Source organism: Shewanella sp. SM23 (genome assembly GCF_025654295.1).
Lineage (GTDB): Bacteria > Pseudomonadota > Gammaproteobacteria > Enterobacterales > Shewanellaceae > Shewanella > Shewanella oncorhynchi.
In genome coordinates, this window is the sequence record NZ_JAKKRM010000002.1 from 1 (window position 1) to 230,686 (window position 230,686).

193 protein-coding genes and 2 pseudogenes (1 of these 195 cut by a window edge) are annotated in these 230,686 nt (G+C 45.2%); 98 read left to right on the forward strand and 97 right to left on the reverse strand.

Annotated features, from left to right (window positions below; genetic code table 11):
* Positions 1-183: pseudogene (gene tnpA / locus L5L98_RS03170) on the forward strand (IS200/IS605-like element ISSod23 family transposase); the annotation flags it as partial.
* Between the two features lie 356 nt (positions 184-539).
* Here tnpA and L5L98_RS03175 read toward each other — a convergent pair.
* From L5L98_RS03175 to L5L98_RS03190, 4 genes and pseudogenes are all read right to left on the reverse strand, one after another.
* A complete protein-coding gene (locus L5L98_RS03175; RefSeq protein ID WP_263138456.1) occupies positions 540-1,766 on the reverse strand; it encodes a DUF819 domain-containing protein in 1,227 nt (408 codons plus the stop codon).
* A gap of 115 nt (positions 1,767-1,881) precedes the next feature.
* Complete coding sequence (locus L5L98_RS03180; protein WP_263138458.1) at positions 1,882-2,691, reverse strand: LysR family transcriptional regulator; 810 nt, start codon at positions 2,689-2,691, stop codon at positions 1,882-1,884.
* A 123-nt stretch (positions 2,692-2,814) separates the two neighbouring features.
* A pseudogene (locus tag L5L98_RS03185) lies at positions 2,815-3,534 on the reverse strand (porin); the annotation flags it as partial.
* A 15-nt stretch (positions 3,535-3,549) separates the two neighbouring features.
* Entirely contained in the window at positions 3,550-3,843 is a 294-nt protein-coding gene (locus L5L98_RS03190) for a hypothetical protein (protein ID WP_263138459.1), read from the reverse strand.
* Between the two features lie 225 nt (positions 3,844-4,068).
* On the opposite strand from L5L98_RS03190, the gene L5L98_RS03195 reads away from it, so the two are divergent.
* Positions 4,069-5,838: a flavocytochrome c gene (locus tag L5L98_RS03195; RefSeq protein ID WP_263138460.1), complete on the forward strand. Its 1,770-nt coding sequence runs from the start codon at positions 4,069-4,071 to the stop codon at positions 5,836-5,838.
* Positions 5,839-6,307: 469 nt separating this feature from the next.
* Here L5L98_RS03195 and L5L98_RS03200 read toward each other — a convergent pair whose 3' ends face one another.
* Together L5L98_RS03200 and L5L98_RS03205 are read right to left on the reverse strand one after the other, a co-directional pair.
* Positions 6,308-9,427, reverse strand: coding sequence for a multidrug efflux RND transporter permease subunit (locus L5L98_RS03200; protein ID WP_263138464.1), 3,120 nt, complete (start codon positions 9,425-9,427; stop codon positions 6,308-6,310).
* 16 nt (positions 9,428-9,443) lie between these two features.
* Complete coding sequence (locus L5L98_RS03205; RefSeq protein ID WP_263138467.1) at positions 9,444-10,601, reverse strand: efflux RND transporter periplasmic adaptor subunit; 1,158 nt, start codon at positions 10,599-10,601, stop codon at positions 9,444-9,446.
* Between the two features lie 165 nt (positions 10,602-10,766).
* Here L5L98_RS03205 and L5L98_RS03210 point away from each other — a divergent pair, with 165 nt between their 5' ends.
* The 3 genes from L5L98_RS03210 (at position 10,767) to trmY (ending at position 13,826) form a co-directional block, all read left to right on the forward strand.
* The gene (locus L5L98_RS03210; RefSeq protein WP_263138469.1) at positions 10,767-11,495 is read left to right on the forward strand and encodes a response regulator; all 729 of its coding nucleotides are present in this window, start codon (positions 10,767-10,769) and stop codon (positions 11,493-11,495) included.
* Complete coding sequence (locus L5L98_RS03215; protein WP_263138471.1) at positions 11,492-12,559, forward strand: ATP-binding protein; 1,068 nt, start codon at positions 11,492-11,494, stop codon at positions 12,557-12,559. The genes L5L98_RS03210 and L5L98_RS03215 overlap by 4 nt, the downstream gene beginning before the upstream one ends.
* A gap of 670 nt (positions 12,560-13,229) precedes the next feature.
* Positions 13,230-13,826, forward strand: a complete 597-nt coding sequence (gene trmY / locus L5L98_RS03220) for a tRNA (pseudouridine(54)-N(1))-methyltransferase TrmY (RefSeq protein WP_006086220.1) — start codon at positions 13,230-13,232, stop codon at positions 13,824-13,826.
* A gap of 82 nt (positions 13,827-13,908) precedes the next feature.
* Here the strand turns inward: trmY and L5L98_RS03225 are convergent, their stop codons facing one another.
* On the reverse strand, positions 13,909-14,775 hold the full coding sequence (locus tag L5L98_RS03225) for a LysR family transcriptional regulator (RefSeq protein ID WP_173496815.1): 867 nt from the start codon (positions 14,773-14,775) through the stop codon (positions 13,909-13,911).
* A gap of 117 nt (positions 14,776-14,892) precedes the next feature.
* Here L5L98_RS03225 and L5L98_RS03230 point away from each other — a divergent pair, with 117 nt between their 5' ends.
* Positions 14,893-15,999, forward strand: a complete 1,107-nt coding sequence (locus L5L98_RS03230) for an NADH:flavin oxidoreductase/NADH oxidase (protein ID WP_263138478.1) — start codon at positions 14,893-14,895, stop codon at positions 15,997-15,999.
* A gap of 255 nt (positions 16,000-16,254) precedes the next feature.
* Here L5L98_RS03230 and L5L98_RS03235 read toward each other — a convergent pair whose 3' ends face one another.
* Positions 16,255-18,042 (reverse strand): DUF3413 domain-containing protein, encoded by a 1,788-nt coding sequence (locus L5L98_RS03235; RefSeq protein WP_263138480.1) that lies wholly within the window; start codon positions 18,040-18,042, stop codon positions 16,255-16,257.
* Between the two features lie 66 nt (positions 18,043-18,108).
* Positions 18,109-18,327: a YejL family protein gene (locus L5L98_RS03240; RefSeq protein ID WP_011847036.1), complete on the reverse strand. Its 219-nt coding sequence runs from the start codon at positions 18,325-18,327 to the stop codon at positions 18,109-18,111.
* A 77-nt stretch (positions 18,328-18,404) separates the two neighbouring features.
* Here L5L98_RS03240 and yejK point away from each other — a divergent pair, with 77 nt between their 5' ends.
* Entirely contained in the window at positions 18,405-19,433 is a 1,029-nt protein-coding gene (gene yejK / locus L5L98_RS03245) for a nucleoid-associated protein YejK (protein WP_263138485.1), read from the forward strand.
* 158 nt (positions 19,434-19,591) lie between these two features.
* Here the strand turns inward: yejK and L5L98_RS03250 are convergent, their stop codons facing one another.
* Positions 19,592-20,590 (reverse strand): cytochrome-c peroxidase, encoded by a 999-nt coding sequence (locus L5L98_RS03250; RefSeq protein ID WP_028759686.1) that lies wholly within the window; start codon positions 20,588-20,590, stop codon positions 19,592-19,594.
* Between the two features lie 482 nt (positions 20,591-21,072).
* On the opposite strand from L5L98_RS03250, the gene L5L98_RS03255 reads away from it, so the two are divergent.
* Together L5L98_RS03255 and L5L98_RS03260 are read left to right on the forward strand one after the other, a co-directional pair.
* Positions 21,073-21,945 carry a 6-carboxytetrahydropterin synthase gene (locus tag L5L98_RS03255; RefSeq protein WP_028759687.1) on the forward strand — a complete coding sequence of 291 codons (873 nt, stop codon included), beginning with the start codon at positions 21,073-21,075 and terminating at the stop codon, positions 21,943-21,945.
* 298 nt (positions 21,946-22,243) lie between these two features.
* Positions 22,244-23,182, forward strand: coding sequence for a M23 family metallopeptidase (locus L5L98_RS03260; protein ID WP_411569201.1), 939 nt, complete (start codon positions 22,244-22,246; stop codon positions 23,180-23,182).
* 154 nt (positions 23,183-23,336) lie between these two features.
* On the opposite strand, the gene L5L98_RS03265 is transcribed toward L5L98_RS03260, so the two are convergent.
* The 3 genes from L5L98_RS03265 to L5L98_RS03275 form a co-directional block, all read right to left on the reverse strand.
* Positions 23,337-23,597 carry a DUF5062 family protein gene (locus tag L5L98_RS03265; RefSeq protein WP_006081993.1) on the reverse strand — a complete coding sequence of 87 codons (261 nt, stop codon included), beginning with the start codon at positions 23,595-23,597 and terminating at the stop codon, positions 23,337-23,339.
* Positions 23,598-23,889: 292 nt separating this feature from the next.
* The gene (locus L5L98_RS03270) at positions 23,890-24,573 is read right to left on the reverse strand and encodes a VOC family protein (protein WP_263138492.1); all 684 of its coding nucleotides are present in this window, start codon (positions 24,571-24,573) and stop codon (positions 23,890-23,892) included.
* A 174-nt stretch (positions 24,574-24,747) separates the two neighbouring features.
* Positions 24,748-25,260 (reverse strand): murein L,D-transpeptidase family protein, encoded by a 513-nt coding sequence (locus tag L5L98_RS03275; RefSeq protein WP_028759690.1) that lies wholly within the window; start codon positions 25,258-25,260, stop codon positions 24,748-24,750.
* Positions 25,261-25,433: 173 nt separating this feature from the next.
* On the opposite strand from L5L98_RS03275, the gene L5L98_RS03280 reads away from it, so the two are divergent.
* Together L5L98_RS03280 and L5L98_RS03285 are read left to right on the forward strand one after the other, a co-directional pair.
* On the forward strand, positions 25,434-26,291 hold the full coding sequence (locus L5L98_RS03280) for an ion transporter (protein WP_263138493.1): 858 nt from the start codon (positions 25,434-25,436) through the stop codon (positions 26,289-26,291).
* Between the two features lie 45 nt (positions 26,292-26,336).
* Complete coding sequence (locus tag L5L98_RS03285; protein WP_198572334.1) at positions 26,337-27,878, forward strand: MATE family efflux transporter; 1,542 nt, start codon at positions 26,337-26,339, stop codon at positions 27,876-27,878.
* A 244-nt stretch (positions 27,879-28,122) separates the two neighbouring features.
* Here L5L98_RS03285 and L5L98_RS03290 read toward each other — a convergent pair whose 3' ends face one another.
* On the reverse strand, positions 28,123-28,320 hold the full coding sequence (locus tag L5L98_RS03290) for a DUF2986 domain-containing protein (protein ID WP_028759693.1): 198 nt from the start codon (positions 28,318-28,320) through the stop codon (positions 28,123-28,125).
* A 338-nt stretch (positions 28,321-28,658) separates the two neighbouring features.
* On the opposite strand from L5L98_RS03290, the gene yqfB reads away from it, so the two are divergent.
* A complete protein-coding gene (yqfB, locus tag L5L98_RS03295; protein ID WP_113940516.1) occupies positions 28,659-28,976 on the forward strand; it encodes a N(4)-acetylcytidine aminohydrolase in 318 nt (105 codons plus the stop codon).
* A 124-nt stretch (positions 28,977-29,100) separates the two neighbouring features.
* Here yqfB and L5L98_RS03300 read toward each other — a convergent pair whose 3' ends face one another.
* The 4 genes from L5L98_RS03300 to L5L98_RS03315 form a co-directional block, all read right to left on the reverse strand.
* On the reverse strand, positions 29,101-32,148 hold the full coding sequence (locus L5L98_RS03300; RefSeq protein WP_212600183.1) for an efflux RND transporter permease subunit: 3,048 nt from the start codon (positions 32,146-32,148) through the stop codon (positions 29,101-29,103).
* Positions 32,145-35,396: an efflux RND transporter permease subunit gene (locus L5L98_RS03305; RefSeq protein ID WP_263138497.1), complete on the reverse strand. Its 3,252-nt coding sequence runs from the start codon at positions 35,394-35,396 to the stop codon at positions 32,145-32,147. Before L5L98_RS03305 ends, L5L98_RS03300 begins: the two co-directional genes overlap by 4 nt.
* 12 nt (positions 35,397-35,408) lie before the next feature.
* The gene (locus tag L5L98_RS03310) at positions 35,409-36,473 is read right to left on the reverse strand and encodes an efflux RND transporter periplasmic adaptor subunit (RefSeq protein ID WP_263138499.1); all 1,065 of its coding nucleotides are present in this window, start codon (positions 36,471-36,473) and stop codon (positions 35,409-35,411) included.
* Between the two features lie 298 nt (positions 36,474-36,771).
* Positions 36,772-38,058, reverse strand: coding sequence for a citrate synthase (locus L5L98_RS03315; protein ID WP_105252697.1), 1,287 nt, complete (start codon positions 38,056-38,058; stop codon positions 36,772-36,774).
* A 414-nt stretch (positions 38,059-38,472) separates the two neighbouring features.
* Here L5L98_RS03315 and sdhC point away from each other — a divergent pair, with 414 nt between their 5' ends.
* The 10 genes from sdhC (at position 38,473) to L5L98_RS03365 (ending at position 49,509) form a co-directional block, all read left to right on the forward strand.
* On the forward strand, positions 38,473-38,868 hold the full coding sequence (gene sdhC, locus L5L98_RS03320; RefSeq protein WP_012089416.1) for a succinate dehydrogenase, cytochrome b556 subunit: 396 nt from the start codon (positions 38,473-38,475) through the stop codon (positions 38,866-38,868).
* Entirely contained in the window at positions 38,862-39,209 is a 348-nt protein-coding gene (sdhD, locus tag L5L98_RS03325; protein WP_028759700.1) for a succinate dehydrogenase, hydrophobic membrane anchor protein, read from the forward strand. Before sdhC ends, sdhD begins: the two co-directional genes overlap by 7 nt.
* A complete protein-coding gene (sdhA, locus tag L5L98_RS03330; protein WP_105252695.1) occupies positions 39,210-40,976 on the forward strand; it encodes a succinate dehydrogenase flavoprotein subunit in 1,767 nt (588 codons plus the stop codon).
* Between the two features lie 11 nt (positions 40,977-40,987).
* Entirely contained in the window at positions 40,988-41,695 is a 708-nt protein-coding gene (locus tag L5L98_RS03335; protein ID WP_028759701.1) for a succinate dehydrogenase iron-sulfur subunit, read from the forward strand.
* Between the two features lie 214 nt (positions 41,696-41,909).
* Positions 41,910-44,741 carry a 2-oxoglutarate dehydrogenase E1 component gene (sucA, locus tag L5L98_RS03340; protein WP_263138509.1) on the forward strand — a complete coding sequence of 944 codons (2,832 nt, stop codon included), beginning with the start codon at positions 41,910-41,912 and terminating at the stop codon, positions 44,739-44,741.
* Positions 44,742-44,772: 31 nt separating this feature from the next.
* Positions 44,773-45,963, forward strand: coding sequence for a 2-oxoglutarate dehydrogenase complex dihydrolipoyllysine-residue succinyltransferase (odhB, locus tag L5L98_RS03345; protein ID WP_006081977.1), 1,191 nt, complete (start codon positions 44,773-44,775; stop codon positions 45,961-45,963).
* A 105-nt stretch (positions 45,964-46,068) separates the two neighbouring features.
* On the forward strand, positions 46,069-47,235 hold the full coding sequence (sucC, locus tag L5L98_RS03350; protein WP_006081976.1) for an ADP-forming succinate--CoA ligase subunit beta: 1,167 nt from the start codon (positions 46,069-46,071) through the stop codon (positions 47,233-47,235).
* Entirely contained in the window at positions 47,235-48,107 is an 873-nt protein-coding gene (gene sucD / locus L5L98_RS03355) for a succinate--CoA ligase subunit alpha (protein ID WP_263138513.1), read from the forward strand. Before sucC ends, sucD begins: the two co-directional genes overlap by 1 nt.
* 401 nt (positions 48,108-48,508) lie before the next feature.
* Positions 48,509-48,916 (forward strand): nucleoside diphosphate kinase regulator, encoded by a 408-nt coding sequence (gene rnk, locus L5L98_RS03360; protein ID WP_028759704.1) that lies wholly within the window; start codon positions 48,509-48,511, stop codon positions 48,914-48,916.
* A 95-nt stretch (positions 48,917-49,011) separates the two neighbouring features.
* Positions 49,012-49,509, forward strand: coding sequence for a GNAT family N-acetyltransferase (locus L5L98_RS03365; protein WP_263138516.1), 498 nt, complete (start codon positions 49,012-49,014; stop codon positions 49,507-49,509).
* Positions 49,510-49,592: 83 nt separating this feature from the next.
* Here the strand turns inward: L5L98_RS03365 and fur are convergent, their stop codons facing one another.
* Positions 49,593-50,024 (reverse strand): ferric iron uptake transcriptional regulator, encoded by a 432-nt coding sequence (gene fur / locus L5L98_RS03370; protein ID WP_028759706.1) that lies wholly within the window; start codon positions 50,022-50,024, stop codon positions 49,593-49,595.
* 257 nt (positions 50,025-50,281) lie between these two features.
* Here fur and cobB point away from each other — a divergent pair, with 257 nt between their 5' ends.
* From cobB to corA, 4 genes are all read left to right on the forward strand, one after another.
* The gene (gene cobB / locus L5L98_RS03375; RefSeq protein ID WP_263138521.1) at positions 50,282-51,013 is read left to right on the forward strand and encodes a Sir2 family NAD+-dependent deacetylase; all 732 of its coding nucleotides are present in this window, start codon (positions 50,282-50,284) and stop codon (positions 51,011-51,013) included.
* The gene (locus L5L98_RS03380; protein ID WP_198572329.1) at positions 51,010-51,459 is read left to right on the forward strand and encodes an ATP-binding protein; all 450 of its coding nucleotides are present in this window, start codon (positions 51,010-51,012) and stop codon (positions 51,457-51,459) included. The genes cobB and L5L98_RS03380 overlap by 4 nt, the downstream gene beginning before the upstream one ends.
* A gap of 324 nt (positions 51,460-51,783) precedes the next feature.
* The gene (locus L5L98_RS03385) at positions 51,784-52,155 is read left to right on the forward strand and encodes a hypothetical protein (RefSeq protein ID WP_028759709.1); all 372 of its coding nucleotides are present in this window, start codon (positions 51,784-51,786) and stop codon (positions 52,153-52,155) included.
* Positions 52,156-52,282: 127 nt separating this feature from the next.
* Positions 52,283-53,230, forward strand: a complete 948-nt coding sequence (gene corA, locus L5L98_RS03390; RefSeq protein WP_028759710.1) for a magnesium/cobalt transporter CorA — start codon at positions 52,283-52,285, stop codon at positions 53,228-53,230.
* Between the two features lie 188 nt (positions 53,231-53,418).
* Here the strand turns inward: corA and L5L98_RS03395 are convergent, their stop codons facing one another.
* On the reverse strand, positions 53,419-54,681 hold the full coding sequence (locus tag L5L98_RS03395) for an HD-GYP domain-containing protein (RefSeq protein ID WP_263138522.1): 1,263 nt from the start codon (positions 54,679-54,681) through the stop codon (positions 53,419-53,421).
* Positions 54,682-54,799: 118 nt separating this feature from the next.
* On the opposite strand from L5L98_RS03395, the gene L5L98_RS03400 reads away from it, so the two are divergent.
* The gene (locus L5L98_RS03400; RefSeq protein ID WP_219252617.1) at positions 54,800-55,495 is read left to right on the forward strand and encodes a 2OG-Fe(II) oxygenase; all 696 of its coding nucleotides are present in this window, start codon (positions 54,800-54,802) and stop codon (positions 55,493-55,495) included.
* Between the two features lie 15 nt (positions 55,496-55,510).
* Here L5L98_RS03400 and L5L98_RS03405 read toward each other — a convergent pair whose 3' ends face one another.
* The 4 genes from L5L98_RS03405 to L5L98_RS03420 form a co-directional block, all read right to left on the reverse strand.
* Positions 55,511-56,860 carry a sensor histidine kinase gene (locus L5L98_RS03405; RefSeq protein WP_028759713.1) on the reverse strand — a complete coding sequence of 450 codons (1,350 nt, stop codon included), beginning with the start codon at positions 56,858-56,860 and terminating at the stop codon, positions 55,511-55,513.
* A complete protein-coding gene (locus L5L98_RS03410; protein ID WP_028759714.1) occupies positions 56,851-57,525 on the reverse strand; it encodes a response regulator in 675 nt (224 codons plus the stop codon). Before L5L98_RS03410 ends, L5L98_RS03405 begins: the two co-directional genes overlap by 10 nt.
* Before the next feature lie 182 nt (positions 57,526-57,707).
* Entirely contained in the window at positions 57,708-58,067 is a 360-nt protein-coding gene (locus L5L98_RS03415) for a hypothetical protein (protein ID WP_028759715.1), read from the reverse strand.
* A 171-nt stretch (positions 58,068-58,238) separates the two neighbouring features.
* Positions 58,239-59,561: a dicarboxylate/amino acid:cation symporter gene (locus L5L98_RS03420; protein WP_263138527.1), complete on the reverse strand. Its 1,323-nt coding sequence runs from the start codon at positions 59,559-59,561 to the stop codon at positions 58,239-58,241.
* 222 nt (positions 59,562-59,783) lie between these two features.
* On the opposite strand from L5L98_RS03420, the gene L5L98_RS03425 reads away from it, so the two are divergent.
* Positions 59,784-62,336, forward strand: a complete 2,553-nt coding sequence (locus tag L5L98_RS03425) for an Ig-like domain-containing protein (protein ID WP_263138528.1) — start codon at positions 59,784-59,786, stop codon at positions 62,334-62,336.
* Between the two features lie 74 nt (positions 62,337-62,410).
* On the opposite strand, the gene astB is transcribed toward L5L98_RS03425, so the two are convergent.
* On the reverse strand, positions 62,411-63,745 hold the full coding sequence (astB, locus tag L5L98_RS03430) for an N-succinylarginine dihydrolase (RefSeq protein ID WP_263138530.1): 1,335 nt from the start codon (positions 63,743-63,745) through the stop codon (positions 62,411-62,413).
* 330 nt (positions 63,746-64,075) lie between these two features.
* Here astB and topA point away from each other — a divergent pair, with 330 nt between their 5' ends.
* Positions 64,076-66,718 carry a type I DNA topoisomerase gene (gene topA / locus L5L98_RS03435; RefSeq protein WP_263138532.1) on the forward strand — a complete coding sequence of 881 codons (2,643 nt, stop codon included), beginning with the start codon at positions 64,076-64,078 and terminating at the stop codon, positions 66,716-66,718.
* Between the two features lie 278 nt (positions 66,719-66,996).
* On the opposite strand, the gene zomB is transcribed toward topA, so the two are convergent.
* The gene (zomB, locus tag L5L98_RS03440) at positions 66,997-67,776 is read right to left on the reverse strand and encodes a flagellar motor control protein ZomB (protein WP_028759720.1); all 780 of its coding nucleotides are present in this window, start codon (positions 67,774-67,776) and stop codon (positions 66,997-66,999) included.
* 228 nt (positions 67,777-68,004) lie between these two features.
* Between zomB and cysB the strand changes: the two genes are divergently transcribed.
* Positions 68,005-68,988: an HTH-type transcriptional regulator CysB gene (cysB, locus tag L5L98_RS03445; protein WP_028759721.1), complete on the forward strand. Its 984-nt coding sequence runs from the start codon at positions 68,005-68,007 to the stop codon at positions 68,986-68,988.
* Between the two features lie 63 nt (positions 68,989-69,051).
* On the opposite strand, the gene L5L98_RS03450 is transcribed toward cysB, so the two are convergent.
* The 4 genes from L5L98_RS03450 to L5L98_RS03465 form a co-directional block, all read right to left on the reverse strand.
* Positions 69,052-69,714 carry a response regulator transcription factor gene (locus L5L98_RS03450; RefSeq protein WP_028759722.1) on the reverse strand — a complete coding sequence of 221 codons (663 nt, stop codon included), beginning with the start codon at positions 69,712-69,714 and terminating at the stop codon, positions 69,052-69,054.
* A 220-nt stretch (positions 69,715-69,934) separates the two neighbouring features.
* Positions 69,935-70,399 carry an acyl-CoA thioesterase gene (locus tag L5L98_RS03455; protein ID WP_168825401.1) on the reverse strand — a complete coding sequence of 155 codons (465 nt, stop codon included), beginning with the start codon at positions 70,397-70,399 and terminating at the stop codon, positions 69,935-69,937.
* Positions 70,400-70,579: 180 nt separating this feature from the next.
* Positions 70,580-71,644 (reverse strand): 3-deoxy-7-phosphoheptulonate synthase, encoded by a 1,065-nt coding sequence (locus L5L98_RS03460; protein WP_263138537.1) that lies wholly within the window; start codon positions 71,642-71,644, stop codon positions 70,580-70,582.
* A gap of 182 nt (positions 71,645-71,826) precedes the next feature.
* Positions 71,827-72,639 (reverse strand): pyruvate, water dikinase regulatory protein, encoded by an 813-nt coding sequence (locus tag L5L98_RS03465; RefSeq protein ID WP_028759725.1) that lies wholly within the window; start codon positions 72,637-72,639, stop codon positions 71,827-71,829.
* Between the two features lie 124 nt (positions 72,640-72,763).
* Here L5L98_RS03465 and ppsA point away from each other — a divergent pair, with 124 nt between their 5' ends.
* The 4 genes from ppsA (at position 72,764) to L5L98_RS03485 (ending at position 79,433) form a co-directional block, all read left to right on the forward strand.
* On the forward strand, positions 72,764-75,133 hold the full coding sequence (ppsA, locus tag L5L98_RS03470; RefSeq protein WP_028759726.1) for a phosphoenolpyruvate synthase: 2,370 nt from the start codon (positions 72,764-72,766) through the stop codon (positions 75,131-75,133).
* A gap of 98 nt (positions 75,134-75,231) precedes the next feature.
* Positions 75,232-78,273 (forward strand): FAD-binding and (Fe-S)-binding domain-containing protein, encoded by a 3,042-nt coding sequence (locus L5L98_RS03475; protein ID WP_263138541.1) that lies wholly within the window; start codon positions 75,232-75,234, stop codon positions 78,271-78,273.
* 125 nt (positions 78,274-78,398) lie between these two features.
* Positions 78,399-78,872 (forward strand): DUF1285 domain-containing protein, encoded by a 474-nt coding sequence (locus tag L5L98_RS03480; protein ID WP_263138543.1) that lies wholly within the window; start codon positions 78,399-78,401, stop codon positions 78,870-78,872.
* Positions 78,873-79,016: 144 nt separating this feature from the next.
* On the forward strand, positions 79,017-79,433 hold the full coding sequence (locus L5L98_RS03485) for a MarR family winged helix-turn-helix transcriptional regulator (RefSeq protein ID WP_028759729.1): 417 nt from the start codon (positions 79,017-79,019) through the stop codon (positions 79,431-79,433).
* A gap of 136 nt (positions 79,434-79,569) precedes the next feature.
* Here the strand turns inward: L5L98_RS03485 and L5L98_RS03490 are convergent, their stop codons facing one another.
* Positions 79,570-79,914, reverse strand: a complete 345-nt coding sequence (locus tag L5L98_RS03490; protein WP_263138545.1) for a hypothetical protein — start codon at positions 79,912-79,914, stop codon at positions 79,570-79,572.
* Between the two features lie 212 nt (positions 79,915-80,126).
* Complete coding sequence (locus L5L98_RS03495) at positions 80,127-81,161, reverse strand: Glu/Leu/Phe/Val dehydrogenase (protein WP_173244498.1); 1,035 nt, start codon at positions 81,159-81,161, stop codon at positions 80,127-80,129.
* Between the two features lie 280 nt (positions 81,162-81,441).
* On the opposite strand from L5L98_RS03495, the gene L5L98_RS03500 reads away from it, so the two are divergent.
* Positions 81,442-81,891, forward strand: a complete 450-nt coding sequence (locus tag L5L98_RS03500) for a DUF4826 family protein (protein ID WP_011789106.1) — start codon at positions 81,442-81,444, stop codon at positions 81,889-81,891.
* 176 nt (positions 81,892-82,067) lie between these two features.
* Here L5L98_RS03500 and L5L98_RS03505 read toward each other — a convergent pair whose 3' ends face one another.
* The 6 genes from L5L98_RS03505 to rluE form a co-directional block, all read right to left on the reverse strand.
* A complete protein-coding gene (locus L5L98_RS03505) occupies positions 82,068-83,207 on the reverse strand; it encodes a cupin domain-containing protein (protein WP_173244501.1) in 1,140 nt (379 codons plus the stop codon).
* Positions 83,208-83,359: 152 nt separating this feature from the next.
* On the reverse strand, positions 83,360-84,730 hold the full coding sequence (gene purB / locus L5L98_RS03510; RefSeq protein ID WP_263138558.1) for an adenylosuccinate lyase: 1,371 nt from the start codon (positions 84,728-84,730) through the stop codon (positions 83,360-83,362).
* A 29-nt stretch (positions 84,731-84,759) separates the two neighbouring features.
* Positions 84,760-85,377, reverse strand: a complete 618-nt coding sequence (gene hflD / locus L5L98_RS03515) for a high frequency lysogenization protein HflD (protein ID WP_263138561.1) — start codon at positions 85,375-85,377, stop codon at positions 84,760-84,762.
* Between the two features lie 3 nt (positions 85,378-85,380).
* On the reverse strand, positions 85,381-86,499 hold the full coding sequence (gene mnmA, locus L5L98_RS03520; RefSeq protein ID WP_263138563.1) for a tRNA 2-thiouridine(34) synthase MnmA: 1,119 nt from the start codon (positions 86,497-86,499) through the stop codon (positions 85,381-85,383).
* Positions 86,500-86,823: 324 nt separating this feature from the next.
* Positions 86,824-87,318, reverse strand: coding sequence for an NUDIX hydrolase (locus L5L98_RS03525; protein ID WP_212600198.1), 495 nt, complete (start codon positions 87,316-87,318; stop codon positions 86,824-86,826).
* Between the two features lie 45 nt (positions 87,319-87,363).
* Positions 87,364-88,152 carry a 23S rRNA pseudouridine(2457) synthase RluE gene (rluE, locus tag L5L98_RS03530; protein ID WP_263138565.1) on the reverse strand — a complete coding sequence of 263 codons (789 nt, stop codon included), beginning with the start codon at positions 88,150-88,152 and terminating at the stop codon, positions 87,364-87,366.
* A 343-nt stretch (positions 88,153-88,495) separates the two neighbouring features.
* Between rluE and L5L98_RS03535 the strand changes: the two genes are divergently transcribed.
* Positions 88,496-90,721 carry an NADP-dependent isocitrate dehydrogenase gene (locus tag L5L98_RS03535; protein WP_263138566.1) on the forward strand — a complete coding sequence of 742 codons (2,226 nt, stop codon included), beginning with the start codon at positions 88,496-88,498 and terminating at the stop codon, positions 90,719-90,721.
* 321 nt (positions 90,722-91,042) lie between these two features.
* Here L5L98_RS03535 and cspD read toward each other — a convergent pair whose 3' ends face one another.
* The gene (gene cspD / locus L5L98_RS03540; RefSeq protein WP_006081937.1) at positions 91,043-91,249 is read right to left on the reverse strand and encodes a cold shock domain-containing protein CspD; all 207 of its coding nucleotides are present in this window, start codon (positions 91,247-91,249) and stop codon (positions 91,043-91,045) included.
* Positions 91,250-91,443: 194 nt separating this feature from the next.
* Between cspD and clpS the strand changes: the two genes are divergently transcribed.
* Positions 91,444-91,752, forward strand: a complete 309-nt coding sequence (gene clpS / locus L5L98_RS03545; protein ID WP_006081936.1) for an ATP-dependent Clp protease adapter ClpS — start codon at positions 91,444-91,446, stop codon at positions 91,750-91,752.
* 43 nt (positions 91,753-91,795) lie between these two features.
* Complete coding sequence (gene clpA, locus L5L98_RS03550; RefSeq protein WP_131523328.1) at positions 91,796-94,063, forward strand: ATP-dependent Clp protease ATP-binding subunit ClpA; 2,268 nt, start codon at positions 91,796-91,798, stop codon at positions 94,061-94,063.
* 116 nt (positions 94,064-94,179) lie between these two features.
* Here clpA and infA read toward each other — a convergent pair whose 3' ends face one another.
* The 3 genes from infA to aat all read right to left on the reverse strand — a co-directional run bounded on the left by infA (position 94,180) and on the right by aat (position 95,891).
* Positions 94,180-94,398, reverse strand: coding sequence for a translation initiation factor IF-1 (gene infA, locus L5L98_RS03555; RefSeq protein WP_006081934.1), 219 nt, complete (start codon positions 94,396-94,398; stop codon positions 94,180-94,182).
* A gap of 82 nt (positions 94,399-94,480) precedes the next feature.
* Entirely contained in the window at positions 94,481-95,191 is a 711-nt protein-coding gene (locus L5L98_RS03560; RefSeq protein WP_028759740.1) for an arginyltransferase, read from the reverse strand.
* Positions 95,178-95,891, reverse strand: a complete 714-nt coding sequence (gene aat / locus L5L98_RS03565) for a leucyl/phenylalanyl-tRNA--protein transferase (protein WP_263138584.1) — start codon at positions 95,889-95,891, stop codon at positions 95,178-95,180. Before aat ends, L5L98_RS03560 begins: the two co-directional genes overlap by 14 nt.
* A gap of 54 nt (positions 95,892-95,945) precedes the next feature.
* Between aat and L5L98_RS03570 the strand changes: the two genes are divergently transcribed.
* Together L5L98_RS03570 and L5L98_RS03575 are read left to right on the forward strand one after the other, a co-directional pair.
* Positions 95,946-96,416, forward strand: a complete 471-nt coding sequence (locus tag L5L98_RS03570) for a glycine zipper 2TM domain-containing protein (protein WP_028759742.1) — start codon at positions 95,946-95,948, stop codon at positions 96,414-96,416.
* Positions 96,417-96,486: 70 nt separating this feature from the next.
* Positions 96,487-97,239 carry a Nif3-like dinuclear metal center hexameric protein gene (locus tag L5L98_RS03575; protein WP_198572314.1) on the forward strand — a complete coding sequence of 251 codons (753 nt, stop codon included), beginning with the start codon at positions 96,487-96,489 and terminating at the stop codon, positions 97,237-97,239.
* A 152-nt stretch (positions 97,240-97,391) separates the two neighbouring features.
* On the opposite strand, the gene L5L98_RS03580 is transcribed toward L5L98_RS03575, so the two are convergent.
* Positions 97,392-98,348, reverse strand: a complete 957-nt coding sequence (locus L5L98_RS03580) for an AEC family transporter (protein ID WP_263138589.1) — start codon at positions 98,346-98,348, stop codon at positions 97,392-97,394.
* A gap of 271 nt (positions 98,349-98,619) precedes the next feature.
* Positions 98,620-100,689, reverse strand: a complete 2,070-nt coding sequence (gene metG, locus L5L98_RS03585) for a methionine--tRNA ligase (RefSeq protein WP_028759745.1) — start codon at positions 100,687-100,689, stop codon at positions 98,620-98,622.
* Positions 100,690-100,849: 160 nt separating this feature from the next.
* Between metG and apbC the strand changes: the two genes are divergently transcribed.
* From apbC to L5L98_RS03630, 9 genes are all read left to right on the forward strand, one after another.
* Positions 100,850-101,965, forward strand: a complete 1,116-nt coding sequence (apbC, locus tag L5L98_RS03590) for an iron-sulfur cluster carrier protein ApbC (protein WP_006086266.1) — start codon at positions 100,850-100,852, stop codon at positions 101,963-101,965.
* Positions 101,966-101,976: 11 nt separating this feature from the next.
* A complete protein-coding gene (udk, locus tag L5L98_RS03595; protein WP_028759746.1) occupies positions 101,977-102,615 on the forward strand; it encodes a uridine kinase in 639 nt (212 codons plus the stop codon).
* 31 nt (positions 102,616-102,646) lie between these two features.
* Positions 102,647-103,228, forward strand: coding sequence for a dCTP deaminase (gene dcd, locus L5L98_RS03600; RefSeq protein ID WP_028759747.1), 582 nt, complete (start codon positions 102,647-102,649; stop codon positions 103,226-103,228).
* 5 nt (positions 103,229-103,233) lie between these two features.
* Positions 103,234-104,043 carry an aminodeoxychorismate lyase gene (pabC, locus tag L5L98_RS03605; RefSeq protein WP_263138593.1) on the forward strand — a complete coding sequence of 270 codons (810 nt, stop codon included), beginning with the start codon at positions 103,234-103,236 and terminating at the stop codon, positions 104,041-104,043.
* Positions 104,040-105,077, forward strand: a complete 1,038-nt coding sequence (mltG, locus tag L5L98_RS03610; RefSeq protein WP_263138595.1) for an endolytic transglycosylase MltG — start codon at positions 104,040-104,042, stop codon at positions 105,075-105,077. The genes pabC and mltG overlap by 4 nt, the downstream gene beginning before the upstream one ends.
* A 22-nt stretch (positions 105,078-105,099) precedes the next feature.
* A complete protein-coding gene (gene tmk / locus L5L98_RS03615; RefSeq protein WP_263138597.1) occupies positions 105,100-105,726 on the forward strand; it encodes a dTMP kinase in 627 nt (208 codons plus the stop codon).
* On the forward strand, positions 105,720-106,676 hold the full coding sequence (holB, locus tag L5L98_RS03620) for a DNA polymerase III subunit delta' (RefSeq protein ID WP_263138599.1): 957 nt from the start codon (positions 105,720-105,722) through the stop codon (positions 106,674-106,676). The genes tmk and holB overlap by 7 nt, the downstream gene beginning before the upstream one ends.
* Before the next feature lie 6 nt (positions 106,677-106,682).
* On the forward strand, positions 106,683-107,009 hold the full coding sequence (locus tag L5L98_RS03625) for a PilZ domain-containing protein (RefSeq protein WP_028759752.1): 327 nt from the start codon (positions 106,683-106,685) through the stop codon (positions 107,007-107,009).
* A 133-nt stretch (positions 107,010-107,142) separates the two neighbouring features.
* The gene (locus L5L98_RS03630) at positions 107,143-107,931 is read left to right on the forward strand and encodes a TatD family hydrolase (protein WP_263138603.1); all 789 of its coding nucleotides are present in this window, start codon (positions 107,143-107,145) and stop codon (positions 107,929-107,931) included.
* A gap of 241 nt (positions 107,932-108,172) precedes the next feature.
* On the opposite strand, the gene rsmF is transcribed toward L5L98_RS03630, so the two are convergent.
* Positions 108,173-109,618, reverse strand: coding sequence for a 16S rRNA (cytosine(1407)-C(5))-methyltransferase RsmF (gene rsmF, locus L5L98_RS03635; protein WP_263138605.1), 1,446 nt, complete (start codon positions 109,616-109,618; stop codon positions 108,173-108,175).
* Between the two features lie 224 nt (positions 109,619-109,842).
* Between rsmF and L5L98_RS03640 the strand changes: the two genes are divergently transcribed.
* Positions 109,843-111,069, forward strand: a complete 1,227-nt coding sequence (locus tag L5L98_RS03640; protein ID WP_131523339.1) for a nucleoside recognition domain-containing protein — start codon at positions 109,843-109,845, stop codon at positions 111,067-111,069.
* A 142-nt stretch (positions 111,070-111,211) separates the two neighbouring features.
* On the opposite strand, the gene L5L98_RS03645 is transcribed toward L5L98_RS03640, so the two are convergent.
* The 3 genes from L5L98_RS03645 to L5L98_RS03655 are packed head-to-tail and all read right to left on the reverse strand — an operon-like array spanning position 111,212 to position 115,089.
* The gene (locus L5L98_RS03645; RefSeq protein WP_263138608.1) at positions 111,212-113,851 is read right to left on the reverse strand and encodes a PqiB family protein; all 2,640 of its coding nucleotides are present in this window, start codon (positions 113,849-113,851) and stop codon (positions 111,212-111,214) included.
* Positions 113,838-114,455: a paraquat-inducible protein A gene (locus L5L98_RS03650; protein WP_105252657.1), complete on the reverse strand. Its 618-nt coding sequence runs from the start codon at positions 114,453-114,455 to the stop codon at positions 113,838-113,840. The genes L5L98_RS03645 and L5L98_RS03650 overlap by 14 nt, the downstream gene beginning before the upstream one ends.
* Before the next feature lies 1 nt (position 114,456).
* Positions 114,457-115,089 (reverse strand): paraquat-inducible protein A, encoded by a 633-nt coding sequence (locus L5L98_RS03655; protein WP_028759758.1) that lies wholly within the window; start codon positions 115,087-115,089, stop codon positions 114,457-114,459.
* A 206-nt stretch (positions 115,090-115,295) separates the two neighbouring features.
* Between L5L98_RS03655 and L5L98_RS03660 the strand changes: the two genes are divergently transcribed.
* The 16 genes from L5L98_RS03660 (at position 115,296) to L5L98_RS03735 (ending at position 139,750) form a co-directional block, all read left to right on the forward strand.
* Positions 115,296-115,595: a YebG family protein gene (locus L5L98_RS03660; protein WP_105252655.1), complete on the forward strand. Its 300-nt coding sequence runs from the start codon at positions 115,296-115,298 to the stop codon at positions 115,593-115,595.
* A 17-nt stretch (positions 115,596-115,612) separates the two neighbouring features.
* On the forward strand, positions 115,613-116,071 hold the full coding sequence (locus L5L98_RS03665) for a GAF domain-containing protein (protein WP_028759760.1): 459 nt from the start codon (positions 115,613-115,615) through the stop codon (positions 116,069-116,071).
* A 280-nt stretch (positions 116,072-116,351) separates the two neighbouring features.
* Entirely contained in the window at positions 116,352-116,981 is a 630-nt protein-coding gene (gene proQ / locus L5L98_RS03670) for an RNA chaperone ProQ (protein ID WP_028759761.1), read from the forward strand.
* 28 nt (positions 116,982-117,009) lie between these two features.
* The gene (prc, locus tag L5L98_RS03675) at positions 117,010-119,055 is read left to right on the forward strand and encodes a carboxy terminal-processing peptidase (RefSeq protein ID WP_263138612.1); all 2,046 of its coding nucleotides are present in this window, start codon (positions 117,010-117,012) and stop codon (positions 119,053-119,055) included.
* Between the two features lie 84 nt (positions 119,056-119,139).
* A complete protein-coding gene (gene pepN, locus L5L98_RS03680) occupies positions 119,140-121,689 on the forward strand; it encodes an aminopeptidase N (protein ID WP_263138614.1) in 2,550 nt (849 codons plus the stop codon).
* Between the two features lie 43 nt (positions 121,690-121,732).
* On the forward strand, positions 121,733-121,948 hold the full coding sequence (locus L5L98_RS03685) for a DUF2835 domain-containing protein (protein WP_028759764.1): 216 nt from the start codon (positions 121,733-121,735) through the stop codon (positions 121,946-121,948).
* Positions 121,949-122,286: 338 nt separating this feature from the next.
* On the forward strand, positions 122,287-124,326 hold the full coding sequence (locus L5L98_RS03690; RefSeq protein WP_263138617.1) for a DUF1302 domain-containing protein: 2,040 nt from the start codon (positions 122,287-122,289) through the stop codon (positions 124,324-124,326).
* Between the two features lie 13 nt (positions 124,327-124,339).
* Positions 124,340-125,704 carry a DUF1329 domain-containing protein gene (locus L5L98_RS03695; RefSeq protein WP_263138618.1) on the forward strand — a complete coding sequence of 455 codons (1,365 nt, stop codon included), beginning with the start codon at positions 124,340-124,342 and terminating at the stop codon, positions 125,702-125,704.
* A gap of 54 nt (positions 125,705-125,758) precedes the next feature.
* Positions 125,759-126,775 carry a WD40/YVTN/BNR-like repeat-containing protein gene (locus tag L5L98_RS03700; protein WP_263138620.1) on the forward strand — a complete coding sequence of 339 codons (1,017 nt, stop codon included), beginning with the start codon at positions 125,759-125,761 and terminating at the stop codon, positions 126,773-126,775.
* Between the two features lie 36 nt (positions 126,776-126,811).
* Positions 126,812-129,127 carry an efflux RND transporter permease subunit gene (locus L5L98_RS03705; RefSeq protein WP_113940560.1) on the forward strand — a complete coding sequence of 772 codons (2,316 nt, stop codon included), beginning with the start codon at positions 126,812-126,814 and terminating at the stop codon, positions 129,125-129,127.
* A gap of 264 nt (positions 129,128-129,391) precedes the next feature.
* Positions 129,392-134,236: an NAD-glutamate dehydrogenase gene (locus tag L5L98_RS03710; protein WP_263138623.1), complete on the forward strand. Its 4,845-nt coding sequence runs from the start codon at positions 129,392-129,394 to the stop codon at positions 134,234-134,236.
* A gap of 63 nt (positions 134,237-134,299) precedes the next feature.
* On the forward strand, positions 134,300-135,319 hold the full coding sequence (pyrD, locus tag L5L98_RS03715; RefSeq protein ID WP_263138625.1) for a quinone-dependent dihydroorotate dehydrogenase: 1,020 nt from the start codon (positions 134,300-134,302) through the stop codon (positions 135,317-135,319).
* Between the two features lie 200 nt (positions 135,320-135,519).
* Complete coding sequence (locus tag L5L98_RS03720) at positions 135,520-136,053, forward strand: cell division protein ZapC (RefSeq protein ID WP_105252649.1); 534 nt, start codon at positions 135,520-135,522, stop codon at positions 136,051-136,053.
* 964 nt (positions 136,054-137,017) lie between these two features.
* Positions 137,018-137,809, forward strand: a complete 792-nt coding sequence (locus L5L98_RS03725; RefSeq protein ID WP_263138628.1) for an AAA family ATPase — start codon at positions 137,018-137,020, stop codon at positions 137,807-137,809.
* A complete protein-coding gene (locus tag L5L98_RS03730) occupies positions 137,733-138,662 on the forward strand; it encodes an AAA family ATPase (RefSeq protein ID WP_263138630.1) in 930 nt (309 codons plus the stop codon). The genes L5L98_RS03725 and L5L98_RS03730 overlap by 77 nt, the downstream gene beginning before the upstream one ends.
* The gene (locus tag L5L98_RS03735; protein WP_263138633.1) at positions 138,659-139,750 is read left to right on the forward strand and encodes a hypothetical protein; all 1,092 of its coding nucleotides are present in this window, start codon (positions 138,659-138,661) and stop codon (positions 139,748-139,750) included. The genes L5L98_RS03730 and L5L98_RS03735 overlap by 4 nt, the downstream gene beginning before the upstream one ends.
* A gap of 145 nt (positions 139,751-139,895) precedes the next feature.
* On the opposite strand, the gene L5L98_RS03740 is transcribed toward L5L98_RS03735, so the two are convergent.
* The 14 genes from L5L98_RS03740 to L5L98_RS03805 form a co-directional block, all read right to left on the reverse strand.
* Positions 139,896-140,231, reverse strand: a complete 336-nt coding sequence (locus L5L98_RS03740) for a YdbL family protein (protein WP_263138636.1) — start codon at positions 140,229-140,231, stop codon at positions 139,896-139,898.
* Positions 140,232-140,255: 24 nt separating this feature from the next.
* A complete protein-coding gene (locus L5L98_RS03745; protein WP_028759774.1) occupies positions 140,256-140,474 on the reverse strand; it encodes a YnbE family lipoprotein in 219 nt (72 codons plus the stop codon).
* A 13-nt stretch (positions 140,475-140,487) separates the two neighbouring features.
* On the reverse strand, positions 140,488-143,925 hold the full coding sequence (locus tag L5L98_RS03750; RefSeq protein ID WP_263138638.1) for a YdbH domain-containing protein: 3,438 nt from the start codon (positions 143,923-143,925) through the stop codon (positions 140,488-140,490).
* A gap of 305 nt (positions 143,926-144,230) precedes the next feature.
* The gene (locus L5L98_RS03755) at positions 144,231-145,418 is read right to left on the reverse strand and encodes an aromatic amino acid transport family protein (protein ID WP_263138640.1); all 1,188 of its coding nucleotides are present in this window, start codon (positions 145,416-145,418) and stop codon (positions 144,231-144,233) included.
* Between the two features lie 517 nt (positions 145,419-145,935).
* A complete protein-coding gene (hisIE, locus tag L5L98_RS03760) occupies positions 145,936-146,577 on the reverse strand; it encodes a bifunctional phosphoribosyl-AMP cyclohydrolase/phosphoribosyl-ATP diphosphatase HisIE (RefSeq protein ID WP_263138642.1) in 642 nt (213 codons plus the stop codon).
* Between the two features lie 173 nt (positions 146,578-146,750).
* Positions 146,751-147,524 (reverse strand): imidazole glycerol phosphate synthase subunit HisF, encoded by a 774-nt coding sequence (gene hisF, locus L5L98_RS03765; RefSeq protein WP_006081894.1) that lies wholly within the window; start codon positions 147,522-147,524, stop codon positions 146,751-146,753.
* Complete coding sequence (hisA, locus tag L5L98_RS03770) at positions 147,506-148,243, reverse strand: 1-(5-phosphoribosyl)-5-[(5-phosphoribosylamino)methylideneamino]imidazole-4-carboxamide isomerase (RefSeq protein WP_263138645.1); 738 nt, start codon at positions 148,241-148,243, stop codon at positions 147,506-147,508. The genes hisF and hisA overlap by 19 nt, the downstream gene beginning before the upstream one ends.
* 70 nt (positions 148,244-148,313) lie before the next feature.
* Positions 148,314-149,108 (reverse strand): imidazole glycerol phosphate synthase subunit HisH, encoded by a 795-nt coding sequence (gene hisH, locus L5L98_RS03775; RefSeq protein WP_263138646.1) that lies wholly within the window; start codon positions 149,106-149,108, stop codon positions 148,314-148,316.
* Between the two features lie 31 nt (positions 149,109-149,139).
* Positions 149,140-150,231, reverse strand: coding sequence for a bifunctional histidinol-phosphatase/imidazoleglycerol-phosphate dehydratase HisB (gene hisB / locus L5L98_RS03780; RefSeq protein ID WP_263138647.1), 1,092 nt, complete (start codon positions 150,229-150,231; stop codon positions 149,140-149,142).
* Positions 150,232-150,345: 114 nt separating this feature from the next.
* Positions 150,346-151,533, reverse strand: a complete 1,188-nt coding sequence (hisC, locus tag L5L98_RS03785; protein ID WP_263138951.1) for a histidinol-phosphate transaminase — start codon at positions 151,531-151,533, stop codon at positions 150,346-150,348.
* A 90-nt stretch (positions 151,534-151,623) separates the two neighbouring features.
* Positions 151,624-152,946 (reverse strand): histidinol dehydrogenase, encoded by a 1,323-nt coding sequence (gene hisD, locus L5L98_RS03790; RefSeq protein ID WP_263138648.1) that lies wholly within the window; start codon positions 152,944-152,946, stop codon positions 151,624-151,626.
* A gap of 3 nt (positions 152,947-152,949) precedes the next feature.
* Positions 152,950-153,849 carry an ATP phosphoribosyltransferase gene (gene hisG, locus L5L98_RS03795; protein WP_105252639.1) on the reverse strand — a complete coding sequence of 300 codons (900 nt, stop codon included), beginning with the start codon at positions 153,847-153,849 and terminating at the stop codon, positions 152,950-152,952.
* 1,277 nt (positions 153,850-155,126) lie between these two features.
* Positions 155,127-156,194, reverse strand: coding sequence for a hypothetical protein (locus L5L98_RS03800; protein WP_263138650.1), 1,068 nt, complete (start codon positions 156,192-156,194; stop codon positions 155,127-155,129).
* Positions 156,160-156,465: a hypothetical protein gene (locus tag L5L98_RS03805; protein ID WP_263138651.1), complete on the reverse strand. Its 306-nt coding sequence runs from the start codon at positions 156,463-156,465 to the stop codon at positions 156,160-156,162. Before L5L98_RS03805 ends, L5L98_RS03800 begins: the two co-directional genes overlap by 35 nt.
* A 1,495-nt stretch (positions 156,466-157,960) precedes the next feature.
* Here L5L98_RS03805 and L5L98_RS03810 point away from each other — a divergent pair.
* From L5L98_RS03810 to L5L98_RS03820, 3 genes are all read left to right on the forward strand, one after another.
* Positions 157,961-160,204, forward strand: a complete 2,244-nt coding sequence (locus L5L98_RS03810) for a hypothetical protein (RefSeq protein ID WP_263138654.1) — start codon at positions 157,961-157,963, stop codon at positions 160,202-160,204.
* A gap of 10 nt (positions 160,205-160,214) precedes the next feature.
* Positions 160,215-161,915 (forward strand): toxin-antitoxin system YwqK family antitoxin, encoded by a 1,701-nt coding sequence (locus tag L5L98_RS03815; protein WP_263138656.1) that lies wholly within the window; start codon positions 160,215-160,217, stop codon positions 161,913-161,915.
* Positions 161,916-162,513: 598 nt separating this feature from the next.
* A complete protein-coding gene (locus L5L98_RS03820; protein ID WP_028759808.1) occupies positions 162,514-162,789 on the forward strand; it encodes an acylphosphatase in 276 nt (91 codons plus the stop codon).
* A 48-nt stretch (positions 162,790-162,837) separates the two neighbouring features.
* Here the strand turns inward: L5L98_RS03820 and L5L98_RS03825 are convergent, their stop codons facing one another.
* From L5L98_RS03825 to L5L98_RS03835, 3 genes are all read right to left on the reverse strand, one after another.
* Positions 162,838-163,839 carry a peptidoglycan binding protein CsiV gene (locus tag L5L98_RS03825; RefSeq protein ID WP_263138660.1) on the reverse strand — a complete coding sequence of 334 codons (1,002 nt, stop codon included), beginning with the start codon at positions 163,837-163,839 and terminating at the stop codon, positions 162,838-162,840.
* Positions 163,839-167,324, reverse strand: coding sequence for a transcription-repair coupling factor (mfd, locus tag L5L98_RS03830; protein WP_263138952.1), 3,486 nt, complete (start codon positions 167,322-167,324; stop codon positions 163,839-163,841). The genes L5L98_RS03825 and mfd overlap by 1 nt, the downstream gene beginning before the upstream one ends.
* An 85-nt stretch (positions 167,325-167,409) precedes the next feature.
* Complete coding sequence (locus L5L98_RS03835) at positions 167,410-168,051, reverse strand: hypothetical protein (RefSeq protein ID WP_168827490.1); 642 nt, start codon at positions 168,049-168,051, stop codon at positions 167,410-167,412.
* A gap of 94 nt (positions 168,052-168,145) precedes the next feature.
* Between L5L98_RS03835 and L5L98_RS03840 the strand changes: the two genes are divergently transcribed.
* The 3 genes from L5L98_RS03840 to lolE all read left to right on the forward strand — a co-directional run bounded on the left by L5L98_RS03840 (position 168,146) and on the right by lolE (position 171,456).
* Entirely contained in the window at positions 168,146-169,378 is a 1,233-nt protein-coding gene (locus L5L98_RS03840) for a lipoprotein-releasing ABC transporter permease subunit (protein WP_263138665.1), read from the forward strand.
* A 135-nt stretch (positions 169,379-169,513) separates the two neighbouring features.
* Positions 169,514-170,209: a lipoprotein-releasing ABC transporter ATP-binding protein LolD gene (gene lolD / locus L5L98_RS03845; protein ID WP_028759813.1), complete on the forward strand. Its 696-nt coding sequence runs from the start codon at positions 169,514-169,516 to the stop codon at positions 170,207-170,209.
* Positions 170,206-171,456 carry a lipoprotein-releasing ABC transporter permease subunit LolE gene (gene lolE, locus L5L98_RS03850; RefSeq protein ID WP_263138668.1) on the forward strand — a complete coding sequence of 417 codons (1,251 nt, stop codon included), beginning with the start codon at positions 170,206-170,208 and terminating at the stop codon, positions 171,454-171,456. The genes lolD and lolE overlap by 4 nt, the downstream gene beginning before the upstream one ends.
* 276 nt (positions 171,457-171,732) lie before the next feature.
* Here lolE and suhB read toward each other — a convergent pair whose 3' ends face one another.
* Positions 171,733-172,536 carry an inositol-1-monophosphatase gene (gene suhB / locus L5L98_RS03855; protein WP_028759815.1) on the reverse strand — a complete coding sequence of 268 codons (804 nt, stop codon included), beginning with the start codon at positions 172,534-172,536 and terminating at the stop codon, positions 171,733-171,735.
* A gap of 153 nt (positions 172,537-172,689) precedes the next feature.
* Between suhB and trmJ the strand changes: the two genes are divergently transcribed.
* The 14 genes from trmJ to L5L98_RS03925 all read left to right on the forward strand — a co-directional run bounded on the left by trmJ (position 172,690) and on the right by L5L98_RS03925 (position 183,183).
* Positions 172,690-173,418, forward strand: a complete 729-nt coding sequence (gene trmJ, locus L5L98_RS03860) for a tRNA (cytosine(32)/uridine(32)-2'-O)-methyltransferase TrmJ (protein WP_263138670.1) — start codon at positions 172,690-172,692, stop codon at positions 173,416-173,418.
* Positions 173,419-173,458: 40 nt separating this feature from the next.
* Positions 173,459-174,280, forward strand: coding sequence for a serine O-acetyltransferase (gene cysE, locus L5L98_RS03865; RefSeq protein ID WP_028759817.1), 822 nt, complete (start codon positions 173,459-173,461; stop codon positions 174,278-174,280).
* Between the two features lie 378 nt (positions 174,281-174,658).
* The gene (gene iscR, locus L5L98_RS03870; protein ID WP_006081858.1) at positions 174,659-175,120 is read left to right on the forward strand and encodes a Fe-S cluster assembly transcriptional regulator IscR; all 462 of its coding nucleotides are present in this window, start codon (positions 174,659-174,661) and stop codon (positions 175,118-175,120) included.
* 80 nt (positions 175,121-175,200) lie between these two features.
* Positions 175,201-176,415, forward strand: a complete 1,215-nt coding sequence (locus L5L98_RS03875) for an IscS subfamily cysteine desulfurase (protein WP_028759818.1) — start codon at positions 175,201-175,203, stop codon at positions 176,413-176,415.
* Positions 176,416-176,452: 37 nt separating this feature from the next.
* A complete protein-coding gene (gene iscU, locus L5L98_RS03880; RefSeq protein WP_006081856.1) occupies positions 176,453-176,836 on the forward strand; it encodes a Fe-S cluster assembly scaffold IscU in 384 nt (127 codons plus the stop codon).
* Positions 176,837-176,850: 14 nt separating this feature from the next.
* On the forward strand, positions 176,851-177,174 hold the full coding sequence (gene iscA, locus L5L98_RS03885; RefSeq protein ID WP_006081855.1) for an iron-sulfur cluster assembly protein IscA: 324 nt from the start codon (positions 176,851-176,853) through the stop codon (positions 177,172-177,174).
* 16 nt (positions 177,175-177,190) lie between these two features.
* Positions 177,191-177,715, forward strand: a complete 525-nt coding sequence (hscB, locus tag L5L98_RS03890) for a co-chaperone HscB (RefSeq protein ID WP_263138685.1) — start codon at positions 177,191-177,193, stop codon at positions 177,713-177,715.
* Between the two features lie 67 nt (positions 177,716-177,782).
* The gene (hscA, locus tag L5L98_RS03895) at positions 177,783-179,645 is read left to right on the forward strand and encodes a Fe-S protein assembly chaperone HscA (protein WP_263138687.1); all 1,863 of its coding nucleotides are present in this window, start codon (positions 177,783-177,785) and stop codon (positions 179,643-179,645) included.
* A gap of 8 nt (positions 179,646-179,653) precedes the next feature.
* Entirely contained in the window at positions 179,654-179,992 is a 339-nt protein-coding gene (gene fdx / locus L5L98_RS03900) for an ISC system 2Fe-2S type ferredoxin (protein WP_006081852.1), read from the forward strand.
* Positions 179,993-180,149: 157 nt separating this feature from the next.
* Positions 180,150-181,055, forward strand: coding sequence for a 30S ribosomal protein S6--L-glutamate ligase (gene rimK / locus L5L98_RS03905; RefSeq protein ID WP_006081851.1), 906 nt, complete (start codon positions 180,150-180,152; stop codon positions 181,053-181,055).
* 113 nt (positions 181,056-181,168) lie between these two features.
* Positions 181,169-181,366, forward strand: coding sequence for a Fe-S cluster assembly protein IscX (iscX, locus tag L5L98_RS03910; protein ID WP_028759821.1), 198 nt, complete (start codon positions 181,169-181,171; stop codon positions 181,364-181,366).
* Between the two features lie 217 nt (positions 181,367-181,583).
* The gene (locus L5L98_RS03915; protein WP_081729028.1) at positions 181,584-181,751 is read left to right on the forward strand and encodes a hypothetical protein; all 168 of its coding nucleotides are present in this window, start codon (positions 181,584-181,586) and stop codon (positions 181,749-181,751) included.
* Between the two features lie 196 nt (positions 181,752-181,947).
* Complete coding sequence (gene ndk, locus L5L98_RS03920; RefSeq protein ID WP_011789197.1) at positions 181,948-182,379, forward strand: nucleoside-diphosphate kinase; 432 nt, start codon at positions 181,948-181,950, stop codon at positions 182,377-182,379.
* A gap of 360 nt (positions 182,380-182,739) precedes the next feature.
* The gene (locus L5L98_RS03925; protein WP_028759822.1) at positions 182,740-183,183 is read left to right on the forward strand and encodes an Hsp20 family protein; all 444 of its coding nucleotides are present in this window, start codon (positions 182,740-182,742) and stop codon (positions 183,181-183,183) included.
* A 99-nt stretch (positions 183,184-183,282) separates the two neighbouring features.
* Here the strand turns inward: L5L98_RS03925 and ilvN are convergent, their stop codons facing one another.
* The 3 genes from ilvN to L5L98_RS03940 all read right to left on the reverse strand — a co-directional run bounded on the left by ilvN (position 183,283) and on the right by L5L98_RS03940 (position 187,250).
* The gene (gene ilvN, locus L5L98_RS03930; RefSeq protein WP_028759823.1) at positions 183,283-183,777 is read right to left on the reverse strand and encodes an acetolactate synthase small subunit; all 495 of its coding nucleotides are present in this window, start codon (positions 183,775-183,777) and stop codon (positions 183,283-183,285) included.
* The gene (locus tag L5L98_RS03935) at positions 183,777-185,495 is read right to left on the reverse strand and encodes an acetolactate synthase 3 large subunit (RefSeq protein ID WP_263138696.1); all 1,719 of its coding nucleotides are present in this window, start codon (positions 185,493-185,495) and stop codon (positions 183,777-183,779) included. Before L5L98_RS03935 ends, ilvN begins: the two co-directional genes overlap by 1 nt.
* 531 nt (positions 185,496-186,026) lie before the next feature.
* Positions 186,027-187,250, reverse strand: a complete 1,224-nt coding sequence (locus L5L98_RS03940; protein ID WP_131524480.1) for a multidrug effflux MFS transporter — start codon at positions 187,248-187,250, stop codon at positions 186,027-186,029.
* A 452-nt stretch (positions 187,251-187,702) separates the two neighbouring features.
* Between L5L98_RS03940 and L5L98_RS03945 the strand changes: the two genes are divergently transcribed.
* A complete protein-coding gene (locus L5L98_RS03945) occupies positions 187,703-189,577 on the forward strand; it encodes a choice-of-anchor I family protein (protein ID WP_263138698.1) in 1,875 nt (624 codons plus the stop codon).
* A 185-nt stretch (positions 189,578-189,762) separates the two neighbouring features.
* On the opposite strand, the gene L5L98_RS03950 is transcribed toward L5L98_RS03945, so the two are convergent.
* A complete protein-coding gene (locus L5L98_RS03950) occupies positions 189,763-191,121 on the reverse strand; it encodes a PLP-dependent aminotransferase family protein (protein WP_263138700.1) in 1,359 nt (452 codons plus the stop codon).
* A 92-nt stretch (positions 191,122-191,213) separates the two neighbouring features.
* On the opposite strand from L5L98_RS03950, the gene L5L98_RS03955 reads away from it, so the two are divergent.
* Positions 191,214-191,840 carry a LysE family translocator gene (locus L5L98_RS03955; protein ID WP_263138702.1) on the forward strand — a complete coding sequence of 209 codons (627 nt, stop codon included), beginning with the start codon at positions 191,214-191,216 and terminating at the stop codon, positions 191,838-191,840.
* Between the two features lie 183 nt (positions 191,841-192,023).
* A complete protein-coding gene (locus tag L5L98_RS03960) occupies positions 192,024-193,781 on the forward strand; it encodes a SulP family inorganic anion transporter (protein WP_105252613.1) in 1,758 nt (585 codons plus the stop codon).
* Positions 193,782-193,909: 128 nt separating this feature from the next.
* Here the strand turns inward: L5L98_RS03960 and L5L98_RS03965 are convergent, their stop codons facing one another.
* Positions 193,910-194,107: a hypothetical protein gene (locus tag L5L98_RS03965; RefSeq protein WP_028760072.1), complete on the reverse strand. Its 198-nt coding sequence runs from the start codon at positions 194,105-194,107 to the stop codon at positions 193,910-193,912.
* Between the two features lie 187 nt (positions 194,108-194,294).
* Positions 194,295-194,951 (reverse strand): glutathione S-transferase, encoded by a 657-nt coding sequence (locus L5L98_RS03970; protein ID WP_263138706.1) that lies wholly within the window; start codon positions 194,949-194,951, stop codon positions 194,295-194,297.
* 144 nt (positions 194,952-195,095) lie between these two features.
* Here L5L98_RS03970 and L5L98_RS03975 point away from each other — a divergent pair, with 144 nt between their 5' ends.
* From L5L98_RS03975 to L5L98_RS03985, 3 genes are all read left to right on the forward strand, one after another.
* Entirely contained in the window at positions 195,096-195,269 is a 174-nt protein-coding gene (locus L5L98_RS03975) for a hypothetical protein (protein ID WP_198573292.1), read from the forward strand.
* Positions 195,270-195,316: 47 nt separating this feature from the next.
* Complete coding sequence (locus tag L5L98_RS03980) at positions 195,317-196,321, forward strand: rhodanese-related sulfurtransferase (protein WP_028760070.1); 1,005 nt, start codon at positions 195,317-195,319, stop codon at positions 196,319-196,321.
* A 330-nt stretch (positions 196,322-196,651) separates the two neighbouring features.
* Positions 196,652-197,119: a hypothetical protein gene (locus L5L98_RS03985; RefSeq protein ID WP_263138709.1), complete on the forward strand. Its 468-nt coding sequence runs from the start codon at positions 196,652-196,654 to the stop codon at positions 197,117-197,119.
* Positions 197,120-197,284: 165 nt separating this feature from the next.
* Here L5L98_RS03985 and L5L98_RS03990 read toward each other — a convergent pair whose 3' ends face one another.
* From L5L98_RS03990 to L5L98_RS04075, 18 genes are all read right to left on the reverse strand, one after another.
* Entirely contained in the window at positions 197,285-197,542 is a 258-nt protein-coding gene (locus L5L98_RS03990; RefSeq protein ID WP_198573290.1) for a DUF2897 family protein, read from the reverse strand.
* A gap of 45 nt (positions 197,543-197,587) precedes the next feature.
* Complete coding sequence (gene kdsB, locus L5L98_RS03995; protein ID WP_263138713.1) at positions 197,588-198,325, reverse strand: 8-amino-3,8-dideoxy-manno-octulosonate cytidylyltransferase KdsB; 738 nt, start codon at positions 198,323-198,325, stop codon at positions 197,588-197,590.
* A gap of 97 nt (positions 198,326-198,422) precedes the next feature.
* The gene (gene kdnB, locus L5L98_RS04000; RefSeq protein ID WP_263138716.1) at positions 198,423-199,493 is read right to left on the reverse strand and encodes a 3-deoxy-alpha-D-manno-octulosonate 8-oxidase KdnB; all 1,071 of its coding nucleotides are present in this window, start codon (positions 199,491-199,493) and stop codon (positions 198,423-198,425) included.
* Positions 199,494-199,513: 20 nt separating this feature from the next.
* Entirely contained in the window at positions 199,514-200,701 is a 1,188-nt protein-coding gene (gene kdnA, locus L5L98_RS04005) for an 8-amino-3,8-dideoxy-alpha-D-manno-octulosonate transaminase KdnA (RefSeq protein ID WP_028760065.1), read from the reverse strand.
* A gap of 193 nt (positions 200,702-200,894) precedes the next feature.
* Positions 200,895-201,512, reverse strand: coding sequence for a carbonate dehydratase (gene can / locus L5L98_RS04010; RefSeq protein ID WP_168827515.1), 618 nt, complete (start codon positions 201,510-201,512; stop codon positions 200,895-200,897).
* Positions 201,513-201,808: 296 nt separating this feature from the next.
* Entirely contained in the window at positions 201,809-202,246 is a 438-nt protein-coding gene (locus tag L5L98_RS04015) for a phosphate ABC transporter substrate-binding protein (RefSeq protein WP_028760063.1), read from the reverse strand.
* Between the two features lie 10 nt (positions 202,247-202,256).
* Positions 202,257-203,435 (reverse strand): porin, encoded by a 1,179-nt coding sequence (locus L5L98_RS04020; RefSeq protein WP_219251553.1) that lies wholly within the window; start codon positions 203,433-203,435, stop codon positions 202,257-202,259.
* A 325-nt stretch (positions 203,436-203,760) separates the two neighbouring features.
* The gene (locus L5L98_RS04025) at positions 203,761-204,591 is read right to left on the reverse strand and encodes an alpha/beta fold hydrolase (RefSeq protein WP_263138723.1); all 831 of its coding nucleotides are present in this window, start codon (positions 204,589-204,591) and stop codon (positions 203,761-203,763) included.
* A gap of 112 nt (positions 204,592-204,703) precedes the next feature.
* Positions 204,704-205,417, reverse strand: a complete 714-nt coding sequence (locus L5L98_RS04030; protein WP_263138724.1) for a M15 family metallopeptidase — start codon at positions 205,415-205,417, stop codon at positions 204,704-204,706.
* The gene (gene dapE / locus L5L98_RS04035) at positions 205,411-206,550 is read right to left on the reverse strand and encodes a succinyl-diaminopimelate desuccinylase (protein WP_263138954.1); all 1,140 of its coding nucleotides are present in this window, start codon (positions 206,548-206,550) and stop codon (positions 205,411-205,413) included. Before dapE ends, L5L98_RS04030 begins: the two co-directional genes overlap by 7 nt.
* Positions 206,550-206,894, reverse strand: a complete 345-nt coding sequence (locus tag L5L98_RS04040) for an ArsC family reductase (protein ID WP_263138725.1) — start codon at positions 206,892-206,894, stop codon at positions 206,550-206,552. Before L5L98_RS04040 ends, dapE begins: the two co-directional genes overlap by 1 nt.
* 279 nt (positions 206,895-207,173) lie before the next feature.
* Positions 207,174-208,262, reverse strand: coding sequence for a porin (locus L5L98_RS04045; protein ID WP_263138727.1), 1,089 nt, complete (start codon positions 208,260-208,262; stop codon positions 207,174-207,176).
* A 62-nt stretch (positions 208,263-208,324) separates the two neighbouring features.
* A complete protein-coding gene (locus tag L5L98_RS04050) occupies positions 208,325-210,193 on the reverse strand; it encodes a methyl-accepting chemotaxis protein (protein ID WP_263138729.1) in 1,869 nt (622 codons plus the stop codon).
* A gap of 446 nt (positions 210,194-210,639) precedes the next feature.
* The gene (crr, locus tag L5L98_RS04055) at positions 210,640-211,149 is read right to left on the reverse strand and encodes a PTS glucose transporter subunit IIA (protein ID WP_006081821.1); all 510 of its coding nucleotides are present in this window, start codon (positions 211,147-211,149) and stop codon (positions 210,640-210,642) included.
* A gap of 71 nt (positions 211,150-211,220) precedes the next feature.
* A complete protein-coding gene (ptsP, locus tag L5L98_RS04060; RefSeq protein WP_113939609.1) occupies positions 211,221-212,924 on the reverse strand; it encodes a phosphoenolpyruvate--protein phosphotransferase in 1,704 nt (567 codons plus the stop codon).
* Positions 212,925-213,102: 178 nt separating this feature from the next.
* Complete coding sequence (locus L5L98_RS04065; RefSeq protein ID WP_028760055.1) at positions 213,103-213,360, reverse strand: HPr family phosphocarrier protein; 258 nt, start codon at positions 213,358-213,360, stop codon at positions 213,103-213,105.
* A 28-nt stretch (positions 213,361-213,388) separates the two neighbouring features.
* Positions 213,389-213,784, reverse strand: coding sequence for an ACT domain-containing protein (locus L5L98_RS04070; protein ID WP_028760054.1), 396 nt, complete (start codon positions 213,782-213,784; stop codon positions 213,389-213,391).
* Positions 213,785-213,992: 208 nt separating this feature from the next.
* On the reverse strand, positions 213,993-215,630 hold the full coding sequence (locus tag L5L98_RS04075) for a methyl-accepting chemotaxis protein (protein ID WP_263138733.1): 1,638 nt from the start codon (positions 215,628-215,630) through the stop codon (positions 213,993-213,995).
* Positions 215,631-215,987: 357 nt separating this feature from the next.
* On the opposite strand from L5L98_RS04075, the gene L5L98_RS04080 reads away from it, so the two are divergent.
* Both L5L98_RS04080 and L5L98_RS04085 read left to right on the forward strand, forming a co-directional pair.
* Positions 215,988-216,701 carry a DUF3334 family protein gene (locus tag L5L98_RS04080; RefSeq protein ID WP_263138736.1) on the forward strand — a complete coding sequence of 238 codons (714 nt, stop codon included), beginning with the start codon at positions 215,988-215,990 and terminating at the stop codon, positions 216,699-216,701.
* A gap of 104 nt (positions 216,702-216,805) precedes the next feature.
* Positions 216,806-217,852, forward strand: coding sequence for a LacI family DNA-binding transcriptional regulator (locus L5L98_RS04085; protein ID WP_113939612.1), 1,047 nt, complete (start codon positions 216,806-216,808; stop codon positions 217,850-217,852).
* Positions 217,853-217,969: 117 nt separating this feature from the next.
* On the opposite strand, the gene L5L98_RS04090 is transcribed toward L5L98_RS04085, so the two are convergent.
* Positions 217,970-218,596: a PolC-type DNA polymerase III gene (locus L5L98_RS04090; RefSeq protein WP_105252595.1), complete on the reverse strand. Its 627-nt coding sequence runs from the start codon at positions 218,594-218,596 to the stop codon at positions 217,970-217,972.
* A 219-nt stretch (positions 218,597-218,815) separates the two neighbouring features.
* On the opposite strand from L5L98_RS04090, the gene L5L98_RS04095 reads away from it, so the two are divergent.
* The gene (locus L5L98_RS04095) at positions 218,816-219,973 is read left to right on the forward strand and encodes a cupin domain-containing protein (protein WP_113939614.1); all 1,158 of its coding nucleotides are present in this window, start codon (positions 218,816-218,818) and stop codon (positions 219,971-219,973) included.
* Between the two features lie 474 nt (positions 219,974-220,447).
* On the opposite strand, the gene L5L98_RS04100 is transcribed toward L5L98_RS04095, so the two are convergent.
* The 3 genes from L5L98_RS04100 to L5L98_RS04110 all read right to left on the reverse strand — a co-directional run bounded on the left by L5L98_RS04100 (position 220,448) and on the right by L5L98_RS04110 (position 222,461).
* Entirely contained in the window at positions 220,448-220,594 is a 147-nt protein-coding gene (locus L5L98_RS04100) for a DUF4113 domain-containing protein (RefSeq protein ID WP_263138739.1), read from the reverse strand.
* Positions 220,594-221,472, reverse strand: coding sequence for a Y-family DNA polymerase (locus tag L5L98_RS04105; RefSeq protein WP_263138741.1), 879 nt, complete (start codon positions 221,470-221,472; stop codon positions 220,594-220,596). Before L5L98_RS04105 ends, L5L98_RS04100 begins: the two co-directional genes overlap by 1 nt.
* A 488-nt stretch (positions 221,473-221,960) precedes the next feature.
* On the reverse strand, positions 221,961-222,461 hold the full coding sequence (locus tag L5L98_RS04110; protein WP_263138745.1) for a GNAT family N-acetyltransferase: 501 nt from the start codon (positions 222,459-222,461) through the stop codon (positions 221,961-221,963).
* 432 nt (positions 222,462-222,893) lie between these two features.
* Here L5L98_RS04110 and L5L98_RS04115 point away from each other — a divergent pair, with 432 nt between their 5' ends.
* Positions 222,894-224,903 (forward strand): ATP-dependent DNA helicase, encoded by a 2,010-nt coding sequence (locus tag L5L98_RS04115; protein ID WP_263138748.1) that lies wholly within the window; start codon positions 222,894-222,896, stop codon positions 224,901-224,903.
* A gap of 237 nt (positions 224,904-225,140) precedes the next feature.
* Here L5L98_RS04115 and L5L98_RS04120 read toward each other — a convergent pair whose 3' ends face one another.
* Both L5L98_RS04120 and L5L98_RS04125 read right to left on the reverse strand, forming a co-directional pair.
* The gene (locus tag L5L98_RS04120) at positions 225,141-225,431 is read right to left on the reverse strand and encodes a cytochrome c3 family protein (RefSeq protein ID WP_028759787.1); all 291 of its coding nucleotides are present in this window, start codon (positions 225,429-225,431) and stop codon (positions 225,141-225,143) included.
* Between the two features lie 535 nt (positions 225,432-225,966).
* Positions 225,967-227,955, reverse strand: coding sequence for a TonB-dependent receptor domain-containing protein (locus L5L98_RS04125; protein ID WP_263138751.1), 1,989 nt, complete (start codon positions 227,953-227,955; stop codon positions 225,967-225,969).
* A 432-nt stretch (positions 227,956-228,387) separates the two neighbouring features.
* Between L5L98_RS04125 and L5L98_RS04130 the strand changes: the two genes are divergently transcribed.
* A complete protein-coding gene (locus L5L98_RS04130) occupies positions 228,388-228,966 on the forward strand; it encodes a nuclear transport factor 2 family protein (RefSeq protein ID WP_263138753.1) in 579 nt (192 codons plus the stop codon).
* 51 nt (positions 228,967-229,017) lie between these two features.
* Here L5L98_RS04130 and L5L98_RS04135 read toward each other — a convergent pair whose 3' ends face one another.
* A complete protein-coding gene (locus L5L98_RS04135; RefSeq protein ID WP_263138755.1) occupies positions 229,018-229,665 on the reverse strand; it encodes a class I SAM-dependent methyltransferase in 648 nt (215 codons plus the stop codon).
* A gap of 519 nt (positions 229,666-230,184) precedes the next feature.
* On the opposite strand from L5L98_RS04135, the gene L5L98_RS04140 reads away from it, so the two are divergent.
* Positions 230,185-230,686, forward strand: partial view of an NAD(P)/FAD-dependent oxidoreductase gene (locus tag L5L98_RS04140; RefSeq protein ID WP_263138757.1) — the 5' end (the start) only. Its footprint extends 788 nt past the window's final position; the window shows 502 of its 1,290 coding nt (coding positions 1-502); its start codon is at positions 230,185-230,187; the stop codon falls past the right edge of the window.

Sequence of the window (230,686 nt, forward strand, 5' to 3'; positions counted from 1 at the left end):
GCGATAAGGTTATTCAATAAATTTCCTCATGTACGTAAAAAGCTATGGGGCAATAGCTTTTGGGCCAGAGGTTATTTTGTAGATACAGTAGGTGTTAATGAAGAAATCATTAGACGATATGTGCGCCATCAAGATAAACAAGATCAGGAACATGAGGCTCAATTGTCGTTGCAGATGATGTAGGTTCTTGGAATAGCCCCTTCCAGGGGCAAGTCAAAGCCGCCTTCTAAGAAGGCGGATTCTTTACTTTAGTGCGATTTTAAATTCATTTTAGTCATACCAAAAGACTGAGGTATATGTATGGTAAAGTGTCTCAAGTTTGAATCATGAAAAAACATAATAAATATGGGCAGGCTGCGCGTAGCTGCGACTTTATCCCAGTGTTGAATCACCCCGAGGTTTGATTGATTGGGGGGGTAATGGATAAGTTGTATCGTTAAATTGAATTTTGCTGAAAGCTTTGGGTAGTGCTTTGAAGATTCTGGAGTGGCATTTATTGGGAGCAAAAAAATTAGTTGGCCACACTTTTTGTTCCCATCTTATGGTTGAATAAACTGCATTAAAAAACCAAAATACCATGCCAACAAAGACGCCCAAGTATAACCCCAAACTGCCATCAATAAAGCAGCGGAAGCCAGCCTTGGGTGAAAAGCGCTGGCGATAACTGGTGCAGAAGCCGCACCACCAATATTACACTGACTCGCGATCGCGAAGTACATGATAGGTAATCGAAAAAATACAGTAAAAATAAATAAGATAATAATGTGTATAGAGAACCAAATAAGAGCGATACAAACGTAATAGGGCGCGGCGCTCAATGCGCTAATATCAAAGTTCAACCCCATCAACATTATCATGATATAGATAAAAAAAAGAGCTGCCTGCTGAGTTTCCTTGACTAACACATGTCTTGCATTTGTTAATGAAAATAATAATCCTAAAAAAGTTGCAATTAATACTGACCAAAAAAATTCAGAAGTAAGATTGTATTTAAATAAGTGTGGGAAACTATTAGCGATTCTTGTTGCAAGGAAGGATGATAATTTTTCACTAAAGAAAATTACAATGAAAAAAGTCAAGATCAATATCAGAATCCAATAATAGCTTGTTTGTTTTCCTATCACTTTACGTTTGATGTCAGTGCAAAATATCGGTCTATAGCTTTTATCAGCTTTCAGGAAATCATCGATTTTATCTTGGCGTTCTGCAATGAAAAGTAATATAACCATCCATATACCGGAAAAAAGAATATTAATAGCCATCATTACCGCAAATACGGCATCACCGACACTATGGATTTCTTTTACAGCCAATTGATTGGCGGTTCCGCCAAGCCAGTTTGCCATCAGTGTTGACATGCCTTTCCAAGCGGCATTATTTCCCTGCCAGACGAGTTCATGCGGTAAAAAAATAGAGCCTAACCATAGGCTTAATGGACCACCAATACAGATGCTCACAGCACCTAGCACGTACATACCGAGAAGTTTTTTTCCCACTAAACTGAGAGCAAAGAAATCGGTACCTAAAATCAAAAAAAATAAACAACCGGGCATTAAGTGTGTTTTTGCCATTTCGCTAAGTTGACTATGACTTGCATCAATAATATTTAGCGAGCTAAAGATGGCAGGTAAGGTGTAGCACATTAGCATCAGTGGAAAAATACGATAAAATTGCTTAAAAAGTGTAATAGAGGATGTGTGTGTATAAAATAAACCACATAGTAAAAAGACTAAAAAAAATCCTATTCCAAGATCTGATGATATCAATTTAATTCACCTAGTAAGAATAGCTGGTATACATTATTATATTTTACAGTAGCTTACTAAAGGCTAGGAAACTCATGCTTAATGCAGATAATTCTTCTCCTTCACGCTGAATTGACTAATAAGTTCGTTTATAATCCCATCCATCCACAGGTAATAAAATAAGGTCTTTTCTTGCTAATTCAGCGTCAATCGCTAATAGGGGTAATACACTCAAACCTATACCTGTTCCAATTGCCCTTTTAATAGAGCCAATGGTTGACATGCAGATTTCATCACGAACGTGAATATTTAAGCTTTTTAATAACTGAATTGCACGAATTCGAGAGAACGATGATTCATGGTCGAATATCCACAATTGTTCACTAAGCCAAGATTTTGTATTTAAACCATTCGCAGCAGGATGAGTTACGCCACTCACAATGCAAAGATTATCTTGTAACCAATGCTCACAAATGAGATTTTTACTCGCGGGTTTAGCATCAATAAAGCCTAAGTCTAGTTCTTTTTCTGAAACCATTTTTTCAATAACTAAACTATTATCAATGACTAGTTTTATTTTTACATCGGGATATTGGTTCTTAAATAATGGAATTTTTTTAGATAATACATAGTTACCAGCAGTCTTACTGCTCCCAATGGTTAACGTCCCCTTAATGCCATGTTCAGGGAATGAAAATATATTTTCTAACTCTTTTCCCTTGGATAGCATTTCATTAGCATAAGGTAATATTATTTCTCCATGCGCATTTACAACCAAACCTCCCGCCACTCGCTCAAATAATCTGCAGCCTAAAGACCCTTCTAATTCTTTAAGTGCCATACTTACAGCAGGCGTTGACATATGAAGCACTTTTGCCGCTTTTGAGATCTGCCTCTCAGAATGTATGGCTTTAAAGATCATCAATTGTCTTAATGTTATCCGCATCTTATGCTCCACGAGGGGAAAATCAGTTATACTAGCAGTATAATAGTTTAAAACGATAAATAATTAACATGATAAATATCTGATTTTTATAAAGCGGCTATTTAGCCGCTTTATCTATAGAGGTTAAAATAGATATCTTGTAGATACAAAAATGAGAGTATCATCAAACTCAGTATATCCTTTGGCGTCAGTATAATCACCATCAAAATAGGAAATACCTACCCCAAAAGTCAAATCCTTTTGAGCCTTAAAATCAACGCCTACTGAATATTGACTTGCATCACTCTCTTTTAGTGTTTTTAGATCTGCTCCAGCATTTTTTGTCACTTTACCCAGCCCAGCATCATCTTTTAAATATTGAAATTTTATATCATATTTATTAATAGGAACAACCATACTTAATAGATAGGAGTTACCTTTAATATTATCATAAATACTTGACTCAGAGCGCTGGTACATCGCCCCCAATTTTACGGATGAAATAGCAACACCACCCACCAGTCTTGTTGCCTCTAACTGGTTCAATCCATCAGCATAGGCTATTGAAATATAGTGACTATTCTTTTTAAGGGCTGCATCGCCTAGGGAAAAACTAATTGCATAATTGTTTTGTTTATCAGAAAGTTCTGGATTTTTTTGATTAAAATCCTCATCAAAAACATAACTAATACCCATAGTAACACCTGCGACCTTAGCGCTATTTAATGTTACCGAATCGCCTAATCTATCGTTACCTGCAATGATCATATTCATATCGCTTGAGGTAATATTAAATAAATCTACTTTACCTTCAGCACTTTTAAAAACGGTATCATTTCTTCCGAAAACAGCCGAACCATAGTTAGTTTTAAAACCTAACTAAGAGTTCCTCGGTTTGAAAATATTAGAGTCATCGTTATCAAAGCTTTCTATCCCAGCTTCAAATTTATATAACAAGCTAAAATTATCATATACACTATACTCACCTTTAACGCCTAAATACGATGCATAATTTTCAAGGGAAAATCCATCAACTTTTTCGTTACCAGAAAGACCATTACTTGAGTTGGCCACACCAAGCCACAGTCTTCCATAAAAATCTAGTGGCTCAGATAAAGCTGGAGTTGAACAAATTAAAATAAAACTAAAACCAATATATTTAGTGTTTTTCATCGACATCACCTTTTTAGAATGTAAAAGCAATGCCATATTAGAGATTTAAGCAAACACATCTCCGCTTTAGATCACATCTAATCAACAAAAATATCGAGTTAAGCATAACTTAAAGTGTGTTAAGTTATATTTAACAATTTCAATTTATTGCTCAATGTCACTATTTAAAAAATTAAGAAACTATCATCACGCCAAATCTTACCAAAATAAAAACTGGAGAATTGCATGAAGATAAAATACTTGAGTATTATTGTCTGTTCGATTTTAACGGCGTCATCATGGGCTGTTGATAATAAAAATGATTTAGCATCATTCCATAAAGATGTTAATGGTTGTAAAACCTGCCATACAGCACCCAATAAAGTGAGCGATAGCGAGACATTTGAAAATAAACAATGTAAATCCTGTCATGGTGATTATGGAAAACTAGCAAATCCCAAACTAGAAATTGACCCACATTCTTCACACTTAGGTGATATTAATTGTACGTCTTGTCATAAAGGACATGAACAACCAAAATTATATTGTAATGAATGTCATTCATTTAAAGGGCTCGACATGCCTTTTAATAAAGCAAAATCCAAAGAACCGTGGGACAAAGGTTGGGATAATGAAGCAATAAATAAAGCGATAGCTGCAGGTCCTAAAGAAACAACGGATGTGATTGTTGTTGGAGCCGGTAGTGCTGGGTTTAATGCTGCGATTGCAGCTAAAAAGGCTGGGGCTAACGTTATATTGCTTGATAAAGCACCATTTAGTGGTGGTAACTCTATGCTCGCCGCAGGCGGGTATAATGCTGTGGGTACAGTTCAGCAAAAAGATCATAAAGTCGATGATAAAATCGAATGGTATGTCGAAGATACAATGAAAGGCGGTCGATATGCTAACGACCCTAAATTGGTACAAATATTAGCGGAGCAATCGGCTGATGGTATTAAATGGTTAGAATCTTTAGGCGCCAATATGGATGATTTAAAACGCTCTGGCGGCGCTAGAGTCGATAGAACACATCGTCCATCTGGTGGTTTAAGTGTTGGTCCACATATTATTGATGTACTAAGAAAAGCATCGGATAAAGAAGGGGTTGATACAAGACTCAACTCCAAAGTTGTTAAACTGGTTGTTGATGATGAACAAAAAATTGTGGGTGTTGTCATCCACGGTAAACACTCTGGTCACTATATGGTTGCAGCTAAGTCGGTTGTTTTAGCCACAGGTGGTTATGGGTTTAACAAAGAAATGATTGCTTTTTATCGCCCTACATTTAAAGGCATGACAAGTTCAAATAATATCACTTCAACTGGGGATGGTATTGAACTTGCTAAAGCAGTCGGTGCAAGTATGACTGATATTGATTGGATCCAGACACATCCAACAGTAGGAAAAGATAGCCGTATATTAATTTCAGAAACGGTTCGAGGTGTCGGGGCCATAATGGTTAATAAAGAAGGCAATCGCTTTATCAATGAATTAACGACTCGAGATAAAGCCTCCGATGCCATTCTAAAACAGCCTGAACAATATGCTTGGCTAGTATTTGATAATGAATTATATAAAAAAGCTAAAATGGTTCAGGGGTATGATCATTTAGAAATGCTTGAAAAGGCCAATACTGTTGCAGAGCTTGCAAAAATAACAGGAATGACCCCAAGTGTTTTAGACAAAACTATCACAAACTACAACCATTATTTCAAACAGGGTAAAGATGAGGCATTTAACCGTGAGCAGATGCCGCTATCAATAGAAAAATCTCCTTATTATGCCGTAAAAGTTGCTCCTGGCATCCATCATACTATGGGGGGAGTTGCCATTGACACTAAAGCTGAAGTACTCGATATACAAAGCCAACCGCTCAAAGGTTTATTTGCGGCGGGAGAGGTGACTGGTGGTGTTCATGGGTATAATCGACTGGGGGGGAACGCTGTCGCTGATACTGTGATTTTTGGTAAAATCGCAGGGACAAATGCTGCCAAGCATGCTCTAAATACAAAGTAACGCTAAATCAGTGAGAGACTCGTTATTGTCTCTCACAACATCTCAAGTTTTATTCATCGTAAATATTAGCAATAAAATTATTGCTTAAGTTAAAGTTCTCCCCTGCTATTTTTTGAGAGGCTAATGTAGCCTCTCTTTTTTATTTTTCGGCAGAATTAGATATCAGGATTTTGCTAACTCTTCGATCGTCTTCATCTTCTTTATATCTCGCGGTATATGGGTTAAAAGTACTCATTTTTCCATAAAGCTAATCATGCCCTGTGGGCGAGTTCGGCATTACATTACTATTTGATTGGAGTGTTCACAGACTTGATTAAGTGCCTCATAAGCTGAAACTATTGTTATTACTGAACCTATATTTCCAGCTTTTTAAATGATGACAGATATATTGACTAACGCTAGTGCTCTGTTGGCTCGTGTCACGAAACTCCTACAGAGCATTAGCGAGGCGTCAGCTCATTTCCTGAGGCTATTTGGCAGTATTGTGCCGCGCAAGCCAGGCACTCAAGCGCTCTTGTGTGCCGATGACAAAGACAAAAAACGCCGGTACGAAGAATATTGCCAGCAAGGTGCCACTGAGCATGCCACCGAATACGCCAGTACCGATTGCATGCTGAGTTTCGGCGCTGGCGCCGCTCGCAAGCATTAAGGGTACTACTCCGAGAGTAAATGCCAATGAGGTCATCAAAATTGGACGCAGACGCAAGCGTGCAGCGGTCACTGCAGCATCTATCAGCGTATGGCCCTCGGCATGCAATTGGCGGGCGAACTCGACGATGAGGATAGCATTTTTTGCCGATAGACCGATGATGGTGATCATTCCCACCTTGAAGAACACATCGTTAGGCATATCACGCAATATTACTGCCGTTACCGCGCCCAGCAGACCCAGCGGCACGACCAACATCACCGAAAGTGGGATCGACCAGCTTTCGTACAACGCAGCGAGTACCAGAAATACTACCAGAGCGGACAGCAACATTAGCAACGGTGCCTGCGCCGTCGATTGGCGCTCTTGCAATGATGCCCCCGTCCAAGCTATCGCGAACCCTTGTGGCAACTGCGCCACTAAGCGTTCCATCTCTGCCATCGCTGCGCCGCTGGAAACGCCAGCTGCAGCACCCCCGGAAATACGCATAGCCGGGAAGCCCTGAAAGCGCATCATTTGCTGTGGCGACTCTTTCCATTCAGCCGTCACTACTTCCCGTAGAGGCACCATGCCACCACTTGAATTACGCACGCGCAGGCTGAGCACGTCGTCCAATTGCATTCGTGCCGTAGCGTCGGCCTGCAGGATGACCTGCTGCATACGTCCATTATTTGGGAAATCATTGACATACAGTGATCCCATGGCCGCCGAAAGTGTGCTGCTGACCGCGGCGAAGGACAGACCCATAGCCTCGGCTTTTGACCGATTGATATTCAGGCTAATGCTCTCACCGGGCGGCAGGCCATCTGGGTAGACATCGCTGACCACCTCGCTCTGCACAGCCAGTGCCAGCAATTGTGTCTGTGCAGCTATCAATGCAGCCTCGCCCCGATTGGATCTATCCTGCAGGAACAGAGTGAAACCTGAGGATGTGCCCAGCTCGTCAATGGCTGGCGGCATCATGGTCATCACTGTGCCTTCGACGTTATCAGCCATAGCTTGCTGCGCCAGTGCCGCTTCTTCGGCAGCCGTAGCACCATTACGCTGATCCCAATCTTTGAGCATAGTGAAGGCCATGGCTGCATTGGGGCCGGAGCCTGCAAAGCTAAAGCCCAGCACTACCATATTTGCATCCAGCGTTGTGCGCGATGCGACGTGCGCCTCGTAGGCTTTGACCACATCCAGCGTGCGCTCGCTGGTAGCGCCTGTGGGTAATTGGATGGAGGTCATGAAATAGCCTTGATCCTCTTCTGGTAGAAAGGACGACGGCAATTGCCCTGCAGCGAGGATCAGCACTGCGCAGAGTACGGCAAATGCCGCCATCATACGTCCACTGCGTCCAACCAATCGTGCTACGCGTGCACTATAGCCTGCGGTGAGTTGTTCAAATCCACGGTTGAAGGCTCCGAAGAAACCGCCTTTTTGATGGTGATCAGCACTAACTGGGCGCAGTAGCGTGGCGCATAGTGCTGGCGTTAGGGTCAGTGCGAGGAAGGCCGAAAACAGAATAGACACCGCTATCGACAAAGTGAATTGTTGATAGATCACTCCCACTGAGCCGCTACCGAAGGCCATGGGGATGAATACGGCGGTCAGCACTAGCGTGATACCGATCACCGCGCCGGTAATTTCCTTCATCGCCTGTGAGGTTGCCTCTCGCGGCGACAGTCCTTGGGTAGCCATCAGTCGCTCAACGTTTTCCACCACCACAATAGCATCGTCAACAATAATGCCAATGGCCAGCACCATGCCGAACATGGTCAGCGAGTTGATTGAGAAGCCTGCCAGTAACATCACCGCGAAGGTACCGAGTAGCGCTATGGGCGCGACGATAGCTGGTATAAGTGTGTAGCGCAGGTTCTGCAGGAACAGGAACATCACCATAAATACCAGCGCCATAGCTTCAAACAGGGTATAGATTACTTTTTCGATAGACACTTTGACGAAGGGGGCGGTATCGAATGGCACTGAGTAGTTCATGCCAGCAGGCATACTCAGCGCCAGTTCGGCTAGACGTTCACGTACCGCAGAAGCTGTGCGTACAGCGTTGGCTCCTGGCGAGAGCTGGATAGCAGCACTGGTCGCCGCCACACCATTCTCACGGTTAGAAAAACCATAGGACTGAGCGCCCAGCTCGACCCTAGCCACATCTGCGAGCACCAATTTTGCGCCATCGGCACCGGCACGTAGGACGATAGCAGCGAACTCCTCGGGCGTGCTGAGTTGTCCTTGCACTGTTAGGGGGACCGTCAGTCGTTGTCCCTGTAAGACAGGTTCATCACCGAGTCGCCCTGGGGCTATTTGTGCGTTTTGCTGCTCAATAGCGATAGCAAGGTCGTTCATTGTCAGGCTATAGGCGGTGAGTTTATTCGGGTCTACCCAGACGCGCATAGCCTGCTCAGCACCGAATAATTGCACGCGACCAACACCGTCGATTCGGCGCAGCTCCTCGACAATATTGCGCGCTAAATAGTCGTTTAGCGCGATTTCGTCGAATTGGCCGTTTGGAGATGTCATACCAATCATCATCAAAAAGCTTGAAGCGGCCGACTCAACCTGCAGACCGCTCTGTCGTACAACTTGAGGTAGGCGTGGTTCGACAGCCTTAATACGATTTTGCACGTCCACTTGGGCCATTTCAGCATTCGTGCCCGGTTTAAAGGTGGCGGTGATTTGTGCACTGCCCGAGCTGTCAACTGATGATTCGAAGTACAGTAGGTTTTTTACCCCCGATAGTTCACGTTCGACAAGGCTTACTACAGAGTCATTAAGTGTCTGTGGCGTGGCTCCAGGATAAGCGGCATAAATGCTCACCGACACGGGTGCCACTGATGGGTAGCGGGAGATGGGTAATTTTGGAATGGCGATGACGCCAATCAGTACGATAAATAAGGCTATCACCCAAGCAAATACTGGGCGGTTGATGAAAAACTGGGGCATGACGACTTCTCCAAATTCAGCGCACGACAGCGCTAAGTTGCTGATTGGCAATAGTAGGTTGCCAAGGGCGCGCGATGACCTGCGCAGTTGGGCTTAGGCGTTCGATACCTTCAACAACTATCTGCTGACCAGCGCTTAGACCGGATACTACGTGATAGCGACCTGCCACCAATTCATCGACCTTAACGGCCACAGGTTGCACTTTAGCTTGCTCATCAAGCACCCACACTTGGGATTGACCAGCCTTGCGAGTCACTGCCTGCTGAGGCACGTTCAGAGTCGTAGGATAGTAAGCTTGTGGAATGCGAGCTTTTACAAAGAGACCGGGCAACAGACGATGCTGCGGGTTATCTACCAGTACGCGCAGCAGTACATCGCCAGTACCTGCATCTACCTGAATACCTGAAAATAAGATATGCCCTTGCATGCCAAGAGGCTCGCCACCACTGCTTAGGATCTCAACAGCTAACTCTGGGAGTCCTGAGCTTGCCTGCTGACGCATCGCTTCCAGCATTGATGCTGGAAGACGTACATCAACGTACACTTGGTTGATTTGTTGGATCCTCGCCATGGGGGTGGCATCGGTGGGTAAGACCAATGCACCTTCACTCACTAATGCTTCATCTATACGTCCGGAGATTGGTGCCTCGACGCTGGCAAACTGTAGATCTAACTGACGCCGTGCCAGCGTAGCTTTGGTTTGGGCTACATCTGCGGCAGCCTGATCGCGCAGGGAAATAGCATCGTCATGCATTTGTTGGCTGACGGCCTTGGTTTGTATCAAAGAGGCTAAGCGATCGGCTTCTTGACGAGCCCTAATCCATACCGCTTCGGCACGCTGTAACGCTGCAGCAGCAATATCGACATCAGCTTTAAATGGCGCTGGATTTATTTGAAATAGCACAGTGCCAGATGTTATCTCGGCGCCCTCGTCGAATAGACGACTTTGCACTATGCCGCTAATTTGCGCGCGGATCTCAGCGCTGCGAACCGCAGCGACACGACCGGGCAGATCTTTAGTCACCAATAGTGCTTCATTTTCTAATGTCATCACTGACACTTGAACCGGAGCAGTTGTCTCTTCATCTTGTACCGCTGAATCACAACCTACCAATCCCAACACGGCAATTCCTACAACTAACACAAGGCTTAAGTGCCGCTGTTTGATGTACATAACCTACTCTCCTCAATGTACAGCGATCTCACTAATGGCGTTTTATCAAACGCTAGAGAACTAATGCTGAATTATGACGGGTCACTATTGCGAATTATTCGAGACATTGTGGAGAATGTATGGAGGGGGTGATAAAGTTCAACCATTTTAACGTTGGGGCAATCCATGGCTAATCTCAATGCGTCCGTAAGTTCTATGACTTCGGCACTGGTATTAATTGCAGAGGATGAAGTAGAGATTGCCGATATCCTTATCGCTTATTTGCAGCGCAGTGGGCTGCGAACTCAACATGCTATCGATGGTATCCAAGCGCTAGCCATGCACCAAACATTTAAGCCCGATCTATTACTGCTCGATGTACAGATGCCGAATCTCGATGGCTGGAATGTACTGAATGAAATTCGCTCCCGTGGTGACACGCCGGTGATCATGCTCACCGCGCTTGATCAGGATATCGATAAATTAATGGGGTTACGCCTCGGTGCTGACGACTACGTGGTTAAACCATTCAATCCCGCCGAGGTGGTGGCTAGGGTGCAGGCGGTACTGCGACGCGCCCGCACTAACACGCCTATAAATACCCAAATGTTGCGCGTCGGCCAGTTCCAAATCGACTTAGACAGCCACGAGGCTAGCGTAATCTGTAACGGTCAGCAGCAGGCACTGGATCTGACCTTGACCGAGTTCAAACTGCTCGCTTGCTTGATGCGTACACCGAAACGTGCTTTTAGTCGTGAGGAGCTGTTAATTAATTGCTTGCCTGAGGGCGATACTCAGGAACGAACGGTAGACAGTCATATCAGTAAGCTACGTAAAAAGCTTGAAGCCCTCGATATTCAAGGAGTGCCGCTCAGTGTCTGGGGGGTTGGCTATCGCTTTGGTGGTGAAGTATGAGGCAAACACCGGGTTTGCGCAGGCAAATTATCCAGTCCCTAGCGGTAATGACGTTAGGCATCATTTTCCTGTCAGTGTTTGGCTCCTATGTATTCTATGCCATTGCAGTGGCCTACCTGCCAGGCAGTATATCCGAAACCTGGATGCCTTCTCAGATGGAGATGCTATGGATAGTTTGCACTATCATAGCCGCGTTGGGGATGGCGCTATTTGTTGCCATTCGCCTGTCACGGCGCATTCTTACTCCTCTTAACTCTGTGGCATATAGCCTACGCGAAGTCGCCCAAGGCAAGCTCAACGCGCGGGCGCGAATGGACCAACATGCGATGGGGGAGACGGCGCAACTGGTGAGTGACTTTAATGCTATGGCCGAGCGCCTAGAGTATATGACTCGCGAACGGGAGTTTTGGAACGCGGCAATCGCTCACGAACTCCGTACCCCAGTCACCATTCTGCGTGGTCGGTTGCAGGGATTAGCGGAAGGTGTTTTTAGCCCCAGCAGTGAGCTCTTCGAGGGACTGTTACGGCAGGTTGAAGGCCTTAATCACCTGATCGAAGATTTACGAGTGCTGAGCCTCAATGACAGTGGACATCTAGAGTTACAGCGGGATGAGGTCTGTTTAGCCGATGAACTTAGTGCGGTGATTGAGACTTTCGCTGCGGTGTTAGACGCTAAGGGACTCATACTGAAGCAGGAACTTGATACAAGACTTAAAGTTTACTGTGATGCTATACGAATACGGCAGGCGCTGATGGCGCTGCTGGAAAATGCACGCCAGCATGCTGATCTTGGCACTTTGACTGTAAGACTTTACAGCGTGGGAGCAAGTTGTTATCTAACCGTAGAAGATGAAGGCCCTGGTATTCCTTATGAAGCAGCAAGCTACATATTCGAGGCATTTCGCCGAGTCGATCCGTCTCGCTCTCGAAAAAGTGGTGGCAGTGGGCTTGGCCTCGCAGTGGTTAAAACAATTGCTGAAGCTCACGGCGGCCACGTGGTTTGCCAGCCATCGGGTCGTGGAGGAACAATATTCGTTCTTTCTTGGCCTGTTAAGGCAAGTTAAGGCCCCCCTTAACTATGTCCTGATACTGGAATTATCTATATGAACGGTGACGTGCTTAGTGATTCCTGCATGTATGGTCACCACGCCAGAGCACATTGCTGAATCGGGAAAATGCAGGGATTGTAGGTATTCCCTCGATCCCATTGGTTGTTATCCGATATTGATTACAACTAATGGGATGTTATTTTGTTTGAATACGCTCAATTTGTTGTACTTGTAGCCTTGATATCGCATTTACGTGTAAGTGTACATAAATTGTTGAGGTAATTAAAACGTGCAAAATCACATGATTTATGTTTAAATTTAGCAGGTTACGATTAAGCTGTTCACTGTTATAGAGTATCAGGGAGTGGAGGTTCGAATCTTCTCATACCGATCAAATTAGATACTTTTTGTTAGTTTGTTTTAATCATTAAAATAACCAGCAGTTAAGTTAAACAAAACCCCGTGTTAGCATTGCTATACGGGTTTTGTTTTTTATACCTTTTCGCTGCCCATATGATTAACGCTGCTTGCGACTAAGGTTCAAGTTCGAGTGATTAGGCTGGCTTTGGCACAGCAAAAGGCAAAAGGCAAAAGGCAAAAATTTTCAAGGCGAAATTGTCAATTTCACAAATTATATGCATCCGCCATTTAGCATTTAAGACATTATTGAGTAGGACATTTACCTATGCGCGCGTTTGTTTTACGAGCAAGATCAGCACCTACTGACAGTCAGTTGTTTTTGGCTTCTGTCGGCCAAGAGGCGCATACCGAGATTTTAGCTCATACCCTGATGAACACTATCTTTGTGGCTCAGTCCCATCGAAACGATGTTGTCGTTTATTTGGTGCTAGAAAGTACCCATGATTTTTCCCGCACTATTTGCTTCGATACTCGAAATATTTGCCATATTGGTGGTTTTCACGAGCAAGCTTTGCTCACTAAAATTGCTAAAGCCTTAGATATTTCTCGGGGTATGACGAAGGAGCAAACCCGTGTTGTTGACGAGGGCATTACTGTGAGCACCATCAGTTTTGAAAAGCTGGTACAGGACCTCGCGGTGGATTATCAATTGTTTATGATGGATAAGAAGGGCACTTCAATCCGTGAGCAAGAATTTGTGGGTAATCCGTGCTTTTTGCTGACCGATCATATTCCTATGCCGAAGAAAAGTTTTAATACCTTGAAACGACTCGGCGCGCAAAAGATCAGCTTAGGGCCAAAGATGCTGTTTGCTTCTCAGTGCGTGGTATTGATCCATAATGAATTGGATATCAATCAATAGCCTCTGAGTCTTCTGTATCCGTTGCTAACGCTGACTATTCCTGTGGTAACGTGTGTATCGAGCCCCATTTTTTAATGGGGTTTTATATTTTCCCCTTTAAAAATGTAATCGCTTTTTGGGCTCTGCGTGACAAGGGCCATTCCGCGCGGTGGATAAGCCAAATGGTGTCTACAACTTGGCTGCCACATTCCACAACATAGATATCTTCTTGTCGTTCAAAGGCTTTGCGGGCGTATTGGGGGATAACCGTAAATCCTAGCCCTTTTGCGACAGGTTCGAGAATGAGGCTGATTTGGTTGGTAAATCCCTTGCAGGGGATCTCTTGAATGCCGGGGTGAGTTGGATATTTACGGCTAAGCAGCCGAGTCGCCATAGCCTCACCATCGGGATGGGAGATAAACCCTAGCCGTTGTAAATCAGCCCATTCATGTTGTTTATGGCTTGCAGGTACCACAAGTTCAAGCGGCTCTTCGGTAAAATGTGTGCTGTGAATACGAGGATCGGAAGGTTTTAAGGTTACCATGCCGATTTCATGTTCATTGGCCAACACTGAGGCCACTATCTCACTGTCAGGGGCAAAACGGTGGCGAATGCTTAACGCCGGAAAGGCTTGTTGTAATTCGATTAATAATGGAAAAAGCGTTAAACCAATGCTACCTGGAGTGATAAGGCTAATATCACCGGCATTGGCGTCATCATGGATAAGTTTCTGTTGTAGGCGTTTCTGCGCGCATTCAACTTCTTTAACGTAGGTCAGCAGGTTTTCCCCTATGGGAGTGATTTCAAGCTGGCGGGTGCGGCGTAAAAACAGTGTGCCGTAGGTTTCTTCTAAGCGACTGATATGCTGACTCACGGCCGCTTGGGTGATACCTATGGCTTCGGCGGTGCGGGTGAAATTCCCTTTCTCGACTAGCACGCTAAAGGTGTGTAACCACTGTGGATTTATCATAAGTAAAATTTATCAAATCTATAATCCGTATGTGCTTTTAATTATGGCACGATAAGACTAGTCTGTCGTCATTCAGTATTCAAATACCTTTTGATCTTAATAGACACAGGAAACACCATGGCCGATCTATTTTCATCCTTCAAACTTAAAGACATCACACTCAAAAACCGTATTGCCGTTGCACCCATGTGCCAATACCAAGCCACAGATGGACTCATCAACGACTGGCATCAGGTGCATTACACTGGCCTTGCCCGTGGCGGAGCCGGTCTTGTTGTGGTTGAAGCCACAGCGGTTTCTCCTGAAGGCCGTATCACACCCAAATGCCTTGGGTTATGGAATGACGAACAAGCCCAAGGCCTAGCAAAAGTGGCTAGTGCGATTAAAAATGCCGGTGCTGTTGCAGGCATTCAGATTGGTCATGCAGGCCGTAAAGCGAGTGCCAATATCCCGTGGGAAGGGGATGACCATATTGCCGATGATGACACGCGAGGTTGGCAACCGATTGCACCATCAGCCGTCGCATTTGGCGCAAACTTACCTAAAGTGCCTACCGCTATGATGATTGAGGACATTGAGCGGGTTAAAGCCGACTTTGTGGCGGCAGCAAAGCGTGCTTTAGCCGCAGGATTTGAATGGTTAGAACTGCATTTCGCCCACGGTTATTTAGCCCAAAGTTTCTTTTCAACCTATGCCAATCAACGCACCGACCAATATGGTGGCAGTGCCGAAGGGCGGGGGCGCTTTTTGTTAGAAACCATTGCCGCGGTAAGAGATGTTTGGCCATCGCATTTACCCTTAACGGCGCGATTTGGCGTGATTGAATTCGACCATAAAGATGAAGAAACACTGACGGAATCGATAACCTTGGTGAAGCAATTTAAGCAAGCGGGGCTCGATATGTTAAACGTCAGCATTTGCTTCTCGACCCCAACGGCAAATATTCCCTGGAGTCCTGCATTTTTGGCGCCTATTGCAGCGCGGGTTCGTCAAGAAGTGGGGTTCCCCGTTGCGACTTCTTGGGGTATGGATGATCCACATCAAGCCAATGCGGCCATTGAAGATGAACAAATGGATTTAGTGATGATAGGTAAAGCGTTTTTAGCGAATCCACATTGGCCATATCAAGCGGCGCAAACCTTGAAAATTGCGCGCCCATCTTGGGTATTACCCGCTTCCTACGCCCATTGGTTAGCACGCTACTCTACGGATAAAGCCGATTGATTGTAGAGTGAGTTGATTTAAGCCTAAGCCTTAAAAAGCCGTTATCTAAAGATAGCGGCTTTTGGCTTTAGTGGCAGGTAAGGTCCATCATAAGAGACTAGCTACAAGAGACTAGATTCAAGATACTGGCCACGCAGCCTTCAACCCACGCAGTTAAATCCAAGCTTCGTGCATTTTGTATTCATCCAGTCACTAGGGAATAAAAAAAGCCCCAATCCTTTAGGAATGGGGCTTTCTTAACTAAGATGATGAAGCTCAGTGGTTATAGAAACGTCGACCTTCACGCATCACTTCAATTAATTCAGGCGCGCTCATTTTTTTATTGAGCCTATGTTCATAGTTTTCATCGTAAATACGATATTTACCGTGGCGGTCAATCACTGTCACTTCTGCTTCTTGATAGATAGCAAAAATACGGCTATCACCTATATAGATCCACGTTTCTTTGTCAGGTTGTAATAGGCTGCGGCCAGCGCTGTAATCTGTCGTGTTATTGGTGCAACCTAGCACGTGGGTCATTAAAGTCGGCGCAATGCCGTAATGGCTGGTGCGGTATTTGACCTTAGAAGCACCCGTATTCGGCCAGTGGATCACTAATGGCACTTTGACACTCTGTGGTGACAGGTTGCGATTAGCTTCATCACTGTTGCTGGTGAACATTTTGCCATTGACCCCAGTGATAATCACTAAGGTGTCGTTGGACACATTGGCCAGCATCGCCTTGAGTTGTTGATCGACAAAATACAGAGATTGGCGATATTGATTAAACAATACTTTTTGCGCTGGCATAAGGTCGGTATCGGCTTTCACAGTTTCGATACCCAGAAAACCCACGGGAGTATCAAAATTTTCTGGCGCTTTTAAGTTAACGAGCGCCAACCAAGGCTTATGTTGGATGCTGTGCCACTCGTTAAAACTGGCCACTGTGTGCAAATCGGCATCGGCACTGCCATTGGTTTCTTTGGCTATGACAGGATTAAAGTCATTAAACATCGCCTGTGATGAACGCAAATTGAGATTGGTTTCAGGGAGGAAAAGCCCCAATTCATAGCCTGCTTGTTGAAAACTTCTGGTCAGTAAAGGACTGGTGCTATTAAAAATTCGCGCATCGCCATAACTGCCTTGCAGGCCATAGAGTAGTGAAAACATGCCCGTTCTAAATTGGTTGCCGCCGCTGAAATGCTGGGTAAAAGATTGATTATTTTCAGTGTATTGGTGTAGGAATGGCATGCTTTTGCCATCGACCATATCCGCCCGCAAACTGTCGATGGTAATCATCAACACGTTGATTTTCGTGTCGGCCTGGCAGGTGAGTGGCTGCTCTGGATAGCTGAGTACACTGGTGTTGTGATTGACGTCATCGCCTTGGTATGAACCATCGATACCGTGACTTTCCATAAAGGAGCGAGCAGTCGCGGGATAAGATAAAGGATAAGTATCGTCGAAACGGGTAATTTCGGTGATATCGGCGGCATCGGCCCAAATGTGGATCAAGTGGCTGCTGATAAAACAGATACACACTAAGGTGATAACTTTATTGCCTAAATTGAGTTTTTGGATTTTCTCTATGCGTTTCCACAAAAAATTGGCCATGGTCAGTTCAATGGCGATGATGGCCAACGGGGTGACGATATAAGAAGTACCACGGAGCAGGGCATTGAGATCCGCCCAAGCTAAATCGAAGGCGAAGGGGCTCAAGTGCATGCCGTAATCGGCGTAAACAATGGTATCGTACAATAAGATACAAAGACTTAGGGTCGCGATCACCGCCGCGACACCTCTTAATATCTTTGAATAGGGCAATATCAAGGTTAGTGGAAATAGGCAGATCAAATAGGCGATAAAGGCGAGAAAGCTAAACTGACCAATAGTGCTGACGCTCAGATAAAACCAGCCATACCAAGTTTCTGGATAACCCACGCTGCCAAGGTATCGGCTTCCGACTATCATGGCTAATAAGCCATTGAAGAAGGCGAACCAATGCCCCCAGTTGATGAGCCGGGAAACCCGATCGCGGCTCATTTGCTTTTTTCGCTCGACCATAGTGATCCGCTTATTCCTAAAAGGCCTTGTATCTTATATTCTTTTGATGATTATTACCCAGTTAACTTACTGGGATTTAACCGATTGTGCGAGTGCTTTTGCAAATTGTTCGGCCACGGCTTGGCGCGATTCGCTGGGCACTTTACGTTCTAGCAGGTTAGTCACGCAGTTACCCAATGCCATCAGGCTCAGGTCAGTCGGTGCTTTATGCTTTTCTAACACAGCCAATATTTCGGCGATTAATGATTCAACTTGGGTGTTTGAGTATTTCGATTGGATTGCCATAATCAAAAAATGTTTCACTTTGGAATGGATTAGCGGCATATAATAGCGGATTTATCCCAGTATCACTATCAGGGCTTATGAGTATTAACATCGAACACGCAATTATTCACGAGATTTCTCAGGACAGTCAGGGGCAATTACGCTGCCGTTTGCGTCCTCAACCTCTGCTGAACGGTCAGGCGGTCGAGGTGATGCTCGACGAGTTGCATCAGACATATACGGGAAAGGCCGGTAAAGGTTTTGGCTATTTTGGTATCCATGGTGACGACGGTGAGGCGAATCCCGCCTTTGCCAATGCGCTAACTCAATACCGTGGCGGCGAGCTAGGGTTTGTGGAATTTTCCGGTCAAGCCAGTAAATTACTGCAAGAAGAATTGTCGAAATACGACTTCAGTCAAGGCGGTTTCCTGTTGATGTCTTGCTATACCAGCATCACCAGCGATTATTTGTTTGTGGCTTTATTAAGTGCTAAGTCGTCAATGACAGTATTAGATGATATGGAACTGTCGCAAAATAACCATTTGGATTTAAATAACATCCAACTCGCGGCGCGTATTGATTTAACTGAGTGGCAAGCCGATAAGGATTCTCGCAAGTACATCTCCTTTATCCGTGGCCGTGCGGGACGTAAAGTCGCTGACTTTTTCCTCGACTTTATGGGCTGCGTAGAAGGCGTCAATACTAAGGCGCAAAACAAAACCTTAATGAATGCGGTTGAAGATTTTGTTGCCAGCAGTGAGTTGACGAAAGACGAGCGTCAGCAGTGCCGCAATAAAGTGTTTGAATACTGTAGTGAGCGTTTCGATGAAGGCGCTGACATTGAGATCAAAGACTTGGCCGATGAGTTAGCCGATCAAGGCATGGACTCCTTCTATGATTTTGCCCGTGGCGGCAGTTATGATCTTGATGAAGAGTTTCCGGCCGACAAATCAACCCTGCGTCAATTGAAGAAGTTTTCTGGTACTGGTGGCGGTGTAACGTTAAGTTTTGACGGCGGTCACTTAGGCCAACGGGTGATTTACGATCCCATCTCGGACACGATTTTAATCAAAGGTGTGCCAGCAAACTTAAAAGATCAGCTTGATCGTCGTCTTAAAGGCGAATAGCACTTAATTAATCCATCGTTTTTTAAGCGAAAGAATAACCAAAGGCCGAGAGTGTTTACTCTCGGCCTTTTTGCTGTGCTAAGTCGCGCTGACTTAGTGTCTATGCTAAGTGAGTACAGCTAAGTGAGTACTTCTTAGTCAGTGACTCGTTGCCTATGTTAATTATTGGAGCTAAATGGCACTGGACGTGGCGTATCTTTATTCGATGGTGGCAAAATAGGTAGCGTGATTTGCGGCTGATCGCCCGTTAAGGACTCAAGGAAGGCGACCATTTCTTTCACTTCTTGGTCAGAGAGTTTTTGCCCTAATTGAATGTCTGCCATGGTATTCACCGCTTCTTCCAAGGTCCAGACGCTGCCATCATGGAAGTAGGGGTAGGTGAGCTCAATATTGCGTAGTGTCGGCACTTTAAACACATATTTATCAGCTTCTTTACCAGTGACGCCCTTACGACCTTCTGCTGGGTTATTGGTGTGGAACGGTTTGATGAGTCCCATTTTCATATACATGGTTCCACCGACAGCGGGGCCGTTATGGCAACTCACGCAACCTTTATCCTTGAAGAGTTGGTAACCCGCTTTGGCATTTGCGCTGATGGCATCTTGCTTGCCCAGAAGATATTGATCGAAGGGGCTATTAGGGGTGACTAAGGTTTTTTCAAAGGTGGCAATCGCATCGGTTAAACGGTCAATTGTGACTTTTTCATCGCCATAGACCTTGGCGAAGTGCGCTCGGTAGGCGGGCATAGAGGCGATAGTTTCAGTTGCGAGTTCATGGGTAAAGCCCATCTCTTTCGGGTTGGCGATAGGGCCCGCGGCTTGTTCTTTCAAATCACTGGCACGACCATCCCAAAATTGAGCCAGCATAAAGTCGGCATTAAGCACTGTGGGCGAGTTAATTGGGCCTTCCTGCCAATGATGACCAATGGACGTTGGCAGAGCATCGACACCACCAGTGGATAAATTATGGCAAGAGTTACAAGAGATAAAGCCAGATTTAGACAGTCTGGGTTCGAAGAACAGCATTTTACCTAATTCAACTTTTTCAGGCTCAGTGATCTTGGCTGCTGTAATGACTTCGATGGGTTCTGCACTGATAGCATGGGTACTGGCTAACATACCTGCGATGAAAATGGCGATAGATGTAAGTTTGGTCATCTTATTTCTCCCTGTATAACCTTGGTTTTTGTATGGTTTAACAGGGATGCTAGCGGTTAATAATGCTGAGTGATAATGCTTTGTTTCGATTGGGTCTATCGCTGTTGCGGATTAAGCTTTTGCGATCTAATTCGCTGTTTTTACGTTGTTATTTTGCTAGGTTGAGTGATGTTTCTGTTAAGGTTGTATCTGTTAATCGGCAAAGTCGATGTATTGTTGCTTTCTGCCTATCGGTACCTGATGGTTGCAATGAGTCGAATTGCTGGATTTTCGACTACCTGATACACACATCTGATACAAACATCTGATACAAAATATTGGGCTGAGTGGATTCATTTGTCGCGACAACAGACGGAATTGATTAGAATCTCCATTCATGTTGAGTTAACTCGTGTTGAGTGCCTCAAGTTAGCATGCTCGGCCATCGCCAAGCGGTGCTATAAAATTATATAGGTGGACTGTTTTTCTGCCGAGGAGCGTTAATGCAATTGTTTGTCAAAGATTTAACTGTGATCGATTTTTCCTATTTGTGCCCAAAGCGCGGCATGGTGGGGGAGAGTTGGATTGTTGATGTTCTGCTAGAGGGCGGATTAGACGAGCAAAACATGGTACTCGATTTTGCTAAAGTCAAACGTACGATCAAGCAGACCATAGATGCGGTGGCCGATCATCGTTTATTAGTGCCTACGGCCTGCAGCAGTGTGCGATGGCAACAGCAGGGTGATAGAGTATGGATGGATTTTGATAGTCAGTTAGGTGAAATTCATTTGGCCTGTCCTTCACAAGCCTTTGCCTTAGTGCCGACCGAAGAGATTGATATTCCCAGTGTGAATGCCTTTTTACAGAAAGCATTGCGCGAAGCTTTACCTAAGAATGTCGAAGGGATCACGCTCACCTTGAGACACGAAATTCTCGATACGCCTTATTACCATTACAGCCATGGTTTACGTAAACACGATGGTAATTGTCAGCGTATCGCCCATGGGCATCGTAGTCCTATTCACGTTTATGAAAATGGCAGTCCAGCACCTAAGTGGGATGAGTATTGGGCCAAACGTTGGCACGATATTTATTTAGGCAGTGAAGAGGACTTGGTTTCAGTTAAGACCCTTAATCTTTCGCCGCAAACGCGGATAACCGATGACAGCCACTATGGCTTTCATTACCAAGCCCCTCAAGGGGATTTCCAATTGGCAATGCCAAAGGAATGCTGTGATTTAATTCCCCACGACACGACGGTTGAGTTGTTAGCCGATTATATTGCCACGACATTAGTCGCTAAAGTGCCAGGAAGTCAGTTTAAAGTCGTGGCGTTTGAAGGTGTTGGCAAGGGCGCGATTGTCGTTAAGGGATAGGCACTACGAGCTGATATAAGTGAATGGACTTAAACTATTCACCTTTTAATCACGGATTTAATAGGCCTCGGTAGATTATCGGGGCTTTTTTGTGTGTTTTGAGCATAGGCTGAACTGAGATTACGACAGGGATGTGGGTTTGCAGAATCGATTTTTATGGTGCGTTAGGTTAACGTGGCATTGATTGAATTCGGCTGCGTTTTGTGTCGCGATGAATGTATTTAGTGGGTCTTGATCTCTATTGCCCATCGATAAGGATTTTTTGAAGATGTTGGAAACTAGGATATTGGAAACTAAGATGCTGGAAAATAATAAGATGTTGAGAAATAAAGTATCGCAATTTTTATCTCACGGTGGATCCCCCCTAAGTTCAAATCCAGTGCGCTGCTTATCGGCATTATTCACTTTGGGCCTAGTGCTCATTGCGCCTCAGGTACAAGCTGAGGTGAGTTTACAGGGTAAGTTAGAGCAAGGCGCATTAATGCGGGGTCAAGCGCCAGCGGGCACTCAGATTAGCTTAAATGGTGAAGCCATCAAGGTCACGCCTGACGGTCATTTTGCCTTTGGTTTTGATCGCGACGGTGAACTGAGCCAGCAGCTAACCTTGGTTTATCCCGATGGTTTGACTGAGGTTAAGCCTTTAACCTTAACCAAGCGAGAGTACGATATTCAAAGTGTAAAGGGCATTAGCTCGAAGATTATGAAGCCTGATCCTGTCGCGCAGGAAAGAGCGGCGAAAGACACGGCGCAGGTGAAAGCGGCGCGGGCAACATTTAGCGAGCAAACGGCCTTTTTACAGGAGTTTATTTGGCCGCTGACGGGGCGTATTTCAGGCGTTTACGGTAGCCAGCGTATTTATAATGATGTACCCGGTAATCCACACTTTGGTGTGGATGTGGCGGCGAAAACCGGCACTGTCGTGGTAGCACCCGCCGATGGTGTGATAAGTCTGTCTGTTCCCGACATGTTTTATTCGGGCGGGACTATGGTGATCGATCATGGTTATGGCGTGAGTTCGAGTTTTTTGCACTTGAGTAAGTTGTACGCCAACGCGGGTGAAGCGGTTAAGCAAGGCCAAGCTGTTGCAGAGGTGGGCGCAACAGGCCGTGCAAATGGTCCACACTTAGATTGGCGAGTGAACTGGTATCAAATGCGCCTCGACCCTACAACCATAGTGCCGCCAATGGCAACAGTGCTGGCGAATGAGAAAGCCAACAAAGCGGCCAAAAAGGGCTAGGTTCGATATCCAGTTTAGGCATACTTAAATGGCGCAATGATGCGCCATTTAATGGTGATCTATATCGGGAACACTTAGCGAGTTGGCTTCTTTCTAGGCTAGCTTCAAATGTCCGCTTGCCAATAATCATTTTTAACCGAGTCGTCTAAAAAGATTACTTCAACAGTGGATGATCAGCAGGCAGTTGGCGGGTGATCCATAAAATCAGTTTGTGTTTCATGTTTGGCCCATCTTCTTTATCTTTGGCCAGTGGCTGGATTAAGTTGTCGGTGACCAATAAACGGTAAATGCATTCCACTTTGTCTTTGGGTGAGATGCCTTTGTCAAAGTCTGCATATCCGCGTTTTTTGGCATAGCCCACGCCGATTTCCATGGCGAACTTCAATATTTGTGCTTCGTTCTTGTGTGGCTTCATTGGCGATCCTCTGTTTGCACATAGCATCCATCTACTGGACACGATAATTTGTGCCTGATGGCATCTGCGAGTTATATGTCCTAAGTTACGCTAAATATGCTGTTTTTTAGATTTAATTTTGGCGATTTTTGACAAAACCACCAAAAAACTAACCTAAAAATAACGAGAATATTGAATCTGATTAAATTGTCATCAACTCAGATGTTAACTCAGGTACTGTCGTAGGTTTTAGCTAAGGCAAGTGCAGATGAAAATCTAAGCTCAGTTTTATCTGCTTGAGTTTAAGCCTGACTTAACATTCAGATACTTGTTCGCTCGCGATGACCACTTTTATGCCATGGGGATGCACTTTAATGCACACATTGCCGCGTTTAAAGGCGATAGTTGGATTGGCTAAACGTTCTTTATCGCCTTTGGGCGAGCTCATCTTGACCTTAATCTCAGCAAGGGATGGCAAGTCTGGTAATCTTGACTGCTCTGATTCAACTGTCTGCTCAGATTGCGGCAATGAACTCAGTCCTAGGTTGAGTAAAGGGCGGAGTGTTGGACATAAGACCAGTAAATCTTGGCTCAAGGTATCGCAATCTTTGGCTTTAGAATCAATAACTAATTCTATGTGCTCCCAGCCTTCCTGTGGATAAACTTTATCACTAGGATAGGGAAGCTCGACGCAGGCAATGCTAAATTGACCGAGTGTGAGTGGCGTGTCTAGCTCGATGATCAGAATCGTACGGCCATTGATGATGTTGTCTGAAATGATTTTACCTATGCGGCTAAAGGCGTCGCGCATGGCATCGGCACTGGCGATGGAATTGACGCGCAGCGCGACATGGTCGCAAACCAGTGCTTTATCTGCTAAGTCTAAGGTTTCAAGCAAGGCTAAAATCTGTGCTTCGAAGGCTGGCCAGCCTTGGATTAATTGCTCATAGCTGAGGTTTGTACTGTGCGACGCAACAGGCTTGTTGAATTTAGGCATAAATACTCCAAGGCATTTCTATTGGCGTTAGTTTTATCCCTTAAGTAAATGACTGAGACTATTACAACTAACATCATGCTTTAAAAGGTTAAATAAAAACGCCCATTAAGCTGGGCGTGTTTGATATCGTTCAATGATCTATTTAGCATTTTGCCATCTGGATATTGGCTAAGATTAAGGCCAAATCTCAATCGGCGTTCCTTCATCGACCACTTTCCACACTTCATCCATTTCGGCGTTGGTAATCGCGATACAGCCGTCAGTCCAGTTGTATTGCTGGGCTTGTTCTGGCGGCAGTGACGACTTAGGGTTTTGGCCGTGGATCATGATCATGCCTCCGGGTCTAATGCCTAAGGCTTTGGCTCTGAGTTTATCCTCTTCATTAGGATAGGAAATATGGATTGATTTATAATAAGCACTATCTGGCTTTTTATAATCTAGGGTATAACGCCCCTGTGGTGTGCGTTGATCGCCTTCCTTTAATTTGTGTCCAGCGGGTAGGTCACCCATGGCGATGCGATATTGTTTGAGCACTTTGCCATCGCGTAATAAAGCCATACTGGATTCGGATTTAGTGATCACCACCAGATCCACTTTACCCATGCCAGAGGCATGTAATTCGGGTGAAACGAGAGCCGCGATAGTCACAGTGAGAGATGTCAATGTGGAAAGTAGGGTGGCGCGCATGGAGTCCTCGAAAATAAACACAGGTTGTTGGCTTTTTTTCGGCATCATACCGCAATTTTATCCTACTGTGAGTAGATAATTTTGAGCTAGGTGCAATTGCATGGCAGACTCGTGGCATATTTATGCTGTAATCCCTGTGTTAGTCAGTTTGTTGCAAGGAAGTAAAAGCTTTTATGTCTGAGAATATCGAATCCGAAAGTCCGTTAAAACGTCAATTACGTACCATTATTTTTGGCACTGATACTCCCGCTGGCCGCTATTTTGATATCGCCCTCATGGTGTGTATTGTGTTGAGTGTCGGCTTAGTGTTCCTCGACACAGTAGAGATATTCCATCGCGAATACGGCCAGCTTATTTCTGTGTTGGAATGGGTATTTACCATTATTTTTACGATTGAATATGGCCTACGTTTGTACTGCGCGACTCATCCTGTGTTATATGCTCGCAGCTTTTATGGTTTAGTGGATTTGTTATCGGTATTGCCAAGTTATCTAGCGTTGCTGATCCCTGGTGCTAACTTTACCTTAGTTATCCGGATACTTAGGCTGTTTAGGATTTTCCGTGTACTCAAATTACTGCGTTATTTGAGTGAAGGAAATGTTCTACTTAGGGCGATGATGCAGTCGAGTCGTAAGGTTTTTTTGTTTTTCTTCTCGGTCAGTTTGATCGTTATGGTACTGAGTTCAGCAATGTATGTGGTTGAAGGGCCTGATAATGGTTTCAGTTCAATCCCTAAATCTGTGTACTGGACAATTGTGACTATTACTACAGTCGGTTACGGCGACATTACCCCGAAAACCGGATTAGGTCAGGCGATTGCGGCTTTTACTATGCTGATTGGTTACTCGATTATCGCAATCCCAACGGGGATTTTAACCGCCGAGATATCCCAAGAAGTAGGGCGTCATCGAGATTTACGCTCGTGTAATCAATGCCATAAGACAGGTCATGATATTGATGCCATGTATTGTAGTCGTTGTGGATGTGAGTTAGATAGTCTAGATGTGCCCGTTGATAAAGGCGTTTCATGATGACTTCGGCGAACACTTTTTATTTTTTGTAGGTAAAAGACACGTATGACGCAAGCCAAGTTTGTTGAAGGCCCCATATTACGCCATATCCTAGTGATGAGTTCGACCGCAGCGGTAGGGATTTCTGCCTTATTTGTCGTGGATTTACTGGATATCTTTTTCCTGAGTTTATTGGGGGAGCATGAGCTTGCTGCTGCTGTAGGTTATGCGGGCAGTATCTCCTTTTTCACTACGTCCATTGGGATAGGCTTATCAATTGCTTTAGGCGCTTTAGTGTCTCGCTCGATTGGCGCAAAAGAGGTGGTGTTGGCAAAGCGCTTATTACTCAATAGCGCGGTTGTGACGACACTGATCAGTGTGCTGGTGGCGGCAGTGGTCACCATCTTCATTCCTGAGCTAGTTGCCTTAGTAGGCGCGAGTGGTCATACGGCAGAGCTTGCTGCGAGCTATTTGTATATTCTCGTGCCTTCCTTGCCTTTTATCTGTCTTGCGATGGCGCTCGGCGGAGCTTTGCGCGCCGTGGGTGATGCAAAGTTATCTATGATGTCGACCTTAGCGGGGGGCGGCGTTAATGCTGTACTCGATCCGATTTTTATCTTCATGTTCGCCATGGGGATTGAAGGCGCTGCATTGGCATCCGTTTTAGCGAGGGTGGCGGTATTTGTGATTGCCGCTCGCGGTGTGGTGGTTAAGCATAAGTTGTTAGGCCATTTCGATAAGGCACATTTTGTCGCCGATCTTAAGCCCATCTTTGCCATTGCAGGCCCTGCGATGTTAACCAATGTGGCAACTCCCATCGGAAATGCCTTTGTGACCCGAGCGATCGCCGATTTCGGTGACGCTTATGTGGCAGGCTGGGCAGTATTAGGGCGTTTAATCCCTGTGGCTTTTGGGATGATCTTTGCACTGTCCGGCGCGATTGGACCTATTGTTGGGCAAAACTTTGGCGCAGGTCAGTTTGACCGAGTACGTGAGAGTTTAACGCGAGCGATTCAGTTTTGTACTGTGTATGTGCTGGTAATGTCTTTGCTGCTGTTTATGCTTAAGTCACATTTGGTCAGTGTGTTTGATATGAAGGGCGACAGCGCTGATCTTATTCACTTTTTCTGCAGTTATATCGCAGTATTCTTTATCTTTTCGGGGATTTTATTCGTGGCGAATGCGTCCTTTAATAACCTTGGCAAGGCCAAATATTCCACGCTATTTAACGTAGGTAAAGCCACTTTAGGCACTGTGCCTTTTGTGTATTTTGGTGCACTTTGGGGCGGTGTTTACGGTGTATTGATTGGGCAAATTTTAGGGTCTATTTTGTTTGGTACATTAGGTGTGTGGGTTGCCTATCGTTTAGTGGATAAAGTGGCGGCGCAGGCACAGTTTTCAGCCGCGCCTAATCTTGATGCTGCGAATGCTATCCCCCGCAATGTCGTACTGAGTGAGGAAGAGGAAATCGCTAATTGTGTTGCACAGAACTTACCGAGTGCGACCAATCCGCTGTCATCCTCGTGCGTGCAGATGGCGCAATTAACGGAGGAGCAAGAGAATGAGCCCGTATTACCCTATTTAGACGAGGGTAAAAAGCCTAATTGACGTTATGTGGCTTAGCTGTGCCGTGTAGAAGCTGTGGGCAAGAACGCAGATAAAAAATGAGCTCTTAATAATGAGGAGCAGTCAGAAAGCTGCTAATGATGGGAATGCTGAAAAACAAAATGCCACAAGATTGCTTGTGGCATTTTGTTTGAAACGGCGTTTGCACTTCATTTAGTTAAGCTAACAATGCCAAAATACGCCGCTAAAAAACTATTCTGCTGAGCTTCTTATTCTTCGGTACTGCTTATTCTTCAATACTTGGCGTGTCTTGTTGGCCTTCGACTTGTTCAGTCGCGGCTTCTGATGCCGCCATTTTTGCGCGATCAGCCTTAGAGATGTAACCTGATTTTGCAGGTGAGCCGATAGTCACTGGGTCGACTTTATTCAGTCTGGCCTTAGCGCGTTTAGCTATTTTCTTGATGATCTTTTGTTTCTTGTTCATGACGTCTCTAATTTCGTTTCGCACCCGCTACGCGCAGGAATATGAGGCCAAGGGCTCAATTGAGGCGGGATTCTAACTCAATCTGAGCGAACTGACCATGTTTTGCTGAATTTTGTCGAAAACAACGGCCACTCTTTGGGAACTAGTTTTGCTATATGGCGTTAGCATAACAATTTGACTCAAACGGTGCTGTTAGTATTTCACACGACAAATGCTGCAAATTCTGCGGTGTAGGCTGTCAGTGTGGATCAAAAGCCATTATATTGCCTAGCATTATGAGTTTGAAAAATTGACTCTAATGTTATTTTATTGCTCATATCCTGAGCCGAGGAAGATGTGTGTTATTAACTAAAATCACTTTTTTTGAGCGCTTTGAGCACGATATATTAAGTGGCACTAAAACCATTACATTGCGTGATGAAACGGAATCCCATGTGATTGCAGGTCAAACACTTCCCGTTTCAACCTTCGAAACCGACCGCTGGTTTTGTGATATCCATATTATTGATGTCGTGCCAGTGACCTTAACTGAGCTCTCAGACATTCATGCTAAGCAAGAGAATATGACGTTGCCGCAGTTACGTGATGTGATTGCAGAAATTTATCCCGGTCTTGAGCAATTGTTTATGATCCAGTTTAGGGTTTTACCGCAGTAAAAGTATAGAGCGTAATTCGTAAAATAAAAAAGGCCGCACAGCAGCCTTTTTATTACAAATTCAATGGCATATTAAGTTGTCAAAGATTGCTGAACTGTTCAATAACATCAGCTATCCAAGACAACTAAACCGTCCAAGGTAACAGTTTTTTTGCAAAGTGATCGGCTTGGCCTAAGCGAATCGCTGCGCGATGACGCATCCGATAAAATGCTTGATAGCACAGGGGGACTAAGTACAAGCTAGTCACTGTCGAGAACGATAAGCCACCGATAATGGCGATTGCCATGGGGTAATATGGCGGGCCGCCGCCACCGATTTGGGTATCACCCATCGCCAGTGGGACTAATCCCAGTACTGTTGTACCTACTGTCATTAACACTGGCCGCAAACGGGTGATACACACCTCCCGAATGGTGTCAGACAATTTGTCGAGATCCGGTGTCATCTGATTGATTTGATCCACCAGAACGATACCGTTGTTCACCACTATCCCCATTAAAATCAAGATACCTATCATTGCCATCACAGAAATAGGGGTGCCTGTGATAAACAGCGCCCAGAATACACCTGTGATGGAAAATAGGATTGAGGTAATAATCGCCGTTGGTAACAGTAGAGATTCAAACAACGCCGCCATAACAATATAAATCATCGCGACAGCCAAGAGCATATTAGTCACCATCACGTTCTGATCTTCATCTTGGCGCTCGAAGCCACCACGGAGTGAATAGTCGTAACCATCGGGGAAACGGATATTTTCCATCACTTGCTTGATCTTAGTTTGCGCCTCTTCTGTGGTGAGGTTTTCTAAGTTAGCCCCAATCGACAGCGAGGTTTGGCGATTGAAGTGTTTGATAGTATCGAAGCGGGGTTGGATCTCAATCTTTGCCAGATTATCTAAGGTGTACACTCTTTGGTCGAGGCGTACTATGGGTAACTGCTTGAGTTTCTCAAGTGACTTTTGCCACTCTTTCTCGTAGGCCATTTCGATGCGCAGCTCGCCATTAGGATCGTGGCGGAAGGATCGTAGCGGTGAACCGCGCAGTGCCATGGAGATACTTGAGGCAATTTCATTGAGTTTTAAATCTAACCGCGCCGCCATTTGTCTATCAATGCGGATAATCACTTCTTGCTGAGCGCCATTAAGCTCGGAGCGAACATCTTGCAATCCTTTGATGTTTTGCAACAAAGGAATAACTTGCTCGCTCAAATTAATCAGCTCAGAGGTTGAACGCCCTGTCAGTGTGACTCGCACGCCAGAGTTGTCATTGCCCCAGCCAAATTGCGGTTTGGCGATGGAATACTTAGGGAAGCCACTGCGGATTTTCTTTTTTAACTCATCCACTGACATAGGCAAATCTTTCTTTAGGAGGATCACCGATGAGCCATCGTCAGAGGCATAATAGCTGTAGACAGAATCAATATGGAATTCCTCTTTATTGTTATAAAGATACTCTTCCATTTGGTTGATCATTGCCTCAGTGACATTGAGATTATGTCGACCTTCTACTTGATAGTTAATGTAGATTCGCTCATTGCTCTCGCTGTCTTCTTGGTCCTGTTTAACCATAGATAGCGGCAGGGCGGTGGATGCGAGGATCGCTACAGCAATCACGCCTGAACGCCAAGGTCTGAGCAATACCCAATCTAGGGTATTATTGTAAAAACGTTGTAATTTACCTGCATCCTTTTCGGGTGCGATGTCGAAGTGAAACTTAGTCAACATCAAAGGGATTAAGGTTTTTGCGACCAATAGCGACGCGGCGAGTGAAATACAAATCGCAATAGCAACATGCTCTAGAAAAATGGTGATCTCGACTTTTACGCCAAAAATATTAGGTAAAAATACAATGGCGGTTGTCATTGTGCCTGCCAATACTGCCAGAGACACTTTATCGACCCCCGTCATGACAGACTCTTCATTGTCTTTAGGGTGTTTACCTTGTTTTTCCTGCAGTACGCTCTCAGTGACAACCACAGCGTTATCAATAAGCATACCGACGGCGAGCAGGAGTCCCATCATAGACAGAATATTCAAGCTGTAACCGAGTAGATACATAGCGGCGAGCGTCATACCGATTGAAATAGGCACGGATGACACAACCACTAAAGTCATTTTAAAATTACGCAGGAATAAGTACAGCACGACAAAGGACAGCAGTGCACCGATTAACCCTGAAAGCAGCAAATCCATTAGTGAAGATTTTACTCCAGAGGCTTGATCTTCCATGATAAATAGGCGAATACCTTGGAACTGTTGGTCCTGCTTCGCAAGCTCAATCACCTTCATGACACGGTCTGACACTTCGACTAAGTTAGCGCCAGATTCCTTAAACACATCCAAACCCACGGCATAGTGCTTATCTAAATGTCGACCTTCGATACGTTCAGGTAGGGCAAATTGCACATCGGCGATATCGCCTAAGGTCAATCCGGGGATCAGTACTAGTGCTTTGATATCTTCAAGGTTTCTAAACTCACCCTTAGGTGAAACTTGATAAACGATATTACTGGCCCTGAGTGTGCCAGCGCTCAGCACAAAGTTCTCTCTGCTGAGACGTTGTTGCAAATCTGTGGCTGAAAATCCACTGGCGGCAAGGCGATCGGCATTGATGCGTACCTCAATTTGCTTTTGCTCAACGCCGTACAGGCTGACCTTAGAGACACCTTCAACACGTTCAAGCGGACGCTTGAGCTGTTTATCGAGTAGATCGAATGCACCTGAAAGCTCACGATCACTTGAGATGCGTATGGTGAGCACAGGCATGTCGGCGGTGGAGAATTGGCGGATAAAGACCCGCTCCACATCCTTGGGCAGTAAATGCCGCACTGCATCGATTTTTTCCCGCGCTTCTAAGCTCTTAGTGGCAACGTTTTCCCCCCACTTCATGTTGATTTCGATTTCGGCGCCTTCTTGGGAGGATTCTGATTCAAGCTCATCAATCCCCCCCATAGTCGCGAGGGATTCCTCCAGCACTTTGGTTATATCGCGTTCCACTTCAGCAGGGGTCGAGCCTTTGTAAGGCACTTCCACCACTATCTGTGGGATATCAATACCGGGGAACATTTCCAGCGGTAATAGGCGACTCGAGGCGAGACCAAACAGCAAGATAGCAAAGAAGAACATGCTGGTGGTTACGGGGCGCTTAATGGCTAAACGGGTGAGGTTCATGGGCGAGCCTCCTCTACGTTTACATGTGAGCCTGTTGCTGCGTATTCTTTTCGATCAAACAGGGCATAGAGCACTGGGAGCACAATTAAGGTCAGTAGTGTTGATAAACTCAGACCAAAGATCACCGTAATCGCCATCGGTGCGCGCACCTCTGAGCCATCACCTAGACCTAGCGCCATCGGCAATAAGCCTAAGGTCGTGGTGAGGGTTGTCATCATAATCGGGCGTAGGCGCGATTTAGCTGCATCGCGAATGGCATCAAGTTTTTGAGCACCTTCGCTACGCAGTTGATTGATCCGATCCACAAGCACAATCGCGTTGTTCACGACGATCCCCGCCAACATGATAAGGCCAATAAATACCACCACACTCAAGTTAGTTTGGGTGATATAAAGCCCAAGTACACTGCCACCTAATGCCATAGGTACGGCAAAGAGGATAAGCAAGGGATGTAATAGTGATTCAAACTGACTCGCCATGACTAAATATACTAAGAAAATCGCTAAGATAAGGGCAATTTTGAGTGATTGGAATGAGTGCTCCATTTCCTCATTTTGACCACCAAAACGGGCCTGAACCGATGCGGGTAACACTTGTTGCGATAGTATCTGCTGCGCCTGTGCAACCGCATCGCTTAAATCACCATAGGCGAGGTTAGCTGATACGAGAGCCACACGTTGTTGGCTGATGCGGTTAATCGCAGATGGGCCTAATTGCAATGAAACTTCTGCAACTGCGCTTAATGCAATAGGCTGACTGCTATTCGGATTGATGATTAAGGCATCGATATCGCTGATTTGATCCCGCTCCGCGAGTTCACTGCGCACCAGAATATCAATCTTACGGTCACGCACTGTGTATTGACTGGCAACAGTACCACCAACACGTTGGGCGATACGGTTCGCAACCGTTGGCGCATCCATTCCTAGAGCCGCTAACCTTGCATGATCGAAACGGATACTTAGCTCAGGTTGACCATCACGTAGACTGGTGTTCACGTCGGCAAAACGCTCCGATGCGGATAATGCTTTGACGAGACTATCTGCGCTGCGTTTGAGCAAGTTTAAATCGTAACCTGTGAGTTCAATTTCCAGTGGCGTTTTAAAGCTGAATAACTCAGGTTGCTCAATTTTCGCTTCAAGTTCAGGAATGCGGCGCGCAGTATCACGTAATACTTGAGTGACTGCGTTATAGGCACTGTGGTCGTTAAGCACCACTTGCAAGCGGCCCCAGTTTTCACCCCCGCGGGCAGTATCCGAAGTCATCAAACCGCCACTACCGGCTTGGCTATAAGCATGTTTAACTTCGGCTCTGTCTTTAATGGACAGTGCAAGTTGCTGTAATATCTTGTCGGTTTCGCTTACTGCCGTACCCGGCGGCAGTAAGATCTCCACGTAAAACTCGCCCTGATTCATTGGCGGAATAAGCTCCATACCAAGTCGCGGTAACAAGCTAATACAAGCGCCTGTTATCGCAATCGTGAGTAACAGTGTTGCTTTCTGTTGGCGCAGCGCCGAGGCCAGAAGCTTGTAATAAACCTTCTCAATACTGTGGTAGACAAAGTTAAATGCTGAGCTTAACGGGCGCATCACTAGACCAATAAGCCATGAGAAAAAGCGGCCTAAAATCAACACTAAGGTCAGTAGTGCACTGGGTAAGTAACTAACAATTAATAGAATAGGAAAGGAAAACACAGTCGCGCTATAGTGTTTAAGCTTGCCCATTTTAGTGGTGGGTTTATCCTTAGGTGTCGTTTTTATCAGCGCGGGTAAGGTTTTAAAGCCTTCACGTGATGCCAGCATTGGAATGGACGTTAACGCGACTAATAGCGATGCTAACAGTGCAAAAGTGACCGTTAGCGCTTGGTCTGAGAAGAGGGCGCCGGCAATCCCATCCACAAATACTAGCGGCACAAACACCGCAAGAGTGGTGAGTGTTGAGGCAAAAATTGCGCCTGCCACTTCTTTAGTCCCCGTCACAGCGGCTTCTAATTTACTCATTCCTTCGCTACGGCAGCGGTCAATGTTCTCTAATACCACAATGGCGTTATCGACCAAGAGACCTATGGCAAGGGCGATACCACCTAATGACATAATATTTAAGCTGATATCGGCAAAATACATCATGTTAAAGGTGGCGATGACTGAGAAGGGAATCGAGATAGAAATAATCAGTGTCGGGATGATATTACGCAAGAACAGGTAAATCACTAGCATAGATAACAAGCTGCCCATCAGCGCAGAAGAGGTGACTTCGCTGACCGCACTTTCGATAAACTCAGACTGATCGTAAATCACTTCGAGCTTATTTTGCTTAGGGTCTTGATTGATTTTGACGAGTTCATCGCGCAGTTTTTTGGCGACAGCGACAGTATTTGCATCACCTTCTTTATAAATGGCCAGTTCAATCGATTCTTGACTGCCGATGCGGGTGATATCACTACGCTCCTTGTAGGCATCTGTGATGGTAGCAACTTCGAATAAACGGACTAAAGCTTGCTCATCGCGATAGACGATCACTTGGCCGAGTTCATCTAATGAGTTGAATTGGTTTAGCGTTCGTACTAAGTATTCGCGATCACCTTGGATCACTTTACCCGCAGAGAGGTTGATGTTTTCCTCATTAATACGACGTTTAATATCATCGGCATTGAGATTGAGCTGCGACAGTTTTTCTTGATTGAGCTGAATATGAACTTCTTGCTCTAGGCCGCCAGATAAACGCACGGCGGCGACCCCAGATAGCGCCTCTAAACGACGCTTAAGCTCTTCCTCTGCATAGGTGCGCATTTGTTTGAGATCGGCTTCTGAGGCATTGGGCACAGACAGCGCAAGACGCATAATGGGGTCGAGATTGGGGTTAAAACGCAGTAATAAGGGCTTTTTAACATCAAGTGGCAGAGCGATAGTGTCGAGCTTTTCACGTACATCTAAACTCGCCATATCCATTGTTGTGCCCCATTCAAACTCAAGCACCACATCTGACATGCCGGAGCGCGAAATAGAACTGATTTTACGTAAGCCTTTGACCACGCCAACGGCTTCTTCAATTGGTTTAGAGACGAGCTGTTCAACTTCTACTGGCGCCGCACCGTCATACATAGTGCGAATGGTTAACGTGGGATAGCTTAAGTCTGGCAGTAACTTCACCGCTAGGCGGGAAAATCCCACCATACCGAATAAAATCACCGCCAGCATGAACATCCATACCGTGACTGGCCGTTTAACAGAAGTGCTGATAATTGACATGAAAGGCTCCTATCAGTTCTTAGCGGAAGCAAGATCGAGTGGGGTGATCACTTCGACTAAGGATTGGTCTTTCAAGTTTTGCTGGCCACGGGTCACGACTTGTTCACCGGGATTAATACCTGTAATCACTTCTACCGAATCACCTTCACGGTAGCCAATTTCGACTTCACGACGGTTCGCATTGGTACCATCAATAACATAAAGCGCTTGTTTGTTGTCTTGGTTAATCAAGGCGCTGTAGGGAACGGTAATCACGTTCTCGTGGGTGTCGTATTTGAGCTCAACTCGGGTAAACATGCCAGCTTTAAGGCGCGCCTCTTGATTCGGCACAGCAAGTGTCACCTTAAAGGTGCCACTTTGTGGGTCCACAATCGGGCTTATGCGCAACACTTTGGCGTGGATAGCATTCTTGCTATGTTGATTACTAAACACTTGTGCTTCTTGGCCGAGTTTTAAGCTCGCAAGCTGTTGCTCTGGCAAATGAACTATACCGTGAAGTTCATCTTGGTTGACTATATAAAACAAGTCGCCAAATTCCTTCGCCATATTGCCAGCTTTCACATAGCGTTTAGCAACTACACCGCTGATAGGGGACAGTACGCGGCTTTCTTTTACTTGCAGTTCAGCGAGATCTTTTTTAGCGATAGCGGCTTGCAAGTTATATTCAAGTTTGGCCATTGAATCCGCGCTGATAAATTCTCTGTTGCTCATTTTCTTCAGACGATTTAATTCTTGCTCGATGATTTTGACTTCGGCTTCTGAGCGGTCTAAATCATATTGCTGCCTCTTGGCATCAATAACAGCCAGCACTTGTCCCTTTTGAACGCGGTCACCTTCTTCAACAGCGAGAGATTCAATGAGCCCTGATATACGACTCACTACATTGGCTTCCTGTGGCGCTTCTAAGGTGGCAGTTGTACTGTAAAAAGAAGAAACGTTTCCTTGCATCACTGTAGTGGTTTCGACGGGAATGGCATATTTTTCTTCTTTTTTGACCACTTCTTCCTCACCGCAGGCTGCTAGCATCGAAATCATTAGCAGTGGCAGGGCGAATTGAGCAATTTTTGACTTTTCCATAAGAATGTTACCTGTTGTCTTTATTGTGATGTCAGTTGATAGCAGAAACCATGCCAATGTTTAAATTTGTTTAATTTCAGTCTATTAGTCGTATTTTTGGCTAAGTGTGATTTGTGATTCTTACCAAATGTAGCCAAAAGGTTTAAAAAGTGATGAGAATAACTAAACGCGGTTAATTAAGATTACACAAGTGCGCAATTGCAACAATGTATTTTGTCAGGAGAGGGAAGTCTAAAAGAGGATTATTTGAAATGAAAAAAGCGCCCTTAGGCGCTTTTTAATGCGTAAGTCGTGGGACTTAGCGTTTGTCTTGTGCGACGAAATCACGCGCAGTTTCACCAGTATATAACTGACGTGGACGGCTGATTTTGTGGCCTGGTTGATCTAACATTTCTTTCCAGTGAGCAATCCAGCCTACAGTACGTGCCAGTGCGAACAGCACAGTGAACATACTGGTTGGAATACCAATGGCTTTCATAATGATGCCGGAGTAGAAGTCGACGTTTGGATACAGCTTTTTAGAAATGAAGTATTCGTCTTCAAGTGCAATGCGCTCAAGCTCCATTGCTACATCCAAGAGTGGATCTTGTACTTTCAGTTCTTTCAGCACTTCATGACAGGTTTCACGCATCACTTTGGCTCGTGGGTCAAAGTTTTTGTAAACACGGTGTCCAAAGCCCATCAGACGGAAAGGATCATTTTTATCTTTAGCGCGTTCAATGAATTCAGGAATACGGTCTACTGAACCGATTTCTTCTAACATTTGCAAACAGGCTTCGTTAGCGCCGCCGTGTGCAGGGCCCCAAAGAGATGCGATACCCGCTGCGATACACGCAAATGGGTTTGCACCTGAAGAACCGGCTAAACGTACTGTTGAAGTCGATGCATTTTGCTCATGATCTGCATGTAAAATGAAGATCCTGTCCATTGCACGTTCAACAATAGGGTTCACGACGTATTCTTCGCACGGTACAGCAAACATCATGCTTAAGAAGTTGCCTGCATAGCTTAAGTCATTACGTGGGTACACGAATGGCTGGCCTGAAGAATACTTGTAGCACATGGCTGCTATCGTAGGCATTTTTGAGACTAAGCGATAAGCGGCGATTTCGCGGTGACGTGGATCGTTAACATCCAGAGAGTCTTGGTAAAATGCAGATAATGCACCCGTCACACCACATAACATGGCCATAGGATGAGCATCACGACGGAAACCTCTAAAGAAGAAGGCTAGCTGCTCGTGAACCATAGTGTGGGTTTTAACTGTATGTACAAACTCAGTATATTGCGCTTTGGTCGGCAGTTCACCGTAAAGCAGCAAATAACACAGGTCTAGGTAATCGGAGTCAACGGCAAGTTGATCGATTGGATAGCCACGGTGTAACAATATACCTAGATCACCATCAATATAGGTAATTGCAGATTCACAGGAGGCAGTCGCAAGAAAACCTGGATCAAAAGTAAAGTAACCTTTGCTGCCAAGTTTACTGATATCGATTACGTCAAAACCAGCGGTTCCCTGCTTTACTGGCAATTCTATCGAGTCGTTCCCTGGTAATTCTAATTTGGCTTTTAAATCAGCCATACCCCGTTCTCCTTACTTAGTTCTTATCTGTGAGTGCGGCATGTCAAACCGCCATTACTTTACAGCCATTCTAGATCACATTTCAATTTAAATAAGCGTTTAAATTTGTTAGACCATGGTATAAAAGCCTTTACTTTTCTATTTGTAACTGGCACTTACAGTAAAAAATAGTCAAAAAAACATAATTTGCATTCTGTGATGTTTGTATTTGACATTTGCCGCGAGTATACTTGCCTCGCCCAATAAGGGCCGCAAACAACGATTATAAAGCACCCTTTGTTTACATGTTAAATGAGTGCGTGCTCAGATAGTTAACTGTTTGTTTAAACTTTGCTTTTGTGTTTACTTTTGCAGTGATCAACCTCCTGTTTAAAGTTTGTACAAAAGCGGTTCACATAACAAAAAAAATGCTCAATGGAGCTGAGTGAGCAGAACGTGAAAAAGCAAAGACCTGTCCATTTAGATCTGCAGACCATTCGCTTTCCTGCAACAGCGATTGTGTCAATTCTTCACCGTGTTTCCGGTGTCATCATGCTGTTCGCAGTTGGCATTCTCATTTGGTTGCTAAATTCATCTTTAGCATCAGCTGAAAGTTTCGCTGGCGTACAGTCTCTATTCGATAACTTCGTGATGAAGTTTATCCTGTGGGGCATTATGACTGCACTGGCGTATCACTTGTTTGGTGGCCTGCGCCACTTAGTAATGGATACCGGTCGTTGGGAAGAATTGTCATCGGGTGCCGCATCAGCGAAAGCTGTATTTGCCTTAACGGTAGCCTTTTCAATCATAGCGGGGATCTGGGTATGGTAACCAATGCAGCAAGTTTTGGACGCAGTGGTGTTCATGACTATATTCTACTACGCGCTAGTGCAGTGATCCTCGCCTGTTACACCATTTTCTTGGTTGGCTTTATTGCATGTAGTTCCCCTCTCACCTACGACGTCTGGCATGGCCTATTTAGTGCTCTGCCAATGAAAGTGTTTACACTTCTGACGCTGGTAGCCTTATTAGTACATGCTTGGATTGGTGTATGGCAAGTGCTGACAGATTACGTTAAGTGCACGTCGTTACGTGGTGTTTTACAGTTCACCTTTGTCGTTACCGTATTTTGTTATTTAGCGGCCGGCATTGTTATTGTGTGGGGTGTCTAAGTGAGTATTCCAGTACGCGAATTTGATGCTGTAGTGATCGGTGCCGGTGGCGCTGGTATGCGTGCAGCGCTGCAGATTTCCAAAGAAGGTAAAAGCTGTGCGCTTTTATCAAAAGTATTCCCAACCCGTTCTCATACCGTATCTGCGCAGGGTGGTATCACTGTTGCGTTAGGTAACGCCCATGAAGATCATTGGGAACAACACATGTACGATACCGTGAAAGGTTCCGATTTTATCGGTGACCAAGAAGCGATCGAGTTCATGTGTAAAACCGGTCCTGAAGCCGTGATTGAACTTGAGCAAATGGGTTTGCCTTTCTCTCGTTTCGAAAATGGTACGATTTACCAACGTCCATTTGGTGGTCAATCTAAGAACTTTGGTGGCGAGCAGGCTGCGCGTACTGCGGCAGCTGCCGACCGTACTGGTCATGCTTTGCTTCACTGTTTATATCAACAAAACGTTAAGCATAAGACGCAAGTCTTCTCAGAATGGTATGCATTAGATCTCGTTAAAAACGATGATGGCGCCGTTGTGGGTTGTACTGCGATTGAAATTGAAACGGGCGATATCGTTTATTTCAAAGCTAAAGCAACGATTCTTGCGACTGGCGGTGCAGGGCGTATTTACGCTTCGACAACTAACGCGCATATCAACACCGGTGACGGCGTAGGTATGGCAATGCGTGCTGGCGTGCAAATGCAAGACATGGAAATGTGGCAATTCCACCCAACTGGCATCGCTGGCGCGGGTGTACTTGTGACTGAAGGTTGTCGTGGTGAAGGCGGTTATCTACTGAACAAAGACGGCGAGCGTTTCATGGAGCGTTATGCCCCTAACGCGAAAGATTTGGCATCACGTGACGTGGTAGCACGTTCAATGATGACTGAAATCCGCGAAGGTCGTGGTTTAGACGGTCCATTAGGCCCACACTGTTTACTGAAGCTTGATCACTTAGGTAAAGAAACATTAGAAGCACGTTTACCAGGCGTGTGTGAATTGTCTCGTACTTTTGCCCATATCGATCCAGCCGATGGTCCAATTCCAGTACTACCAACGTGTCATTATATGATGGGCGGTCTACCAACTAAGGTCAGTGGTCAAGTTATTCGTAAGAATGAAGACGGCACTGAACAAGATGTTATTGGTCTGTTCGCTGTGGGTGAGATTGCCTGTGTATCTGTACATGGTGCAAACCGTTTAGGTGGTAACTCACTGCTTGATTTAGTGGTCTTTGGCCGCGCAGCGGGTCAGCATTTAGGTAAAGCTTTGGATGAGACTGACGATCCAAAAGACGCAAGTGATGCGGATATTGCTGCCTCTCTGGCGCGTCTGAATCGTTGGGAAAGCAACAAAGATGGCGAAGACCCAGCGCAAATCCGTAAGGATCTGCAACTGTGTATGCAATTAAACTTCTCTGTATTCCGTCGTGGCGATGCTATGGCTGAAGGGTTAGAGCAGTTGAAAGTGATTCGTGAACGTCTTGCAAATGCTAAATTGTCTGATAACTCTCGTGAATTCAATACTCAACGTATTGAATGTTTAGAGTTAGATAACTTGATGGCAACGGCAATCGCCACGGCTTATGCGGCTAACTTCCGTACCGAAAGCCGCGGTGCTCACTCACGTGAAGATTATTTAGAGCGTGATGATGAGAACTGGTTATGCCACAGCTTATTTGACCCAATCACTGAAACGATGGATCGTCGTGCAGTGAACATGGCACCTAAGTTACGTGAAGCATTCCCGCCGAAGAAACGTACCTACTAGGAGTTGCAAAGATGAAATTGACATTTGCAGTTTATCGCTACAATCCTGACGTAGATACTAAACCGTATATGCAGGATTACAGCTTAGAAGTGGCTGAAGGCTCTGACATGATGGTGCTCGATGCACTGATCAAGTTGAAAGAGCAAGATCCGACTTTGTCATTCCGTCGCTCATGCCGTGAAGGCGTGTGTGGTTCAGACGGCGTGAACATGAATGGTAAGAATGGTCTGGCGTGTATTACCCCAATTTCAACCTTTAAAGGCAAGAAATTAGAAATACGTCCATTACCAGGTATGCCAGTTGTTCGTGACTTAGTTGTTGATTTAACTCAGTTCTATAAGCAGTATGAGAAGATCAAGCCTTACCTCATCAATGATGAGAAACAACCTGCTCGTGAACACTTACAATCCCCTGAAGAGCGTGCTCATTTAGATGGTTTGTACGAATGTATCATGTGTGCCTGTTGTTCTACGGCTTGCCCATCATTCTGGTGGAATCCTGATAAGTTTATCGGTCCAAGCGGTCTGCTTCATGCATATCGTTTCTTGATCGACAGTCGCGATACAGCTACAGAAGAACGTTTATCTGAGCTGGACGACGCCTATAGCGTGTTCCGTTGCCATGGCATCATGAACTGCGTTGACGTTTGTCCAAAAGGTCTTAATCCGACTAAAGCAATTGGTCATATTAAGTCCATGCTGTTGAAGCGAGCAGTGTAATGCGAGAACCCGAGCTGAAACCAATAATAATATAGCTCTTGAAGAGTCACTTTCTGGTAGCAGAAGGTGACTCTTTTGCGTATGTAATGGAAGACAACGCGCCGTATATCTGGACATCTAGGGGCGGCAGAAATTATGCGTCGAAGGTAATCTCTACAGACTGCATATTTAATACTATGGCTAAGCACGTGTATAAAGTTTGAAAGGAATAGAAATGCACCAAGGCATCATGAAAGCCTGGCTCGAATCATCTCACTTAAGTGGTGCAAATTCGACCTACGTAGAAGAGATGTATGAAGCCTATCAAGAAGACCCACAGTCAGTCGCTGATGATTGGCGTGCGGTATTTGATAATCTCCCTCCTGTGAACGGTGCCTCTGTTGATGCGCCTGAAGCTGCTCACTCAAAAGTACGTGATTATTTTCGCAGTTTAGCGTTAGAAGGTCGCCATAAGAGCTCGGCTCGTGTGACGGATCCTGAAATGGATGCTAAACAAGTTAAAGTCCTGCAATTAATTAACGCCCATCGTTTCCGTGGTCACCAAGGTGCTAATCTTGATCCCCTCGAACTGTGGAAACGTGAACCCGTAGCTGATTTAGATCCTGCCTTCCACGGCTTGACTAAAGAAGACATGGAACGTGAGTTTAATACAGGTTCTTTTGCTCATGGTGGCGAAACCATGAAGCTCGCGGATTTGGTAAAAGCGCTGAAAGCCACCTACTGTGGTTCTATCGGTGCTGAATATATGCACATTACCGATACCGATGAGAAACGCTGGATCCAACAACGTCTCGAACCTTCCTTAGGTAAAGCTAACTACGATAAAAGTGTTAAGACACGCATTCTTGAAGGCCTTAACGCCGCAGAAGGTATTGAAAAATACTTAGGTGCTAAATTCCCTGGTGCGAAACGTTTCTCGTTAGAAGGCGGTGATGCGTTAGTGCCTATGATGCGCGAAATTATTTATCGTGCAGGTGAAGCCGGTACTAAAGAAATCGTCGTCGGTATGGCTCACCGTGGTCGTCTGAACGTGTTAGTGAACGTATTAGGTAAGCGTCCAGCTGAACTGTTTGACGAGTTCGCAGGTAAGCATGCTGATACCCACGGTTCTGGTGACGTTAAGTACCACCAAGGTTTCTCCTCTGATTTCGAAACGCCGGGCGGCAATGTGCATTTAGCACTGGCCTTCAACCCATCGCACCTTGAAATCGTTAACCCTGTGGTCATTGGTTCTGTACGTGCCCGTCAAGACCGTCGCGGTTGTAAGGATGGCTTACAAGTCATGTCTATTACTATTCATGGTGACTCTGCAATTGCGGGTCAAGGGATAGTACAAGAGACATTCAACATGTCTCAAACCCGTGGCTTTAAAGTCGGCGGCAGTATTCGCATCGTAGTGAACAACCAAGTGGGCTTCACGACGTCTAACCATGCGGATACTCGTTCGACTGAATACTGTACTGACATCGCTAAGATGGTTCAGGCACCGATTTTCCACGTTAACTCTGATGATCCCGAAGCCGTTGCTTTTGTGTCGCAGTTAGCCGTTGATTATCGTAACGAGTTCAAACGTGATGTGGTGGTTGAATTAGTGTGTTATCGCCGTCATGGCCATAACGAAGCCGATGAGCCAAGTGCAACTCAGCCGCTGATGTATGCCAAGATCAAGAAACACCCAACGCCACGTAAGATTTATGCAGACAAGCTAATCGCTGAAAACGTGATGGCAGCTGATGATGTGACTGGTCTTATCAATAATTACCGTGATGCATTAGATCAAGGTGATTGTGTGGTTAAAGAATGGCGCCCAATGACGCTGCATTCTGTTGACTGGACTCCGTATATCGGTCGTGAGTGGGACGAAGCGTATCAAGCCTCTATGTCGGCTGAGCGTTTACAAAGTCTGGCTGACAAACTGAGCTATGTACCTGAAAGTCATCCATTGCAATCACGGGTTGCTAAGATTTATAGCGACCGTTTAGCGATGGCAAAAGGCGAGAAGCCACTCGATTGGGGTTTTGCAGAAACGCTGGCTTATGCCTCAATTCTGGAAGACAACAAGCGTGTACGTATTACAGGTCAGGATTCTGGCCGCGGTACTTTCTTCCATCGTCATGCTGTATTGCACAATCAAAACGATGGCACGACTTACATGCCACTGCGCAATATTGCTGATGAACAAGGCCCAATTGATATTACTGACTCAGTATTATCTGAAGCCTCAGTACTGGCGTTTGAGTATGGTTATGCCACAGCAGAACCCGGCGGATTGACTATTTGGGAAGCCCAGTTTGGTGACTTTGCTAACTGTGCCCAAGTGGTAATCGATCAGTTCTTGTCATCGGGTGAGCAGAAGTGGGGCCGTTTATGTGGTCTGACTATGTTGTTACCCCATGGCTATGAAGGTCAAGGCCCTGAGCATTCAAGCGCCCGTTTAGAGCGTTTCTTGCAGATGTGTGCTAACCACAATATGCAAGTGTGTGTGCCTTCAACACCTGCACAGGTCTACCATATGTTGCGCCGCCAAGTGGTGCGTCCTATGCGTCGTCCACTTATCGTCATGTCGCCTAAGTCATTACTACGTCATCCATTAGCGGTTTCAAGCTTGGAAGAATTAGCCAATGGCAGTTTCCAAAATGTGATCGGTGAAATCGATACCTTGGAAGCAAGCAAGGTTGACCGAGTTGTCTTCTGCAGTGGTAAGGTTTACTTCGAACTGCTGGAAAAACGTCGTAAAGAAAATATCACTAACGTAGCGTTAATCCGTGTCGAACAGTTATATCCGTTCCCACATGATGAAATGATCGTTGCTTTGGCTGATTACCAACATGTGAAAGATTTTGTTTGGTGTCAGGAAGAGCCACAGAACCAAGGTGCTTGGTACTCTAGTCAACACCATTTCTGGGCCGCGGTTCCTGCAGGTGCACAGTTAACTTATGCTGGTCGTGAAGCGTCAGCTGCACCAGCGTGTGGTTACCCTGAGTTGCACACTCATCAGCAAGAATCTTTAGTGAACAGTGCCCTGAAACTTACAATCGCACTGTAGTAATAGACATTTTATAAAAGGATAGTTTTTCATGAGTATCGAAATCAAGGTACCCGTACTACCAGAATCTGTTGCCGATGCCACGATTGCCACTTGGCATGTGAAAGTGGGCGAGCAAGTTTCTCGTGATCAAAACCTGGTTGATATTGAAACCGATAAAGTGGTTCTTGAAGTGGTTGCGCCAGAAGATGGCCACATTGGCGAGTTTTTGTTTGAAGAAGGCGCCACTGTTCTAGGTGAACAAGTGATCGCTAAATTCATCGCCGGTGCTGTATCGGGCAAAGAAGTCACTAAAGCGCAAGCTGAAGCGGCAACGCCAGCAGCTGAAACCAGCGATGAAAGCAGTGATGCGTTAAGCCCATCTGTACGCCGTTTACTGGCTGAGCACAATGTTGATGCCAGCAAAGTAAAAGGCACTGGTGTGGGTGGTCGTATTACTAAAGAAGACGTAGAAGCCTTCGTTAAGTCTGCCCCTAAAGCTGCGGCGCCAGCAGCACCTGCTGTAGCTCCGTTAGCGGCTGGCCGTAGCGAGAAGCGCGTACCAATGACACGTCTGCGTAAGACAATCGCAAACCGTTTGTTAGAAGCGAAAAACTCTACCGCTATGCTCACGACGTTTAACGAAGTGAACATGAAGCCCATCATGGATATCCGTAAGCAATACCAAGATATCTTTGAAAAGCGCCACGGTATCCGTTTAGGCTTTATGTCTTTCTACATCAAAGCCGTGACTGAAGCGCTGAAACGTTTCCCAGAAGTCAACGCGTCTATTGATGGCGATGATATCGTCTATCACAACTACTTCGACATCAGCATCGCAGTATCAACACCACGTGGTCTGGTAACACCAGTGTTACGTGACACAGATACCATGAACTTAGCTGAAATCGAAAAAGCAGTTCGTGACTTAGCCCTTAAAGGCCGTGACGGTAAGCTGACTGTGGCTGACATGACTGGCGGTAACTTCACTGTGACTAACGGTGGTGTTTTCGGTTCACTGATGTCTACACCGATCCTTAACCTGCCACAAAGTGCGATTTTAGGCATGCATGCCATTAAAGATCGCCCAATGGCAGTCAATGGTCAGGTTGAAATCCTGCCCATGATGTACCTAGCACTCTCATATGACCATCGTATTGTTGATGGCCGTGAGTCTGTTGGTTTCTTGGTTGCGATTAAAGACTTCCTAGAAGACCCAACTCGTCTGCTGCTTGATCTGTAACACAACTCGATAAGAGATTGCGCTTAAAGAAATAGCCAGACATACCCTCGTGACTGGCCCAAACGGGCCAGTTGGATTTGATTAGAAGTATACGGATAGATCATCATGAATTTGCATGAGTATCAGGCAAAATCCTTATTTGCCGAATATGGTTTACCAGTGTCAGAAGGTTTTGCATGTGATACAGCCCAAGAAGCTGTAGAAGCGGCAGGCCATATTGGCGGAAATTTATGGGTTGTTAAGTGTCAAGTACACGCAGGCGGCCGCGGTAAAGCAGGTGGCGTTAAAGTCACTGGCGATAAAGAAGAAATCAGAGCCTTTGCCGAACACTGGTTAGGCAAAAATCTGGTGACTTATCAAACTGATGAGAAAGGCCAGCCAGTTGCTAAAATTTTAGTAGAAAGCTGTACCGACATCGCTAACGAACTGTACTTAGGTGCCGTTGTTGACCGCGCGACTCGTCGTGTTGTGTTCATGGCGTCGACTGAAGGTGGTGTTGAAATTGAGAAAGTGGCAGAAGAAACGCCAGAACTCATCCACACTGCAATCATAGATCCTTTGACTGGCCCACAAGGTTATCAAGCACGTGATCTTGGCTTCAAGTTAGGTTTAAACCCAACTCAAATGAAGCAGTTCACTAAGATTTTCATGGGTCTGGCGACTATGTTCGTTGATCATGATTTCGCATTGCTTGAAATCAACCCACTGGTTATTACCACTGAAGGCAACCTACACTGTCTAGACGGTAAAATCGGTATCGACGGTAACGCACTTTACCGTCAACCAAAAATCAAAGGCATGCACGATCCATCACAGGATGATGCCCGCGAAGCTCACGCTGCTAAGTTCGAGCTGAACTACGTTGCATTAGACGGTAACGTTGGCTGTATGGTGAACGGTGCTGGTCTTGCGATGGGTACTATGGATATCGTTAACTTGCACGGTGGCAAGCCAGCGAACTTCTTAGACGTAGGCGGCGGCGCGACGAAAGAACGTGTAGCTGAAGCATTCAAAATCATTCTGTCTGACAGCAATGTGAAAGCGGTTCTGGTTAACATTTTCGGCGGTATCGTACGTTGTGACATGATCGCAGAAGGTATTATCGGCGCTGTTAAAGAAGTGGGCGTTAAAGTACCTGTTGTGGTTCGTTTAGAAGGTACTAACGCTGAACTTGGCCGTGAAGTATTAGCTAAATCAGGTCTAGATATCATTGCAGCTACCAGTCTAACTGACGCGGCTGAGCAAGTAGTTAAAGCTGCGGAGGGCAAATAATGTCTGTCTTAATCAATAAAGATACCAAGGTAATTTGCCAAGGTTTCACTGGCGGTCAAGGTACATTCCACTCACAACAAGCTATCGATTACGGTACGCAAATGGTGGGTGGTGTGTCTCCTGGTAAAGGCGGTCAAACTCACTTAGGTCTACCAGTGTTTAACACGGTAAAAGATGCTGTTGCTGCAACTGGCGCAACGGCAACTGTGATCTATGTACCGGCACCATTTTGTAAAGACGCCATCCTTGAAGCTATCGACGGTGGCATCGAGCTAATCGTTTGTATCACTGAAGGCATTCCTACACTGGACATGCTGCAAGTTAAAGTGAAGCTTGAAGAAACTGGCGTTCGCATGATTGGCCCTAACTGCCCAGGTGTTATCACCCCAGGTGAATGTAAGATCGGCATCATGCCAGGTCACATCCACTTAAAAGGCAAAGTGGGTATCGTTTCACGTTCAGGTACTCTGACCTATGAAGCGGTTAAGCAAACGACTGATGAAGGTTTCGGCCAATCTACTTGCGTAGGTATCGGTGGTGACCCAATCCCAGGTACTAACTTCATCGACGTATTGGAAATGTTCCAAAACGATCCACAGACTGAAGCGATTGTAATGATCGGTGAAATCGGTGGTAACGCTGAAGAAGATGCGGCTGCTTACATCAAAGCACACGTAACTAAGCCTGTTGTGTCTTACATTGCTGGTGTAACTGCACCTGCTGGTAAGCGTATGGGCCATGCTGGCGCGATTATCGCTGGCGGTAAAGGTACTGCAGAAGACAAATTTGCTGCATTAGAAGCAGCGGGCGTGACAACTGTCCGCTCGCTTGCTGATATCGGTAAAGCGCTGCGTATTCGTACAGGTTGGTAAGCTAACCTTTTCGAATAAAAAAGGCGCCTAAGGCGCCTTTTTTATTGGCGGTAATTTACGCAGCGAATCGCAGTAAATAACAGGAATGGGATTGAGCTAACACCATGAAGACTAGATATTTTTTCTTCTACGGGTTAGATTAATGCTTCTCTACTCCGCGCTCGTCTGTGTCATTGGCGAGGATAATGTGAGTAGAGCCATTAACCATGAGCTAAGTGCTTATGGCTTCAGTGCTGTTCTGCAAAAAATCTTGAACTCAAATTTATTTAACACGGTTGCAGTCTATCGTTGCGAGCGTATTTGTTTTATGGGGCTTATCGCATTGGGGGAGGGTAAGCAACAGAGTCGATGTTAGCCACAGTAACGGCTTAAACATCACATTTTTTTACGAGGGAAAAACTGTGAAAACACCTAAAATCATTATTTCGGAAATTGACTTAGAAAGACTAGAGCGATTATTGGAGTCACTGCCGGCAAATGCGTTTCCGGGCAAAGCGGCATTGGAGGCTGAATTAGACAGAGCCGATATTGTGCCTGCATCACAGGTGCCCGCGAATGTGGTGACCATGAATTCAGAAGTGAAGTTTAGCGTTTCATCCAGTAATGAGACTTTCTGTTTACGTTTAGTGTATCCAAAAGACGTGAACGGCGCGGGCACGATTTCTATTTTGGCGCCAGTGGGCAGCGCATTATTAGGGCTCTCTCAAGGTGATGAAATTGAATGGCCAGGTCCGGGTGGTTCTATGGTAAAAGTGCGTATTGAAGAAATCCTGTATCAGCCTGAGCGCAGTGGTGATTTCCACCGTTAAGCTTGAGGTATTGGCGTAGTGTCGTTGACGTTACGCCAGTGCACTTTAAGCGAACCATTGGTTGATTTTTAAGTGCCATTTTTGAAGGAGCAAAGATGATAACCCAAACTGAACGGTTAATTATTCGACCATTTACTGAGCAAGATTGTGAAGCGCTTTATTTGATGAACAGTAATCCCGAGATGCTAAAGTACATTCCCACCGCGGCATTTACAGCTCGCGAGCAGGCGGTTGAGTTGTTTCACAAGGTGATCCAAGTCGATTATCTGCAACATGGTTTTGGTCGTTGGGCGGTAGAGCATAAAGCTGATAAGCGGGTGATTGGTTTTTGTGGTCCGAAATTTATTCCAGAATTCAGCGAAGTCGAACTAGGTTATCGTTATTTCCCTGAGTATTGGGGAACAGGAATTGGTACTGAGGCCGCATTTGCTGCATTAGCCGAATTTAAACGTTTTGGCATTGACCAGACGATTGCACTTATCTTAGCAGGGAATCTCGGTTCGGAAGGCGTAGCTAAGCGTGTGGGCATGTATTGGCGTGAGCAAAATGAGTTTATGGGCCATAAAGTGAATATCTACGCCAAGGTGTTATAGCGGTTTGCCCGTAAACATCATCCAATAAAAAACCAGCCTTAGGCTGGTTTTTTGCTTAATGCTTTATAAACACAATGGCCGACTTAGGCGTCGTTATGCTCACAGGTATCGTTGGTGCAAGTGCCGTACAAATATAAGCTGTGATTAGTCAGCTTAATGTTGTGTTTCATGGCAATTTCATCTTGACGACGTTCGATGACTTCATCTGAAAACTCAATCACTTTGCCACACGATAGGCAAACTAAGTGATCATGATGATGCTGAGTCGATAGTTCGAAAACGGCTTTACCGCTCTCAAAATGATGGCGACTGACAATACCTGCATCATCAAATTGGTTTAACACACGGTAGACGGTGGCTAGACCAATTTCTTCACCGATATCGAGCAGCTTCTTGTACAAATCTTCTGCACTGATATGTTGGTTTTCAGGTCCTTGCATCAGTTCTAGGATCTTGACTCGTGGCAGGGTAATTTTCAAACCCGCTTTTTTTAGCGCTTGATTTCCATCTGTCATTGCTAATCTCTTGATTGCAGAACCAATAGGTTCATCCGTGGATAGTGTTTGCCATTATAGGTGCTCAGGTTGAAAACTTAAACCTTTGTTCTGGCTTTCTAGGGCGATATGCAGATAAATTGTGTCAATAGGCGTTAAATCACAATATTTTGCGGCAATTCAAGCATAGTTTTTGTATGGTTATACCAAGGAATAATATTCACGGCTGCCAAAGTCAGTGAAAATAATTCAAATAAATAAAATAATAAGGAATCGGCATGTACCAGCAAATTGTGGTGTTAACCGGCGCAGGGATCTCTGCTGAGTCGGGTTTACGCACCTTTCGCGATCAAGATGGTCTGTGGGAAGAGCATCATATTGAAGACGTTGCTACACCAGAAGGGTATGAACGTGATGCTGAATTGGTAGAGCGATTTTACAATAGTCGTTGGTTGCAACTGCACAGTGGCACGGTTGAACCCAATGCAGCGCATGTGGCCTTGGCAAAGTTGGAAGCGGACTTTAAAGGTCAATTACTTATCATCACACAAAATATTGATGATCTGCATGAGCGTGCGGGCTCGCGCCGTCTATTGCATATGCACGGTGAATTATCCAAAGGCCGTTGTCCGCGCTCACGTCAGACCTTTATTTTACGTGAGCCCTTTGGTGCCGATAATTGCTGTACTTGCTGTATTCCGGCTCAGCGATTACGCCCCCATGTGGTGTGGTTTGGTGAAATGCCCTTAGGGATGGATCGAATTCACGATGCGCTCGATAACTGCGACTTGTTTATTGCCATTGGCACCTCTGGCACTGTGTATCCTGCCGCGGGCTTTGTGGATACTGCTAACCATCATGGGGCTCAAACAGTCGAAGTGAATATGATGGCACCCGATAGACACAGTCAGTTTCAATATCACCTCACAGGAAAAGCGGGGGAGTTAGTGCCTCAGTTGGTTGATACCATTTTAGCGGGTCGAGTGATTGGCAGTGAGTCGAACGCATGAGCGAAAAAGTTGCGATTATAATGCGTGGCTTACCGGGCAGTGGTAAATCACATTGGGTTGAAACTTACATTCTTTCCCTTCCTTTAGAAAAAGCCATTGGCGTGCGGCAACGTGGCGTATTTTCGACCGATAGTTTTTTCTACCATGAAGATGAATACCGTTTCGATGCCAAGAAATTACCTGAGTTTCATCAATGTAATTTGACGGGGTTTATTCAGGCACTTTCTTCAAGCGAGCCCGTGGTGATTTGTGACAATACCAATCTGTGCCACTGGGAATACATGGCCTATGAAGCGGCGGCAAAAGCCTTAGGTTATCAAGTTAGAATTGTGCTTGTGGGTGAACCAAGCAGTCTGGCTCATCAGCAGGAATGCGCCAAACGTAATCGCCACGGCGTTCCTTTGGCACAAATTCAGCGGATGGCGAAGGTATTTGAAGATTTTTAATTTCAGGTACTTACTTATGTTGAGTGTTGTGATCTGTAGCAATCAATTTTAGGTATGGGTCCCGCAGTGTTTTCGCCCTGTCATAAGTCTGTTGTACTCTGTTTCAACGTTCTGCTTTGTCTATGTGTATGTGCATGTGTGTGGCTCATACATTCGCCTTATCTATTTGACTGTGCACTTTAAGCTTGATCCCAAAGACAGTTTATCCACATAAGTCTGCGTATAATGCGCTAACTTGTGTGGCATTGAAGGGTCAATGCAAGATTGCTGCTGGCTTGATCGAGACAATTGAGCACAAGCGGACGTTTATCAGAGGAAAGAGCCATGCTCATTAAAATTTTACTAACAGTCTTAGTCATTGCTGGCGCTTGGTTTTTACTGGTGAAACGCAAGCGTCAGATTGAACCTCAGGCTGTTAATCTCAGTTCAAAGCGTTTTAGTGAACCGCTGTGGCGCCGATACCTGTTGACCGGTGTGTTTGTAGTGATTGGATTTAGCCTGCTGAGTTACAGTGTTTGGTATTGGCGCGATCAGCATAGAATTGTCACTGTGAGAATTGTGTCACCGAATGCCGACAATAACGGCGAGTATCGTGTGCGAAAAGGGGATATCTCAGACTCGAAAATGGTCACTATCGATGGCATCCATATTCGCTTTTCGACCCAAGAACGGTTGGCAATTATCGAAACCGACTAAGGCATATTTATTTTACTAAATTACCTTGCACGCCTTTTCATTGCCAACTTATGCGGTAAACTAGCGACAATTTTTTAGCCTGCACTTAAGTGGAATCGTTAACTTAAGTTTTTTTTCAGGAGGACAAATGATTACTGCTTATGTCTATGATAATCGTCACCTTACTGTGACAGAGCTCGGCATACTGGACAGTATTCCCGCGTCGACCATTTGGTTAGATCTGTATAAACCCGATGATGAGGAGCGAGAGTGGTTAAGTCATTTTTCTGTTGAAGAAGTGCCTGACGAAGAAGATATCAATGAAATTGAGGCCTCAGCACGTTTTTATCAAAACAGTGACGGCTTGCATATTAATTCGTTATTCCCACAGCGTGTCGGCCAAGATGTGCGCGGCGTTAACGTTTCCTTCAACCTTCGTAGCAATTTTTTACTGACAATTCGTGAAGAAGACGTAGGTCTTATCCGTTTGCTGCGTAACTATTTGCGTTTAGGGCGGTTAGAAGTATCGACACCGCAGGAATTGTTTCTCGAATTATTTAATCTGAAAGTGGATTATCTATCTGACTTAATTGAAGACGTTTACACTGTACTTGAAAATGTCGGTGAGCAAGTATTTGATAACGATGAACTTGACGATGTATTTAAACTTATCACTCTGCAAGAAGACTCTAATGGTAAAATCCGATTAAGTTTGCTCGATACTCAGCGTTCACTGCGTTATATGCAGCGTTATTATCGTGGCCAGTTATCCGATGAACATTTAAAGGACTTGCGGGAAATGTTGTCGGATATCGAGTCGCTGATGCCCCACAGTCAGTTTATTTTCGATAAGTTAAACTTTCTGCTCGATGCGGCCATGGGTTTCAGTGGTCTGCAACAGAACAAAATCATCAAAATCTTCTCGGTTGCCGCAGTGGTGTTTCTACCACCGACCTTGATTGCCAGTAGTTATGGGATGAACTTTACCAGCATGCCTGAGCTTGAGTGGCAATACGGTTATCCTATGGCGATTGTGATGATGTTAGCCAGTGCCGCAGGTACTTACTTCTTCTTTAAACGTAAGCATTGGTTATAAGCCTGGCGCGAGCTGTGTTTATTTCTTGAATTAACAACAAGGGTCGAATGCAATATTCGACCCTTATTGTTATCACTTTTATTAATCATGTTCATTCAATGACTTTTATTCAATGAGTGAGACTCGATGACTTTGCTTAAATGAGTGAAGCTCGTTAGACATAATCGTTAAGCCAGTTTCTTAATCAACTACTTACGACTATCGCCGCCAAAGTAGTAACTCACTCGCTCGCGCGGATTCAAATACTCGTGGACTTTTTCAGGAAGCGCCGCAGGTGGTAAGCAGCGCACTATGTTGATCCCTTCAATTTCCAGATCAACGATAGGCGCCTGATCTTTGGGCACTAAGGCATCGTAAACCAATATTTTTGGACATAGTAGTTTAGTTAAGTTAACCGACATCACCATGGCATATTGACCGCTGGATAATTCCACCACACTGCCGGGGGGGTAAATGCCCAGCATCTTGATCATCTTGCCAATATACTCTTGATTTAGCTTAGTTTTGTATTGCTTATACAAATGCCCCAGTGCGGCGTAGGGCATTCTGGCTTTGCCCTGTTGGCTTGGGTAACACAAGGAGTCATATTCGTTCACTACCGCAATCAGTTGCGATACCTTATCGAGAGCCTCTTCCTTTAGGCCTTTGGGATAACCACTGCCATCGAGAAACTCGTGGTGATTGGTGATTGCAGGTAAGGCTGCTTGGGGAAAATTATCGGCTAATTTGAGCAGTTCAATCCCAAGTAAAGGATGCTGCTTGATAAAATTAAGCTCTGGTGCTGACCAAGGTGTCGATTTTTTTAGAATTTGTGGTGGGATTTTTAATTTACCCACGTCGTGGAACAGGGCACTGAGACCGACCGTTTCGATTTCACTTCTATCCCATTCCATTTCTTTGGCGATCAGCATAGAGAGGATCGCAACATTCAAGGAGTGGTAGTAAATGCTTTCATCCTGCTTAGCATCACTCATCAAATGCAGCACTAAGTTATCTGAGTTGAGCAGCTGTTCGACTATTGTGTGCACCAAATCTTTGGCGTCATCGACCGCATTTAAGGGGCGATTACGTAGCTTAGAGATGAGGCTGCGCATCATGGCTACTGAGCGGGTAAAATTTTGCTCAGTTTTATTAATGTCACGGCGTAATTTTTTTTGTACTTCGATTTGCTCAGCCTTGTATTGATCCATGTCGTTTTTAAGCACATTGATTTCAGCACTTGGCGGCAATTTGATAGGGTTGACCGCATCAGCATGTATCGGGGCGACGTCGCTGCGTTCTAAATCGACGATGACATGTTCGATGCCCAGATTTTTAATCAACTCGATTTGCGCAGCTTGTTTAATATGAAAGCTACTGAATAAAAAGGGATGATCTTTCCAAGCCACGGGCAAACGCACAAAGTTGCCGACTTGAAGTTGATGGACTGAGACTTTACAGCTTTTTTTCATATTCTTGTTATCGTGAAGCGTAATGTGGGTTATTTTATCTCAATGATGCTGCTTTACAATTACTTAACTAACATGTCAGCATAGTAAGCCTAGAAAGTAGCCACTCCATTGAGGAAGTATGGACTTTATTGAAGTATACCCTAATGCGTTGCCGAATGACTTGTGTGACCGTCTCATTCTGGCATTTGAGCAACATGCTGGCGTTGTTGATGGACAAACGGGCAATGGCGTCGATCTGGAGAAGAAGATCAGCCGCGATTTGACCTTAGATAGTTTCATCGACCTGCAGCCCATCAGAAACGAACTCTTAGGTTATACCTTAAAGGGCGCGATAGATTATTTCACAAAGTATTCAATGGCACTAATGGGTGCGGTTGCTGTGTCAGTGAGTGATGAGCAGGGCCAACCAGTGACGCTAACTCCGACTAATTTTGCGACGCTGGGTGCGCCTAGGGCCGATGGCTTAGTGAAGTATTTGTATCGCAGTGGCAGTATTAATATTCAAAAGTATCAGCAAAATAAAGGCGGTTATCCCCATTGGCATTCGGAACAATTCCCGCAGAATGGCCACAATGAAGCTCTGCATCGCGTCGTGCTCTATATGTTTTATTTAAATGATGTGGAAGAGGGCGGCGAAACCGAATTTTATTATCAACAGCGTAAAATCTCCCCCAAAAAAGGCACTATGGTGATAGCGCCTGCGGGATTTACTCATTCACATCGGGGAAATAAACCTGTGAGTGGTGACAAATATATTGCCACTTCTTGGATCATGTTTAATCGAGCCGAACAGTTATATGCGGTGATTGCCTGATAGTATCTCAGTTTCTTACACTGGGATACGGATCCTAAAGAGCGCCCCTTCTAAGCGACTTTCTTCAATTTTTAAGCTGCCACCGTAGCTGTGAACGATTTCATCACAGACAGCTAATCCGATCCCTTGCCCAGGAGACTGAGTATCGGCACGCACGCCACGTTGGATAATCTTCTGTCTTAAGCTTTCTTCAACACCAGGGCCATCATCTTCAACAATAAGTTCAAACTCACCTTGTGAGTTAATTTTAGCCGATACATGCACTTGGCTGATACACAGGCGGAAAGCATTTTCCATAAGGTTGCCACACAGCTCCATTAAGTCACCCTTGTTGCCGGGGAACATCAAAGAGGGGGATATGTTGGCCGAGAACTGCACTTGTTTTTCTCGATAAATTTTAAACAACATTTGTGCTAATTGATCGACTAAGGGCGCAATAACAGTTTGTTCTTGCTTCAGGCCTTGGCGGCCTAACATGGCCCGTTTTAATTGGTATTTGACCAGCTGATCCATCTGGCTGACTTGTTCCATGATCTTTTCGCTTGCCGATTGTTTACTCAAACTGGCGTCATCTGTAATGGCATGCACGGCGGCTAAGCGGGTTTTAAGACTGTGTGCCAAGTCATTCATAGCATTTTGATAGCGCTGTTGTTGGGCACTCGATTGTTGCAACATCTGGTTGAGTGCTTGCGTTACGCCTTCAAGTTCAACAGGATAGCCCTCAGAAAGTGATTTACTCTTACCTTGGTTAATTGATTGCAGTTCGTTTTGCATCCGTACCAAGGGACGCATGCCCCAATAGGCGGCGCTGACCAATAGAATTAAGGCTAAGGCCAACACCATGGCTAAACGAATATAAGTACGTTTACTGAACTTACTGTATTCTTGCTCCAGTTTGGCGGCATCTTTCATGACAAGGAGGTTGTAATGCACACTGGCAATTTCTACCGCGAGCAAATAGACGAAATAACCTCTGTCGTCAGCCATGGTGAGGTAGTAGGGCGGGGAGTCGTTACGGATTTCGTTAAAACGCTCACAGGTATCAAATAATCCACGATCTACTGCGAGGGATGAGGTCCAAACCTGCTTAAATTTGTCATCGCAACTCGCTATTACATAGCGCTCTTGTTTATTATTTTCTTCTAACCAAGCACTGGTATCGGGGATAAGATCGTGCTCCCGTAATTCGGCGGCGACTTGGGGAATTTCGGCAATGAGTTGGGCCGTTTCTTCGTTATAACTATTTTGCGCATGCAGAATATTAACCATCCATGCGAGACCAAAACCCACTAAGGTAATAATTGATAGTGAGGTGAGAAACATCCGTGTCAGCAGACGTTTCTTGAATTTTAATCTTAATTGCATGGCAGGTTAAATTTATATCCTTGGCCGCGGATGGTCACTATGGGGTTATCGATACCATCGCGGGTCAGTTTTTTACGCAAGCGGCTGACCATAACTTCAATCGTATTGGGATCGCCTTCCTTATCACCATAAATCACATCGAGTAAACGTTGCTTGGCGACAACCTCATGACAATGGCGCATCAAATATTCGAGGATTAAATATTCAAAGGCAGTGACCTCCATGACTTCGTCACCCAGAGTGACTTGTTTGGCGGCGAGATCGAGTTTCAATTCTCCACTGCAAATCACAGGTTTAACAAAACCTGCGCTACGGCGCACTAAGGCATCAAGCCTTGCAACAAGCTCTTCTTTTTGAAAGGGTTTCACTAAGTAGTCATCGGCTCCGGCGTTTAGGCCTTCAACTTTATCCTGCCAATTAACTCGTGCCGTGAGAATTAATATTGGTGCTTTAAGACCCGCTTCACGGAGCTGTTGAATTAAGCTAATACCATCTTGATCGGGTAGCCCTAAATCGACAATGGCGACATCGATGGGATAATTAGTGGCTTGATAAAAACCTTCTTTGGCAGTCAGTGCCACTTGAACTTGATTGCCGAGATCGCTTAATTGCACTTTTAAGTGGTGGGATAAAATAGGATCGTCTTCAACAACCAAAATTCTCATAATATAATGCCTTAAAGTGTATGAGCTAAGCTTTAGCAAACTAGTCTACGTAAAATCACACTGATAACCAAATAGAGGATCAGCATATCTTAGTTGAACTTAACCTTTGCTGACCGAGTTGAACTTGTGGTCAAAATAAGTACTAATTTATTGTTGAATAAGAAGGTTTTGCTATTAAAGTGTTAGCGTATTGGGGAATTTCCCCAAGGCGATTTTTGTTTTCTGATCCGCAAAATGCCGTTGCCACACATAATCGCGCCTAAGGTAAATAACATCACCGCCATCATGATAAAAGACAATCTCAACCAAGGCATTTCTTGCGCTAATCGCAGATGTACCGCTTCAATGGTTGTGACGCCCCAGACGGCAAAGACACTTATAAATAATAAAATTTGTAATAAACGAAGTAAGTAAACTGAGTTAAAAAATAAGACCAAAGGCGCAAGTGCAAAAGGAATTGCAAAGTTAATTTGTTCGTAACGTACGAAGTGGGCACTCAATAACCAGCATGCAATCAGGATCCAAAGACTTCTCCACCACATTTATACCCCTCCCATTAAACGTATTAAAATAGTAAACATAATGTATCTAAAAACAAACTTCCGTACTATTGGTGCGTTCACATTTTGCTAACAATAGACATGTTAACTGTATTGCGTTCAAACAAAAACGCCCAACACTGAAGCTGGGCGTCATTTTGGTCTTTGTGAGGTTTAGTTCGATTGATCTAAATGATGAACTTGCTCATCAAAACTTCTAGCAACTTTACCCGCTTGAGTGTTGTTAAACACTTGCTCGTTAAATTCGCCCTCTGATTTAGCAATAATTACAGTTGCTACGCAATCACCAGTGACGTTTACAGCAGTACGTACCATGTCGAGTAAGCGATCGACACCGATAATCAGGGCAATCCCTTCCACTGGCAAGCCAACTTGATTTAACACCATGGCCAGCATGATAAGTCCGACACCTGGAACACCCGCGGTACCAATTGATGCTAACGTGGCAGTCACAACAACAACGGCATAATCGGTTAGTGAGAGCTCAATGCCAAAAACCTGCGCAATAAACACAGTGGCAACGCCTTGCATGATTGCTGTGCCATCCATATTAATGGTAGCGCCTAACGGTAGCGTAAAAGCGGCAATTTTATTATCGACACCTAATCTATGTTCAGACGCTTCTATGGTAATGGGTAAAGTGGCATTTGAACTGGCGGTTGAAAAAGCAAACAACTGCACATCGCGCATTTTACGAATGAATATTAAGGGGTTGAGGCCTGAGAAAAGTTTTAAAAGGATTGGATAAACGATAAACGCATGGACCAGTAATACACCTAAGACCACGAAGAAATATTGAACCACACTACCAAAGGTCTCTAAACCGAGTGTTAATGCAAGTTTTGCCATCAGCGCAAACACACCATAGGGCGCGAGTTGCATGATCAGTGTCACGACACGCATGATGACTTCATTTAAATCTTCAAACAACGCCGCAATACGTTTGCCGCGCTCACCAATATGGGCAATAGCAAAGCCAAAAATGACCGCAAAAATAATAATTTGCAGCATATTACCTTCGCTCAATGCCTGCATCGGATTGGTAGGCACTATGTTTATCAGCACATCAGCAAGACTTGGGGCTTCTTTTGCGACGTACTCCATTTTTTCTGACGCCAGTGAGGCGTTTCCAGGATGTATTAGGGCTGCGCTGACAATCGCAATCACTAAAGCAATGGCGGTCGTGAATAAATAGAAGGCGAGGGTTTTCCCCCCTAAGCGGCCTAATTTTGAAGGTTCACTCAGTGAGCAAGTTCCGCAAACTAATGAAATAAATACTAAAGGAACGACTAACATTTTTAAGCTGGAGATGAAGATAGTACCGATAACATGCAAGAAACCTTCGGTAATATAATCTTTTACTATATCGCTTTCTGGAAAGGCATTACGAAGAAAGAGGCCTAAAGCAATACCTGTTCCCATACCGATCAGAATTTTACTTGTAAGGCCGAGTTTATTTTTTATAGAAATTGCCATAGAGAGTCCTGTGTGTTTTTTATACATTCTATTTTTTGGCGCTCACAAGACTAGCAAGAAAATCGTGAAGATGAAATGACAATTAATGTTAAAGTATTTATCAATTTTGCGAAATAAAATAAGATAGTTATGGGAAAGTTGCGTGAAAATTGTGTAATGTTAGCCTATAAGTAATAAGCGTCTCGCTTAGGTATTATCATCAGAGTAACAGGGAGCCTGACAATGAAGTCAGCGTATAAGGTTTTTCTCGCAGGATTGTGTTCGCTTTTATTATTAGCATGTGGTGGTGGAGGCAGTATCTCTGATGATGGTTCCGGTACTCCGCCATCTGATAAATTTGTTGTTAAATTAGAATTAGTTAATTCAGATGGACAGGCAATAACAGATATTTCGAATGCTATCCCTGGAAAGTTGAATGCGACTTTAACTAAGAATGCGAGTGCTCTTGCTGGTGCGCGAATAGTCTTCAGTATAGATGGACAAGGAGCTCTAACTCCAGATAGTGGTGTCACTAATGCAGATGGTAAAGTGTTTATTAATGTCTTACCTGGAAACAAATTAGGTTCAGGTAAAATTACCGCCACTTACACATCTGCAAGTGGAAGCACAGTTACTGCCGATATTTCTTTCAATACCCAAGGCGATGGTGGTGATGCAGGTGATGGTCCTCAAGTGAGCCTGAAATTGACAGATATTGCTGGAAATTCAATTGATAGCATCACGTCGACAACACCTGGTGTATTAACGGCAACAGTTATAGGTTTGACTAAAGCTGCGATTGTTACCTTCGATACCACTATTGGAGATTTACCCGTCAAGACGGCCATCACAGATGCCAATGGTAAAGCAAGCGTTAACTTATATGCGGGAAGTACGCCTGGTGCTGGTACTGCAAAAGCATCATTAAATACTGGTGAAAACGGCGAACAGGTTTTTGTTGTTGGCGCTACCAACGTGTTAATGGGCAGCGGTTCTCCTTTCATCTCGGGTAAGGCTGATGTGAGTGCATTAACCTTATCAGCAGGAGGGACTACAACTATTTCAATCTTATTACAAGATGATCAGGGTAAGGCGTTTACTGAGCCTGTGGATGTTCGTTTTGCTTCAACCTGTTCAAATAAAGCCAGCCCTGAAGCAATAATTAGTAGCCCCGTGACCGCGGTGGGTGGGCAGGCTACAAGTACATATCTTGCCAAAGGATGTGTGGGTATTGACAATATTACGGTGACCGCGGATGTGGGTGGCAAAAATTTGTCAGCGACGGGTAGCATTACAGTGTTGTCAGCGAGTGCAGGGAGTGTCGTTTTTGTTGATGCCACGCCCGAACATATTGGTATTAAAGGGACTGGAATCAATGAGTCTTCTACTTTACGTTTTAGGGTGTTAGATACCAACAATAATCCAGTCGCAAATAAAGCGGTCAGTTTTAAACTGAATAATAATTCAGCTGGATTGATGTTAACCCCCTACACCGCAACATCAAACAATCAAGGATATGTACAAACAGTGGTTAATTCCGGCACCGTTGCGACAACGGTAAGGGTTACGGCAAGTATTGATGAGACTAACCCCTTAATTTCGAGTCAATCCAATGTACTCGTGGTTTCGACAGGTAAACCAGATCAAGACAGTTTTTCACTCTCAGCTTCCGTTCTTAATATTGAAGGTTGGAATTATGACGGCGCTAAGGTCACTATTACAGCCCGTCTAGCCGATGCATTTAATAACCCTGTACCTGATGGAACCGCTGTAGTATTTACTGCTGAGGGTGGTTCGATAGATAGTTCTTGCCAAACGCAAAAAGGGGTTTGTTCTGTTGTATGGACAAGCCAGCAACCACGTCCTGTGGGTGTTGATGGTAATGGACCGCTTTTTGATGCAAATGGCAATCAGAACCAAGATCCTAATGCAATGCTTAGAGCCGAGAGCAATTTTGCCAGTAAAACATATCTGGGAAATTATTTTGGTCAACCCTATGGCGGTAGGGTGACTATTACTGCCACTGCCATTGGTGAGGAATCATTTCCTGATTTAAACAGTAACAACATTCTCGATACTGATAGTGAGTTTAGTTTATTTGTGGGAACTCCTACGAATTGTGGTCGTGATAATAGTGGGGATTGTTATGATCTTACTGAGGCATTTGTTGACCATAATGAAGATGGTATTTATACACCTAAATATCCAAAGAATGGTTCAACGGATACTTCTGGTGATCGTGAGACTTTTACCGATTTTATTGACCCAGTTAACCCGACAGGACAAGGTGTTTTTGATTTAGCCGATGGAGAGTACAGTGGTGTGTTATGTGATAATTCCGCCGCGGCATCAGTCAAATGCAGTCCGCAAGAATCCATATCCGTACGCCGCTCACTTGTATTAGTGATGTCAGGAAGTGATGCGATTGCCACTCGTGCTGAAAATACCTTAATTGCCGATGCTATTCCCAATAATGGGCAGATTGATATTGCGATTAAAGGCTCTGCCTCCGTGATGTTTACTATCGCTGATATCAATAATCAACAAATGCCTGCTGGAACTGTGGTGAACTTTAAAGCAACGGGCGCGACGGTGACAAGCTCAACTAGTTACACATGGCCGAGTACAAATTATAACGGTGGCCGTCAGTTTGTGGTTAGCTTAAAAGGTGGCGATCAAGCTGATTCAGGAAATCTAATCGTCACTGTTACCACTCCGGGTGTAAAAGATGCACAGGGAGGGGATATTGCTGGAACAACAACAGAGGTGTTAAATATTCCTATTCTTGTGAGATAGCTAAATGAGGCTGTCTTTACCCTAATAAAATAAGGTGCCACTGGCACCTTATTTTATTAGGGTAAAGCTTAACTTTACCTTTGGAACTGATACACGCTACCTAGTTTCATGATCTGTGTCAGTTCATCCAGAGCTGTTCGAGATTCGATGATTAGCTGAGGGTCTGCAAGATCTTGGGTGGTTAATCTGTCACGATAATGTTTGTCTACCCAAAGGTTTAAACGAGTAAATAAAGCATCATTCATTAGAGTGTGTTGATTTACCGCTGCGACTTCCACTTCATTCATGGCGACACGTAAACGAAGACAGGCAGGGCCGCCACCGTTTTGCATGCTTTGTTTTACGTCGAAATAAAGCACTTGCTTAATCGGCGTGTTTAATGTGAGTAATTCGTTCAAATAGTCAAATACCGCGGGATTTTCTTGGCAATCTGTTGGGGCAATAATCGCCATTTCACCGGATGGCAACGTAATAATTTGAGTATTGAATAAATAGCTTTTGACTGCGTCGTTAATTGCTACTTTCGCGGTTGGCACTTCAATGAAATACAGCTCAGTGTCGAGTTTACGTTTAATTTCATCGATCTTATTCTGGGTATTTAAGAAGGCTTGTTCGTGGTAGAACAGGACATTTTGATTACCTACTGCGATAACATCGTTATGGAATACACCTTGATCAATCACATCAGGATTCTGTTGGATGAAGACGCAATTATCGTCTTCCAGCTGATGTAAGCGTGCGACTGCCATCGACGCTTCTAAGGTTTGTCTTGCTGGATATTTTTGCGGTTTAGGGGCGTTGGGATTGGTGGCTTCTTGTCCATAAACAAACAGCTCAACACCAGCATGGCCGTATTCATTGCAGAGACGAGTGTGGTTTGCGGCACCTTCATCACCGAAGCTATTATGCTCAGGTAAGTGACTATGGTGATGAAAATAGTGGGGATCACTGAAAGTTGCTGTTAATATGCGCCCCGTTGTCAAAGGCTCGATGCTGCGATGCAGTTTATCGACTAAATTTGCTGGGGTAAAATGCAGTTTGCCGTCACGTGTATCTGCACTTGGTGAGACGGTAGCGGCATTGGCTGTCCACATACTGGAAGCACTGCAACAGGCATTAAGTAATATGGGCGCTTCTTTTGCCGCTTGTTTTAGTACATTAGCATCAGAGCCAGAAAATCCAATTCGGCGCAATGTATAGAGGTCTGGGCGCTCTTGAGGAGCTAATATTCCTTGAACCATGCCCATATCGGCTAGTGCTTTGGCTTTTTGGAGTCCTTGTTTTGCAGCAGCTTTGGGGTTGGAAACTAAGGCGGCATTGCTAAGTGAGGCGACATTGCCAAAAGACAACCCTGCGTAATTGTGTGTTGGTCCAACGAGTCCATCAAAATTCGCTTCAAAGTGCTTCATTGCTTATCCTTGTGATAGGGAAAGTTATTATTTGTTCATATGGTCCCTGAGGGAACCCAGTATACTGAAGCTTTTCGAGCGCACAAGCGGACGGTTTTGTGCTCAAAGCGACTTTTTCACGATAAATGCATAACTATTTCTTGCTTGCTGGCAAATAATGAAATATTAGTTTTTAATTACGCATATTATATTTTTACATTTTTTCAACTTTGATTAAAAAGTGACTCGCTGGTACATATAAAAGAGGGATTAACTTGAAACTATCAGTACAACCCTCTATATATGGTGCCAATTTCCACCTTCTTGAGATTTTTTGGCGCAAATTAAACTATGGGTAAATCGCTAGTTATTGTCGAATCACCGGCCAAAGCTAAGACTATTAATAAATATCTTGGCAAAGAATTCATCGTTAAATCGAGCGTAGGTCACATCCGTGATCTGCCGACATCATCGACTTCAGAAGGCAATGAAAAGGTTAAATCCGCTGCCGAAGTTAAGAAGATGTCGCCAGAAGAAAAAGCTCAATATAAAAAGGTGAAAGATCAGCAAGCGCTAGTGTCTCGTATGGGCGTAAACCCTGAAAAGGGCTGGGCGGCTAAGTACCAAATTTTGCCGGGTAAAGAAAAAGTCGTTAAAGAGTTACAGGCACTTGCCGATTCTGCTGACCAAATCTATCTCGCAACCGACTTAGACCGTGAGGGAGAAGCTATCGCCTGGCATTTGCAAGAGGTGATTGGTGGTGATCCTTCACGATATCAACGTGTTGTTTTCAACGAAATTACTAAGTCTGCGATTCAAGATGCTTTTAGTAAACCGTCGACACTCGACACTAACATGGTTAATGCCCAACAAGCGCGCCGCTTCTTAGACAGAGTTGTCGGTTTTATGGTGTCGCCTCTACTGTGGAAAAAAGTTGCTCGCGGTTTATCCGCTGGGCGAGTGCAGTCGGTTGCCGTGCGTTTAGTGGTTGAACGCGAAAGCGAAATCAAAGCTTTTGTGCCTGAAGAATTTTGGGATGTACACGCAGAGCTCAATACGCCCGCTCAAGAAGCTTTGCGGATGGAAGTGGTTAAGCATTTAGATGCTGCCTTCAATCCTATCAATGAACAGCAAGCGATGGCTGCGGTTCAAGCGTTATCTGCGGCAAGTTTTACTGTGCTGGCCCGCGAAGATAAAGCGACTCAAAGTAAACCATCGGCTCCTTTTATTACGTCGACACTGCAACAGGCCGCGAGTACACGCTTAGGTTTCGGTGTGAAGAAGACCATGATGATGGCGCAGCGACTTTACGAAGCCGGTCATATCACTTATATGCGTACCGACTCGACCAATTTGAGTCAAGAAGCCGTTGAAAACCTGCGTGATATGATTGCTAAAGAGTTTGGTGATAAATATCTACCCGCTGAACCCATTCGTTATGGTTCTAAGGAAGGCGCACAAGAGGCTCACGAAGCGATTCGTCCATCGAACGTTCAAGTGCAAGCAGCGACCTTATCTGACATGGAACGTGACGCTCAGCGCTTATATGAGCTTATTTGGCGACAGTTTGTCTCATGTCAAATGACACCTGCACAATATGATGCCACTAAGTTGACCGTAAAAGCGGGCGATTATGAGCTCAAAGCTACGGGACGTACCTTACGTTTTGATGGTTGGACTCGCGTACAAACAGCGCTTAAGAAGAAAAACGAAGAAGACAATACGTTACCATTCGTGGCACAGGGCGATGTATTAGCATTAAAAGAATTGCAGCCTAAACAACATTTTACTAAGCCGCCAGCACGATACAGCGAAGCTTCTTTAGTAAAAGAATTAGAAAAACGCGGTATTGGCCGCCCATCAACCTACGCAACCATCATTTCAACGATTCAAGATCGTGGTTATGTAAAAGTAGAAAATCGTCGTTTCTATGCCGAAAAAATGGGTGAAATTGTCAGCGAACGATTGGTGAGCAGTTTTGCTGATTTGATGAGCTATGACTTTACCGCCAGCATGGAGCAAACATTAGATGATGTGGCTCGGGGCGAGTTAGACTGGAAAAAAGTACTCGATGGTTTCTATGCTGACTTTACTAAGCAATTAGAAAAAGCGGAGCTGGATCCTGAAGAAGGTGGCATGCGTCTTAACCAAATGGTGATGACGGATATCAAGTGCCCAACTTGTGGTCGTCCTATGGGGATCCGCACTGGAACGACTGGGGTTTTCCTTGGTTGCTCTGGTTATGAATTGCCCCCTAAAGAACGCTGTAAGACGACGATGAACCTCACGCCTGGCGTTGAGGCGATTAGCGAAAACAGTGAAGATGCCGAAACAGATGCACTGCGTGCGAAGCACCGTTGTAGTATTTGTGGCACGGCAATGGACAGTTACCTGATCGATGAGAAGCGTAAGTTACACGTCTGCGGTAACAATCCAATCTGTGAAGGCTATGAAGTCGAAGAAGGCCAATTCAAGATCAAAGGCTATGAAGGTCCACTGATTGAGTGTGATCGCTGTGGTCACGATATGGAACTGAAAAATGGTCGTTTTGGTAAGTATTTCGGTTGTACTAACGAGGAATGTAAAAATACTCGTAAACTGTTGAAAAATGGTGAGGCGGCGCCGCCAAAAGAAGATCCTATTTATTTACCCGAACTGAAATGCAGTAAATCGGATGCCCATTTCGTATTACGTGATGGTGCGGCGGGTATCTTCTTAGCGGCTAGTACTTTCCCTAAATCACGTGAAACCCGTGCACCTCTGGTTGAGGAGCTGGTTCAATACCGTGACCTGCTATGGCCTAAGTATCAGTATTTAGCGGATGCGCCAGTCACTGATGACGATGGTAACAAGGCTGCTGTGAAGTTTAGCCGTAAGACGAAAGAGCAATACGTTGCGACTGAAGTCGATGGCAAAGCCACTGGTTGGTCTGCGCATTACGTCAATGGGAAGTGGGTGAGTGAATCTACCAAGAAGGCCAAGAAAGGCGCATAGTGACTGATTAAGCTAGCTTAACGCTAAGAGAACAACAAAAAGCCAAGTCAATTATGACTTGGCTTTTTGTTTGCATTTTTTCGATATCAATTTGTTGCTATAGATAATAATTTAAACATGTTGAGTACTTTACACTTACTGAGTACTTTACACTTACTGAGTACTTTACACTTACTGAGTACTTTACACTTACAGATACAAACTGACTCACAATGACGCGATAGAATGGTGGCAAATGTGTCGCTAATTCAACTTAACGGTAAGCAAATAGAGACTGATCACCATTTCTTTTTAGGTTGAAACAGCATATCGATATCATCTTCTTCATTTTTAGGTCTAGGCGCACTGGGCTCAGATTGTTTCTGTGCACCCATAATTTCATCAAGTAATTGTTTAGCCTCATCGACTTTACGCCCAATGAAGGGATCATTAGGCGTTTGTGCCTTAATGGCGTGTAATGTTGATAGGGCTTTGGTTACCATTTGTTTTGATGAGCCATATTGCTTCATAAAGCTGGCCGCGCGGGCACGAGAAAGCATAGAATCGACATTAATTCTGAGCTGTAAACTGTCGATGCGGCTTTCTTCTTGAGCAAAAATGCTCGGATCGACTTTACCTTTATTATGTTCGGCTCTGAGTATCGCCTTTAATTTTTTTAAGGTTTGAACAAGTGCTAAAATTTGCTTGTCATTATCGGGTAGTCTGAAATTCTCAATTGGAGGAGTTTGAGGTTGTCCAGACTGTAAGCTTGTTATTTGATTATTAATATCGGCTAAGCGACGTTGGTAGTCTGACTGTTGTTGGCCATTACTGATCGCTGTTGCAGACTGCAAGGCATCTTGTACACGCCGGTACAAAACCAACACTATATTCGTGCTACAAGGCATCATTCCTGTGTTTGATAACACAGTTTCAGTTTCATCGATAATTGCTCTTTGACGGGCAAATTCAATGCGACGCTCAGCCTCTACACGTTCTTTTTGTTGCTGTAATACGTTAATTCCGATAACAAGCAGTAAAAGCGCACCGATGAGGATCAGAACCAAGGTGAATGACATAGATGTTCCATTATTTATCCAATTGAGCTAATGCTACAATAAATCAATAAACTAGCATAGTTATCTTAGCCTAGGTTATCATTTCTGTCGTATGAATCTGTAGACTTGTGCTCTATATTCCTATTTGCTTTAATTTTTACTATATACTATAACGATTGATTATAGCTGAGAGTGCTTTGAGGGCTCAGTTGTTAATGGCATTTTGCGTGTTTGAGACAAGGAAATAAGATGAAACTGCAACAACTCAGGTATATTGCTGAGGTCGTAAAACATAACCTCAATGTATCGGCGACAGCTGAAAACTTGTATACCTCTCAACCCGGGATCAGTAAACAAGTTCGTATGCTTGAAGATGAGTTGGGGATCCAAATATTTGGCCGTAGCGGTAAGCATTTAACCCATGTCACACCTGCGGGTTTGCAAGTGATCAGCATTGCCAATGATATTTTAGGTAAAGTTGAAAGTATCAAAAAAGTGTCTGAAGAATATACTAAGCCAGATCAAGGTGAGTTAAATATTTCCACAACAGATACTCAGGCACGCTATGCATTACCGACGATAATTCGTCAGTTTATTGATCGCTATCCTAAAGTGAACTTGCATATGCACCAAGGGACACCGTCTCAGATCAGCGAACAGGCTGCTCGCGGTGATGCAGATTTTGCCATTGCGACCGAAGCAATGCATTTATATTCAGATCTGATCATGTTGCCTTGTTACCACTGGAACCGCTCTATCGTTGTACCCAAAGACCATCCTCTTGCGACCCGCAATCAAGGCAGCTTGATTAGTATCGAAGATTTAGCCCGTTTCCCCTTAGTGACCTATGTCTTTGGTTTTGACCGTGCTTCTGAAATTGAGAAAGCGTTCAATCGGGCCAATTTAGAGCCGCGTGTTGTCTTTAGTGCGACCAGTGCCGACGTGCTTAAAACCTATGTTCGTTTAGGATTAGGCGTGGGGGTCATCGCGTCTATGGCCATTGATCCAAATGTTGATAAAGATTTAGTCGCTATTGATGCTGGTCATTTGTTTGCCCACAGTACGACTAAAATTGGTTTTAGGAAGGGCAGTTTCTTGCGCAGTTATATGTATGATTTTATTCAGCACTTTGCGCCGCATTTAACCCGTGATGTGGTGGAGAAAGCCGTAGCATTACGGGATCAACAGCTCATAGATGAAATGTTTGCCGATAAAAATCTGCCAATGCGTTAACTTGGATGATTTACAAACATAAAAATGCCGCTAATAAAAGCGGCATTTTTATGGGTTTAGCGATTAAGATAAATCGACTTTATCCATCTCGAGTTGCGCAAGGGCAATAACTGCTTGAGTGCGGTTGCGAACGCCAAGTTTTCTAAATATGGCAGTCGCGTGCGCCTTGATGGTCGCCTCAGACACGCCAAGATCGTAGGCTATTTGCTTATTTAATAACCCTTCGGCAAACATCTGCAACACTTTATATTGTTGCGGCGTGAGATCGGATAACTTGCTGGCCATTTTATCAATGGCATCGTCATTGATAGCAATAATTTCAGTGCCTTTAGGCAACCAAATATCACCGAATAACACCGCACTTAGCGCCTCTTTTAGGGTTTCCATTGAAGCTGATTTAGGGATAAAACCACTGCTGCCATAATGAATCGCACGGCTAATGGTATTGATATCCTCGTGGGCTGAAATCACCACAACGGGTAACTCAGGATAATGTGAGCGTAGGTGGATAAGCGTGGAATAGCCGTGGGACCCGGGCATCTGCAGATCTAACAGTACAAGATCGTAATCGACGCTTCGAACATCCAATACAGATTGCAGTGCGTCAGCACTGTCTGCTTCAAACCACTGTGCATGTTCGAAAGCGCTGGTCAGCGCTTGACGTAGTGCATTTCTGAACAATGGATGATCGTCTGCGATAATAATATTTAAGTTTTCTAGCTTCATGGCTTTTATGATTATGTTCGGTGCGCGTGAAGATTGAACTCAATGTAACAGAAAAGTAATCAAGGATCCTATTGCTTTATTCAGGAATAAGGACAAAATTTTGATATGTTTCTGGTTGTTAGACTTTGGTCGGTGTTTTACAAGGAAAAAGATGGACCGTATAGTTTCAATTGAAAGCCCGAAAGTACGGGCTAACCTATACTTTAAAATCGTCTAAAAACTACCCATATGTCCACACTTTTGTAGGATTTCGTTGTTCGTCAACCGCAACAAAGGTGAACACACCACGTATGGCATGCTCTCGATGGTCTTGATACATGTCTTCGACATAGATGTTGACTTCAACTTTTAATGACGTATTACCTACATGGATCACACGAGCGATGAGTTCTGCTAGTGTGCCAGCTGGGATAGGCTTTTTAAAATCAATTCTATCGGAACTCACTGTGACTAAGGTTTTACGGCAGAAACGAGTTGCTGCAATAAAGGCTGTTTCATCCATCCACGCTAAAGCTTCACCACCAAATAACGTATTGTGATGGTTGGTGATTGAGGGAAATACTGCTTTAATCACACGCGCTTCTGAGGAATCAATTCGAGTTTGAATCGCGTCAGGAAAAGGTGTTTCAGCGGCTTCGATTCGTGAGGTATTTTCGGTGTTTGTGGACATGGGGGTAAGCGACATACAGCAACCTAAGGTAATGCAGCAAAATAAGCTCGAATTATAAAGATTTATGGTGGTTAAAGATAGAAAACTACAGGCTTTAAGGTGCAGTAGGCATATGACTGAGGATAATGTCATGCTTCCAATAAAAAAACCGAAATGAGATCGGTTTTTTATTGGACGATTTATTTTACTTCAGATTTATTTGGTTAATAGTGCTTTTCTTTCGCGGGAAGCCGCTGCGAGCTTACGTAGCAGGATTTCAGAGTCGTCCCAATGTAAGCAGGCGTCTGTGATACTTTGGCCATAACAGAGTGGCTGGCCTTCAACGACTTTTTGATTACCTTCTTGTAAGAAGCTTTCTGCCATAATACCTGCGATGGCAGTGCTGCCAGCACGCATTTGAGTCATAATTTCATCGGCGACCATCAGCTGTTTGAGATGGTTCTTCTCACTGTTTCCGTGGCTGAAATCGATAACCATACGTTGAGTTACCCCAACAGATGCGAGATGTTGACGCGCTTCTTCGATATCTTGTGCGTGATAATTAGGTTTTTTGCCACCACGTAGGATGATATGGCCAAACGGGTTGCCGTGGGTGCGATAGACCGCCATAGCGCCATCTTTATCCGGTGAATAGAAAACATGTGGCACTTGTGCGGCACGCACTGCATCAACGGCAATATTGATGTTCCCATCAGTACCATTTTTAAAACCAACGGGGCAAGACAGTGCCGAAGCCATTTCACGGTGGACTTGGCTTTCCGTAGTACGCGCACCAATAGCGCCCCAAGTAATGAGATCCGCTATGTACTGACCGTTCACCATATCTAAAAATTCGGTGGCGATAGGCAATTTTAATTCAGTGATTTGTTGCAGCAATTCGCGGGCAATGCGTAAACCTTTGTTTGGTTCGAAACTGCCATCGAGATCGGGATCTGAAATTAATCCTTTCCAACCGACAATTGTGCGGGGTTTTTCAAAATAGACGCGCATTAAGATACACAAGTCATCTTTCAATTCTTGGTGTAACGCGGCTAAGCGTTGAGCATAATCTAATGCCGCTTTAGTATCGTGGATTGAACATGGGCCTATGATCACCAATAGACGTTGGTCTTCACCCATAATGATGGCTTCGACTTCACGACGTTGCTGAACCAGATAATCGGCTGCATCTTGAGTTAATGGGAACTCAGATGCCAGTTGCGCAGGTGAGATGACTTTTGCTAATAAGGAAGTGCGTAGTTCGTCTGTTTTTATGGTCATTCAAAATACCGAGCTTGCGTGCGGCGCTTTTCGCCAGATTGCCTCGGATTATAACGAATCGAACCGAGTTGCACAGTGCCAATTGCGTTAATTGTCGGCAACTGTGCAATGAATTTGATTTAAGTTAGTTTCTTTTAGACTAAATTCACTCGGTTTCTTTTGCTGATTTTGGCTTATTAGGCTTAGAACATATGCCGTTCTAGGCCCGTGACATCTAATATTTTAGTAGCAATTTCTTCCACGGAATGATTAGTGGTGTCTATGTAAGGAATGCGTTCGCGTTTAAACAGCATTTCCACTTCTTTGACTTCTAAGCGGCACTGTTTGAGCGATGAATAGCGGCTATTCTCCATTCGACTCTGACGGATTTCATGTAAACGCACGGGATCAATCGTTAAACCAAACAGTTTTTTCTTATTGCGTTTCAGTGCTTCAGGTAATTTAAGGTTATCCATATCATCTTCGGTGAAAGGGTAGTTTGCCGCTTTTATGCCGAACTGCATTGATAAATACAGGCTCGATGGTGTTTTGCCACAGCGAGAGACCCCAAGTAAAACCAGATCGGCTTGATCCATATGTTTCATGGTCTGGCCATCATCGTTATCCATGGCGAAATTAATGGCATCAATACGCGCTTCATAGCCGTGATTCGCTTTTCCATGGGTTCTATGTACAACTGGAGAGGCAGAAACACCTAAATGTTGTTCGAGTGGGGCCACAAAAGTATTCAAAAAATCATAATCAACCCCTTCACTCGAGTAGATGATGTCGCGGATCTCGGCTTTTACGATGGAATGGAATACTAACGGCCGCTCACCTGTTGTAATAAAACAATCATTAATTTGTCGCTTAACTTGCTCCGCTTTCGTCAATGTTTCGACAAATGGAATCGTAAGTGACTCAAATTCTAATGGAAATTGCGAGAGAACCGCATGACCAAAAACTTCAGCTGTGATCGCTGTCCCGTCGGAGATATAGAATACTTTTGGTGCCATACTGACCTCTTGTAGTAATAAAATTACAAATAAAATTATAGATTTACGCGTGTTCGACAGGAGTGTAAAATGCCGCTGCCCTCGTGTGAAGGGGCCACTGAAATAAACTTGCGGAGATAGAACTGTGCAGCAATACGTACTCTGGTATCAAGAATTAGGCATGGGTGACGTCAACTTGGTTGGCGGTAAAAATGCTTCTCTAGGCGAGATGATCAGCAATCTGGCCAATGCCGGTGTTCAAGTACCTGGCGGATTTGCGACAACTTCCCATGCGTTCAACGAGTTCCTTGAACAAAGCGGAGTTAACCAGAAGATTTATGACATTCTAGCCACACTGGATGTAGATGATGTCAATGCGCTGGCTAAAGTAGGTGCACAGATCAGACAGTGGGTTATCGACACTCCATTTCAACCAGCATTAGAGCAAGCGATTCGTGAAGCTTACGATAAACTTGCCGCTGAAACTAGCGAAGCGTCATTCGCGGTACGTTCTTCTGCAACAGCTGAAGATATGCCAGATGCCTCTTTTGCGGGGCAGCAAGAAACTTTCTTAAACGTAAAAGGATTTGAATCCGTACTGACAGCGATCAAGCATGTGTACGCTTCACTCTTTAACGATCGCGCTATTTCCTATCGTGTGCATCAAGGTTATGAGCACCACGGTGTTGCCTTGTCTGCTGGCGTACAACGCATGGTTCGTTCAGATAAAGCGGCTTCAGGTGTGATGTTCACTATGGACACTGAATCTGGCAATAACGATGTGGTGTTTATCACTTCATCTTTTGGTCTGGGTGAAATGGTTGTTCAAGGCGCGGTAAACCCAGATGAATTTTATGTTCATAAACCTATTTTAGCCTTAGGTCACAAGGCTGTTGTGCGCCGTAATATCGGTAGCAAGCTCATCCAAATGGTGTATTCAGATGATGCTGCTCACGGCAAACAAGTCAAAATTGAAGACGTGACTGCTGACAAACGTCGTCAATTCTCTATCAATGACGCTGAAGTTGAAGAATTAGCCAAACAAGCCATGGTGATCGAAAAACATTACGGTCGTCCAATGGACATCGAATGGGCAAAAGACGGCAACGATGGCAAATTGTATATCGTTCAAGCGCGTCCAGAAACGGTTCGTAGCCGTGAAGATGTGCAATTGATTGAACGTTATCACTTAAAGAGCCGTGGCGCTGTGATCTGTGAAGGTCGCGCTATTGGCCATAAAGTGGGTACTGGCGTAGCCAAAGTATTAACGTCAATCGCCGATATGGATCAAATCCAACCTGGTGATGTGTTAGTGACAGACATGACAGATCCTGATTGGGAACCTATCATGAAGCGCGCAAGTGCTATCGTCACAAACCGTGGCGGTCGTACCTGTCATGCGGCAATTATCGCCCGCGAATTAGGTGTGCCAGCGGTGGTGGGTTGTGGTGACGTGACTGACCGTATCAAGAATGGTCAAATCGTGACTGTTTCTTGCGCCGAAGGTGACACTGGCTTTATCTACGAAGGTAAACAAGAGTTTGAAGTGATTTCAAACCGTGTTGACTCTCTGCCTGCATTGCCAATGAAAATCATGATGAACGTGGGTAACCCTGATCGTGCATTTGATTTTGCCCGTTTGCCAAACGAAGGTGTGGGTCTAGCGCGTTTAGAATTCATCATCAACCGTATGATTGGTATTCATCCGAAAGCACTGCTCGAATTCAATCAACAGGATGCAGCGCTGCAAACTGAAATCAACGAAATGATCGCTGGTTACGAATCACCTGTTGAGTTCTACATTGCTCGTCTGGTTGAAGGTATTGCGACTATTGGTTCAGCTTTCTATCCGAAGAAAGTGATCGTACGTATGTCAGACTTTAAGTCTAACGAATACGCAAACTTGGTTGGTGGTGACAGATACGAGCCAGAAGAAGAGAACCCAATGCTGGGCTTCCGCGGTGCGAGCCGTTATATCTCTGAATCCTTCCGTGACTGTTTTGCCCTTGAGTGTGAAGCGATTAAACGCGTTCGTAATGACATGGGTCTGAAAAACGTTGAGGTCATGATCCCATTCGTTCGCACAGTGAAAGAAGCTGAGCAAGTGGTCGGCTTGCTCAAAGAGCAAGGTTTAGAGCGTGGTAAAGACGGTTTACGTGTCATCATGATGTGTGAAGTGCCTTCAAACGCCCTGTTAGCAGACCAATTCCTTGAGCATTTCGATGGCTTCTCTATCGGCTCAAACGATTTAACTCAGCTGACACTCGGGCTTGACCGTGACTCAGGTATCATTAGCCATTTATTCGATGAGCGTGATGAAGCCGTTAAAATGCTACTTTCATTAGCCATTAAAGCGGCTAAAGCGAAGGGCGCTTACATAGGTATTTGTGGTCAAGGTCCTTCAGATCACGCTGATTTTGCAGCTTGGTTGGTAGAACAAGGCATAGATACAGTGTCATTAAACCCTGATACTGTGATTGATACTTGGTTGTATTTAGCCGAAGCGCACGGTTGATCTAGATAGTAATTTTATAAACTTGTTAAAAAAGCCGCTTTTTAGCGGCTTTTTTTTGTTTATAATGGCGCCATAACGATAATTGACAGAAGCCATCTATGCTACCCCTGCTATCACATCAACAAACATTAGAGCCAGTGTATTTGGCATACCTTGATGCACTGGAGCAAAGTGAGTATTCCGGTGATATAGACAAACGTTACAGCGCACGTTTAGTGCAAGCCACCGACAACTCTGTATATCAATTTTTGCCTCAAGCCGTGCTTTATCCTAAAAATCAGCAGGATATTCAAATTGCATTGACGCTGGCTGCTACTGACGCATTTCGCAGCGTGACCTTCAGTGCGCGGGGCGGTGGTACGGGCACCAACGGACAATCTCTGACCCATGGTTTGATTTTGGATGTGTCGCGTTACATGAACCGTGTGCTCGAAGTGAATGCTGAGCAAGGTTGGGTTCGAGTCGAAGCTGGCGTGATTAAAGATGCGCTTAACGATGCATTGCGTCCCCATGGATTCTTTTTTAGTCCCGATTTATCCACTTCAAACCGCGCCACTATTGGTGGCATGATCAATACCGATGCCTCGGGTGCGGGCTCACTGGTCTATGGTAAGACGTCAGATCACGTGCTGGCGCTGCGCAGCGTGTTGATCGATGGCAGTGTGCTGGATACGCATCCCCTAGATGCGGGACTACTGTGTAACCCCGATAATGTCAGTGATAATCCGCTGGGGCAGAAACTGATTTCTGCTGTGGCGGCGGTATGCCGCGAAAAGCGAACTCAGATAGAAAACCAATTTCCTAAGCTCAATCGTTTCCTCACTGGCTATGACTTAAAACACGTGTGGAACGACAACCTGACGCAATTCGATTTATCACGAATTCTGACGGGCTCAGAGGGCACGCTTGCGGTGATAACCGAAGCCAAACTTAATCTCACCCCGCTGCCGACTGAGCGCGCTATGGTAAACATTAAGTACGATTCGTTCCAATCGGCATTGCGTCATGCGCCATCCTTAGTTGCCGCGCGGGCGACTGTGGTCGAAACCGTCGATTCAAAAGTGCTTAACTTAGCCCGTGAAGATATTGTCTGGCATTCAGTGGCTGATCTTATCCAAGAAGTGCCAGGTAAAGTTATTGATGGCCTCAATATGGTCGAATTTGCAGGTGACACGGTCGAAGTTGAGCAAAAGCTCGCGAGTTTGGAAGCTGTGTTAACTGAGCAGATCAGCAAAGGCGAGTGCGGTGTATTGGGTTACCAAGTGACGCAAGATAAGCCGAGTATCGAAAAAATTTACGGCATGCGTAAAAAAGCCGTTGGCTTACTCGGCGCCACTAAAGGTCGCCGTAAGCCCATCGCCTTTGCTGAAGATACTGCGGTACCGCCCGAAAAACTCGCCGATTACATTATGGAGTTTCGCGCGTTACTCGACGGGCATAATCTGCAATACGGTATGTTCGGCCATGTGGATGCGGGCGTGTTGCATGTGCGACCCGCGCTCGATATGTGCGATGTTGAAGATGAAAAATTACTACGAGTCATTTCTGATCAAGTCGCGGCACTGACGCTTAAATACGGCGGCCTAATGTGGGGTGAACACGGTAAAGGCGTGCGCGGTGAATACGGTCCAGCTGTCTTTGGTGATGAACTTTTCGGAGTGTTGCAAGATATTAAAGGTTTGTTTGACCCCGATAACCGACTCAATCCCGGCAAGCTGGTGGCGCCTAAAGATACAGGTGCCCTCTATTACGATGTCGACAGTGCTAAGCGCGGTAAGTTTGATCGACAAATCCCCGTTGATGTGCGTGATGCGTTCCCCGATGTGATGAATTGTAACGGTAATGGCCTGTGTTTTAATTACAGTAGCTATTCGCCTATGTGCCCATCGTTTAAGGTGACGGGTGACAGAGTGCAGTCACCTAAGGGGCGTGCAGGGCTCATGAGAGAGTGGCTAAGACTGCTTGAGGCTGAAGGGGTTGATGTTAATGCCCTCGCAAAAGCGAAACCTTTTGGTATATTGCAGCGCATACAAAATACCATCAATGCCAAACGTGATTATGATTACTCCCACGAGGTGATGGAATCGCTCAAGGGCTGTTTGGCCTGTAAAGCCTGCTCTGGACAATGTCCGGTCAAAGTGGATGTGCCTAAGTTTAGGGCGCAGTTCTTCAATATTTACTATCAACGCTATTTAAGACCCGCGAAAGACTATCTCGTTGCAGGGATTGAAGATAGCTTACCACTGATGGCTGCGGCACCGCGTCTCACTAACTTTGTTGCACAAAATCCATTGAGCCAATGGGTGATTAAACAGGCGATTGGTTATGTGGATGCGCCTGCGTTATCTGTGCCGACTTTGAAGCAAAGACTCGATGGTCATGCAAGTCGCGGTTACGACTTAGCTGCGTTGCAAGCGATTCCAGAAGAGAAGCGCTCGCAGTTTGTGTTGGTGGTACAAGATCCCTTTAACAGTTTCTATGATTCAGGTCTTGTGCTGCGCTTTATCCAATTGATTGAAAAACTCGGCTTAAAGCCGGTGTTATTGCCCTACAAACCCAATGGTAAGCCAACACATATCAAGGGATTTTTAAATAAGTTTGCTAAAACGGCGCAGTCGAGTGCGGACTTTCTGAACCAAGTCCATAAACTGGGCATGCCCATGGTCGGTATCGATCCTGCCTTAGTCTTGTGTTATCGCGATGAATACCGTGAAGTCTTAGGGGCTAATCGCGGTAATTTTGAGGTCAAGTTAGCCAACGAATGGCTACTGAATGTCATCAAAGATTTACCTGCAAAAGCTGCGCAAGGTAAGCAATATACTTGGTTTAGTCATTGTACCGAATCGACGGCCAAGCCAAATACCGCCAATGAGTGGACTAAAATCTTTGCCCATTTTGGCGCTAAGTTAACCGCAGTCAATTTAGGTTGTTGTGGTATGGCGGGAACCTATGGTCATGAGGCAGAAAACCTCGAGCGCTCTAAGGCCTTGTTTGATATGTCTTGGCAGCAAACGCTAGCGAAAATTGAGCAGCCGCAAGTGTTAGTGTCTGGCTATTCGTGCCGTAGTCAGGTAAAACGTTTTGCCGGATACAAGCCAAAGCATCCACTGGAGGCCTTACTCGAGTTAGCAAATATTTAATAGTGTTTATGCCATTTTGATTGCGCTAGTCAGATCGTAATTATCCTCACTGGTATATCCCAGTGTTGAATGTCACACTAAAGCCAGCCGCAAGGCTGGTTTTTTTATGGATGATGGAGGCCTAGATGGAAAAGATGACTGACAGTATTCAACACACGCTCAAACAATTCGCCGCTGATAGTAGGCTAACCTCGGTTGTGCCATTGTGCAGTGAAGTCCCATTGTTTGACATTAACGCCTTGGGTGATTGGACCTATCTAGGCACATCGCTGCCAGCAAAGTTTGCTAAGTTGTTCGCCAGTATTTTACATTGCATCGATGATGAGTATTTCTTAATGACCCCAGTGGAGAAGGTGCGAGTGCGGGTTGAAGATGCTCCCTTACTGATTGTCGATTTCGAGCGAGCGCAACCCCATTCGCTGCTCAATGTAAGAACCAGTATTGAAACACAGCATCATAAAGTCGATATAAAACAGATGAAGCTCACCGATGACAGTGTTTATTTGCCGCTTGAGCGCGGTTTATGGGGCAAATTAGGTCGGGCCTGTTACTATAATTTTGTGAATGAATTCAATTTATCTGATCTAGATGAGGAATGAGCTCGTAGGTTAATCGCATAATTTGCTGTGGTCGAAGCTAGTTTATTATGGGTTAAGTGGTAGTATTAAAACTAACTCTGGGTTCCTATGATGGCGTGCAGAGTAAGTGAAAACGCGTTAAACCTTTGCTGTAGGAGGTGCTGTTTGAATCGTCATGAAAGCTTAGGCTATCTTGTATCCCACTTAAATATCGAGCTGCAAAATGAGCTTGATCTGCATCTTAAGCGATATCAACTCGATATAAAACTGTGGCCTGTGCTGTTTGCTTTGTGGCAAGAAGAGGGCATAAGCCAAACTGAATTGTCTAAGCGTTGCGATGTGGCAAATTACACTATGACGCGCTTACTCGATCAGTTGCAGGTGCAAGGTCTTATTACTCGTCATCAAGAAGTCGATAATCGGCGTGCTTTCCAAATCTTTTTGACCGATGAAGCCAAAGCATTAGAGCAAGATCTTATCTGCGAAGCTGAGCGGGTCAATGAAAAATTTCTGTCAAATTTAAGTGAAGATGAACAACAGACATTCATTTTACTATTAAATAAAATCAACCGTTTGGCTTGAAATTTTGAATCTAATGGGTATGGAGGAAAACTGTGGTTTAGCCGTTTTTACTTCTATCTGTATGTGGTTATCTAAATCATGTTCCCAGTTTAATCCCATCCACTATGCCTCACTCTGCGGGATTAAACTGGTTTGATTAATTTAAGTAAAGTGCAAAGACGCAAAGCAGACTTACGGTTATCACTAAGTGCTGTAAATAACGACGGCTGGCTAATAAATTTTCTTTGCCTTGTTTTAGGCTAGCGACGAGTCTATGTTGCTTATAAATTCGGCACATGAGTTCATCGGTTTGAGGATCGATAAGCAGTTCAAACTTGCAAGGTGCGCCGTCTTTAAGCTGAATGGTATGCTCGCTTTGAGGCTTAAAGTTAAGCTTGTGCGACACCATCTGTCCATTAACGAAGACCCGCTCTAAACCACTCCAATTGCTGGCTTGCAGTTCTACGACATCTTGGTTGAGATCATATTTGAAACGGATCATAGCGCTATCCTGTGCTGGGACCTGATAGACTAATTCAAGCAGACAAATATGACGTTTTCCAGCGTGATTAAATGAATATTCTGTGTCGAAATTAAAAGCGCGGCTAAACCATGAGCTTAGTGATAGATTAAATTTTAGATAACAAAAAAGCGACCAGAGGTCGCTTTTTTCAATATTTGACGGGCATAAAAAATAATAAACGCGTAGAAAAATTACTGCTTAGCGGCTTCGATAATGGCTTTCGCCATTTCATCAGCCACGGCGCCGGTTGTACGGTTCTGCGCATCGGCTTGGCTGAATATTTTCAGTAGCGTGTTGTAAATTTCTTCTACTTTAGCAGTCGATTTTGCTGCGTCGTAATCTTTTTCGAACGACACGTTGATAATGCCGCCTGCGTTGATCACATAGTCTGGCGCGTACAGTATGCCCATTTCTTTCAGTTGTTCACCGTGGCGTACTTCGGCTAATTGGTTGTTGGCACAGCCAGCAACAATTTTGGCTTTCAGTTGCGGTAAGGTCGCATCGTTTAAGGTTGCGCCAAGGGCACAAGGGGCATACACATCCACATCTTGCGCGTAGATTTCTTGAGGCGCGACAACAATGGCACCAAAGTCGGTAGCGACTTTATCTAACGAGGCTTGATGAATGTCGGTAACAATCAGTTCAGCGCCTTCGTTATGCAAGTGTTTGCACAGGTAATAGCCAACGTGACCGACGCCTTGAACGGCGATTTTAAGGCCTCTTAGGCTGTCTAAACCAAGTCTATGTTTAACCGCAGCTTTGATGCCTAAATAAGTGCCAAGGGCTGTGAACGGTGATGGATCGCCACTTTTGCCTTCAAGACCCGCCATATAAGGGGTTTCTTCATGGGCGATCATAATATCAGCCGTAGTAGTGCCAACATCTTCCGCTGAATAGTATCGGCCACCTAGGCTGTTAATCAAACGGCCAAAGGCGCGGAATAGGGCTTCGCGATCTTGTCTTTTCGGATCGGCAATGATCACTGATTTACCACCGCCCATGGTTAAACCTGCTAGGGCATTTTTATAGGTCATGCCACGAGAGAGGCGTAATACGTCAGTCAGGGCTTCATCATCCGATTGGTAGTTCCACATCCTACATCCACCCACGGCAGGACCAAGGTTGGTGTTATGGATGGCGACAATGGCCTTTAAGCCACTTTCTTTATCATGACAGAATACAACCTGTTCATGTTCGTCAAAGGATACATGATTAAATACAGCCACGTGAATTTCTCCGCTATACACAATGAAAAAGCCGACGAGGTGAGCCTCTATCGACTGCTTGTTATATTTATTGCAGAACCATAGCATTTAGCGATACTCTCAACCATGCATAATGACCGAATAAATACATTATTTGTGGCAATTTAGCTTTCCACTTTACGTAAACGTAAGCTTTGCGATTAAGAATGGATTGTACTGAATTTAACGTAACGAATAGAATGAATCGCGCACTGATCCCAAGAATTAGGCTCGCGTTATAACAATAAGATAGGACGGAAGTATGACTGAACAAGCTGTCGACCAAACTCAACAAAATTTATCAGCTGAAGAAATAGAAAAGCTGCGTCAAGAGTGGGTCAGAACTCAATTTCAAAAAGCCAATCGTTTTCTCGCTGAAAAAGGCGTGATCCCAAGCAAAGTCCTAGCCGATGAAAGCCGTTATCTTGCGCCTTATATGGCGATTTGGAAGATGGAATCAAAGCGTCCAAGCAACAAAACCTATTGGGTGATGTCAGGTGATTTACCGTCGGATTTTGTCGATGTGAAAGTGGCGGCTACGGCCCGTGATGCCGTGCGTCATTTCTCTATGATGTGGCAAATGCAGGCGGAAAACTTAGTGCGTTCGGGTGCAACCCGTGATGCCACTCAGGCTAAATTTGCTCAACTATTAGTATCGCGTGCCGAGAGTTTATATCGTATGCACAACGACGATAAACTGTGGAATGCTTAAACTCAAATGAGTTGAGGATTGTATTTAGATAGTATTGAGTTAATACAGTCACTTGTGTTGATTGATACTGATAATTGAAATAACAATAAGGCACTCAGTTGAGTGCCTTTTTTATACTGACTTTTATGTTGATTTCCTATGTTAAGAACAAGGTCATCGAACAAAGTCGATAGGGCTTATTCTTCGCTGTCGCTCAAGTAGTAGAAACCTTGATTGATGAGTTTCAACAGTAAGGCTTGGACTTCTTCATGCTGACATATTTCAGTCGCTTCATCGGCGTTTAAGCTGACGTTATCGCTCAACTGTGCGATTACGTCTGCCGGTGTTTGGGGCAGTTCGTGTACATCACCATTGATGAATAATCGCGGCGTGGCGTCATTTTCAAGGCGCAATACTTTCAAACCACCGATACGGCTCACTCCAGCACCTTGGGCGAAGGCATCTTGCAAATCTTCCATGCTGTAAGCTTCTTCGCCTTCACACAAATCAAGCTCGAAACGGTTTTGACTAAGCAACTTGCCCAACACGATTTGGTAGCTATTGGGATCTTGGCTCAGCTGGCTCAAGAGTGACATTATGCCCACTTGATGGTCTTGGCTGACGATACCGGCTGAACTCGGTTCAGTTTGCGAGGTGAAACGCTGCTGACCTAAGTTATTGTCGAGCAAATAATCGGCGACTTCACTGACTAATTCTTGCTGGCTAGGAGCGCGGAAACCAATCGAGTAACTCATTGCCACAGTTAGGGTTTCGCCGCAATGCGGGTAACCGGGTGGAATATAAAGCATGTCGCCTTTTTCTAACACTACATCGATAATGGGCGTAAAGTCTTCAACCAGCGGCGAGTTGGGATTGCCACCACGGCGTTGTTGCGGGGTATTGTCACCCACAGTCCAGCGACGCTCACCTTCGCCTTGAATGATAAACACATCGTAGTTATCGACGTGCGGGCCGACACCGCCACTTGGGGTTGCAAATGATGCCATCAAGTCATCGAAGCGCCAGTCAGGTAAAAAACGCAGCGCTTCAACTAATGGTTGCGAATCTGGGTACCAATGGTTGACGGCTTGCACTAATAATTGCCAATGGGTTTCGCCATAGCTGTCGTAATCTTCAAACGGACCTTGCACCACTTCCCAATCATTGTCTTTGGTGACGACGATGCGTGAAGAGATTTCTTCTTCACAGGCAAGGCCTGCTAATTCATCGGCGCTGATAGGATCTTCAAATTGCGGAAATGCTTTTTTGATCAACAGTGGTTTCTTTTGCCAGTATTCACTAAGAAACTGGGCGATATCGAGATTGAGTGTATACATAGTGTTAAAAAAGGCGACCACATCGCGGTGATGTGGGTCGCCTTAATCCTTATTTCTGTTTAAGAAAGAGTATTGTCCGTCGCCAACTACAGTTAATAACTAATTTCAGTCAATAGCTTAATATTAGTTAATCGCCAATTTTAATTAATAACTTACTTCAGTTCGTCGACAAACGTTTCGGCGCGACCAATGTAATTGGCTGGCGTCATTTTCTTCAGTTCAGCTTTCACTGAGTCTGGTAATTCAAGTCCGTCAATAAACACTGACAGTTGCTGCGCGTCGATACGTTTACCGCGCGTCAGTTCTTTTAATTTTTCGTATGGCTTTTCAATACCATAACGACGCATTACCGTTTGTACGGGTTCTGCTAACACTTCCCAGTTGTGATCTAACTCATCACGCAGATGCGCTTCGTTAACTTCTAACTTGCTGATGCCTTTTAAGGTCGCTTGATACGCGATCAACGCATGGGCAATACCCACACCTAAGTTACGCAGTACAGTCGAGTCAGTTAAGTCACGTTGCCATCTTGATAACGGCAGCTTAGACGCTAAATGTTGCATCAGCGCGTTAGCGATACCTAAGTTACCCTCAGAGTTTTCAAAATCAATTGGGTTAACTTTATGCGGCATAGTCGATGAACCGATTTCACCGGCGATAGTGCGTTGTTTGAAGTGACCTAGGGCAATGTAACCCCAAATATCACGGTCAAAGTCAATCAGCACAGTGTTGAAACGGGCAACCGCATCAAACAGTTCGGCAATATAATCGTGTGGCTCGATTTGCGTCGTGTAAGCGTTCCAGTGAAGGCCAAGGCTAGTCACAAAACGCTCAGACAGTTCATGCCAATTAACTTCAGGATAGGCTGACAGGTGAGCATTGTAGTTACCTACGGCACCGTTCAGTTTGCCCATGATTTCAACATTGGCGATTTGTTTGATTTGACGCTCAAGGCGCACTGCGACGTTCGCCATTTCTTTACCGAGCGTTGAAGGTGAAGCCGGTTGGCCATGGGTGCGTGACATTAACGGCACAGAGCGATATTCAATCGCCAGCTTTTTAATCGCAGTCAGTAACTCGTTGCAGTAGGGCAGTAATACTTGTTCACGGGCTTCAGTCAACATTAAACCGTGGCTTAAGTTATTGATATCTTCAGAGGTACAGGCAAAGTGAACAAACTCACCTACAGCGGCTAACTCGGCATTGTCGGCGATTTTTTCTTTGATGAAATATTCAACCGCTTTCACATCGTGGTTAGTGGTGCTTTCGATAGCCTTAACACGCAGCGCATCTTGTTCGTTGAAATTGTCTTTAATGCCATCGAGCACAGCGATAGCTGACGCGCTCAATGTTGGCACTTCGCTAATGTCTGAGCAGTCTGCTAACAGTTTTAGCCAATTGATTTCAACCTGAACACGGTACTTGGTAAGACCGAACTCGCTGAAAATCCCTCTCAATGACGCGGTTTTACTACCATAACGACCGTCTACCGGAGAGATAGCAGTTAGTGCGGAAAGATCCATGTGTAGCTCCTTGATGAACGCTAATTTTATTATAGGGTAAGACTTTTCTTGGCTGTATCGACTATGGCTTTGCGGGCGAAGACTAAGTGTCGACGTTTACCGCCCAACTGACGCCACAGTACTGCGCTGCGTATAGCGGCAAGCAGCAGAGCACGAATTTTATGTTGTACAATAGGGCGCTGCAAACACACAGGATTACCCGATATTTGGATTTTTGGCCCTAAATTACTGATGATGTCACTGTAAATGCTGGCAAGATTGGCAACAACTTGCTCATCTGTGATGGCAAAATGATGTAGTTGGCGATTCACTTGATTAATACGTTCAGCCAACATGCCTAAGCCACTGTTAGAGCGCACGAGTTTACGCTCTAGGGCAAGCACGCCCACTAAATAGCGGGTGATTTCAACATCTTTTTGACTGCTGTCACCGAGCTGGTTCAGGATCAGCTCATAGCCTTTTTGCAATACGATTTTATCTTGGTAGACATCGGCCGTATTGTCAGGATTGGTGACGAGAATGGTGTTTAAGCTCGCTGCGAGCTCGGCATTATCCAATTCGCCATGGCGCGCTAAATGTTGAACTTGGGCAATGGCTTGCAGTATGCCTGCAAACGCCATAGTCCGGTTAATGAGTTGCTCGTTCACGCGTTACCCTCGGATTAATTGATCTATGATGCCGCCACCTAGGCAGACCTCACCATCATAAAATACCGCAGACTGTCCAGGCGTCACCGCCGCAACAGGTTCATCGAAGACCACGCGCAAGGTGTGTTCATCTGTGTAGGTTAATGTACAAGGCACATCTTGTTGGCGATAACGGGTTTTCACTGCGATATGACAACCATCGACAGGCCCAGTTCTATCCACCCAATGCAGTTGGTTAACTGTCATGCCGGTCGACATCAAACGGGGATGGTGTCCGCCTTGACCCACGATCAATACGTTACGCTCAAGATCTTTATCGACCACATACCAAGGATCGTCATTGCTGTTTTTCATGCCGCCAATGCCTAAGCCTTTACGTTGGCCTAAGGTGTGGTACATGAGTCCTTGGTGCGTGCCTATGACTTCACCTTCTGGGGTTTCAATATTGCCAGGCTGCGCCGGTAAATAAGTCCCTAGAAATTCAGTGAACTTGCGCTCACCGATAAAGCAGATGCCAGTACTGTCTTTTTTGTCATGGGTGATTAAGCCCATTTCTTTCGCAATTTCACGAACTTGATATTTTTCGAGCTCACCGACAGGGAACAGGCTTCGGGCAACTTGCTCATGGCTAAGGGTGTAGAGGAAATAACTTTGATCTTTATTGCCATCAACGCCACGGAGCATTTGCGTACTGCCGTCGCTGTTATCGCGACGGCGAACATAGTGGCCCATTGCGATGTAATCGGCGTCGAGGATTTCGTCGGCAAATTCTAAAAATGCCTTAAATTTGATTTCTTTGTTGCACATGATATCGGGATTTGGCGTGCGGCCGGCTTTGTATTCGGCGAGGAAATACTCAAATACATTGTCCCAATATTCGGCAGCAAAGTTGACTGTATGTAGCTTGATCCCAAGCTTGTCGCACACGGCTTGGGCGTCTTTTAAATCTTCTGCGGCCGCGCAGTACTCGTTATTGTCATCTTCTTCCCAGTTCTTCATGAAAAGGCCTTCAACCTGATAGCCTTGCTGCATAAGCAAATAGGCTGAAACAGATGAATCTACACCGCCGGACATGCCGACAATGACTTTTTTTCCTGTATGAGTGGGTTCGATTGATGTCATAAATCCTAAAAACCATTGAGTATGTGTGTTGGCTAGGTGGATGAATTTAAGCCGCGACATTGAGCGCGTAACAAAAATACCTAACCTAACTAAAAATATGGGCTAACTAAAAATCCAAGCTCACTTTAAATCCAAGCTAACTTTACATCTAGGTGCTGTGCTGCTGATTGCTAAATCAAACTTTTCCAGCGCTATCAAATAAAATGAGTCCGCAAACTGTCAGTAAACCTCGCATTTACGGCCAACTATTTATTTGCTGTACAAGGCCTCTGCAGTAGCACACGCATTAAGCTTAACCAGCCGTTTATGCGGGGCGGTATTCTATCACGCCTTGCTCGCTTGGGCTATCGTGAGGCGGTCACTATTGAGTAAGCTAAGGGGATAAGTTTGGCCATTTTGTGCCTGATTGAGATAGTCTTTTAAGCAATCGAGTACTAAGGGGCTGCGCAGTAAAGATGGCATGGCTTCTATCTGCGCAAGACTTAACCAATGCGCACTATGGATCGCTTTATCCTGCGGCGCAGGTGAGGGCATATCATCTAACTGCACGAAAAAAGTAAAGCGCACAAAGGCTAAGTCTTCACTGGCGCTGAGTTGATAAATGCCGACGAGTCCTTGGGCTTTGAGTGATAATCCCGTTTCTTCAAACACTTCGCGCTCACAGGCTTGGATCAAGCTTTCATTCGCTTCTAAGTGACCCGCTGGTTGATTAAAGCGTTGCTCGCCTTCAATCCACTCTTCTACCATCAGATATTTGTCCTGTGAAGTTGCATGAACAATACAAGCGACGGTCACATTGGGTTTATATCTTTGACTCATGGAGCCTCCTTTGAGTGGATTTGAATGAAGAAAGTAGGCTGAAATTTAGACTTCATCACCGAGACGGATACATTTGTGCTCACCCGATGGCAAATTATCTAGACTCCATTGGCCTATTTTATAACGGATTAATCTTAAGGTCGGAAAACCGATATGCGCTGTCATGCGTCTGACTTGGCGGTTGCGGCCTTCATGAATTTGGATTTCTAGCCAAGTTGTTGGGATATTTTTGCGCTCTCTCACCGGTGGATTACGTGGCCAAATGTCGGGTGAATCCATGATTTTGACTTTAGCAGGCAGCGTCATACCATCATTTAATTCAACACCTTGGCGCAGTTTTGTCAGTACATCTTCCGTCGGAACGCCTTCTACTTGTACCCAATAGGTTTTAAAGGTTTTCTTTTTTGGCTCTGTCAGCCTTGCCTGTAATTGACCGTCATTAGTCAGCAACAACAAGCCCTCACTGTCTCTGTCTAAGCGGCCTGCGGCATACACGTCAGCAATGGGGATATAGTCTTTTAGGGTCTTGCGACCTTGTTCATCGGTAAACTGGCAAAGTACATCAAAAGGCTTATTAAACAGCACGATAATTGGTGCGAGCGTTTGACTCTGCACCGGTTTTGCCGCCGCAATTGCGCGTCGATTAGGATTTTTAAAGGGTTCTTTCTTTAAACTGCCATTGGCATTTCGTGCTGGCGCCACTACTTTGCTATCTACGGCGGTAGCGCGGTTGGCAGGGCCTCTGCTGGCGGGCTTAGCGGGTTTAATCGGGCTCTTGGCTGGGGAACTTGCGCTGGCATTGGCACCTTTAGGTTGAAACTTGTTTTTGTTCATACTTTTGCTAACAGGAGGTTGAGACACGCTTACCTGACTTGATTGAGTCGTTAATGTGGTCATAGTGTACTTGGCATTCGCCGTTAGTGGAATTTGAATATTATTGCGAATGCTCTATGATGTCGGCCAGAAAATGTGATCTGTGCCTAAATGTTTATTAGGTTTTAATGAGTCGTTGTAACAAATTTTAGCTTGCGCGCAAAGACAGAAGGGCATTGAGAATTTGAAAGATAAGGGCGTGGTCGATTGCCTTGATTGATATTTTCCCTGTGCTCAGATTTGTTCGCCATGCTATAAAATTATTATAAAAAATATTAAATTTTACAATAATGTAGGATGTAACATGAAAGATAACTCATCAACAATTATTTACACTGAAACAGACGAAGCGCCAGCACTGGCCACCCTCTCACTCTTACCTATTATCAGAACGTTTACCGACGCCGCGGGCGTTGCGGTTGAAACCCGTGATATCTCGTTATCGGGCCGTATTATTGCCAGTTTCCCTGAGCAACTGACCGAAGCACAAAAGATTGGCGACCATCTGACAGAGCTTGGCGAGTTAGCGAATCAGCCAGAAGCGAACATCATCAAGTTACCAAATATCAGTGCTTCGATCCCACAATTAAAAGCCTGTATCCTTGAACTGCAGCAAAAAGGTTACGACATCCCTAATTATCCGGATGAGCCAAAAACCGACGCTGAAAAGTCAATTAAAACACGTTACGACAAGATTAAAGGCAGTGCGGTAAACCCAGTACTGCGTGAAGGTAACTCAGATCGCCGTGCCCCATTATCGGTGAAAAACTTCGCCAAGAAAAACCCGCATTCCATGGGGAAATGGGCCAAAGATTCCAAGTCACACGTTGCCCACATGACTGACGGTGATTTCTACGGTAGCGAGCAGTCTGTGACTTTATCTGATGCGGGCAGCGTGAATATCGTGCTGACCCAAAAAGATGGTCAAGAAGTGGTGCTCAAATCGGGTCTTAAGCTGCTGGCTGGCGAAATTATCGATGCTGCGGTGTTGAGTAAAAAAGCCTTAGTGAGCTTCTATGAGCGTGAAATCGAAAACGCCAAAGCTGAAGATGTGCTGTTATCGCTGCATCTGAAAGCCACTATGATGAAAGTGTCTGATCCTATTATGTTTGGTCACGCTGTGAAGGTATTCTTCAAGCCAGTATTTGACAAACATGCGGCGCTTTTCGCTGAATTAGGCGTAGATGTTAACAACGGTTTTGGTGATGTTTATGCCAAAATAGCGACATTACCTGCTGATAGCCGCGCCGAAGTCGAAGCCGATATCGCCGCCGTTTACGCTGCGCGTCCCGCATTGGCTATGGTTGATTCTGACAAAGGTATCACCAACTTACACGTGCCAAGCGACATCATTATCGATGCGTCTATGCCTGCTGCGATTCGTTCATCTGGCCAAATGTGGGGACCAGACGGTCAACTGCATGATACTAAAGCCATGATCCCCGATCGTTGCTATGCCGGTATCTACCAAGAAACGATTGCTTTCTGTAAAGAGCACGGCGCTTTTGATCCTAAAACCATGGGCAGCGTGCCAAACGTGGGCTTGATGGCGCAAAAAGCCGAAGAGTATGGCAGCCACGATAAGACCTTTGAAATTCCTGCTGACGGTGTGGTTAACGTTGTTGATGCCAGCGGTAAGGTATTGATGAGCCATAACGTCGAAGCGGGCGATATCTGGAGAATGTGTCTAGTTAAAGACGCACCAATCCGTGATTGGGTTAAACTGGCCGTGCGCCGTGCCCGTTTAAGCAATACTCCAGCGGTATTCTGGTTAGATAGCAAACGTGCCCACGATGCGCAAATCATTGCAAAAGTGCAGCAGTATCTGCCAGAGCATGATACTGATGGCTTAGACATCAGCATCATGTCTCCAGAAGATGCGACGCGTTTGTCTTTGGCTCGCATCAAAGAAGGCAAAGATACCATTTCAGTTACGGGTAACGTTCTACGTGACTACCTGACTGACTTGTTCCCCATCCTTGAGCTAGGCACCAGTGCCAAAATGCTGTCAATCGTTCCGCTAATGAACGGCGGCGGTCTATTTGAAACAGGTGCGGGCGGTAGTGCGCCTAAGCACGTGCAACAGCTTGAGAAAGAAGGTCACTTACGTTGGGATTCGCTCGGTGAATTCTTGGCTCTGGCGGCGTCTTTAGAGCATTTAAGCCAAACCGTGGGCAATCCAAAAGCCCAAGTGTTAGCCGATACTTTAGATCAAGCCATTGGCCAATTCTTAGATGGCAACAAATCGCCATCAAGAAGAGTCGGTGAGCTGGATAACCGTGGTAGCCATTTCTACTTAGCCATGTACTGGGCACAAGCCTTAGCAGCGCAAACCAGCGATGAGCAGTTACAAGCACACTTTATTCCGTTAGCGCATGCGCTCGCGGCGAATGAGCAAGTGATTGTGGCTGAATTAGCGACGGCACAAGGTGCACCAGTCGATTTAGGTGGTTACTACCGTTTAGATGCGGCTAAGGCTGAAAAAGCCATGCGCCCAAGCGAGACGTTGAACAAGCTGTTGATTGCTTAATCCCGCTCGTTATCACTTTTAGATGGCGTGCGCGTCAGTGCTGGCCATCTAAGTTGATGTAAAGTTGTAAGTCATTAGACTGATTTTAAAAAAGGGTCTGCATTGCAGATCCTTTTTTATACCCTAAATTTGCTGTCGAGACCGATGATAAAAACTTTTTTCTGGGATGCAATGGATGATGTGCGGCGATTGAACTTGAATTAAATTCATGCGAAATGATGATGAGCGATGCAGCATTAAGTGGTGAGAATTGATGAAACACGCAGCAATAAAAAGGCAGGGACAAGTCCCTGCCTTTTAGATCATTGGCCTCACCAAACGTTATTTTGTTGGTGAAATGGCTGAAGCGTGCATCCCTTTTGGACCGGCTTCTACTTCAAATTGAACGGGTTGGCCTGCTTTTAGAGTTCGATAGCCTTCCATTTCAATGGTAGAATAGTGTGCAAAAACGTCCTCACCACCTTGATCAGGGCAAATAAACCCGAATCCTTTGGCGTTGTTGAACCATTTAACAGTTCCGCTTGCCATACTTCCACTTCCTTCTGTTGTCTACTTACCAGTAAGATAGTAAAACCTGTATAGACGGGTATTCGTTCACCGTCTGCACAACAGAATGTAAGGAGTAAATGCGGAAGTCAAGCTAAAATTAACAAAGGGGTAACAACTGATTAATTTGAACGGATCAATTGGAAGAGGCCAACACGAGAGGCTAGTATTAAAAAATGGCAAAGATAGGAAATATTGAACACGTTGAAGAACGTGTCGAATCAGAGTTAATGCCGCCTTCGATGTATAAGGTGGTGCTCAATAATGATGATTACACCCCAATGGATTTTGTGATTGAAGTTTTGCAGGTTTTCTTTCGCAAGAACGAGCAGGAAGCGACCGATATCATGTTGACGATCCATCACCAAGGAAAAGGAATTTGCGGTATTTTCCCGTTTGGGATTGCAGAAACTAAGGTGATACAAGTAAATCAATTTGCAAGACAAAACCAACATCCGTTACTGTGTTCGTTAGAGAAAGCATAAAACCGCTTTACTCTGTAGTCTGTTGTTAATTTTGGGGGTGCTTATGCTGAACAAAGATCTGGAAGTCACCTTAAATCTGGCGTTTCAGCAAGCCAGAGACGCGCGTCACGAGTATATGACAGTGGAACATCTGTTATTAGCTCTGATCGACAATCCTGCGGCTCAAGAAGCGTTAATCGCCTGTGGAGCGAATCTAGATAAACTCAGAGATGAAGTGGCAAGCTTTATCCAACAAACAACCCCAATCATTGCCGATATTGATGATGACAAAGAAACTCAGCCGACGCTTGGGTTCCAGCGAGTGCTGCAACGGGCAGTATTCCATGTGCAGTCATCGGGTCGCAATGAAGTGAACGGCGCTAACGTGTTAGTTGCCATTTTCAGTGAGCAAGAATCCCAAGCCGTGTATTTACTGCGCCGCTGTGACATTAGTCGCCTAGACGTAGTGAATTTTATTTCCCATGGTTTCGCCAAAAATGATGATGCTGAGTCACATCAAGATCAAGAACGTGTTGAAGAGCAGGGCGAAGGGAGCGAAGAGCGCAGCATGTTGTCGCAATTTGCGTCCAATTTAAACCAGCTTGCAAAGCAAGGGATCATCGATCCACTGATTGGTCGCGACCAAGAAATTGAGCGCGCGATTCAAACCCTGTGCCGTCGCCGTAAAAATAATCCACTGTTAGTGGGTGAGGCGGGTGTAGGTAAAACGGCGATTGCTGAAGGGTTGGCGTATCGCATCGTCAATAAACAAGTGCCCGATGTAATGCTTGAAGCGACAGTGTATTCCTTAGATTTAGGTTCACTGCTGGCGGGAACTAAGTATCGCGGCGACTTTGAAAAACGCTTTAAGAACCTGTTAAAAGAACTGGCGGCGGATAAGCATGCCATCCTATTCATCGATGAGATCCACACCATTATCGGTGCGGGCGCGGCCTCTGGCGGCGTAATGGATGCCTCTAATCTACTGAAACCTTTGCTATCTAGCGGCAACTTGCGTTGCATGGGCTCGACTACTTTCCAAGAATATCAAAGTATTTTTGAGAAAGACCGCGCACTTGCACGTCGTTTCCAAAAGGTGGATATCAATGAGCCTTCAGTGGAAGAAACCACTAAGATTTTGATGGGGCTTAAGTCTAAATACGAAGAATATCATGGGGTTCGTTATACTCAGGCCGCGATCAGCAGCGCTGCAGTATTGTCGGCCAAGCACATCAACGACAGGCATTTACCCGATAAAGCCATCGATGTGATCGATGAAGCGGGTGCGCGTATGGTGATGTTGCCTATGAGCAAACGTAAAAAGACCATAGGCCAGGCCGAGATTGAGTCGATTGTGGCGAAAATGGCGCGTATCCCTGAGAAGTCGGTATCCGCTACTGATAAGGACTTACTGCGTAACCTTGAGCGTAACCTTAAGATGGTGGTCTTTGGCCAAGATAAGGCCATTGAGAGTCTGAGTTCGGCCATTCGCTTATCGCGCAGTGGCTTAGGTGCTGACAGAAAACCTGTGGGGAGCTTCTTATTCGCCGGTCCCACCGGTGTGGGTAAAACCGAAGTCACTAATCAACTGGCCAACTGCTTGGGGATGAAACTGGTGCGCTTTGACATGTCTGAGTACATGGAAAGCCATACAGTGTCACGCCTGATTGGTGCGCCTCCTGGTTATGTGGGTTATGACCAAGGTGGCTTGCTCACGGATGCTGTGATTAAAAATCCGCACTGTGTCGTGCTATTGGATGAAATTGAGAAGGCCCACCGTGATGTCTATAACCTGCTGTTGCAGGTGATGGATCACGGTACTTTGACCGATAATAATGGTCGTAAGGCTGACTTCAGACACGTGACTTTGGTGATGACCACTAACGCGGGTGTACAGGAGACTATTCGTAAGTCGATTGGCTTTACCCAGCAAGATCACACCCAAGATGCATTATCTGAAATTAATCGAGTATTTTCGCCAGAATTTCGAAATCGTCTCGATTCCATCATTTGGTTCAATCATTTGGATATGACGATTATCGCCAAAGTGGTCGATAAATTCTTGGTGGAATTGCAGGCACAGTTGGATGCAAAACACGTTACTTTGGAAGTCAGCGACGAAGCCAGAACCTTGTTGGCCGAGAAAGGCTACGATAAGAACATGGGCGCACGTCCAATGGCTCGGGTCGTGACCGAATTGATCAAACGTCCATTGGCAGACGAGATCTTATTTGGTGTCTTAGAGTCAGGCGGTGTTGCGTATGTGGATGTGAAGGAGGGTGAGATTGTCATTCGTACCGAACGTCACGAAAAAGCGACAACAAAAGCTTAATGCTTGATTATCCATTAGTTTTAGACATAAAAATGGCTGCAGTTGCAGCCATTTTTTTCATCTTTCGCAAACAAAAAAACCCGGCCTTGCCGGGTTTTTAAATCTAAGAGGCTATATCAGCGTGCGCGGAAGACAATGCGACCTTTGGTCAGATCATAAGGAGTCAGCTGGACGGTAACTTTATCGCCAGTGAGGATCCGGATGTAGTTTTTACGCATTTTGCCTGAAATGTGGGCTATCACCACATGACCATTTTCAAGCTCTACACGAAACATTGTGTTTGGCAAGGTTTCAAGGATAGTGCCTTGCATTTCAATGTTGTCTTCTTTCGCCATTAATTAATTATCCCATTAGCCTTCGAATATAAAAAACGGGCGTATCATGCCCCAAATTCCCCCCGCTGTAAAGGGGAAGTACTTAGCAAACTTGGGAATACTCCCAGCCCGTCGGTGTGAGAATTTGATAAGGGCGATACAAACGCTTGTAAGACATCTTACGGTTTTCATCTATTTGATATCCGAGATAAACAAATTCTTTATTCATGAGTTTCGCCAGTCGACACTGAATTAAAATTAACAGTGCGCCGAGGGAGCGATGTTCTTCGTCGGGGTCAAAATAGCTGTAAATTGCCGAAAGACTATTGGGCAAGCTATCAGTGACCGCAACTGCCAATAATTTATTTCCATCATAGACTTCGATAAACGTTGGCGGTAACCAATGGCAAAAAAGAAAGTGATTATATTGATCTTCACTCGGGGGAAACATGGGGCCGTCAAAATGTCGCCCACGAATGTAATGTTCATATAGCGTATATTGCTCGGCGGTTTGCTCCGATGTAATTCGCCAAGTCAGATCTTGGTTTTTTGCTAAAGTGCGTTTTTGGCGTTTCGATGGGACAAATTCATGCGTTGGCACACGGATTGGTTGGCATGCACTGCATCTAGGGCAGCGTGGTTTGTAGATAGAGCTACCACTGCGACGAAAACCTACCGCGAGCAAACGCTCAAATAAAATGGGATCGAGCGTATCTTCTTGGATGACGAGTAGCTGCTCCTGCTGGCCATCAAGGTAGCTGCAGGGAAATATTTGACTGATACCGATAGCGATCGATGCTTTACTCGAGTTCAAGGATGACCTCTTTAGTGGCCCAAGTATTTGGGTCCACGGGATTGTTTCTCAGTTCGCTCAGTAACGTTATAAAATCAATGCGTTTAATAGCTTTAGCTCCCAAACTTTCTAGGTGGGGATTCATCACTTGTGCGTCGATGAGTTTGAATCCCATCTTGAGTAAATGTTGTTGCAGTGCGGCAACGGCGGCCTTGGACGCATTGGTTTTACGGTGAAACATGGATTCGCCGCAAAATACTTGGCCGATCGCTAAGCCGTAAAGCCCACCGATTAAACGTTCACCTTCCCACACTTCAATGGAGTGAGCATGACCTGTGTGATGCAATTCGCGATAGGCCATTTGAATTTCTTGGGTGATCCAAGTGCCGCTCTGTTTTTCTCTTGGCTGCGCGCATCCTGCCATCACATCGGTGAAAGCGTGATTGATAGTGATCCGCCAAGGTTGCTTTTTTAAGTACTTACGCAGGCTGGTGCTGATGTGAATTTCATCTGGAATAAACACGGCGCGGGGATCCGGCGACCACCACAGGATGGGATCGTCAGAATTAAACCAAGGAAAAATACCGTTGTAGTAAGCAGAGAGTAAACGTTCAGGACGTAAGTCGCCGCCGATAGCCAATAAACCATTAGGATCGGTTAAGGCGAGCTCGGGCGAAGGAAAAGCGTCAAATTCGTGATTCAGGAAAGACAGTGACTTCACAATTGAGTATGATTTAGTTATAGACCTTATTATTAAGTTAGCGGAAATTCAGATATGTGGAAACCTACTCTAGCAAGCTTTATGTTTATTTTTGCTTTTATCATCAGCCCCGCTAATGCTGGCTATGATCGCAATCAAGCCGTGCCAGTTGAGAAAGTACTCTATGGCGATATCACTTCGGTACGTAATATCACCGAAACCCAGTTAATTGAAGACCGTAATCAAGGTTGGAAAACCTTCGGTGGCGCCTTAGCGGGTGGGGTGATTGGTAATCAGTTTGGTGGCGGGTCGGGTCGAGATGTTGCGACGATTTTAGGTGCCTTGATTGGTGGGGGTATCGGTAACCGTTATGGCAGCGGTACTAGCGTGCAATCGTTTAAGCTAGTGGAACTGATGATCAATCAAGAAGATGGTACTCAGGTCATGGTGATCCAAGATTACGATGCTGGCATGACGTTTAACGCGGGTGACAGAGTTCGAGTGGTGTACCTGCAAGGTGGCGTGCGTGTTGATATCGCGATGTAAGCGATTGTCTCATCTTGAATAAGTGCTCATCTTCAGTAAATGGTCATCTAGAGTAACGGACGGTAATGCAATGACACGGACAGAACTAAGCCAATATTTAGCCGATTTTTTACATGTGTCGGCCTTTAAGGATTACGCACCCAATGGGCTGCAGGTAGAAGGCAAGGATGAGATCCACACCTTAGTCACGGGCGTGACAGCGTGTCAGGCCTTGATCGATGAAGCGATTCGATTAAACGCCGATGCGATATTGGTTCATCACGGCTTTTTTTGGAAGAATGAGCCTGAAGTGATCACAGGCATGAAACAACGCCGAATTAAGGCGCTGCTCAAGCATGATATTAGCTTGTTTGGATATCATTTACCCTTAGATGCTCACCCAATGCTCGGTAATAACGCGACTTTGGGGAGACAGCTTGGGATCATCGACGCAGAAGCCATCGAAGAGGTGGCTCAGGGGCTACTGTGGCGTGGAAAACTTGATCTTGCAGTCAGTGCTAGCGAATTTTCTCACACCCTTGAGAATGCGTTAGGCAGAGCCCCACTGCACATTGGTGATAGCGATGCAAAGATCCAACATGTAGCTTGGTGTACTGGTGGCGCACAGGATTATATCGATGTTGCGGCGAGTTTAGGCGTGGATGCGTTTATCAGTGGTGAAGTGTCCGAGCGAACGTTTCACAGTGCGGTAGAGCAGGGCATACATTATTTTGCGGCTGGGCACCATGCGACAGAACGTTTTGGCATTCAAGCCTTAGGCCGTCACCTCGCCCGCGAGTTTGATCTCGTGCACCATTTTGTGGATATCACCAATCCGGTCTAATCCATTCATAAAGCGGCTTATGATGACCATCTAACTGTTTTATTCCTAAACGAAAGGCGAGCATGGCTCGCCTTTTTTATTGTGGTTTATTATTACTTATAGTCACTTAAATCCCTTTCTCTAGCGTTTGTGTAATCAGCTCGTAGCTGCTGCTAGATCAGCTCCAAAGTGGACAATACAAAGATGCCTAAGGTGCACGTGATCAGCGAGCAGACTGTGGTTAGCGCAATAATATTGGCCGCAAGGGGCGCATTGCCACCCATGGCGCGCGCCATCACATAGCTTGCGGCTGCGGTGGGTGCAGAACTCATTAAAAAAACCAGTGCTAACTCAATCCCTCGATAACCCAACAGCAAGGCCCCAATAGTGATAAAAAGCGGGGCAAAGATCAGTTTCAATGCGGTCGAGAACCAAGTTGTATGCTTTTCATGTTTGAGTGAACCAACATCGAGCGAACCGCCGGTACACAGTAGCGCTAATGGGAGGGTCATATTGGCAAAGTATTGTCCCGCATCGAGCACCATTTTCGGTACTGGAATAGCAAGCAAATAGAAAAAGATGCCTGCCATAATGGCAATGATCAACGGGTTTTTGGTGATGGTCTTGATGATCACGCCAAATGCACGTTGGCTGGATTCTTCGCCTTTAGGGCTTAGGCAAATAACCGCTTGAATGTTATACAGCAGCGTCATCGAGGCAACATAGACCGCGGCTAAGGCAACACCAGAACTCCCATAGGCGTTGGAAACATAAGCTAAGCCGATAATGGCGGTATTGGCCCGAAAACCCCCTTGAATGATCACTCCTTGGTCTTTGTGCTTGGGAAATAGCCGCCCAGTTGCATAGGTGGAGAGTAGAAAAAACAGGAAATTGGCTGCTAAACCATAGCCAATTAAGGGCGCGCTGGAGGCGAGATCGTGATTGGAACTAATGATGCTAAGGAACAGCAAGGCTGGCAGCGTCACGTTAAAGACTAATCTTGATGCAACATCAATAAAGTTTTCATTGATGACTTGGGTGCGTTTTAGGATCACTCCGAGCGCTAACATCAAACAGATTGGGCCCGTAATCGAGGCCGAAAACAGCAACTGCTCAACGATATTTCCCATAACGACTCCTCGAGTTATTCATTTAGCACTGCGTCGATTTTAGACTTGTCACTGATATGAATGTCACATTGCCGTGAATATCTTGTCGATAGAAATACGAGTTTTAACTCGGTCTCTTAAACCACTCAGTTAAAATTAAATGGCTTAAACTCAGTCTTTTAAAAGACTGAGTGACACTCGGCACCACGAATCGGCTCAAACAATCGATACCAACAAATAAGGCCACATAAAATGCGGCCTTATTGATTTTTCGAGCGTTATCTAGCGCAGATTACTTAACCCGCATGCCAGGCTGTGCGCCTTCATGGGGTTCTAAAATCCACAGATCGCTGCCACCAGGGCCAGCGGCCAAAACCATGCCTTCTGACATGCCAAAACGCATCTTACGTGGTGCTAAGTTAGCGACCATCACAGTCAACTTACCTTCGAGATCTTCTGGCGAATAGGCCGATTTGATCCCAGCAAACACTTGGCGTGTTTCGCCACCGATGTCGAGTTGTAACTTGAGTAACTTGTCAGCGTCAGCAACATGCTCGGCTTTCACGATACGAGCGATACGCAGGTCGATTTTCGCAAAATCATCAAAGTTGATGGTCTCACTGATAGGATCGTTAACCAGAGGCTCACTGCTGACATTAGATGATTCAACCGTTTTTTCGGGCGCAGCCGTCTTTGGTTCATCGGCCGTGACTTGCAGGTTATCCTTAGAGTCGGCAACCATAGCATTGACTTTATCGAGCTCAACACGTTGCATCATAGCTTTGAATGGAGCTATTTCATGACCCGCTAAATCTTGGTTCAATGCATTCCAAGTGAGCGGTAGTTGGAAGAAGGCTTCCACATCTTGGGCTAAACGTGGCAATACAGGTTTTAGATACGTCACGAGAATACGGAACAGATTCAAGGCATTTGAACACACTTGATGGGCCGCTTCCTGTTGATCATCGTGTTTCACCATTTGCCAAGGTGCTGCATCGGCTACAAAACCGTTAGCAATATCCGCCAGTGCCATGATTTCGCGCATTGCTTTGCCGTATTCGCGGCCTTCGTAAAATTCGGCAATCACATCTTGCTTGGCTAGAAACGCTTCAGTCAGGATGGTGTCGTGAATTTTCGCTAGCTTGCCATCGAAACGTTTAGTGATAAAACCTGCGGTGCGCGAGGCTAAGTTCACTAGCTTACCGACTAAGTCTGAATTCACGCGCTGGGCGAAATCTTCGAGATTTAAATCTAAATCGTCGATACGGCTGCTGAGTTTGGCGGCGTAGTAGTAACGTAAATATTCAGGATCTAAATGATCTAAATAAGTTCGCGCCTTGATGAAAGTGCCTTTGGATTTTGACATTTTAGCGCCGTTGACCGTCACATAGCCGTGGGCATAGACGCTGTTTGGCTGACGATAACCTGAGCCGTGTAACATGGCTGGCCAAAACAGACTGTGGAAGTAGACTATGTCTTTACCGATGAAGTGATACACCTCGGCGGTTGAATCTTTGCCCCAGAATTCCTCAAAGCTCAGCTCAGGGCGTTTGTCACAGAGGTTTTTGAACGAACCCATATAACCGATAGGCGCATCTAGCCAAACGTAGAAATACTTACCTGGCGCATCGGGAATTTCGAAACCAAAATACGGTGCATCACGGGTGATATCCCATTGCTGCAGACCTTGCTCGAACCATTCGTCGAGTTTATTGGCCATTTCGACTTGCAGGGCACCAGAGCGAGTCCACTCTTTTAGCATGCCTTCGAAGGCGGGCAGGTCGAAGAAAAAGTGCTCAGTGTCTTTCATCACTGGTGTCGCACCCGATACCGCTGATTTTGGATTGATGAGCTCAGTTGGGCTGTAAGTCGCGCCGCAGGCATCACAGTTATCGCCGTATTGGTCCGGTGACTTACACTTAGGACAAGTGCCTTTTACGAAGCGGTCTGGCAGGAACATGGATTTCTCAGGATCGAACAGCTGAGAAATACTCTTGCTCTTGATATAGCCATTGGCACGTAGCTTGAGATAAATATCACTCGCCAGTACGCGGTTTTCATCACTGTGGGTGCTGTGATAGTTATCGAAGGCGATATTGAAATCGGCAAAATCCTGCTGATGTTCTTTGTTCACTTGGGCAATCATGTCTTCTGGCGCTATGCCTAATTGCTGTGCTTTAAGCATGATTGGCGTGCCATGGGCGTCATCGGCACAAATATAGTGGCACTCATGTCCACGAAGCTTTTGATAACGCGACCAGATATCTGTCTGTATGTATTCCAGCATGTGACCTAAATGTATCGGTCCGTTTGCATAGGGAAGTGCGCTGGTCACGAGAATTTTACGTTGTGAAGTTGCCATCTTGTCTCAAATATCGTGGTGGGCCAAAAATATTGGTAGAGATACTAACCGATTACAGGATGATTTTCATCAAAACCTGAGCCAATTGAGCTAAATCTGCGCTAATGTTTTCTGCATTATCTGGTACACTTGGGCAAATTTATTGGTGGGGGTAATTCTTTTGTCTTCAACTCAAACTGATTATCGTCTGAATGACGATCTTCTCGGGCCAGTTCTGGCTATTCTCGATTCATTTGTTGACCCGTATCTCGCGAAAGGGTTAGTGAGCGCAGGATGCGTAAATAAGCTGGCATTGGAAGGTAAGCGTTTGCAGCTTGGCTTAGTCTATCCATACCCTTGTATGACTCAGTATCGCGACACTGTCATGGCGCTGACGAATAAGTTAGCGGTGCTCGATGCTATTGATGAAGTCGAGTGTGAAATCGATTTTCAACCTAAAGCCTACTCAGCGTTATCTTCTATTGCGCCGATTGCCAATGTGAAGCAAGTGATTGCCGTAGCCTCAGGTAAGGGCGGCGTGGGTAAGTCAACCACAGCGGTGAACTTAGCTTTGGCATTAGCGGCCGAAGGTGCGCAGGTGGGTATTCTCGATGCCGATATTTACGGCCCGTCAGTGCCTATGATGTTAGGTATCCCTAATTTCAGACCGCTTTCCCCCGATGGCAAACATATGACAGCCGCCAGTGCCCATGGTATTGCCGCGCAGTCGATTGGTTTTATGCTCAGTGGTGATGAAGCTGCCGTGTGGCGTGGCCCAATGGCCGCGGGCGCGTTGGCCCAGTTACTGAATGAAACACAATGGCCAGAACTGGATTATTTAGTCGTTGATATGCCACCAGGCACAGGGGATATTCAGCTCACGTTATCGCAAAAAGTCCCTGTGAGCGGCGCTGTTATCGTGACTACACCGCAGGATATCGCGCTGGCCGATGCCAAGAAGGGCATCAATATGTTCCAGAAAGTGAACATTCCTGTGCTGGGTATTGTCGAGAACATGAGTTTCCATTTATGTCCTGAGTGTGGTCATAAAGAACATCCATTTGGAACACACGGCGGCAGTAAAATCGCTGAACGCTATCAAGTTCCACTGTTAGGCGCTTTGCCGCTGCACATCAATATCCGTGAAGCCATGGATAATGGTGCGCCGACCGTCGTTGCCGATCCCGACAGTGAAGTCGCAGCTCTTTATCGGGAAATTGCCCGTAAAGTGGGCGCAGAATTGGCTTTAAAACAAAGCCAGAAAACAGTTTCTATTAGTGTTTCAGATGACGAGTAAGGTTTAAGGGTATGAATTCTCAGCAGTGTGTCATTATTGCAATTGCTGGCGCGTCAGCATCGGGCAAAAGTTTAATTGCCAAAACGATTTTTGACGAATTGCGCCGCGATTTAGGCACAGATCAAATTGGGGTAATTAATGAAGACGCGTACTATCGCGATCAGAGTCATTTATCCATGGATGAACGGGTATTAACGAATTACGATCATCCAAAAGCGCTGGACCATCAACTGCTGTGCACGCATTTACAGTTGCTCAAGTCTGGCGAAGCTGTTGATATCCCTTGTTATAGCTATACAGAACATACTCGTACTGCAGAAACCTTAAAGATGACACCGAAAAAGGTGATCATTTTAGAAGGTATCTTATTGCTGACCGATCCTAAGTTACGTGCGCTGATGGACGCGAGTGTGTTTATGGACACGCCGCTGGACATTTGTTTCCTACGTCGCTTAACCCGTGATGTGGCCGAGCGCGGCCGTACGATGGAATCTGTGATTTCACAGTACAAGAAAACCGTGCGTCCTATGTTCTTACAGTTTATCGAACCCTCGAAACAATACGCCGACATTATCGTTCCCCGTGGCGGCAAAAATCGTATTGCGACCGATATTTTAAAGACTCGTATCCAACATTTACTGGCAAAATAACGACATAAAAACTCAAGGAGTAATAGGCAAGATGCGCTTAACCGATATCGAAATTGAACAGGCCCTTGATAACGGCACTATCGTAATAGAACCTCGCCCAGGCATAGAAGCTATTTCAGGCGTCAGTGTTGATGTGCGCTTAGGTGGACAGTTTCGCGTCTTTAAAGATCATACCGCGCCTTTTATCGACTTGAGTGGTCCAAGTGCTGAGATGCAAGCGGCGCTCGATCGGGTGATGAGTGAGATTATCGAAATCCCCGATGGCGAAGCATTTTTCTTGCATCCTGGCGAATTGGCTTTGGCTGTGACTTACGAGAGCGTAACTTTACCTGCTGATATCGTCGGTTGGCTTGATGGCCGTTCGTCTCTAGCGCGTTTAGGCCTGATGGTACACGTAACGGCGCACCGTATCGATCCGGGTTGGCAAGGTAAAATTGTGCTCGAGTTTTATAACAGCGGCAAGTTACCTTTAGCTTTGCGTCCACGCATGACTATAGGTGCGCTTAACTTTGAACGCTTAAATCATGCGGTTGCACGTCCTTATAACACTCGTAAGAGTGCCAAGTACAAAGATCAGCAAGAAGCGGTGGCTAGCCGTATCAGTCAGGACTAACACGCGTGTTCTGGGTGAATGGCGCATCGCAGGCAAGTGTCGACCCTTCCGATCGAGGGCTTGCCTACGGTGATGGTCTGTTTGCAACGATGCGAACGGACGCTGAGGGGATTATGTTTTTTGAAGCCCACCAAGCCCGTTTAACCGCAGGCGCCGCAAGGCTTGGATTTCAATGGCAAATGAGTGAAGCATTGCAACAGCAACTGAATACCTTAGCCATTGAATATCCTCATCATTGTATTAAGTTAATAGTTTCCCGTGGTGCTGGTGGCCGTGGCTATACACCGCCAGAAACTGTTAATTCTACCGAAATCGTCTCAGTTCATACTATCCCCGGCCATTATGCTCAGTGGCAGCAACAGGGGATTAGCCTTAAAACTTCGTCGGTACGATTGGGGGGGCAGCCTCTGTTGGCAGGGATGAAGCATTTAAATCGACTCGAACAAGTTTTGATTAAATCACACTCTTTACCGCAGGGATTTGATGACTGGTTAGTCAAAGATATCGAGGAGAATGTGATTGAATCTTCGATGGCGAATCTGTTCTTTATCAAAGATAATCGCATTATCACGCCTTCATTAGCCCTGTGTGGCGTGGCGGGTGTGATGCGCGAACAGATAATGTTGGCCTTGCTTGAACAGAACATGAATATCGAATGTTTGCCCGTTGGCGCAGAGCGTTTAATCGAATTTGACTCAGCGTTTATCACTAACAGCGTTTTAGGGATTGTGGATGTACTGGCGATAGACTCGCTCAAGTTCACCCGTGCTCCGATTACCGCGCAACTTAGACAGACACTTTCACTTACTCTATGAAAAAAATCATTATTATCGCCAGTTCAACCCTGTTGACCTTGCTAACCTTAGTCTGTTTGGCTGCCTTTTGGGGCTATCAAACGGTTGTCGAATACAGTCAAACGCCGCTGAGTCTCAGCGAGCCTAAAGAGTTGAAGGTTGAACGCGGCACCAGTGTAAATCAACTGGCGCAGCAACTTGCCGATGACGGCGTTATTCAAGATACGTGGAAACTCAAGTGGCTGCTTAAGTTCCGTCCTGAGCTTGCCAAAATTCGCACAGGACTTTATGAAATATCACCTTCACAAACGATTACTGATTTACTCAATGATTTGATCGCCGGCAAAGTAAAAACCTTCAGTTTGACCTTAGTTGAAGGTAAAACTATTGTGGAATGGGAACAACAGCTTACCAGTGCTCCGCATTTACAAATGTCACCAGAAGCTTTTGCAGCGGTATTGATGGCACAAGGCGATGATTCTGGTTTGCCTGAAGGAAAATTCTTCCCCGACACTTATCATTATACCGCCGAGGCGGATGCTAAAGTCATGCTGACTCAAAGCTATAAAATGATGGAGCAGGAGCTTGCCAAAGCGTGGGCAGAACGGGCGCCAAATTTGCCGTTAAAATCGCCCTATGAAATGCTGATTTTGGCATCGATAGTCGAAAAGGAAACCGGCCAAGCCCATGAGCGTGAGCAAATCGCCGGTGTATTTGTTAATCGTCTTAACCTAGGTATGCGTCTGCAAACCGATCCGACCGTTATTTACGGCATGGGTGATCGCTATAAGGGTAATATCACCCGCAAAGATTTAGTCGAAGAGACGCCTTTTAATACTTATCGTATCTTTGGATTGCCGCCAACGCCGATAGCTGCACCGAGTAAAGCCTCATTGATGGCCGTGTCTAAGCCCGCCAGTGTGAGTTACCTTTATTTTGTATCGCGCAACGATGGCACCCATGTGTTTTCAACCACACTTGAAGAACACAATCATGCTGTAGACGTCTATCAGCGTAAGACAAAACCAGCGACGCCAGAAAAATCACCAAAGTAAAAATGCAGAGAAAGAAAATCCAATGTCAGTTTTTGCAAAATTTATCGTTATTGAAGGCTTAGAAGGCGCAGGTAAGTCGAGTGCGATTAACCTTATTCGCGACTTTATTGAAAAGCATACGGGTAAAGCGCCGATTTGCACCCGCGAACCGGGCGGTACACCATTGGCAGAACGTATCCGTGACTTAGTCAAAATTGCCGATGCGACCGATCCCCTGTGCGACGAGGCCGAGTGTTTACTCATCTATGCCGCCAGAGCCCAGTTGGTTGCCAATGTCATTAAACCTGCGCTTGCAAAGGGTCAGTGGGTATTGGGTGACAGACACAATCTATCGTCATTGGCCTATCAAGGTGGTGGCAGGGGCTTAATGCCGTTAGTGGAAGCGGTGAGCACTGCAACACTAAAGGGATTTAAACCCGATCTTACTTTGTACTTAGATTTAGATCCTAAGCTTGGGCTTACCCGCGCCGCTAAACGTGGTGAGCTTGATAGAATTGAGCAACAAGCGATTGATTTCTTTGAGCGAGCACGCGCTACATATCTCAAACTTGCCAGCGAAGACGACAGTATTGTGGTTATAGACGCGAGCCAAACTATGGCCGAAGTGCACAAAGATATCTTAGCCGTGCTTCAGGCGATGGTATGGTAGCCGAGTCCGGATTTACGGCTGAGCAATTACCTTGGCTCGAAGGGCCAAGGCAGGCATTTTTAGCGCAATTAGCGCGTCAAAAAATACCTCACGCACAACTCGTGGGCATTGATTCAGCCTATGGCGGTGAGTTGCTGAGTGTGTTTATGGCGCGCGCGGCTATGTGTTTGCAGCCAACGCCTGTGGGAGCGTGCGGTTTTTGTAAGTCTTGTCAGCTCTATGATGCGGGCAATCATCCTGATTTTTATCATATCGCCGCCGATGGCAATCAAATTAAAGTCGATCAAATTCGTGAGCTGTGTACGCGTCTGACAGCCACCGCACAGCAAAGTGGCAGGCGTGTAGCGATTATCCACCACAGCGAGCGTCTTAACTCCGCTGCCGCGAACGCACTCCTTAAAACCCTTGAGGAGCCTGGTAAAGACACCTTACTGATTTTGCAGTCGGATACGCCTGCACGTTTGATGGCGACGGTTAGCAGTCGTTGTCAACGCATTCCTTTTGTCGTTCCGAGTCGAGAGGTCATCAAAAACTGGCTTGCCCAGCGATGTGGTATTCAAGAGGATGTAACTTGGTGTTTGAGTGTGGTGGGTGGGCCGTTAAAGTTGGCTGAGAGCTTGCGGTCTGAGGGTAGCCAACAGAGTCGGTATCAATCTTTGCTACAATTTCGCAAAGATTGGGCACAAAGTTTGTCGTCTGGTCATCTGTGTGCTAGTTTGTTAATAATAAGTGAACAACAAATAATTGATGTTCTTAAGGTTTTGTACCTACTTATACGACAGGTTTTACTGAAAAATAGCCATCAAGATGCGTTTGTTCATGCGCAGCTCGGGAATTTGGCGGCTAAGATCATGGGAATGTGTCATAGCTTAACCACAATGCCGAGCGTCAATTATTTGGCCCTGTGTCAAAGTTATGTCTTAGAATATAGAGAGATAACAAATAAGTAATATGCCATGGTAGATCTCGTCGTTAATTTTGATACTTTACATCAGTTATATCGTGCCTATATGCCTTTTATTAAGCCGGCAGGATTATTTATTGCGACCAGTGAAAGTCATTATCTTGGCCAACCGCTGACGATTGCGTATCGTTTACCCGGCGCAACTCTCACTAATGAATTTCGTGGTGTTGTGGTGTGGATTAATCCCTTAGGAGCGTCGGGTGGCCGCCCTGTGGGGATTGGCATTAAAATTATTTCTGAGCCAGATAGCCATAAACACCATATCGAAAAGTTACTGTCCCGCGAACTCGCCTCTGGCGATTTAACCTGTACTATGTAGGTTAGCCTGCATTATTGCTCTGGTTTAAACGTCTGATCACTGCCTAAACTGACTATTTACTTCTGTTGAATTTGACCTCGATCCCTTGGCTGGGTATCCTTGTCGTCCTCTGTTACTCTGCTTGGAAATCCTTGTGCTTATTGATTCACACTGCCATCTCGATCGCCTCAAAGCGGCGCCTGATCAACAAACCTTAGAACATATTCTTACTAATGCTAAAGCCCGTGGCGTGGACTATATGTTGTGCGTGAATGTACGCCAGCAAGGATTTGAATTGATGCGAGATAAAGTTGCAGCCTTCGAACAGGTATTTTTGTCATCGGGTGTGCATCCATTAGACGTTAAAGAAGGCCTCGATGTTGAGCAAATCCGCCGCTTTGCCACCGATCCTAAAGTGGTCGCGATTGGTGAAACGGGGTTAGATTATTTTTATGCAGACGACACTAAGCTGTTGCAACAACAATGTTTTGAGCAGCAGATTGCCCTTGCGGTAGAAGTGAATAAACCTTTAATTGTCCATACCCGTGATGCACGTGAAGATACGATCAATATGCTTAAGCAGGGCAACGCGGATAACGTTGGCGGCGTGCTGCATTGCTTTACCGAGAACTGGGAGATGGCGAAAGCGGCGATTGATCTCGGCTTTTATATTTCGGTTTCAGGCATAGTCACTTTTAAAAATGCGGGTGATCTGCGAACCGTTATTCGCAAAGTGCCTCAGGATCGTCTGCTAGTTGAAACTGATTCGCCTTATTTGGCGCCGATCCCACACCGTGGACAAGAGAATCAGCCTGCCTATGTGCGTGATGTGGCTGAGTTTGTGGCAGAGCTTAGAGGTGAGCGTTACGAAGATCTTGCTGAATACACCAGCAATAACTTCTTTAATTTATTCAAAGATGCAGCGCGTTTAGTTGGCCGTTAGCAGCAAGTGCTTTGACCCATTTTATGCGATTGCGTGATTGTTAGCGTACAGGCATAAAAAAAGGCCCAAAACGATGAAAGCTGTTTGGGCCTAGGGGAATGGCTCGTTGAAGAGCCGTGCGCTACAGGTGAAAGCGCCATGCAGTGCGCTTTACAATAGACTCAGTGTAGTCGAGCTTTTGTCTTATAGTCGCGCTCACTTTCCCCTTTTTTAGGTTATTTATCGCTAAAAAACAGCGAAATTATAACGATTTTGTCTGTTCTGGTAGCAGTAACACTTTATCTTTCACTAAGTCTCTGGGTAGGTTGTTTTTTAACTTATTGCCTAAATGTTTCGCCATGCCTAATGGTGCTCCGCTATAACAGACGATCACTTCACCTTGAGCTTTCACTGCGGTGTTTAGGGCAATATCTCGCCCCATCAAATATTCTTTCGCTTCAACATCGCTCACATCGACCGTTTTTGCGGTTGGGCTGAGTTGTTTTCCTGCTAATGCAATAATCGCTTCATGGCGGACTTTAAAGCCGTGTTTACTGTTATCGGCGAGTTTAATACCAATGCGCTGAAAGCGCATACGGCCGATAAAAGCGTTGAATTCATGCGGAAATAGCCAGAATTCATCATCGCGAACCATGATGAGTTCGTCTGGTAAGCTGATGCCTAAATCCTGCTGAAAATAGTCTTTGATCCCTTGGGCTTGTTTCGCTGATGCGGGCGTGAAGGGAAAGTTTTTCTGTAGTTTAGGCTCAGGCTGTAACCGTGGCACTGAGGCCGTTTTTGTCAATTTAGCGACAAAGAAACCTTCACTGTCGTAAATCTGTGGCCAGACATGTAAGAAGCCTTCGGGCGTTGTAGCTCGATCTGCGCCATCAAATAAATCGCTTAAGGATTCAAATTGCACCGCATCGCCGTAGACTTGCTTTAAATACTCGCACACGCCTTGGTTTTCGAGGCGGTTTAAGGTGCAGGTTGAGTAGACCAAAATGCCACCGGGTTTCAGGGCGAGAAACGCCGATTCGATTAAGGCTTTTTGGGTTTCGCTAATCGCCAGCACATCGTCTAGGCTCCAGTGTTTTAGTGCATCGGCGTCTTTACGCACTGTGCCTTCACCGCCACAGGGCGCATCGATAAGCACGGCATCAAAACTTTCGTACAGGTATTCGCCAAATACACGGCCATCGAAATGAGTGAGGGCGCAGTGGCTCGCACCCATGCGCAGCACATTGGCGTGCAATACTTTCACGCGGCTCGCCGAATACTCATTTGCCACTAATAAGCCTTGGTTTTGCATTAATGCGGCCATTTGAGTGGTTTTTGAACCCGGCGCGGAGGCAAGATCGAGAACGCACTGCCAATGTGCATTCGGTGTAAAAAGTGCGGTCGGCGGCAACATAGAGCTGGCTTCTTGAATGTAGAATAGGCCCTGAATGTGCTCTAAGGCATTGCCGAGTTGTTCTTCTTCGTCGTAACTGATCCAAAATCCGTCTTCACACCAAGGAATAGGATCGAACGTCCAGCCCTTAGGTTGCATCAAGGTCTTAAAGTCGTCGCTGCTGATTTTTAAGGTATTGACCCGAATTGAACGTCTAAGCGGCCTGTCGCAGGCGGCAATAAACTCGTCCATGGATAAATGGGCGGGGAGTTCTTGGGTGATTGTATCGATAAAATTTTGATTTAATTGGACCATTGATTTCATTGAACCATAGGAAAATAGACTGTGTATCAACTGGCGCGAGTATATCATAATCCCTTATTGGGTCTGAGATTTTCTCCCGAGCAGCCAAGGCTGCTATTGTGATTTAATGTTTATACTTTGACGATTTCAGCGATATCAGAATGAGTCGCCATAAAGCTAGCACTCAGTAGCCATGAGCTAATAGAATAAAAACAAATAAAAATAAGGGGATTAGCGTGCTGAATCGCGTGTGGTTGGCTTTTTTTATCACAGCATTGCTTGCAATAGCAGTGCAGTTATTCAATGGACATATAGAAGTATTATCGGCTTCGGTCGCGGCTTTATTTGCAAGTGCTAAGCTTGCCGCTGAAATTTCTCTTGGGCTGATTGGCGTGCTTTCCCTCTGGATGGGATTGATGCAGGTAGGAGAAAAGGCTGGCGTTGTCGGCGCTATTGCCTTTGTGTTTGAGCCATTACTGCGCCGTTTGATGCCTGAAGTGCCCAAGGGGCATCCGGCCTTTGGCAGTATCACAATGAATTTAACAGCGAATATCTTTGGGTTAGATAATGCCGCTACACCACTTGGTTTAAAGGCGATGCATGATTTACAGAGTTTAAATCCGCTAAAAACCGTGGCGACTAATGCGCAAATCTTATTTTTAGTACTCAATACTTCCTCTGTGACCTTAGTGCCTGTGACGGTATTCCTTTACCGTGCCCAGCAAGGTGCCGCTGCGCCTGCAGATATTTTCTTACCGATTTTACTGGCTACTTCGGCATCGACATTGGCGGGCTTGCTGGTTGTGGCGTTAGTGCAGCGAATTTCATTATTAAACTCAGTGGTGCTCGGTTATGGCGCCTTGATGCTCTCAGGGTTAGTGGCGAGTGGTTTTTATCTGATGACTTTAAGTGCTGAGGCCATTGGCACTGTGTCGACGGCAATGGGCAATGGTATTTTGCTGTTATTGGTATTTACCTTCGTGATTGTTGCGGGCATTCGCAAGGTGGCGGTTTATGATGAGTTTATTGAAGGGGCGAAGGCGGGTTTTGCTCAATCTATCCAGTTGATCCCTTATTTGCTTGCTATGTTATTAGCGATTGGTTTACTGCGTGCATCCGGCGCCTTGGATTATCTGTTGCACTTGATTGCCACTGGTGTGCGGATATTAGGTTTTGATACGCGTTTTGTCGATGCTATGCCGACCGCGCTGATGAAACCTTTTAGTGGCTCAGGCGCCAGAGCCATGATGCTTGAGACAATGGATCACCACGGAGTAGATTCCTTTGCGGGTCGATTAGCGGCGATTTTTCAGGGTAGCACTGAAACCACTTTCTATGTTCTCGCTGTGTATTTTGGTTCTGTGGGTATTCGCCATGGACGCCACGCCTTGGCTTGCGGTTTAACCGCGGACTTTGCGGGGATCAGCGCCGCGATTGCTGTTTGTTATTGGTTTTATGGATAAGGGGGCTAGAGTATTGAGCGACCTAGAATGTCTCAATAACATTGCGAGAGAAGCTAAAAATAAATCAGGCGCATTATGCGCCTGATTTATTTGTAAGAGCTTTAACATTAGTGCGTTGGTGTAAGTATTTTGATGAAAAGAATTACTGGGCTGGTGCCCATTGCTGCCATTCGTTTTCGGCTTTGTGTTGCAATCTTAATACAGTGCCCGTCGCTAAATGATTACCCTCTTGAGTCGTGTCCTTAGTCGCCACATTGATGCCGCCAGCGAGTAAGGTTTCCAGCGAGCCCGCTTCGATTTGGGCACCTGAGAAGAGGCCAACATCGACTTTAATCCCTGAGACATCCCAGAACTGACTGCTTTGATTCACTAAGTGACTGTACTGTGCCTCGATATGGGCCTGCATCAATACACTATTCCCCTGTGTCGATAGGCTATAACCGTCGATTTGACCGACTTTAATCCCTCTGAAGAAGATAGGTGTGCCGACTTTCATTGAGCCTAGGCTAGTATCTTCTAGAATGAATTTCAGCGCATCTTCGGCAACATTGGCATAGCTGCTGGCAGCGAGGTTGGCAACAAACTGGGTCGCTTTTTGACTACTCTTACCCGGTAAGACTCCTATGTAAGGACCTGTGATCAGCGTTTCTGGCGCTTTGATCCCCGCCAGAGAAATTTGTGCATCCACTAAATGATATTCACAGTCACTGCGGCTGAAATGTTCGGCATATTCCCCGTAGAGATATGCGCTAGCTGTGAGTGTATTGAGATCCGCATTGAGCTTCACCTGCGACACTTCACCCACTTGATGACCTTGATAACGAATCGCTGCCTTGGCCGTAAGCTTGCTGGAGGCGGGTAATGTGAGGCGAATTGCCTGCGCCTGAGTTAATGCCAACTGCTTGCTCTCATAGAGTTTTAACGGGATTGTATTGCTCACTTTGTCATTGCTATCAAGCAGTCCCAGACTGATGCTGCCCTTTAATGCTCCTTGTAGCGGGGCAACGGCGACATCAATACCGGCAAGACTGGCACTGATATCCACGGCGCTGTTACGCCAGAATACTTTTGGCTTTTTCAGCAAGGGTTGAAACTGTTTGTCGATAGCGAGCTTGATAGTGAAGTCTTCGGTTTTGCTTTGCCAGTTCACTGAGTCAACTGTGCCAATTTGCATTTTTTTATAGTAAATCGGTGAGCCTTGGCTGACATCGGCGCCATCTTGACTGATTAACGTTAAATGCACTTGCTGCTGACGATCATAAAAAGCTGTCGCGGCATCCACAGAGCTAAAGAGGGTCAGAGCGCTGTTAGCAGCTAAAGGTGTGTCGCTGTGACCTTGGATCAAGCTAACGGCACCTTGAGTGAGCGTTGTAAAATCCCTTGCTTTGACTGAGACACCGTCTAACGATGCGTTTACCGTTAATGCTGACTCAGGCACAAAATAGCTGTCGCTGCGTATTAGACTGGCAAACTCAGGTTGTAGCTCTAGTTGGTATTCCACTGCCGATAAATCTTTGGTTAACTTAACCGCAAGCACTGAACCGATGGGTATTTGCTTGAAGCGAACTTGAGCGCCCGATGAAATGCCCATGTTTTCGGCTGAGGTTAAGGTCAAGAAACGCTTCTTCGATTGCAGTAAATCAGGTGCCTTTGATTGTAAGGCAAAGCTGCTTGGTACCGCGCTTTTGGTGTTTATGCCTGGCAGGAAGTTGATCACGCTACCTGTCAGTAAACGTTCTGGATTCTTAATGCCTGAGAGGGAAATATCAGCACCTTCAAGCCAAAACACCCCGTCGTTAGTTAACAGTGAACCGTATTGAGGTTCAAACTTAGCCACGGCTGTAACACCATTGGACGTGAGTTGTTTACTTAAAATACTGCCAATGCTCATGCCGCGATAAACGATGCGGGTACCTTTGTCGACACCGTTAGCATCAGCCATGGTTAGGTTTATTTCTATGCCGCCAAGGGCGGTGGTTTCTGAATCATAAAGCGAAAAAACGTCACCGTTTTTAGCTATGTCTGCTTTATCGTCAGAGCTGAAACTCACGCCGCCAGCCAGAATGGACGCCAAACTCTCTGAACTGACTTTAACTCCAGTTAGTGAAGCATCAATTTTGACGCCAGAAACATTCCAAAAGTGAGAATTTTTCTTCACTAATCGCGCGTATTGCTCTTGAATGAAAGCGCTGATAATGACTCTTTGATTGCCATCTAAACGATAGCTGACCACGCTACCCACAGGGATTTGGCGGAAAAATATTGGCGAGCCAACATCGAGCGAACCGAGTTTATCGGAGGTCAATTCGACCATCACACCTTCTGAGCCGATTTGCATCGGCGGCGGTTGGCGTTCTGCTTCAAAAAAGGTCGAGGCATTACCTTTCCCTGGTTGGATGGCAATATAGTTACCCGAAAACAGCGCATCTAAGCCTTCAACACCTGTAATACTTGCTTTAGGTGTGACAAGCCAGAAGAGGGTTTCTTTATTCAAGAATGGCTTAGCGCGGTAGTCCATCATGACCTTGACGTTCACGCCTTTGAGATCTTCATCTATGCCAATGTCTTTAACTTTACCGACAGTCAAACCTTGGTATTTGACTAAGGTTTTACCCACATCAATCCCAGTGGCGCTCGGAAAGTGAATTTGAATTTCAACCCCCGATTCTTTAATGCTCTTAATGCCCAGCCAAGCACCTAATGCCAACGCGACAATAGGAAGCAGCCAAATGGGCGAAAAGAGTTTTTTCTTTACAACTTTCGGCGATTCAATTTGTGTCATCTTGAGGTTCCAATCGATCCCAGAGTAAACGAGTGTCTAAAACTTTTGCGGCTAACTGAGTTAACAGAATAACCAAGGCAAATGCGGTAGCCGCAGGCGCAGGTTTCGCGTCGAGTAATTGTCCCATGTTCACTAATGCCACTGTGATTGAGATGACAAATAAATCGAGCATTGACCAGCGGCCAATCCATTCGATGATGTGAAAACCCACCATCAATTTCTTTTTTGAAATCGGAATGTCAAAGCTGATCGCACACAGATAAATGGATAAGCCGATGATTTTAATCCATGGTACTAAAATACTGGCGGTAAACACTATGATGGCAATAGGCAGCATATCTGAATGCACTAAATGCAAAATGCCTGAAAAAATGGTGTCGTGCCGCACTTGCCCTTGATTGGTCAGCATAGTAATAGGGTAAATGTTGGCTGGCACCAGCAAGATGGCAGCAGTAATCAACAAAGCCCAACTTTTTTGCAGGCTGGAATAGTCCCTGACGTGCAACTCAGTTTCACAGCGCTGACAGTGCGTGAGTTCACTGCTGTTGAGTTGGCGACACACTTTACAGAGACATAGGCCGATATCTTTACCTTGTTGTTTCATATCAGCTATGACCTTCCAATAACGTCCACATATGTTCTAAGTCGTATTCTCTTTGTAGAAACAAGGTCACGAGAAACAGCATAGTGAAGCAAAATGTGCCCATACCAAAATAAATGTCCGAAAAATCAGATAGCTGAAATGATGAAACTAAGAAGCTGATCACATAAATTTCCAGCATAGTGAGCTGCGATAAGACGCCATGAAATTTTAACAACTGCTTCAATGAGTTACGCCAAAAAAGGCTACTCAATCCCCATTTCACAATTAAAATCTGTGTCAATATCGATAACAGTAATAAGCCTGGACCTATCACAGCTGCGGCAAGTACGGCGACACCTACAACCCAATAGCCTTGGTCAAATACTGCAAATGCCCCTTGGAAAACCGTGGTAGTACGAATACTGCCGAAAAAGTGGATCTCGAGTACGGGTAAAAAATTAGCAGGGAAATAAAACACTAATGCCGAAATACATAGGGCTAACATACCATTCACGGAGCAGTATGGCGTGTCATAAAGTGCAGTGCTGCAACGAGGACAGATTGCTCTAACGCCGCTAGGCAAGGCACGTTTGCGGACTGCTAAATCGCAGGAGCGGCATAGGGTTACTGAATTTTCTGCTGCGTTTTCATGCATATAAAAATATATATTAGCCTAATAGGAGTAATAACAGCGAGAACGGTGCAAAGTGTCGTGCTAGTTAGCTGTTCAGCCACGTCTAGCGCTTTATAATCTTGGCAACGAAAGTACGCTAATAATATCAGATTAATCAGAACACTTGCATCACAAGTTCAATCTATGTCACTCTAGTTACTGTATATAAAAACAGTGCGAGGGCAGTCATGGCAGTAATAACGCAGTTTGTCGTGGTCAGAGAAGGGGTTGAAAAGATGACATTCACATCTAAGAAGGAGGCTGATGCCTACGATAAGATGCTCGATATCGCCGATAACCTTATCCCCTTCATTCAAAAAGCTGATTTGGGTATAGATGAAAGTGTGGGCGAAAAGCTCGCATTCTATTTTGCTAACAATAAAGATGAGCTGACGAACTTGCTTAAAGGCGCCGTTCAGGTTAATAGTACGCCAACGAATCCGCCTGCAGCGAAAAAAGCGGCTAAAAAGACCGAAGCAGCAGAATAAAATTGTTAGGAAATGTAATGAAATCGAAATTTTATGAGTCACTTAACCGTCAAGCCTTGGCCTTGTTGGAAGGGGAAGATGACCTTGTTGCGGCGATGGCGAATTTTTCAGCCTTGCTCAATGATAATTTAACTGAGCTGAACTGGGTGGGATTCTACGTCATGCGTGGTGAACAACTGGTTCTTGGTCCGTTTCAAGGTAAAGTGGCTTGTACACGCATTCCGTTAGGAAAAGGTGTGTGTGGTACAGCAGCATTCACTAATCAAACTCAGCGAGTGGCCGATGTCCATCAATTTGATGGTCATATTGCCTGTGATTCTGCCAGTAATTCTGAAATCGTTGTGCCAGTTCGTGCGCAAGGTAACGTGGTTGCCGTGCTCGATATTGACAGTCCTATCTTCGATCGTTTCGATGAAGAAGACCAAAAGGGGCTGGAATTACTGGTTAAAAGTTTTGAAAACTGCCTATTTGATTAATTTGCGTACAATAACGCATAATTCATAGTCGCAATCGGTGGCGTGCGCCTTATAATATGCGCCTGCACGCATTAAGCTGGTTTGATTGGCATGCAATGAATAAGCTTAGTGTTTTGAGCTGACAAAATTTGTTAAGGTATATTTTTTAACTTTAGTAAACGCGGCTAGGATGCTAATTTGTACGTTGACTCAATATTGAGTTTAACGAAGATAAACGACATGTAAGAAGCTGATATATATCACCTCGAATCGATGTCCCTTTTTGACTGTGGAAGTAATGATGGAATCAACAGAAAAGTTGACCGACACCAATGCAATTTTGGCGTATTTGTATGAAACATTTCCTTTGTGCTTTATTGCTGAAGGTGAAACTAAGCCATTAAAAATCGGATTGTTTCAAGATTTGGCTGAAAGGTTGGCTGATGATTCTAAAGTCAGTAAAACTCAGCTCAGAGTTGCCTTGAGACGTTACACCAGCAGCTGGCGCTATTTAAAGTGCGTTAAAGCGGGCGCACAACGCGTAAACCTGGATGGCGAACCTTGCGGCGAGTTAGAGCAAGAGCACATTGATCATGCTCAAGCCATGTTGAAAGAGAGTCAGGATAAGGCCAAAGCGAAACGTGCAGCACTTGCACCTAAGCCTGCGGCGAAGAAAGCACCTAAAAAGGTGGCCGTTCCTCAGCGTCCTAAAACTGAGCGTCCTGCTAAGCCTGCACCAAAAGCTGCAGCGCCAGTCGTCAATTATGTTCAAGCACAATTGACTGATTTAACGAAAAAACAACGCGTCAATGTTAAATTAGGTATGACACCCGTAGCCGGTGTGATTACTGACATTAACAAGGAAGATATTCATGTTCAGCTTGATAGTGGCCTAACGATTAAAGTTAGAGCAGAACATATCCTGCTGTAATCATTTATTAAAACGGAGTAACTTGTTGATGCGAAAACTCACTTTGGCTACCTTGATCGCCACTGTTTTTGTCGGATTCTCGGCTTGGGCCGTACCACCCACGATTCAAATCAGCGAGTTACCCACTCTCAAGCAGGAAGCGCAACATAAGGTTGCGAGCAAAAGGGTAACGGACTTATACACTCGTTCGCACTATCATAGATTCAATCTCGATGACGCCTTTTCTGCGCAAATTTTTGATCGTTATCTGCAGCAGTTGGATTATCGCCGCAATGTGTTAACCCAAGCGGATGTCGATAGTTTTAAACCTTATGCTACCCAATTCGATGACATGCTTAGTTCTGGTGAACTTGAGCCTGCCTATAAAATGTTTGATATCGTCCAAAAGCGCCGCTATGAAGGCTTTGTCTATGCTTTATCTCTATTAGATAAAGAGATGGATTTTTCTGCGCCCGGTGATGCCTATGAGTACGACCGCGATGAGGCCGCATGGCCAAAAGACCAGACAGAAATTAATGAGTTATGGCGTCAACGTGTTAAATACGATGCACTAAATCTTAAACTCACAGGTAAGCAATGGCCTGAGATTGTTGATATCCTCCAAAAGCGTTACAACAACGCTATTAAACGGTTGATTCAAACTAACAGTGAAGACGTGTTCCAAGGCGTGATGAATGCCTTCTCTCGTAGCATTGAGCCACATACAAGTTACCTTTCACCACGCAATGCTGAACGTTTCCAAATGGAAATGAACTTGAGCCTTGAAGGCATTGGTGCTCAACTGCAACTCGAAGACGATTACACTGTCATTAAAAGTTTAATTACTGGCGGCCCTGCTGCGGGCAGTGAAAAACTGTCACCGGAAGACAAGATTGTCGGTGTCGGTCAAGAAGGCGGTGAAATTGTTGATGTGATCGGCTGGCGTTTAGACGACGTGGTTGATCTGATCAAAGGTCCTAAGGGCAGTAAAGTTGTTTTGCAAATTTTACCGAAGAAAGGCGGTTCGAATGCGAAGCCGTTCGACGTTACCTTAGTTCGCGACAAAATTCGTCTTGAAGATAGAGCTGCAACCTCTAAGGTGATTGAGCCTAAAGACGGTGAGTATGCTAATCGCAAAGTCGGTGTGATCCAAATTCCTGGTTTTTATATGAATTTGTCGCAGGACGTTGAAAAAGAGCTAGTGAAGTTAAACGACGCCAAAGTAGAAGGCATAGTCATCGACCTTAGAGGTAACGGTGGGGGGGCATTAACGGAAGCCGTGCTGCTGACGGGACTCTTTATCGATATGGGCCCTGTAGTGCAAATTCGTGATGCCGATGGACGAGTGTCTGCGCATCGTGATAACGACGGTAAAACCAGTTATGCAGGACCATTGACTGTGATGGTTGACCGTTACAGTGCTTCAGCCTCTGAAATTTTTGCTGCCGCATTGCAAGATTATGACCGTGCACTGATTGTCGGTGAGTCGAGTTTTGGGAAAGGCACAGTACAGCAGCATAAGAGCCTAGGCCGTATCTACGACATGTATGAGAAGCCAATTGGCCATGTGCAGTATACGATTCAAAAGTTCTACCGTATTAATGGTGGTAGTACACAGATTAAAGGTGTGACCCCCAACATTGCTTACCCAAGTGCGTTGGAGCCGGGCGAGTACGGTGAAGCTGAAGAGAAAAATGCTTTACCTTGGGATAAAGTGCCAATGGCGCAATATGGTACGCTTAATGATGTTACGCCTGAGTTAGTGACTAGCCTTGAATCTAAGCACCTTAACCGTATAAAAAACAGCGTAGAGTTTGCCTATATCAATCAAGATATTGCCGACTTTAAAAAGCATCACAAAGAGAAAACAGTATCTCTGGTTGAAAGTGAGCGTATTGCTTCCCGCGAAGCCGATGAGAAAAAAGTCCTCGACAGAACAAACGAGCGTCGAGTCGCCAATGGTTTAGCACCGGTTAAATCAATGGAAGACATTAAAGACGACGCTGAATTGCCAGATGCATTTTTAGACGAAACCGCTTATATCACCTTAGATATGGCTGATGTGCAAAAAATGGCTAAAACTAGTGCTAAGTAGGCGCTAGTCGAGTCGATTTATCCGATATCAAAACGCGCTTATGGCGCGTTTTTTCTTATTTAGATCAGCGTTAAAGGGATAGAAATGACACAAGCTCAAGCAAAATACTTAAAAGATTATCAAGCGCCACTTTTTACGATAGAGACTATCGATTTAGCGTTTAATTTGGCAGGCAATGAAACCCAAGTGCAGGCGATCAGTCGTATAAAACGCACTTCAAAACATGCACAAGCCTTAGTGTTGGATGGCGAAGATTTGACCATTGTTTCACTGACAGTTAATGGTGATGCTGTGCCTTACCATGTTAGTGCAGGTCAATTAGTTCTAGAAACTGAGCTTGATGAGTTTGAGCTTAACATTATCACTAAGCTCGATCCTGAAGCTAATTCGAGCCTTGAAGGGCTATATATGTCCGATGGTGCCTACTGCACGCAATGCGAGGCAGAGGGCTTTCGACGTATCACTTATTTCCTTGATCGCCCTGATGTATTAGCTAAATACACAGTTCGTATCGAAGCCGATAGCGCCGCATTCCCGTTTTTACTGAGTAACGGTAATTTGATTGATCAAGGTGAGTTAGATGGCGGACGCCATTATGTTTGCTGGCAAGATCCATTTCCAAAACCAGCGTATTTATTTGCCTTAGTCGCTGGCGATTTTGATCTATTGCAAGATGAGTTCATTACTCGCAGTCGTCGTAAAGTGATCCTGCAAGTTTTTGTTGATAAAGGTAATTTACATAAAGCACACCATGCGATGGCATCACTTAAGAAATCCATGGCATGGGATGAGAGCCGTTTTGATCTTGAGTATGATTTAGATATTTACATGATAGTGGCCGTCGACTTTTTCAATATGGGTGCGATGGAAAACAAAGGCTTAAATATCTTTAACACTAAATATGTGCTCGCAGATACCTTAACGGCCACCGACGAGGATTATCACGGCATTGAATCGGTTGTAGGCCATGAGTATTTCCATAATTGGACAGGAAACCGCGTAACGTGCCGCGATTGGTTCCAGTTAAGTTTGAAAGAAGGCTTAACGGTTTTTCGCGATCAAGAATTTAGCTCAGATTTAGGCTCTCGTGCTGTGAATCGAATTCATGCAATTAAAGTGATCAAAAATCAGCAATTTGCAGAAGATTCTGGCCCTATGTCCCATCCTATTCGTCCAGAATCTGTCATTGAGATGAATAATTTCTACACTGTGACTGTGTATAACAAGGGCGCTGAAGTCATCCGCATGATGCACACTTTGCTCGGCGAAGAAAAGTTTCAGGCGGGAATGAAACTGTATTTTAAACGCCACGACGGCCAAGCTGTCACCTGTGATGATTTTGTGGCGGCAATGGAAGATGCCAGCGGAGTGGATTTAACCCAATTCCGTTTATGGTATAGCCAAGCCGGTACGCCGATTGTGACTGCGATGGACAGTTTTGATGCGCAAACGGGCGTTTATCAATTGACCCTTAAACAAAGTCTAGCGAACTGTGCATCACCGCTGCATATTCCGTTTAGCTTAGAGCTCTTAGATGCGAAGGGCCATTCTTTAGTGAATGAAATCCTCAATTTTACTCAAACTGAACAAGTGTTTAGCTTTGATGGACTCACTCATAAACCCGTCGCTTCGTTATTGCAAAACTTCTCCGCGCCCGTCAAATTACAATATCGATTCAATGTGGATCAACTCGTCCACTTGATGCGTTTTGCTAGCAGCGAAGTGGCGCGTTGGGAAGCCTCTGTGACCCTAGTGAGCCAAGCTATTTGGCAAAATGTGGCGAGTTTACAACAGCAACAAGCTATGGCTCTCGATCCCCGTGTGCGCGATAGTTTTAAAGGTGTGTTGTTAGACACTCAGCTTGATCCGGCATTGATCGCCGAAATATTAGCGATACCTACGGCTTCGGCTTTGATTGAGCAAACAGAGAATGTTGATCTAGATGCGTTAGCTTTAGCACGTGAATTTGTACTAATAGAGCTCGCTTCACATAGTGAAGATGAATTGATTGCGCTATATCGTTCTTTAGTCGCAGTAGAGAGTACGCAGGCAAGAGCCCTTAAAAATCAGTGTTTAACTTGGTTAGCTCGGGTGTCGGATGAGGCCGAGGGGTTAGTGATTTCTCAGTTCGATAACGCCAGTAATATGACGGATTCTCTTGGTGCGTTGACGGCAGCCAATGTTGGGAATTTACCTTGTCGTGATGAACTGATGACGACATTTGAGCTACGTTGGCAGGATACGCCATTGGTGATGGATAAATGGTTTATGTTGCAAGCGACCCGTGATGCAGATGATGTGATTGAGTGTTTGCGTCAGTTGCAGCAACACAAGTGTTTTAGTATGAGCAATCCAAACCGAGTGCGTGCTTTAGTGGGCAGTTTTGCTGCTGGTAATATTTATCAATTCCACCGTAGAGACGGTAAGGGTTATGCTTTCTTAACCGAATGCTTAATGACCCTTAATAAGCTCAATCCGCAGGTTGCGGCCCGTATGGTGACGCCATTGATCCAGTATCATAAATTCGACTTAGACCGCCAAACATTGATAAAAGCCTGTTTAGGGCAACTTTTGGCTTTGCCTGACTTATCTAAGGATATGTACGAAAAAGTCTCTAAAGCATTGGCAAAATAGCAGTTTGTAGGAGGAGGGCAGCAGTCTGTGCTGCCTTGATATTATGGAACTGTATTTCAAACTATCGATCAGCTATCGAGATTTCTTACCTTATTATCAAGGGCTTGCCGATAAAGTCGAGGTTCGTGAAACTCAAGGGCGGATTTTGTGGATTAATGGCCGTCATTTTAGGCGTTTTTTAACCGAAAATGGCATTCAAGGCTATTTCAAATTGGTTTTAGATGACAAGGGACAATTTGTTTCATTAAATCGAGTTTAGTCTTAATTTGTTTATCTTTACTTAGAGCAATTACTTTAAACGGTCGGCTGATTACTAAGCTCGCTTTGTGATATTTCATTTTTAAATATGTTAATGAATTATATGATTTTTTAATGTGTTTTTATGTTTCATTCCTATTCCGCTTTTCGCTAATTTAAATCTCTCCTTTTTAGTTATCGGTACAAATGTACCTACATGCTTAATTCTTTAGAAAATTTTCTCTAACTGCGCCTTGCTCAAGGGGATTAATTGCTGTAACAATGATGTTACCTGTGAGCTAACAAGATGTTGGTTGTAATTCCTAAAACAAAGAATCCAGCAGGGTACGGAGAGCTAAAATGAAAATTGTTAAAAATAGTTTTAACAAATCGGCGCTTGCTTTGGGGGTGGCGTCGGCATTGAGTTTGTTAATGATCCCAAGCGTTAATGCAGTATCTTTTAATTGGGGAGAGGTTGAGGGCACATTTGACTCAACTTGGACTGCTGGTGCGAGCTGGCGTGTAGGGGAGCGCGATTGGGAAGGTCAAATTGGTAAGGTTAATCAACCCCAATTCGATTGGTCTAATTACAGCGCATTTGGCAATACTAAATATACTTCTGCTGAGATTTGGGCCCAGCCCGGATCGTATTCCAGTAACAATGACTTAAGTAATTTACTTTATTCTCAAGGCGATACTACGTCCGAAATCGTTAAAGGTTTGCATGAATTGTCATTGAAATACAAAAACTACGGTTTATTCGCTCGTGGTATGTATTTCTATGATCGCAAACTCAATGACGGTAATTATGATTTTAATGATCCGATAACGGGCAAAGAGTTTGACCCTTGCGAAGATAACCGTGCTTCAGAAGTTCAATGTAAAGATATTCGCTTACTCGATGCGTTTGTGTATGGCAACTTTGACCTCAACGATGGCGCTAATCCATTATCTATTCGTGTAGGTAATCAAGTGGTGTCATGGGGTGAAAGTACACTGATTGCCCATGGGATCAGTGAAATCAACGCCGTTGACTTGAACATACTTAATGCGCCAGGTGCTGAACTCAAAGAAGCGTTCAGACCTCAAGGCATGGTGTGGGCTTCCCTTGGTTTGACGGATTCATTAACGGTAGAAGCATTCTATCAATATGATTGGCAACCTATTTGGGTACCAACGCCGGGTTCTATTTTTGCGACTAACGATTTTGCGGGTTTCGGTGGTTACGCTCAAAACGCTCAGCTTGGGTTTAATGCTAACCCTGACATCAATTTAGACTTTGTGATTCAAGAATATGAGCGTTTAGCGGGCATGATTGCCAGCGGCCAACCTGCGATAGAACAGTTGGCGGCAATGGCCCTCGCTTACCCTACTAAAGTGACACTAGTACAGGACGAAGAAGAGCCAAGCAATGATGGCCAATACGGTATCAAGCTGGGTTATTACGCGCCTTCACTGGGTGAAACCGAATTTGGTTTCTATTTTATGAACTACCATAGCCGTCGTCCACTGATCAGTGGTACAGCGGCGGATTTTAGTAATACCGCAATCATATCGGATCTCGCGACTATTGGCTTAAATGCGGGTGATATCAATCGTGAATTGCTGCTCAATTTGAAGAGTTTCTCTAAGGCGCAAATCGTTTATCCAGAAGATATCAAGCTTTACGGTTTCAGTTTCAATACCTTGGTTGGTGATACCTCTGTCGCGGCTGAAATTGCCCATCGTCAAGATGAGCCGTTGCAAATTGATGACGTGGAATTGTTGTTTGCCGGTATGCCACAGCAGTTAGCTAACGCTGGTCTTCGTCCAGATCTCGATGGTATTTCACAGATTAAAGATGTTAAGCCGGGTGAAACCGTGGATGGCTTTATCCGTCTTGATACCACTCAGGCGCAGATGACTTTCACCCATTTATTTGGTCCAACGTTAGGTTTAGATAACTTGACTATGTTGGCCGAAGTGGGTGGCGTGTGGATCCATGATATGCCAGGTTTTGATGAGCTACGTCTCAATGGTCCTGGTACGTCACGTTCTGGCGGCAACCCAGATATGCCCGGCATCATTCAAGCCTTGCACAATGGTCCTGAAACTAACCCGTTTCCAACCGACTTTGCTTGGGGATACCGTTTAGTTGGAAAGGCGGATTTCAACAACGTATTTGCTGGGGTCAATATGTCTCCACGGGTGATTTTCTCCCATGACGTTGATGGTATTACACCTGATCCTATGTTCCTGTTCACGGAAGGACGTAAGTCTGTCGCGCTAGGCGTTAACTTCGACTATCAAAACCGTTGGGGTGCAGATATCTCCTATAACAATTTCTTTGGCGGTGTCGGTACGACGAATGCGATGGCAGATCGTGATTATGTTTCATTCAATATCAAGTATTCGATCTAAAAGGACTCAAACAATGAAGAAACTGACGATATTGGCGAGTGCAGTCATGCTGGCGTTCGCAGCACCAGTCGCTATGGCTAAGATATCAGAAGCTGATGCGGCAAAACTTGGCAATGAACTTACCCCTTTAGGTGCTGAAAAAGCAGGTAATGCTGATGGTTCTATTCCTGCGTGGGATGGTGGTATTACTAAGCCTGTGGCGGGTTATACCAAAGGGATGCATCACCCAGATCCTTTCCCTGAGGATAAGATTGAATTTACTATTACCAATGCTAACAAAGCGCAATATAAAGATTTTTTAACGCCGGGTCAGATTAAGTTGTTCGAACTTTATCCTGATACCTACAAGATGAATGTGTATAAGACTCGCCGTAGCGCTTCTGTACCACAGTTCGTTTACGATGCGACTAAAGTTAACGCGACTCGTGCTGAACTGATTGCACAGGGCAATGGTATTTCTGGCGCGGCTATTGGTATTCCATTCCCGATCCCTGCAAATGGTTTAGAAGCAATTTGGAACCATATTTTGCGTTTTCGTGGTATCGATATCGAAACTTCCCGTAGCCAAGCTGCACCGACAGCCGATGGTAGCTATAGCTTAGTGGAAACGGCTGAGGAAATTCGCTTCGAATATTCTCGTCCAGAAATTACCTTAGTTCAGCTTAAAGCCAGCAATACGCTGTTCTACTTTAAGCAAGTGGTGACTCAGCCTGCACGTTTAGCAGGTACAGCCTTATTGGTTAAAGAAACCATGGATCAAGAGGCGCTTCCACGCCAAGCTTGGACCTATAACACAGGTCAACGTCGAGTCCGTAAAGCGCCGAACGTGGCTTTTGATACACCGGGTACAGTGTCAGATGGTCTGCGTACGACAGATGATTTCGATATGTTTAACGGCTCTCCAGTGCGTTACAACTGGGAACTGGTTGGCAAAAAAGAAATTTATATCCCGTACAACGATTACAAACTGCATTCAGATAAGCTGAAATATGACCAAATATTGAAACCTGGTCATGTGAATCCTGAATACGTTCGTTGGGAAAAACACCGCGTATGGCAAGTGAGGGCGACGCTGAAAGATGGTATGCGCCACATTTATAAAGTGCGCGATATGTACCTTGATGAAGATTCATGGCAAGTGTCAATCGCCGATCTCTACGACAACCGTGATCAGTTATATCGTGTGGCCGTTGCACATGGCTTGAATTACTACGAAGTACCTGCACAGTGGGATACTTTAGAAGTCTTCCATGATTTGCAATCCCGTCGTTATCTCGCTATGGGCTTAGACAACCAAAGTGGCATGTATAACTTCGATGCCAAACTGACTGAAGCTAACTTTACCCCCGATGCATTGCGTCGTGAAGGTATCCGTTAATAGGCCACGTACAAAGGGGCGCTTAGCGCCCCTCATTAGTTTAAGGAAGTTTGTATGTCGTTTCGCATCCTTCAGTGTGTCGCTGTATTAAGTTTCGGTGGCGCTTTTTTTCCTTCTACGTTATCTGCAACGCCCTCTGATCCGATTTTTTCTCAAGTTCAACCTCTTGCTGTTTCATCTTTGATTTTAGATATTGCCAACGTAGGCGCAGGTTTAGTGGCTGTGGGTGAACGTGGTCATGCTCTGGTATATGACGGCAGTTGGCATCAAGTGGCAACGCCCGTGAGTTCACAGCTGACCAAAGTCTTTTTCCTCAATGAAAAACGCGGTTGGGCTGTAGGTCATGATGCAACCATTTTACATACTCAGGATGGCGGTCAAACTTGGCAGTTACAAATGCATTCGCCAGAGATTGAAAAGCCTTTCCTCGATGTGGTGTTTTTAGACGAAAACAATGGTATTGCCATTGGCGCTTACGGTTTGTTTTATCGCACCAACGATGGCGGTGCCCAGTGGCGCGAGGAGTTCCATGAGGAGCTTTTAGCTGAAGAGGATGTGGCTTATTTGGCGGAGTTAAAAGGCAGCGATCAATCGGCCTATTTGAGTGCGCGCGCTTCATTATTGCCGCACTTTAATCGTATTTTAACCTTAACCGATGGACGTTTATTATTGGTTGGCGAGCTGGGCTTAGTCGCTGTTTCTGGTGATCAAGGTAAAACATTTACGCGTACCAATTTTGATTACGATGGTTCTATGTTTAACGCCGTAGAAACGAAAAATGCTGTGTATGTGATGGGCCTTCGCGGTCATATATTCAAAGCTGATGTGACTTTAAGCCAATGGAATCAAATAGAACTGCCTGTGCAATCCTCAATCAACGGTGCCATGGTTGTTTCTGACGACGCGCTATATTTAGTGGGTAATGCGGGGATAGTGATCAAGCTAAATGAGGACGACACTAGCAGTATCGTGACTCGTCGCCAAGGGGAAAACTTAGTGTCTATTGCGAAGGATAATCAAGGGAATATGTGGTTATCCGGCAGCCAAGGGCTGTTTATTCTTAAGCCATAAAATTTTAAAACTACAATAAATAACAGGGCCGAGAAGATGTTAGAAAAACTGGTCAACGGATTTGAGTCATTTTTGTTTCGCAATCGCGCATGGGTCGTCGGCATTTTTGTGTTTTTGACGTTGTTTTTTGGCTATCAGGCCAGTCAACTCAAAATGGATGCGGCTTTTATCAAAAATATTCCCCTGCAGCACAGTTATATGCAGACCTACCTGAAACACCAAAAAGATTTTGGTGGTGCCAACAGCATCATGGTGGCGGTTGAGGATACCAGCGGTAATATTTTTAATGCTAACTATTTTGATACCTTAAAAAACGTGCATGATCAGCTGTTTTTTATTCCAGGGGTTGATCGTGCGCAGGTGAAATCAATTTTTTCGCCTTCCACTCGTTTTACTGAAGTCGTTGAGGATGGTTTTGCTGGCGGGCCAGTTATTCCAGCGGATTTTTCAACTTCAGTGTCTGGGTTAGAAACGGTTCGCGATAATATTGAAAAAGCAGGGATTGTCGGCCGATTAATTGCCAACGATTACAGTGCGGCTATGGTGTCGGCTCAATTAATGGATTTTGATCCACAGACGGGTAAACCGCTTGATACCATTGCTTTTGCTGCACAATTAGAAAAAGAGCTTAGGGGCAAGTTCGAAACCGATAAGGTTAAAATTCACATCATAGGTTTCGCCAAAATGGCGGGGGATGTGGCTGATGGTGCTAAGGGTGTATTGCTGTTCTTCGTGATCGCGATTTTGGTCACCGCCATCATGGTTTACCTCTTTTCTAAATCAATCATCTTGACCATGCTGCCACTGGTCTGCAGTTTAACGGCTGTGGTCTGGCAGCTTGGTTTATTGACTGTGATAGGTTTCGGTCTCGATCCTATGTCGATTCTGGTACCGTTTTTAGTCTTCGCCATCGGTGTGAGCCACGGGGTGCAGATCATCAATGCTGTACGGCGCCGAGTGCTCGACGGGCAAACGACAAAAGCGGCTTCGGCGTCGGCATTTCGTAGTTTATTAGTGCCGGGTGGTGTGGCATTACTGTCTGATACTGTTGGTTTTATTACCCTGTTATTTATCGATATTGGGATTATTCGCGAGCTGGCGATTTCTGCCTCGCTCGGTGTTGGCGTGATCATTTTCACTAACCTTATCCTGTTGCCTTTGGTAATTTCTTTTACTGAAATCAAAGTCAATAAACACGCAGAACCAACTGCTGAAGAAGTGCGAACTGAGGCTATTTGGCGCTTCATGGCGCGTTTTGCGACGCCTAAATATGCTGTGGTAGTCATTATTGCCACTGTGGTGTTGTATTTTGTGGGTTTGCAACAAGCCAATCAGATGAAGATTGGTGACTTACAGGGCGGCGCGCCAGCGTTACATCAAGATTCGCGTTATAACCTCGATACCTTCTTCATCACAGATCATTTCTCTATCACCACAGATGTGATGACTGTGATTGTTGAGGCAGCACCTGAAGCCTGTACTTACCACGATGTGCTCACTCAAATTGATCAGTTTGAGTGGTTAGTACGCAATACCCCAGGGGTGGAGTCGACTGTGAGTTTGGCGTCAGTCGCTAAAAAAGTGAATGCAGGCTTCAACGAAGGTAATCCAAGATGGGAAGTGTTGCCGCGTACAACGGCGAGCTTAGTACAGGCTATTGGCCAAATTCCCACGACTTCAGGTTTATTAAATGGCGATTGTTCTGTCATGCCTGTGTATCTGTTTATGAAAGATCACAAGGCCGAAACCATAGAAACTGTGGTCGCTAAGGTCAAAGCCGTCGCCGCGAAAATGGACAACGAGAAGTTGCAGTTTAAACTGGCGTCGGGTCCTGTGGGTGTAATGGCAGCGACTAACGAAGCGGTGGCTGAGGCACAGTTACCTATGATGATATACGTCTATGGTGCAGTGTTTGTACTCTGCTTAATCAGCTTTAAATCTTTTAAAGCCACTGTGGCGGTCATTATTCCGTTATATGTCGTGTCGACACTGGCACAAGCTTTGATGACTCAGCTCGATATTGGCTTAGCTGTCAGTACCTTACCTGTCATTGCGCTGGGGGTTGGTATTGGTGTGGACTATGGTATTTATATCCTCTCGACTATGTCGTCTAAGCTATCGAATGGTATGCCAGTACAGCAGGCTTACTATGAGGCGTTGGTCGAACGGGGTAGTGCGGTGATCTTTACGGGCCTTACATTGGCGATTGGTGTCAGTACTTGGTTCTTCTCGGCACTTAAATTCCAAATGGACATGGGAATATTGTTAACATTCATGTTTGTGGTAAATATGCTCGGTGCCATAATTATCCTACCTGCATTGGCCGCCATTTTCTGGCGCCAACCTAAGTAGAGTCTACAAATGGGGAGCTAAGCTCCCCATTTACTTTTGAATACTTAGTCTGCTTTATCGATTGTTTGGTCATTTGTCATTCCTTGTTTACGCCAATACTGGATTTCAAGAGGATGTACCACTAAAATTTTCCTCGAAATACAGCGGTTTTAGTAATAAACTTCGCGCGACGATCTAGATCACATTAATTTATCTGCGATTGTTAAGCCGAAGCATCCAAATAATGAAAAAAGCGCTGCCATAGACGCTTAAGGAAACAGCAACATGGCCTTGAAAGATGCAATGCCTTCAGTACTACTTGAAAATGTAGTCAGTTTAATTCACGCTAAAGTCCCTAATTCACAAGCCAAGCAAGTTGAACAGTTCGCCACCTGCCTTTATGCCCACATGTCGAAAGACGATCTCAATGCGCGTAATGACAGTGATTTATACGGTGCGGTTCTCAGTTTATGGAACGCCCTGAACAAAACACCAAAAGGTAACACTCATCTGAGAGTGTTCAATCCTAGCCAAGCCAAACACGGCTGGCAATCGACTCACTCGATCATTGAAGTTATCCAACCTGACATGCCATTCTTGGTCGATTCAGTTGGTATGGCATTGAAGCGAATGGGTATTACTGCTCACATGATGTTGCACACTCCACTGGCGATTGAGCGTTCAGAAAGTGGTGTGACGAATGTCACTTATCTTAATAAGAGCCCTGAAAGCACTGAGCATGTCGCCGTATTTTTGATTGAAATTGACCGTCAAAGCAGCACGGTCGATATCAAAGCATTAGAGCGCGAAATTCAGTCTGTGCTTGCCGATGTCGCTTCATCAGTTAACGACTGGGAAGTCATGTCTGCCAAGTTGGCTGAGATGATTAAGGAATTGCCAAAACGTCCGTTCCCGGGCGATAAGCAAGAGTTAGAAGAAGCGATTAACTTCCTGACTTACTTGAATAATCATCACTTTACGCTACTAGGTTACCGTCAATACGATTTGAAACGTGTCGAAGGTGACGTTGAGTTAGTGCCTAATATCGCCTCTAGTTTAGGTTTGATGAACAAGCACACTAAAGCGCAACCTGAGCAAGGTTTGTTGTTATCTAGCTTCTCCGATAGTGCCCGCAAAGAAGCCTTAGATCACAGCTTACTGATCCTCACTAAGAGCAGTGCTAAGAGCCGCGTACATCGCCCAGCTTATGTCGATTATATCGGTATTAAGCGTTTCGATAAGAAAGGCAATGTGATTGGCGAAGATAGATTTATCGGTTTATATGCGTCAAACCTGTATAACCGCAGCCCACGTGAAATCCCACTGCTGAATGAAAAAGTGCAGCGTGTGTTAGATCGTTCAGGCTTGACCCCACGTTCACACGACTATAAAGCCCTGCTAAACATCCTTGAGAATTTACCTCGTGACGAGCTAATTCAAGCCAATGTTGATGATTTATCGCACATGGCCCATGGCGTGTTAGAAATGCAAGACAGAGACAAGCTGAAACTCTTTGTACGCAAAGATGGCTTTGGCCGTTTCTTATCCTGTTTAGTGTACGTTTCTAAGGATCGTTACAACACTAAACTCCGCCAAGATACTCAACGTATTCTGGCCCAGCACTTTAACAGCAAAGAAGATGTAGAGTTTACGACTTATTTCTCCGAGTCGACGCTAGCCCGCACTCACTACATAGTCAAAGTTGATAACAATAATATGGATGTAGATGTGGCTGCCATAGAGAACAACTTAATAGAAGCGGCACGTTCGTGGGAAGATAAGTTAAGCACTGCGCTTAACAGTGCACTCGGCGAAGAAGCTGGCACTCATCTGACTAAGCGTTATTTCAATGCGTTTGAGCAAAGCTATAAAGAAGACGTATTGCCAAGTTCTGCCGTCGTCGATATGCAACAGCTCGAAGCACTGGATGATGAACACAAGCTCGGCATGTTGTTCTATCAACCGCAGGAAGCGGCGCTGAACGACAATAAAGTGCGTTTAAAGCTATTCCATAAAGATGAGCCTATTCATCTTTCTGACGTGCTGCCAATGCTCGAAAACTTTGGTCTGCGCGTGATCAACGAGCGTCCATATGAAGTCACGACTTCAGACGGTTCTACCTTCTGGATCTTAGACTTCTTGATGACAGTTAAAGTCGTCAACACAGATAACATCGCTGATAGCCAAGACAGATTCCAAACTGCACTGTCACAAGTGTGGCAAAAGAAGTTAGAAGATGACGGCTTCAACCGCATTATTCTGGCGTCAGGTTTAACCGGCCGTGAAGTCTCTGTATTGCGCGCGTATGCGAAATACATGCGTCAAATCGATGCGACTTTCAGTCAGTCATATATTGAAGAAACCTTCGGTCGTTACCCACAAATCGCTGATTTGTTGGTGAAGATGTTCATCCGTAAATTTAACCCTAAACTGAAAACTCGTACTCTAGGCAAGTTTTTGGAGCAGATCAATTTACGTTTAGACGAAGTGTCTAGCTTAGATGATGACCGTATTATTCGTCGTTATTTAGACTTGATTAACGCCACTCTGCGTACCAACTTCTACCAACTGGATGCCAAAGGCGAATCTAAGAGTTATATCTCGTTTAAATTCATGCCTTCACTGATCCCTGAAATGCCACGTCCACTGCCGAAATTCGAAATATTCGTTTATTCGCCACGGGTTGAAGGTGTGCATTTACGTTACGGTAAAGTGGCTCGTGGTGGTCTGCGTTGGTCAGATCGCCGTGAAGATTTCCGTACCGAAGTATTAGGTTTGGTAAAAGCACAGCAAGTGAAAAACACTGTGATTGTGCCTGTGGGTGCTAAAGGTGGCTTTGTTTGTAAACAATTGCCAACTGAAGGCGGCCGTGAAGCTTTCTTCACCGAAGGTCAAGAATGTTACCGCATCTTTATCCGTGCATTGCTCGATATTACCGATAACATTTTGAACGGTGAAATCGTCCATCCATTGGATGTGGTTCGTCACGATGAAGATGACCCATATTTAGTGGTAGCAGCCGATAAAGGCACAGCGACATTCTCTGATATCGCGAACTCGATTTCCCTCGAATACCGCTTTTGGCTCGGTGATGCATTCGCATCAGGTGGCAGTAACGGTTATGACCATAAGAAAATGGGTATCACGGCCAAAGGCGGCTGGGAATCTGTTAAGCGTCATTTCCGCGAAGTCGGTATTGATTGCCAAACCACAGACTTTACCTGTTTAGGTATAGGTGACATGGCGGGCGACGTATTCGGTAACGGTATGTTGTTGTCTAAGCACACTAAACTGGTTGCAGCCTTTAACCACATGCATATCTTTATCGATCCAAATCCGGATACGGCATTAAGTTATGATGAACGGGCGCGTTTATTCGCTCTGCCACGTTCAAGCTGGGAAGATTACAACAGCAAGTTGATTTCTAAAGGTGGCGGTATTTTCCTACGTTCATCTAAATCCATTCCATTATCGGCAGAAATTAAGCAAATGTTGGCCACAGAGAAAACCTCTATGACCCCAACTGAGCTGATGAAAGAACTGCTGAAAATGCCAGTTGATTTGATCTGGAACGGCGGTATCGGTACCTATGTGAAATCTGCACGCGAAACCCATGCTGAAGTCGGCGATCGTGCCAACGATGCTCTACGTGTCAACGGTGGCGAACTACGCGCTAAGATAGTCGGCGAGGGTGGTAACTTAGGTTGTACTCAGTTAGGTCGTATTGAATATGCGTCTAATGGCGGTCGCATCAACACTGACTTCGTGGATAACGTTGGTGGTGTGGACTGTTCAGACAACGAAGTGAACATCAAGATTTTGCTGAACGCTATGGTGACTGAAGGTGAGCTGACGCTTAAGCAGCGTAACCGTTTACTGGAAGAAATGACTGAAGAAGTCGGCCAAATCGTACTACAAGACTGTAAAGATCAAACTCGCACTATCTCCGTCACCCAAGTGCGTGGTGCTGAGCAGTTAAAAGAGCAGATCCGCTTTATCCAGTACCTGGAAAAAGAAGGCAAGTTAGACAGAGCGTTAGAGTTCTTACCGTCTGACGATGAGCTAGCTGAACGTTTAGCCAGTGGTCGTGCATTAACGCGTCCAGAGCTATCAGTACTGGTTGCCTATGCAAAAATGGTGCTGAAAGAGCAATTAGTGACGCCAGAAATCACTGAAGATACTTTGTTAAGCCAACTGCTTATCGCGTATTTCCCGAAAAAACTTCAGGAAAAATACAGCGACAAAATGGCAACCCATCCACTGCGTGGCGAAATCATTGCGACCTCACTCGCCAATGAACTCGTCAACGACATGGGTTTGAATTTTGTTCAACGTATGCAAGATGAGACTGGTGCCTCAGTTGCCGACGCGGCAATTTGTTACACTATGGCTCGCGAAGTATTTGGTTTAGCTGAATTAACTAAATCGATCACTGACTTAAACGGCATAGTTCCGGCTGTGGTTCAAGGTGAAATGCTGCATCAGTTACGCCGCAATATGCGTCGTGCTAGCCGCTGGTTCCTACGTCACCGTAACCGCTCTTGGAGCATCGAACAAACCGTTGCCTTCTTCAAACCGGTATTTGAACAAATTAAAGATAATGTTCATTTATATCTGGTCGAAGAAGAAGCTAAAGGTATCCAATCTGAGATCAATGCCTTGGTCAAAGAAAACGTACCACAAGCTGTGGCAACGATTGTGGCTAACATGAGCACCTTGTTCTCTGCCTTAGACATTGCCCAAATTGCGCAAACAGAAGATAAGACAGTGGCATTAGTGGCTGAAACTTACTTCAAACTCGGCGCCCGCGTTGAGCTGCACTGGTTCTTAGAACAGATCAGCGCTCAACCTGTAGCGAACCATTGGCAAGCACTGGCTCGTGCCGCCTTTAGGGAAGAGTTAGATTGGCAACAACGTGCATTAAGTTCAGTGGTCTTAAGAACTTGCAGTGCAACCTGTGATGCCGAAAGCGTGATTTCTCAGTGGATTGAGATAAATCAAGGCTTATTGGAAAGATGGTTCCATATGCTAGCTGACTTTAAAACGTCGCAAATCCATGAGTTTGCTAAGTTCTCTGTCGCCCTACGTGAACTTAACCTTCTGATCCTTCATTGCGAAGGCCAAAAGTAAACTTATTATAACAATCAGAAGCCCTGGCGATCGCCGGGGCTTTTTTTAGGTCGAGGAAAGTACATGTTTTATAAAATCGCACAGAAAGTCATGTTTCAGATGGATCCTGAGCGAGCTCACCATCTTGCTATAGGCAGTTTAAAAATGACCGCCAATAGCCCGTTAACGTGTCTATATGGACAAACGATTGCCCCTGCTCCTGTTAGCTTTATGGGTTTGACCTTTCCTAACCCAGTGGGACTTGCTGCCGGTATGGACAAGGACGGCGAATCGATTGATGCCTTTCATGCGATGGGATTTGGTCATATTGAAGTGGGTACAGTTACCCCAAGACCACAGCCTGGTAACGATTTACCCCGTCTATTTAGATTAAAGCCTGCCAAAGGCATCATTAATCGCATGGGGTTTAATAATAAGGGTGTCGATAATCTGGTCAAAAATTTGGTCGCTAAAAAGACCAATATCATGGTTGGCGTCAATATTGGCAAAAATAAAGACACGCCAGTAGAACAAGGTAAAGACGATTATTTGATCTGCATGGATAAAGTTTATCTCCATGCGGCTTATATTGCGGTGAATATTTCATCACCCAATACCCCAGGATTACGATCGCTACAATATGGCGATCTATTAGATGAATTATTGAGCGCAATTAAAACTAAGCAACTTGAGCTGGCCGAAAAGCATAAAAAATACGTGCCCATCGCGCTTAAAATTGCTCCAGATTTAACCATCGAAGAAATTGAAAATATCGCGCAAGCTTTGATTAAAAACAAATTTGATGGCGCAATTGCGACCAATACCACTTTAACGCGTGATGGTGTTAGCGGTCTTGCCAACGCCAATGAAAGCGGCGGCTTAAGCGGCAAACCCTTAACTGAGCTGTCTACTAAAGTGATTAAGCAATTGGCGATTTGTTTGAAAGGGCAGATCCCGATCATAGGTGTGGGCGGTATTAATAGCGCTGAAGATGCCTTAGCCAAATTCGATGCGGGCGCCACTATGGTACAGATTTATTCAGGTTTTATTTATCAAGGTCCGAAGTTAATTAAAGAAATAGTGAATGCATACCGCTTGAAATAATGATCTTAGGGTTAATATAACGATCTAAAATAAGATCTTATTCTTTAACAGCGATCTAAAATGATCCTTAGATCGCTGTTAAGATCTTACAATAGATCGACTAAGTAACTGTTAAATAATTTGTATTTTATTATTTTTATTTTGATTTTGGATAAAATATCTACTATTATGTCCCAGTGTTCAAATATTGGGTCACCGTTATGTTATTAATGCCGCAAAAAGATTGGCAATGGAAATATAACGATTCGTATGGTGTATTAGGCGTATCGTTAGGTTCCGAGATAGAATTTCTGACGTCTTATAAAGCAAAATTACTCATCCCAGATGCCTTATCAAGCATGGAATTTAATATTGCGCACGCCAAATTCTATATGAACTTACTCGATAGATTGCCTAAAACCCTGTCTTTGTCCGATGCCGCTATTGTGCAAATCGCCCTCAATGCCACCGCCGCCCATTTTATGCTGACACCGCAAATGCCTAAATCATGGTTTTTTGATACCAGTGATGTCTGTGTTTATAGTGATGTAGGTAAAGTATTTGAGCTTAAATGCCAAAAGCAAAGAGTGCTCGCCCTCGTGGTTGAAAATACCCTACAGTCCGCGCTAGTGATGTTATTGTCACCTGAATGTGTTTTGTCGGGTGCAAAAACCATGGTGCAGTTTGAAACCATCAAAGTGATGCATAATCGCTTACACCCCCTACGTGCGCAGCGCCACGTGGTAGCGGCATAGCGTGTTTGCAGATCAATAGTCATCTTGACTTAGTTTCTTCTATCAAATAGAAGGTGACTAAGCCAAGCCCAAGAAAAACGTAGAGCACAGTATTCCGCTATGGGTTGCCAGTACCATATAGTGAATTGATTCCTTACTGATAATAAGCTCACTTGATCCACATAGATCGGTTTGCCATGGCATTTACTCGACGACTCGCAGCGAGTCCATTCTTGGATGCTCGACCCCGTCCATGTGGCGGACGGTCGTCTCGCCAATCACCATGGCGCACCTTTCAGCATTTGCGTCGTCTGTAGATGCAAAAGATTAGAGATTACATTTAACGGTGATTTGCTTTGATTTTTAGTGTCGTCTGTGGAGCGCTAAAAGCAAAAAGAGTTATGGGTGTCCGGTCTTTTATAATAATTCGTGAGGTCTTACTACTCCCAACTCGGCTTTTGCTATCAAACTTACTACATAGTCTGGTTCGCCATGGTATTCACTCGTCGACTCGCAGCGAGTCCATCCGTGGATGCTCGACCGCCCCGTCCATGGGGCGGACGGTCGTCTCGCCAATCACCATGGCGCACCTTTCAGGCATTTGCGTAGTGGTAGGTTCAAAGGTGAGAGTTTGTATTTGGCATAATTTTCCCTGATTTTGTGGTGTTGCTTGTAGCTCTCTAAAAAGTAGAGAAGAGTTGTGGATGCCAGATCATTTTCTGTGATTGCTAGCTTGGTATCCATTTTCCGACACACGCAATTTATAACTTAATCATTGTTCTAATGATTCTTGAATGAACTTTTATTTAAACATTCAATTTTGTGACATCAAATACAGATAATTATATTCAGTATATGGGGGGGCCATTGCCGAGCATAAGCAAAAATCATGCTAAAAATATGCTGTTACAACACGCTAATCATTGATTTAAATACCATTAAATGACTACAATAAATGACATTTACTATTGTATGAAGTGGTATCATGGAAAGCATAAAAATTGAAGGATTAAGAAGTCTTAAAAATAGTGGTTTTGTTGATATTAAGCCATTAACTTTACTCCTTGGTGAAAACAGTTCAGGTAAAAGTACTTTCCTAAGGACTTTTCCACTTCTAAGACAAAGTACTGAATCACATACAAGAGGTCCTATATTATGGTATGGATCGTATGTTGATTTCGGTTCATTTGATGATGCTCTTTCAAATTACTCCGATGATAAGTCAATTAGTTTCTCTTTTAAAATTAAATCTAAATCTATTTTAAGTGTAACGCCAAAAAGAGTTACTAGTAAAGCAGGTATTTTATCAGGGGATATTGAGGCTACGCTTAAAGTTGTTAATGATGGTAGAAATGGTCAAACTCGCGTACGTTCAGTTCAAATTAAACATAATGAAAATGAAATTGAAATAATTTATGGTAAAGGTGATAAGTTAATTAGTGTCATCAGTAATGGGATTAATTTAACTGATTATTTTGGTTCGGTAATTGTTGCGCAAGAAAAGTCAAGGTTCTCTTTATTTACTCATATTAAGTTTCCAAGTGGCAGCTCTACTTATGCAGGATTTAATGATTATGATAATCCTAATTTAAAAGAACTAATTAATAACTGTGTCGCAGAATATGCTCATGGGAAAAGTAATTTAGCTGATCTTACACAAAGAATGCTTAGACAGCAAACTATGTCACTGAGTGATTTTGTTGAAAAGTTTTCAGGTATTTCTCCAACACATACTTGGAAAAAAAAAGACATCATCTTTACATCAGGAATCCAGTAATATTAGGCAAATTCATGCTGCTATTTTTTCATCTAGAGTTGCTTGGTATTGCTTGATTCTTAATGTGTACATTACTGGTGAGTTTAAAAATTTAAATTATATTGCACCATTGAGAGCAACTGCTGAAAGATATTACCGGAATCAAGATCTTAGTGTTAACGAAGTGGATTTTCAGGGTAAAAATCTTGCTATGTTTATTTTCAATTTGAGTGATACAAAGAAGAAGGAATATAAGCAATGGTTATCAGTTAATTTCGGTTTTTCAATCGATGTAATATCAGATGGCGGTCATCTTTCGCTAAGAATTACATATGAAAATTCCGAACAATCATTTAATATAACTGATATGGGTTTTGGGTTTTCTCAAATATTACCTATTATTACTCAGTTGTGGTTTACTAGTATTAAAGATACAAATACAACACATGATATAAATAAAGTTTTCCACAACACTAAGTACTTGGTGATTGAGCAGCCAGAGTTACATTTACATCCAAGGCTACAAGCGAAAATGGTTGATGTTTTTATAAAGATGATCAATCTTTTGAAGTCTGATATCAATGGTATAAACTTGAAAATTATAATTGAGACACACAGTGAAACTATAATAAATCAAATAGGTCATAGAATTAGGTTGGTACCAATTAGTATTGATGAGATATTAGATGGATACAATGAATCAAATAAAACATCTAAAATTTTAAGTACAATAGATAAAGAGGATGTTTCTATTGTTATCTTTGATAAAGCAAATGCTAGCAAGCCCACAAGTGTTACATTTTCTAGTTATGACTCTGAAGGTAATTTAAAAGATTGGCCATGGGTTTTTTTTGATCCGGAGTTTGAAATATGATCATAGAAATTTGTGACTCTTTGGCTTTGGATTTACAAAACCTTACAGATGAGGAACATGGTGCACTTATTGGTTTGGCACTTTCACGATCTAGAGGTTATAATTTTATACTTGCCAGTAAAAGTTTATTACATGCTCTAATTTCGTTGAATGATATAGGTGCATTGGCTATTTCTACATATAGAAAAGTATATTCTGATCAAGTTCAATGGAGGAATTTATTGAGTTCATTTAACTTTAGAGTAAGAGTTGTTAGCTCCGGCCAGCAAATTTCTATTCATTCAGAAGGAAGTGTTGAGATTCTTCAAATACCATTAAAGGATATTCTTTTTTATAAATTAGATGATAGAGCATCACTGATTGCTGAGAATTTAACTGATATCGAGTTTTACGTTAGAATATCAAAATCATATTTAGATTATAGAAAAGTAGTTATTGGATTATGTTATAATGAAGTTAATGGTGGTGGACATACAACCAAAGACGTTGTAAGTAGCCATTTTAAGAATAATAATGGTGTTTCATTATGCATATTGGATAGTGATTTTAAAACTCCTTGGTGTGAATATGGCGACACAGCTAAAGGTGTTATTGATATTATACCAAACTTCCCATTTGCGCGTTATATTACGACAAAGTCAAGAGAGGCGGAAAATATTATACCAACTATAATTCTTGATTATTTCGCTAGTGAAAATAAGTTAATTAGGCAGAGTGTTAGTAAAATAAAGCAATTAATTGATGATCATGATCGTAATCCTGTAAAATTTATTGACTTTAAAAAAGGTATGCGGCTTAAGATTATTAAAACAAGCTGTCAAGATACTAATAAATTTTGGAGTGATTCATTTATAAAGGCTGGTTTGTTAAAGGCTTGCAATCAATCTAATGATTGCCAAACAATTAAAACATGTAAATGTTCATTAATTGATGGTTTAGGTACTGATTTATTGAAGTGTGCAGTTAAATATCTTGAAAAAGAGAAATTTGACTTTAATGATATTGATGAATATTTAAAGTCTGAATGGATTTTTTTATGTGAATCGATAATCCCTTACATCGTTTCTCCTCCAAGAAAAGCAAGCTAAAGACTTCAGTTCTAGAAGAGTAAAATATTCGGATATCATGTTACGTCACTTGTTTAATCGTACAAACATAAACGCCTGCAATTGCAGGCGTTTTTGTTTATATCTATTCGTTTTGCTTTTACGCGCTAGAACCTTAAAAAGCGGATTATTTCTTAATCCATTTGCCTTTGGCATCTTGCACATAGTTGCCTTTATCTGTGGCGGCTATGGCTTTTTCGCCAGCAAGTTTAGCAACGTCGGCTGGGGAGAGTTTGTTCTTCTTAGCGATGGTTTCGTAGTGGGCACGACGTTTGTTATTTACGTCGTCCATCACGGTTTTGGCTTCGGGATTGGCTTGCACTAATCCTAAGTAGCCGTTGGCTTGTTCGCCTAAATAGCCCTGTGATTTAGCTTCTTGAAGTGACATGGCAAAGGCGCTTAGGCTTAAAAAGCTGAGGGTTAATAGCAATAATAACTTTGTTTTTAGTCGGATTGATTTCATGGTGATTCCTCAATTCTTATTTAATTAGAACAGCTTATCGTCTGATAGGAGTTGGTCTAATTCCTTATCTACTTTGATCCGTATCTCATGTTCAATTTTCACATTGAGATTGATAACGATAGGTTTATCCGGCGGTTCTATTTTGACTGTGGGCGTACAGCCCTGCAATGAGGCTAGGGCTACCAATGCGATAAGCGCGCTTCGGGTACCTATGCTAATTTGTTGTAATTGAATTATCTTCACTGAGGTTTCCTTGTTACTTCACTGATTTTTCGATTCTGTCCTGCAAGTCATTACCAATTTGCAGACTTCTAAATAATTGCAGCATGTTCTCTTCGTGGGAGTAATTCAAGTGGATAGGGCGTTCAATCCCTTCACCGCGGCCTTTCACTTCGACGAGTAGTTTAGCATCACCGGCTTGGTCCATATCAAAGCTGCTTGATAATTGACTGTATTGTAAGTGTTCTAACGTCGAAAAGACAAAGTCTAGATACGGTTGGGATTGGCGCATCTGCTCAACGGCGGGGTTGCCTGAGATAGCGATGAGGCCGCCGGGTGCGCGCGCGGCTAATTGCCCGCCAGTGATCGACACTTTGCCGTTGATTAAATCGACGGGCAACACGCCATCGAATATGCCGTCGGCATAGATGCCAATTTGTGGTTGAATACGCAGGACCTCTTCTAGACTCATGGCCTGCAGTAACAGATAGGCATGGGATTTATCCTGCAATTTAAGATTAAATTCTGGCAGCAGAAACTGGCCGCTGAGCACTTTGCCTTTGGCGGTCATGGAAACATCGGTGTCACTTAAGCCTGTGAGTTGTTGTATCCAATTGTCGGGCAATTTCTCGGCATCTTTGCCAAGGGCGATATCGGCTTCCACTTCGATATCGGTCAGTGGGAAGCCTGGATCAAATAAGTTAAAGGTCATCAGCGTCTGCGGGCAATTGAGCTTACTGAGGCTGCTAAAATAGCCTTTATCCTGTGGCTTGTTATGAGACTCTTTTTTATAAGATTGCCCCCAAGTGAACTCACATTGCGCTTGCAGTTTTCCCCCCTCAAAAATGATGTCTTTATAAAAGCCTTCAAGTTCTGTCATCGATTGAGTTATTTGCATGGCAAATTGGGTCTGATCGCGCTGTTGGGTTAAATTAAACTGCGCCTGTAATTGGTTATTACCTGTGACATTAAGCTCAGATGGTAAGGGTTGGGTTTGATTGAGCAAGGCTAGCGCCTCGGTCATGCTAGTGTTGACTACCCATTGGCCCGTTAACACTAAGGGATTGTTCGCGGTGGCAAGATTCAACTTGTGTTGGCTTTGCAGCTCAACAGTGCCCACTTGCCAGTGCTCATCACCAAAGAGCGTGTTATTTTTCCAATCTAAGCTTTGTGCCAGCGTTAACTTGTCCAGCTTGAGTACGGTTTCTTTGCGGCTGCGGCCTTTGCTGCTGAGCTGTTTTTCGATATTAAGCTGACTTGCTTGCCATGCGAGTTGATTACGCCAAGTGGTAGCGCGTAGTGAGTCGAACAGCGCTTCGATATCGGGTTTAAGCTCAAATGACATGGCTTTTTGTAATGCAATCGAGAAACTGCCCGCATTCATATCGGTTTTCGTTATGATGCTAGTGCTAGCATTTTTATCCGCATTAGCCTCAGTGACTACATCATCTGTCACTAAAGTCTGTTTGGTCTGCGAAAAATACAATTGCTCCAGTGCTAAGGTTAAAGGCGGTATGGCAAGGGTTAACCTGTTTGCGGTATTAGATGTGGGCACTGAGCTTTGCGCTGGACTGGCTTTCTGAATGCTAGCGTTTTGAATACCAGAACTCTGAGTATGAGTGCTTTTCTGCGAGCTTATGTTCAGCGGTGCGAGAGCATTTATCGCGATACTACCAAGGCTAAACTCTGCATGTTTAGCCGCATTTTTATTTTGCATGCTAATACGCTTAAGCTCACCCACGGCGAACTGTAGCGTGTTGCCAGTATTTTGTTTTGTTGATTGAGTCAGTTCAGTCGACTCGGTAGCGGCAGTGATAAATTGCCAATCGGTTGAACTTGGCGTCTGAACTAAGTTAAATGTGCCTGCTGTCGTTAACTGACTATTATTCCAGCTAAAGTCCTGCGGCGGATTTGTCCACAATTCAGATAATTGCATTGAGCTGGTTTGCTTCGTACTAAGGCGCCAATCTGTTTTGAAGGACAGTGCTTCGGTTGATTTTGTGATTTCAATATTGGCCAAATCGACTTGGGTATCTAGCTTACTGCCTAAGGTCTTAAGCTTCACTTGAGGAAGTTTAATCGCAAGGGGATTAGCTAAGTGCACATCTTGCGGAATTTGAGTCAGCGGATAGTGCAGGGCTTCAGGCAATGTCAGTTCGATCCCTACTGGTGCATCTGTACTTTTGAGCCCCGATAGCAGCTTAGCGATTTGACTCGCTAGCGGATCAGGCACTTGCTCAGCTATCGGTTGAGATACTGGTTCAGATACTGACTGAGATGAAGGTTTAGCCAGCGTCTCATCGAGCAGTTGCATCAATCGCTGTTGCTGCTCTGTATTTGGACTCAGCGCTAAGCTAAAGGGCTCTAGTTTTAGGTCAAGTTCGGCTAAATGCCCAGCAATCTTAAATGCGAGCTCAGGTTTTGGCGCAAGCTCGGGTTTAGGTGCAAGTTGCAGCGCTGCCAACTGATTAAAGGTCAGCTTTGGCTCGATTAACTGATGCTCACTGATAAGCTCGCCTGAGGTTAATGTAATACTGCTGTTGGATACCAATTGGCCTTGTAAATCAATCGCTAACGCTTGCCACTCTTTATCAAGCACAGTTAACGGACTCAGTACACTGTCCTGCGCTTGCCTCAGGCTGATTTGATGCAAGCTCGCAAGCAGCGGCGCGAGTGCAATTTGACTTGCCAGTTGCCACTGTTGGGCTGCGAGTGTGGCTTTGAGCTTGGCGATGCTTTCACCTTCGTGGCTAAACTCGCTGTTGATTTCCCCTGCGCCGTTGAGGCTCAACTTATCCATTACCAAACGATAGGCGGGTAAATCATTATGGGTGTTGAGATGGTGGGAGTTGAGAATAAGACTGGTTTTTCCGATATCGATGAGTGGTAGTGATTTGATATCTAAGGCCAATGCAGGGCCTTGTTCATCGATGGCATTCCGATTGGGTAAAAACAGTGATTGCCCTAACTCGACTTCAATATCACCTGTGGATATTTGGGTGATTTTTTGAGTGAGGTAAGAGGCTTGGCTGAACTGTTTAAGTTCGGCAAAACTCTGTGGCCAGTCAAGTTTTAGCTGAATATTCAAATCATTAAGCCTGATATGGCTATCATGCACCCTCAGATTGGCAGAAGTAATTCGCCAATGTTCTAACTGACTTTGCCCTAATTCAATGTCAATCAGTTCGCTGTCCATACCTGTGAGGGCAAAATTTGCCGCCCGTATGATGAGTTGTTCAGCCTGGGTATTCACAATCCAAACAGTTAACGCCACGCCCGCCAAGATGCCCGTTAAGCTGGTCGCCAATAAGGTTTTTTTTAGGGGGAATTTACGGCGATTTTGCGCAGCAACATGAGTATCCGTTCCAAAATCTAAAGCACCACTGCGAGGGCCTGCAGATATCTCCGTTGCCTCGTGCTGAAGTGCCTTGCTATCAGAGGCATTGCCACGGCTTGGCTTGTTGTGGATTGGCATTGGGTTTGATATTTATCCTTTATTGAAAGAGCCCTGATCAAACTCGTGCCTTAGCAGTGCAAAAATACACGAATGTGTATATTTCATTGGCACTTTTACTTTGTTCGGTTACTTCGGAGCTTTTATATCGCGCACGAGCACTTGAGGCAGTTTAACACTCAAGGGCTTAGCTGACTAATGTGAAAGGATCATTGAATAGACAAGAGCCTGATGTCAATAGTTGAGGTTTTACAGGCTCTTGTACTTAATCTGTTATTCGGGCTAGCTAACTTTTAGTTCACTCACTCTTGGTGAGTGAATTGCGGCTAGCTAAATATCTGGGCGGCGATCACCACAATTCCGCAAAGTGTGGCGAGCATTAAGGCTAACTTTCCGCCCGCAACGCGGTAACCCGTCGGCATGTTGGCAGCGTCTCGCATCTGGCGTTGTGTCCACACCATGGCCACAGGTAAAAATATGGCGAGGATCACCAGCGCAATCGCCGCGTAACCCAGCGCTGTGATAAAACCTTGAGGGTAGAAGAGGGCAAAACCTAAGGGCGGTAAAAAGGTGATGGCCGCGGTTAAGCTGCGACCTGTTGCATTATCTTCTTGCCTTAAGCTTGAGGCCATAAAATCGAACAAACCTAAACTCACCCCTAAAAACGAGGTCGCAAGGGCGAGATCGGCAAATAGACTTATAGCGCTACTTAAGTATTCACTGTGCAGCACACTTGCCAGTTGATTGATAAAGCTCGATAAACTCTGGTTTTCGAGCAATTGACTTTGGTTCAATACGCCTTGACTGCCCAGTTGCCACAAAAGGTAAATAACTAATGGCAAAGCCGAGCCAAACAACATGATCCTTCGCAGGGCTTTGACTTCAACGCCCAAGTAGCGCACCACTGAGGGAATCGAACCGTGAAAACCAAAGGAGGTAAAAATCACCGGAATAGCCGTGATAATCAAACCTTGGTTAAGTGGGAGTTCGAGCAAATGTGGGCTTTCTACCTGCGGCAGTAACAAGGCCAACATAAGCAGTAATGCCAATAGCTTAAGGGCAAACAAACCGCGATTGATAAGGTCCACACAGTGAGTTCCCATGCCCACAATGGCGCCAACCAGCAGGGTAAACAGGATGGCGCCAGCCTGTGGTGGCAAACTTAGTCCTAGCCAAGTGCTCAGCTTTTGGTTCACTTGCTCACCGCCACCAGCAATGTAGGCGGCGCAAAGGGCGTACAGTAAAAACATCAAGGCGCTATTGGCTATCAACTGGCCCTTACGACCCAATAAGCGTTGTGCTAAGTGATTAAGGCTGGCATCGCTGGGGGCGAATTGGTGGATTTCCACCATAAGCAGTGCTGTGTAGGCCATCAGCGCCCATAGGATGAGCATAATGGCGGAGGAGGTGCCAAAACCGAGTCCAGCCGATGCGATAGGCAAAGCCAGCATGCCCGCGCCGATTGTGGTGCCGGCGATAAGCAGTAAACTGCCGAAAATTTTATTCTGTGTCATAACATGATCTCAAAAGCGTGTCGCAAGAAAAAGAGATAAAGACTTGATCCTAAAGCAACTGTCTTAAAGGATTTTGATGCGATTCAAGCACAAAATGATTTAAGCAAATGAGACAGTGGCGCTCAGCGGATCCGAAAGGATATGGCCACAATGGAAGGTCAGGCGAGGTGCCTATCTATGCCATTGCGGCTACAGATAGGGAGTATAAAATGCTGTGAAACACATAAAACTTGCCTTAGCGTGTGTTGAGTAAAAACGGATAAGTGTTTTGATGCTTTGCCTTAATAACCTAAGGGCAACGGATGTTACCATAGGGAACTGAACTGTACTTGTCAACCATTACAACAGTATTTTGATTATTTTTTGTCACAGGATTAAGGGGCAATATATTCATTGCTCACATTGCGGCAATGGCACTTGAGGGAATCGCGCGATAAAAAATGCCGCTGACTTGATTTAAGCGGGCGGCATTTTTAGCGGTTAAATCGATAGCGAGACATCAGGAACAGTAGGGAGATTATGTTTTACTCTGCAGTGCCTTTTCATGTCTTGCCAGCAAGTTTGCTGTAATGTCACTGAGGCTTAAGTGTTGATCCTCAAGCAATACCAGCAGGTGATAGATAAGATCAGAGGCTTCGTTAACCAACTCTTCCTTATCGTGGGTCGCAGCGGCAAGGGCGGTTTCAAGACCTTCTTCACCGACCTTTTGGGCGATACGTTTTGTGCCGCGCGCAAACAAAGACGCCGTGTAACTGGAATCGGCACTTTGCCCTTTACGTGAGGTGATTAAGCTCGCGAGGTTGTTCAAGAAAGGGTGCGCATTGTCATCTAACCAGCAACTTTCGGTGCCTTTGTGGCAGGTTGGGCCGTTGGGGATCACTTGCACTAACAGGCTATCGTTATCGCAGTCTTTATCGATAGCGACCAATCTTAGCGTATTGCCAGAGGTTTCACCCTTGGTCCATAAGCGCTGTTTTGAACGGCTGAAAAAGGTGACATCACCTGTGCTCAAGGTTTTTTCCAGCGCGGCCTTATCCATATAACCGAGCATTAATACCTTGCCCGATAAATGGTTTTGGATAACGGCAGGAATAAGCCCATCCTGTTTATTCCAATCCAGCTCGCTAAAATCCAACTTAGTGTTTGTTTGCGTTGACATAGTATTCACTCTTAATCTGTTTGTAGAACCTAGAACCTAGAACCTAGAACCTAGAACCTAGAACCTAGAACCTAGAACCTAGAACCTAGAACCTAGAACCTAGAACCTAGAACCTAGAACCTAGAACCTAGAACCTAGAACCTAGAACCTAGAACCTAGAACCTAGAACCGCTCTAGCGTCTAATCGCGATCCCTTCGGCCGCTAAATAGGCTTTTAATTCACCGATGTTGATAATCGCCTTGTGGAATACGCTCGCCGCCAGCGCCGCATCGACCTTAGCTTCAATAAATACATCGCGAAAATGCGCCATAGTCCCTGCACCGCCAGAGGCAATTAAAGGTACGTCACAGATGGCACGAACAAGACTTAACTGCTTGATATCATAGCCGCCGCGCACGCCATCTTGGTTCATCACATTGAGCACGATTTCACCACAACCTCGTTTCTGTACTTCTTCAACCCAGTCTTGGGTGAACCACTGCGTATCCTTAGTTGCCGCTTCATCGCCGGTAAATTGCTTTACCTTATAGCTGTTGCTGGTGGCATCGAAAAAGGAGTCGATACCAATCACGATACATTGGCGGCCGAACTCGTCCTGCAGGCGCGAGATCAGACTCGGATCAGTTAAGGCGGGCGAGTTAATCGAAATCTTATCCGCCCCAAAGGCTAATAATTCACGGGCTTGGCTAATGGTTTTAATGCCACCTGCCACGCAGAAGGGAATATCAATCTGCTCCGCCACGCGGCTCACCCAAGATTTATCGACTACACGTTCGTGGGCGCTGGCGGTAATGTCATAAAACACTAGCTCATCGGCGCCTTCTTCGGCATAACGCGCGGCTAACGGGACGATATCGCCGACAATTTCGTGGTTACGGAACTGCACGCCTTTCACTACTTTACCGTCTTTCACATCTAAACAGGGGACTAGTCGTTTGGCCAGCATTGGATTGCCTCCGCCACGTTAAACTGATTGATAAGCAAGGCTTTACCGATAATGATGCCCGCAGCGCCGCTGTCTCGCACGGCGCTCACATCATCAAGAGTTGCAATACCGCCGGAGGCTTGCCAAGCGATATCGGGATAACTTGCAGCAATTTCTTGATAAAGCGCGGTATTCGCGCCCGTTAAGGTGCCATCACGGCTAATGTCAGTCACTAGCGCATGCTTTAAGCCGACCGCGCTAAAGGTTTCTACGAGGGATTCTAAACTCTTACCGCCACCACTTTGCCAACCTGATACGGCGACCATTTTCTCGCCGCTCTGGTTGATATTGACATCGAGCGCGAGGCAAATCGCTTCGCTGCCGTATTTGATAAACCATTGTTTAACTAACTCAGGTTCTTTCACCGCAAGTGAGCCAATTACCACTCGTTTTACACCGATAGCTAATAATTCAGTGACTTGTTCTTCAGTACGAATACCGCCGCCCACTTGAATGTTAGCGTTTAGTCCCGCCACGAGTTCACTGATAAGGCGAGTTTGGCGTTTAGCGGGATCTTTCGCGCCCGTTAAATCAACGATATGCAACCATTTCGCCCCTTGTGCCTCGTAGGATTGCAACTGCGCCAAAGGACTTAAATCAAAGGTGGTCTGCTGGCCGTAATCACCTTGATAGAGGCGGACGACATTGCCATCAATTAAATCAATTGCAGGAATAATCATAAGCTCAGATCCTTGATTGATTTGTTTATAAGTGATTTATTAATAACTAGTTTTTTGATGAGTAATTTATTCATTGGTCAGCCTTATTTACACCCGCTTGGCCATCAGCAGAGTTGCTTCGCAGCGCTTTGTTCACCAGAGCTTTGTTCATCTGTAACTCGTCCATCAGCAAAAAGTTACGCAGAATTTGCGCGCCCACGGCAGCACTTTTTTCGGGGTGGAACTGCACGCCCATAAAGTTGCCTTTGCCGATGGCGGCGCTAAAGCCTTCACCATAGGTACATTGGGCTAATGTAAATTCACTCAACGGCGCGCGGTAACTGTGGACGAAATACACATAACTGCCATCTTCAATGCCCGCAAATAGCGGGTGAACGCTAGGGGTTTTGGCTCCTTGTGAGTTTGTCGTTAGCTTAAGTTGGTTCCAGCCCATGTGCGGTAAAGGTAAGCCTTCAGCTTTGAGTAACTGGGTATCCAGCTCGCAAATGTCGGTTGGGATTATGCCTAAGCATTTGCAGTCTTGACCTTTGCCGCCGCGCTCCTTAGAAATCGCCGCGAGCATTTGCATGCCAAGGCACACGCCCAGCACAGGTTGAGTCAGGCCTTGAATGAGTTCGACTAAACCTTTTTCATGTAAGGACGCCATGGCGGCTCCCGCTGTGCCCACACCCGGCAGTACCACACGTTTTGCCGCTTTGATTTTGGCTTTATCGTCTGTGACCAATACCTTAGCGCCTAAACGCTCGAAGGCGAAACGTACTGAGTTTAAATTGGCACAGCCCGTGTCTATGATGACGGTTTCAGCATCTAGTGATGCATTTGCTGTTAATTGCTGGCCAGCTATTAATAGAGTGTCTTGTTGCATCCTAACCTCTTAAACGATTTATGCTGATGCCTTAAAGCACGCCTTTGCTCGATGGCAGAATATCGCCTTCGACTTTAACCGCTTGGCGTAGCGCGCGGCCGAGCACTTTAAACAGGGCTTCAACCTTATGGTGATCGTTATCGCCTTCGGTTGACACATGCAGCGTACAGCGCAGGCCATCGGCAAAGGAGCGGAAGAAGTGTGGCACCATTTCTGTGGCCATTTCGCCCACATGCTCACGCTCAAAATCGGCCGAGAACTTGATAAAAGGGCGGCCAGAGATATCCAGCAGGCATTCGCCCTTGGCTTCGTCCATCGGCAGACTAAAGCCGAAACGGGCAATGCCGCGTTTGTCACCGAGCGCTTGGCGCAGGGCATCACCTATGGCTAGCGCAGTGTCTTCGACGCTGTGGTGATCGTCGATTTCTAAATCGCCATCGACTTTCACATCCATTCTAAAATTACCGTGGGTGGCAATTTGATCGAGCATGTGGTCGAAAAAGCCAATGCCTGTGTCGATTTTGCCTTTAACGGGGCTGTCGAGATCCACTGTCACGCGAATATCGGTTTCTTTGGTGGTACGTACGACCGTGGCGGTGCGGCCTTTATTCAGCAGCGCATCAGCGATGGCATTCCAGCCCAACGTTTCGCGTTGATATTTCAGACTTTTAATGCCCATGGCATTGCCGAGTTCCACATCGGTTTCGCGATCACCAATTACAGCTGATTGGGTGAAATCGATGCAGCCTTGGGTGAGGTAGTTTTTTACTAGCCCCAGCTTAGGTTTACGGCAGCTGCAATTTTCATCGTTAAAATGCGGGCAAATCACCACATCTTCAAAGTTAACCCCTTGGCTTTTGAGGATTTGCATCATCATATTGTGGGGCGCGTCGAAATCTACCTGCGGGAAAGACGGTGTGCCAAGGCCGTCTTGATTGCTGACCATGACTAAACGAAATCCCGCCTTTTGCAGACGTAGCAAAGCGGGGATCACCTGTGGCTCAAATACTAATTTAGCCAGACTATCGACCTGTTTGTCGGTGATGGGCTCTTCAATCAAAGTGCCATCGCGGTCGATAAACAGAATTTTTTGTGCAACGTTCGGGACAAATTGTGGGTTCATGGCTCTACCTTCAAATTCAATTCGTTTAGCTAATGCTTAAGCTGATTTAACTTTCAGCGTTGCATTCGCTTTTTATTAGTTTTTTATGATCAGAGATTTATTATCAGTGACTTATTATTCGTTTTCTGATGACTGCTCAGTGCGTTGCGATTCAAATAAATTCACTAACACATCGGTATCCGCCTTTGAACTAAAGCTAAAACGGATGGCCTTAGCAAGCCTTGGGTCTTTGTAGGCGCGGGCGACAACGCCGCTGCCTTGCAGTAACGCAGCTACCTTGGCGACATCATCAAATTCAGCCAGTACATAATTGCCGTTAGGTTTAAGCACGCGGGCGCGGGACTCTGAACTATTCGATTTTGAACAATAGGCGCTGATCGCCGCTGTGAGTCTGGCGCCTTGCTCATTCAATTGTGCGACTTGCACTTTCATCCTTGCAACGCCTGCGCTCGATAGCGCCTGGGTGGCGACTTCACTCACGGGCAGCGGCACTGGATAGGGCGCAATCACGCGCATAATGATTTCGACTACGGCCTCGTTTGCCAGCATAAAACCACAGCGTGCGCCGGCAAGTGCAAAGGCTTTTGACAGGGTGCGCAGTACCACTAGATTCGGATAGCTTTCCAGCAAATCCGCCACACTGTATTCGGGGCAAAACTCAATATAGGCCTCGTCGATTACCACAAGCGTGTTGGGCAGGGCCTTGATCGCTTGCTCAATAATGGCTTTGTCGATCACAGTCCCCGTCGGGTTATTGGGATTGCAGATAAACACCAGTTTTGCGCCGCGAACGTCCTCGGCATAGCTTGTCGGCAAGCCATATTCCGCGCTGAGATTTAATGCTTTAACGTCCACATTAAAGGTGTTCGCACTGATGGCATACATGCCGTACGTCGGGCCAAAGCAGGCGATGCTGTCGACGCCTGGAATACAAAAGGCGCGAATTAACAGTTCAATCGCTTCATCGGCGCCGCGGCTGGAAACTATCTTGCTGGCGCTCACGCCGCTGTATTCGCTGTAGGCATTGATAAGCTGCGGCGGTTGGCATTCTGGGTAACGATTCAATTTTGATAAATCGAGCGCTGCCGTATCGACATTATTAAAAGGCGATTCGTTGGCATTGATCCAAATATCACCACGACCGCCCAGTCTGCGGGCACTCTGGTAGGGTGTTAAATCCAGTAACTCAGGGCGCGCTAAACGCTCGGCTAAATTTAGCGGCGCCGATTGCGCTAACGTTGATGCTGCTAACGTTGATGCTGTGGGGTCTGCTGTCTTTTCCATATTGCTCACTTGGCTCATTTTCTTCACTCAGCTCTATTTTTATAAACTTAAGGGCTAATCACTTAAGAGTTGTTCACTTAAGTGCTAATCACTTAAGATCTAGGCGGGTCATTTCTCTAGGCTAGCTAGACGAATGGCAACGGCATTTTTGTGTGCATCGAGCAATTCGTTACTGGCTAACGTCATGACTGCTTGCCCCAATCCGATTAAGCCCTTAGCGCTGAGTTCCTGCACGGTAAAGCGGCGGCTAAAGTCGGCTAATGACAGGCTCGACACGGCGCGGCTGTAACCGTAAGTCGGTAGCACGTGGTTGGTGCCACTGGCATAATCGCCAACAGATTCAGGTGTATAAGCGCCTAAAAATACCGAGCCCGCGGCGCGAATGTTTTTCAGCACCTCACGGGGAAAGCGCGTTTGAATGATCAAGTGCTCAGGCCCATATTGATTGGAAACCTGCGCGGCTTGTAGCATATCGTCCACAACAAAAGTGCGACTGCTCAGTAGTGCCGTTGTAGCTATATCACAACGCGGCAGGGCAGCGAGCTGTCTTGTCAGCGCGTCATTTACGCCATCGGCGATAGCTTGCGAATCTGTCACTAAAATCACTTGCGAATCAGGGCCGTGCTCTGCTTGTGAAAGCAAATCGGCGGCAATAAATTCGCAATTGGTGTCGCTATCGGCAATCACTAACACTTCAGAAGGGCCAGCCGGCATATCGATACACACAGTGCAGCGACCATCCTGTGACACTAAACGTTTAGCTTCCGTCACATAGCGATTACCAGGACCAAAAATCTTATCGACCGCCGGAATCGTTTCTGTGCCAAAGGCCAGTGCCGCAATGGCTTGTGCGCCGCCCACTTGATAGATTTCAGTGATCCCGCAGGCATTGGCTGCATAGATAATGGCATCGTTGATGGGCGGTGGGCTGACCAATACTCTTTGTTCGCAGCCGGCGATCTTGGCGGGGAGGGCAAGCATCATCACGGTAGAAATTAATGGTGCGCTGCCACCGGGGATATATAAACCCACTTTTTCAATCGGTTCGCTACGTAGCTCGCAGCGTACTCCCGCCTCGGTCTCCATATCAATCGGGCGAAATTGCTGGGCGCTGTGAAACACATCTATATTCGCCATGGCTTTGGCTATCGCCGCTTTCAGCTCTGGTGATACTCGTGCGCTTGCCGCAGCAATCTCGGTTTCACTCAGACGCAGCTCACCACTACCTTGTCCATTTAAATCTCTAGTCGCGTTATTGAAGCCATCAAACTTTTGATTAAATTCAGCAATAGCGGCATCACCCCGCGTTGCCACCGCATCGATAATAGCGCGAACGCTTTGCTCTAAGCCGCTGTCACCAATTAAAGGTGAGCGTTTCAGAGCCGTTTTTTGCTCGGCGGTTGATAAGGTTGACCAAGTTAGGATTTCCATACATTACCCCATCATTTTTTCGATTGGCATGACCAGAATCGAGCTGGCACCGAGTGCGGTCAACTGTTCCATGGTATCCCAGAACAAATCTTCGGTACTGACGGCGTGGATAGCCACGCGGTTAGTATCATCATTTAATGGCAATACGGTTGGGTTTTCCGCGCCGGGCAGTAGGGCGACGATTTGATCTAAGGTTTCGGTTGGCGCGTGCAGCAGTATGTATTTGCTCTCACGGGCGCGGATAACGCCGTTGACGCGGGACAGAATTTTGTCGATGAGTGCTTGTTTAGTCGGCGATTGAGTTTGGGTCGATTGAATGATGCAGGCCATAGAGCGGTAAATCACTTCGGTTTCGTATAAACCGTTGGCCTCTAAGGTGGCCCCCGTCGACACGAGATCACAAATCCCATCGGCAAGGCCAGCACGCGGGGCGACTTCAACCGAACCTTTTAACATACAGTCGCGATAAGTTATGCCTTTTTGTTGCATAAAACGGCGCAGCAGGTTCGGGTAAGACGTGGCGATGCGTAATCCTTCTAACGAGGAGGCATCGGCGTAACTGAATTCTGTTGGTACGGCTAACGAGAGGCGACATGATCCGAAATCTAACTGACGCAGTTTGAGGCACTCTGCGGGTTTGTTCAGAGTTTGACGCTCGATTTGTTCTTCTTCGAGCACGTTTTCACCTATGATCCCCATATCGACTACGCCGTCCATCACTAGACCTGGGATATCGTCATCACGAACGCGCAGTAAATCGATAGGCATATTGTCAGCATGAGCGATAAGGCGTTGTTCATTAATGGAAAATTTAACACCACAGCTTTTTAGCAGTTGCTGAGAGTCAGTAGAAAGACGGCCAGATTTTTGGATGGCGATGCGTAAACGGTTCGATTCAGTCATAGTGTTATCTCGCTCAAAAGTATCAAAATTAAAAGATTCAAAAAGTGTTGTTTAATCGGTTTAATACGCCTTGCCATTCAATGGGCCCTAGCTAAGAAATCTAGCTAAGTGTTCTAGCTAACGTATTGATAATTTATTAAATATCTAAAGTTGCTTATTTAAATTAAAACCCAAATTAACGCCTAAATGCAAAAACCCCCGGAATTCCTTCCAGGGGTTTATGATCATCTTGAATCAGTCCGCCAGAAGGATATAGTCCTCCGGCAGTGAGCGTCCGAAGGCTACCGCATATGGTGGTGATGGTGGTGGATAGCGTTCAGTAGTTTGCTCATTTTACTCTCTCGGTATTTAACTTTATTGGCTTAACTGCTCGAAATACAGTGAAGCGTTGAATTCGTTGTTACGGACGTCTATCCGTATAAGTGGATTTAAACTAACCGCTTTTATGAGCCTTTGCAACAGCCAATTTGAATTAAATGAGAATATTTATGCGTTTTTGTGAAAGGCAGAGGGTTATCGTTAAATAAAGTTATTGAGCATTTTTGTTGGGTGGATGTTGAAAGTAGATGGAAATGTGTTGGAAGTCGTGCAGGGGGAACTGTAACTTGAGTTGTGAGCATTTGCTGATATTCATTAATACAGGCTTGCCATGGTGTTCACTCACCGACTCGCAGCTAGTCCGTCCTTGGATGCTCGACCGCCCCGCCATGGGGCGGACGGTCGTCTCGCTAATCACCATGGCTCATCTTTGAGCATTCGTTTAGTCTGTAGGTTAAAATACTAGATCTAAATTAACGATCGTAGGTACCACTATATTGGACTAAATGTATGGTACGCCGGTTATTGCAAATAATGAAAGCAAGATAAAAGGAGTGGGTTTGTGCTAATCTAATCGACTATTTAACTTTATGTTTTGGCTTTCATACTTCATGTTACGCGCATTGTGACAGTGATGGAAAACTGGGTATTAGCACATTAGGCGCGATACAATATAAGTTTATTCCAACTCTGTTTTTGTAGAGATATGTTAATTTTTGAGTTGTATTGTTTCAAATGGATTTTTATTAATTTTTTAAAAAGAAATGTTTTGTAATTAAGTTTGAAAGTGAACTGTATACTTTTTTATATATGTAAAGACCACCACCTATCGCACCAATTGCTGCTAGAGAGAAAATAATAAAAAAGCCTAGATAGCCAGATGCTTCAATAATTCCATTATTTCTATCTTGTTGATTTATAGCATATATACTTGGTCCAAAGTAATACATTCCAACAGACTATAACCAACTATAAGTGATTGCAATTGTTGAGGATATGCCGTGAATGAATATGTTAATTGCATTTTTTACCTTTTGGCTTGTATGATTAAACTCCGACTTTACAGAACCAAGCTCATTAGTTTTTTCGGCTATTTCAGCATTTTTTTCAGCTAATTGTTTTGATTTTATTTCTTCCACAATTGCATAAATATCATCTTCAGCAATATCTTCACCACCAAGTACGGATGCATGCTGTACCATATTAAATAGTGAACTGTTCCATCTGACTAAATTGAAATAATCTTCTGAAATATTGCCTTTCTTTTTTAGGTCTTTAAAACGTTTTAAAAAGCTATCCCAAAACACATCATCAGAGTTTAACGCAGTATAAGCATCGGTCAATAACATATCAAAAGGTAACGAAGCAAAATGCTCAGGGTGTTTCAGCCATAGAAATGTTGCTAACCATTTCTCCGATGTAACAACTTGGATCGAATTTTTTTCTATCTCATTTTTAAAGAAACGGTTTGTAACATTTTCAATTGTTTTATTTGATGTTATAAAGGTTGAGAATTTTTCATTTAAGGAGTTTATTGACTTTCCATCTCTAGAATTAAATACTCTAGAAACACATGTTATGTCATGTGATGTTCTTTTAAATCCAACTCGTCTTAGAAATTTTTCTAATTTATTTTCATCAAAACAGAATTGCTCTTTTAATATAAAGTCATTATCTATTTCAATTCCAATTCCATTTAAATTAGACTCTAATAGTACTGACTCAGTGTTAATTTGTTCAGGTGTAACACCTTTGGAATTGAATAATTGACGTGTCATTTCATGTGATAAATGATATTTTTTGTTTTGTAATGTTTCTATCCAGAAAGAGAAAACGCCCCTTATCTCTCGTGTAGTAACATCAAATATTTTTACTTTTGCATTTAGATCGACAATTAGCTCTAGAATCTCATGCAGATATTTCTTACGAGTAGGCCCATTCCAACCGAGTAAACCGATTATGATTGGAGTGTCAAAATAAATTGTGATGTTATTAAATTTTGTTTTTTTGGGAACTTTTATCTGCAAAGGTTAAATAGTTTGCTAATAAAGTTCCTTTTACTATTCTAGTGATGTCTGGGATTAAAGATTTTTTCTGTTGATGAATATATTTAATGAAGCTTGCTAACAAATATTGTTTGTTTTTGATTTTTGTCTTTGTTTCTGGAATGCCTCCATCAATATTCTCAGTGAATATTGATATGTTAGCCCTTATGAAATTATAAAGTGATTCTTCACCAAATTCATAGGTTATATCCTCTCCAAATTCTTCTTTAGCATAAGTTATTAAATATTCCACTATACTATTTATTGAGTTTTTAATCTCATATTTTTTTAGCTTTGACTGCTGTGTTAGTTCATGTACTTTTTAAATTGAACAAAATATTGTTTGTTATCTTTTATCAATATCCCTAAGTTTTTCGCTCTGATAAGTAGCGAATTTAATGCTCCTAGTGGTGTGACTATTTTAAACCGATCATTGAATGCGTTTTGAAGATCAGATTTATCAATTGTTTCAGTGTTAAGATCTTCTAAAATATCAGCTAAAAATTGAATAAAAAGATCTAGTTCATCTGCTTTTTTTGGCCCTGCAAGCTTTCTAGAAGTGATATGTTCACAAGCGGAGAGTTTTTTTCTATTTGTTGCATAGTAAACTTTTATTCCATTTTTGTGGATTTCCCAATCTCTTGGGGTTCGATAACATTTAGAGCGTCACGTAACAGCGTACTACCCAGACTTCTAGTGGAACTTAAATAATAAATGACTTAGATATCAAAAATAATTTAAATATGCCAGTAACTTAGCATCGCTTGCCATGAGATTCCAATATTTTTTATGCAGAAAAAGTGAAACGTTACATGCCAAGACAATTGTTGGTGCTATATGTTAATTACGAATAATAAAAAAGATAATATTTTCAAATAATTGTCTCGATAATAAAAAGATAAACATGCTCACCATATCTGATCCGCCTTTTGTTTTTTCATTGTTAACTCATAGAATCACAACATAAATACAGTAATCTCATGAAAAAAGTGAAGGCTGTTTCTATTGCATATGTTGTGCATAGAAACGTTAGAATATGTAAGGTGTTGGTTCATTTCGCAAGCTTAAGTAACCGTACTGATGGCTTTGGGTCGATAGCAAAAGATCTGGTGATTCATTTCTGAATAGGCATTGTTGCACCAGTGACCGTTGGCGGCATGGATGCCGCCGTCGAGCCCTCAGGGACGAGTTTATGGCGTGTCACTGGGGAAGCAATGACAATTCAAGTCGCAAACTGACGACAAAATTATCTTGCTTTGGGGCAAATATCTTTTTAGCTAAACGAACAGCAGAAGTGTTAGTTAGGATTGGCATTGTTGCAATCGTGACCGTTGGTAACATGGCCGCTCTTTCACATCTGACCCATAGGGATATGGGAAATGTCACTATGATGTCGGGAACATCATTGACCATGTGAACGCGGTATTTACACTTCCATGTGCTGCAGATGTTACCGTCGAGTCCAAAGGGATACTTCTTATTAAATAAAAAATCGGCGAGTCACTGGGAAACAATGACAATTAATGCTGCACAGCTAGCTTTTTGCATCAGTTATTGATGCCGGAATTTGTCATTAAAAACTTACCTAAGATTGTCATTATTGCAACAGTGGCTATCTAAAAAGGATGTTTTAGTCGAGCACTCAGGTGTCGCGCTGGACAGGCATAAATAGCCAAAGCATTTTATTTACTGGGTATGAACGGGCATAATGCGGCGCTTACTATTTGTTTGAGATACAAGGAATAACCATGAAGTACTTGGTTAGCGTAGTTGCATGCTGTTTATTATCGGCCTGTTCTTTTGGGGATGCTGATGTTGAGTTTACGCCTGAAAAAGGGGAAGAGCGCTCGTATCAGCTGTATAGCACCACTAACATCACTGTAGACAATGGTCAGCGTACCGAAACGGTTAACGCCACGTCACATCAATTGCTGCGTTATAAGGTCCTCGAAACAGGCAAAAACAGTCGGTTTCAAGTGCACGTCGATTATATGAACATGCGCGATGGTCAAGGGAGTGGCGTCAGTAGTGGCCAGCGGGCCGATCGTAATCCCGAAATGCACGCTATTTTCTCGCAGGGATTTGAATTTTCTTTAAATCTAGACGATGGCAGCGTTAAAGAATTCAGTGCATTGAACAAACCGGTATGGCAGGCCCTGCTGGCTGAACGCGGCGCAGAGCTTGAGCAGGAACTGAAAAAGCTCTTTAGCTCATCGGCCTTTCTTAGCACCATACCCGCAAAAGCGGGGGCGGTTGTCGCGCTTCCTGCCTATCAAGGCCACGCCAATGCAAAACTTACCGTCTTGCAAGTCACTGATACTCATGTGTTAGCCAAAGTTGAAAGTGGCGGCGAGCAAGCCAAAATATACGGTCAGTTGATGTTAGAACGTGAGCGGGGGTGGTTAGCGCAGTTAGCCTTAGTGGCAGAAGCGCCGTTTGAGCGCTACGGCTATAAGGGCACAGTGCGCAGCAACGTTATTATGTTGCCGCAGGAGCGCCAGTTGGGCGATCTGACACAGTATTTAGGTTTTTATGATTTCCCAGTATTTGAGTATCAAAAACAACCTGACGTTGTGTTGGATAATGTCAATAAGACCTTAACCCAAGATGCTGTATTTGCCTATGATGCGGGCTACTTTTACCAGCAAGATGATTTATTAAAGCTGATTTATCAGTATGACTTTTCAGGTTTTAAACCCGAAGGCGGGTTTAGCTTAACCGATATCACAGCACACAGTGCGGATGGCACAGTACTGCCGCTGCAATTGAGCAAGGTAGGTAGTTATAGTTATCCAGAACAGGATGGTTTCCATCAGTCTGAGCAGCAGAATTTGCTTATCGGTTGGAATGCGCCGAATGACCTCTTAGCTCAGGTTGCTGAGTTTCGCGCGACTGCCCATTATCGCGGCGCGAAATTAGTCAAACTTAACCTGACCCCCGATCCCAGCAAAACTGTGGCCTTGCAGTATGAAGATATACAGCTGGAACTCTCGCCAATCCCAGATAAACCATTCAGTTATTTGCTGAAATCGCGAGGCAGCACTGACAAATCTTGGTTATACCGGCGCTTTGACGGTGCCGAAGGCGCTATGGTGAAATATCTTTCACCGCCGCCCACTGGGCCGGATTGGTTAACCCCGGCAGAGCAAAATATGCTGGCGTTGGCCTCATCGGCACAATATGAATCGATCACACAGTTTACCTTTCCCGCAGCGCCGCCCACGCTGACACTCTATGTGAATACTGTGGTTGACAGTGGTGAACTGACTAAGAACATTCGTTTTATTCCGACTCAAGATTACGCGCAAAATGTCGCCTATCCGCCGGCGCAGCAACAACTGCTTTATAGTGATGATATGTATGCGTCCTATGTTAATCAGCCGCAAGTTACTGCACCTGAAGACCCCGCCTTACTGGAGCCGCAAGTCGTGGCCAAATACGGCGTCAGTTTGCTGTTAACTTCCGAGCAGGCAGCTGTGTGCACGCTCAGTGTTGTCGATGCACCTAAGGTCAACGAGCACACACTGCAATGGACAAACACAAGCACTAACACTAACAACACGGGTTTTGGTGGAGGGCTGGATAAGTTTGTGCTGTATCAACTGACTAGCGCCGATGGGATCCGCCGCAATTTTTACGACATAAATGTCAGCAGCACTTTGGCCTGTACCGGTACGCCCAAATGGCAAGCGCTAGCGTATCAACCCGAGCAAAGCTGGTTGATTGATATCACTCAGTTGCCGAATGTTGATATCCGTCAAACCGTGGCCGACTTTATGCGGCGCTATCGTTTTTTAAATGCGCAAAATTTACAGCTAGCTCCTGCTATTCAAGGTGACAGCAGTGATTTTTATCAGCGTCCGTTGCAGCAAGTATTACGTGAGGAACGCTGGTTTGTACTGGCGGGGCGCGCAGCACAGATAGAGCAGCTGACGATAAGCGGCGAACCGGTCAATAAACAGTGGGTTAATACATTCCCTGCGTTACCTTAAGGAGCAGAATATGAGAGTCTTATTACTATTATCTGCGCTACTTATGTCGTTTAATCTGTCGGCTGAGCGAATTTTACTCGACGAACTATGGCGGCTTAGCGATGTGCCTGGTGAAGCCATTTATTATCAGGAGCAAGCGCCGACAGAGCAAAATGGTGAGTGGCCGCTACAACTCTTTTATCTGGAGACGGATAAATCCGTTTTTAAGGGCAGCGTCAACAGTCCCAATTTAGCCGAGAGTTTTATCGTTGGTGATTTCGAGTTTTTCTACCCCGATGGTCAACTGTCTCGCAAGGGCAGTAGCGATGCGCAAGGGCGCTATCAGGGCACGCATCTGCATTATTGGGAAGACGGAGCGCTCTCGGGAGAGTACCACTACCAGCATGGCCAGTTGCATGGAGATCAGAAAAGTTACCATACTAATGGTCAATTAAGGGAGCTTCAGCATCGTGTGAATGGGGCTGAATTAGGATTATCGCAAAGTTATTTTAACAATGGCCAGCAGCAAACACGCGTAACCTACGGCGCTAACGGTATGGAAGGGCTATATGAAAGCTTTCATAACAATGGTCAGCCGGAGCAAACCGTTAATATGGTGGCGGGAAAAAGAGAAGGCGAGCGACTGTATTGGACAAAAAACGGCTGGTTATACACTAAAGAGTTTTATCTTAAGGGGAAAATACACGGCGAAGTGTTGATTTACCGAGCTGCCGATGTGCTGCAAGAGATTAAACACTATGAGCATGATAAACAGGTGGGAAACCAGCAGCGTTTTGATGAACAAGGGCGGTTAGCAGAGCTGCAAAAGTATGATAAGGATGGTCGTGAAATTCAACATATTACCTATGATAATGCCGGTAACGTTGCGACCCAAACCGACACGCAATACCTCGCTAAAGGTCGGACTAGCACTGAACAGCGCTTCGATTCTGCGGGAAAGTTAACTTATCAATATCAGCAAGATACAGCAAAAGACTGGAGCTTACGTCAGCGTTTTGATGCAGCAGGAGAGCTGATTGAACGTGATGAACAACTCAAGGGGCGATACGATGGCTTGTATATCGGTGCTGGCTGGAACGGTTATATCAGGCGGATAAACTACCGCAAAGGTCAAATGCACGGTGCATATCGAGAAGATAAGGCCGAGGACGGCGGTTTTGTCATCGGCCAATATCACTTAGGGTTAAAGTCCGGCAAGTGGGTCACAAAAAACGCGGATACGACGCGCAATGAGCAGTTTAACCAACAAGGTGAGCTGAGTGGTGAACAAACAGAAATAGCAGCCGATGGCACGATAATGCGTCGAGAGTTTTATAAAAACGCTAAGTTACATGGCGCGTATTTACTGCGTGGCTTTGATAAACAACTGCAAGCCCAAGGTCAGTATGTTAACGGTCAGCGCGAAGGCCAATGGCTGCTGCAAGATGAAAGCAGCTACAGCATGGTTAAGCTCTGGCATGGCAACTATAAAGCTGGACACGAAGTGGGTCACTGGCAAGCCTTTTCCGCCAATGGCCATTTATTAGGGCAGGCCCAGTATGATGATAAAGGTCAATTGCAAGGCAAAGGCTATAGTTTTAACGAAGATGGCAGCCTGCTGCAAAGTGATGAGTATCTTGATAATCAACTGCACGGCAGGTCGGTGTATTACTTTAATGGTGAACCCTCATCCGAGTATCGCTATCAAAATGGTCTGATGATAAGCGAGTAGCACTTCATCACCTAACCACACAATCAAGCAAAAACCGGCTAATTAGGTCGGTTTTTTGCTTTTTGCATCTAGTTTGCTTGCCTTGCTTTATCGTCAGGCATACGCACCGCTTGTCATTAAAGGGCTCACTTCTCAACCCCTCGTTTCGCGTTTACTAACTTGCCAGAACAAACACAATCTCAGCGTTAAACGTCAACACGCCTTTATACTTCTTTGGCTATCACAGGGGGTGTTTTTAAACATTAACAATGCAGATGGGTGTACGAGCTGATTTTCAGCTAAAAGCATTATATTCATTCGGGATGGATAGTTTTACTTTTCAAACTCTTGAAAATAATTATTTATTGTGTAAAGTAGCGACCCTTGCTATTTTGTAACAAAATGATACAGAGTTGCTGTTTTATTTGTCCATTTATTGGATATCCCTTTGCGTATGTCGCCCGACACAGCTAGCAGCAGTCTTGTTAGCTGTTTTTTTTGCCTAAATTTAAATATTGTTTGTTTTTTGTTCTACAAATCCATAGGTTAACACTTAGCCTTTGGATAATTGCGGCTATGCTTATTTCTATAACAAGGTTCCGTGAAAAAGGAGCGTGAGATGAAGCGAGTATTAATTAATTTGACGGGAAAAGTGCAAGGTGTTGGTTGCCGTCATGCGACCTTGACTAAGGCCAGAGCCTTGGGCGTGACAGGATATGTAACCAATTGCCGCGATGGCAGTGTTGAAGTACTCGCCCAAGGCAGTGACATTGCTGTTAATGCTTTAATTGCTTGGTGCGAAGTAGGTGTGCCTTGCACTGAGGGATTAACCGTAACGGTAGGAGAAGACGAGGCTGATGATATCTACCTCGATTTCTCCATCGTTCAGTCTTAATTTAAACGTACCGTGTTAACTTAAGAATTGTGCGGGTTGTGCGTTTGTTCAATATTGGCCAACAGTTTGTATTGATTCGGCATTCTGAATATTTTGCATTGCACTGGGTTGCGCCATCTTGCGGATTTGGATCACCATGCCCATTTCGGGATGATCTAAATAATGGATTTCTTCACTCTTCACACGGCGGTTTTGCTCCAAAGGCACAGACATTAAAAATGGTGTCATGACTTTGGGCGCCGTGAGTGTTGCGCTGGTATCGGCCGCATCACTGGGTACGGCTGGCATTAATTTTCTGCCTTCTTTGCGCAAGTGCAATGCGGTTTCAATATACAAATAGTGGCTTAAATAGATATTCAGTGTGCCATCTAATTCCCATACTGGTGATACAGCAGGTGCAAGCATTGATGTGCCATCGGCATTAGTCATAGGCTCTGCTTGAGCTTGCTTAATGATTTTTCTGCCATCGAAGTGATAAGTACCTGAGAAATCTTTACCCGCAAATAAGCGTATGGGTACTGAGCCACTTTTACCACGCATAGGTTGTTGCCAAGCCATGTGCAGTAAACTGCGCGTACCACGTTCGCGGGAAATACTATTGATAATGCTCGCGAACTGACTTTGGCTGCGGGTTAACAATACTGGGTTGCCATTGGCTGTAGGATAACTGATCTGTGCGCTGCTGATTTCTGATGGGATCACCGGCGGGTAACGATATTCCACACTCGCAGGCGCGGCAGGCATAGGTTCTGACGTCGAGGTACCGTTTAAGGTTTCAGCGCAGTGGCTATTTGCATCGGCATCAAAGACCAGTGTGCAAGGCGCAGATGCGCTGGGTATCGGCGTGATTGCTTGCGCGATAGCTGGGGAGATTAAGTCTATTGCGTTATTTGTTTTCGTCTTGTTTGGCGCATCAGGCCATTGTTCACTTGACTGACTTTGGCGTTCAAACACATAGACTTCAACCTCGAACCAAGCTTCTGCTTGGACGACCTGACTGTGTGATAGTGCAATGAGTGTAGCGATAGAGACCGCGAGTTTACGTAACACTATTTATCTCCAAGACGATGTTGCGATAATTGTTCTAGCAAGAGTTTCACTAAAGCGAGCCTGTCTTTACTGGTTTCGGCTGCAAGGCTGAACTTTAACTTATTCGGTCCTTCCATTCGATAGATTTGTGGCTGGCTTTGGAGTAATCCAATAATAAACACAGGATCTATGACATGATCATCACTAAATTCGATGCTGCCACCTTTACTGTGCACTTCTATTTTAGTCGCACCTAAGCGAGTCGCCTCATGTTTATAGAGGGTCATTTCCATTAAGTTACGCGTCGGTTCAGGTAATAAGCCAAAACGGTCGATTAATTCGACTTTTAACTCATCCAGCGCCGCCTGTGTTTCGCACCCTGCGATGCGTTTATAGAGCGACAGACGAATATTTACGTCGCTCACATAGGCTTCAGGCAGTAGGGCGGGGATACGCAGTTCAATTTCGCATTGCTGATTGAGCATTTGCGCCAGTGACGGTTCTTTGCCTTGTTTTAAGGCTTTTACTGCCGCTTCGAGCATTTCCATGTATAAGCTAAAACCAATTTTCGAAATATGGCCACTCTGTTCATCGCCCAAGAGTTCACCTGCGCCGCGGATCTCTAAATCTTGGGTCGCCAGCATAAAGCCCGCCCCGAGATCTTCAAGAGCATCAATGGCTTCTAAACGTTTGCGCGCATCTGGGGTCATACGTTTGGGATGCGGCGTCATCAAATAGGCATAGGCCTGATGGTGCGAACGCCCGACGCGGCCGCGCAATTGGTGTAACTGCGCCAGACCAAAGGTGTCGGCGCGCTCAATAATAATGGTGTTGGCACTTGGGACGTCGATACCGGTTTCGATAATAGTGGTACAGACTAACACGTTGAATCTTTGATGGTAAAAGTCTGACATTACCCGTTCTAGATCGCGCTCACGCATTTGACCGTGGGCAACAACGACTCGCGCTTCAGGCAATAAATCGATAATGCCTTGGGCACATTTCTCAATACTTTCAACATTATTGTGCAGGTAATACACTTGGCCGCCACGGAGAATTTCCCGCAAAATGGCTTCGCGCACAGTCGCGGGATCCGATTCCCGTACAAAGGTTTTCACCGCTAAACGTTTGGCGGGCGGGGTGGCGATAATCGATAAATCGCGCATGCCCGACATGGCCATGTTTAAGGTGCGCGGAATGGGCGTCGCGGTCAGGGTTAAGATATCCACGTTGGCGCGCAGCGCCTTGATTTTCTCTTTTTGACGCACACCGAATCTGTGTTCTTCGTCGATAATCAATAGGCCTAAGTTTTCAAACTTGGCCTCAGATTGCAGTAACTTGTGGGTACCGATAACGATATCGACTTTGCCTTCTTCCAATTGCTGCAGCACTTGAGTCTGCTCTTTGGCGGTGCGAAAGCGTGACATCACTTCAGTGACCACGGGCCAGTCGGCAAATCTGTCTTTAAAGTTTTCATAGTGTTGCTGGGCAAGCAGTGTGGTCGGAACTAGCACGACCACTTGTTTGCCAGCGTTGACGGCCACAAAGGCGGCGCGCATGGCGACTTCGGTTTTACCAAAGCCCACATCGCCACAGACTAATCTGTCCATTGCGGTCGGCGATTGCATATCGGCTAACACGGCGATGATGGCGCTTTCTTGATCGACGGTTTCTTCGAAGGGGAAGCCGCGGGCGAATTGAGCGTATTCTTCTTCGTCAATTGCGCAGCTTTCGCCGGGACGCGCTTGGCGACGGGCATAGACATCGAGCAGCTCGGCTGCGACGTCGCGGATTTTTTCAATCGCCTTTTTCTTGGCTTTAGCCCACGTCTCGTTGCCGAGTTTATTTAAGTGGGCGTCTTCATCGGCGCCAACACTGTAACGGCTGATGAGATGCAATGAAGACACTGGCACATACAGTTTGTCACCGCCAGCGTATTCTAATTGCAAGTATTCTGCGACCAATCCACCTGTATCTAGGGTGACTAAGCCCCTATAAAGTGCAACGCCGTGTTCTAAATGCACTATGGGTTGGCCAACTTTGAGTTCGGCCAAGTTTTTAATCAGGGCATCATTACTGATCTGACGCTGTTTTTCACGGCGGCGTTGCTGGGAAATTCGATGGCCGAAGAGTTCCGTCTCACAAATGATACTGATACTTTCTTTGGCGCTGAGCTGCAGCAAACAACCGCGTGACAGCGGCGACACGATAAGGCCTAACTTGGTATCACTTTGAATAAATTCATCAAAATGGTTAAACAGTGCAGGTTTTAACTGAATTTTAGCGAGTAATTCAAGCAGCGCTTCGCGGCGACCCTCGGACTCAGCGCTAAACAACATGCGTTTGGCGCTGCTGGCATAATCTTGCAGCGCTAGCAGCGGTTGCTTTAATTTATGATTGGCGCTGATGTCGGGCAGGGTGCTGGCGGCAATCACCATCGCTTTCGTTGTTTCAGTGCCATCTGTTGGCACTTGCATTTGATAACGTGGCAGCGGTTTAAAGGCGGCAAATAACTCTTCTATGAGTAAATACAGCTCTTTAGGCGCCAGTAATGGGCGCAGCGGATCGACGCGTCTGTCTTGATAGCGATGCTCGACTTCTTGCAGATGGGCGCGAGCTGACTTTTCGATATCGCCTAAGGTGACGAGTTGAGTGTCTTTGGGGAGATAGTCAAATAAGGTGGCTGTGTCATCAAAAAACAGCGGCAGGTAGTTTTCGATCCCCGCCGGCATCAAGTTACGGCTCACTAGCTGATAAACCGATTCTGGCTCTTTGACTATGACCTCAAAACGGCGGCGGTATCTTTGCCTAAAACCTTCGATGGCCGAACTGTCGGTTGGGAATTCCTTCGCGGGCAATAGGCGAATCGAGTCGACAGGTTGCAATGAGCGTTGGGTTTCTGGATCAAAATGGCGAATGGTTTCCACTTCTTCATCGAATAGCTCGATGCGCAGTGGCATATTCATCCCCGTTGGGAAGATATCCAGAATCGATCCGCGAATGGCAAACTCGCCATGTTCATACACTTGCTCCACCGAATGGTAGCCAGTGTCGGTTAAATGCTGGCGTACATCGTGTAACTTGTAGCTATCCCCCTTTTTGAGCACAAACACGTTTGCGCTTAAATAGGCCTTAGGTGGCAGGCGTATCATCAAGGTGGTGACGGGCACGATAACGATATTTTGCTCAATCTGAGACAGCTGCGATAGCGTTTCGAGTCGCTGGGAGATTAAATCCTGATGGGGCGAAAAACTGTCGTAGGGCAAGGTTTCGCGGTCAGGGAATAATCTGACCTTAATGCCTGTTTTACTGAGCAAATAACTCAGCTCTAACTCTAAGCTTAAGGCACTTGGCGTGTCACTGGTGACGACTAAGGTCGTTCCCTTATGTTGACGCGCTAAATTGGCGAGTGTAACGGCTTGGCAAACGCCGCCCACGGTGGACAGAGTCTGAATTTGAGTGCCATTTTTGACGGCTGGCGGCGTTAAGGCTGATATGTGAGTCATTGGCGTGCGATAAACTGATTCATTCACAAAGAGTTGCAGACATTGTAGAGACTTGATGGCGTAGGTGCCAGAGAAAAGTCAGCGGCTATTGACGCTCGTCTCTGGCGAGTTTGCGTAACTTGAGTTGTTTCTGTTGTACATTGAGGCTGGCTTTGACTAATTGCTCCACGTCAGATTCAAGAATTTGACTGAATTCAAAGTCGGTTTGCCATTGTAGATGTTCAGGTTGAGTATGTTGTTCTGTACTGTCATTACGACTCATATCGCCTTCGGCTTGTGCTATTTTTTGTGCTTGAGTGGCGATGACTTTGCCAAAACAGAGAATGGCAACTAATTCGTCGTGAATAAACAGAGTGATTTTATAGTGGGAGCCAATATCTAAGGCTGTTGGGGTGAGTAATCTCAGGCCACTGCCACCAAATTGGTTACCAAAGCATTTTTCGCCCTCTTGGGTTTCTTTTTCTAATACATGTTGCAGCACTAGATCTACTTTGCGGGATTGCAGCTTTAAAAAATCCACGACAACTTTTGCCTCGTTATCTAAATGGCGCAGCTGTAGCAAGCAGTTAGCTTCGAGAGTTTTGACTTCGCTGAGCAGTTGAATGCCTAATGATTGCATTGATCTCAGTGCCATTTCTGAGGGTAATGGCTGGGAACTCGGCCATTGGCTTAGGTAGGCGGTAAAGTGGTGAGGCACACTAAAATACGGATTGGTGTCAGTGAACAAGGCTTGCCTCTTTATTTATAGGACCAATACCCCTATTATCGTGCCCATCTTCATGATTTAGCAAGTTCAGCACACAGGACGCAACCCTCTTTCAATGAATCCAGGATTCCCTTTCTATATTGGTTACCGTTATTGGCGGGCCAAAAAAGCGAACGCGTTCGCGTCGTTCATTACCTTATTTGCCGTTTCGGGCATTTTTTTAGGCGTTGCAGCCCTGATCGTTGTCAGTTCAGTGATGAATGGCCTTGAAGGCCAACTTAAGCAACGTATCTTAGGTGCAGTGCCACAATTAACCCTTTATAGCGAAGCGCCGTTAGTCGATTGGACAAAGCAGGCGAGTGCGCTTAAAGCCTTACCGGGTGTGTTAGGCGTGACGCCGAGCGTGTCGACGCAGGCCATGGTGCAATCGGCGTCGAATATTCGCGCTGTGCAGGTTTATGGGGTGTTTCCCGAATTAGCGCAAAAGTTATCCTCCGTTGCGCAGCATACTTACTCAGGTGCATTTGAACAGTTGGCGAGTGGCGACTTCAAGGTGATTTTAGGATCTGAGCTTGCACGGCAACTCAAAGTCGCTCCCGGTGATACGGTACGATTATTGAGTGGTGATGGTGTGGTGTACTCCCCATTAGGCCCAGTGCCGAGTCAACGTAAGTTCTTGGTATCTGGCATTTTTGAAATGGGCTCTCAGGTTGATGCTGGCGTTGCATATATCCATTATCAAGATGCAAAGCGTTTGATGCGCCAACCGAGTGAGGCTATTGATCAGCTTAGACTCTATTTAACCGATCCCTTTAGCGCGCCCGCTTTAGCGTCTAAAGTGCAGGATGTTCTCGCTAAACAAGATATTAAGGTAACAACCAGCGATTGGCGTGATACCTATGGTCACTTGTTTGGTGCGGTAAAAATGGAAAAGAACATGATGTCACTGATGCTGAGCCTGATTGTGGCCGTGGCCGCATTCAATATCGTCTCGGCGCTGGTGATGATGGTGGTCGATAAAACCACGGATGTGGCAGTGCTAAAAACCCAAGGTTTAACCACACCCGCCGTGATGGGCATTTTTGTGGTGCAGGGTTCGCTCAATGCTGTACTCGGTTTAGTGCTTGGACTCGCGGTAGGTATACTTATCACTTTGAATCTTAATGGCATTATGACGACATTAGGCATTTCGATTTTAGGTGCAGGACAGAGTTTGCCAGTAAAACTGGAGTTGATGCAGTTGTCAGTGATCGTGATAGGCACGCTATTGGTCACCTTGTTGGCGACCTTATATCCCGCGCTGCGTGCGGCCAGAGTGCAACCTGCAACTGCGCTGAGATACGAGTAAACTCGTGAGCTTTTACGAATAGTCGTCACCCATGGGCATTCATTCGTGAGTGATGGCTTGCCAAGATGAAAATAATTTAATGCATTGATTTGATGAAATAAATTGATGCCAAAGCATGTTTAAGAGAGAACTTCAATGCAAGACGTGTTACTGCAAGTGCAGAGTGTCAGTAAGAGTTACCATGATGGCGCCGTGACCACGCAAGTGTTGTCTAATGTCGATTTGCAGGTGTTTAAGGGCGAGCAGTTGGCGATTGTCGGCAGCTCAGGCTCAGGTAAGAGCACGCTGCTGCATATTATGGGGACTTTGGATGAGCCAACCGCGGGTAAAGTCTTGTTACTAGGCGAAGATTTATACCAAGTGTCTAGTGCGCGTCAAGCGCAGATCCGCAATCAAGATCTCGGCTTTATCTATCAATTCCATCATTTATTGCCTGAATTCACTGCCCTAGAAAACGTCGCTATGCCGGCATTTATTCAAGGTAAAGATCGTAAACAAGCGCTCGCCGATGCCAAAGTCTTATTGGAGCGGGTAGGGCTAGGCCATCGCATGACTCACATTCCCGCCGAACTATCGGGCGGCGAGCGTCAGCGTGTCGCTATCGCAAGGGCGTTGATTAATAAACCTAAGTTAGTGCTGGCCGATGAACCTACGGGTAATTTAGATGCTAACAGTGGCGATGCGGTTTATGAGTTGATCCGCGAGCTGGCCGATCAGTTAGGTACGGCGTTTGTGGTGGTGACCCATGATCATAAATTGGCTGCCCGTATGGACCGCCAACTGATGATGAAAAACGGTTACTTGCAATTAGCGGCGGAAACCCAAGTATGAGAGGACCGTTAGCCCTATCCATTGGTTGGCGTTTTTATCGCGCCCGCCAATCCAACAGTTTTATTAGTTTTATTTCCTTTGCATCGACTGCCGGTATCGCTTTAGGTGTGGCGGTATTGATCATAGTTCTGTCTGCAATGAATGGTTTTGAGCGCGAGCTAGAGCAAAGATTACTGGGTGTAGTGCCGCAGGCGGACATTGTCGGGGTGGACGAACCTATCGTCAATTGGCAGAGTGTTGCGCAAGGTGCGCTACAAATTGAAGGTATTCGTGGTGCAGCCCCCTTTATTCGCATGCAAGGTTTAGTGCAGAAGCCTGGTGGTTTTCAAGGCTTAGCCGTGGTGGGTATTGATCCGAAAGAAGAAACGAAGGTGTCAACTTTGTCACAGTTTATGAGTGATGCAAGCTGGCAGAGTTTGAGCCAAGATGAGAATCATATCGTCCTTGGCGAGAGCTTATTGACTAAGTTGGGGCTTGAGGTGGGTGATACGCTGGCCTTATATGTGCAGGATATCGATCCCGACGCGGCAGGCAGTTTACGTGCGGCGAAGAGCCATCGTTTTGTGGTGTCAGGCACCTATCATCTGGGCGGCGAGCTTGAACTGACAACCGCTTATATTCCATTGCAATACGCGGCGCAGATCTTGAACATGAATAGTGGTGTAACGGGTGTGCGTATTAGCGTCGATAAAGTGTTTGATGCACCAGTAAAAGTGCGCGAACTCGGTTATGCGCAAAAGCAGTCTGTGTATATCAGTGACTGGACCCGTACCCAAGGGCATTTATATCAAGATATTCAGTTAGTTCGCACTGTGATGTATTTAGTTCTAGTACTCGTGATTGGTGTTGCCTGCTTTAACATTGTCTCCACCTTAGTCATGGCGGTGCGGGATAAAGCGTCCGAAATTGCGATTTTGATGACCATGGGCCTGAGTCGTTTGGCTGTGATGGGGATTTTCATGGTGCAGGGTGCGTTAAATGGTCTGCTTGGCTGTGGTCTTGGCGGCATTATCGGCGTGAGTGTGGCGCTGAATTTAAGTGCGATTGCGAGCTCAGTTGAGCAGTTACTTGGTATTCAGCTGCTCTCGGCCGATGTTTACTTTGTCGATTTTTTACCGTCTGAATTGCATGTTTCGGATGCGGTACTGGTGATTGTGATGGCGTTTGTGATGAGTTTAATCGCGACTTTATATCCCGCTTGGAAGGCGAGCCAAATTGCACCAGCACAAGCGTTAGCGGGTAGATAACTGGATAAGTAGCTGTTCGTCCTGTTAGCCGATTTGGGCTGAAATCAGTGCAGATGTTTTCAGGACACTCCTTTTTTCCCAATGACTATTGCTTAATTACTATACTATTTCTAAATACGATATTGTGGCGACTGAGGACTTGATGACTCGAGTACTTAAGGCTTTAGAATGAAAGCCACATAAATAAAAAGGCCAGTGGGCGCTCTTAAAGAGATTACCACTGGCCTTTTTTGTATCTGTTTTATGCGTTTATTTAAAGCTAAGCGTTAATCTCGATTAACGTTTCAAGCCTTCGTTCAATAATGGACGCATGATCTTCACTAATTCAGTGGTCACCTTAGGCGAGCCAGCAACGATGTTGCCCGAAACCAAATAGTTATGGTTGCCAGTAAAATCAGTCACTGTACCGCCTGCTTCGCGGCAAATCAGATCGCCAGCAGCGATGTCCCATGGCTTTAAGCCAATTTCAAAGAAACCGTCCAAACGACCCGCGGCAACATAGGCTAAATCTAATGCGGCAGAACCTGCGCGACGTAAGTCAGCACATTGGCCGAAGACTTCGCCGAAAATAGCCATGTAAGTTTCAGTGTGTTGACGCGCCTTGAATGGGAAGCCAGTACCAATCATAGTAGGCGCTAATTCATTCACGTTGGTAACACGCAGACGGAAATCATTGAGTTTGGCGCCTTTACCACGGACGGCGGTAAAGAGTTCTTCACGGACAGGATCGTAAACAACGGCAACTTCAGTCTTGCCTTTGTATTGTAGAGCGATAGAAACCGCGAAGTGGGGAATGCCTCTAACAAAGTTGTTAGTGCCATCCAGAGGGTCGACTATCCAAACATAGTCTTTATTCTCACCGCGGTTTTCGCCTTTCTCTTCACCCACGATAGTGTGATCAGGGTAAGATTTACGAATTTGGTAAGTAATTGTCGCTTCTGCTTCCTTGTCTACACTGGTAACAAAATCGTTGATACCTTTTGAACTGACTTCGATACGGTCAAGTTCAGTATAGGCGCGCATAATAGTTTGGCCGGCCGCGCGGGCAGCGCGTACAGCAATCGTCAGCATCGGATGCATTGCAATCCCCTGGATGTTAAAGAACGTTAAAATAGCGGGCGGTATTATACTCGATTTGATAGTTATATCAAATACCGATTTTCATATAAGCATTCGGCAATGGCTGTGATAATATTCGTCCCCAACGTTTTATGAATTAAATTAAGTTGTTTCATGCTAAGTAATATTCGAGTGGTTTTAGTGGGGACTTCGCACCCCGGCAATATTGGTTCTACTGCCAGAGCGATGAAGACTATGGGTCTGTCTACTCTGTATCTTGCTGAACCCCGGGTTGAGCCCGACGGTCATTCCATAGCATTAGCCGCGGGTGCATCGGATATTCTGAAACATCTTGTGAAAGTGGATTCACTTGCTGAAGCGATTGCCGATTGCAGTCTAGTGATTGCAACCAGCGCGCGCAGTCGCACCTTAGACTGGCCCATGTTAGAGCCAAGACAAGCTGGGGTGAAATTAGCGACCGAGGCACTTAAAGGCCCTGTTGCGATTGTGTTTGGCCGTGAAAACCATGGTTTAAGCAATGAAGAGCTGCAACAGTGCACTTATCATGTGGCTATCCCTGCAAATCCAGAGTACAGCTCGCTTAATCTGGCGCAAGCCGTACAAATCATTTGTTATGAAACCCGCGTTGCCCATCTCGCGCAAAAAGACGTTGCCGAAGAAGAGCTGACTGAGTATCCCTTGGCTGCCGATCAAGAACGTTTTTTCACACACCTTGAAACGACACTGTTATCAACTGGATTTATCATCAAGAACCATCCTGGACAAGTGATGATGAAACTTCGCCGCTTGTTTAGTCGTGCACGGATTGAGAGTCAGGAAATGAATATCCTCAGGGGTATTTTGACGTCAATTGAGAAAGTGGCGGGTTCTAAAGAAAAATAGCCAAACCTTAATAATTAACACTAATCGCGAAGGATAAACAATGGGCGTGATAGCTAGGCTAAAAGAAGATATTGAATCTATATATCACCGTGATCCTGCGGCGCGTAGCGCGTTTGAGATCTTGGTTAACTATCCAGGCATGCATGCCATTTGGTTGCATCGGATAAGCCATAAGCTATGGAAGCGCGATTGGCGCTTAACGGCACGTTGTTTATCGACGTTCTCCCGTTGGTTGACAGGGGTTGAAATCCATCCTGGGGCAACCATAGGTCATCGATTTTTTATCGACCACGGTATGGGCGTTGTGATAGGTGAAACGGCTGAGATTGGTGACGACTGCACTCTTTATCACGGTGTCACGCTTGGTGGAACCACCTGGCAGGCGGGGAAACGTCACCCGACGTTAGCCAATAACGTGGTGGTGGGCGCAGGGGCAAAAATCCTCGGTCCTATTACCATGCACGATGGTGCGCGTGTGGGTTCTAATTCTGTTGTGGTGAAAGATGTGCCCAAAGATACCACGGTTGTGGGGATTCCTGGGCGCGTGGTGGCAACACCGTCACCGCAATCGAAAGAGAAAACTGAACGTCGCAGCGCGATGGCAAAAAAATACGGCTTCGATGCGTACGCGGTATCACCGGATAATCCCGATCCGGTGGCCAATGCAATAGGGCAGATGCTCGATCACATGCATTTGATGGACTCGAAAGTTCAAGAGTTGTGTCAAGCCATTCAAGGGCTGGGTGGCAATGTCTGCACTGAAAAACTGCCAGAGCTGGATATGGGCGAGTTTAATGATGCAGAAAAAGCGGCAGCGGAAAAACGCCATAGTGCATTAGATGAGTTTGATCCGAGTATCTAAGTTTCAAGAAATGGTTCAACGAAATGATTTAACTTAGTGGTCTAACTTGCTTAAGGGTTGACCCTCACAAGGGTCTCGTTTAGCGTTTTACTTTAGCTCATCCTGTTGTAAAGGCGCATATTGCGATCAAACCTGAGTTTGATCGCGCCATAGTACCGAGATCACTTTTATCCTGCGTTTATATCGTGCTAGTTGTCGATTAATTGGCGCTTTAGCATTGAATCTTAGGCTAGAAAAAGGTTAAATACCCCACCAAGATGAAAGGGTATTGGTTATGTGCACACTCATATACTTGAGTGTTTTAGTAGGTTTTAATACTTGACTGAATTACTCGGGTATGTTGAAATAATGCATACCTGTTCGGGAGCTATGGTAGTTATGAAACTTACATCAAAAGGTCGTTATGCAGTAACCGCTATGCTAGATGTGGCAATCCACTCAGCATCGGGACCAGTTCCCTTAGCGGATATCTCTGAAAGACAAGGGATTTCGCTTTCCTATCTGGAACAACTCTTCGCTAAGCTAAGAAAACACGGTTTAGTTGCCAGTGTACGTGGACCGGGCGGTGGTTATCGCTTAGGCCTAGAAGCCAATGATATTTCAGTCGGCATGGTTGTCCATGCTGTAGACGAGTCTGTCGATGCGACTCGTTGCCAAGGACTTGGCAACTGTCAGAGTGGAACTCGCTGCTTAACCCATTCACTTTGGGGCGATTTAAGCAAACAAATTTCCGATTTTTTAGATGGTATCAGTCTTGCCGGCTTGATGCAGAAGCGAGATGTGCAATTTATCTCACTTAAGCAAGACACTATGCAAAAGGAACAAAGAGTCAGTTTATAGTGGCACTTTGTTATATATAAAAATAATTTTTGTACGTTGTATGTAGCCTCTACCAGAGACTGCTCAGTACGGAGTGTGTTATGAAGCTTCCTATCTATTTAGATTATGCCGCCACCACGCCTGTTGATCCTAGAGTCGCGGAAAAGATGTTCCAATGCATGACAATGGACGGCATCTTTGGTAATCCGGCCTCACGTTCACACCGCTACGGCTGGCAAGCCGAAGAAGCGGTGGATATTGCTCGCAACCAAGTTGCCGAGTTAATTAACGCCGATCACCGCGAAATTGTGTTTACCTCTGGCGCGACGGAATCGAACAACTTAGCGATAAAAGGTGTTGCTCATTTCTATCACAAGAAAGGTAAGCACATCATCACCAGTAAGACTGAACATAAAGCGGTTCTCGATACTTGTCGCCAATTAGAGCGTGAAGGTTTCGAAGTGACTTATTTAGAGCCTGCGGCAAACGGCATCATTCCGATGGAACGTTTAGAAGCGGCAATGCGTGACGACACTATCCTTGTCAGTATTATGCACGTGAACAACGAAATTGGTGTTATCCACGATATCGATGCAATCGGTGAGCTATGCCGTTCAAAGGGCATTATTTTCCACATGGATGCGGCGCAAAGTGCAGGCAAAGTGCCTATCGATGTGCAAGCCACTAAAGTGGATTTGATCTCGATTTCTGGTCACAAAATGTATGGTCCTAAAGGTATCGGCGCCTTATATGTTCGCCGTAAGCCTCGCATTCGCTTAGAAGCGCAAATGCACGGTGGTGGTCATGAGCGTGGTATGCGCAGCGGTACGTTACCAACGCATCAAATCGTAGGTTTAGGTGAAGCTGCTGCAATCGCAAAAGCGGAAATGGCCTCTGATGATGCTCGTATCGGTGCATTACGTGACAAATTATGGAATGGCATCAAGCATATTGAAGAAACCTATATCAATGGTGATGCGATTGACCGTGTTAGCGGTAGCCTCAACGTCAGCTTCAACTATGTTGAAGGCGAGTCGTTAATGATGGCACTGAAAGATTTAGCGGTTTCATCGGGTTCGGCTTGTACCTCAGCCAGCCTAGAGCCTAGCTACGTATTACGTGCGCTTGGCTTAAACGATGAAATGGCACATAGCTCGATTCGTTTCTCAATCGGCCGTTTCACAACCGAAGAAGAAATCGATCACGCTATCGAAGTTATTACTCAATCTATTGATAAATTAAGAGAAATGTCTCCTTTGTGGGAAATGTTTAAAGATGGGATCGACCTGAACCAAGTTCAGTGGGCACATCATTAATTCTGACCTTTACAATAGATAATTTTGGAGCAGTACCATGGCTTACAGTGAAAAAGTGATAGATCATTATGAGAATCCACGTAACGTTGGTTCTTTTGATAAAAACGATCCTTCGGTCGTGACCGGTATGGTAGGCGCGCCTGCTTGCGGTGACGTGATGAAACTTCAGTTGAAAATTGGTGCTGATGGCATCATTCAAGACGCTAAGTTCAAAACCTACGGTTGTGGTAGCGCGATTGCGTCTAGCTCACTGGTAACTGAGTGGGTTAAAGGCAAGACTATCGAACAAGCTGCGGCGATCAAAAACACGGATATCGCTGAAGAATTGGCATTGCCACCAGTGAAGATCCACTGTTCAATTTTGGCTGAAGATGCCATTAAAGCTGCTATCGACGAGTACAAATCGAAACAAGCTAAGTAACATCTGGAGTTAAGATGGCGATTACAATGACCCCAGCGGCAGCCGATCGTGTCAGATCTTTCTTAGTCAACCGAGGCAAAGGTGTAGGCCTGCGTCTCGGCTTAAGAACATCAGGCTGTTCTGGTATGGCTTATGTACTTGAGTTCGTTGATTCTTTAAATGATGACGATGAAGTGTTTGATATCGAAGATGTGAAAATCATCATAGATGCCAAGAGCCTTATCTATCTTCAAGGGATCGAGCTGGATTTTGTTAAAGAAGGGCTGAACGAAGGCTTCCAATTTAATAATCCTAACGCAAAAGGTGAGTGTGGTTGTGGTGAGAGTTTCACTGTTTAACCGCTAAAGTTGACGCATGAATTATTTCGAGCTGTTTAAATTTTCCCCTGCCTTCGATATTGATACCGCCTTACTTGCAGAACGCTATCGCGAACTGCAACGGGCGGTTCATCCCGATAAATTTGCCAATGATACTGAGCAGCAAAAATTGCTGTCGGTGCAGCGCACGGCGCAAGTCAATGATGGTTTTCAAACCTTAAAAGATCCCATTCGCCGCGCTGAGCATATGTTGTCGCTGCGTGGAATTGAATTAAGCCATGAAACCACGACAGTGAAAGATACTGGCTTCTTGATGCAGCAAATGGAATGGCGCGAGGCGTTAGAAGATATACGCGATAGTGCCGATCCTCGAGCGAGTATTGACGAGCTATATCAATCTTTTGCGCAGTACCGCGCGCAACTCACTCAGCAATTGACTCAACTGTTAACCAGTGAGCAGGCTGAAGACGCATTGTTAGCGGCGGATCAAGTTCGCAAACTCAAATTTATGGCAAAATTACACGACGAGTTGACCAGAGTCGAAGACGCTCTGTTAGATTGATTTTCCGTGTTTATGTTACTTTGCTGACTCAAGTACGCTTGAGTTGGCATTAATAAGTTGGATATATATGGCCCTTTTGCAGATAGCTGAGCCCGGTCAAAGTGCCGCGCCGCACCAACATAGACTTGCCGTTGGCATAGATTTAGGTACGACCAATTCTTTGGTGGCGGCCGTTCGAAGTGGAGAGACGGCAACCCTGCCGGACGAACTTGGACAGCATTCATTACCTTCTATCGTGCGTTATACCCAAGATTCAGTCGAAGTCGGCGCGCTTGCAGCGTTGAGTTCGGCGCAGGATCCGCAAAACACGATCGTTTCGGTTAAGCGTTTTATGGGCCGCAGCCTAGCGGATATTAAAGCTGGCGAGCAATCATTACCCTACGAGTTTGCCGAAAGCGAAAACGGTTTACCTTTATTTGTGACTCCCCAAGGCCAAGTGAATCCCGTGCAAGTGTCTGCGGAGATTTTACGTCCGCTGATCGCCCGCGCTGAAAAAACCTTAGGTGGCGAACTGCAAGGCGTGGTGATCACTGTGCCTGCGTATTTCGATGATGCTCAGCGCCAAGGCACAAAAGATGCCGCAGCTTTGCTGGGTGTTAAAGTGCTACGTTTGTTGAATGAACCGACGGCTGCTGCGATTGCCTATGGCTTAGATTCTAAGCAAGAGGGCGTGATTGCCATCTATGATTTAGGCGGCGGCACTTTTGATATTTCTATTTTGCGTTTGAATCGCGGTGTATTCGAAGTGTTAGCCACTGGTGGTGATTCAGCGCTTGGCGGCGATGATTTCGATCATTTACTGCAAGCACATATGCAACAAGTGTGGCAGCTTAGCGACATCGACTCACAATTAAGCCGTCAGTTGTTGATTGAATCGCGTCGAGTCAAAGAAGCCTTAACGGATGCAGCAGAAACTGAAGCAAAAGTGATCCTTGCCGATGGTACTGAACTGACGCAAATCGTCACTAAAGCTGAATTTGATGCCATGATTGCGGCATTGGTGAAAAAGACGATTGCCAGCTGTCGCCGTACCCTGCGTGATGCGGGCGTCACGACGGATGAAGTGCTTGAAACTGTGATGGTTGGCGGGTCAACGCGCGTGCCATTAGTGCGTGAACAGGTCGAAGCTTTCTTCGGTAAACCACCCCTGACATCTATCGATCCTGATCGTGTTGTCGCCATTGGTGCGGCCATTCAAGCCGACATTTTAGTGGGTAACAAACCCGAATCGGATTTGTTATTGCTCGATGTGATCCCTTTGTCATTAGGCATAGAGACCATGGGCGGCTTAGTGGAAAAAGTGGTTTCGCGTAATACCACGATTCCGGTTGCACGGGCGCAGGAATTTACCACGTTTAAAGATGGTCAAACGGCCATGGCATTCCATGTGGTGCAAGGTGAGCGTGAGCTCGTTGCCGATTGCCGCTCACTGGCGCGTTTTACCTTAAAAGGTATTCCGCCGTTAGCCGCTGGCGCTGCGCATATTCGGGTGACTTTCCAAGTGGATGCCGATGGTTTACTTAGCGTGACGGCGATGGAGAAGTCCACCGGCGTGCAGTCTAGTATTCAAGTTAAGCCGTCTTTTGGTTTATCGGATACTGAAATTGCCACTATGCTGAAAGATTCGATGAAGTATGCTAAAGACGATATCGGTCGTCGTATGCTGGCTGAGCAGCAAGTGGAGGCGGCGAGGGTACTCGAGTCTTTACATGCCGCGTTAGCGAAGGATGCCGATTTGCTGAATGCCGATGAGCGTGGGCAGATCGATGCTACTATGGCCAATGTGGCGCAAGTGGCTACGGGCGATGATGCTGATGCGATTAAACTCGCGATTGAAAAACTGGATGAGCAAACCCAAGATTTTGCTGCCAGACGTATGGACAATTCTATTCGAGTGGCATTCAAAGGCCAGTCGATCGACAACATATAGGTGATGTAATGCCCCAATTAGTCTTTCTTCCCCATGCCGAGTTGTGCCCTGATGGCGCTGTGCTTGAGGCGAATGTTGGTGAGACCATTCTCGATGTTGCGCTGCGTAATGGCATCAATATCGAGCATGCCTGTGAAAAGTCCTGTGCTTGCACGACGTGTCACTGTATCGTGCGTGAAGGCTTTAATGATCTTGAGCCAAGTGATGAGCTAGAAGATGACATGTTAGACAAAGCATGGGGACTCGAGCCCGAAAGCCGTCTATCTTGTCAGGCTAAAGTGGTCGACACTGACATGGTGATTGAGATCCCTAAATACACAGTTAACATGGTTAGCGAAGGCAATTAATATTGCTTCGATAATGATTAAAACCAGTCCACGTGACTGGTTTTTTGCTTTTGGCGTTGAGCATTTGTGCAACTAATCTTGTCTATGCCTCTAGTTGTTTGATTTATCCTTGCGCAGGCGTATTATGCGCTCAAAATTAATGGTTGCCGGAGACCAAATGAGAATAGCGATTTTATCGCAAGGGCCAGAGTTATATTCAACGAAGCGACTCGTTGAAGCGGCTCAATTACGTGGTCATGAAGTACACGTAATCAATCCCCTTGAATGTTATATGAATATCAATATGCGGCAATCGAGTATCCACATTGGCGGGCGAGAGTTACCTGCATTTGATGCCGTGATCCCCCGTATTGGGGCGTCGATTACCTTTTATGGTTCGGCGGTGTTGCGCCAATTTGAGATGATGGGCGTCTATGCCTTAAATGATTCAGTTGGAATTTCCCGCTCACGGGACAAATTGCGTTCTATGCAGCTGATGTCACGCCGCGGTATTGGTTTGCCTATTACCGGTTTTGCCAATAAACCGAGTGATATTCCTGACTTAATTGATATGGTGGGTGGCGCGCCTCTGGTGATTAAATTACTCGAAGGCACCCAAGGCATTGGCGTGGTATTAGCCGAGACCCGCAAAGCGGCTGAGAGCGTGATTGAAGCCTTTATGGGCCTGAAAGCCAACATCATGGTGCAGGAATATATCAAAGAAGCCAACGGCGCAGACATTCGCTGTTTCGTGCTCGGTGATAAAGTGATTGCCGCCATGAAACGTCAAGCTATGCCCGGTGAGTTTCGCTCTAATTTGCACCGTGGGGGCACGGCGAGTTTAGTCAAACTGACTCCTGAAGAGCGCTCTGTGGCTATTCGTGCGGCGAAGACGATGGGATTGAATGTGGCAGGGGTTGATTTGTTACGCTCAAACCATGGCCCAGTGATCATGGAAGTGAACTCCTCACCAGGGCTTGAAGGGATTGAAGGCGCCACCACGAAAGATGTGGCGGGTGCTATTATTGATTTTGTTGAAAAAAATGCGATTAAAGTGAAAAAGGTGACGCAAGCACAGGGTTAACACCCTTGGTGTCGAGTATTGACTACGGAATATCAACACTTGATTCACCTCCTTATGGGTAACGGCGCTAAGCACTAGCTTACCCATTCAAGCGAACCGAATAGGGGAAAACGATGACATTAACTTGGATAGATTCGTTAGATATTGCGTTGGAATTACTCGAAGCACACCCAGAGGTGAATCCTACTCAACTGCATTTCACCCAACTGTATGAGTGGGTGTTAGCTTTGAATGATTTTGCTGATGATCCTAAGCATTGCAATGAAAAAATACTGGAAGCAATTCAGCAGTGTTGGATTGATGAAAAGTAGTGAGCACAGTTGTGGTACGGCTTTTTATGTGAGGCATCTTGTCCTTCAGAAGATTAACTAAGGTGATTTATCTCACGTATTTGCAGTGGCGCAGAGAATATTTGGCGAGAGTTTGATCACAGTCAAGTTCATTTTCAGTGGATATCGTAATTTGTTGTATATTGGTTAAGGCATTTATATGGCTTAACTTTATTACCGCAACTGCAAGGATGTTCACATGAAACTTTTGCTTGTATTGTTATGTATGCTTGTCCCTTCAATGGCTTGGGCTCATCCAGGTCATGGCGGTGTTGGTTTATTCCACCACTTGTTAGATCTTGCTCCCGCAGTCATTTTAGTCGCTTTAATTGCATGGGCTGGTATTTGGGCAAAAAACAAAAAATAATCCCATTATTAATGAGTTAACATGCCCTGCTAAGGATTTATCCTCCTAGCGGGGTATTTTGTGTGATCAAGCTGATTACGAATAAAGCGAATGTGCGCAATATCTCAGACTAATTTGCTATAAAGATAGGATTTAGCTTTTAAATTTCGTATAATCCGCGCGAATTTTTTAAACTTGCTGACAAAGGAAGCTAGTTATGGCGATCGAACGCACATTTTCTATTATCAAGCCAGATGCTGTTGCAAAAAACCACATCGGTGCTATCTACAATCGTTTTGAAACTGCTGGTCTTAAGATCGTTGCAGCTAAAATGTTACACCTGACCAAAGAACAAGCTGAAGGTTTCTATGCTGAGCATAGCGAGCGCGGCTTCTTCGGTGCTCTGGTTGCATTCATGACTTCTGGTCCTATCATGGTCCAAGTATTAGAAGGCGAAAACGCTGTTTTAGCTCACCGTGAAATTTTAGGTGCAACTAACCCAGCTCAAGCAGCTCCTGGTACTATCCGTGCTGATTTCGCAGAAAGCATTGACGAAAACGCGGCTCACGGTTCAGATGCTGTTGAATCTGCTGCTCGTGAAATTGCTTACTTCTTCAGCGCTGAAGAATTGTGTCCACGCACTCGTTAATTCGATGCTAAGACTGAAAAGGAGCCTAGGCTCCTTTTTTATTGGCTGCAATTTAGCGAATATAGATTTCCGTGTTGCAATAACGCTAATACGTCTATACAAATCACACGTCAATTCAAAGTATTAAAATTAATAAGAGTTTGTTTTTGTTGGTCTTTTTAAATTTTGCACATTTTTTTAATTTTCTTGCTTGAAATTTTCTCTCCCGTCCTTATATCTATTTCAGGATCGCTCGATGAGGATCCTAGTGTGAATTCTGTGCCGTAAGGACAGAAGATTTAACTCGGCAGACTCTACAAGCGTTTTCATCGTGAAAACCGTCCGCCAATTCTCCATATTGCTTAAGACAAGGATATGAATATGCGTAATTATGATCTAGCTCCCCTGTACCGTAGTGCCATTGGTTTTGACCGTTTAGCTCAGCTGGCAGAACATGCCGCCGCTAATAATGGCAATACTGGCTATCCCCCATATAACATTGAATTATTAGGCGAAAATCGCTATCGCATTACTATGGCCGTGGCCGGATTCTCAATGAATGAACTTGAGATCAGCAGTGAAGGTGAGAAATTACTGGTGAAAGGCAATAAAGCTGAAAGCCAAACCGAGCGTAAATACTTGTACCAAGGCATAGCGGAACGCGGTTTTGAGCGCACTTTCCAACTGGCAGACTATGTCACTGTGCTCGGCGCAAGTTTAGAAAATGGCTTACTCAATATTGATTTAGTGCGTGAAATCCCTGAAGCATTGAAACCACGCAAAATTGAGATCACTTCATCGCGCTTGCTAGACAGCCAGTCATAATTGACACTGTGGTAACCAGCTAAAAACAAGGGGAGCATAATGCTCCCCTTGATGTTTTTGTGTTCACGCAAAAATGTCCGCGAGATTTCCGTGAGAAAGCTACGCTTTCATGGCCTTTTCTCCGCGAGCCAAACCCACCACACCGGAGCGAGAGACTTCGACCAATTTAGTCACTTCACCTAGTGCATGGATAAACGCATCGAGTTTTTCTGATGTGCCGACCATTTGGATGGTATATAAATTGGCGGTGACATCGACAATCTGGCCGCGGAAAATGTCCGCCATCCGTTTAACTTCTTCCCTAAACTCGCCTTGGGCGCGGACCTTAATAAGGGCTAATTCGCGTTCAATATAAGCAGACTCGGTAATATTCGAAACTTTTAACACATCGATGAGTTTATGTAGCTGCTTCTCTATCTGCTCTAACACCATTTCATCGGCAACGACCGTAATGTTAAGCCGCGACAATGTGATATCGTCCGTTGGCGCCACCGTTAAACTTTCAATGTTATAACCGCGCTGTGAAAACAAACCGACCACACGAGACAGGGCGCCGGATTGGTTTTCTAATAATACAGATATAATTCGACGCATTAGCATTTCTCCGTCTTAGTCAGCCACATTTCATTCATCGCACCACCGCGGATCAACATGGGGTACACGTGCTCAGTTTCATCCACCATGATGTCGATAAAGACCAGCCTGTCTTTCATCGCTAGCGCTTCTGCCATTTTTGACTCAAGTTCGGCGGGATCGCTGATCGTCATACCTACATGGCCATAGGCCTCGGCAATTTTGGCAAAATTAGGTACTGAATCCATATAGGAATGTGAGTGACGGCCAGAGTAAATCATGTCCTGCCATTGTTTAACCATGCCAAGGAAACGATTGTTTAAGTTGATAATTTTAACCGGCGTATCATATTGCAGCGCGGTCGAAAGCTCTTGAATGTTCATCTGGATTGAACCATCACCCGTGACACAGACAACCGTGGCATCAGGCATCGCCATTTTAACCCCCATTGCGGCGGGTAGGCCAAACCCCATGGTGCCTAGACCCCCTGAGTTGATCCAGCGGCGCGGCTTATCGAACGGATAGTACAAGGCGGCAAACATCTGATGCTGGCCAACATCAGAGGCGACATAGGCATCGCCATTGGTCAGCTTATACAAGGTTTCAATCACTTGCTGTGGTTTGATGCGACCACTGTTTTTGTCATAGGCCAGACAATCGCGGCCGCGCCATTGCTCAATATCATTCCACCAAGTGGCGATGGCATCGTTGTCATTGTGCTCGTTCGATTCATCTAACAGTGTCAACATGCTGTCTAAAATACTGTCGGCCGACCCTACGATGGGAATGTCGACGTGGATAGTTTTTGAAATAGACGAGGGATCGATATCTATGTGCAAAATGGTCGCGTTCGGGCAATATTTTTCCACATTATTAGTGGTTCTATCATCGAAGCGCACACCAATACCGAAGATCAAATCGCAGTTATGCATAGTCATGTTGGCTTCGTAGCGACCGTGCATCCCTAACATGCCTAGGCTGTTTTTGTGGGTACTTGGAAAGGCACCCAGTCCCATGAGTGTGCTGACGACGGGAATATTCAATCTCTCAGCTAATTGTAAAATTTGCTTATCACAACCTGAGATAATGGCGCCGCCACCGACATAGAGCACAGGCTTTTTAGCCGCTAATAGTGCCTGTATTCCACGACGGATCTGTCCTTTATGCCCCGAGGTTGTCGGGTTGTACGAGCGCATTTTCACGTTTTCGGGATAAATATATTCGTGCAGCAGCGCTGGGTTTAAGCAATCTTTTGGCAGGTCGACGACCACAGGCCCAGGACGGCCGGTAGAGGCAATATAAAAGGCTTTTTTTATCGTTTCAGGAATTTGAGTGGGATCTTTAACTAAAAAGCTGTGTTTGACCACGGGACGAGAGATACCGATCATATCGCATTCTTGGAAAGCATCATTACCGATAAGGTTGCTCGGTACTTGACCCGATAATACCACGAGGGGAATAGAGTCCATGTAGGCGGTGGCAATACCGGTAATCGCGTTGGTGGCACCGGGTCCTGAAGTGACTAATACCACACCCACTTTACCCGTGGCACGGGCGTAGCCATCGGCCATGTGTACGGCGGCTTGTTCGTGGCGAACGAGTATGTGTTCAATACCTGGGATAACGTGCAGGGCGTCGTAGATATCTAAAACTGAACCGCCAGGATAGCCAAAAATGTGTTTTACGCCTTCATCAATCAAAGAACGCACTATCATGCTGGCGCCGGATAACATCTCCATGTGGAACTCCTATTGCATAGTACCGTTACGGTAAACAGTATTTTGTTACAGCGACGGTAATCGCTCTAAAAATTAAGCCTGAAGGGTAATTCAGACTCCGAAATGCTGAACTGACTTCGTAGAAGACAAGTGATTCATCCTTAGGATGCAGCAACTGTTGCAATGAACAGAATTTCATCATATTCAAAAAAAACAACATTTCAAGCCTTTTATGTAAAAAATAACCAACTTGAAACAATTTCACGTTTGAATGGCTGGATAACTTGCTGGAATCGCCAAGTAATCTAGGCTGATTTATGGGCTTATTTTATATTTTTCAGATTGTTAGATGCTTAAAAAGCAAAAACGGCACTAAAAGTGCCGTTTTGGTGTGGGACGTTAGATAAGCAGATACTTAACTGTTGCGATTAAATATTACTTATTTGCTACATTAGTGAAAGCCAATGCGCTGTTTTATGCGATCAAACATGTGTTGTAGATGAGGCATTGGCATCCATGATTTCTTAAAAATAGACCCTTAAAAATAGATCCTTAAACCGTCGGCTGTATTTGATGCTTTGGACGATTGAATTGGCAAATGCCGACTAACACAATAGAGCCTAACATGAGGGCAGAGAAAGGCACTGCTGTGCCATCATAGAACACCGCTAATAACGGCCCCGCTAACGCGCCACAGCCAAATCTTAAGGTGCCAATAACCGCCGTTGCCGTTCCGGTTTCTTGTTTGAACTTCATCAGCACTATCGCATCGGCGTTGACCGACATCACCCCTAGGCTGCCCATCAAAGGAATAAGCATGATCACGGTAAAATGATAGCTCATATCCAGTAGGTTGACGGTTAATAAACCAGCTCCCGCAATAGCGCCAAAAAAGGTCGATACGTGCAACATACGCAGCGAACCATAGCGGCCGACAATGCGAGTATTAATGATATTGGCCAACATCAAGGCGCCAACGTTGGTGCTAAACAAGATGGCAAAATAGGATTTATCTAAGGCAAAGACTTCCATATAAACGAAGGGGGATGCGGTGAGATAACAGAAAAACGCAAAAGACGTTAACACACCGCTGGCAATGTTTAACTTAACGCCAGATCGGGAAAATACGGTCGCATAGGCACCAAGAAACGATTTTTGGCTGCGAGTATCCATATCTTTATCGCTGGGCATTTTTAGCGCAAACAGCACGAGTAATAACAGGGTCGCGGCATAGGCAGATTGAATGAAGAAGATTAAATGCCAATCACCGAGTTCTAAGATCACGCTGCCAATACTAGGGGCCAATAATGGCGCTAACATCATGATTAAACTCACGTAAGACATACCTTTGGCGGTATTGTCGCCATAGACTTCTTTGATGTATCCCGGCACCACCACAGTCGCTGCTGCGCCGATAAAGGCCTGCAAAAAGCGTAGTCCAAGAAAGATTTCGACTTGACCAGCAAAACCAATCAATAAACTTGTTAGCATAAAGCCACTCAGCCCCATTATCACCATAGGGCGACGGCCAATGCGGTCAGCTAAGGGACCGAAACACAACATGCCCAGTGCATAACCTGCTAAGTAGATACTCAGGGACTGTTGCACTGTTGTGATATCGGTATGAAAACTAAGGGCCAATGTCGACATCGCAGGTAAGTACATGTCGATGGCTAATGGTGTGATCGCGACAATCGCCGCTAGCATGGGAATAAGCAGTGCTAAATTCGGTATACGTCTACCGTTATGGGCAGAAGGTTGTGATTGTGGGTCCACTGTTACCTCGGGTGGCGAAAGAATTGAAAGCGTATTTCTCAGGGTTATGCGGCGTGGTTTAAATTGTACTAGGACAATTCACTCTAATCCGTCCATTTTTAGCCAGCATCTTGCGCTAATTGGCAGTGTTTGGGGAAAAGTGAATTGTGTTTCGATCAATTTTCACGGTAAGGCATTAAGCAATAGCATAGTAAAGCGCTAGGACAAATAAACCAATCTTTGCGATGATTTCTTTACCGTATTTTACCGATTAAATTGTAACTAAGTAGCAAGTCTCGATAATCGAGGCATAACCTTGGCGGCTCGAGCCGTTATCCTCCAATATGCTTCATTCAAAAGTGTTAGTTGTCATCTGAGTGTCACTGCTTTGTCATCTAGGTGTCTTTTATGCTGACTAATTTAGTGGGCTTTAGCTTCACCCTACTAAAAATAAAATATTCAGGAATGACACGATGAAAACACAACGACTCCCGCTTGCAGCCGCCATTATGGCGAGCTTATTACTCGGAGCTTGCAGCGGTGATGATGGCGCAGCAGGTGATAAAGGCGACAACGGCTTAAATTCACTGGTTAAAGTGACCGCATTAACTATTGGTGATGCAAATTGTCCCGCCGGTGGTCAGCGTATCGATACCGGATTAGATGCCAACCATAATGGACAATTGGATGACAATGAAATTGCAGTCGCGCAAACCCAATATGTTTGCCAGCCACAAACTGCAAGCTTAAAAGCAGAGTTGATTGGTCGTCATCAGACTGGCGTTTATGGCTTAAGTGCCGCCGAAATTGTTGAATATCATAGTGCTTCAAACCGTATTTTTGTGGTTAATGCGATAAGCGGCAAAGTCGATATTATCGATGGCAGCTTATTAGGGACCTCATCAAACGCCACAGATCCTTTAGCATTGAATAATCTCGACAAATTAGCAGAACTCGATGTTGCTAAGGATGTGGGTCAAACCTTTATGGGTAGCGTGAACAGCGTGAGTATTTCAGGCAACTTGTTAGCGGCAGCCATTGAGCGTGGTGACGCTGCAGGCAATAAAACCCAAGCCAATGGTTTTGTGGCTTTTTATCAACTTAACGGCACAGATGCTCCGCAGTTTATCAGCGCCGTCGAAGTCGGTGCTTTACCCGATAATGTGGTGTTCACCCACGACGGTAAAACCTTACTCGTGGCCAATGAAGGCGAACCTAATCCTGCTTATACCTTAGATCCTGAAGGCAGTGTTGCGCTGATTGCGATTACTGACGGTAAGCCCGCAGCTACTGCGACCATCATAAATTTTAGTGCGTTTAATCAGGGCGGTGCGCGTGCAAGTGAAATCACCGCTGACATTAGAATTAATGGTCCAATGGCGAGTGTGGCTCAGGATTTAGAACCTGAATATATCGCCATTAGCCAAGATAACCGCCGTGCATTTGTCAGTTTACAAGAGAACAATGCTATTGCCGTGATTGATATCGCCAATGCGAAAGTCTCGAAGATTTTACCGCTAGGCCTCAAAGATTACGGGCTTGGTGTGAATAAAATTGATGCGAGTGACAAAGATAATCTTGTTAACCTGCAAAGCTACACTGGGGTGTACGGTATGTATCAACCCGATACCCTTGCTAGCTACCGTTGGAATAACACTGACTTTATTGTGACTGCGAATGAAGGTGACTCCCGTGACTATGCGGCTTTTTCGGAAGAAGCCCGCGCAGGGGATTTAGTGCTCGACCCGAATCACCCACAATTTGCCGCCGCAAAAGATAAAACCCAATTAGCGCGTCTTAAGGTAACGAAGAGCATGGGGGACGATGATAAGGATGGCGACTACGACAAAGTCGTGAGCTTTGGTGCTCGTTCCTTCTCGATTTGGAATGCCGATGGTCAGCAAGTGTTTGACAGTGGAAGTGATTTTGAGCGTATTACCGCCGCACTACTGGGGGATAAGTTCAACAATAACAACGAAGAAAATAAAGGTGATAGTCGCAGCGATGACAAGGGGCCAGAGCCAGAAGCTTTAGCCCTAGGCCAAATTGGTCAACGACTATATGCCTTTGTTGGTTTAGAACGTACCTCTGGCTTTATGATCTATGACGTGACTAATCCTTTTGATGTGCATTTTGTCGACTATGTTGTGAACCGTGATTTTGAAGCTGACTTCGTTGTCGATACCGCTACAGGTGCAGTCAAAGGTGATGCAACATTGGCGGGTGATTTGGGACCAGAAGGGATGAAATTTGTCAGTGCCGATAAAAGCCCTAACGGTAATCCTTTGTTAATAATAGGCAATGAAGTTAGTGGTACCACGAGTGTTTACCAACTCAAGATTAAATAGTGGTGCATATAGCGAATGGCTCACCGATAGTTCATCAAGCTTGTCAGTAACATCAGCGCCAGTAGCATGTATGCTACTGGCGCTTTTTTTATTCACTCTTCTACAATATTCGCCATTTTGTGTGAATTAACTTCATCTGAAATGGCGCATAAAAATTGGCTGAGCTTAATGGTCTTTAAGTGCCTTTACACCACGGAATAGGCATTTTGTACTAGGGAGTGAATCGTTGCCTCGATACACTCAATTGCATGCTGAAATTGAGTCTCGTTTTCGGCGCCACCAAGGCTCAAGCGGATAAAATTATCATGGCAATTAAAGTCATCACCATTACGGACTAATATGCCTTTTGCGGCCAGTGCGGTAACGAGATGATGGGCTTTGATATCTTCTGGTAGTTGTATCCAACCGTTTAACCCTCGCCAAGTTTGGGTTAATCCCAGCCGTTCGCCCATGGCGATACAGTGACGTTGGCGTTGACGTACGAGCGTATCTCGTTCTGCAGCGATATGACCTTTCTTTATCAACTGACAGGCTATTTCAATATTCAGCGGCGACACCATCCAGCATTGGCTATGGATAGCGAGTCGCACTTGGGCGATAAGGGGGTCAGGAACCAGAATAAAACCTTGCCTTAAGCCGCCAGAAAACAATTTTGACAGGCTGGAAATATAAATCACCCGTGGTATCACCAGCTGTTTTGCTAATTGCCACAGGGGCGAATGCCATTCTTCAGGTAAACAATAATTCACGTCATCTTCAATGATATAGAATTGATATTGCTCTGATAATTCAAGGATTTTCTGCCGCTGTGATTCACTGTACTGAATGCAAGTGGGGTTTTGATTATTCGGCGTGAGATAGACTAATTTAGGGTTGTGGATCTGTAATAGGGCTTCAAAGCGCGGCAGATCTAATCCTTCGTGGGTAAGGGGCACTCCAACGCTAGTGACACCAAGCTGTTTAGCACAAATTCTCACGCCTGGATAACTGTATTGCTCGTGTAACAGTACATCGCCTGTTGATAAAAATGCGCTCAAACAGGCAAAAATGGCTTGCTGCCCGCCATGGGTAAAGACCAGTTGCTCGGGCGTTTGCTGTATGCCACGTTGGTTTAACCATTGGTGGAACACTTGTTGGTGTTGATCTAATGGACTGGCGCGATAACCGAGTAACTGACTCAATTTAGTGGGGTCTTTCGCTAATTGGCTGAGGCAATCGCTTAGGGTGCTGATTTGATCTGTGAGTGGCTGCTGACAGGTCGCCATATTCAATTGTACGTTACCCATTTCAGGTACAGGGGAGGCGTTGACATAGGTGCCATCTCCCACTCGTGCTTCGACGTAACCCCTTTGTTCCGCCAATGCATAGGCGCGGGTCACAGTGCCAATAGTGATGCCTAATGCATCGGCTAAACGGCGCTGCGGTGGCAGTTTACTACCTTGGGTTAACACCTTCTGCAAAATGCCTTGTTCTATGGCACTGACTAAGCGCTGATATTTCGGGCCTGAAAAAGTCGTTAGGTCTGGTGTCCAGATTGTACCCATGACAATAAATCCATTGATCTCTAATATTCTCCGTATATTATTTATTGCATCTTTTTATGTCAACAAATGTATGCATACAATTTAAGGCGAATATGAATACTGTACTGCTTTATGATCCACAATTATGGACTTTAATGGCCTCGACCGCGCTGTTTTGCGCGACGATGACAATGACTCCTGGACCGAACAATATTCTCTTAGCTAGCTCTGGAGCGCATTTTGGTGTGCTGCGTACCGTGCCACATATTGCAGGGATCCGCTTGGGTTCGACCTCTTTACATCTTGCGGTATTATTCGGCCTCGGTACCTTGTTTGAAGCATTACCGGTATTGCACCAAGTATTGAAATATTTCGCTTTAGCATATTTGCTGTATCTCGCGTACAAATTAGTGACGTCGCCAGTGCAGAGCACGCATTTGGATGATGGACGAAAACCTATGACGCTCATTGAAGCTGCATTATTTCAATGGATTAACCCTAAATCTTGGATGTCGACGATTACCCTGTGTAGCGCTTTTACATTAAGTGGCGATGGCTTTTGGTTGAGTGCGTTTCTTGGCGTATTAATGTTCAACATAGTGGGATTTCCTGCATCATTTACTTGGGTATTTGTCGGTGCCGCGATCAGTAGGAAACTCAATACCGATAGACGTAAGCGCCATTTTAATTGGTTTATGGGCAGCTTGCTCTTAGTGTCATTACCTATGATATTACGCTAGCTTGGCTTGAATTAAGTGCTAACCCTATAAATATTCTGAGGAAGACACTCGCGTAATGATTGGCTTTATGCCATAACCAACATACTATTGATGGCTTTTTAGGTAATGGCCTTTTAGCTGAACATTTTCAGTCTCAGTTATACTTGTTGCTTATCTTGATAGTGTGTATATGGAGGTTGCCGAGTGAAGTTCCCTAGTTTGATTTCGTTTATGCCGGGATTGGCGCAATTATTACAATATGAAAAGCAATGGCTTAGGGATGATGTGCGCGCAGGCTTATCCGTTGCCGCTGTGGCATTACCCGTAGCGATTGCTTATGCCCAACTCACAGGAGTGAATGCTGCCGTGGGTTTGTATTCCTGCGTATTGCCAATGTTGGTATACGCACTATTTGGCACCTCAAAACAATTAATCGTGGGTCCAGATGCGGCGACTTGTGCTGTTATCGCCGCGGTTGTCACGCCCCTAGCTGCAGGGGATAGCATGAAGCACTGGCAGTTAGTGATGACCATGACGGCCATGACAGGCTTTTGGTGCTTGATTGCGAGTCGTTTTAGGCTGGGGGTGCTCGCCGATTTTCTATCAAAGCCGATTTTGATGGGGTTGCTTAATGGCGTTGCAATTACCATTATCGTGGGACAGTTTTCAAAAATCTTCGGTTTTACCTTCGATGAGCGTTATCTAATCGAACGCCTCAGCGGTGCGCCTTCCTACTTATCCAAAACCCATTGGCCGACATTGACTATGGGGATTGTGACGCTAGCGACTTATGCCTTAGTGAAACGGTTTCGTCCCCAATGGCCAGCTTCTATGTGCGCAATGGCGATGGCAGCTTTCCTTGTTTGGGTGTTTAACCTGACGAGCTTTGATATTAGCGTCGTCGGAGAAGTGACCTCAGGATTACCTTCATTTCAAGCGCCTGTATTTGATTTAGGTATCGCCCGTGAGCTTGTGGTACCAGCGCTTAACTTAGCCATGGTGAGCTTTGTGAGCATGATGTTGACGGCTCGAAGTTTTGCGGCAAAAAACGGTTACGATATAGATGCCGATAAAGAGTTCAGGGCGTTAGGTATAGCCAATATAGCGTCAGCCATATCTCAAGGTTTTGCGGTGAGCGGCGCGGATTCCCGTACTGCGGTTAATGATGCCAATGGTGGTAAGAGCCAGTTAGTGTCTATCATTGCGGCGGTATTGATTGGTGTTGTGGCGCTATTTTTCACTGCGCCTTTGAAGTTCATCCCCAGTGCCGCCTTAGGTGTGGTGCTGGTGATTGCCTCAATCTCGCTTATCGATTTAAAGTCACTGTGGAATCTACGAGTGCGGGATAGGTCTGCTTTTTTACTTGCCTGTATCACCTTGTTCTCCGTGTTGTTTATTGGGGTTATCCCTGGGATAACCTTGGCTGTATTGCTGGGTTTATTCCAGTTCCTCGCTACTGTGATGCGGCCTACGGATCAAGTGCTTGGTTTAGATCATAAGGGCGTTATCCGCAGTGTCGATGAATCGGGTAAAGCTAAATCGGTTCCAGGAGTATTTATATATCGCTTTAATTCGCCGTTAACTTACTTTAATGCGACGTATTTTAAGCGCCGTTTACTGGAAAAGTTTATTCGGGAATCTGAGCCGGTCGATTGCATCATTATTGATGCAGTGCCTTGTTTTACCCATTTAGATTTAAGTGTGATGGCCATGTTGGCTGATTTGCATCAACTGCTTAAAAAACGTGGCGTTCGTTTAGTGCTTGCGGGACGTAAACGGCAGATGCTGAGTTGGTTTGAGCAAGCGGGCATGCAGACAGGGGAAGGTGGTATTTTGATCCGGCCAGATTTGTATCTCGCCCTTAAAATGAATCAAAGCTATAAACAAGCCTTGGCTGAAGGGCAAGCGCCTGTGATCCAAAAAGTTCCTGATGACTCGGTATTGTTGCACAGTCATTTGTAGTTAACTGTCATGCCTTGTTTGATTAAACGGGGTCGTAAAAATAGCGCAGCTTAAGGTTGCGCTATTTTTTAATTTGATAAGTAAATCAATGGTATGACTTATTTTTTGAAGGTATTCAGTTTTACCGTTTAGTCTTTGAGAATTCTATCTAGGGGAATAAAACCGTGAAAACCATAATAACCCATAGGGCCGAGTATCAGACTCAGTAGGCACCATAAGCACTTTTTGTTGGTGCTGAGATCCACTTTACTTTTGAAGGCCCGAAGGGCAAATAGACAATGCAATAGCACCAGGCCCCCAAGCATAATAACGATATTAATATCCATATTTTCCAACTGTCTTATCCTTGTATTCTATCATTCACGTCCTTGAGTCTTTAGGCGTGGTTACTTTTCTTGAGAAGATTGTCTAGCTACAATTAGCTAAATTAGTTACCTAGTGGTAAATACCTTACTCGAATATTTTACCGATGGCTATAACATAAAATAAAAATAATCTTTAAATCTTATTGGCTTACACGTCTCCTAACAAGCAAGTTGGAGAATGGCTAGCGTCCCAGATCACATATTTTTCCATCGCACGAATAAATATTTCACTCGAAATAAGTCGATTTAGCCAAGCGGCGACTCGCGGAAAATCATCACTAAGTGCACGTTTAAGATCCACTGCGGCAAACTGGCGTACAAAAGGTATGATTGCGTAGTCGGCAAGGCGAGGTGTATCGGCGACTAAAAAGGGGTGTTGCCCTAAGCATGTTTCAAGTTGCAGGAGGAAATGACTCGCCTGCTGATAATAATAAGCTTGCGTTTGCTCAGGGTAACGGTCGGCATATTTATAGCGGTCAAGCCATGGTTTAAATTGTTGATCATTTTGCGTGATAAGTTGTGCCATTTTATCTTCAATAGCAGGATTTTGCTGACACAATAGATCTAAGGGATCGGCTTGCGTGAGTGCCCAGCGCATGATCTCAAGACTTTCGGCAATCACCTCACCGTTCGCTAGCACTAATACTGGCACAGTCCCCTTAGGTGAGGCCGCTAGCATTTGTGGTGGTTTGGCTTTAAGGGTGATTTCACGGACTTCAACATTGCATTGGGCTAATAAGAGTCCCAAACGTGCTCGCATTGCATAGGGGCAACGGCGGAAAGTGTATAAGACGGCTAGCGTCATTCGGATTTCCTCTACTGTGCGGCGCCATGCGTGGAAGTTGATGCGACTAAAGCTGACGTCAGCATGTTTATGCATGCTTATTGACGACGCGAGTATGCCAATGCAAATGTTGTGTGCCAATCATGCAATATTCAAAGGGCGCAGATGGTAACGCTTTCATACTGGGATTTCTGCTTAATTTGCCATCATAGAATGATTTTTCTCACCACTGTGCGTAAAGAATTAAAGACCCTGTATTTTATCTGTGTTTATCTTGCTGTGACTCAGGTAGAATTCCGCGCTATTTTTGGGATCTGCAGCAAGGCTGCAGATGATTGATTTGTTTATGCACTGGAAATTAAGTTCCAGCCAGCAAAGAGGGTGTTATGGCTAAAGTTGTCGTATGTGCGTTATATAAATTCGTGTCGTTACCGCATTTTGAATCTATCCGAGCGCCATTGCTCGCTATGATGGAACAGGCCGAGATCAAAGGCACTCTGCTCCTCGCAAGTGAAGGGATCAATGGCACAGTTGCTGGCACTCAAGAAGCTATTGAAGCGTTATTAGTGTGGCTCAACAGTCAAAATGGCCTAGACAATATCGTTCACAAATTGTCATTCGACGATGAAATGCCGTTCTACCGCACTAAAGTCAAGCTGAAAAATGAAATCGTGACTATGGGCGTTGAAGGTATAGACCCGCTTAAAGTGGTTGGCACCTATGTGAAGCCTCAAGATTGGAATGCGCTGATTTCTGATCCGGACGTGATTTTAGTCGACACCCGTAACGACTATGAAGTGCAAATCGGCACTTTCAAAAATGCCATTAATCCTGTGACTGAAACCTTCAGAGAATTCCCTGAATATGTGAAGCAGAATCTTGATCCTGCTAAACATAAGAAGGTCGCCATGTTCTGTACTGGCGGTATTCGCTGTGAGAAATCAACTGCTTATTTAAAAGAGCAAGGCTTTGACGAGGTCTATCATCTCGAAGGCGGTATTCTTAAATACCTCGAAGAAGTGAAAGCGGAAGAAAGCCTGTGGGAAGGCGAGTGCTTTGTATTTGATAACCGCGTTGCGGTAAATCATGACTTGAAGAAAGGCCAATACGATCAATGTAATGCTTGTCGTATGCCAATCACCGAAGCTGAAAAACAGAGCCCTGCCTATGTGCAAGGTGTCAGTTGCCCACATTGTATCGATAAAATTTCTGACGAGCAGCGTAAACGTTTCGTTGAGCGTGAACGTCAAGTGAATTTGGCTAAAGCCCGTAATGAAGCGCATATCGGTAGTGATGTAAATCAAGTGATTGAAGCGCGCCGTGAGAAAAAAGAAGCGCAGCGTCGACTCGCCGCCGAGAAAAATAACGCGAAAAAATCGCAAGCACTTTAACTTTATATGCCATTAGATGGGTCGTGAGTGAGTTCGTACTGAGCTCGTTTCTCACTCGGGCAGTTTTCACATGGCTCTTACAGTGAATATGGCTTGCACTCTGGCCCGACTCGTTCGGGCCATTTTTTTATGCCGATTTTAGTTTTAGTGTGAATGTGCTTTAACTCATTTTTAAACCATTATTTATCATAGCGCTATGCCGAAAACCTTAAATTTATGATAACTTTCAGTCGCTAGTATTAAAAACGTTAGTATTAACAACGCTAGCATTTCAAAAAAGTCGAGTGCTATATACGAAGGGAGCGATTCAGTGCAAGGTAGGCAAAGCGCATGAGCATTTGGAAAGAGCTATACGATATTTTCGATAAGGAACGCAGTCGCTGGCAGCAATCAAGCGCCAGTAAGCAGGCGATTGCCTTTGAGTTAAAAGCCAATTTGGGTTTTCTGGCCGATGCCTTAAGCAGCGGTTTGTCGCAAAGTGCGATCGCCAGTGGTTTAGAATGCAGTATTTTTGAGGCAAAACTGAAAGAGGGCGCAGCAATCACTGCGTTAAATCGCCGTAAAGTGACACTGAAATTTATTGGTGAATTTGCCGAGTTTGCTAAATATGTCGGTAAAGAGAACGACGCTTTAGTCGAGAATGCCTACGCTAGAATCAAATCGCTGCAGAAGTTAGTTGCGGCTGAGCCCAATAATAATCATGATCTTAAGATTAAATCCCTGTTTCGCTTTTTAGTCTTTTTAGTGGCGCACCTTGAGGAGCAGCCATTGAGTCGCACATCAGCGAAAAAAGTCTAAGGCTGATGAGTGGCATTGACTAGCTTGTTATTTGAGAGACAAAAAAGGCGCCTGTGGCGCCTTTTCTATGTTTGCGAACGTCATTGCTCAGTGTTTATAGCGCAGCCTTTAAAAGGCGTGTTCAAAAGCCATCTTTAGACTCACTTTTAAAAGCCGCCATTGAGCTTAGCCCCTAGGTGGTTCAGTTTTGCTTTGATCTGCTTTTTTGGGTTCTGAGTCCGCAGAACTTGGCTTGCTTGAAGCCGCATCGGCATCATTCTCTGCTGCCGAAGGCTTGGCAGTATCTGACTTTATCTGCTTATCTTTACCATGTTGACCGAACTGCGGCAGTTTGAACTTAGCACTGTACTTCAACGCAGCAAGATTACTGGCGATGACACCGACGATCAAAATAATAATGATCCAGACTTCTAAGGTCGACATACTCAGCTCCTGTTTCGAATTGACTCGCGCACACCTAACGGGCGATTAATCAACCGCTAAACGTTGCTCACATTTACGAATGTCTTCTGGCGTATCCACTTCAATAGAATCAAAGGCGCTAATGGCGATTTTGATTTTATGGCCGTACTCTAATGCACGTAATTGCTCGAGTTTTTCCAGATCTTCTAGACGACCTAATGGCAGGGCGGCGAAGGCTTGGACGAATTTGCGGGTATAAGCATACACACCTAAGTGCTTATAAACGGGGTAATCTTGTGTATCGCGGCCAAAAGGAATACGCGAACGAGAGAAATACAAGGCGTAGTTGTTGTTATCGAACACCATCTTCACATGCATAGGATCGTCAAGCTCGGCTTTATTGACGATTTCAAAGCCTAAGGTGGCCATTTCAAACTCACCAGGGTGACGCTCGAAGAGGCTGATGATTTGCTCGATAGAGGTTGGGTCAATAAGAGGTTGATCGCCCTGTAGGTTAATCACTAAGTCGTCATCTTTTAGTCCCAGTTGGTTTATTGCATCATTGATACGATCTGTACCCGAGGCTGCATCTGGGCTGGTCATGACTACTTTGCCGCCAAAACCTTCAACGGCCGCTTTAATGCGATCATCATCGGTAGCGACGTAAATATTGGTGAGGCCTTTGGCTAACGACGCGCGTTCATACACGTGTTGGATCATTGGCTTGCCGTTAATCGGGGCTAAGGGTTTGCCCGGGAAGCGGCTTGAACCGTAACGAGCCGGGATTAACAGAGTCACATTCATCAAATTATCCTACTTTTATCAAAGATATACAGTGTAGATATACAATGCATATAGACAAAAGGGCTCACAATTGAGCCCTTTTAACATGTGTTAGAGCTTAGATGCGACGGAACAGGGCAGTCAACATTTCATCTGTGACTTTCTCTTCCCAACCCGCGCCGTAAACGTTAGCCCATAGTGGACCCATGCTCTTAGTCACGGCAACCATTTTCGCTATGGTTTCGTCTGGCAGATCTTTACAGATGTTCTTCGGCAGCGTGATGTTATGTTTCTTCATCATCAGACGGAACTCTTCAACGCCTTCTGGATAGAATTCTTCTAACACATCAAAGGCGATACAGTTGCCGATACCGTGGTGGTAACCCAGGATATAGGACAGACCGTAAGAAACCGCATGACAGGCACCCACTTGGCTATAAGCTATGCTCATGCCGCCCATGAAAGACGCCATCATTAGCTTGTCGTCTTTTTCTACGTGGTCGTCTAAGTACACTTGGCGACATAAATCCATGGCTTTTTCAGCGTAGGATTTAGAGAACTCGTTTAAGAAGGTACCTTGTAAAGATTCAACACAGTGGATATAGCAATCCATACCTGTGTAGAACCATTGGTCCGTTTCTACGCCTTCGATTAACTCAGAATCCATGATGATTTGATCGAATACTGTGTAATCTGAGTTCAGGCCTAGCTTACGTACTGGACCACATAATACGGCGGTGCGTGACGCTTCTGCACCAGTACCAGAAATCGTTGGGATACCAATGTGGTGTATCGCTGGGTTCTTGATTAAGTCCCAACCTTGATACATAGCAGAGCCACCTGGGTTTGTCAGCATCAGCGATACTGCTTTAGCTACGTCCATGGTTGAACCGCCACCTAAACCGACGACGCTCACTGGCAGTTTGCTATTGAAAGCTTGAACTTGTTCAGTCAGGGCATCGATTTGAATTGTGCTTGGCTCTTCATCAACGTTAACCCAAATCACCATGTCTTGTGCTTTAGCTGGAATGCGGCCCTCAAGGGCTTTGCCTTGATGCACGTCATCGACTAAAAACACCACGAAGTCGTCGGCGGTTTTACGTTCAGCAGCTAACACTTCATCCAGTTGGACGAATGAGCCACGGCCGAAGATCATTTTTTCAACTACTTTAAAATTCTTAAAACTCATTGCAACAAACTCCCGTAGAATTATTGGGCAAATGCTTTCTTGATGTTTTCGATACGCTCGGCGATCTGAGCATCGGTCCAAGACAACTTGATGAGCATAGAAATCGTGCGGCTCATAATGGCATCGGATTTAGGCACAGAAACTTGAGTATAGTCAGGTCTGTCGGCGATTAATGTGATTGGCAACGCAGCAGATGCCTTAAGCTCCTGAATGTGTTTCCAGTTTTTCAAATAATGCCAGTTGTTTACATACCAGTAGAAGCAGCCATCAACGCCGTTTTCAGCCAGTTTTTTGCTGATTTCTTGCGTGCGCGCTTCGGTTGGCAACATAAAGGTTAAGAAGCCAGCCGAGTCGCCTTCTGGATCGGGGATCTGGCGGAAGGTGACTTCTGGAATCGCGGCCATTGCATCTTTAATGGTCTTTTTGTTTTTACGTTGAATATCGATAATGGTATCGAGTTTACGTAACTGCGCTAACCCTAAGGCGGCATTCATTTCCGAAATACGGAAGTTCAAGCCAATGATAGGGTGTGACTCTGCGCCGCGGTCTTTACCAATATGGTCATGGCCGTGATCTGAGAACATGTGCGCATTGTTGTAGATTTCTGTGTTGTTAGTGATCACAGCGCCACCTTCACCACAGGTGATGGTTTTGACTGAATCGAATGAGTAACAACCCACATCACCGATAGTACCTAACGCTTGGCCCTTGTAGCTGCCACCAATGGCTTGGCAAGCATCTTCTAAAATCAGTAAGTTATGTTTTTTACAGACAGCTTTGATCTCGTCCATCTTCGCCATAGAACCGCACATGTGCACTAAGTTGATGGCTTTAGTGCGTGGGGTAATCGCGGCTTCGATACCTTCTGGAGATAAACACAATGTCTCATCGATTTCGGCAAAAATCGGAATAGCGCCTGCCATAAAAATCGCTTCAACTGAGGCTACAAAGGTAAAAGGTGGCACGATAACTTCATCGCCAGCACCAATGCCTGCAGCCATCATGGCCGTTTGCAGCGCTGCAGTACCGCTTGATAAAAGGTGAGCATGCTTCACGTTCATCTTCTCGCAAAGCAGTTGCTCCATATCGCGCGTCTTCCAGCGATCATTACGCATATGGTCGAAGTTGTAACGGAAGGTAAAACCGTTTTCCATAACGTCAGCGACTTCCTGCTTCTCTTCAGGACCAAATAATTCAAAACCGGGCATGGAAGGTATCTCCTTAGAATTTGTGGCGCATAGGTCGCCTGCAATTAACTGGCGGATTATAACTGGCGTAATAGACCCTTGCGATGTTTTATTGCTGAAAATTGCCATGGAAAAAGAAAAACCTGCACAGCGGCAGGTTTTATCTGAGCATTGATGATACTCAGCGGGGTGTTGAAAGCCGACATTCAGGCTGTTAGCGTGGATTAGCTAAACCGTATTCGCGATCGACCGTAACATCTAAATCTGTCAGTAAACCGTTATCAATGCCGTAAATCCAGCCGTGTACCGCCACTTCTTGACCGCGATCCCAAGCTTCTTGCACTATGGTTGAACTGGTCACATTAGCAACCTGCTCAATCACGTTTAGCTCGCACAGGCGATCAAAACGTTTGGCTTCGTCCATCTGTTGTAATTCTTCCTGATAAATACGATAGATATCACGTAAATGCCCGAGCCAGTTATCGATGAGTCCTAAGCGTTGCTGACCCATGGCCGCGCGCACACCACCACAACCGTAGTGACCCACTACCATAATATGCTTCACCTTGAGCACATCGACGGCGTATTGCAGTACAGATAAGCAGTTAAGATCGGTATGGATCACCATGTTGGCGATATTACGGTGAACAAAGACTTCACCGGGCATAAGATCAATGATTTGGTTTGAGGGTACGCGACTATCTGAGCAGCCAATCCACAGGTATTCAGGATGTTGCTGTTTCGCTAATTGTTCAAAAAAATCAGGATTTTCTTGGCGTATACGTCCGGCCCAGCGGCGGTTATTGTCGAATAAAGGTTTGAGTAGTTTCATTTTAACCTATTGTTTTATTGACATATAAAATGTCTTCTCATGCTCTAATTCATGCAAGCAGCACATTTTTAGCAAGAGTATACCAGCAAATTTGGCTCTGCTGGTCTATCCAATTAAGGTTTGAATCAGGATATTGAAAAATCGAGATTATTTTTTCTTAATAGTACTGCAAATGGATAAGCCCTCTCTGAGGGTTCAAGAACCATTTGATAATGTGCTTGTTTATATCGCGCTAATGCTGAGTGGAAACCTTGTCCGCCACAGATTAAGGCGGACAAGGATGATGCAGTATTGGGTTAGAACTTACTGATCACTTTCACGCTATCGTTGACTTCGCTGACGTCAACAAATCCGATCATATTGGGATTGGCGGCAATCAATGCGAGCATTTCAGCGCTGGAGTCGACGACTTTGGGCGGTTGACCTTGGCCTGAAAAGACCAGTTTTGACCAATAGGCTTTTAACTGACTCTCGGTTTTATTAAGGATCTGTTTAACAAAGGCATCACGTGCGGGCGTGCCTTCAGGTTGATCGAGTGCGACGACAGTGCCACCACTGGGGAAAGACTTGAGTTTGCCTAAATAGATCCGTGAAATATCCGCAGCGCTAATTTCTGACGTATTAGAAGGGTGCACCACGACGGCAATTTCGGCTTGAACACAGGCACTGCCAAGTAGAAGCGCACTGGCGACTAAGGTTTTTATCATCAACCGAGAACTTATTAATAGTTTCATGCTTAACTCCTTAAAAAACTAAGTCTATTGCCATACTCAGCAACTGTTCATCGGAGGACGGTTTGTCGTTACTGTAGTTGGTGTACTCTAGTTTCAGTGCGGCAGAAGGATGGAAATCCCAGCGGGTGCCTATGATGTAGTAGGCGCTGTCTTCCTGTTGTGCTTCAAGCGCCGCTTGTGTACCAAAAACAAGCGGTGCGAGTGCAGCTTGGTTTGCCGGTGGCAGACCATTGTAAACAGGTAACATAGCGTCATAGGCATCGTATTGAGGCTCACCTTTATCAATACCGTAGGTTAAGTGGAAGGTGAAATCGTGATAGCGGATCCCGCCGGAAACAAAGGCTGAATCTTGAATATTAAAGCTACTGGGATCGACATCAATTCGCGTGTATTCGGCCAAAATAAACCATTTTTCAGTATCATATTTAACGTTAGCGCCAATGAGTAACGCGCTGTCATTAATCGGTAAAAGATCATCAACTACTTGCTGAGTAAAGAGTCCTGTTTGAGAAATTGCATTACCTAAGCCAAGCAGTGCGGGTAATTCGTAGGAGAAATCGGTAACTATGCCAATATTTAAACCGTACTCAAACCCTGAGGTTACAAAGTTAAAGTTCATTATGTGGCCCTCGGCGGAGAAGGGCGCAGGAGGTGTTGATGAACCTGTAGGCGAGTAGTCAGAAACTGAAGTGGTAATGTATTTATAGGTCAAACCTACTTCGGTATCGCCCCATAAATCGGCATAAACTAAGCCTACACCTTCACCTGAATTAAATGGCAGGGAATAAACTCCGCGGGGCGGAGTGATCCAGTGATAGGCATAGCCTACATCAATATAATCGGAGTATTTATAGAGATTAAAACGTTGGCGACCTGCCATAAGCATAAGTTTGTCGCTGATGTCATAGGAGATATAAGCCCATTCGAATTCAGCGCTATAATCGTTACTGCCTCTGGATAGCACTTGTGCAGTCGCTCTTAAGCCACTACCAAGATCGGCGGTAAATTGTAAGGCAACTTTGGAATCATTATTAAAATCGAGTTCTTTATCGTAACCATAATAGCTTTTATCGTCACTTAGACTTGAGCCCGCGACAATAGAGGCAAATCCATTTATTTGAACATCGGCATAAAGAGACGGCATATAAAGTGTGCTGAATACGCAGAGGGCAACTGTACTTTTTCTCATGGCATAATACCTTGTTGAGGGAATACAGTATAAAGGTAGTTGATAATTAGTAGATTTCACCTTTGTGCAACATTTTTTAAGCCGCTTGGAACAAAAACAACGTCTTTAATTGTTAATAGAGGTTTCACAGGTGAGTTTAATGAAACGAGGCGTGCTCAATAACAGACTTTAATAAAGTAAAGCCTAATGTATTTATCCATAAAATAGGAATTAAGTATGGGTGAGCAATATTGATATAAGCACATCTTGGTAACATGTGCTAAGTAGAAATACTCATCTTCAAGATGCGAGTTTTCGCACCTTGAAGCGTAGATTTAGCGATTGATTAATAATATTTAGCCAGAAAATCGGCTAAATGTTGGTTAATAAATTCCGCTTGTTCGAGAGTTGATATGTGTCCTGCAGCAGGAATATGCACAAGTTGGCTGCCGTCAATGGCATCACTCATCAGGTAACTTTCCAATACGCTGCGGGCCTTATCTTCCACGCCAGCCATGATGAGGCAGGGCCGCGTCAATTGCTCGGCGTATTCCATGGTATCGCGACGACCAAAAATCATTCGTCCAAGTTTAACTATCGTGGGGATTTGCTCCGCTGTGATACTGGCAAGGGACTGTTCAAAGCCCGTAACCAGTTCGGGCGTGTTATTCTCGGCATCATTGGCGAAGAATAAAGGTGAAATTGCACTGATCAGCGGCGCAGGGATCGCCTTAGCGGCGCTGATCATATCCAGCATGCCATCATATTTCGCACGGGTGACTTCGGGTTCGAAACCGATAAAACTGTTGAGCATAACGAGGGTTTTAACTCTTGTTGGTGCTTTCAGTACCAATTCTGCGCCCCACATAGCACCGACAGATTGTCCGACAACACTAAAGTGAGTTATCTCAAGAGCATCCATTAGCTCAAGCATTTGATCGGCAATATCGAGTAGCGTTTTGCTGTTATTGGGCAGTAAATCTGACTGACCATGGCCCCAAAGTTCAGGCACTATGCAGCGATATTGGGCGCTTAAGGTGGCAATTTGAGGCGCCCACATAGCGCTATCCCATAAATAACTGTGCCCAAACAACAATACAGGGCCTGAGCCGACATCAAGGTAACTTAATTTTCGATCGGCAATAACAAGCTGCTGACGGTGTGAAGAAAAATCCATAAAACCTACTTAATCAAATATATCATTGTGTTAAAAAGCATTTTGGCGCCCATTTTGACGATATAGCGCTAGGCTTAACCTTTGTTGACTGATCTTGGCGAGTATTTCGCGATTAGGGCTGAGCGATACGCAGCACATATTCATCTATTAGACAGTCTAATCGGGCGAGTACTGCATCTTTGAGCAACATATCACTGTTTGCTAACAGTGTGGCTAATTCCGCACGATCAAATTGCGGCAGCAATAATTGTGAAATAGGGAAATAGCTGATGTGCCAAGGTTCTGGGCTCACCGCACTTTGTCCCTGCTGAAACGGGAAGTAAAAGCCAAAATGATGGGCATTTTCTACCAGCCAAGCATGCAATTTAGCGCAGGGACCACCCTGAACATATTCAGCTTCAACAAGGCGCAGGGCTTTAACATCAATTTGAGCCGCATCGAACACATCGAGATCGGTACCCCAATGGTGGCGTGAAGCGCCGGGCAACGCCGACCAGAGCAAAATCAAGTCAACTATGGCATCGTCACTTAAGCCCTGAATATTGACCGGTAACTCATTGGCATCCAATACCGCGCGTTTACCGCTAGCCTTGGCATTCCAAATTGCCAGTTGCCGTTCAAAGGGACGATGAGCTGAGCAAATAGCGAGTTTTATGCCCGCATCTTCAGCTTTTGCCGCCATAGACTTAAAAGCGATAGCTGTGTTCTCCTCTAACCCAAAGCTATGATAACCAAGGTGATACGGGCTTAAATAATCCACTAATTCAGGGGAGCTTAAGCCGTAAAGCTTTGCGGTTTCGGGACGGATCTTAAGGTGTGCTAACACAGTAATTGTTCCAAAATGACTTCATAACACAGGGCTAACTGCTCAAGGTCGTCCACTTTAACGCATTCATTCACTTTATGAATGGTGGCGTTGACAGGGCCAAGCTCTAACACTTTGGCACCCGTTGGCGCGATAAAGCGACCGTCTGACGTGCCGCCTGTGGTTTGTGGATCGGTTTCATAACCTGTGACTTGGCGGATCGCGATACGGGTTGCATCTAATAACGGGCCATCACCGGTTAAAAATGGTAGGCCATTGAAAATCCAGCTGATATCGTAATCTAGCTCATAGGCTTTCAGTAGAGTTTCAACTCGCTCAATCAAGATTTCGGCGGTCACTTCGGTGGAGTAACGGAAGTTAAACATCACTTCCAGTGCGCCAGGGATCACATTTGATGCACCTGTGCCGCCATTAATATTGGCGATTTGGAAGCTGGTGGGCGGAAAGAACTCATTGCCATTATCCCAGTGCATTTGACTTAGCTCGGCTAAGAAAGGCGCGGCTTTGTGGATTGGATTATCGGCAAGGTGTGGATAGGCCACGTGGCCTTGAATGCCTTTCACGGTTAAGTTGCCGGTTAAACTGCCGCGGCGACCATTTTTGACCACATCGCCCAGCTTTAGGGTTGATGAGGGTTCGCCGACTAATGCCCAAGTGATCTTCTCGTTGCGCGCTTCTAAGGTATCAATGACTCGCGTCGTACCGTTAATAAATGGGCCTTCTTCATCGCTGGTGATCAAAAAGGCGATAGAGCCATGATGATCGGGATGTTTAGCCACAAACCGCTCGGTGGCAATGATCATAGCCGCCAGTGAGCCTTTCATGTCCGCTGCGCCTCGGCCATATAAGTAGCCATCAATGATGGTGGGCACAAAAGGCGGCGTGTGCCAGCGGCTCACATCGCCTGTCGGCACAACGTCTGTGTGACCCGCAAAACAAAAAATGGGGCCTTCATTACCACGGCGAGCCCACATATTGGTGGTGTCTTCAAATACCATAGGTTCGATATTAAAGCCGATGGCGCTGAGTCTTTCTGCCATTAAGGTTTGGCAGCCTTCATCAAGCGGCGTCACCGAAGGGCGGGCGATCAGCGCTTTTGTCAGTTCTGTAACGGGATAATTGTCGGCTGGCATCATACTGAGAATACTCTTTTATAGGCGGCTTCATCAAAGCCAATCAGCACTTGTTCACCGACGACTAAGACGGGGCGTTTGATCAGTGTCGGTTGCGCCAGCATAAGTTGAATGGCTTTGGCTTGATCGATATCGGTTTTATCTGCGTCACTGAGCGCACGAAAGCTCGTGCTGCGCTTATTGAATACGGTTTCCCAGCCTGAGGTGTTACACCAGAATTCGAGGTCTTCTTGACGTAGGCCGTCATCTCTAAAATCATGGAAATGAACTGGAAGTTGATGATTTTCAATCCATTTACGTGCTTTACGCACTGTATCGCAATTCTTAATACCGTAGAGGGTCAAAATGATGCTCCAGTGTGGATGGACGCTTGGCTTGCAAGCATTGATTTTGCTGGCATTGTGGCATTGTGCGCCGCATGTCACAAGTGGGATGTGTTACTGAGATAGCGTGAGCATAAAATGTCAGTGTGCTTGAAGCGTATTGGGATTATCGGGTGATGTCTGTCACTTTATGTAACCAAACGCCCTCAGAGCGTTTAGTCATATCTTGCTGCTTACTGATGCCGTATAGCACGCTTCATTGAGTGCGCTGCGGGCTTAACGGTAATGGGATGGCGTTGACTAAAGTTGCCAATTTAAATCAAAATCATAGCGAATGCCTAAGGCTATGATAGTGTCGTCTTCACGTTGATCATTATTTTGTTGTAAATATTCTAAATGCATGCGGACATTTGTTGCGGCTTGCCACTCTAAGGTGAGATTGTATCCATCATAATTTTGGCTGCTGGTATCTTCTATCCCATCTTCAAACCTGAAGTATCCTAGTTTCAGCTTATAAGCTTTCGCAACTGGAATCGCGATGGCGCTATCAAATGTATTACCGGTTCTATTGACTGCGGTTTCAAATTCGTAGTCTTTATGCTGATAACCAACGGCGGCATATATGCCATTGCTAAATTCATAGGAAATGACGCCCCCGGCCAGTTGTTCTTCTCCAGTCATAATATCGTTCACATAGGTATCCTGTTGTAAGTAGGCGATACCTACGTGAAATCCACTCTGGTTAAATCCTGCGCCGACATTAATTACATCGGTACCACTGCCACCTGAGTTACCATCAAAAATGGCTGAAGCCATTAAGGTGATTGGCTTAATGTTAAGCTCATAGATCAAGGCATTATCAACAAAAAATGGACTCTCTTGGTTATAACCAAAGGGGCTATTCGCATTGTTAAAGATATCGACATATTCAGCGACTAACGTGTACTGCACCGGCCTTTGGCGCCCAAAAGTCAACTTGCCATAGGGAGAATCTATCCCCGCAAAGGCGAGTCTCGCCTCGCCGAATCGGCCATTGTCATCGAGACGGATTTTCCATTCACCTTGGGCAATGGCACGCCAACCAGAGGCGAACTCGGTTTCAGCTTTAACCCCTAAGCGGGAGAGTGCATCGCCGATATCCCACACATCCTCACCTTTGTCTTGGTATTCTAAGGTCGGACGTAGTGAACCGTAGAGGATAAAACGACTGTCTTGTAGGGAGGATTGCAATGAGGGACTGGCAGGCTCCGCTTTGGCTTGTTGCTCCAGCTCTTTAACTCTTTGCTCGAGTTGTTGCAGTCGTTCCGACTCTTCTGTGGTTGTTTGGGCATTAGCCTGTAGTGGGATCTGAAGCATGCTAACTATGACGAACAACGTTATTTTGCTCATGATGAGGTCCTGTTGTTAGTAGATGTCATGGTGAGCCATGGATAAAATCATGGCTCACTGGCTTAGACTATGAATTTATTAAGGATTGCATCTTGTTCTTTGATGTATTGAGTTTGCGTATGCATGGCTGTATTTGCATGAACTGCAGTGTCAGAAACTTGGACTGATAAATCTTTGATCCTGATAGTATTATTGTTAATTTCTTCAGCTACTAAACTCTGCTCTTCTGCTGCAGAGGCAATTTGTAGGTTCATATCACTTATCTGTAATATTGCTTCACGAATTTTGTTTAATGCGGTATTAGCACCTTGGGCGCGTGTAACCGCATCTTCTGCATTATCTTTACTTTGGCTCATTACCTCTGCAACAGCACTTGCTCCTGCTTGAAGTTGCTCTATCATGTTACGGATTTGAGTTGTAGATTGTTGAGTCCTTTGGGCGAGGGTTCTGACTTCATCTGCTACCACAGCAAAACCACGACCAGAATCACCGGCTCTTGCTGCCTCAATGGCGGCATTTAAGGCTAATAAATTTGTTTGATCTGCAATGTCATTGATCACTTTCAATATTGTGGCAATGTTGTCAGTTGCAGATTCTAATGTTTTGACTTCAGTGACGGCCATATCGATTTTTGATGACAGGGCATTAATGGCATCAGTTGTATCGCTGACGATTTTAGAACCTACACTTGTCGCTTCATCTGCTTCTTTCGCAGCAGAAGCCGCGCCTTGGGCATTACGGGCTACGTCAGTTGAAGTGGTTGCCATTTCGTGCATGGCAGTTGCAAGTTGTTCTAGTTCATGCAGTTGCGAGTTCATGGCATCAGTAGATTGCTGTAATTCTAGCGATGTCATTTCTGAACTTTTATGGATGAGCTGGCCAATGGATTTAGATTGAATGATCAACTGTTGTAGATTTGCCGTGAAGGTATTGAATCCCAAGGCTAACGCTGAAAACTCAGTGTCTGTTTTAGTATTTAAGCGTTGAGTCAAATCACCTTCGCCAGAAGCAACATCTTGAATTGCATCGTTTAATGTTTGTAATGGGCGCATTAAGGTTGTGATCAATAGTAGTAGGGTTGTGATACTGATGATTAAGGCGATAACGGAATAGAGAATAGAGCTATTGCGTAAGTCCGTCACTGCAGCATAGGCAATCTCCTCATCCAAGATAACACCAACATACCAGTCCTCTCCCGCAACGCGTGAGAAATCCAAGGTGAAGCTTTTTCCCTCTATGGTTACTTTTTGTGGCGTTTCCATCACTTTGACATTGGGTAAATAATCGGCCATAAGAGTGCCATTTCGTTTTTCCTCTGGGTGGGCTATGGTCGTTCCATCCCCAGAAACAATAAACACATGGCCAGCGTTGAAGAGTTTGACCTCATTGACGAGTTTGGCTAACCCGACCAAGCTAACATCGTAGAAAATGGCACCGATGAATGTACCTTGATCTTTCACGGGCGTCGCAATTGAGACGAGAATTTCACCGGAGGCTGAGTCCGCATAGGGAGCCGTGATGATTAATTTATCGGCTTGTTTTGCATCGAGATACCAAGGCCTTACTCTTGGGTTCCATCCCGCACCCGGATCCCAGCTAGGATTATTATTGATATTCGTGCCATCTTTTTCATAACCTAAACCGACGAGAATAAATGCATTTTTAACTATGGGGCGAGTGATGACTGCGCTGATGTGTGCGGGCGTGAGATCTTGTTCCAGTAGGCTGGTCGTATAAGCTGCCAATTGTTTACGGGCTTCAATTTCCGATGAAACCGTATTTCTAACCCCATCGACGATTTCGGTGACACTGGCTTCCACCTGTGCCTGCATTTCATTCTGAATCGAGTAGTATTGTTTGGTCGTTAGAAGCGTTACTGTCACTAACAGTAACGCAGAGGATGCGGCGACAATCTTATGACTGAACTTCATTGTTATTCCTCTGTAATATTAAAAGCACCTTTAGATGTATAGTCATGATTTCGTTCGAGAGCCAGCGGGTGCATTGATCTTTTTGCTTTTTGTGACCAATGTAAGCCGAAACTCTGACGCTCGAATAGCACTCGCTATACAGGATAGGGAGTTTTGTTGGCCTGGTTGTCTTAGTCTACTCGGCCTGCAAATCGCCACCTTGCAAACGTGCTTTCGATTGTCATTCAATCCTATATCTGGGTGGTTGATATTTGGTTTATTCTGTTTTAAATCAGTTTGAAACATTATGTCGGTTTTGCGATGAAAATATTTCAGCTATCAGACAGGTCTCTTCGCGAGGAAAGTGGAGATAAATAAAAGGCTGGCGCCTTTGGGGGAGCCAGCCTTTTTATATCAATCAAGGATATTTTCAAACTGCTAATTCAAACACTTAAAGTAAAGCTTGATTAGAGCTGTACCGTAAAGATCACGTCTTTACCTGCGGTGACACTGCCTTGGGCTTTGTCGAGGTATTTGACATCTTCCATGTTCGCCAGCACGACAGGAGTGAGTAGGCTGTCGACTTGATCTTTAAGGTAATCAATATCGAATGACAGGATCGGATCGCCGACTTTCACTTCTTGACCTTCCTGGGCCAAACGTTTAAACCCTTTGCCTCTCAGCTCGACTGTACCTACACCAAAGTGAACAAATAGCTCTAAACCTTGGGGAGACTCAATACTGAATGCATGATTTGTCTCAAAAATTTTACCTATGGTGCCGTCGATAGGCGCCAGAATTAATTCGCCTTTGGGAGCGATAGCGATGCCATCACCGACAATCTTTTCAGCAAAAACCACGTCGGGGACTTTTTCAATGGCGACGATATCGCCGGAAACGGGGGCATATACCATGATACCGCCAGCTAATTGAGTCTGGCCCGATACCAAGCGCCTTATTCGGCTTAAAAATCCCATAATCTAGAGCCTCTTTTGCTTGTTTTTGTCATTGTTTTTGTTCTGTAATGCAGCATAACGAATAAATGTCTCTATTTATAGCTTGTTATACACTGCTGTAAGCTTGCAATTCTATCTTGTTGTAATGCCGTGTGAGCTAATGCCGAAAATTGTGTGATGCTGCCTTGGCAAATGGCCGCTTTCACTTCTAAGAGTGAGCTTAAGTTAACACTGAGTTCGTCCAACCCCATGCCGATTAACAGCGGCGCAATTTGCGGTGAACTGGCGAGTTCACCGCACAGAGAAACTTTAACATTAGCGGCCTTAGCTTGGGTTATTGTCATGTTAATTAAGGCTAAAATGGCAGGCGAAAGGGACGGATAGTCACGGGTAAGCTGCGGGTTTGTCCTATCGGCTGCCATTGCATATTGGGTTAAATCGTTGGTGCCAATGCTGACAAAATCGAGTCTTGGCAGCATAGCGTTGAGGTTGAATACCGCAGCAGGGGTTTCGACAACGATACCGTAGCTAAGTTCGCCATAGCCTTTCTCTTCTTCTTCCAAGGCATCTTGGCACTGGGCAATGAGTGCAAACACCTCGTCCAATTCTTCGACTTGATTGACCATAGGGAACATCAAACGGATCGGGCCATGGTTAGCGGCACGCAAAATGGCCCTCAACTGGGTTTTAAATAATTCTGGGTGCGCCAAGGTGTAGCGAATGCCGCGAAGACCCAAGGCGGGATTATCTTCAATTTCTTGGCATAAACAGGGGAGTTCTTTGTCTGCGCCTATATCTAAGGTACGGATGGTAAAGGTTTTACCGCCTAGGGCGTGCAATGCATCACAATATAAGCTGTATTGGGCTTTTTCATCGGGCAGGGTGGCGACGTTCATCAACATAAATTCGGTGCGAAACAAGCCTATTCCATCTGCGCCGACATCGCTGACATGGGTGATGTCGTTGAGATTACCCACGTTTGCCATGAGTCCCACAGTATGACCGTCTTGGGTTTGCGCTGGGACATCCTTGTAAGTTTGAAGTGCTGCGCGCCTTGCTTGTTCATGGTGAAAGGTGACAGTGAGTCTTGCCTGTTGGTCTGGATTGGGATTGACACAAAGTTCACCCGCGAGTGCATCGAGCACTAAGGGCGTACCGTTGGGAATAGAGTCTGCGTCGAACTGACAACTTAAGATGGCAGGAATGCCGGCTGCTCTGGCTAAAATGGCCGTATGGCTCGTTAAACCGCCCGTTTTCAGTACAATACCGCAGAGGTTTTCCCGTGGTAGTAAGGCAAATTCGGCGGGGGTCAAATCCTGCGCTAATAAGATAGTGGGTCTATCGAGTTTTTCGAGCCCTTGAGCTAAATGGCCGTTTATCGCCGCGACGACTCTTTGGCCTAAACAGCGCACATCTTGGGCTCTATTGGCTAAATAGGGATCATCTAAGGATTGTAACTCATTGGCCTGATGGGCAAAAATACGTTCAACCGCCACACTTGCCGACAATTGTAAGGTGCGAATGGCATCGTTCACTTGCTCGATTAATTCATCGTCTTCTAATAACAATAAGTCGGCTTCGATCAACTGATAATTTTCGGAGTCGCTGTCGAGTGCAGCTTGGCTGTGTGTCAGTTGTGCCTGTAGTTCTTGCAAGGCTTTGGCAAATTTACCCTGTTGTTGAGGGATTTTAGACAGGGGAATAGGGCGATAATCGAGGTGATGTTCGGTGTGGAGCAGGTGAAGTGCCTGTCCAAAGGCAATTCCCGATGACACTATAATCCCCGTTATTGACATATCCCTTCCTAAATTAACCACTGAACTGAGTGTCCGTTAGCGATAGCGAGTCTAGTTGAGTGACGCTAAGCTTGTAAAGCGTTTGTATGTAAAGCATTAGCATGTCAAGACGGTCGAGACGAGTTTTTTGCGTGTCGGTTAAACCTGCAGATAAACGCATTTTAGCGTAAGAAAAGGCCTAGCTTAGGGTAATGAGCAGCTCAGAGACTTTCTCAACCGCGGCCTGAGCCTGTTCACCTTCGGCAAACACTCTTACCGTGACGCCAGAATATAAGCCTAAGGTTTGTAGTTTAAACAGACTCTTAGCACTGGCTTGCTTACCATTACATTCGACCATGACATCACAGTCAAAGGTTTTGGCTTCTTTAACCAGTAAGGCTGCTGGGCGAGTGTGAATGCCATGTTTGGCGGTAATGGTGACTGTTTTTTCGTACATAGTAGATGAGCTCATATTTAAAGGGGTATTACACTTCGTCTTTCGATTCTATGATGTGATAGCCCTGTTTTTTCAAGGCGGCGATGGCACTTTTGAGGCGATTATTTTTTACTAAAATGTAATCGGTATCAAAGGTCGAAATCGCAAAAATACTGATTTGTTCGTCCGCTAAGGTGCCAGACACTTTAGATAAAATGCCTGTCATCGAAAATCCCAGTGGCCCGAGTACTTCAAAGCAACACCAGCCCGGTTCTTGCTCTAGGCTGTCGAGTTCCATTTCACTGGAAACGACTAAAGATAAACCTTCTTGGGTCTTACCAATAAAATACATGTCCTGTGCAAAAACCTCACTGGGCAATACGGCATTCGGGCTAAAGCTATGAATTGTGTACTGTTCAGGGTGAACGGCTAAGGTCATTCGCATGGCAGTGTCTCGGTTGGATTTTTAAGGCTAAAGCATACCGCATATCAAACGTTAGCGTGACAGAGAATTTGTGGTTAATGGGATTTTGTCGTTGAAATTCATTATTGGTGAGATAGCGGTTAACAAGCGTTACCAGAAGGTTTACCCAAAGAAAAGGGCGCCCTATGGCGCCCCAATCGACAAGTCAAGCCGTTCTCATACACTTTAGTTAGATTTTAAACTGGCCTAAGGTGCGGGACATGTCTTGGCTAATGTCTTGCAGTGACTGAGCTGCATGGCTATTACTTTCGTTAGCTTTTACTGAGACTTCGGTTAATTCCGAAATATTACAAATATTTCGATTAATTTCTTCGGTCACCAATGATTGCTCTTCAGTGGCGCTGGCTAATTGTGTGTTCATGTCACTGATATGGGCAATCAATTGCAGAATCGCCGCCATGGCTTTACCTGCTTCGTGGGCTTGGGCCTGTAGCTCATCGGATTGCAGTTGAGTTTGATTGTTGCTCTTCATCACTGAGCCTACACCGGATTGGATCTCGCTAATGATTTTTTGGATCTCATTGGTCGAGTCTTGGGTGCGAGTAGCAAGGGCGCGGACTTCATCGGCAACCACGGCAAAACCACGGCCGTGGGTCCCTGCTCGAGCAGCTTCAATGGCGGCATTGAGGGCGAGCAAGTTGGTCTGCTCGGCAATGCTGCGGATCACATCGAGAATGCTACCGATTTGCTGTGAGGCGACGCCCAGCTTTTGGGTGATGACTTCAGAAGCTTTTAATTCTGCCACCAGTTTTTCTGTATTGCTGACTGTGTTGTCGATCACTACTTGGCTTTGCTGCGCTTGTTCTTTTACGCTGTTCGCCGCATCGGCCGCTTGCTGGGTGTTGCTCGCCATTTCATGGGTGGTCGACAGCATTTGATTGACGGCTGTGGCGACGCTGCCTGTTTCTCTGTGGATATGTTCAGCACTCTGATTGGACTCTTCAACTGCAATCAAAAGCTGTTTTGCATCTTTATCTAATGCTTGGCCTAAAGGTTGTAAATGGCCGACCATGTCGCCAATTTTTTGGGCGAACATGTTGAAGGCGCGGGCGAGATGGGCAATCTCATCTTTACCTTGAGCATTAATGCGCTGACTTAAGTCGCCTTCGCCTTGGGCAATATCTTCAAGGGCATCAATAGCATCATTTAATGGTGAGGTGATGGAATGGTTAAGCACAAGGAAGAAGGCAAAAATCGGCACTGAAATCAAAAACATGATAATCAGATAGTCGATAATGACTGACTTTAAGCTCGCTTTGACATCGCTAAGATAGGCGCCTGTGATGACTGTCCAGCCCCATTGCGGGTAGTAACGGGCTTCAGCAAGCTTGTCTTCTATCGCGCGGGTCATAGGATCGGCGATAGGGTATTCGAGGGTTGTTTTCGATTTAGCACGCGCTAATGGCAGCATAGTGGCTAAGGGGTTTGTGCCATTAGGTAACTTGAAGGTTAATGCTGAGGTGCCAATAAGATTTGCGCTATCCCCGTGGGCGAGGATTTGATTATTATCATCAATAACAATGAAGTAGCCGGAACCTGAATAGCGAGTTTGATTGATTAAATCCGCGGCGATTTGTTTAGCTTCTGCTTCGCTAAACTTACCTTTGAGCGCATCCTGACGGTGCACATCTATCACGCTTAACATGCTGGCGAGCTGACCGTCTATCTGCAACCATTTCTGCTCAATTAAATTACTGTACTGCTCTTTAATTGAAAAACTGGCAAAACCCACAGTCCCTATCGCGGCCATAAGGAGCATCATCATTAAGCGTTGCAAAATGGTAAACCGGCGCAAAAACGTGATCATTTGGATTCCTTAAGGGCTTATTATTGTGCATCAATATACCTGCGAATCAATCTCAATTGAATCGTCTGTGACAGAAATTAAGTAAAAGCCGTTATAAAATATGAGTTTCTTTGATCTAAAGCAGAGAATAGTGATAGGGAACTTTAATCTGTTGCATTATGGGGCATGTTCTTATTAAGTTAGGCCGTTTTATAAGTCGCTTTGTGTTGAAGGTTTTATCTGATCTATTAAATATCAATAAGTTAGCATTATGTTAATTTTGCCATCTTGCTATATTAGGCTAATCAATTGTTTTAATTTTGATTTTTTACGCTTTTACGCGCAAGATTAATTCATTATTCAGTTTGAGAATCGATTATGACCACAAATACTATCGTAACGTCGGATGATATTTTACTGAAGTTATGCCACTCAGTCGCCCACGTCCTTTCTAGCACCAGTGCCAGCAATGTTACCCATGCGGGTATGGTACAAAGTATTGCGCGTACTCGTCTTAAACCTGATCTCGGTTGTTTCTCGATTTTTGATGGTGGTTTTTCAGGGCTAGTGGTGATCAACTTTTCCGCCTCTGCAGCGATTGAAATCTACCGTCGCTACATGCTGAACATGGGCATGCCTGAGTCTGAGCTCGCATTTTCACATACGTCAGATGAAGTGAGTAATGTGATGGGCGAACTGATGAACCAAATTCTAGGGGATTTTATTAATAAAATTTCTAAAGAATTGCAAACGTCAATCAGCCAAAGCCAGCCAAAAATGTTGACGATTAATAAAGAGCTAACCATATCAATCGACGCTAACTTAGACGATGCGGTTGCCCGTAGAGTGTCGTTTAGGACAGAGAATAACCATATTTTCTACCTCGAGTTTGCCATGGACAAAACCGAATTCATTCGCTTAGATGAATTTGTCTACGATGAAGAATTCGATCCCGATAGTCTGTTAGAGCAGCACAGTTCGATTGGGGGAAATAACGACACAAATTCGAATGTTTCGCCTTGGGTTAAGATGGCCGATAAACCCGCCATTGATAATGAAGCCGATGATTTGCTCGATCAGCTCGGCATTTAAGCAGAGCCTCTAATGTAAGACGGATGTTAACGCATTCGTCTATACAAGTGGGTGGAACTGTTTTAGTATCGACGCAAAATAATAACTAAGGTTAAATCCTCTTTATGGCATCGAAAGCGACCTCGATTGATATTGCTTATCGTGCTGGCGTATCCCAGTCAACGGTTTCCCGTGCCCTTAGAAACAGCCCGTTAGTCAATTTAGAAACTCGCCAACGTATTCAAACCATTGCTAAAGAGCTGAATTATAAGGTCGATAAAAATGCCAGCAATCTTCGCACCCAAAATAGCCATACCTTAGCGCTGTTATTGTGTGAAGACCCCACCAACGATGACTCGTTAATCAATCCTTTTTTCCTGTCTATGCTTGGCTCCATTACCCGAGCAACGGCGCAGCAAGGTTATGATTTATTGGTTTCTTTTCAGCAATTGTCCAGCGATTGGCACGCCGATTATGAAGACAGTAATAAAGCTGACGGCATTATCCTGCTTGGTTACGGCGATTACATGGACTACGAGCAAAAGCTGGAGCGATTGCTCGCGCAGAATACTCATTTTGTGATCTGGGGCGCTGAGCATAACAATAAGTCAGTACTATCGATTGGTTGTGATAATCATCAAGGCGGCTTGATTGCAACAGAGCACTTGATTTCCCTTGGTCGTAAAGCTTTTGCTTTTTTAGGCGATGCCTCGAGCCACAGCCCCGAGTTTAGAGACAGATATTTAGGCCATGTGAAGGCGCTGCAAATGGCGAATATTGCTGTCGATCGCACTAAGCAAGTGTCGGCAATTAGCACTGAAAGTGCTGGTTACGATGCGGCTATGGCATTGATGGCCAAAGGCGCACAGTTTGATGCTATTTTTGCTGCTAGCGATCTGATTGCCATTGGCGCTATTCGTGCGCTGAAAGAGAAGGGCATTTCAGTCCCAGAACAAGTTGCAGTGGTGGGATATGATGATATTCCAGTGGCGAGTTTTGCCAATCCGCCATTAACGACCATTAAGCAGAACACCCAATTAGCCGGTGAGATCTTAGTCGACAGTGTACTCAAACTTATCCGCGGACAAGAGGTGAGTGCGCAGCTTATTCCGACGACCTTAGTGGTTCGCAGTTCCTGCGGCATTGATAGTGCGCCGCTTAAGCCGTTATAGATGGGCCGTTATTGCTAGGAGCTTGCTGTTTTTTGTTGGCAAGTCGTTGAGCACTTAATTTGCTTATTGAAACATCGCCGATAATCCTTGGATTTATCGGCTTTTTGCTTTTGGGGATCACTTAACCGCATATTGACGTAAAAACTTCGGCACATCTGCTTTGGTTTTCTTGGCGATTTTTTGCAGTAACTCGAAGGTGGGAGCATTGAGACCGAACTCTTGCTGAAGGTCTGCCAGCATTGCCAGCCACAAATGGCCAGTCATTTCGGCATCGGCTAAGGCGCGGTGAAAGGTGCCATCGCTTGGTAACTGTTTATAGCGCACTAAAGTACCTAACTGATGATTGGGTGCCGCTTGATATAAACGTCTCGCCACCAGCAAGGAGCAACCAAATTGCCCTCGATAGCGATGGCGAATTTGAGCAAATTCCGCGTCTAAAAAGCGCTGATCAAATGCCGCATTGTGGGCGACTAAGTTATGATCGGCGATAAAGTCTGCAAAACGCGCCATTACTTCATTGCAGGGCGCTGCATCCCTGAGCATTTGATTGCTGATCCCTGTGTAGTCCTCAATAAAACGACTTATTCTAAATCCTGGGTTCATCAACTCTGAAAATCTTTGGGTGATCACGCCGTTTTCAATCAGCACAGCTCCGATTTCAATCGCGCGGTCCCCTTGATTGGGCGATAGCCCCGTGGTTTCAAAGTCGAGCACGACCAAAGTGTTAGCTGCAGATGTAGGCATAGATCTTACGTGAACTCTATAAATGATGTGTCAGCATTGCCGTCTTTGACAGCGCAACGCTTTTAGATAAGCCGATTGTAATTCAATACGTTAGTAAATTCACTATCACATTAACGCTGATAAAAGACTTAATGCTTTGTTGATCCGGTCGAGCTTTCTTGGTTTCGCTTCCTGTTAGCATTTACCTCTATGAATAACAGTTTGGTTTGTGAGCAACCCATGCAACTCGATATTAATGGCTTAACGCCCGCGCAATTTTTAGCAGAATATTGGCAGAAAAAACCTTTGGTTATCCGCCAAGGATTCAAACATTTTCAAGATTTAATCTCGCCCGAAGAGTTAGCTGGGTTAGCCATGGATGAGCTGGTGGAATCTCGGCGAGTGTACCAACAGGCAGGGCAATGGCAGGCTGAATTTGGCCCTTTTGATTCCTACGATCATCTCGGTGAACGGGATTGGACTTTGATCGTGCAAGCCTTGAACAACTGGGTGCCCGATGCAGAAGCCCTGATCCAATGTTTTGATTTTATTCCGCGCTGGCGTTTAGATGATGTGATGGTGAGTTTTGCCACTCCTGGCGGTGGCGTGGGGCCGCATATCGATCTGTATGATGTGTTTATTTGCCAAGGTTCGGGACGTCGCCGCTGGCGCGTAGGCGATCTGGGACCGCACAAAGAGTTTGCCGCCCATCCCGCTTTGCTGCACACAGAAGCCTTTGAACCGATTATCGATACTGAGTTATTGCCCGGCGACATCCTTTATATTCCCCCAGGATTCCCCCATGACGGTATAACCTTAGAACAGTCTTTAAGTTTTTCAGTAGGTTATCGTACAGCTTCCGCCAAAGATATGGTAAGTGCTTTGGCCGATCATCTGTCTGAGCAAGATTTAGGCGCACAGCAGATTGAAGATCCAGATCGCGAGCTGACAACGCGCAGTGGTTGTGTTGATAATCGCGATTTAGCGCGGTTACGCACGCAACTGACTAATATGTTAACCGATGAACTGGTGAGCGAGTTTTCGGGCCGCTATTTAACTCAATCTAAATGCGCCCTCGATTTACCCGATGAGCCGTTGGACATCACGCAAGACGAAGTGCTCGCATGGCTCGATGAGCAGCCGCTTATTCGCCTCGGCGGACTGCGTTGTTTGTATTTTGATATCAATGTGGGACAAGGCGTTGTCTATATTAATGGTGATAAGTGTCAGCTTTCAGCCGAATTGGCCGCGGTGATCCCACTACTATGTGATAGCAATCAGTTAGATAAAACCGCCTTAGCCCCCTGGTTAGCCGATGCCTATTTGCTTACGCAGCTTACTGAGTGGGTGAACCTCGGTTACTGGTACTTTGAAGACCTGAGTGATGAAGAGTGTTAAGGCTGAGATAATAGGCAAAGCATGATGGATGTTGATACCATTTTAGCGCTAACGCCGATGGATTTTAGTGTTAAGTCGGTTTTGCAATCGTTGGATTATAGTGTTGGATGTATTCTAGTGTTAGTTGAGATTTAAAATAGAATAATGTTGAAAGCCGCATCTATGTTTAGGGCAAGCTCATGCTTGCCCTTGCTTATCTTTTTAAGATCGCGAAGACTTGCAAGTCTGCTTTATTGCTTTAGTCATATCTCTACTGCGTTCATTGCCTTATCATTTTTAATGTTAAACATTGGTTTTTAAAATTATTTTACCAAGCGAGATGAGTTTTGCTGGCACAGTCTTAGTGAGATGGGTTTAGGCCGATAAGCCTATTCTGATTAATGTCGTCAGGAGTGGAGTGAGCTTAACTGAATAACCAATGCTTAGAGTATTAATGCGATTCGCAGATGGTCATTTAGCCACTGGATCTGCTGATTATTTCACTATGGGCAGTTGTGCCCATTGGGTGGTGTAACGAGGGGAGAGCTGTTCACGTTTTATCCCCCCAGTTGGGTCAATACCTTGTCCTGCAAACCAAATTTTTCCGCGGCCGCTGTGGTTCACTTTATCGAGTAACTGCATCAGCTCCTTGCTTTTAGGCCTAGGCGTGACGTCATCGAATAATCCGAGCTGAAACACGCCTGCACAAAAAAATCCCCTAACATGACACCAGCCTTTGCATAGGCATGACCTTCACGCCAAATGCGTTGCAATAGGCTTTGGCCAAGGGTGACAAAATCCCGCGTATCATTGCTGGGCCGAACTAAACTGCCCGACAGCGATTTGCTGTACTGGGGACTTGCATCGCTAAAAGGGCTAGTACGCACAAATACCGACATCGCTTTAGCGTACTGGCGCTCGGAGCGCAGTTTTTCACAGGCCCTAAAAGTGTATTCATTGATTGCCTGTTGCATCGCTTCCAGGTTATCAATACGACTGCCAAATGAGCGGGAGCTGATAATTTGTTGCTTAGTGGCGGCGATCTCTTGTATGTCATCACAAGCAATGCCGTTAAGTTCGCGTACCGTGCGCTCAACGGTGACCGAAAAGGTATCGCGGATAAGTTTGGGATGCGCATCCGCCAATTGCAGCGCGGTATTTATGCCCATGATGTTCAAGCGTTTCGTAAGCCTACGGCCTATTCCCCAGACTTCCTCGACAGGGATAAGCGCCATGAGTCGTCGTTGGCGTTCTCGGTCGCGCAAATCAACCACGCCCCGGGTTACTGGATAACGCTTAGCAGCATAGTTTGCCAGTTTGGCGAGGGTCTTTGTCGGCCCAATGCCAACGCAAACACTGATCCCTGTCCATTGCGGTATTCGCTGATAAATATCTAATGCAAGCTGATGAATATTGGTGCATTTATCGATGCGTGATAGATCTAAAAACGCTTCATCAATACTATACACTTCTTCTTTCGGCACCATTTGCTCTAAGGTGGTCATCACTCTGTTTGACATGTCGGCATAGAGTGCATACAGTTGGCTAATAATTCCTGCTAAAAATAGACGAGTAAGTGATCATCCTTTCTGCTACATAGGTTGCTGGCGTCTAACACCTGAAAAATCACCAAGCCCAATTTGCTGTCTATTTTTTAGTAGGGATTCATCCATATGTCTAATTTTGTAATCAATTTGATCGCTAAGGAATTAATAATTTGAATACCGAGGAAGACTGACAGACAAATTGCCTAGGGACAATCTTCACTCGACACAAACAGGTTCAAGTGACTCAGTAATCACATGTCATCTGCCTGTTGCTTCCTAGCTCACTTTTGGACAAAAGCGCGGAAGATCTATTACTCACAATCGTCTAGTTCACATTACGATAAGTATGGCGAAGGTCAAAAAACGTAGACATTGCTGAGGTCAATTCTAACTAGATGGCCAAATTAACCGTACCACTACAAACAATGGGTGGCTTAGAAAAACTTGAATAACATCGATTGTTAGATGTGTTCATTTATGATGAAAGTATAAAACGGAGTAGTTTCATCCTCGATTAACTCACGTACTGAATTAAGCTGTAATCGTTTTGATACCGCTTTAAAAAAGCGCAAAGCCAGTTCATTTTCTTTGAACGTAGCGACCAGTATCGGTGTGCTAATCTGCTCAAATATTTGACGGACTACTTCGAGCGCAATCCAACCACCGCGATATTTAGGAAGAATAAAGAGGTCGGCTAGTTCCCAGATAGGCCTTTCCTCAACTTCAACCCTATCTAGTAGAACAAAGCCTACCAATACTTCATTTACCCAAATGAGGTAGGCTTTTGCCTCTTGTGAGTTAACATAGGATTCAAGAACTGAGGCTGTAGAGCCATCATATAAGCCATCAATGCCTATATCTTCTTTGCTCCAAGGTGTTGAATCAAAATAATAAAGTTGGAGTAGACGTTGTAGCATTGTGGTGTCACTTATTTTTAAATTGATAAGACTGACGTTTGACATCATTCATCCTGATTACCTGCGTCTAAGTATTGATGCTTGGGCACTGAAACATCCTGTTATTGAGCGTATATAATGGTATAGAGTTTTGCTTTGCTGAGGTAGCTTATTTATTTCAAATGGTTAGTGGCAGGCTGAAATCGACAGCAGTTTGCGAACTGTTACAGCTAGCGCACATGCTTTGGCGGATGCTAGCAAATACCGACGTTTAAATTGGCGTTAATTACGCGGCTAACTTGTAGTCTTATCTCAAATCAGCATAATGCTTCGAGCTGTTAAGCTTAACGCTATTGTTTACGGCAGTGGCATGCGGTACTAACCATTGTTTGTGCTTATAAAGTTTCACTATGCATTCGCTCAGTAATTTATTGTGTGGACTTGCAGTACTGTTTTCACTGACGTCCCTAACACCTTGATAAAGGATTGATTCTCCCTTTGACTCGCTCCCGCCAACCGACATCAAAGCATGTTTCCTCTAAAGAAACCGTCGCTAAGCCTTCTGCTTTAAAAGGCGCCGCTGCGGTGAGTCGACTCGCGTCCGAAGTGCAACGCGCATTTTTGCCCGATGGAGTATTGTCTAAACATATTCAAGGATTTAGTGCGCGAACAAGCCAGATGCAGATGGCACAGGAAGTGAGTGAGGCGATAGCGGCGAAGGGCAATGTGGTGATTGAGGCGGGTACGGGGGTAGGTAAAACCTTTGCGTATTTGATCCCTGCGATATTGAGCGGTAAGCAAGTCATCGTCAGTACGGGCAGTAAAAACTTGCAAGAGCAGTTGTTTTTTAAAGACTTACCCGCGCTGGTCGCTATGTTGGGGATTGAGCCTAAACTGGCTCTACTAAAGGGGCGTAATAATTATCTGTGCCAGTGGCGCCTCGATAAGCAAATGAGTGAGGCGACACATATCGATGCGCGTTTGTTGGATGATTTGTTGAAAATCAATCAGTGGGCGAGCACCTGCAAAGATGGTGATATTGGCGGCTTAACCTCAGTGCCTGAGAATTCCTCGGCGCTGCCGCTCGTGGTCAGCACTAAGGAAAGCTGTATTGGCAAGCGCTGCGACTTTTACGATGTCTGCTTTACTCGCAAGGCGCGCAGCCGTGCCCTGGATGCCAAAATCATTGTGGTTAACCACCATTTATTTTTCGCCGATAGCGTACTGAAAGACACGGGCTTTGCCGAGTTATTACCCGATCCTGATGTGGTGATTTTCGATGAAGCGCATTTATTACCCGATATTTGCGTTAACTATTTTGGCCAGCAATGTTCGAGTCGTACTATCGATGATTTCATTCAAAAGCTACTCGCTATTTATCAGACTGAACTCAGTGATACTGGGCAACTCGCCCAATTTTGCCAGCGTTGCCTCGCTAAATTAAGTGATTGGCATAATCAGTTATATTCCTGCGGCGAATCCGACTGGCGTTTAGTGCTGGGCAATAAAGCGCTCGCGGCGGCGTCATGGGATTTATTAGCGGAATTAACTGCGCTGCAGAATTTATTAATGGCCCATATTGGCCGCAGTGAATTGTTAGATGATATCGCCATTAAGTTGGCAGAGTTGAATGATAAGCTCAGTGTGTTTTTTAACTGCGATAATAATCTGGCGGCCTACAGCATCGAATTTGGTAGTCGCTTTGTGGTGCTGCGAATTTCACCAATCAATATTGCCCGTGAGTGCCAACAGTTATTTGTGCCCGAAACCAGCTGGATATTTACCTCGGCAACTTTGCAGGTTAACCGCAGTCTTGTTCATTTTGCCCGAGAAATGGGTATCGTCGATGCGCAGCAAAGTATTCTCGACAGTCCCTTCGATTATCCCCGCCAAGCGGTATTTTGTGTGCCGAGACAACTTGGGAGCGTGACCAATCAACAGCAAGCGTTAAAGCAGTTGGTGGATGTGTGCGTGCAAGCGATAGATGCGGCGCAGGGACGGACTTTTATTTTATTTACCAGCCATAAAATGCTCGAACAAGCGGCGCTGGCACTGCGAACTCGCACTCAGTATCCGCTGCTGGTACAAGGCCAAGCGGGTAAACAGAGTCTGCTGACTAAATTTCGCCAACTCGGCAATGCGGTATTGCTCGGTACCAGTAGTTTTTGGGAAGGGGTGGATGTGCGCGGCAAATTGTTAAGCTGCGTGATTATCGACAAATTACCTTTTGTGTCGCCCGATGAGCCCCTGTATCGCGCCCGAGCTGACAATGTGAGTCGTCAGGGACTCGATCCTTTTACTGAAGTGTCGTTACCGCAGGCGATTATTGCGCTGAAACAAGGTGTTGGCCGTCTTATTCGCGATGAAAAAGATCGCGGTGTGCTGATCCTTTGCGATAATCGCATTGTGAATCGCTACTATGGCCAAGCTTTTTTAAACTCGCTGCCACCGATGGCGCGCACCCGTGACCTAGAAAAGGCATTGGCGTTTTTGAGAACAATCCCCTGAGAGTCGTCTATGGCTTACCTAGCATACGTAAACTTGTCCTATTTGCCGGATATGGAATTCTGAGCTAAGTATTGAGCCGTTACACATATTGTGAGGATATAAAAACGGAGGTAAAAATTGCCACCTGTGAGCAATAGATGGCAAACACCCTTGGAGGTTGGGTCAAGTGGCATCCTGCCTAATGGTTCCATTCAAAATAAATAATTCTTCGGCCTTTGGTTTTAGATTTTTAGTGAATTAATGGCATTCTTTGCAAGCATCTGCTGGTGCTTTTTCTTGATGAGCGATATGGCAATTGGTGCATGTTAAAACGCCATCATGTTTAGTATGAGCTTCGCCTGCGAGTGTTTTCATTTCTCCATGGCATGATACACATTGCTGATTTTCAAAAACATAATCCGCTGAAGGTTTTTTATCTTTATGGCAGGATTCACAGTCAGATCTTTCAGAATGACTGTCGGCAAGTGATACCGCCATTAAATTAGTTGAAAAGCACAGTGCGCACATTAGCATCATCTTTTTAAGCATGTTATTTTCCTTTTTTATTGTTGGTTAAATCATCATTCTGAAGCGAGTAAATCACATATCTAGCTATGAAATATGTAACTTGAAGTTGGAACTGTATTTTTCTCGCTGTTTTATTAGTGATATAAACGGAAAGATAATATCGCTTTTGCTTGGTGCGTAAGTTTAATAATCGAGAATTTTACACCTCAAGCTTTAGCAGTCTTGCGTGTGTATAATAGTTTTTTAATATGACAAAACCTTGATCGTTATCAAAGGTTAACGGGTGAGTTATTTTTTAGCGTTAAAGTATGATCAAGGTTATATTGCAGAATGTAAAAGACTAATGATATAAATCTGGATTATGTAATTTATATTTTTGATGTTTATTTAAAAATTCTATATTTTAGAAAATATATTGATTTTACTTTTTCTAGTCGGATGTGTGATATTTATTTTGATCTTAAAACAATAGGCGAAGCCAAAACGGGCTTCGCCTATGATGTTTAATGTTGAGTAGCAGAGCTATAATTACACATTAGTTTCTAGCTTGTAGAGCTTAGAAACTTGCAGTTACCCCAGCATAAATACTGCGACTCTTTTGAATATAATCAAGGTCGGTGGCAACTTGGTCACGTTCAGAATCCGTTAGGTTAGTCACGCCAAGCTTCAGTCTAAACATAGGATTAATTTGATAATTCGCACCTATATCGAGCGAGCCATAACCCTCTGATTTGACATTGGCTCGCAAATACTGCTCGCCAGTATAATGGTAGGCGATAAAGGTGGATAAACCATCGAATGCCTGCCATTGCAGTTTTAGGTTATAGCTGTCGTCCGGTGTTAAGGTAAAAGGCGCGCCATTTTGCTTATCTTCGGCATCGGTTTTACTGTAATTACCGTTTAGGCTGAGATCTTGAGTTAAATTGTACCAAGCTTGTAATTCCCAACCTGTGATCTTAGCTTCGTTCACGTTTTGGTAAGTTAATACAGCACCAGGGACTCTATTCCAAGTTTCGGTGATAATTTTATTTTCTACATCGTTATGGAAGTAGGTGATCGAGCCACCAAAATCCGTGGTTTGATATTGGGTCGATAATTCGTAGTTCACTGAGGTTTCGGGTTGAAGATCAGGATTTCCCGCAACGGTACAGGCGCCACGACAAGCGGGGATAATATAATCGGCTTGGGATTGCGCCATATTTGGCGCTTTAAAGGCTTTGCCGCCACCACCTTTAATGACCCATTCAGAGCTTAAGTTATACACCAAATACAAGCGTGGGCTAAATTCGGTGCCGTACACATCGTGGTGATCGACGCGCCCGCCTAAGGTGATATTGAGTTCGCCTAAGCTAAATTCATCTTGTAGATACAATGCCGATTGGCTGTCGTCTAAGGTGCCATCACCTAAAATATTGCGGCTATTTTCGAGCTGGGTCCAACGGTATTCTGCACCGCTGGTTAACATGTGATCGCCAAGCAGGACAGTGGTTTGACCGTCGAGATTGTGGTTGGTTTGGGTGATATTACCAATCTCGGCGATTAACGCTGAGTCGTCAGTCACCTCAACATTTTCATAGTAATAGCGCAGGCGAGTATCGCCCCAGTTCCAGTGGCCATTATGGGTCAGACCTGAACTTATCCGCTCCGCTTGTTGGTTATTGGTGAGAATCGTGCCGTAGTTATTCCAATCAGACTCGCGTTCATCGTTGGCGTAACTTAAGTCAAATTGCAGATCTTGCTGGTTATCAATCAGCCATTGTAAATTGGCGAGGGCGCTGATTTCATCTCTGTCTTCTAGCGCATCAATAGTGGGTTTTAAGTCCGAGCGCCATGCATCGCGTTTATTGCTGTCGACGATTAAGTTTGCCAGTAATTTATCTTTGATCAGCGTGCCACTGGTGTAGAAATTGTACTTAGTGCTATCGCCACCCTTGCCACTGGTAGGTGCATCGTATTGCACGCCAACGCTGGTTTGCCAGTTTTCAGTTGGTTGACGCAGTATGACGTTAACCACACCGCCTAAAGCTTCAGAGCCATAGAGGGATGACATAGGCCCGCGCACAACTTCGATACGTTCAATGGCAGACATTGGAATAGAGGACAAGTCAAAATCGTTGCCATAACCAGAAGTTAATGCTTCGCGGGAGTTAATGCGGCGGCCATTAATCAAGATTAAAGTGTAATCTGAATCTAAACCTCGCAGGCTGATTTCATTGCGACCATAGGGCGTGCCTTCGCTGATGTTCACACCCTGTAAATAACGGACTGCGCTAGCAAGATCGTCTATGACTAGCGCTTCAAGTTCACTGCGGTTAATCACGGAAACAGAAGCGGGAGCCGAAAGCTCCGAGTGTTTAGTTTGTGTTGCTGTGATCACCATGCGTTCCATTTCTGGAGTGGTATCTTGCGTATTTGCAGCACTAGCCCATGCTGCAGGTAATAACAAACATAAACCAATAGCGCGTGATAGCTGGCTCAACATAGGTGTCTGTGTTACATGAGATAGATGCGAGGTTTGGCGAGTGCGACGGATAAAGTGGGGCATATCATTCTTCCTTCGGTAATTTTGGCGAATGATAATTATTCTTAATTATAGCTTCAAGCTTGGATGTCTCTCTTTTGTGTAAAGGCAGTGTAAATTTTTAGTGTTTAATAACAGTGTGATAGCCCGTATATTCGACGTGTTGCTCGCTAGCATGGTCATCCTGATTGAGCGCATTGAGCACAAGGCACTGAGTATGATGATCTGAGTCTGACTGTCGTCGGATAAATCACTAAAAAATAGTGAGAATAATCAGAAACTATCACCGCACAAAATTGCGTAACGTAATATGAAGCTATATCAATATGATTAATATGGATATTTTAACTGGCATAAGCTTTGCTGGCGATGTGACTTTATGTTTCGTGGTGCATTCATGTTTGTGACGTGAATCGTCGCCATACAAAATGTATTGCCAATATTTACGGAGAGAATATGAATCCAGCATTTTATAGCTTAGCCACAGTCGCTGTTTTAACTTTGTCACTCGCCACTACCGAACCTGCTGTTGCAACAGATACGCCAACATTAGCTAAAGCAGCATCGGATAAAACCGCTGATGCTCCACAAACTGACATTGCGCAGCCCGCTGCTGCACTTACAGACACTTTATCTACCCAAATTGCAGCGGTGGATTTTGCTGTGTTCGACAGTTTCAATAAGTGTTCAGCCCCTGCTGAACTCAAGAAACACGCGGCGTTTTTCACTGAAGATGTGGAGTTTTACCACGACACGGGTGGCGTCACTTGGACCCGCAAGGACATGATCGCTAATACCGAAAAATATGCCTGTGGCCATTACCGCCGCGAGTTAGTTGCGGGCACGATGAAAGTGTTTCCGGTGAAAGAGTTTGGCGCGATAGAGCAAGGCGTTCATCGTTTTTGCAGCTTTGAAACTGGCAGCTGTGATGGCCTAGCCGACTTTGTCATTGTGTGGCGCAAACAGGACGAGCAGTGGAAAGCCACTCGAGTGCTGAGCTATGGACACAGAACCGCCGAGGCCAAAACGGACTAAACCACTCAACCAAAGCTAGCTTTTAACAAAAAATGAGCCTTTAACAAAAAGCTAGCCTCTAACAAAATGCAGTAGTCGATTATTGGCCGGCATAGCCACATCTTGCTTCAGCGTTAGGCCTTGCTCGCTGGCTAAACTGCAAATCCATTCAATATCACGAATGCCGCTGGCGGGATCGCGCTGTTTTAAAAAGGCATCAAACTGGCGATTGCTGTCACTGCTAAATTCGCCTTGGTAGTTAAAGGGGCCGTAAATGCACAGGGTCTTGAGTTGGGGGAGATACAGACCAAGGCCAGTAAAAAACGCTTCAACCATATTTTTGCTCATAATATGCAAAGTGTTTGCAGTAAATACGCCATCAATATCAAATGTTAATCCCTTCACCGGCCATGGCGCGGTAACATCAAGGGTAAGTGGTAAGCGTAGGTTTGCCGCTGCATTGGGTCGCTTGCCTTCATGCATACACCTTGCGGTAATGACCTCAATATATTCAGCCTGATCGCTGGTTTGCCAGATTAAATGGGGAAGATTTGCTGCAAAATACACAGCATGTTGCGCTGTGCCACTGCCGATTTCGAGTACATGTTGGTTGAGTGAGAATGCTTGTGTTAATACCGCTAAAATCGGCGCTTTGTTGTTTTCACACGCTTGGGAAAACGGCAATTGGACAAGTGGCTGGGTAATTGGCATTAGTGGCATAATGGACTCTAGGTTGCTGAGATAAAAAGAGGATGACGCCGCACAAGCCTATCTTAAACCAGCAAAAAGTATAAGACTTTAAAGATAAAATGAGCCGCGCCTTAACATTCGGAGTCTCTATCTTAGGTAACTTAATCTTAGGTGCCTTAATTTTAAAGCCTTAATTTTAGTACCTTAATTTTAGTACCTTAATTTTAGGTACCGCCATTTCCAGAAGTTTCCATCTCAAGCTTCTCCATTTCAGGTTCTTCAAGAAGGAGCCTGCAGCCAGCTCAACTCCCTTTGTCATGTCCTGCAAAAATAGTTATCGCAATTCACTGTTGACCTCGATCTCAACTTAGATATACTCACAAATTCTGAACGATTGTAAAAAATATAAAACAACGTCGGCATGATGCCGTGTTAAAACGAGTCTCCAAAACTGAGTGTCCAGACGAACTGAGAGCCCAGAACTAAGACTCAACACTCACTTTCAGCCATCAACTTTCAACAGTTAACTTTCAACATCAAGGAATGACCATGCCAGCAGAGCGTTGCGCCTCCTACTACAATGCCACCATTGACCAAGAGTCAGATTATCCTGCGCTTGAAGGCGACATTCGAGTCGATGTAGCGATTGTCGGTGGCGGTTTTACTGGCGTGGCAACGGCGTTGGAATTATCTGAGAAGGGCTACAAAGTGGCGCTTATTGAGGCCAATAAAATTGCGTGGGGCGCGACCGGACGCAACGGCGGGCAGGTGACGGGCAGTTTGTCCGGCGATGTTGCGATGACAAAACAGCTGCGCCGCCAAATCGGCAATGAAGCTGAAGATTATGTGTGGAATATGCGTTGGCGCGGCCACGATATAATTAAAAATCGGGTGGCCAAGTACGGCATAAACTGTGATTTAAAGTTTGGTCATATCCAAACCGCTTACCAGCCAAAGCACATGCAAGAGCTTATGGCTATGCATGATGAGGCGCAGCGCCGCGGCATGGGTGAATTTATGACGCTGGTATCCGCCGATGAAATGCCTGCCT

Excerpts from the sequence above, each read along its gene's own strand:
- L5L98_RS03180 (WP_263138458.1), bottom strand. The coding sequence starts at position 2,691 with ATGCGGATAACATTAAGACAATTGATGATCTTTAAAGCCATACATTCT.
- L5L98_RS03190 (WP_263138459.1), bottom strand. The coding sequence starts at position 3,843 with ATGAAAAACACTAAATATATTGGTTTTAGTTTTATTTTAATTTGTTCA.
- L5L98_RS03195 (WP_263138460.1), top strand. The coding sequence starts at position 4,069 with ATGAAGATAAAATACTTGAGTATTATTGTCTGTTCGATTTTAACGGCG.
- L5L98_RS03200 (WP_263138464.1), bottom strand. The coding sequence starts at position 9,427 with ATGCCCCAGTTTTTCATCAACCGCCCAGTATTTGCTTGGGTGATAGCC.
- L5L98_RS03205 (WP_263138467.1), bottom strand. The coding sequence starts at position 10,601 with ATGTACATCAAACAGCGGCACTTAAGCCTTGTGTTAGTTGTAGGAATT.
- L5L98_RS03210 (WP_263138469.1), top strand. The coding sequence starts at position 10,767 with ATGGCTAATCTCAATGCGTCCGTAAGTTCTATGACTTCGGCACTGGTA.
- L5L98_RS03215 (WP_263138471.1), top strand. The coding sequence starts at position 11,492 with ATGAGGCAAACACCGGGTTTGCGCAGGCAAATTATCCAGTCCCTAGCG.
- trmY (WP_006086220.1), top strand. The coding sequence starts at position 13,230 with ATGCGCGCGTTTGTTTTACGAGCAAGATCAGCACCTACTGACAGTCAG.
- L5L98_RS03225 (WP_173496815.1), bottom strand. The coding sequence starts at position 14,775 with ATGATAAATCCACAGTGGTTACACACCTTTAGCGTGCTAGTCGAGAAA.
- L5L98_RS03230 (WP_263138478.1), top strand. The coding sequence starts at position 14,893 with ATGGCCGATCTATTTTCATCCTTCAAACTTAAAGACATCACACTCAAA.
- L5L98_RS03235 (WP_263138480.1), bottom strand. The coding sequence starts at position 18,042 with ATGGTCGAGCGAAAAAAGCAAATGAGCCGCGATCGGGTTTCCCGGCTC.
- L5L98_RS03240 (WP_011847036.1), bottom strand. The coding sequence starts at position 18,327 with ATGGCAATCCAATCGAAATACTCAAACACCCAAGTTGAATCATTAATC.
- yejK (WP_263138485.1), top strand. The coding sequence starts at position 18,405 with ATGAGTATTAACATCGAACACGCAATTATTCACGAGATTTCTCAGGAC.
- L5L98_RS03250 (WP_028759686.1), bottom strand. The coding sequence starts at position 20,590 with ATGACCAAACTTACATCTATCGCCATTTTCATCGCAGGTATGTTAGCC.
- L5L98_RS03255 (WP_028759687.1), top strand. The coding sequence starts at position 21,073 with ATGCAATTGTTTGTCAAAGATTTAACTGTGATCGATTTTTCCTATTTG.
- L5L98_RS03260 (WP_411569201.1), top strand. The coding sequence starts at position 22,244 with ATGCTGGAAAATAATAAGATGTTGAGAAATAAAGTATCGCAATTTTTA.
- L5L98_RS03265 (WP_006081993.1), bottom strand. The coding sequence starts at position 23,597 with ATGAAGCCACACAAGAACGAAGCACAAATATTGAAGTTCGCCATGGAA.
- L5L98_RS03270 (WP_263138492.1), bottom strand. The coding sequence starts at position 24,573 with ATGCCTAAATTCAACAAGCCTGTTGCGTCGCACAGTACAAACCTCAGC.
- L5L98_RS03275 (WP_028759690.1), bottom strand. The coding sequence starts at position 25,260 with ATGCGCGCCACCCTACTTTCCACATTGACATCTCTCACTGTGACTATC.
- L5L98_RS03280 (WP_263138493.1), top strand. The coding sequence starts at position 25,434 with ATGTCTGAGAATATCGAATCCGAAAGTCCGTTAAAACGTCAATTACGT.
- L5L98_RS03285 (WP_198572334.1), top strand. The coding sequence starts at position 26,337 with ATGACGCAAGCCAAGTTTGTTGAAGGCCCCATATTACGCCATATCCTA.
- L5L98_RS03290 (WP_028759693.1), bottom strand. The coding sequence starts at position 28,320 with ATGAACAAGAAACAAAAGATCATCAAGAAAATAGCTAAACGCGCTAAG.
- L5L98_RS03300 (WP_212600183.1), bottom strand. The coding sequence starts at position 32,148 with ATGAACCTCACCCGTTTAGCCATTAAGCGCCCCGTAACCACCAGCATG.
- L5L98_RS03305 (WP_263138497.1), bottom strand. The coding sequence starts at position 35,396 with ATGTCAATTATCAGCACTTCTGTTAAACGGCCAGTCACGGTATGGATG.
- L5L98_RS03310 (WP_263138499.1), bottom strand. The coding sequence starts at position 36,473 with ATGGAAAAGTCAAAAATTGCTCAATTCGCCCTGCCACTGCTAATGATT.
- L5L98_RS03315 (WP_105252697.1), bottom strand. The coding sequence starts at position 38,058 with ATGGCTGATTTAAAAGCCAAATTAGAATTACCAGGGAACGACTCGATA.
- sdhC (WP_012089416.1), top strand. The coding sequence starts at position 38,473 with ATGGAGCTGAGTGAGCAGAACGTGAAAAAGCAAAGACCTGTCCATTTA.
- sdhD (WP_028759700.1), top strand. The coding sequence starts at position 38,862 with ATGGTAACCAATGCAGCAAGTTTTGGACGCAGTGGTGTTCATGACTAT.
- L5L98_RS03335 (WP_028759701.1), top strand. The coding sequence starts at position 40,988 with ATGAAATTGACATTTGCAGTTTATCGCTACAATCCTGACGTAGATACT.
- sucA (WP_263138509.1), top strand. The coding sequence starts at position 41,910 with ATGCACCAAGGCATCATGAAAGCCTGGCTCGAATCATCTCACTTAAGT.
- odhB (WP_006081977.1), top strand. The coding sequence starts at position 44,773 with ATGAGTATCGAAATCAAGGTACCCGTACTACCAGAATCTGTTGCCGAT.
- sucC (WP_006081976.1), top strand. The coding sequence starts at position 46,069 with ATGAATTTGCATGAGTATCAGGCAAAATCCTTATTTGCCGAATATGGT.
- sucD (WP_263138513.1), top strand. The coding sequence starts at position 47,235 with ATGTCTGTCTTAATCAATAAAGATACCAAGGTAATTTGCCAAGGTTTC.
- L5L98_RS03365 (WP_263138516.1), top strand. The coding sequence starts at position 49,012 with ATGATAACCCAAACTGAACGGTTAATTATTCGACCATTTACTGAGCAA.
- fur (WP_028759706.1), bottom strand. The coding sequence starts at position 50,024 with ATGACAGATGGAAATCAAGCGCTAAAAAAAGCGGGTTTGAAAATTACC.
- cobB (WP_263138521.1), top strand. The coding sequence starts at position 50,282 with ATGTACCAGCAAATTGTGGTGTTAACCGGCGCAGGGATCTCTGCTGAG.
- L5L98_RS03380 (WP_198572329.1), top strand. The coding sequence starts at position 51,010 with ATGAGCGAAAAAGTTGCGATTATAATGCGTGGCTTACCGGGCAGTGGT.
- L5L98_RS03385 (WP_028759709.1), top strand. The coding sequence starts at position 51,784 with ATGCTCATTAAAATTTTACTAACAGTCTTAGTCATTGCTGGCGCTTGG.
- corA (WP_028759710.1), top strand. The coding sequence starts at position 52,283 with ATGATTACTGCTTATGTCTATGATAATCGTCACCTTACTGTGACAGAG.
- L5L98_RS03395 (WP_263138522.1), bottom strand. The coding sequence starts at position 54,681 with ATGAAAAAAAGCTGTAAAGTCTCAGTCCATCAACTTCAAGTCGGCAAC.
- L5L98_RS03400 (WP_219252617.1), top strand. The coding sequence starts at position 54,800 with ATGGACTTTATTGAAGTATACCCTAATGCGTTGCCGAATGACTTGTGT.
- L5L98_RS03405 (WP_028759713.1), bottom strand. The coding sequence starts at position 56,860 with ATGCAATTAAGATTAAAATTCAAGAAACGTCTGCTGACACGGATGTTT.
- L5L98_RS03410 (WP_028759714.1), bottom strand. The coding sequence starts at position 57,525 with ATGAGAATTTTGGTTGTTGAAGACGATCCTATTTTATCCCACCACTTA.
- L5L98_RS03415 (WP_028759715.1), bottom strand. The coding sequence starts at position 58,067 with ATGTGGTGGAGAAGTCTTTGGATCCTGATTGCATGCTGGTTATTGAGT.
- L5L98_RS03420 (WP_263138527.1), bottom strand. The coding sequence starts at position 59,561 with ATGGCAATTTCTATAAAAAATAAACTCGGCCTTACAAGTAAAATTCTG.
- L5L98_RS03425 (WP_263138528.1), top strand. The coding sequence starts at position 59,784 with ATGAAGTCAGCGTATAAGGTTTTTCTCGCAGGATTGTGTTCGCTTTTA.
- astB (WP_263138530.1), bottom strand. The coding sequence starts at position 63,745 with ATGAAGCACTTTGAAGCGAATTTTGATGGACTCGTTGGACCAACACAC.
- topA (WP_263138532.1), top strand. The coding sequence starts at position 64,076 with ATGGGTAAATCGCTAGTTATTGTCGAATCACCGGCCAAAGCTAAGACT.
- zomB (WP_028759720.1), bottom strand. The coding sequence starts at position 67,776 with ATGTCATTCACCTTGGTTCTGATCCTCATCGGTGCGCTTTTACTGCTT.
- cysB (WP_028759721.1), top strand. The coding sequence starts at position 68,005 with ATGAAACTGCAACAACTCAGGTATATTGCTGAGGTCGTAAAACATAAC.
- L5L98_RS03450 (WP_028759722.1), bottom strand. The coding sequence starts at position 69,714 with ATGAAGCTAGAAAACTTAAATATTATTATCGCAGACGATCATCCATTG.
- L5L98_RS03455 (WP_168825401.1), bottom strand. The coding sequence starts at position 70,399 with ATGTCGCTTACCCCCATGTCCACAAACACCGAAAATACCTCACGAATC.
- L5L98_RS03460 (WP_263138537.1), bottom strand. The coding sequence starts at position 71,644 with ATGACCATAAAAACAGACGAACTACGCACTTCCTTATTAGCAAAAGTC.
- L5L98_RS03465 (WP_028759725.1), bottom strand. The coding sequence starts at position 72,639 with ATGGCACCAAAAGTATTCTATATCTCCGACGGGACAGCGATCACAGCT.
- L5L98_RS03475 (WP_263138541.1), top strand. The coding sequence starts at position 75,232 with ATGCTACCCCTGCTATCACATCAACAAACATTAGAGCCAGTGTATTTG.
- L5L98_RS03480 (WP_263138543.1), top strand. The coding sequence starts at position 78,399 with ATGGAAAAGATGACTGACAGTATTCAACACACGCTCAAACAATTCGCC.
- L5L98_RS03490 (WP_263138545.1), bottom strand. The coding sequence starts at position 79,914 with ATGATCCGTTTCAAATATGATCTCAACCAAGATGTCGTAGAACTGCAA.
- L5L98_RS03500 (WP_011789106.1), top strand. The coding sequence starts at position 81,442 with ATGACTGAACAAGCTGTCGACCAAACTCAACAAAATTTATCAGCTGAA.
- L5L98_RS03505 (WP_173244501.1), bottom strand. The coding sequence starts at position 83,207 with ATGTATACACTCAATCTCGATATCGCCCAGTTTCTTAGTGAATACTGG.
- purB (WP_263138558.1), bottom strand. The coding sequence starts at position 84,730 with ATGGATCTTTCCGCACTAACTGCTATCTCTCCGGTAGACGGTCGTTAT.
- mnmA (WP_263138563.1), bottom strand. The coding sequence starts at position 86,499 with ATGACATCAATCGAACCCACTCATACAGGAAAAAAAGTCATTGTCGGC.
- L5L98_RS03525 (WP_212600198.1), bottom strand. The coding sequence starts at position 87,318 with ATGAGTCAAAGATATAAACCCAATGTGACCGTCGCTTGTATTGTTCAT.
- rluE (WP_263138565.1), bottom strand. The coding sequence starts at position 88,152 with ATGAACAAAAACAAGTTTCAACCTAAAGGTGCCAATGCCAGCGCAAGT.
- L5L98_RS03535 (WP_263138566.1), top strand. The coding sequence starts at position 88,496 with ATGAAAGATAACTCATCAACAATTATTTACACTGAAACAGACGAAGCG.
- cspD (WP_006081937.1), bottom strand. The coding sequence starts at position 91,249 with ATGGCAAGCGGAACTGTTAAATGGTTCAACAACGCCAAAGGATTCGGG.
- clpS (WP_006081936.1), top strand. The coding sequence starts at position 91,444 with ATGGCAAAGATAGGAAATATTGAACACGTTGAAGAACGTGTCGAATCA.
- clpA (WP_131523328.1), top strand. The coding sequence starts at position 91,796 with ATGCTGAACAAAGATCTGGAAGTCACCTTAAATCTGGCGTTTCAGCAA.
- infA (WP_006081934.1), bottom strand. The coding sequence starts at position 94,398 with ATGGCGAAAGAAGACAACATTGAAATGCAAGGCACTATCCTTGAAACC.
- L5L98_RS03570 (WP_028759742.1), top strand. The coding sequence starts at position 95,946 with ATGTGGAAACCTACTCTAGCAAGCTTTATGTTTATTTTTGCTTTTATC.
- L5L98_RS03575 (WP_198572314.1), top strand. The coding sequence starts at position 96,487 with ATGACACGGACAGAACTAAGCCAATATTTAGCCGATTTTTTACATGTG.
- L5L98_RS03580 (WP_263138589.1), bottom strand. The coding sequence starts at position 98,348 with ATGGGAAATATCGTTGAGCAGTTGCTGTTTTCGGCCTCGATTACGGGC.
- metG (WP_028759745.1), bottom strand. The coding sequence starts at position 100,689 with ATGGCAACTTCACAACGTAAAATTCTCGTGACCAGCGCACTTCCCTAT.
- udk (WP_028759746.1), top strand. The coding sequence starts at position 101,977 with ATGAATTCTCAGCAGTGTGTCATTATTGCAATTGCTGGCGCGTCAGCA.
- dcd (WP_028759747.1), top strand. The coding sequence starts at position 102,647 with ATGCGCTTAACCGATATCGAAATTGAACAGGCCCTTGATAACGGCACT.
- mltG (WP_263138595.1), top strand. The coding sequence starts at position 104,040 with ATGAAAAAAATCATTATTATCGCCAGTTCAACCCTGTTGACCTTGCTA.
- tmk (WP_263138597.1), top strand. The coding sequence starts at position 105,100 with ATGTCAGTTTTTGCAAAATTTATCGTTATTGAAGGCTTAGAAGGCGCA.
- holB (WP_263138599.1), top strand. The coding sequence starts at position 105,720 with ATGGTAGCCGAGTCCGGATTTACGGCTGAGCAATTACCTTGGCTCGAA.
- L5L98_RS03625 (WP_028759752.1), top strand. The coding sequence starts at position 106,683 with ATGGTAGATCTCGTCGTTAATTTTGATACTTTACATCAGTTATATCGT.
- rsmF (WP_263138605.1), bottom strand. The coding sequence starts at position 109,618 with ATGGTCCAATTAAATCAAAATTTTATCGATACAATCACCCAAGAACTC.
- L5L98_RS03645 (WP_263138608.1), bottom strand. The coding sequence starts at position 113,851 with ATGACACAAATTGAATCGCCGAAAGTTGTAAAGAAAAAACTCTTTTCG.
- L5L98_RS03650 (WP_105252657.1), bottom strand. The coding sequence starts at position 114,455 with ATGAAACAACAAGGTAAAGATATCGGCCTATGTCTCTGTAAAGTGTGT.
- L5L98_RS03655 (WP_028759758.1), bottom strand. The coding sequence starts at position 115,089 with ATGCATGAAAACGCAGCAGAAAATTCAGTAACCCTATGCCGCTCCTGC.
- L5L98_RS03660 (WP_105252655.1), top strand. The coding sequence starts at position 115,296 with ATGGCAGTAATAACGCAGTTTGTCGTGGTCAGAGAAGGGGTTGAAAAG.
- L5L98_RS03665 (WP_028759760.1), top strand. The coding sequence starts at position 115,613 with ATGAAATCGAAATTTTATGAGTCACTTAACCGTCAAGCCTTGGCCTTG.
- proQ (WP_028759761.1), top strand. The coding sequence starts at position 116,352 with ATGGAATCAACAGAAAAGTTGACCGACACCAATGCAATTTTGGCGTAT.
- prc (WP_263138612.1), top strand. The coding sequence starts at position 117,010 with ATGCGAAAACTCACTTTGGCTACCTTGATCGCCACTGTTTTTGTCGGA.
- pepN (WP_263138614.1), top strand. The coding sequence starts at position 119,140 with ATGACACAAGCTCAAGCAAAATACTTAAAAGATTATCAAGCGCCACTT.
- L5L98_RS03685 (WP_028759764.1), top strand. The coding sequence starts at position 121,733 with ATGGAACTGTATTTCAAACTATCGATCAGCTATCGAGATTTCTTACCT.
- L5L98_RS03690 (WP_263138617.1), top strand. The coding sequence starts at position 122,287 with ATGAAAATTGTTAAAAATAGTTTTAACAAATCGGCGCTTGCTTTGGGG.
- L5L98_RS03695 (WP_263138618.1), top strand. The coding sequence starts at position 124,340 with ATGAAGAAACTGACGATATTGGCGAGTGCAGTCATGCTGGCGTTCGCA.
- L5L98_RS03700 (WP_263138620.1), top strand. The coding sequence starts at position 125,759 with ATGTCGTTTCGCATCCTTCAGTGTGTCGCTGTATTAAGTTTCGGTGGC.
- L5L98_RS03705 (WP_113940560.1), top strand. The coding sequence starts at position 126,812 with ATGTTAGAAAAACTGGTCAACGGATTTGAGTCATTTTTGTTTCGCAAT.
- L5L98_RS03710 (WP_263138623.1), top strand. The coding sequence starts at position 129,392 with ATGGCCTTGAAAGATGCAATGCCTTCAGTACTACTTGAAAATGTAGTC.
- pyrD (WP_263138625.1), top strand. The coding sequence starts at position 134,300 with ATGTTTTATAAAATCGCACAGAAAGTCATGTTTCAGATGGATCCTGAG.
- L5L98_RS03720 (WP_105252649.1), top strand. The coding sequence starts at position 135,520 with ATGTTATTAATGCCGCAAAAAGATTGGCAATGGAAATATAACGATTCG.
- L5L98_RS03725 (WP_263138628.1), top strand. The coding sequence starts at position 137,018 with ATGGAAAGCATAAAAATTGAAGGATTAAGAAGTCTTAAAAATAGTGGT.
- L5L98_RS03735 (WP_263138633.1), top strand. The coding sequence starts at position 138,659 with ATGATCATAGAAATTTGTGACTCTTTGGCTTTGGATTTACAAAACCTT.
- L5L98_RS03740 (WP_263138636.1), bottom strand. The coding sequence starts at position 140,231 with ATGAAATCAATCCGACTAAAAACAAAGTTATTATTGCTATTAACCCTC.
- L5L98_RS03750 (WP_263138638.1), bottom strand. The coding sequence starts at position 143,925 with ATGCCAATCCACAACAAGCCAAGCCGTGGCAATGCCTCTGATAGCAAG.
- L5L98_RS03755 (WP_263138640.1), bottom strand. The coding sequence starts at position 145,418 with ATGACACAGAATAAAATTTTCGGCAGTTTACTGCTTATCGCCGGCACC.
- hisIE (WP_263138642.1), bottom strand. The coding sequence starts at position 146,577 with ATGTCAACGCAAACAAACACTAAGTTGGATTTTAGCGAGCTGGATTGG.
- hisF (WP_006081894.1), bottom strand. The coding sequence starts at position 147,524 with ATGCTGGCCAAACGACTAGTCCCCTGTTTAGATGTGAAAGACGGTAAA.
- hisA (WP_263138645.1), bottom strand. The coding sequence starts at position 148,243 with ATGATTATTCCTGCAATTGATTTAATTGATGGCAATGTCGTCCGCCTC.
- hisH (WP_263138646.1), bottom strand. The coding sequence starts at position 149,108 with ATGCAACAAGACACTCTATTAATAGCTGGCCAGCAATTAACAGCAAAT.
- hisB (WP_263138647.1), bottom strand. The coding sequence starts at position 150,231 with ATGAACCCACAATTTGTCCCGAACGTTGCACAAAAAATTCTGTTTATC.
- hisC (WP_263138951.1), bottom strand. The coding sequence starts at position 151,533 with ATGAGCCAAGTGAGCAATATGGAAAAGACAGCAGACCCCACAGCATCA.
- hisD (WP_263138648.1), bottom strand. The coding sequence starts at position 152,946 with ATGGAAATCCTAACTTGGTCAACCTTATCAACCGCCGAGCAAAAAACG.
- hisG (WP_105252639.1), bottom strand. The coding sequence starts at position 153,849 with ATGACTGAATCGAACCGTTTACGCATCGCCATCCAAAAATCTGGCCGT.
- L5L98_RS03810 (WP_263138654.1), top strand. The coding sequence starts at position 157,961 with ATGAAGTACTTGGTTAGCGTAGTTGCATGCTGTTTATTATCGGCCTGT.
- L5L98_RS03815 (WP_263138656.1), top strand. The coding sequence starts at position 160,215 with ATGAGAGTCTTATTACTATTATCTGCGCTACTTATGTCGTTTAATCTG.
- L5L98_RS03820 (WP_028759808.1), top strand. The coding sequence starts at position 162,514 with ATGAAGCGAGTATTAATTAATTTGACGGGAAAAGTGCAAGGTGTTGGT.
- mfd (WP_263138952.1), bottom strand. The coding sequence starts at position 167,324 with ATGACTCACATATCAGCCTTAACGCCGCCAGCCGTCAAAAATGGCACT.
- L5L98_RS03840 (WP_263138665.1), top strand. The coding sequence starts at position 168,146 with ATGAATCCAGGATTCCCTTTCTATATTGGTTACCGTTATTGGCGGGCC.
- lolD (WP_028759813.1), top strand. The coding sequence starts at position 169,514 with ATGCAAGACGTGTTACTGCAAGTGCAGAGTGTCAGTAAGAGTTACCAT.
- lolE (WP_263138668.1), top strand. The coding sequence starts at position 170,206 with ATGAGAGGACCGTTAGCCCTATCCATTGGTTGGCGTTTTTATCGCGCC.
- suhB (WP_028759815.1), bottom strand. The coding sequence starts at position 172,536 with ATGCATCCGATGCTGACGATTGCTGTACGCGCTGCCCGCGCGGCCGGC.
- trmJ (WP_263138670.1), top strand. The coding sequence starts at position 172,690 with ATGCTAAGTAATATTCGAGTGGTTTTAGTGGGGACTTCGCACCCCGGC.
- cysE (WP_028759817.1), top strand. The coding sequence starts at position 173,459 with ATGGGCGTGATAGCTAGGCTAAAAGAAGATATTGAATCTATATATCAC.
- iscR (WP_006081858.1), top strand. The coding sequence starts at position 174,659 with ATGAAACTTACATCAAAAGGTCGTTATGCAGTAACCGCTATGCTAGAT.
- L5L98_RS03875 (WP_028759818.1), top strand. The coding sequence starts at position 175,201 with ATGAAGCTTCCTATCTATTTAGATTATGCCGCCACCACGCCTGTTGAT.
- iscU (WP_006081856.1), top strand. The coding sequence starts at position 176,453 with ATGGCTTACAGTGAAAAAGTGATAGATCATTATGAGAATCCACGTAAC.
- iscA (WP_006081855.1), top strand. The coding sequence starts at position 176,851 with ATGGCGATTACAATGACCCCAGCGGCAGCCGATCGTGTCAGATCTTTC.
- hscB (WP_263138685.1), top strand. The coding sequence starts at position 177,191 with ATGAATTATTTCGAGCTGTTTAAATTTTCCCCTGCCTTCGATATTGAT.
- hscA (WP_263138687.1), top strand. The coding sequence starts at position 177,783 with ATGGCCCTTTTGCAGATAGCTGAGCCCGGTCAAAGTGCCGCGCCGCAC.
- fdx (WP_006081852.1), top strand. The coding sequence starts at position 179,654 with ATGCCCCAATTAGTCTTTCTTCCCCATGCCGAGTTGTGCCCTGATGGC.
- rimK (WP_006081851.1), top strand. The coding sequence starts at position 180,150 with ATGAGAATAGCGATTTTATCGCAAGGGCCAGAGTTATATTCAACGAAG.
- iscX (WP_028759821.1), top strand. The coding sequence starts at position 181,169 with ATGACATTAACTTGGATAGATTCGTTAGATATTGCGTTGGAATTACTC.
- L5L98_RS03915 (WP_081729028.1), top strand. The coding sequence starts at position 181,584 with ATGAAACTTTTGCTTGTATTGTTATGTATGCTTGTCCCTTCAATGGCT.
- ndk (WP_011789197.1), top strand. The coding sequence starts at position 181,948 with ATGGCGATCGAACGCACATTTTCTATTATCAAGCCAGATGCTGTTGCA.
- L5L98_RS03925 (WP_028759822.1), top strand. The coding sequence starts at position 182,740 with ATGCGTAATTATGATCTAGCTCCCCTGTACCGTAGTGCCATTGGTTTT.
- ilvN (WP_028759823.1), bottom strand. The coding sequence starts at position 183,777 with ATGCGTCGAATTATATCTGTATTATTAGAAAACCAATCCGGCGCCCTG.
- L5L98_RS03935 (WP_263138696.1), bottom strand. The coding sequence starts at position 185,495 with ATGGAGATGTTATCCGGCGCCAGCATGATAGTGCGTTCTTTGATTGAT.
- L5L98_RS03945 (WP_263138698.1), top strand. The coding sequence starts at position 187,703 with ATGAAAACACAACGACTCCCGCTTGCAGCCGCCATTATGGCGAGCTTA.
- L5L98_RS03950 (WP_263138700.1), bottom strand. The coding sequence starts at position 191,121 with ATGGGTACAATCTGGACACCAGACCTAACGACTTTTTCAGGCCCGAAA.
- L5L98_RS03955 (WP_263138702.1), top strand. The coding sequence starts at position 191,214 with ATGAATACTGTACTGCTTTATGATCCACAATTATGGACTTTAATGGCC.
- L5L98_RS03965 (WP_028760072.1), bottom strand. The coding sequence starts at position 194,107 with ATGGATATTAATATCGTTATTATGCTTGGGGGCCTGGTGCTATTGCAT.
- L5L98_RS03970 (WP_263138706.1), bottom strand. The coding sequence starts at position 194,951 with ATGACGCTAGCCGTCTTATACACTTTCCGCCGTTGCCCCTATGCAATG.
- L5L98_RS03975 (WP_198573292.1), top strand. The coding sequence starts at position 195,096 with ATGGTAACGCTTTCATACTGGGATTTCTGCTTAATTTGCCATCATAGA.
- L5L98_RS03980 (WP_028760070.1), top strand. The coding sequence starts at position 195,317 with ATGGCTAAAGTTGTCGTATGTGCGTTATATAAATTCGTGTCGTTACCG.
- L5L98_RS03985 (WP_263138709.1), top strand. The coding sequence starts at position 196,652 with ATGAGCATTTGGAAAGAGCTATACGATATTTTCGATAAGGAACGCAGT.
- L5L98_RS03990 (WP_198573290.1), bottom strand. The coding sequence starts at position 197,542 with ATGTCGACCTTAGAAGTCTGGATCATTATTATTTTGATCGTCGGTGTC.
- kdsB (WP_263138713.1), bottom strand. The coding sequence starts at position 198,325 with ATGAATGTGACTCTGTTAATCCCGGCTCGTTACGGTTCAAGCCGCTTC.
- kdnB (WP_263138716.1), bottom strand. The coding sequence starts at position 199,493 with ATGAGTTTTAAGAATTTTAAAGTAGTTGAAAAAATGATCTTCGGCCGT.
- kdnA (WP_028760065.1), bottom strand. The coding sequence starts at position 200,701 with ATGCCCGGTTTTGAATTATTTGGTCCTGAAGAGAAGCAGGAAGTCGCT.
- can (WP_168827515.1), bottom strand. The coding sequence starts at position 201,512 with ATGAAACTACTCAAACCTTTATTCGACAATAACCGCCGCTGGGCCGGA.
- L5L98_RS04015 (WP_028760063.1), bottom strand. The coding sequence starts at position 202,246 with ATGAAACTATTAATAAGTTCTCGGTTGATGATAAAAACCTTAGTCGCC.
- L5L98_RS04020 (WP_219251553.1), bottom strand. The coding sequence starts at position 203,435 with ATGAGAAAAAGTACAGTTGCCCTCTGCGTATTCAGCACACTTTATATG.
- L5L98_RS04025 (WP_263138723.1), bottom strand. The coding sequence starts at position 204,591 with ATGGATTTTTCTTCACACCGTCAGCAGCTTGTTATTGCCGATCGAAAA.
- dapE (WP_263138954.1), bottom strand. The coding sequence starts at position 206,550 with ATGCCAGCCGACAATTATCCCGTTACAGAACTGACAAAAGCGCTGATC.
- L5L98_RS04045 (WP_263138727.1), bottom strand. The coding sequence starts at position 208,262 with ATGAGCAAAATAACGTTGTTCGTCATAGTTAGCATGCTTCAGATCCCA.
- L5L98_RS04050 (WP_263138729.1), bottom strand. The coding sequence starts at position 210,193 with ATGAAGTTCAGTCATAAGATTGTCGCCGCATCCTCTGCGTTACTGTTA.
- crr (WP_006081821.1), bottom strand. The coding sequence starts at position 211,149 with ATGGGATTTTTAAGCCGAATAAGGCGCTTGGTATCGGGCCAGACTCAA.
- ptsP (WP_113939609.1), bottom strand. The coding sequence starts at position 212,924 with ATGTCAATAACGGGGATTATAGTGTCATCGGGAATTGCCTTTGGACAG.
- L5L98_RS04065 (WP_028760055.1), bottom strand. The coding sequence starts at position 213,360 with ATGTACGAAAAAACAGTCACCATTACCGCCAAACATGGCATTCACACT.
- L5L98_RS04070 (WP_028760054.1), bottom strand. The coding sequence starts at position 213,784 with ATGCGAATGACCTTAGCCGTTCACCCTGAACAGTACACAATTCATAGC.
- L5L98_RS04075 (WP_263138733.1), bottom strand. The coding sequence starts at position 215,630 with ATGATCACGTTTTTGCGCCGGTTTACCATTTTGCAACGCTTAATGATG.
- L5L98_RS04080 (WP_263138736.1), top strand. The coding sequence starts at position 215,988 with ATGACCACAAATACTATCGTAACGTCGGATGATATTTTACTGAAGTTA.
- L5L98_RS04085 (WP_113939612.1), top strand. The coding sequence starts at position 216,806 with ATGGCATCGAAAGCGACCTCGATTGATATTGCTTATCGTGCTGGCGTA.
- L5L98_RS04090 (WP_105252595.1), bottom strand. The coding sequence starts at position 218,596 with ATGCCTACATCTGCAGCTAACACTTTGGTCGTGCTCGACTTTGAAACC.
- L5L98_RS04095 (WP_113939614.1), top strand. The coding sequence starts at position 218,816 with ATGCAACTCGATATTAATGGCTTAACGCCCGCGCAATTTTTAGCAGAA.
- L5L98_RS04100 (WP_263138739.1), bottom strand. The coding sequence starts at position 220,594 with ATGCAGTTACTCGATAAAGTGAACCACAGCGGCCGCGGAAAAATTTGG.
- L5L98_RS04105 (WP_263138741.1), bottom strand. The coding sequence starts at position 221,472 with ATGTCAAACAGAGTGATGACCACCTTAGAGCAAATGGTGCCGAAAGAA.
- L5L98_RS04110 (WP_263138745.1), bottom strand. The coding sequence starts at position 222,461 with ATGTCAAACGTCAGTCTTATCAATTTAAAAATAAGTGACACCACAATG.
- L5L98_RS04120 (WP_028759787.1), bottom strand. The coding sequence starts at position 225,431 with ATGCTTAAAAAGATGATGCTAATGTGCGCACTGTGCTTTTCAACTAAT.
- L5L98_RS04125 (WP_263138751.1), bottom strand. The coding sequence starts at position 227,955 with ATGCCCCACTTTATCCGTCGCACTCGCCAAACCTCGCATCTATCTCAT.
- L5L98_RS04130 (WP_263138753.1), top strand. The coding sequence starts at position 228,388 with ATGAATCCAGCATTTTATAGCTTAGCCACAGTCGCTGTTTTAACTTTG.
- L5L98_RS04135 (WP_263138755.1), bottom strand. The coding sequence starts at position 229,665 with ATGCCACTAATGCCAATTACCCAGCCACTTGTCCAATTGCCGTTTTCC.